The 230,686-nt window shown below is 52.1% G+C and carries 207 protein-coding genes, 2 tRNA genes, 1 other RNA gene, 5 pseudogenes and 2 CRISPR repeat arrays (2 of these 217 only partly in view); of the genes and pseudogenes, 109 read left to right on the forward strand and 106 right to left on the reverse strand.

Features of this window, described 5'->3' with window-relative positions; genetic code table 11:
• On the forward strand, positions 1-53 hold the 3' portion of the coding sequence (locus BUB06_RS04790; RefSeq protein WP_039470374.1) for a GntR family transcriptional regulator. The gene continues 685 nt to the left of window position 1, outside the view; the window shows 53 of its 738 coding nt (coding positions 686-738); its start codon lies beyond the left edge, outside the window; it ends in the stop codon at positions 51-53.
• Between the two features lie 49 nt (positions 54-102).
• On the opposite strand, the gene dkgA is transcribed toward BUB06_RS04790, so the two are convergent.
• From dkgA to BUB06_RS04805, 3 genes are all read right to left on the reverse strand, one after another.
• Positions 103-930: a 2,5-didehydrogluconate reductase DkgA gene (gene dkgA / locus BUB06_RS04795; protein WP_039470376.1), complete on the reverse strand. Its 828-nt coding sequence runs from the start codon at positions 928-930 to the stop codon at positions 103-105.
• Between the two features lie 282 nt (positions 931-1,212).
• Complete coding sequence (gene yqhD / locus BUB06_RS04800) at positions 1,213-2,376, reverse strand: alcohol dehydrogenase (RefSeq protein WP_039470377.1); 1,164 nt, start codon at positions 2,374-2,376, stop codon at positions 1,213-1,215.
• Between the two features lie 3 nt (positions 2,377-2,379).
• Complete coding sequence (locus BUB06_RS04805) at positions 2,380-3,120, reverse strand: NADPH-dependent oxidoreductase (RefSeq protein WP_010297504.1); 741 nt, start codon at positions 3,118-3,120, stop codon at positions 2,380-2,382.
• A 232-nt stretch (positions 3,121-3,352) separates the two neighbouring features.
• Here BUB06_RS04805 and BUB06_RS04810 point away from each other — a divergent pair, with 232 nt between their 5' ends.
• Positions 3,353-4,363, forward strand: a complete 1,011-nt coding sequence (locus BUB06_RS04810; RefSeq protein WP_039470378.1) for an AraC family transcriptional regulator — start codon at positions 3,353-3,355, stop codon at positions 4,361-4,363.
• A gap of 30 nt (positions 4,364-4,393) precedes the next feature.
• Here the strand turns inward: BUB06_RS04810 and BUB06_RS04815 are convergent, their stop codons facing one another.
• The 5 genes from BUB06_RS04815 to BUB06_RS04840 form a co-directional block, all read right to left on the reverse strand.
• Positions 4,394-5,053 (reverse strand): DedA family protein, encoded by a 660-nt coding sequence (locus tag BUB06_RS04815; protein WP_039470380.1) that lies wholly within the window; start codon positions 5,051-5,053, stop codon positions 4,394-4,396.
• Positions 5,054-5,517: 464 nt separating this feature from the next.
• Positions 5,518-6,708, reverse strand: a complete 1,191-nt coding sequence (metC, locus tag BUB06_RS04825) for a cystathionine beta-lyase (RefSeq protein ID WP_010297513.1) — start codon at positions 6,706-6,708, stop codon at positions 5,518-5,520.
• A gap of 262 nt (positions 6,709-6,970) precedes the next feature.
• Positions 6,971-8,263 (reverse strand): TRAP transporter large permease, encoded by a 1,293-nt coding sequence (locus BUB06_RS04830; RefSeq protein WP_010297517.1) that lies wholly within the window; start codon positions 8,261-8,263, stop codon positions 6,971-6,973.
• A gap of 15 nt (positions 8,264-8,278) precedes the next feature.
• A complete protein-coding gene (locus BUB06_RS04835; RefSeq protein WP_010297521.1) occupies positions 8,279-8,785 on the reverse strand; it encodes a TRAP transporter small permease in 507 nt (168 codons plus the stop codon).
• 114 nt (positions 8,786-8,899) lie between these two features.
• Entirely contained in the window at positions 8,900-9,877 is a 978-nt protein-coding gene (locus BUB06_RS04840) for a TRAP transporter substrate-binding protein (RefSeq protein WP_039470381.1), read from the reverse strand.
• A 705-nt stretch (positions 9,878-10,582) separates the two neighbouring features.
• Between BUB06_RS04840 and exbB the strand changes: the two genes are divergently transcribed.
• Together exbB and exbD are read left to right on the forward strand one after the other, a co-directional pair.
• On the forward strand, positions 10,583-11,593 hold the full coding sequence (gene exbB / locus BUB06_RS04845) for a tol-pal system-associated acyl-CoA thioesterase (protein WP_072886118.1): 1,011 nt from the start codon (positions 10,583-10,585) through the stop codon (positions 11,591-11,593).
• 3 nt (positions 11,594-11,596) lie between these two features.
• Positions 11,597-12,022: a TonB system transport protein ExbD gene (gene exbD, locus BUB06_RS04850; protein WP_010280259.1), complete on the forward strand. Its 426-nt coding sequence runs from the start codon at positions 11,597-11,599 to the stop codon at positions 12,020-12,022.
• A 108-nt stretch (positions 12,023-12,130) separates the two neighbouring features.
• Here the strand turns inward: exbD and BUB06_RS04855 are convergent, their stop codons facing one another.
• The 5 genes from BUB06_RS04855 to BUB06_RS04875 all read right to left on the reverse strand — a co-directional run bounded on the left by BUB06_RS04855 (position 12,131) and on the right by BUB06_RS04875 (position 18,689).
• Positions 12,131-13,150 carry a LacI family DNA-binding transcriptional regulator gene (locus tag BUB06_RS04855; RefSeq protein WP_039470382.1) on the reverse strand — a complete coding sequence of 340 codons (1,020 nt, stop codon included), beginning with the start codon at positions 13,148-13,150 and terminating at the stop codon, positions 12,131-12,133.
• A 30-nt stretch (positions 13,151-13,180) separates the two neighbouring features.
• Complete coding sequence (locus BUB06_RS04860; RefSeq protein WP_039470384.1) at positions 13,181-14,590, reverse strand: glycoside hydrolase family 32 protein; 1,410 nt, start codon at positions 14,588-14,590, stop codon at positions 13,181-13,183.
• Positions 14,590-15,960, reverse strand: coding sequence for a sucrose-specific PTS transporter subunit IIBC (locus BUB06_RS04865; protein ID WP_039470385.1), 1,371 nt, complete (start codon positions 15,958-15,960; stop codon positions 14,590-14,592). The genes BUB06_RS04860 and BUB06_RS04865 overlap by 1 nt, the downstream gene beginning before the upstream one ends.
• A gap of 70 nt (positions 15,961-16,030) precedes the next feature.
• Complete coding sequence (locus tag BUB06_RS04870; protein WP_039470386.1) at positions 16,031-17,566, reverse strand: carbohydrate porin; 1,536 nt, start codon at positions 17,564-17,566, stop codon at positions 16,031-16,033.
• Between the two features lie 199 nt (positions 17,567-17,765).
• Entirely contained in the window at positions 17,766-18,689 is a 924-nt protein-coding gene (locus BUB06_RS04875; protein ID WP_039470387.1) for an aminoimidazole riboside kinase, read from the reverse strand.
• Positions 18,690-19,012: 323 nt separating this feature from the next.
• On the opposite strand from BUB06_RS04875, the gene BUB06_RS04880 reads away from it, so the two are divergent.
• From BUB06_RS04880 to BUB06_RS04890, 3 genes are all read left to right on the forward strand, one after another.
• On the forward strand, positions 19,013-19,201 hold the full coding sequence (locus tag BUB06_RS04880) for a hypothetical protein (RefSeq protein ID WP_039470389.1): 189 nt from the start codon (positions 19,013-19,015) through the stop codon (positions 19,199-19,201).
• A gap of 169 nt (positions 19,202-19,370) precedes the next feature.
• Positions 19,371-19,922, forward strand: a complete 552-nt coding sequence (locus tag BUB06_RS04885) for a bactofilin family protein (RefSeq protein ID WP_039470391.1) — start codon at positions 19,371-19,373, stop codon at positions 19,920-19,922.
• A gap of 31 nt (positions 19,923-19,953) precedes the next feature.
• Positions 19,954-22,671 (forward strand): CRISPR-associated helicase/endonuclease Cas3, encoded by a 2,718-nt coding sequence (locus tag BUB06_RS04890; protein ID WP_039470392.1) that lies wholly within the window; start codon positions 19,954-19,956, stop codon positions 22,669-22,671.
• Here BUB06_RS04890 and BUB06_RS04895 read toward each other — a convergent pair.
• Complete coding sequence (locus tag BUB06_RS04895) at positions 22,661-23,134, reverse strand: helix-turn-helix domain-containing protein (RefSeq protein ID WP_039470394.1); 474 nt, start codon at positions 23,132-23,134, stop codon at positions 22,661-22,663. The genes BUB06_RS04890 and BUB06_RS04895 overlap by 11 nt on opposite strands.
• A 3-nt stretch (positions 23,135-23,137) precedes the next feature.
• A complete protein-coding gene (locus tag BUB06_RS04900) occupies positions 23,138-23,500 on the reverse strand; it encodes a type II toxin-antitoxin system HigB family toxin (RefSeq protein WP_039470396.1) in 363 nt (120 codons plus the stop codon).
• Between the two features lie 613 nt (positions 23,501-24,113).
• Between BUB06_RS04900 and casA the strand changes: the two genes are divergently transcribed.
• The 7 genes from casA to cas2e (BUB06_RS04935) are packed head-to-tail and all read left to right on the forward strand — an operon-like array spanning position 24,114 to position 30,014.
• On the forward strand, positions 24,114-25,682 hold the full coding sequence (casA, locus tag BUB06_RS04905; RefSeq protein WP_039470397.1) for a type I-E CRISPR-associated protein Cse1/CasA: 1,569 nt from the start codon (positions 24,114-24,116) through the stop codon (positions 25,680-25,682).
• A complete protein-coding gene (casB, locus tag BUB06_RS04910; protein WP_039470398.1) occupies positions 25,666-26,313 on the forward strand; it encodes a type I-E CRISPR-associated protein Cse2/CasB in 648 nt (215 codons plus the stop codon). The genes casA and casB overlap by 17 nt, the downstream gene beginning before the upstream one ends.
• Before the next feature lie 3 nt (positions 26,314-26,316).
• The gene (gene cas7e / locus BUB06_RS04915) at positions 26,317-27,384 is read left to right on the forward strand and encodes a type I-E CRISPR-associated protein Cas7/Cse4/CasC (RefSeq protein ID WP_039470399.1); all 1,068 of its coding nucleotides are present in this window, start codon (positions 26,317-26,319) and stop codon (positions 27,382-27,384) included.
• Positions 27,385-27,393: 9 nt separating this feature from the next.
• A complete protein-coding gene (gene cas5e / locus BUB06_RS04920) occupies positions 27,394-28,128 on the forward strand; it encodes a type I-E CRISPR-associated protein Cas5/CasD (RefSeq protein ID WP_039470400.1) in 735 nt (244 codons plus the stop codon).
• Entirely contained in the window at positions 28,128-28,775 is a 648-nt protein-coding gene (gene cas6e / locus BUB06_RS04925; RefSeq protein WP_039470401.1) for a type I-E CRISPR-associated protein Cas6/Cse3/CasE, read from the forward strand. Before cas5e ends, cas6e begins: the two co-directional genes overlap by 1 nt.
• Before the next feature lie 27 nt (positions 28,776-28,802).
• The gene (gene cas1e, locus BUB06_RS04930; protein WP_010308688.1) at positions 28,803-29,720 is read left to right on the forward strand and encodes a type I-E CRISPR-associated endonuclease Cas1e; all 918 of its coding nucleotides are present in this window, start codon (positions 28,803-28,805) and stop codon (positions 29,718-29,720) included.
• A complete protein-coding gene (gene cas2e / locus BUB06_RS04935; RefSeq protein ID WP_039470402.1) occupies positions 29,721-30,014 on the forward strand; it encodes a type I-E CRISPR-associated endoribonuclease Cas2e in 294 nt (97 codons plus the stop codon).
• An 84-nt stretch (positions 30,015-30,098) separates the two neighbouring features.
• Positions 30,099-30,859: direct repeats of the CRISPR family, unit length 29 nt; unit sequence GTGTTCCCCGCGCCAGCGGGGATAAACCG.
• 16 nt (positions 30,860-30,875) lie between these two features.
• On the opposite strand, the gene BUB06_RS04940 is transcribed toward cas2e (BUB06_RS04935), so the two are convergent.
• Together BUB06_RS04940 and BUB06_RS04945 are read right to left on the reverse strand one after the other, a co-directional pair.
• Positions 30,876-31,247, reverse strand: coding sequence for a helix-turn-helix domain-containing protein (locus BUB06_RS04940; protein ID WP_039470403.1), 372 nt, complete (start codon positions 31,245-31,247; stop codon positions 30,876-30,878).
• Between the two features lie 73 nt (positions 31,248-31,320).
• A complete protein-coding gene (locus tag BUB06_RS04945; RefSeq protein ID WP_010310024.1) occupies positions 31,321-31,581 on the reverse strand; it encodes a type II toxin-antitoxin system RelE family toxin in 261 nt (86 codons plus the stop codon).
• Positions 31,582-31,817: 236 nt separating this feature from the next.
• On the opposite strand from BUB06_RS04945, the gene BUB06_RS04950 reads away from it, so the two are divergent.
• Complete coding sequence (locus BUB06_RS04950) at positions 31,818-32,234, forward strand: helix-turn-helix domain-containing protein (protein ID WP_039470404.1); 417 nt, start codon at positions 31,818-31,820, stop codon at positions 32,232-32,234.
• Between the two features lie 211 nt (positions 32,235-32,445).
• Here BUB06_RS04950 and BUB06_RS04955 read toward each other — a convergent pair whose 3' ends face one another.
• On the reverse strand, positions 32,446-32,955 hold the full coding sequence (locus BUB06_RS04955) for a hypothetical protein (protein WP_039470405.1): 510 nt from the start codon (positions 32,953-32,955) through the stop codon (positions 32,446-32,448).
• Positions 32,956-33,301: 346 nt separating this feature from the next.
• Here BUB06_RS04955 and cas2e (BUB06_RS04960) point away from each other — a divergent pair, with 346 nt between their 5' ends.
• Positions 33,302-33,538, forward strand: coding sequence for a type I-E CRISPR-associated endoribonuclease Cas2e (cas2e, locus tag BUB06_RS04960; protein WP_048329119.1), 237 nt, complete (start codon positions 33,302-33,304; stop codon positions 33,536-33,538).
• Positions 33,539-33,622: 84 nt separating this feature from the next.
• A CRISPR array of direct repeats spans positions 33,623-34,201; the repeat unit is 29 nt; unit sequence GTGTTCCCCGCGCCAGCGGGGATAAACCG.
• A 181-nt stretch (positions 34,202-34,382) separates the two neighbouring features.
• Positions 34,383-34,841 carry a hypothetical protein gene (locus BUB06_RS04965; protein WP_039470406.1) on the forward strand — a complete coding sequence of 153 codons (459 nt, stop codon included), beginning with the start codon at positions 34,383-34,385 and terminating at the stop codon, positions 34,839-34,841.
• A 94-nt stretch (positions 34,842-34,935) separates the two neighbouring features.
• Here BUB06_RS04965 and BUB06_RS04970 read toward each other — a convergent pair whose 3' ends face one another.
• Together BUB06_RS04970 and BUB06_RS04975 are read right to left on the reverse strand one after the other, a co-directional pair.
• A complete protein-coding gene (locus BUB06_RS04970) occupies positions 34,936-36,288 on the reverse strand; it encodes a pyridoxal phosphate-dependent decarboxylase family protein (protein ID WP_039470407.1) in 1,353 nt (450 codons plus the stop codon).
• A gap of 50 nt (positions 36,289-36,338) precedes the next feature.
• Positions 36,339-37,595 carry an MFS transporter gene (locus BUB06_RS04975; RefSeq protein WP_039470408.1) on the reverse strand — a complete coding sequence of 419 codons (1,257 nt, stop codon included), beginning with the start codon at positions 37,593-37,595 and terminating at the stop codon, positions 36,339-36,341.
• A 153-nt stretch (positions 37,596-37,748) separates the two neighbouring features.
• On the opposite strand from BUB06_RS04975, the gene BUB06_RS04980 reads away from it, so the two are divergent.
• From BUB06_RS04980 to BUB06_RS04990, 3 genes are all read left to right on the forward strand, one after another.
• The gene (locus tag BUB06_RS04980) at positions 37,749-38,195 is read left to right on the forward strand and encodes a winged helix-turn-helix transcriptional regulator (protein ID WP_039470409.1); all 447 of its coding nucleotides are present in this window, start codon (positions 37,749-37,751) and stop codon (positions 38,193-38,195) included.
• Between the two features lie 9 nt (positions 38,196-38,204).
• Positions 38,205-38,672, forward strand: a complete 468-nt coding sequence (locus BUB06_RS04985) for a YhbP family protein (RefSeq protein WP_039470410.1) — start codon at positions 38,205-38,207, stop codon at positions 38,670-38,672.
• 88 nt (positions 38,673-38,760) lie between these two features.
• Positions 38,761-39,414, forward strand: coding sequence for a Rossmann-fold NAD(P)-binding domain-containing protein (locus tag BUB06_RS04990; protein WP_039470411.1), 654 nt, complete (start codon positions 38,761-38,763; stop codon positions 39,412-39,414).
• 11 nt (positions 39,415-39,425) lie between these two features.
• On the opposite strand, the gene nrdG is transcribed toward BUB06_RS04990, so the two are convergent.
• The 5 genes from nrdG to pyrB form a co-directional block, all read right to left on the reverse strand.
• The gene (gene nrdG, locus BUB06_RS04995) at positions 39,426-39,890 is read right to left on the reverse strand and encodes an anaerobic ribonucleoside-triphosphate reductase-activating protein (RefSeq protein WP_039470412.1); all 465 of its coding nucleotides are present in this window, start codon (positions 39,888-39,890) and stop codon (positions 39,426-39,428) included.
• Positions 39,891-39,970: 80 nt separating this feature from the next.
• Positions 39,971-42,109, reverse strand: a complete 2,139-nt coding sequence (nrdD, locus tag BUB06_RS05000) for an anaerobic ribonucleoside-triphosphate reductase (RefSeq protein WP_039470413.1) — start codon at positions 42,107-42,109, stop codon at positions 39,971-39,973.
• A gap of 400 nt (positions 42,110-42,509) precedes the next feature.
• The gene (ridA, locus tag BUB06_RS05005; protein ID WP_039354809.1) at positions 42,510-42,896 is read right to left on the reverse strand and encodes a 2-iminobutanoate/2-iminopropanoate deaminase; all 387 of its coding nucleotides are present in this window, start codon (positions 42,894-42,896) and stop codon (positions 42,510-42,512) included.
• Between the two features lie 98 nt (positions 42,897-42,994).
• A complete protein-coding gene (pyrI, locus tag BUB06_RS05010) occupies positions 42,995-43,459 on the reverse strand; it encodes an aspartate carbamoyltransferase regulatory subunit (RefSeq protein WP_010298253.1) in 465 nt (154 codons plus the stop codon).
• A 15-nt stretch (positions 43,460-43,474) separates the two neighbouring features.
• Positions 43,475-44,410: an aspartate carbamoyltransferase gene (pyrB, locus tag BUB06_RS05015; RefSeq protein WP_010298257.1), complete on the reverse strand. Its 936-nt coding sequence runs from the start codon at positions 44,408-44,410 to the stop codon at positions 43,475-43,477.
• A gap of 449 nt (positions 44,411-44,859) precedes the next feature.
• On the opposite strand from pyrB, the gene BUB06_RS05020 reads away from it, so the two are divergent.
• Positions 44,860-45,327, forward strand: a complete 468-nt coding sequence (locus tag BUB06_RS05020) for a NanQ anomerase/TabA/YiaL family protein (RefSeq protein WP_010298260.1) — start codon at positions 44,860-44,862, stop codon at positions 45,325-45,327.
• A gap of 47 nt (positions 45,328-45,374) precedes the next feature.
• Here the strand turns inward: BUB06_RS05020 and argF are convergent, their stop codons facing one another.
• On the reverse strand, positions 45,375-46,382 hold the full coding sequence (argF, locus tag BUB06_RS05025; protein ID WP_010298266.1) for an ornithine carbamoyltransferase: 1,008 nt from the start codon (positions 46,380-46,382) through the stop codon (positions 45,375-45,377).
• Positions 46,366-46,458 (reverse strand): putative translational regulatory protein ArgL, encoded by a 93-nt coding sequence (gene argL, locus BUB06_RS22425; RefSeq protein WP_397266407.1) that lies wholly within the window; start codon positions 46,456-46,458, stop codon positions 46,366-46,368. The genes argF and argL overlap by 17 nt, the downstream gene beginning before the upstream one ends.
• Positions 46,459-46,543: 85 nt before the next feature.
• Between argL and rraB the strand changes: the two genes are divergently transcribed.
• Positions 46,544-46,969, forward strand: a complete 426-nt coding sequence (gene rraB, locus BUB06_RS05030; protein ID WP_010298271.1) for a ribonuclease E inhibitor RraB — start codon at positions 46,544-46,546, stop codon at positions 46,967-46,969.
• 109 nt (positions 46,970-47,078) lie between these two features.
• On the opposite strand, the gene BUB06_RS05035 is transcribed toward rraB, so the two are convergent.
• Complete coding sequence (locus BUB06_RS05035) at positions 47,079-47,582, reverse strand: GNAT family N-acetyltransferase (protein WP_010298272.1); 504 nt, start codon at positions 47,580-47,582, stop codon at positions 47,079-47,081.
• Between the two features lie 419 nt (positions 47,583-48,001).
• Here BUB06_RS05035 and BUB06_RS05040 point away from each other — a divergent pair, with 419 nt between their 5' ends.
• From BUB06_RS05040 to BUB06_RS05055, 4 genes are all read left to right on the forward strand, one after another.
• Positions 48,002-49,183: a YjgN family protein gene (locus BUB06_RS05040; RefSeq protein WP_039470416.1), complete on the forward strand. Its 1,182-nt coding sequence runs from the start codon at positions 48,002-48,004 to the stop codon at positions 49,181-49,183.
• A 9-nt stretch (positions 49,184-49,192) separates the two neighbouring features.
• Entirely contained in the window at positions 49,193-50,230 is a 1,038-nt protein-coding gene (locus tag BUB06_RS05045) for a M48 family metallopeptidase (RefSeq protein WP_039470418.1), read from the forward strand.
• A 621-nt stretch (positions 50,231-50,851) separates the two neighbouring features.
• Positions 50,852-51,931, forward strand: a complete 1,080-nt coding sequence (locus tag BUB06_RS05050; RefSeq protein ID WP_039471003.1) for an alpha/beta fold hydrolase — start codon at positions 50,852-50,854, stop codon at positions 51,929-51,931.
• Positions 51,932-52,143: 212 nt separating this feature from the next.
• Positions 52,144-53,763 carry a methyl-accepting chemotaxis protein gene (locus BUB06_RS05055; protein ID WP_039470421.1) on the forward strand — a complete coding sequence of 540 codons (1,620 nt, stop codon included), beginning with the start codon at positions 52,144-52,146 and terminating at the stop codon, positions 53,761-53,763.
• A 79-nt stretch (positions 53,764-53,842) separates the two neighbouring features.
• Here the strand turns inward: BUB06_RS05055 and BUB06_RS05060 are convergent, their stop codons facing one another.
• The 4 genes from BUB06_RS05060 to pepA all read right to left on the reverse strand — a co-directional run bounded on the left by BUB06_RS05060 (position 53,843) and on the right by pepA (position 59,493).
• On the reverse strand, positions 53,843-54,406 hold the full coding sequence (locus tag BUB06_RS05060; RefSeq protein WP_039470424.1) for an RNA 2'-phosphotransferase: 564 nt from the start codon (positions 54,404-54,406) through the stop codon (positions 53,843-53,845).
• Between the two features lie 138 nt (positions 54,407-54,544).
• Positions 54,545-57,415, reverse strand: a complete 2,871-nt coding sequence (locus BUB06_RS05065) for a valine--tRNA ligase (RefSeq protein WP_039470426.1) — start codon at positions 57,413-57,415, stop codon at positions 54,545-54,547.
• Between the two features lie 12 nt (positions 57,416-57,427).
• On the reverse strand, positions 57,428-57,877 hold the full coding sequence (locus BUB06_RS05070; RefSeq protein ID WP_005973664.1) for a DNA polymerase III subunit chi: 450 nt from the start codon (positions 57,875-57,877) through the stop codon (positions 57,428-57,430).
• Positions 57,878-57,981: 104 nt separating this feature from the next.
• Entirely contained in the window at positions 57,982-59,493 is a 1,512-nt protein-coding gene (pepA, locus tag BUB06_RS05075; protein WP_010284628.1) for a leucyl aminopeptidase, read from the reverse strand.
• Between the two features lie 282 nt (positions 59,494-59,775).
• On the opposite strand from pepA, the gene lptF reads away from it, so the two are divergent.
• The 9 genes from lptF to BUB06_RS05120 all read left to right on the forward strand — a co-directional run bounded on the left by lptF (position 59,776) and on the right by BUB06_RS05120 (position 72,529).
• Positions 59,776-60,891 carry an LPS export ABC transporter permease LptF gene (gene lptF, locus BUB06_RS05080; RefSeq protein ID WP_039470429.1) on the forward strand — a complete coding sequence of 372 codons (1,116 nt, stop codon included), beginning with the start codon at positions 59,776-59,778 and terminating at the stop codon, positions 60,889-60,891.
• Complete coding sequence (lptG, locus tag BUB06_RS05085; protein ID WP_039470431.1) at positions 60,891-61,967, forward strand: LPS export ABC transporter permease LptG; 1,077 nt, start codon at positions 60,891-60,893, stop codon at positions 61,965-61,967. The genes lptF and lptG overlap by 1 nt, the downstream gene beginning before the upstream one ends.
• A 230-nt stretch (positions 61,968-62,197) precedes the next feature.
• Positions 62,198-62,282 (forward strand) — tRNA-Leu (locus tag BUB06_RS05090).
• Between the two features lie 200 nt (positions 62,283-62,482).
• Entirely contained in the window at positions 62,483-63,742 is a 1,260-nt protein-coding gene (locus BUB06_RS05095; protein WP_039470433.1) for a tyrosine-type recombinase/integrase, read from the forward strand.
• A 136-nt stretch (positions 63,743-63,878) separates the two neighbouring features.
• A complete protein-coding gene (locus BUB06_RS05100) occupies positions 63,879-66,659 on the forward strand; it encodes a type I restriction endonuclease subunit R (protein WP_039470436.1) in 2,781 nt (926 codons plus the stop codon).
• Positions 66,659-68,473, forward strand: coding sequence for a restriction endonuclease subunit S (locus tag BUB06_RS05105; RefSeq protein ID WP_051982072.1), 1,815 nt, complete (start codon positions 66,659-66,661; stop codon positions 68,471-68,473). Before BUB06_RS05100 ends, BUB06_RS05105 begins: the two co-directional genes overlap by 1 nt.
• 3 nt (positions 68,474-68,476) lie before the next feature.
• A complete protein-coding gene (locus tag BUB06_RS05110; protein ID WP_039470439.1) occupies positions 68,477-70,207 on the forward strand; it encodes an AAA family ATPase in 1,731 nt (576 codons plus the stop codon).
• On the forward strand, positions 70,204-71,007 hold the full coding sequence (locus BUB06_RS05115) for a hypothetical protein (protein ID WP_039470440.1): 804 nt from the start codon (positions 70,204-70,206) through the stop codon (positions 71,005-71,007). The genes BUB06_RS05110 and BUB06_RS05115 overlap by 4 nt, the downstream gene beginning before the upstream one ends.
• Position 71,008: 1 nt before the next feature.
• Positions 71,009-72,529, forward strand: coding sequence for a class I SAM-dependent DNA methyltransferase (locus BUB06_RS05120; protein WP_039470444.1), 1,521 nt, complete (start codon positions 71,009-71,011; stop codon positions 72,527-72,529).
• 412 nt (positions 72,530-72,941) lie between these two features.
• On the opposite strand, the gene BUB06_RS22430 is transcribed toward BUB06_RS05120, so the two are convergent.
• The 4 genes from BUB06_RS22430 to BUB06_RS05140 form a co-directional block, all read right to left on the reverse strand.
• Positions 72,942-73,712, reverse strand: coding sequence for a YagK/YfjJ domain-containing protein (locus BUB06_RS22430; protein WP_080726760.1), 771 nt, complete (start codon positions 73,710-73,712; stop codon positions 72,942-72,944).
• Positions 73,713-73,920: 208 nt separating this feature from the next.
• Complete coding sequence (locus tag BUB06_RS05130) at positions 73,921-74,187, reverse strand: helix-turn-helix transcriptional regulator (protein ID WP_330218129.1); 267 nt, start codon at positions 74,185-74,187, stop codon at positions 73,921-73,923.
• Positions 74,188-74,513: 326 nt separating this feature from the next.
• Positions 74,514-75,470, reverse strand: a complete 957-nt coding sequence (locus BUB06_RS05135; protein ID WP_039470445.1) for a DUF6387 family protein — start codon at positions 75,468-75,470, stop codon at positions 74,514-74,516.
• A 749-nt stretch (positions 75,471-76,219) separates the two neighbouring features.
• Complete coding sequence (locus tag BUB06_RS05140) at positions 76,220-77,677, reverse strand: YfjI family protein (RefSeq protein ID WP_039470447.1); 1,458 nt, start codon at positions 77,675-77,677, stop codon at positions 76,220-76,222.
• 390 nt (positions 77,678-78,067) lie between these two features.
• Here BUB06_RS05140 and BUB06_RS05145 point away from each other — a divergent pair, with 390 nt between their 5' ends.
• From BUB06_RS05145 to BUB06_RS21745, 14 genes and pseudogenes are all read left to right on the forward strand, one after another.
• Positions 78,068-78,799 carry a YaaW family protein gene (locus BUB06_RS05145; RefSeq protein WP_039470449.1) on the forward strand — a complete coding sequence of 244 codons (732 nt, stop codon included), beginning with the start codon at positions 78,068-78,070 and terminating at the stop codon, positions 78,797-78,799.
• A gap of 54 nt (positions 78,800-78,853) precedes the next feature.
• Positions 78,854-79,531 (forward strand): WYL domain-containing protein, encoded by a 678-nt coding sequence (locus tag BUB06_RS05150; protein ID WP_039470451.1) that lies wholly within the window; start codon positions 78,854-78,856, stop codon positions 79,529-79,531.
• 97 nt (positions 79,532-79,628) lie between these two features.
• Positions 79,629-79,994: a hypothetical protein gene (locus BUB06_RS05155; RefSeq protein WP_039470452.1), complete on the forward strand. Its 366-nt coding sequence runs from the start codon at positions 79,629-79,631 to the stop codon at positions 79,992-79,994.
• Positions 79,995-80,036: 42 nt separating this feature from the next.
• Positions 80,037-80,444 (forward strand): hypothetical protein, encoded by a 408-nt coding sequence (locus BUB06_RS05160; RefSeq protein ID WP_039470454.1) that lies wholly within the window; start codon positions 80,037-80,039, stop codon positions 80,442-80,444.
• A gap of 32 nt (positions 80,445-80,476) precedes the next feature.
• Positions 80,477-80,689: a hypothetical protein gene (locus tag BUB06_RS05165; protein WP_039470455.1), complete on the forward strand. Its 213-nt coding sequence runs from the start codon at positions 80,477-80,479 to the stop codon at positions 80,687-80,689.
• 81 nt (positions 80,690-80,770) lie between these two features.
• Positions 80,771-81,592 (forward strand): DUF932 domain-containing protein, encoded by an 822-nt coding sequence (locus BUB06_RS05170; RefSeq protein WP_039470457.1) that lies wholly within the window; start codon positions 80,771-80,773, stop codon positions 81,590-81,592.
• A 52-nt stretch (positions 81,593-81,644) separates the two neighbouring features.
• Positions 81,645-82,118, forward strand: a complete 474-nt coding sequence (gene radC, locus BUB06_RS05175; protein WP_039470460.1) for a RadC family protein — start codon at positions 81,645-81,647, stop codon at positions 82,116-82,118.
• Positions 82,119-82,157: 39 nt separating this feature from the next.
• The gene (locus BUB06_RS05180; RefSeq protein ID WP_039470462.1) at positions 82,158-82,493 is read left to right on the forward strand and encodes a type IV toxin-antitoxin system YeeU family antitoxin; all 336 of its coding nucleotides are present in this window, start codon (positions 82,158-82,160) and stop codon (positions 82,491-82,493) included.
• A 69-nt stretch (positions 82,494-82,562) separates the two neighbouring features.
• Positions 82,563-82,883 (forward strand): annotated as a pseudogene (locus BUB06_RS05185) (TA system toxin CbtA family protein).
• 117 nt (positions 82,884-83,000) lie between these two features.
• Positions 83,001-83,834 (forward strand): DUF4942 domain-containing protein, encoded by an 834-nt coding sequence (locus BUB06_RS05190; protein ID WP_039470464.1) that lies wholly within the window; start codon positions 83,001-83,003, stop codon positions 83,832-83,834.
• Positions 83,835-83,943: 109 nt separating this feature from the next.
• Positions 83,944-84,195 carry a CopG family ribbon-helix-helix protein gene (locus BUB06_RS05195; protein WP_039470468.1) on the forward strand — a complete coding sequence of 84 codons (252 nt, stop codon included), beginning with the start codon at positions 83,944-83,946 and terminating at the stop codon, positions 84,193-84,195.
• 53 nt (positions 84,196-84,248) lie between these two features.
• On the forward strand, positions 84,249-84,644 hold the full coding sequence (locus BUB06_RS05200; protein WP_039470469.1) for a DUF6088 family protein: 396 nt from the start codon (positions 84,249-84,251) through the stop codon (positions 84,642-84,644).
• A gap of 401 nt (positions 84,645-85,045) precedes the next feature.
• Positions 85,046-86,233 (forward strand): annotated as a pseudogene (locus tag BUB06_RS05205) (tyrosine-type recombinase/integrase); the annotation flags it as partial.
• 39 nt (positions 86,234-86,272) lie between these two features.
• A complete protein-coding gene (locus BUB06_RS21745) occupies positions 86,273-86,482 on the forward strand; it encodes a hypothetical protein (RefSeq protein WP_048329122.1) in 210 nt (69 codons plus the stop codon).
• A gap of 246 nt (positions 86,483-86,728) precedes the next feature.
• Here BUB06_RS21745 and BUB06_RS05215 read toward each other — a convergent pair whose 3' ends face one another.
• From BUB06_RS05215 to BUB06_RS22370, 3 genes are all read right to left on the reverse strand, one after another.
• On the reverse strand, positions 86,729-87,013 hold the full coding sequence (locus BUB06_RS05215; protein WP_039470472.1) for a helix-turn-helix domain-containing protein: 285 nt from the start codon (positions 87,011-87,013) through the stop codon (positions 86,729-86,731).
• Complete coding sequence (locus BUB06_RS05220; protein WP_039470474.1) at positions 87,003-87,323, reverse strand: type II toxin-antitoxin system RelE/ParE family toxin; 321 nt, start codon at positions 87,321-87,323, stop codon at positions 87,003-87,005. The genes BUB06_RS05215 and BUB06_RS05220 overlap by 11 nt, the downstream gene beginning before the upstream one ends.
• Before the next feature lie 114 nt (positions 87,324-87,437).
• Positions 87,438-87,563, reverse strand: coding sequence for a hypothetical protein (locus BUB06_RS22370; RefSeq protein ID WP_269083054.1), 126 nt, complete (start codon positions 87,561-87,563; stop codon positions 87,438-87,440).
• A 42-nt stretch (positions 87,564-87,605) separates the two neighbouring features.
• Between BUB06_RS22370 and BUB06_RS05225 the strand changes: the two are divergent.
• Positions 87,606-87,905: pseudogene (locus BUB06_RS05225) on the forward strand (site-specific integrase); the annotation flags it as partial.
• A gap of 131 nt (positions 87,906-88,036) precedes the next feature.
• Here BUB06_RS05225 and BUB06_RS05230 read toward each other — a convergent pair.
• Positions 88,037-88,369, reverse strand: coding sequence for an NIPSNAP family protein (locus BUB06_RS05230; protein ID WP_039471012.1), 333 nt, complete (start codon positions 88,367-88,369; stop codon positions 88,037-88,039).
• A gap of 251 nt (positions 88,370-88,620) precedes the next feature.
• Between BUB06_RS05230 and BUB06_RS05235 the strand changes: the two genes are divergently transcribed.
• From BUB06_RS05235 to BUB06_RS22235, 4 genes and pseudogenes are all read left to right on the forward strand, one after another.
• The gene (locus tag BUB06_RS05235; RefSeq protein WP_010298321.1) at positions 88,621-89,496 is read left to right on the forward strand and encodes an AraC family transcriptional regulator; all 876 of its coding nucleotides are present in this window, start codon (positions 88,621-88,623) and stop codon (positions 89,494-89,496) included.
• 565 nt (positions 89,497-90,061) lie between these two features.
• Positions 90,062-90,481 (forward strand): GNAT family N-acetyltransferase, encoded by a 420-nt coding sequence (locus BUB06_RS05240; protein WP_039470478.1) that lies wholly within the window; start codon positions 90,062-90,064, stop codon positions 90,479-90,481.
• A 99-nt stretch (positions 90,482-90,580) separates the two neighbouring features.
• Positions 90,581-91,702, forward strand: coding sequence for a ribosomal protein uL16 3-hydroxylase (locus tag BUB06_RS05245; RefSeq protein ID WP_039470480.1), 1,122 nt, complete (start codon positions 90,581-90,583; stop codon positions 91,700-91,702).
• Positions 91,703-91,785: 83 nt separating this feature from the next.
• Positions 91,786-91,929: pseudogene (locus BUB06_RS22235) on the forward strand (alpha/beta hydrolase); the annotation flags it as partial.
• Between the two features lie 270 nt (positions 91,930-92,199).
• Here the strand turns inward: BUB06_RS22235 and aspA (BUB06_RS05255) are convergent.
• The 3 genes from aspA (BUB06_RS05255) to BUB06_RS05265 all read right to left on the reverse strand — a co-directional run bounded on the left by aspA (BUB06_RS05255) (position 92,200) and on the right by BUB06_RS05265 (position 95,815).
• Positions 92,200-93,639 (reverse strand): aspartate ammonia-lyase, encoded by a 1,440-nt coding sequence (gene aspA / locus BUB06_RS05255; protein WP_010298348.1) that lies wholly within the window; start codon positions 93,637-93,639, stop codon positions 92,200-92,202.
• 251 nt (positions 93,640-93,890) lie between these two features.
• A complete protein-coding gene (locus BUB06_RS05260) occupies positions 93,891-94,886 on the reverse strand; it encodes a LysR family transcriptional regulator (RefSeq protein WP_039470483.1) in 996 nt (331 codons plus the stop codon).
• Positions 94,887-95,479: 593 nt separating this feature from the next.
• Complete coding sequence (locus BUB06_RS05265; protein ID WP_039470485.1) at positions 95,480-95,815, reverse strand: hypothetical protein; 336 nt, start codon at positions 95,813-95,815, stop codon at positions 95,480-95,482.
• Between the two features lie 602 nt (positions 95,816-96,417).
• Between BUB06_RS05265 and BUB06_RS05270 the strand changes: the two genes are divergently transcribed.
• Genes BUB06_RS05270 through BUB06_RS05280 form a run of 3 tightly spaced genes read left to right on the forward strand, consistent with a single transcriptional unit; the run spans position 96,418 to position 100,012 of the window.
• Positions 96,418-98,496: an McrB family protein gene (locus BUB06_RS05270; protein ID WP_039470488.1), complete on the forward strand. Its 2,079-nt coding sequence runs from the start codon at positions 96,418-96,420 to the stop codon at positions 98,494-98,496.
• Entirely contained in the window at positions 98,489-99,802 is a 1,314-nt protein-coding gene (locus BUB06_RS05275; RefSeq protein WP_039470490.1) for an McrC family protein, read from the forward strand. The genes BUB06_RS05270 and BUB06_RS05275 overlap by 8 nt, the downstream gene beginning before the upstream one ends.
• A gap of 15 nt (positions 99,803-99,817) precedes the next feature.
• Positions 99,818-100,012, forward strand: coding sequence for a CPCC family cysteine-rich protein (locus tag BUB06_RS05280; RefSeq protein ID WP_072012966.1), 195 nt, complete (start codon positions 99,818-99,820; stop codon positions 100,010-100,012).
• Between the two features lie 79 nt (positions 100,013-100,091).
• On the opposite strand, the gene rtcR is transcribed toward BUB06_RS05280, so the two are convergent.
• Positions 100,092-101,687, reverse strand: a complete 1,596-nt coding sequence (gene rtcR, locus BUB06_RS05285; protein WP_039470493.1) for an RNA repair transcriptional activator RtcR — start codon at positions 101,685-101,687, stop codon at positions 100,092-100,094.
• A gap of 191 nt (positions 101,688-101,878) precedes the next feature.
• Between rtcR and BUB06_RS05290 the strand changes: the two genes are divergently transcribed.
• From BUB06_RS05290 to BUB06_RS05305, 4 genes are all read left to right on the forward strand, one after another.
• Positions 101,879-103,114: an RtcB family protein gene (locus BUB06_RS05290; RefSeq protein WP_161502920.1), complete on the forward strand. Its 1,236-nt coding sequence runs from the start codon at positions 101,879-101,881 to the stop codon at positions 103,112-103,114.
• 16 nt (positions 103,115-103,130) lie between these two features.
• Positions 103,131-104,474: a HEAT repeat domain-containing protein gene (locus tag BUB06_RS05295; RefSeq protein ID WP_039470495.1), complete on the forward strand. Its 1,344-nt coding sequence runs from the start codon at positions 103,131-103,133 to the stop codon at positions 104,472-104,474.
• A 79-nt stretch (positions 104,475-104,553) separates the two neighbouring features.
• A complete protein-coding gene (locus BUB06_RS05300) occupies positions 104,554-104,838 on the forward strand; it encodes a DNA-damage-inducible protein J (protein ID WP_010296161.1) in 285 nt (94 codons plus the stop codon).
• A complete protein-coding gene (locus BUB06_RS05305; protein ID WP_039470496.1) occupies positions 104,835-105,140 on the forward strand; it encodes a type II toxin-antitoxin system RelE/ParE family toxin in 306 nt (101 codons plus the stop codon). Before BUB06_RS05300 ends, BUB06_RS05305 begins: the two co-directional genes overlap by 4 nt.
• A gap of 5 nt (positions 105,141-105,145) precedes the next feature.
• On the opposite strand, the gene BUB06_RS05310 is transcribed toward BUB06_RS05305, so the two are convergent.
• The gene (locus BUB06_RS05310; protein WP_039470500.1) at positions 105,146-105,937 is read right to left on the reverse strand and encodes an HNH endonuclease; all 792 of its coding nucleotides are present in this window, start codon (positions 105,935-105,937) and stop codon (positions 105,146-105,148) included.
• 153 nt (positions 105,938-106,090) lie between these two features.
• Here BUB06_RS05310 and BUB06_RS05315 point away from each other — a divergent pair, with 153 nt between their 5' ends.
• On the forward strand, positions 106,091-107,188 hold the full coding sequence (locus BUB06_RS05315) for a DUF1615 domain-containing protein (RefSeq protein WP_039470501.1): 1,098 nt from the start codon (positions 106,091-106,093) through the stop codon (positions 107,186-107,188).
• A 49-nt stretch (positions 107,189-107,237) separates the two neighbouring features.
• Here BUB06_RS05315 and BUB06_RS05320 read toward each other — a convergent pair whose 3' ends face one another.
• From BUB06_RS05320 to rhaB, 9 genes are all read right to left on the reverse strand, one after another.
• The gene (locus tag BUB06_RS05320) at positions 107,238-108,707 is read right to left on the reverse strand and encodes a SulP family inorganic anion transporter (RefSeq protein ID WP_010296178.1); all 1,470 of its coding nucleotides are present in this window, start codon (positions 108,705-108,707) and stop codon (positions 107,238-107,240) included.
• Positions 108,704-109,372, reverse strand: coding sequence for a carbonic anhydrase (locus tag BUB06_RS05325; protein ID WP_072012979.1), 669 nt, complete (start codon positions 109,370-109,372; stop codon positions 108,704-108,706). Before BUB06_RS05325 ends, BUB06_RS05320 begins: the two co-directional genes overlap by 4 nt.
• Before the next feature lie 583 nt (positions 109,373-109,955).
• Positions 109,956-111,905: a methyl-accepting chemotaxis protein gene (locus BUB06_RS05330; RefSeq protein ID WP_039470504.1), complete on the reverse strand. Its 1,950-nt coding sequence runs from the start codon at positions 111,903-111,905 to the stop codon at positions 109,956-109,958.
• A gap of 439 nt (positions 111,906-112,344) precedes the next feature.
• The gene (gene mgtA, locus BUB06_RS05335) at positions 112,345-115,056 is read right to left on the reverse strand and encodes a magnesium-translocating P-type ATPase (protein WP_039470505.1); all 2,712 of its coding nucleotides are present in this window, start codon (positions 115,054-115,056) and stop codon (positions 112,345-112,347) included.
• Between the two features lie 441 nt (positions 115,057-115,497).
• Complete coding sequence (locus tag BUB06_RS05340; RefSeq protein WP_039470507.1) at positions 115,498-117,075, reverse strand: methyl-accepting chemotaxis protein; 1,578 nt, start codon at positions 117,073-117,075, stop codon at positions 115,498-115,500.
• Between the two features lie 461 nt (positions 117,076-117,536).
• A complete protein-coding gene (gene rhaM / locus BUB06_RS05345; RefSeq protein ID WP_010296192.1) occupies positions 117,537-117,851 on the reverse strand; it encodes an L-rhamnose mutarotase in 315 nt (104 codons plus the stop codon).
• A 109-nt stretch (positions 117,852-117,960) separates the two neighbouring features.
• Positions 117,961-118,785 (reverse strand): rhamnulose-1-phosphate aldolase, encoded by an 825-nt coding sequence (gene rhaD, locus BUB06_RS05350; protein ID WP_010285281.1) that lies wholly within the window; start codon positions 118,783-118,785, stop codon positions 117,961-117,963.
• Between the two features lie 4 nt (positions 118,786-118,789).
• Positions 118,790-120,052 carry an L-rhamnose isomerase gene (locus tag BUB06_RS05355; protein WP_010296200.1) on the reverse strand — a complete coding sequence of 421 codons (1,263 nt, stop codon included), beginning with the start codon at positions 120,050-120,052 and terminating at the stop codon, positions 118,790-118,792.
• Positions 120,049-121,539, reverse strand: coding sequence for a rhamnulokinase (gene rhaB / locus BUB06_RS05360; protein WP_039470509.1), 1,491 nt, complete (start codon positions 121,537-121,539; stop codon positions 120,049-120,051). The genes BUB06_RS05355 and rhaB overlap by 4 nt, the downstream gene beginning before the upstream one ends.
• A 336-nt stretch (positions 121,540-121,875) precedes the next feature.
• On the opposite strand from rhaB, the gene rhaS reads away from it, so the two are divergent.
• The 4 genes from rhaS to BUB06_RS05380 all read left to right on the forward strand — a co-directional run bounded on the left by rhaS (position 121,876) and on the right by BUB06_RS05380 (position 124,239).
• Entirely contained in the window at positions 121,876-122,715 is an 840-nt protein-coding gene (gene rhaS / locus BUB06_RS05365; RefSeq protein WP_039470510.1) for an HTH-type transcriptional activator RhaS, read from the forward strand.
• 24 nt (positions 122,716-122,739) lie between these two features.
• The gene (locus BUB06_RS05370; protein ID WP_072886120.1) at positions 122,740-123,594 is read left to right on the forward strand and encodes a helix-turn-helix domain-containing protein; all 855 of its coding nucleotides are present in this window, start codon (positions 122,740-122,742) and stop codon (positions 123,592-123,594) included.
• 61 nt (positions 123,595-123,655) lie between these two features.
• The gene (locus tag BUB06_RS05375; RefSeq protein WP_010296210.1) at positions 123,656-123,946 is read left to right on the forward strand and encodes a CopG family ribbon-helix-helix protein; all 291 of its coding nucleotides are present in this window, start codon (positions 123,656-123,658) and stop codon (positions 123,944-123,946) included.
• Positions 123,934-124,239, forward strand: a complete 306-nt coding sequence (locus BUB06_RS05380) for a type II toxin-antitoxin system RelE/ParE family toxin (protein ID WP_010296214.1) — start codon at positions 123,934-123,936, stop codon at positions 124,237-124,239. Before BUB06_RS05375 ends, BUB06_RS05380 begins: the two co-directional genes overlap by 13 nt.
• Before the next feature lie 119 nt (positions 124,240-124,358).
• On the opposite strand, the gene BUB06_RS05385 is transcribed toward BUB06_RS05380, so the two are convergent.
• Genes BUB06_RS05385 through BUB06_RS05400 form a run of 4 tightly spaced genes read right to left on the reverse strand, consistent with a single transcriptional unit; the run spans position 124,359 to position 129,471 of the window.
• Positions 124,359-126,065 (reverse strand): dipeptide ABC transporter ATP-binding protein, encoded by a 1,707-nt coding sequence (locus BUB06_RS05385; protein ID WP_039470515.1) that lies wholly within the window; start codon positions 126,063-126,065, stop codon positions 124,359-124,361.
• Positions 126,062-126,928, reverse strand: a complete 867-nt coding sequence (locus BUB06_RS05390; RefSeq protein ID WP_010296221.1) for an ABC transporter permease — start codon at positions 126,926-126,928, stop codon at positions 126,062-126,064. The genes BUB06_RS05385 and BUB06_RS05390 overlap by 4 nt, the downstream gene beginning before the upstream one ends.
• Positions 126,921-127,880, reverse strand: coding sequence for an ABC transporter permease (locus BUB06_RS05395; protein ID WP_039470517.1), 960 nt, complete (start codon positions 127,878-127,880; stop codon positions 126,921-126,923). The genes BUB06_RS05390 and BUB06_RS05395 overlap by 8 nt, the downstream gene beginning before the upstream one ends.
• A complete protein-coding gene (locus BUB06_RS05400) occupies positions 127,858-129,471 on the reverse strand; it encodes an ABC transporter substrate-binding protein (RefSeq protein ID WP_039470519.1) in 1,614 nt (537 codons plus the stop codon). Before BUB06_RS05400 ends, BUB06_RS05395 begins: the two co-directional genes overlap by 23 nt.
• A 140-nt stretch (positions 129,472-129,611) precedes the next feature.
• Here BUB06_RS05400 and BUB06_RS05405 point away from each other — a divergent pair, with 140 nt between their 5' ends.
• The 3 genes from BUB06_RS05405 (at position 129,612) to BUB06_RS05415 (ending at position 131,764) form a co-directional block, all read left to right on the forward strand.
• Entirely contained in the window at positions 129,612-130,202 is a 591-nt protein-coding gene (locus BUB06_RS05405; protein ID WP_051982075.1) for a thiamine pyrophosphate-dependent enzyme, read from the forward strand.
• 212 nt (positions 130,203-130,414) lie between these two features.
• Positions 130,415-130,741 carry an MEKHLA domain-containing protein gene (locus tag BUB06_RS05410; protein ID WP_236689848.1) on the forward strand — a complete coding sequence of 109 codons (327 nt, stop codon included), beginning with the start codon at positions 130,415-130,417 and terminating at the stop codon, positions 130,739-130,741.
• A 408-nt stretch (positions 130,742-131,149) separates the two neighbouring features.
• Positions 131,150-131,764: a YagU family protein gene (locus BUB06_RS05415; protein ID WP_039470522.1), complete on the forward strand. Its 615-nt coding sequence runs from the start codon at positions 131,150-131,152 to the stop codon at positions 131,762-131,764.
• A 208-nt stretch (positions 131,765-131,972) separates the two neighbouring features.
• On the opposite strand, the gene BUB06_RS05420 is transcribed toward BUB06_RS05415, so the two are convergent.
• The 6 genes from BUB06_RS05420 to rhaT all read right to left on the reverse strand — a co-directional run bounded on the left by BUB06_RS05420 (position 131,973) and on the right by rhaT (position 135,525).
• Positions 131,973-132,434, reverse strand: a complete 462-nt coding sequence (locus BUB06_RS05420) for a DUF4265 domain-containing protein (protein WP_010296237.1) — start codon at positions 132,432-132,434, stop codon at positions 131,973-131,975.
• Positions 132,435-132,549: 115 nt separating this feature from the next.
• Entirely contained in the window at positions 132,550-132,936 is a 387-nt protein-coding gene (locus tag BUB06_RS05425; RefSeq protein ID WP_039470523.1) for an Imm10 family immunity protein, read from the reverse strand.
• A gap of 151 nt (positions 132,937-133,087) precedes the next feature.
• Positions 133,088-133,465, reverse strand: coding sequence for a hypothetical protein (locus BUB06_RS05430; RefSeq protein WP_080726761.1), 378 nt, complete (start codon positions 133,463-133,465; stop codon positions 133,088-133,090).
• A gap of 52 nt (positions 133,466-133,517) precedes the next feature.
• Positions 133,518-133,919 (reverse strand): hypothetical protein, encoded by a 402-nt coding sequence (locus BUB06_RS05435; RefSeq protein WP_039470525.1) that lies wholly within the window; start codon positions 133,917-133,919, stop codon positions 133,518-133,520.
• A 71-nt stretch (positions 133,920-133,990) separates the two neighbouring features.
• Entirely contained in the window at positions 133,991-134,374 is a 384-nt protein-coding gene (locus tag BUB06_RS05440) for a DUF2750 domain-containing protein (protein ID WP_039470527.1), read from the reverse strand.
• Positions 134,375-134,490: 116 nt separating this feature from the next.
• Positions 134,491-135,525: an L-rhamnose/proton symporter RhaT gene (rhaT, locus tag BUB06_RS05445; protein WP_010296251.1), complete on the reverse strand. Its 1,035-nt coding sequence runs from the start codon at positions 135,523-135,525 to the stop codon at positions 134,491-134,493.
• Between the two features lie 325 nt (positions 135,526-135,850).
• Here rhaT and BUB06_RS05450 point away from each other — a divergent pair, with 325 nt between their 5' ends.
• Positions 135,851-136,357: a TIGR00645 family protein gene (locus tag BUB06_RS05450; RefSeq protein ID WP_039470530.1), complete on the forward strand. Its 507-nt coding sequence runs from the start codon at positions 135,851-135,853 to the stop codon at positions 136,355-136,357.
• Positions 136,358-136,451: 94 nt separating this feature from the next.
• A complete protein-coding gene (locus BUB06_RS05455; protein WP_039470531.1) occupies positions 136,452-137,489 on the forward strand; it encodes an NADP-dependent oxidoreductase in 1,038 nt (345 codons plus the stop codon).
• Positions 137,490-137,539: 50 nt separating this feature from the next.
• Here BUB06_RS05455 and BUB06_RS05460 read toward each other — a convergent pair whose 3' ends face one another.
• The 7 genes from BUB06_RS05460 to BUB06_RS05490 all read right to left on the reverse strand — a co-directional run bounded on the left by BUB06_RS05460 (position 137,540) and on the right by BUB06_RS05490 (position 143,695).
• A complete protein-coding gene (locus BUB06_RS05460; RefSeq protein ID WP_072012967.1) occupies positions 137,540-137,842 on the reverse strand; it encodes a DUF2645 family protein in 303 nt (100 codons plus the stop codon).
• Positions 137,843-137,915: 73 nt separating this feature from the next.
• A complete protein-coding gene (locus BUB06_RS05465; protein ID WP_330218130.1) occupies positions 137,916-138,194 on the reverse strand; it encodes a DUF2645 family protein in 279 nt (92 codons plus the stop codon).
• A 146-nt stretch (positions 138,195-138,340) separates the two neighbouring features.
• Positions 138,341-138,769 carry a hypothetical protein gene (locus tag BUB06_RS05470; RefSeq protein ID WP_039470535.1) on the reverse strand — a complete coding sequence of 143 codons (429 nt, stop codon included), beginning with the start codon at positions 138,767-138,769 and terminating at the stop codon, positions 138,341-138,343.
• 475 nt (positions 138,770-139,244) lie between these two features.
• Positions 139,245-140,456: an FAD-dependent 2-octaprenylphenol hydroxylase gene (ubiI, locus tag BUB06_RS05475; protein ID WP_039470537.1), complete on the reverse strand. Its 1,212-nt coding sequence runs from the start codon at positions 140,454-140,456 to the stop codon at positions 139,245-139,247.
• Between the two features lie 27 nt (positions 140,457-140,483).
• Positions 140,484-141,662: a 2-octaprenyl-6-methoxyphenyl hydroxylase gene (gene ubiH, locus BUB06_RS05480; protein ID WP_039470538.1), complete on the reverse strand. Its 1,179-nt coding sequence runs from the start codon at positions 141,660-141,662 to the stop codon at positions 140,484-140,486.
• Positions 141,663-141,707: 45 nt separating this feature from the next.
• Positions 141,708-143,033 carry a Xaa-Pro aminopeptidase gene (gene pepP / locus BUB06_RS05485; protein WP_039470540.1) on the reverse strand — a complete coding sequence of 442 codons (1,326 nt, stop codon included), beginning with the start codon at positions 143,031-143,033 and terminating at the stop codon, positions 141,708-141,710.
• Positions 143,034-143,107: 74 nt separating this feature from the next.
• Positions 143,108-143,695, reverse strand: a complete 588-nt coding sequence (locus BUB06_RS05490; RefSeq protein ID WP_010296270.1) for a YecA/YgfB family protein — start codon at positions 143,693-143,695, stop codon at positions 143,108-143,110.
• A gap of 192 nt (positions 143,696-143,887) precedes the next feature.
• Here BUB06_RS05490 and zapA point away from each other — a divergent pair, with 192 nt between their 5' ends.
• The 3 genes from zapA (at position 143,888) to BUB06_RS05505 (ending at position 145,162) form a co-directional block, all read left to right on the forward strand.
• The gene (zapA, locus tag BUB06_RS05495) at positions 143,888-144,217 is read left to right on the forward strand and encodes a cell division protein ZapA (RefSeq protein WP_010284667.1); all 330 of its coding nucleotides are present in this window, start codon (positions 143,888-143,890) and stop codon (positions 144,215-144,217) included.
• 74 nt (positions 144,218-144,291) lie between these two features.
• Positions 144,292-144,475, forward strand: a non-coding RNA gene (gene ssrS, locus BUB06_RS05500) — 6S RNA.
• Between the two features lie 39 nt (positions 144,476-144,514).
• Positions 144,515-145,162 carry a 5-formyltetrahydrofolate cyclo-ligase gene (locus BUB06_RS05505; protein WP_039471016.1) on the forward strand — a complete coding sequence of 216 codons (648 nt, stop codon included), beginning with the start codon at positions 144,515-144,517 and terminating at the stop codon, positions 145,160-145,162.
• Here the strand turns inward: BUB06_RS05505 and nadR are convergent.
• The 3 genes from nadR to serB all read right to left on the reverse strand — a co-directional run bounded on the left by nadR (position 145,159) and on the right by serB (position 148,907).
• Positions 145,159-146,412 (reverse strand): multifunctional transcriptional regulator/nicotinamide-nucleotide adenylyltransferase/ribosylnicotinamide kinase NadR, encoded by a 1,254-nt coding sequence (gene nadR, locus BUB06_RS05510; protein WP_039470542.1) that lies wholly within the window; start codon positions 146,410-146,412, stop codon positions 145,159-145,161. The two genes, BUB06_RS05505 and nadR, sit on opposite strands and share 4 nt — an antisense overlap.
• 117 nt (positions 146,413-146,529) lie before the next feature.
• Positions 146,530-147,912, reverse strand: a complete 1,383-nt coding sequence (gene radA / locus BUB06_RS05515) for a DNA repair protein RadA (RefSeq protein ID WP_039470544.1) — start codon at positions 147,910-147,912, stop codon at positions 146,530-146,532.
• A gap of 17 nt (positions 147,913-147,929) precedes the next feature.
• Complete coding sequence (gene serB / locus BUB06_RS05520) at positions 147,930-148,907, reverse strand: phosphoserine phosphatase (protein WP_039470545.1); 978 nt, start codon at positions 148,905-148,907, stop codon at positions 147,930-147,932.
• A gap of 156 nt (positions 148,908-149,063) precedes the next feature.
• On the opposite strand from serB, the gene BUB06_RS05525 reads away from it, so the two are divergent.
• Positions 149,064-149,762, forward strand: a complete 699-nt coding sequence (locus BUB06_RS05525) for a YtjB family periplasmic protein (RefSeq protein ID WP_010296287.1) — start codon at positions 149,064-149,066, stop codon at positions 149,760-149,762.
• A 54-nt stretch (positions 149,763-149,816) separates the two neighbouring features.
• Here BUB06_RS05525 and BUB06_RS05530 read toward each other — a convergent pair whose 3' ends face one another.
• Entirely contained in the window at positions 149,817-150,731 is a 915-nt protein-coding gene (locus tag BUB06_RS05530) for a hypothetical protein (RefSeq protein ID WP_039470548.1), read from the reverse strand.
• A gap of 293 nt (positions 150,732-151,024) precedes the next feature.
• Between BUB06_RS05530 and prfC the strand changes: the two genes are divergently transcribed.
• The 7 genes from prfC to BUB06_RS05565 all read left to right on the forward strand — a co-directional run bounded on the left by prfC (position 151,025) and on the right by BUB06_RS05565 (position 157,728).
• Entirely contained in the window at positions 151,025-152,614 is a 1,590-nt protein-coding gene (gene prfC / locus BUB06_RS05535) for a peptide chain release factor 3 (RefSeq protein WP_039546948.1), read from the forward strand.
• A gap of 500 nt (positions 152,615-153,114) precedes the next feature.
• Positions 153,115-153,723 carry a molecular chaperone OsmY gene (gene osmY, locus BUB06_RS05540; RefSeq protein WP_039470552.1) on the forward strand — a complete coding sequence of 203 codons (609 nt, stop codon included), beginning with the start codon at positions 153,115-153,117 and terminating at the stop codon, positions 153,721-153,723.
• Positions 153,724-153,868: 145 nt separating this feature from the next.
• Positions 153,869-154,030, forward strand: coding sequence for a DUF1328 domain-containing protein (locus BUB06_RS05545; RefSeq protein WP_003019081.1), 162 nt, complete (start codon positions 153,869-153,871; stop codon positions 154,028-154,030).
• 138 nt (positions 154,031-154,168) lie between these two features.
• Positions 154,169-154,357, forward strand: coding sequence for a CsbD family protein (locus BUB06_RS05550; protein WP_039470554.1), 189 nt, complete (start codon positions 154,169-154,171; stop codon positions 154,355-154,357).
• Positions 154,358-154,471: 114 nt separating this feature from the next.
• On the forward strand, positions 154,472-155,269 hold the full coding sequence (locus BUB06_RS05555) for a TatD family hydrolase (RefSeq protein WP_039470556.1): 798 nt from the start codon (positions 154,472-154,474) through the stop codon (positions 155,267-155,269).
• A 315-nt stretch (positions 155,270-155,584) separates the two neighbouring features.
• Positions 155,585-156,862: a NupC/NupG family nucleoside CNT transporter gene (locus tag BUB06_RS05560; protein ID WP_010303065.1), complete on the forward strand. Its 1,278-nt coding sequence runs from the start codon at positions 155,585-155,587 to the stop codon at positions 156,860-156,862.
• Positions 156,863-157,011: 149 nt separating this feature from the next.
• Complete coding sequence (locus BUB06_RS05565) at positions 157,012-157,728, forward strand: 4'-phosphopantetheinyl transferase family protein (RefSeq protein WP_010303066.1); 717 nt, start codon at positions 157,012-157,014, stop codon at positions 157,726-157,728.
• Between the two features lie 49 nt (positions 157,729-157,777).
• On the opposite strand, the gene BUB06_RS05570 is transcribed toward BUB06_RS05565, so the two are convergent.
• Together BUB06_RS05570 and BUB06_RS05575 are read right to left on the reverse strand one after the other, a co-directional pair.
• A complete protein-coding gene (locus tag BUB06_RS05570; protein WP_010303068.1) occupies positions 157,778-159,751 on the reverse strand; it encodes a TonB-dependent receptor domain-containing protein in 1,974 nt (657 codons plus the stop codon).
• Between the two features lie 87 nt (positions 159,752-159,838).
• Complete coding sequence (locus BUB06_RS05575; RefSeq protein WP_080726762.1) at positions 159,839-161,089, reverse strand: MFS transporter; 1,251 nt, start codon at positions 161,087-161,089, stop codon at positions 159,839-159,841.
• A gap of 343 nt (positions 161,090-161,432) precedes the next feature.
• Here BUB06_RS05575 and BUB06_RS05580 point away from each other — a divergent pair, with 343 nt between their 5' ends.
• The 7 genes from BUB06_RS05580 to BUB06_RS05610 are packed head-to-tail and all read left to right on the forward strand — an operon-like array spanning position 161,433 to position 177,504.
• A complete protein-coding gene (locus BUB06_RS05580; protein WP_039470561.1) occupies positions 161,433-162,629 on the forward strand; it encodes an isochorismate synthase in 1,197 nt (398 codons plus the stop codon).
• Positions 162,626-164,251 (forward strand): (2,3-dihydroxybenzoyl)adenylate synthase, encoded by a 1,626-nt coding sequence (locus BUB06_RS05585; RefSeq protein ID WP_039470563.1) that lies wholly within the window; start codon positions 162,626-162,628, stop codon positions 164,249-164,251. The genes BUB06_RS05580 and BUB06_RS05585 overlap by 4 nt, the downstream gene beginning before the upstream one ends.
• 10 nt (positions 164,252-164,261) lie before the next feature.
• On the forward strand, positions 164,262-165,137 hold the full coding sequence (locus BUB06_RS05590; RefSeq protein ID WP_010303087.1) for an isochorismatase: 876 nt from the start codon (positions 164,262-164,264) through the stop codon (positions 165,135-165,137).
• On the forward strand, positions 165,134-168,277 hold the full coding sequence (locus BUB06_RS05595; protein WP_039470566.1) for a non-ribosomal peptide synthetase: 3,144 nt from the start codon (positions 165,134-165,136) through the stop codon (positions 168,275-168,277). The genes BUB06_RS05590 and BUB06_RS05595 overlap by 4 nt, the downstream gene beginning before the upstream one ends.
• A gap of 5 nt (positions 168,278-168,282) precedes the next feature.
• On the forward strand, positions 168,283-169,053 hold the full coding sequence (gene dhbA / locus BUB06_RS05600; RefSeq protein ID WP_039470567.1) for a 2,3-dihydro-2,3-dihydroxybenzoate dehydrogenase: 771 nt from the start codon (positions 168,283-168,285) through the stop codon (positions 169,051-169,053).
• Between the two features lie 22 nt (positions 169,054-169,075).
• Positions 169,076-175,393, forward strand: coding sequence for a non-ribosomal peptide synthetase (locus BUB06_RS05605; RefSeq protein ID WP_039470570.1), 6,318 nt, complete (start codon positions 169,076-169,078; stop codon positions 175,391-175,393).
• Positions 175,390-177,504, forward strand: a complete 2,115-nt coding sequence (locus tag BUB06_RS05610; protein WP_039470572.1) for an amino acid adenylation domain-containing protein — start codon at positions 175,390-175,392, stop codon at positions 177,502-177,504. The genes BUB06_RS05605 and BUB06_RS05610 overlap by 4 nt, the downstream gene beginning before the upstream one ends.
• A 73-nt stretch (positions 177,505-177,577) precedes the next feature.
• On the opposite strand, the gene BUB06_RS05615 is transcribed toward BUB06_RS05610, so the two are convergent.
• From BUB06_RS05615 to BUB06_RS05645, 7 genes are all read right to left on the reverse strand, one after another.
• Entirely contained in the window at positions 177,578-179,086 is a 1,509-nt protein-coding gene (locus BUB06_RS05615) for a TolC family protein (RefSeq protein ID WP_010303103.1), read from the reverse strand.
• 106 nt (positions 179,087-179,192) lie between these two features.
• Positions 179,193-187,763, reverse strand: coding sequence for a putative Ig domain-containing protein (locus BUB06_RS05620; protein WP_039470575.1), 8,571 nt, complete (start codon positions 187,761-187,763; stop codon positions 179,193-179,195).
• 208 nt (positions 187,764-187,971) lie between these two features.
• A complete protein-coding gene (locus tag BUB06_RS05625) occupies positions 187,972-188,712 on the reverse strand; it encodes a phage tail protein (protein ID WP_072012968.1) in 741 nt (246 codons plus the stop codon).
• Between the two features lie 493 nt (positions 188,713-189,205).
• A complete protein-coding gene (locus BUB06_RS05630) occupies positions 189,206-191,314 on the reverse strand; it encodes a site-2 protease family protein (RefSeq protein ID WP_039470577.1) in 2,109 nt (702 codons plus the stop codon).
• Positions 191,311-192,636, reverse strand: a complete 1,326-nt coding sequence (locus tag BUB06_RS05635) for an efflux RND transporter periplasmic adaptor subunit (protein ID WP_039470579.1) — start codon at positions 192,634-192,636, stop codon at positions 191,311-191,313. The genes BUB06_RS05630 and BUB06_RS05635 overlap by 4 nt, the downstream gene beginning before the upstream one ends.
• The gene (locus BUB06_RS05640; protein ID WP_039470580.1) at positions 192,633-193,436 is read right to left on the reverse strand and encodes an efflux RND transporter periplasmic adaptor subunit; all 804 of its coding nucleotides are present in this window, start codon (positions 193,434-193,436) and stop codon (positions 192,633-192,635) included. Before BUB06_RS05640 ends, BUB06_RS05635 begins: the two co-directional genes overlap by 4 nt.
• A gap of 290 nt (positions 193,437-193,726) precedes the next feature.
• Complete coding sequence (locus BUB06_RS05645; RefSeq protein WP_039470583.1) at positions 193,727-195,808, reverse strand: DUF4034 domain-containing protein; 2,082 nt, start codon at positions 195,806-195,808, stop codon at positions 193,727-193,729.
• 109 nt (positions 195,809-195,917) lie between these two features.
• Here BUB06_RS05645 and BUB06_RS05650 point away from each other — a divergent pair, with 109 nt between their 5' ends.
• The 4 genes and pseudogenes from BUB06_RS05650 (at position 195,918) to phnP (ending at position 198,229) form a co-directional block, all read left to right on the forward strand.
• Entirely contained in the window at positions 195,918-196,520 is a 603-nt protein-coding gene (locus tag BUB06_RS05650) for an ATP-binding cassette domain-containing protein (RefSeq protein ID WP_072012969.1), read from the forward strand.
• Positions 196,517-196,744 (forward strand): annotated as a pseudogene (locus tag BUB06_RS05655) (alpha-D-ribose 1-methylphosphonate 5-triphosphate diphosphatase); the annotation flags it as partial. The gene BUB06_RS05650 and the pseudogene BUB06_RS05655, both read left to right, overlap by 4 nt.
• 103 nt (positions 196,745-196,847) lie before the next feature.
• The gene (phnN, locus tag BUB06_RS05660; RefSeq protein ID WP_039471022.1) at positions 196,848-197,417 is read left to right on the forward strand and encodes a ribose 1,5-bisphosphokinase; all 570 of its coding nucleotides are present in this window, start codon (positions 196,848-196,850) and stop codon (positions 197,415-197,417) included.
• A 38-nt stretch (positions 197,418-197,455) separates the two neighbouring features.
• Positions 197,456-198,229 carry a phosphonate metabolism protein PhnP gene (gene phnP / locus BUB06_RS05665; RefSeq protein ID WP_039470585.1) on the forward strand — a complete coding sequence of 258 codons (774 nt, stop codon included), beginning with the start codon at positions 197,456-197,458 and terminating at the stop codon, positions 198,227-198,229.
• 92 nt (positions 198,230-198,321) lie between these two features.
• Here phnP and BUB06_RS05670 read toward each other — a convergent pair whose 3' ends face one another.
• Positions 198,322-198,585, reverse strand: a complete 264-nt coding sequence (locus tag BUB06_RS05670; protein WP_010286385.1) for a DUF2798 domain-containing protein — start codon at positions 198,583-198,585, stop codon at positions 198,322-198,324.
• A 128-nt stretch (positions 198,586-198,713) separates the two neighbouring features.
• On the opposite strand from BUB06_RS05670, the gene BUB06_RS05675 reads away from it, so the two are divergent.
• A complete protein-coding gene (locus BUB06_RS05675; RefSeq protein WP_039470587.1) occupies positions 198,714-199,616 on the forward strand; it encodes a LysR family transcriptional regulator in 903 nt (300 codons plus the stop codon).
• A gap of 287 nt (positions 199,617-199,903) precedes the next feature.
• On the opposite strand, the gene BUB06_RS05680 is transcribed toward BUB06_RS05675, so the two are convergent.
• Positions 199,904-200,833, reverse strand: coding sequence for a nucleotidyl transferase AbiEii/AbiGii toxin family protein (locus BUB06_RS05680; protein ID WP_039470590.1), 930 nt, complete (start codon positions 200,831-200,833; stop codon positions 199,904-199,906).
• Complete coding sequence (locus BUB06_RS05685; protein WP_039470593.1) at positions 200,820-201,602, reverse strand: type IV toxin-antitoxin system AbiEi family antitoxin domain-containing protein; 783 nt, start codon at positions 201,600-201,602, stop codon at positions 200,820-200,822. The genes BUB06_RS05680 and BUB06_RS05685 overlap by 14 nt, the downstream gene beginning before the upstream one ends.
• A 328-nt stretch (positions 201,603-201,930) precedes the next feature.
• On the opposite strand from BUB06_RS05685, the gene BUB06_RS22435 reads away from it, so the two are divergent.
• The 3 genes from BUB06_RS22435 to BUB06_RS05700 are packed head-to-tail and all read left to right on the forward strand — an operon-like array spanning position 201,931 to position 202,735.
• A complete protein-coding gene (locus tag BUB06_RS22435; protein WP_072012970.1) occupies positions 201,931-202,104 on the forward strand; it encodes an ash family protein in 174 nt (57 codons plus the stop codon).
• Positions 202,068-202,529 carry a hypothetical protein gene (locus BUB06_RS05695; RefSeq protein ID WP_039470594.1) on the forward strand — a complete coding sequence of 154 codons (462 nt, stop codon included), beginning with the start codon at positions 202,068-202,070 and terminating at the stop codon, positions 202,527-202,529. Before BUB06_RS22435 ends, BUB06_RS05695 begins: the two co-directional genes overlap by 37 nt.
• Complete coding sequence (locus BUB06_RS05700; RefSeq protein ID WP_039470597.1) at positions 202,526-202,735, forward strand: helix-turn-helix domain-containing protein; 210 nt, start codon at positions 202,526-202,528, stop codon at positions 202,733-202,735. Before BUB06_RS05695 ends, BUB06_RS05700 begins: the two co-directional genes overlap by 4 nt.
• A gap of 67 nt (positions 202,736-202,802) precedes the next feature.
• Here BUB06_RS05700 and BUB06_RS05705 read toward each other — a convergent pair.
• Positions 202,803-202,878 (reverse strand) — tRNA-Phe (locus BUB06_RS05705).
• A gap of 171 nt (positions 202,879-203,049) precedes the next feature.
• On the opposite strand from BUB06_RS05705, the gene BUB06_RS05710 reads away from it, so the two are divergent.
• The gene (locus BUB06_RS05710; RefSeq protein ID WP_039470599.1) at positions 203,050-203,895 is read left to right on the forward strand and encodes an AraC family transcriptional regulator; all 846 of its coding nucleotides are present in this window, start codon (positions 203,050-203,052) and stop codon (positions 203,893-203,895) included.
• A 35-nt stretch (positions 203,896-203,930) separates the two neighbouring features.
• Complete coding sequence (locus tag BUB06_RS05715; protein WP_039470600.1) at positions 203,931-204,521, forward strand: LysE family translocator; 591 nt, start codon at positions 203,931-203,933, stop codon at positions 204,519-204,521.
• Here the strand turns inward: BUB06_RS05715 and BUB06_RS05720 are convergent.
• From BUB06_RS05720 to aspA (BUB06_RS05740), 5 genes are all read right to left on the reverse strand, one after another.
• Positions 204,518-205,093 carry a transcriptional regulator gene (locus tag BUB06_RS05720; RefSeq protein WP_039470602.1) on the reverse strand — a complete coding sequence of 192 codons (576 nt, stop codon included), beginning with the start codon at positions 205,091-205,093 and terminating at the stop codon, positions 204,518-204,520. The genes BUB06_RS05715 and BUB06_RS05720 overlap by 4 nt on opposite strands.
• 34 nt (positions 205,094-205,127) lie before the next feature.
• Positions 205,128-206,858: a protein-disulfide reductase DsbD gene (locus tag BUB06_RS05725; protein ID WP_039470604.1), complete on the reverse strand. Its 1,731-nt coding sequence runs from the start codon at positions 206,856-206,858 to the stop codon at positions 205,128-205,130.
• Positions 206,834-207,166, reverse strand: coding sequence for a divalent cation tolerance protein CutA (gene cutA, locus BUB06_RS05730; RefSeq protein ID WP_010286405.1), 333 nt, complete (start codon positions 207,164-207,166; stop codon positions 206,834-206,836). The genes BUB06_RS05725 and cutA overlap by 25 nt, the downstream gene beginning before the upstream one ends.
• Before the next feature lie 131 nt (positions 207,167-207,297).
• Positions 207,298-208,599 carry an anaerobic C4-dicarboxylate transporter gene (locus BUB06_RS05735; RefSeq protein WP_039470607.1) on the reverse strand — a complete coding sequence of 434 codons (1,302 nt, stop codon included), beginning with the start codon at positions 208,597-208,599 and terminating at the stop codon, positions 207,298-207,300.
• A gap of 384 nt (positions 208,600-208,983) precedes the next feature.
• The gene (aspA, locus tag BUB06_RS05740) at positions 208,984-210,423 is read right to left on the reverse strand and encodes an aspartate ammonia-lyase (protein ID WP_010308186.1); all 1,440 of its coding nucleotides are present in this window, start codon (positions 210,421-210,423) and stop codon (positions 208,984-208,986) included.
• A 481-nt stretch (positions 210,424-210,904) separates the two neighbouring features.
• Here aspA (BUB06_RS05740) and BUB06_RS05745 point away from each other — a divergent pair, with 481 nt between their 5' ends.
• The 5 genes from BUB06_RS05745 (at position 210,905) to ubiA (ending at position 215,277) form a co-directional block, all read left to right on the forward strand.
• Positions 210,905-211,381, forward strand: a complete 477-nt coding sequence (locus BUB06_RS05745; RefSeq protein ID WP_010308189.1) for an FxsA family protein — start codon at positions 210,905-210,907, stop codon at positions 211,379-211,381.
• Positions 211,382-211,618: 237 nt separating this feature from the next.
• Entirely contained in the window at positions 211,619-211,912 is a 294-nt protein-coding gene (locus BUB06_RS05750) for a co-chaperone GroES (protein ID WP_005971295.1), read from the forward strand.
• A gap of 45 nt (positions 211,913-211,957) precedes the next feature.
• Positions 211,958-213,604: a chaperonin GroEL gene (groL, locus tag BUB06_RS05755; protein ID WP_039470609.1), complete on the forward strand. Its 1,647-nt coding sequence runs from the start codon at positions 211,958-211,960 to the stop codon at positions 213,602-213,604.
• 265 nt (positions 213,605-213,869) lie between these two features.
• On the forward strand, positions 213,870-214,379 hold the full coding sequence (ubiC, locus tag BUB06_RS05760; RefSeq protein ID WP_039471024.1) for a chorismate lyase: 510 nt from the start codon (positions 213,870-213,872) through the stop codon (positions 214,377-214,379).
• Between the two features lie 34 nt (positions 214,380-214,413).
• Positions 214,414-215,277, forward strand: coding sequence for a 4-hydroxybenzoate octaprenyltransferase (gene ubiA / locus BUB06_RS05765; RefSeq protein ID WP_039470611.1), 864 nt, complete (start codon positions 214,414-214,416; stop codon positions 215,275-215,277).
• Positions 215,278-215,420: 143 nt separating this feature from the next.
• Here ubiA and plsB read toward each other — a convergent pair whose 3' ends face one another.
• The gene (plsB, locus tag BUB06_RS05770; RefSeq protein WP_039470614.1) at positions 215,421-217,934 is read right to left on the reverse strand and encodes a glycerol-3-phosphate 1-O-acyltransferase PlsB; all 2,514 of its coding nucleotides are present in this window, start codon (positions 217,932-217,934) and stop codon (positions 215,421-215,423) included.
• A gap of 252 nt (positions 217,935-218,186) precedes the next feature.
• Between plsB and BUB06_RS05775 the strand changes: the two genes are divergently transcribed.
• The 3 genes from BUB06_RS05775 (at position 218,187) to BUB06_RS05785 (ending at position 219,926) form a co-directional block, all read left to right on the forward strand.
• Positions 218,187-218,552, forward strand: coding sequence for a diacylglycerol kinase (locus tag BUB06_RS05775; RefSeq protein WP_039470616.1), 366 nt, complete (start codon positions 218,187-218,189; stop codon positions 218,550-218,552).
• 110 nt (positions 218,553-218,662) lie between these two features.
• Entirely contained in the window at positions 218,663-219,271 is a 609-nt protein-coding gene (lexA, locus tag BUB06_RS05780; RefSeq protein ID WP_005971310.1) for a transcriptional repressor LexA, read from the forward strand.
• Between the two features lie 445 nt (positions 219,272-219,716).
• The gene (locus BUB06_RS05785) at positions 219,717-219,926 is read left to right on the forward strand and encodes a CsbD family protein (RefSeq protein WP_039470618.1); all 210 of its coding nucleotides are present in this window, start codon (positions 219,717-219,719) and stop codon (positions 219,924-219,926) included.
• A gap of 44 nt (positions 219,927-219,970) precedes the next feature.
• Here the strand turns inward: BUB06_RS05785 and zur are convergent, their stop codons facing one another.
• On the reverse strand, positions 219,971-220,480 hold the full coding sequence (zur, locus tag BUB06_RS05790) for a zinc uptake transcriptional repressor Zur (protein WP_010298842.1): 510 nt from the start codon (positions 220,478-220,480) through the stop codon (positions 219,971-219,973).
• A gap of 122 nt (positions 220,481-220,602) precedes the next feature.
• A complete protein-coding gene (locus BUB06_RS05795; protein WP_010298844.1) occupies positions 220,603-221,301 on the reverse strand; it encodes a pirin family protein in 699 nt (232 codons plus the stop codon).
• 113 nt (positions 221,302-221,414) lie between these two features.
• Here BUB06_RS05795 and BUB06_RS05800 point away from each other — a divergent pair, with 113 nt between their 5' ends.
• Positions 221,415-222,311, forward strand: a complete 897-nt coding sequence (locus BUB06_RS05800) for a LysR family transcriptional regulator (RefSeq protein WP_010298847.1) — start codon at positions 221,415-221,417, stop codon at positions 222,309-222,311.
• 58 nt (positions 222,312-222,369) lie between these two features.
• On the opposite strand, the gene BUB06_RS05805 is transcribed toward BUB06_RS05800, so the two are convergent.
• From BUB06_RS05805 to BUB06_RS05850, 10 genes are all read right to left on the reverse strand, one after another.
• Positions 222,370-223,365 (reverse strand): glutathione S-transferase family protein, encoded by a 996-nt coding sequence (locus tag BUB06_RS05805; protein WP_039470621.1) that lies wholly within the window; start codon positions 223,363-223,365, stop codon positions 222,370-222,372.
• Positions 223,366-223,472: 107 nt separating this feature from the next.
• The gene (locus BUB06_RS05810; protein ID WP_010298854.1) at positions 223,473-223,868 is read right to left on the reverse strand and encodes a DoxX family protein; all 396 of its coding nucleotides are present in this window, start codon (positions 223,866-223,868) and stop codon (positions 223,473-223,475) included.
• Positions 223,869-224,141: 273 nt separating this feature from the next.
• Positions 224,142-224,432 carry a YqjK-like family protein gene (locus tag BUB06_RS05815; protein WP_039470623.1) on the reverse strand — a complete coding sequence of 97 codons (291 nt, stop codon included), beginning with the start codon at positions 224,430-224,432 and terminating at the stop codon, positions 224,142-224,144.
• Positions 224,429-224,824 carry a phage holin family protein gene (locus BUB06_RS05820; RefSeq protein WP_010298856.1) on the reverse strand — a complete coding sequence of 132 codons (396 nt, stop codon included), beginning with the start codon at positions 224,822-224,824 and terminating at the stop codon, positions 224,429-224,431. Before BUB06_RS05820 ends, BUB06_RS05815 begins: the two co-directional genes overlap by 4 nt.
• Before the next feature lie 13 nt (positions 224,825-224,837).
• On the reverse strand, positions 224,838-225,143 hold the full coding sequence (locus BUB06_RS05825) for an ElaB/YgaM/YqjD family protein (RefSeq protein WP_005971326.1): 306 nt from the start codon (positions 225,141-225,143) through the stop codon (positions 224,838-224,840).
• A gap of 174 nt (positions 225,144-225,317) precedes the next feature.
• Entirely contained in the window at positions 225,318-225,722 is a 405-nt protein-coding gene (locus BUB06_RS05830; RefSeq protein ID WP_048329130.1) for a DUF1090 domain-containing protein, read from the reverse strand.
• A 5-nt stretch (positions 225,723-225,727) separates the two neighbouring features.
• On the reverse strand, positions 225,728-226,123 hold the full coding sequence (gene mzrA / locus BUB06_RS05835) for an EnvZ/OmpR regulon moderator MzrA (RefSeq protein ID WP_029368053.1): 396 nt from the start codon (positions 226,121-226,123) through the stop codon (positions 225,728-225,730).
• A gap of 2 nt (positions 226,124-226,125) precedes the next feature.
• The gene (locus BUB06_RS05840) at positions 226,126-226,809 is read right to left on the reverse strand and encodes a DedA family protein (protein ID WP_039470625.1); all 684 of its coding nucleotides are present in this window, start codon (positions 226,807-226,809) and stop codon (positions 226,126-226,128) included.
• Between the two features lie 501 nt (positions 226,810-227,310).
• Positions 227,311-228,087 (reverse strand): transcriptional regulator ExuR, encoded by a 777-nt coding sequence (gene exuR / locus BUB06_RS05845; RefSeq protein ID WP_039470627.1) that lies wholly within the window; start codon positions 228,085-228,087, stop codon positions 227,311-227,313.
• 209 nt (positions 228,088-228,296) lie between these two features.
• A complete protein-coding gene (locus BUB06_RS05850) occupies positions 228,297-229,598 on the reverse strand; it encodes an MFS transporter (RefSeq protein WP_010298866.1) in 1,302 nt (433 codons plus the stop codon).
• A 414-nt stretch (positions 229,599-230,012) separates the two neighbouring features.
• Here BUB06_RS05850 and uxaC point away from each other — a divergent pair, with 414 nt between their 5' ends.
• Positions 230,013-230,686, forward strand: partial view of a glucuronate isomerase gene (gene uxaC / locus BUB06_RS05855; RefSeq protein ID WP_039470630.1) — the start only. The gene runs 736 nt beyond the window's last position; only the first 674 of its 1,410 coding nucleotides appear in the window; the start codon lies at positions 230,013-230,015; its stop codon lies off the right edge, out of view.

Consider the following 230,686-nt stretch of genomic DNA (forward strand, 5'->3'; position numbering starts at 1 on the left):
ACAGCGAAGCACATTGCCGTAGCGATGTGTATGAGATTCAGTTTGCCGATTAGAAGAACAATGCCAGCCCGGTGAAGGCTGGCATTGACGGTGGCTTAGCTCTTAGTCGTTTCTCGGTTCATCAGGGTCCGAGCCCAGACGCTTCCCGCTGTCCAGCTTGGCAATTTCCCCCAGTTCGTCTTTATCCAGACGGAAATCAAACACCTCGAAGTTTTCCTTGATGCGTGCAGGCGTCACCGATTTAGGAATCACCACCAGCCCGCTGTCCAGATGCCAGCGGATCACGATCTGTGCCGGCGTTTTCCCGTATTTGCTCGCCAGTTTACGGATAATGGGATGGTCGAAGACGCCTTCGCCACCCTGCGCCAGTGGGCTCCAGGATTCCGTCTGGATATGATGCGTGGCGTTCCAGGAATGAAGCTGCTTTTGCTGGAGAAGAGGGTGCAGCTCGACCTGATCGATGACCGGCAAGACGCCCGTTTCTTCTTTTAGCCGCTGTAAGTGGTGAGTATGGAAATTACTGACGCCGATACTTTTCGCCAGACCTTGTTCCTGGAGTTTGATGAGTCCACGCCAGGCATCCACGAAGGTATTCTGTTGCGGGAGCGGCCAGTGAATCAGGTAGAGATCGATATAATCTAACCGAAGTTTTCTCAGGCTCTCTTCCAGTGCTTTTTGGGGATCGGTATGATCGCCATTCCAGAGTTTGGTGGTGATGAACACCTCTTCACGCGGCAGGTTCGCGGAACTCAGTGCCTGACCAACGGCCTCCTCGTTCTTATAAATCGCGGCGGTATCGATCGCCCGATAACCGATGGACAAAGCCTCAGTCACAGCGATCACCGTGTCCTCACTGCTTGCTCGCCAGACACCAAGGCCCAACTGGGGCATGATATTGCCGTCCGCCAGCTTAACTTTCGGTTGCGTCATCTCATTCTCCTTTTATATCCGTTAATCCATAAACGTATCATAGGGTTAACTGGATGGGCGACCTGTTCATATCACGGACATAGCGGAACGTGATCCCTAGCAGGAACAGGCATATGATTTCATTCTAGTAGAAAAATTCGTCAGTTATACATTGCCTGATGATAAAGGGAGCCGGTTGGCTCCCTTTAACAGACACAGCATTGAGGGTATATCATCTGATATAGGCGTTGTTTAACCGGTGGCATTTTCTCCTGTCACTCGAAGGATGGGGATTAGAGGGGCTTAACGCGCCGCCTCATAAATCTTCTGGCTTTCTTCCAGCGTAATGTCGCGATGCTCGCCCAGAGCAGTCAAGCCGTGCTCGCTGAGTTTGGCGACCAGCGTTGGAATGGAGCTGCCATCCAACTGATAGTCAGACATACGGGTCGGCACGCCCATTTTCTCGAAGAAGTCACGCGTGGCGGCAATCGCGCCGTCGATGCGCTGATCTTCGCTACCGTCACGCAGGTTCCAGACGCGCTCGGCGTATTGCAGCAGCTTGTCACGCTTCTGGTCTTTTCTTGCCGCCAGCATGGCAGGCAGAACGATAGCCAGCGTCTGGGCATGGTCAAGACCGTGCAGCGCCGTTAATTCGTGTCCCAGCATGTGGGTTGACCAGTCCTGCGGCACGCCTGCGCCAATCAGGCCGTTCAACGCCATGGTCGCGCTCCACATTACGTTAGCTCTGACCTTGTAGTTCTCCGGTTCAGCCAGCGCGCGCGGGCCTTCTTCAACCAGCGTCAGCAGTAAACCTTCCGCAAAACGATCCTGTACTTTGGCATCGACGGAATACGTCAGGTACTGCTCAACGGTGTGAACGAAGGCATCAACCACGCCGTTCGCGATCTGGCGAGCGGGCAGGGTGTACGTCACGACCGGGTCGAGCACCGCGAAAAGCGGCTGCGTGTGGCGTGAGCGGAAAGCGAGTTTATCGTTGGTCGATTTGCGAGTGATGACCGCGCCGTTGTTGGATTCCGAACCGGTCGCAGGCAGGGTGAGCACGGCCGCCAGCGCGACACCGCGATCGATTTCCGCCCCACCGGTTTGCAGAATATGCCACGGGTCCTGTGCGGCCTGATAGTCTGCGGCGGCAGCGATAAATTTCGTGCCATCAACCACAGAGCCACCGCCAACCGCCAGCAGGAAGTCAATCTTCTCCGCCCGGACGACCTCAACGGCTTTCATTAGCGTTTCGTAAGTCGGGTTCGGTTCAATGCCGGCAAATTCGCGTACGTTGCGGCCTTCTAAGGCGCGATAGACCTGATCCAGCACGCCATTGTGCTTCACGCTGCCGCCGCCGTAGGTAATGAGGATGCGGGCATCGGCAGGAATTTCTTTGCCTAATTCAGCAATCTGGCCTTCGCCAAACAAAATCTTGGTAGGGGTATGGAGTGTGAAATTCAGCATAGGTTATTTGTCCAGTTTAAAGCCCTGTTGGAGGATCGCGGGCAAGACTTTTGGGAAGTAGATGTGCTGATAGTAACTGGCGGTGTTGTCACCCCAGTTGTCGCCATCTGCGCGACCGGCTTGCTGCCAGTGTGCCACCAGCGTTTGGTTATATTGCTCAATCGCCGCAGGCAGAACGTCCTGATGATAGGTTTCATCATGGCGGAATGAGTTCAGCGGCAGGCGCGGTTTCTGATGCGCTGGGGTATCGACATAGCCGATAGCGACGCCTGCAACGGGGAACGTCAGTTCAGGAAGTTCCAGAAAGTCGATCATCGCCTGCGGGTCGCGACGAATGCCGCCAATCGGGACAATGCCCAGCCCAAATGAGCGTGCGGCGGCCATCAGCGTGCCGAGCGCGATGCCAACATCCGTTGTGCCGGAAATCAGGCTTTCAAGGCTTTCATGCGCGTGCTGCTGCTTGTCGCTCATGGCAATCCCGACCTGCGTTTTATGCATATCCAGCACCACGGTAATGAAGACGGGTGCTTGGGCAATCCACGGCTGGCCGCCAGCCAATTCGGCAATGCGTGCTTTGCGTTCCGGGTCGCGGGTGACGATGAGCGAGACCTGCTGAGAGTTTACGGATGTTGGTGCCAGATGGGCGGACTGAATAATGGCATCCAGCACGTCATCGGGAATCGCTTTATCAAGATAGCTACGTTCACTGCGGTGTGAGGTGAACAGCTCAATCGTTTTATTCATGTCTTTTCCCGTGGGGTGAGGGGATAGCGGTATGCTCAATATTGTCATCAACCTACGTAAGGCGTTCAATGCACATTTCTGTTTGGTTGTTGCCTATTTCTCCAAAATATAGGAGAAAAGGGTGATAATAATTCGCAGGTATGTCATTTTGTTTCTTCTGTCAGGAGAGAGGCTTCGGGCAGGAAAAGTGAACCCGTAGCGAGAGAACACGATTTTGACGCAGACCCCATATATGTTGACGGAACGCCAAGGTATGTCGACAGAAAGCCAATGTGAGCGGCTTGTTCAGAAACAGGCAGAGCTGCAACAGATTGAGTTACAACAGATTGAGCCGCAACAGACGGTGCGGCAGCGCATCGTGCAGCAGGCAATACGCTGTTCAGCTAAAAGCTGGGCCACGCCGTCGCTCGTCCCGCAGGTCAGGATTCTGTATACGGAACAGCATCATCCGCGTGTGCCGGTGATGTATGAACCGACGATTGTCATCATTTTTCAGGGTCAAAAGATTGGCTATCTGGGCGGAAAAACCTTCCAGTATGACCCAGAAAACTACCTGTTGATGACCGTGCCGCTGCCGTTCGAATGTGAAACGATAGCCAGCGCTGAACACCCGCTGGTGGGGATGGCGATCCGTATCGATATCCAGATGCTTCAGGATTTGCTGATCGACATCGGTGACGACGACAGCGCGATCCGCCCCTGTTCCTGCACGTGTGGGGTGAACAGCGCGCCGCTGACCGATGAGATTCTGTGTGCCGTTGAGCGGCTGCTGGATGCGATGAATAACCCGCGTGATGCCCGCGTGCTGGGCCCGGCGATTGTGCGCGAGATTATCTATCATATGCTCTGCGGCGAACGCGGTGCGGCGTTACAGGCGTTGGTGAATCGACACACGCACTTCAGCCAGATAGCCAAGTCTCTGCGACGTATTGAAAACCACTATGCCGATAGCCTGAATGTGGAACAGCTGGCGTCTGAAGTGAACATGAGCGTCTCGGCGTTTCATCATAACTTTAAGGCCGTCACCAACACATCGCCGTTGCAGTACCTGAAATCCTACCGCTTGCATAAAGCGCGCGTGATGATGATCAACGAAGGGCTGAGGGCGGGCGTTGCGGCGGCTCGCGTCGGGTATGAGAGCGTGTCGCAGTTTAGCCGGGAATTTAAGCGCTATTTCGGTGCGACGCCGAGCGATGAAGTCACAAGAGTAAAGGCCAGTAACATGGTGGTTGAAGAAAGCTGAAGACGTGAAGAAAGCGTGCCGTTGCCCGATTTAGGCGACCGCACGTTTTTTGCGCCACACCACGATAGCCATGCCGATCAGGCCGCTCACCAGCAAAATAATCGGGAGCAGGATCAGCGCGGTCATCACCTGATCTTCATAGCGTTTGACCAACGGAATGTGGCTGAGCGCATAGCCGAGCGTGACAATCCCACCGACCCACAGCAGCCCACTGAGCCAGTTGAAAATCTGAAAGCGCGTATTGTTTAACCCCGAAATCCCCGCCATCGTTGGCAGCAGTGTGCGGATAAACGCTAAAAAGCGACCAACCAGCAGCGCTGCCAGACCGTGCTGGTGGAACAGGTGATAGGCGCGCTGGTGGTAATGGGCGGGAAGCTGTAACAGCCAGCCTTTTACCAACCGGGTATCGCTTAGCCAGCGCCCCTGAAGGTAGCTGAGCCAGCAGCCGAGGCTGGCGGCGATGGTGAGCAGAATCATCGTAGGGAAAAAGCTCATCACGCCTTTGGCAATCATGGCACCCGTGAGCAGCAATAGGCTATCGCCAGGCAGAAAAGAGGCAGGGAGCAGGCCATTCTCCAGAAATAGCGTTGTGAACAGAATGCCGTAAACCACCCAAACGACGTGGGGATCGGCCAGTGCACTAAAATCCTGCTGCCAGAGCGCCTGAATAATGTCGTGAACCACACTCATATTACTTCCCGCCAGTGACGATATTCACTATCTCTCAGGCTGCGGCGTGGAACGCTGGGCTACCTGAAATCTACTGCCTATCAAGCCCTAAAATCAGTCTACCCGTCATACTTCAAGCTGCATACGCGTTGGCTTCCTTCGTTCACCCCAGTCACTTACTTGAGTAAGCTCCTGGGAATTCACTGCGTCGCCGCCTTCATGCAACTCGAATTATTTAGGGTATATGGGGCAAAACGCCTTGCCGCGTGATGAGAATGCGGCAGGGCTTAATGCTTAATTTTGGTTAAGGTAACGCAGTTTTTGGTAAGCGTTGACTCATGATCATCATAACGCATTACCCACCGTGCCGCAGGGGAAATCAAGATGCGGCGGTTTTATGGCCGTCACACTTTCTATATTTTATTTCCTGCCTAATTTCTTTTCCTGTCGTTTGGCAGCAGTGAGCTTGCTGACGCCTTGCCAGACTAAGCGCTCAGCCTGCTGAAACCGGCGGCCAGATCGTCAATTAGATCGTCACTGTCTTCAAGCCCAATATGTAACCGAATAAGTGTGCCGGTAAAATCCACACCGCCAACAGGGCGGATGGCGGCCAGATCTTCCGGTTGATTCGCCAGAATCAACGACTCAAAGCCGCCCCAGGAGTACGCCATGCTGAAGTGCTCAAAATTGTCCAGATAGTTCGCCAACGCTTCTTTGCTCAATTTCTCTTTCAGCACAAAAGAGAACAAGCCGTTGCAGCCCTTAAAGTCGCGTACGTAGAATTCATGCCCTTTGCACTCTGGTAAGGCCGGGTGGTTAACCACCGCGACTTCGGGTTGCTCCGCTAGCCATTTTGCAATGCGGATGCTGCTTTCCTGATGCTGCTTGAGTCTAACGCCCAATGTGCGCAGGCCACGGCTGGCGACATAGGCGGTATCGGCATCGACCATTTGTCCCATCAGGTAAGAGTGTTCACGCAGCTGTGCCCAGCAGCGTTCGTTAGCGACCGCCGTGCCTATCATGGCATCGGAATGGCCGACGATATATTTGGTGGCGGACTGAATAGAGATATCAATATCAAAGTCGAATGCCCTGAATAAAATACCTGCCGCCCAGGTGTTATCAATCATGACAATAATGTCGGGGTTGATGCGGCGCACGGCTTGTACGATGGCGGGTACATCGTGTACTTCCATCGTGATGGAGCCGGGCGATTCGAGAAACACGACTTTGGTATTAGGCTGGATCAGCTCGGCAATACCGGCACCGATCAGCGGGTTAAAGTAGGTGGTGCTGACGTTCAGCTTGCTGAGGACTTTATTACAGAAATCCTGCGTGGGTTCATAGGCTGAACCGGTCACCAGCACATGATCGCCTGCTGAGACGAAAGAGAGAATCGCGTTAGAGATAGCCGCTGCACCGCACGGGTACAACACACAGCCTACGCCGCCTTCCAGTTCCACCATCGCTTCCTGAAGCGAGAAATGGGTCAGCGTGCCACGACGACCATAGAACAGCGCGCCTTTAGCTCTGTTAATGGTGGCGTGTTTTTTGTCCTGTACGGTATCGAATACCAAAGAGGATGCGCGCTGAATAACGGGGTTGACGGAGCCGTGGGTGAATTTCTTGCTGCGTCCTGCGGCGACTAATGCTGTTGCCGTTTTTTTGCTTGTCATAACCACTATCACCTTTTCTGTTCAGTCCTGCCGGATGACTCACTACGCCGACGATTCCCGACAGTGAACGGTGGGGAATCGCGGGGGCATGATTGGATTTATAAGCGTTCGATTGATGGGGGCTACGTTATCACGGCTTGGGCGGCGTGTGGGCTTGAGTGGGATAAGATCGGGTGTAAATGAAAACATTTCAGGAAGAAAATGCAGGGAAAGCGCCATGTTGTTCTACATTGTTGAACGACATGGCGCAATTGGGTGTGCGTTAACCCGTATGGACGCCAAAGAATTTTGGCAGCCAGAGCGAGATGGCCGGAATATAGGTGACTAGCATCAGCACAAAGAAAAGTCCACAGTAGAAGGGCAGCATCGCTTTAACCACCTGTTCTATCTTCTGTTTACTCACCGCACTGGCGACGAAAAGCACCGACCCCACCGGCGGTGTAATCAGGCCGATCCCAAGGTTCACCAGCATGATCATGCCGAAATGTACCGGATCGATGCCGAGCGAGAGGGCGACGGGCAGCAAAACGGGCGTCAGGATCAGGATCAGCGGTGCCATGTCCATCAGCGTGCCCAGTAGCAGCAACATGATGTTAATCCACATCAGGATGACGTACTTGTTATCCGAAATAGAGGTGAAAAACTCGGTAATGCGGCTCGGCAGCTGCATGTAGGTCATGATGGCACCGAACGCGGCGGCGAAGCCGATCAAGATCATCACGATCGTGACAGTTTTTACCGTGCGGTACATCAGCTTGGGCAGTTCTGACCATTTATAGTCTTTGTAGATAAACATGGTCACGAAGAAGGACCATAGGCAGGCGATGGCCGCAGACTCGGTTGCGGTGAAAATGCCGGACAGGATCCCGCCCATGATGATGACGACGGTCATCAATCCCCACAGGGTATCGACAAAGATTTTCAGTGCCTGACGGAACGGTACGCGTTCGCCTTTTGGATAACCGCGCCGATGTGCGAAACCGACGCACATCACCATCAGGGTCAGGCTGAGCAGCAGGCCAGGCAGGATCCCTGCAATAAACAGCGAAGCAATGGAAACCGTACCGCCGGTTGCCAGCGAGTAGATCACGGAGTTGTGGCTCGGCGGTGTCAAAATCGCCTGCACGGAGCCACTGGCGGTGACGGCAGCGGAGAAGTCGCGTGGATAACCTTTCTTCTCCATTTCCGGGATCATCACCGAACCGATAGAGGCGGTGTCTGCCACGGAAGAACCGGATATTGCACCAAAAAATGTTGATGCGACGATGTTAACCAGCGATAAGCCGCCGCGAATAAAGCCGACAAAAATATACGCGAAGCTGACCAGCCGACGGGCGATGCCGCCTTCGGCCATAATGGCACCGGCCAGAATGAAGAAGGGGATTGCCAGCAGCGAAAATTTGTTTACGCCGTTGGTAATCTGGATCATCACCGCCTCAAGTGGCAGATCGATCCAGAAAGCCCCAACAATCGCGCTCAACCCTACCGCGTAGGCGACGGGAACGCCGACCGCCAGCAGCACGGCCAGCGTGGCAATCAGAATAAATGCATCCATGGTATTGGCTCCGAATTAAGAACTGCCAAGCATTACCACAGGGCGTTTATCCTGCGGGCCGAAAAACATTTTTTCGATGATGAACAGCACGGTGATGAATGAGCCAATAGGCAGCGGCAAATAACTTTCACCTGCGGTTAATAAGGGAAACTCCGCGACGGGCTGTTCCCATAATTCCATGCAGAGCACGGTGCTGTAATAGAGAATAAACAGGCTGATTAACAGCATCAGGAGGTTCGCCAGATGAACGCAAACCTTCTTACCAGTTTCTGGCAATCTGTCGGTCAACATGCTGACGGCAATATGTGAGTTGGAACGGTAACTGACGGCGGCGCCGACAAAAGTAAACGTCACCATACAAATAATTGAAATGGGTTCTGGCCAGGATAACGCGGCATTTAAAACATAGCGTGCGAATATACCGACAGGAATAACAAGCGTCATAATTAATAACGCCAGACCAGAAACCCACATGGCAATACGATAGAGTACATCCATGCTGGAAAGATAAGACTGTGCCATTTTTCCACCTATACTCACTTCGCTGGGTGATAAGCAAAGGATCATTGTTGATATCAGGCTATTAATGGTGGCGGATAAATAGCAGGCTATTTATCCGCTGAGATGAGGTACTGATTATTGGACGTCGGCGACGGCTTTAATCAGATCCTGATATTTGGCACCAAACTGATCGCGGACGGGTTGCGTGGCTTTAAAATAGTACTCGGTATCAATGTCATGGAACTGAACGCCGCCGGCTTTCATTTTATCCAGAGATTGCTGCGTATATTCTTTCCACAGTACGCGCTGTTCCTGCTGCGCTTCTTTCGCCAGCTTCAGGATAAGATCCTGATCCTCTTTAGAAAGTTTGTCCCATTTGGCTTTGGAATACAGGAACAGCTCAGGAATAATGAAGTGGCGGCTCCAGGTATAGTTTTTCACGACAGGCAGGTAGTTGTGTGCGACAAACGTTGGTGGGTTATTTTCGGTGCCGTCAATCACGCCGGTTTGCATGCCGCTGAAGACTTCACTGACGCCCATGGCAATCGAGTTGGCCCCCATCGCTTTTAGCGTGGCCAGCGCGACTGGACTACCCTGTACGCGAATTTTCATGCCCTTGAGGTCTTCTGGTTTCACCACCGGTTCCTTGGTGATTAAGTTACGCGTTCCCGCATCCATCCAGCCCAGAAAAACCAATTTTGATTTACTGCTATGGGTAATCTTGTCACCAATTTCCTGACCGATTTTTCCATCCAGCACTTTATGCAGATGATCTTCATCACGGAAAATATAGGGCAGCGTGAAGACTTCTATTTCCGGTAAAATTGCCGCAACAGGCGTCATTGATACACGGATAATATCAATCGCGCCGAGCTGCGCCTGCTCAATCATTTGTTTCTCATCACCCAATACCCCGCCGGGGAAGGTTTTAATTTCCAGCCTGCCATTTGTAGCGGCTTTTAATTTCTCTCCCATTTTCTGAACGGCGACGACATTAGGATAACCTTCAGGGTGAACATCAGAGGCTTTAATTTGTTGTGCCTGAATCGCTTGGCTCATCAGGAGTGCAGTAGAACCCAGACAAACGCCGATCAATGTTTTCGACAGCTTCATTGAATTATCTCCAGAGGTGGGGTGACATTATCGATAATCAAATGGTGATTTAAAAATATAAACCCATGAAAAATAGCGTAATGAAGAGTGGGTTTAATGATGAGAAGACGACCGCCTATTACATATTATTGTGGCGTGAGTCAGTATTCTCTGCGAGTTAAGCTAACCTATTATACAACTTCGTAGAATGACTCGTGTCACAAAAGAAAAAGCTAATATGAAATGCTGTTTTATATGGACTTTATTCCTATTTGACTTATAGGAATATACGTAACTTGGTGTTTTTATTTATCTTATTATGTACATATGTATCTATTTATTTCATTAAACTTATCGCCAGCTACCATTAAATGGTGTGATAACTTAATGTTGATCACAAAAAGCCGATCGTAAAAATCTTGGTTATCGCACCGTGTTTTAGGGGGATCTCCTGCCTGATATATTCCTGAATGCTATTTTTCTTGTCGTTCTTATGCTTTTCCTGCCGATGTGCGAGCAATACCCTCTGAAATCCTGTCAAAGCGCAAGGAAAGTGCGTTATCTGATGTAAATAATAATGAGAACGACTATCAATTCGTTCAGGGTTTGGTATCATTTCAGGCTGCGTTATTGCGGCATTATACCTGCGAATATGTGCGGATATTGTACAGAACAGATGATTGTACAGAACAGATGATTGTACAGAACGAATGGTGGAGGCACAGCGTGAAGACGGCTGTCAGTAATACAACTCAACAGGTGTTATCAACCTGGCAAAAAAAACGTGGCGCGCTCAGCGCATTTTCCCGTAGCGTGCTGGTTATCCTGCTGTGTACGGCAGGACTAAGTGGAAATGCGTTTGCGGCTCCGGCAACTGCACCGTTATCGACAGAGAATGCAGCACCAGCCGTTCAACCTGCTGCTGCGTCGCCTTCCGCTCCTGTGACGACCGATGCGCAGGCACCAGCGTCAGCACTCGCGCTGCCTGCCAGTGCGGCACCGGGCACCAATAACCTGATGAAAACCGATTTGTCCGTCTGGGGTATGTACCAGCACGCCGATGCCGTCGTGAAAACGGTGATGATCGGTTTGCTGCTGGCCTCCGTGATTACCTGGGCGATCTTCTTCAGTAAAAGCGTTGAGATGTCTGGTGCGAAACGCCGTCTGCGCCGTGAGTATCTGGCGTTGGAACAGGCGAAAACGCTGGACGACGCGCTGGAAACCGCGGACGCGTTCAAAGCAGGCAGCGTTGCACAGCAACTGCTGGTCGATGCGCAGAACGAACTGGAGCTTTCCGCACGTTCCGATGACAACAACGGAATTAAAGAGCGCACCGCGTTTCGTCTGGAACGTCGCGTAGCGGCTACCGGGCGTCACATGGGGCGTGGTAACGGTTATCTGGCGACGGTCGGCGCGGTTGCCCCGTTCGTGGGGCTGTTCGGTACGGTATGGGGCATCATGAACAGCTTCATCGGTATCGCACAGACGCAAACCACCAATCTGGCGGTAGTGGCACCAGGGATCGCAGAAGCCCTGCTGGCGACGGCGATTGGCCTGGTTGCGGCGATTCCTGCGGTTGTCATCTATAACGTCTTTGCTCGCTCGATTGCCAGCTACAAAGCGATGGTCGGCGATGTGGCTGCACAAGTGCTGCTGCTGCAAAGTCGCGATCTCGACGTGGCTGCCAGCAACGATAACCGGGCGTCTTCAGCAGCGCATAAACTGCGGGTGGGTTAAGTCATGGCGATGCATTTGAAGGAGGACGTGAGTGATGACGGTGAAATGCATGACATTAACGTCACGCCGTTCATTGACGTCATGCTGGTTCTGCTGATTATCTTCATGGTGGCGGCCCCGCTGGCAACGGTAGACATTCGTGTCGATCTGCCAGCCTCATCGGCAGCACCACAGCCGCGGCCGGAAAAACCGCTTTATCTGACGGTAAAAGCAGATAAGCAAATGTTCCTGGGGGAAGAGGTGGTTAGCGAGCAGTCGCTGGCGCAGGTGCTGGATGCGAAAACCAGTGCCAATAAAGAAACGACCATCTTCTTCCAGGCGGATAAAAGCGTCGATTATGAAACCATCATGAGCGTGATGGATTCACTGCGTAAGGCGGGCTACCTCAAGGTTGGCCTGGTCGGTGCGGAAACCGCTGCCGCTAAATAACGGCTGAGGGTTGTGTTGTAAGAAGGAATGCGGGCGTTCAAACCGCGTTCCTTTTTTTACGTCTGTAGATTTACGTCCAGATGATGGCAGGGCGCTTTGGGCGTTGGTCTACGCCCGCGAGTCAGGATGACGCCAGTGAATACGCGTCGGGATATAGCGTCGGTCTTCTTCAAGCGGCTGTTGTGCAATCAAACTCGTAATCATTTCAAAGCTGCTGCGCGCCAGATTCTCACAATCCTGCGCCACGGTATCGATCTTCAGCGGTAAGCAATCAAACAGATAGTGATCGTCAAAGCAGCACAGTCGAATGCCGCTTTCCATCAGGTTATGCTGGTTCATATAACGCAGCACGCCTTCCATCAGGCCACAGGCGGCAACAAACAGCGCTTTTGGCGGACGACCCAGCGTTGCACACAGCTGAGCAAACATTTCATAACCCGCGCTGGGGTGATAGCTGCCGTGAATGATCCACTCTGGCTTGCAGTCGATACCTGCGCGCGTTAGTCCAAGCTGGAAGCCTTCCAGACGGTGGCGAGTCGGGGAAATTCGCGGCTGGCCGCCAAGGAAATAGAACTCATCACGATGCTGGCGGGCGATACGCTCGACCATTTCTGCCGTGGATTCTACCGCTTCGGAAATGACCATCGGCAGTGTGGAGTCACCAATGACCCGGTCAAACTGTACGACGGGCAACTGCTGATTAATTTTCTGATATTCGACATCGCTTAACAGGCTGGAAGCGACAATCAGGCCATCGACCTGACGCTGTACCAGACTGTTGACCGCCATCATCTCCTGACTGGCGTTTTCGTCGGTGCAGGCAATCAGCAGTTGTAGCCCCGCTTCACGGCACAGCATTTCCAACTCGCGGGAAATCACGGCAAAGCCGTAGTTGGTCATTTCTGGCACCACCAGCCCCAACGTGTTGCTGCGTGAGGAACGCAGCGAACGGGCGTGAATACTGGGCTGATAACGTTGTTCATGCGCGACGGCTAAAATGCGGTCGCGGGTTTCATCAGAAACGCGAAACTCTTTGCTGCGTCCGTTAAGCACCAGACTAGCGGTGGATTTTGATACACCGGCCAGCGCGGCGATGTCACTGATTGTTATGCGTTTAGTCGGTTTCACCGCGAGGTCTGCTATCAGAAAAAAGGAAAGTTATTCTATCACGCATGGCGCTAACAGCCAGTGCTGTAGCGTTAATCGCCCAGAGCCGCTGAATGTCATGGTTGCCTCGCTTTCCGGGAAATAGCGTGCAGACATCACGGCTTCGCCGTCGTTGATAAAAATTTCAACGCTGGAGCGATCGCACAGGATCTGCAATTGGCTCAGGTCACCACGCCAGTAGCGATGCTCGGGCTCGCCGGTGCGACGGTTACGTCGGCTCAGCGTCACGCGCTCACCATCCCAACAGAGAACCAACTGGGAGGCGAGGTTGAACTGGAATTCCCCCTGCACGGTGATGAGAATTTCTGCGCTGCTAGCATGAAGTGGAGACGCATAGTCTGCGGCACCATGCCAAGTGTAATGCTGCCTGCGCAGTTGTTGCAGTTCGCGCGCAGGACGCTGATAAACGCGATCGCCATGCAGCGTGAGTTCACGCGGACAGGTCATGGTATGGATCCAGCCCTGTTCGATCGTGGGTTCAAAAAATTCATTGTCGTCAGGAATCGACATCCAACCGAACAGCAGGCGTCGTCCGTCTTCACTCAGCGTGGTTTGCGGCGCGTAAAACTCGAAGCCGAGATCCAGTTCGTGGAAATCCTGATGTGGGTACGTGCCGTTTTCGTAATTGAGTGAGCCAATGAAATAGCCCGCCTGAAAGGTATTCAGGTAGCGTTCCTCTTCGGCGGGAACCCCCTGCGGGCAACAAATCAGGACGTCTTTGCCATCCAATGGGAACAGGTCCGGGCACTCCCACATGTAGCCAAAATCACCGAGTCCACCCAGACGGGAACCGGCGATCTCGCCGATCTTCTCCCACGCCAGCAGATCGGCAGAACGGTAGAGCAGCACTTTACCTTGTAGATCGAGGTCCTGTGCGCCGAGCACCATGTACCAGTGGTCGTCCTGACGCCACACTTTGGGATCGCGAACGTGTCCGGTATAGCCGTCTGGGAGCGTCAGAACTGCTCCCAGCTTGTCATATTCACCGTTAGGATTCTCACGGGCGAGACACTGAAATGCGGTACGCGAACCGTCATCGTATTTCACGTTACCGGTGTAGATCAGCATGATCGCCCCCTGATCCACTACCGCAGAGCCTGAATAACAGCCGTGGCTTTCATAGCTTTCGCTCGGCACCAGCGCGACGGGTTCATGCATCCAGTTCACCAGATCGACGGAACTCCAGTGCCCCCAGAATTTCGCTCCGTGGGCACAAGACAAAGGATTCCACTGATAAAACAGATGGTAACGCCCGTTGTGATGAATGAATCCATTCGGATCGTTAAGCAGACCAACGCTCGGGGACAGATGCCATTCCGGACGATACGGGTCTTCCTGTTTCCGTGAATGGCCTGACATCAGGGCGTGCGCCATGCGCTTTAGTAAGTGGACTTCCTTCATTATTCGCTATCCGTTTTATATTTCAGCAGTAAGGAAAGGATAAAGGCGGCGCCGAACGCAATTAACATCCCGATCAGGTAGTTAAGCATCGATCCCCCTTGCACAATAGCCAACCCCGGAAAACCGGTTAGCCCGACGGCCGTCATATTGACGTGATTGAAGACCACCCACGCGCCACCGAGCGCACCGCCTGCCAGTGCTGCCAGGAACGGTTTAATGAAGCGCAGGTTGATACCAAATATCGCGGCTTCCGTGATGCCCAGCAGACAAGAAAGCCCGGCAGGAACGGCAATCGCTCGGGTTTTGGCATCACGCGTTTTGAAGTATACCGCCAGACATGCGCCGCCCTGCGCCACGTTCGCCATTGCCCAAATTGGCAGCAGGAAGTTGACGCCGATATTCGGGTTGCCAAGCAGTCCGGCTTCAATGGCATGGAAGCTGTGATGGACGCCAGTGATCACGATGACGGAGTAGAGGCCGCCGAACAGCAAACCAGCCAACCAGCCAGCGTGAGCAATCAACGTACTGAGAACCAAGGAAATGCCATCGCCCAGCGCACGCCCAGCAGGCCCGATGAGCAGCATGGCGACAAAGCCGGAAATGATGACCGTCAGGAACGGCGTGACGATGATATCCAGCGCGTCCGGTACGATTTTACGCAGGCGCTTTTCCACGATGCTCATAAACCAGACGGCGAGCAGGACTGGAAACACGGTGCCTTGATAGCCGATCATGGCGATGTCCATGCCGAAGAAATGCATGGTCTGGAAGCCCCCGGCGACGCCCCAGGCGTTGGTCAACGCTGGGTGAGTCAGGATGCCGCCCAGCGTCGCGCCCAGATAAGGGTTACCGCCGAATTCCCGTGCGGCGGTAAAACCGATCAGGACAGGTAGTATAATAAATGCAGCGGAGCTGAACATATCCAGCATGACGAAGATCGCGCTGCTGGAATCGACCCAGCCGTAGGTCTTGATCATGCCGAGCAGCCCCATCAACAGACCGGATGCGATAATTGCCGGCATGATAGGGACGAAGATGTTCGAGAGCAGGCGTGCCAGACGTTGAAGCGGGTTCAGCTTTTTCGCGGCAATCGAGGCGGCTTCGGATTTGCTTGATTCACTGATGCCTGCCGCTTTGATGAACTCGGCATACACCTTGTTAACCAGCCCGGTGCCGAAAATGATCTGCATTTGCCCGGCATTCTGGAAGCAGCCTTTCACGCCGTCGACGTTCTCGATCGCTTTCTTGTCAGCCAGACTGTCGTCATTCAGCACCAGACGCAGGCGAGTCGCACAGTGGGCAGCGCTGGCGATATTTTCTTTCCCGCCGAGAAGGGGGATTAGCGCGGCGGCAGTAGCGTTGATATCCATGTTATTCCTCTATATATGCGGTTTCTTCAGCGTCGGTCACAGTGTAACCGACGCTAAGGCTGGCCAATTATCAGAACCAGGTTTCCATCTGGATACCGAAGTTCCATTCGCCGCCTGCTTTAAAGCCGGTGGAGCCAAAGGTATCTTCACTGGAGTAGTTATCCAGTCGCTTATCCCAGTCCATGTAGCTGGCAAACACGCGCAGTTCAGGGCGGCTAAAGAAGTTACCGATATCGCCGACCTTGAACGTTGGTGCAAAGGTCAGCTTATAGAAGCCGCCGCTAACCTGATTCAGGCTCCGATAGCCGCGCGGATCGAGGTCCATGTATTGATAGCTGCCTTCATAGGCCAGTGCAAAGTTTTCGGTGATTTCCTGAATCAGACGCGCATTAAAGGTGACCCATTCGTAGCTATCGCCGCTGACGTAACGGTCTTTGCTGGTTTGCGCCAGAATGGACGGTGCGAAGCTCCAGGTTTTGTTCAGCGCTGTCGTACCGTAGGTCGCAAAGCGCCAGGTGTTGGCATCGTTGGTCAGATTGCCATCGGAGCCGATGTTCTTCACTTCGCCGCCCAGACCGTGGCCGTAAAGGATCGCGGTTTTCGATGTCCCGTCGCGTAAGCCGTAGAAGCTGTCGCCGTGGTAAGCCACCATCGCGTGATAGCCTTTGTCGCCTGCATTGGTATTGGTGACGGCGAGGTTATCGCGGCTGGTACCGGTGTTTTCTTTGACATCGTTGTTCTTCGCGGTTAACCCGCTCAGCATGAACTGGAATGGCCCGGCGTAGTTGTTGGCAGTGAAGACGTAGTTTTTGATGTCGTTATCCAGCGAGGTAATTTCGCCGAGGCTGCGGCCATACAGCGAGAAGTTACTCTTGGCGCTATCCGCCCATTTCACGTCGTAGATCCCGCCGCCGGTGCCTGCGAGGAAGACTACGTCGCTGTCCAGCCAGTGAATATCGAAGTTATCGCGATCGAAACGTTTACCCGCCCACAGCGTGGTGTCCTTAAAGGCACCGGTGAAGGTTGGCAGTGAACCCAGCTCGACGAAGGCTTCACGGATGTTCAGGTCGCTGGTGGCCGCTGTCCAGTCGTTATAGCTGCGCTGGCCGTCTGCCATCATCACCTTGAAGCGGGTGGTTGCGCCGTTATCCAGCTTCTGTTTGTGCTCCAGTTTGATCTCGACGTAGGTGTCGTCTTCATTGCCTAAACGACCAATATGTCCGCCAGTCTGACCGGCTGGGGACATGCCCGGCCCGATATCGGTTTTGGAACTGGTGGCGGAATCATTGATCGACAGGCCAGAACGCGCATAGCCATGGAATTCAAATCCATCGGCGAACGATTTCTGCTTGGCCAACGCCGTCGTGCGCTGTTCCACCTGCTGAGTTTTCTGTTCAGTTTGCGTAGTGCGGGTGGCGAGCTGCTGGGTTTGTTTTTCAGCGGCGTCGGCTCTGGCCTCGGCGGCCTGGGCACGGGCTTCAGCCTGTTGCAAACGCTGTTCCATGGCGTTCAGGCGCGCTTCGATACTGTCGGTGTTGGCAGCGGAAACATAAAACGGGGAGAAGAGTAATAATCCTATCGTCACAGCAAGGTGGCTTGGTTTCATTTTTTCGTTCTCGTCGTGAAGGAGATTTATTGTTTTTTGATTTCTCATGTTTAGCTAAATTGCTAAACCGGTTTTTCATGAGGAAAATAAAAGCCAGCAGAAGGGTTAGCAAGAAATTTCACTCACCCGATTCTGTAACTGTGATCCTGACTACAAAACCGGGCGGTAACCGTATTAAGCGAAGGGCTTTAGTGCTTGTTTACGGGAGGGCGTGCAGCTGCTGCGCATAGGGGAGTGCGGTCATCGCGCCTTTTGCCGTGGTGGCCAGCGCACCGCACCGCTGCGCCTGCGCGATAATCGGGTCCCAGCTAGGCGGCTGTGACAGGTCGTCATACTGCGCCAGACCGTGCAGCAAACCGGCGACGAAAGCATCGCCCGCACCGGTAGTATCGACGGGCGTCACCAACGGCGCGGCAAAGTGTCGTAGCTGGTGGCGATCGTGCAGCCAGACGCCTTCGCTACCCAGCGTCACCAGCAAGAGTTGGGTAGGGTAGCGCTGCATAAACTGCTGAATCCCTGCTTCAACATCCGGTGTGGAACAGAGAAAGGCCAGTTCTTCACGCGATAGTTTCACCACGTCGGCCAGCATCAGCGCTTGTGTCAGACAGTCGCGCAGTTCCTCCTCGCTTTGCCAGAGATCGTCACGGATATTCGGGTCGAAGCTGACCCTTCCCTGTGCGGCTTTCACCTGCCTCATTGCTTCAAATGCGGTACTGCGTGAGGGCTCCTGCGAGAGTGCAATTGAGCAGAGGTGCAGCCATTCTCTCTGGTTGAACACCGGCAGGTCTTCCGACTGTAAAAACAGATCGGCACTCGGGCGCACCATAAACGTGAAGGTGCGCTCCCCTGTTTCATCGAGGCTCACGACCACGGTTGAGGTTCGGTGGAGCCTGTCGTGTGCCATGTAGCGGGTATCGACGCTTTCCTGTTCCAGAACCGCTTTTAGAAAATGGCCAAAAACATCGTCGCCGACGCGACCAACAAAGGCACTGTTTCCCCCCAGTCTGGCAATGCCGACCGCAACATTGGCTGGCGCGCCGCCAGGGCATTTCAGATAGCGTTCCGTATCTTCCGAGATGAGATCGACAACCGCGTCGCCCATGACCCAAATTCTGTTTGCCATAACGTTACTCTTATCAATGATAATTAGACTGTTTGCTAAAATAGAAGAATCGGTTTAGCTACGCAACGTCATTATGAAAATGTCTGCGTAATTACCTACAACGAGGAAATAAGCAGAGGGAGAGGCAGTTAGTTACAGGAATATATTAAGTGTTTGGATAATCATGTTTTTTTGACATAGTCGTGTAAAGAAAGGAAAGTGAACGAGAGCGGGTTTTTGAAATCGCGGGCTAAATAAAATACATTCTTGCCCGATACTCTCTATGTCGTTTGGCAGTACAGCGTGACTGTCACCAAGGAAGATACCAAGAAGGAGAGAAGGGCATGGCTCATAAAATCTTGGATAACATGTTGGATGAATTAAAGACCGTGGTTAAACAGCACGTCGGCGATAGTGCTGATGTTCAGATCGACATACGCTATCTGGAAGGAGGACGTAAAACACTTCGTATTACTATTCCTGATATTTCCACCCTGGAAATTGAATTTAATCGGCGTTCCGATCGTGCGTAATTACAACCTGCTTTGGGGAATATGGGCGATATGGGCTTTATTGGTTATCGCCTGGCTTATTGATATTTATAGCGAATTTCCCCTTCGATATTACGGTCAGGGAGTGGCTGCCGTACTCGCCGCAAGTGCCACGATCGCATTTTTCTATACTGTTAAAAGGAATAACACGATGTTTTCATTCGATAAAAACAAAAAAGACGCAAAAGAACCGCAAGAGCGCAGTGAAATAAACAGCTCTCCCTCTATCAGTCCATCGAACGAGTTGATTAATTCAGTGAACCCTGTGCGCGTGAAAAAAGATACCTTCATTTCTCAGGGCGCACGTATTACGGGCTCTCTGGCTGTGGATGGCAACATTACCGTGGAAGGCCGGGTAGAAGGTGATGTGCAGTGTGATAACACGATTAAGGTGGAGCACACCGGTCAGGTAAACGGCGAAATGAAATCGCAGCAGATCGTCATCAACGGTCGCGTTGAAGGACGCATTGCCGCCAGCGTCGTAGCCATTCTGGCGCAGGGAAAAGTATTCGGCGACATTTTCACCGATGAGCTCTCCATCGAAAAAGGCGGCGTCTTCACTGGCCAATCCCACCCGCTGACCCCGCCAACGCAGAGCCAGGAAAAACTGACCTACGTGGAAAAGAAAAAAGAGAAAACCAGCAAAACCCCCGCAGAGCAAGAGAACGTCGTCGCGCTAACGAGCAATGCGCCAACGGCGTGAGGTCGTAAGGTCATTCTGACAGGTAACGCCCATGCACAAGGAAGACATCATCGACCGGCGCTATTTCCAGTATTGGGGAAAAGCAAAAAGAGCCGCGGATGCGCTGGAGGGGGATGATTATCATCTGCTGCCTTATCACGGTTTGGATGTGGCGGCCTGCGGTTATTTTTTATTAAAGGAAAACTATTTTCAGGCTAATCATGTGCTGCGTGAACTGGTATTTGGCGATGATGATGTCGCCGCATGGTTTGCGTATTTTCTGGCCTGGCACGATATTGGAAAGTTTGCTCGTGGTTTTCAGAGCAAATATGCCAACCCTGATTCCCCGTTAGTCCAGCATTCGGGGCAGTCTGGGAGGGACAGGCATGACGATCTGGGCTTCTGGCTATGGACGATGCGTGGTGACATTCCCAATTTATTTCCTTTAGGGACGAAAAAGCCCACTTCGGTGGTGAAAAATACGCTGGAGATCTGGCTGAACATTGTTACCGGGCACCACGGCAAACCGGCGGCGGAATGCAAAGGCAGTCTGGCTTTTCATCGTGATGACTATCTGGCGGTAGAACATTACCTGCATGATCTGGAAACGTGTTTTCCCAACGCGTCTGCGTTCCCTGCCTGTTTCGCTGATAAAGGCTGGCGAAACAGGCTGAAGCAGCAAAGCTGGGCGCTGGCTGGCTTGACCGTGCTGGCGGATTGGCTGGGCTCGCGCCAGCAGGATTTTCGCTATTGCAGCACGCCGATGCCGCTTGAAACCTACTGGCGTGAACACGCGCTGCCGACGGCAGAAAAGGTCATCTCGCGTTTGCCACGAACCCCGTCTCCTGCTCCTTTCCATTCTATCCAACAGCTCTTTCCGTTTATCCAACGCCCAACGCCGCTGCAACAGCAGGCGCTGGAGGCTGATATTTCTGCTGACGGGCCGCAGCTTTTCATTTTAGAAGACGTGACCGGCGCGGGGAAAACAGAAGCGGCGATGGTACTGGCGCATCGGCTGATGGCGCAGCAAAAAGCGAGCGGTATTTATGTCGGCCTGCCGACGATGGCGACGGCGAATGCGATGTATCTGCGGCTTGCCAAGGCCTACCACGCATTATATTCACCAGAGCACAGCCCTTCGCTGATGCTGGCGCACGGAGCGCGGCATATGTCGTCAGCCTTTATGCAATCGCTGTGGGAAGGCGACAGTCAGGGGCAGGCGCAGTACGACAAGAAGGAAAACGCCGCCAGCAAAGACTGCGACATCTGGTTTGCGGACTCGCGCAAGAAAGCGCTGCTGGCGGATATCGGCGTGGGGACGCTCGATCAGGCGCTGATGGCGGTGATGCCATTTCGCCACCAGTCGTTACGGGTGTTGGGGCTACAGAACAAGCTGCTGATTCTGGATGAAGTGCACGCGTATGACGCCTATATGAGCAAGCTGATCGAACTGTTGATTGGCTTCCATGCACAGCAGGGTGGTAGCGTGATTATCCTCACCGCGACGCTGCCGCTTAATCTGCGAGAAAAGCTGACGTGGGCGTTCGCGCAGGGGATTGCGTGTGAAGCTGTACAGCTCAATCCCGACGCGGATTATCCGTGGATGACGCAGTTAACGCGTGAGTGTCTGCTGGAAGCGCGGTTGGATACACGGGCGGAAGTGCGACGCGAGGTCAAGATTGGCTGGTTGATGGAACGGTTGCAGGGCATTGAACGTGTGAAAGCTGCCGTGGCGGCGGGGCAATCGATCTGTTGGATCAGGAATACGGTGGATGACGCCATTGCCGTGTATCGCCAGCTCATTGAGGCGGGTATTGCAGAGGAAAATATGTTGCTGTTCCATAGTCGTTTCGCCTTTTGCGATCGCATGGCGATTGAGGAACAGGCGCTGACGTGGTTTGGCAAAGACAGTACGCCGGAGCAGCGTGCTGGCAAGGTGCTGATTGCCACGCAGGTTGTCGAGCAATCGCTGGATATTGATGTTGATAACATGATTAGCGACCTTGCGCCGATCGATCTGCTGATTCAGCGTGCAGGGCGGCTACAGCGGCATATCCGGTTTCTCGACGGGCGTCGTAAAACTGAAATGGACACTGCACCGCTAACGGATGAGCGCCCGGCGGCGGTGCTGCACATTATGGCACCGGTCTGGCAGCCGGAAGCAGGAGCCGACTGGCTGGGCGATGAACTACGCAACAGCGGCTACGTTTACCCCGATCATGCCGCGTTGTGGCGCACGCAGGCGATATTACGCGAACACGGCGCGATAAAAATGCCGGAAGCGGCGCGACAGCTGATCAACAGCGTGTATGAAGAACAGATCGCGGTGCCTCCGGCCTTGGAAGCGATAGCCAACAAGGTTCTGGGAGAACGATATGGCCAGCGTTCAGTGGCGGGTCAGTCATCGTTGGCGTTTGTACACGGTTACTGTGCTCAATCCAGCGACTCTGGCTGGAGCGATGCGGTGGATATCTCCACCCGCATAGGAGAGGAAACGCTGGATCTGTATCTGTCATGGAAACCGGAAAATGATGGCGAACTCCCGCAGCCGTACGCTGCGTCCGAAACCTTCGGCTGGGAGCAAAGCCGCGTGCAGGTTCGGTTAAGCTGGTGGCAGAAGCGTAAAACTGGATTACCGATACTGGAAGGTGACGCGCTGGAACAGTTTCGGCAGCAATTACACCGCCCACAGGCCGAAGTGCTGCTGCTGAATCGGGGTGAAACCCACGCGTTTTATAGTAAGCAGGTAGGGTTGATGCTCAGTCAATAAATGTCTCAACAGGCACATTAAAGTAGCGAGAAAAATCCTTAACTTGCTGTAATGTCATGGTTCGCTTACCGTTAATAATGTCAGAGATGACGCTTTGCGTTGCAATTTGCTTTAAATCTGACTGTTTCAGCCCTCTTTCTTCAATAAAAAAAGCTAAGGCTTCAGCCTGACTGACGTGGGGCACATCTCGGTGTTTCTTTTCATATTCATAGACTCTGTCCGCGATGAGCTCTGCAAAAGTGGCTGGAATATCATTGACATCAGAGGAATAGAGGTAAAGTTGATTGATGCACTCCATTCTTTCCTGAAGATCATTATCGTCTTCAATAGGTTCCATACAGGCAGAGAGTAAAACAGACAGGCTGTTAAGCTGCTCAGAGGCTTCCTGAAGTAGAAGAGGTAAATTTTCGATGAGCCCACTGATTCCTACAGAACTGTTAGAACCCAGAGATGTATTTCGCATAATTCACCTTTTTGTCTTCGTTTGAGCTTTCCACCACTTATCGTACTCTGCGTGAGAGCACACGTCTTTCACATACAAAGAACCCGTATTAGGGTTTAACCATGCTATGATTCTGCAATTTTTACCATTAATATCAAATGCATATATATCAAGTGGTCCTTTGCGGCTTTCGTTTTCTAGCAATGCGAAAGGTATGCGATCGACATTCCAGCAAGATGTATTTCGCCATACATGACATAACTGTTCGTAGGACTCAAACCGCAGCGATGGCTTGTCAAAAACATCCAGCCATAACTTCAAACCAACTTTCCATTTCGCATGCTTTTTCATCGCATCGGTGATGGCCTTGGCTGAGATGACTCTCATTCTTGCTCCCTAATAATATCGCAAATTGCGATAATTGCAAAAATACGGCGTATTCGGTACCTCACAGAGCGCGCTGTTAACATACAAAATATCCCTTGTTGCGGAAGATCTTTTTCTGCTATTCCCTGTGTTTTGTGCCAATTAAATAGTGCTTGCTGAGTGAGTCTGACAATCGCTTAACGATTGGCTGACGCCATGCGTAGCGTTCCCGTTATCGCTTTGAAGTCATTCGGATTCTCACCCTCGGAAGCCGATCTTGCGGCAGCGAAGCAACTATATCGCCAGACGTCGGAAGCAGGCAAATGGGAGTTTCTACTCTTATCGCACGAATAGGGGCTTTTGCGAGCAGTGCCGTAATTGGGGTGTTTATCGGTTAGTTATTTGCAAGGAATATGCTGGTTTCGTGCGATGAAGTGGCTTAAGAATAGTGAAATAGCTGCGCACGAAACATTCACTACTTTGACATACAGCAAACGAGTGCGAGTACAGCAGTATCCTCAGCCACAAACGTGAGCCATCTCTCTGGCGTCGCGGGCTGAATGCGTTAAAAAAGAGACTGTAGAACCAGCCGTAATCGGCTTGCCGCAGGGATGCGGCGTACACAGGAGGTACGATGTTTTCATTGATTGAAGAACCTTGGTTACCCGCCGTTTTTTCGGATGGTCGGATGGGTAACATTTCCCCGCAGCAGCTCTCCGACGACAATATTATCGATCTTGCCTGGCCGCGTGCCGATTTGCAGGGGGCGGGCTATCAGCTTCTTATCGGCCTGCTGCAAACCGCCTATGCGCCCGCTGATGACGATGACTGGAGTGAAATTTGGGAGGAAGGGCTGGGTGAAGATTTTCCGCAGGCGTTAGCCACGCTGGCATCGGCGATGCAGTTTGGCGTACAGAAACCCGCATTTATGCAGGATTTTGCCACGCTCGACAGCGATCCGACGCCCATTTCCGGCCTGCTGATTGATGCCCCTGGCGGCAATACACTCAAGCTGAACAAAGATCACTTCATCAAGCGCGGTACGGTCAACGCGGTGTGCCTGCACTGTGCGGCAATGGCGCTGTTCACACTGCAAACCAATTCTCCAGCAGGCGGTGTGGGGCATCGCACGGGGATGCGCGGCGGTGGGCCGATCACCACGCTGCTGATGCCGGAAGATACCAGTCTGCCGCTGTGGAAAAAACTCTGGATGAACGTGGTGACGCAAGAGGTGATGCCCAAGGGTAAACCCGATGCCACGGTGTTCCCGTGGTTAGCGGATACGCAGACCAGCGATGGCGCTCACCCACCCGTGACGCCGGAAAATGCGCATCGGCTGCAAGCCTATTGGGGCATGCCGCGCCGCATTGAGCTGGATTTCACCACGCTACAGACGGGTGAATGCGATCTGTGCGGTACGGAATCGACCACGCTGCTCACGCAGTATCGCACCAAAAACTATGGCATCCAGTACGACAGTTGGCGGCACCCGCTCACTCCCTATCGTCATGCGCTGAAAGGCGATGCCCCTTTTCTGTCGGTGAAAGGGCAGCCGGGCGGGCTGGCGTACCGTGACTGGCTGGGGCTGCTGGTTCAGGGGGAAGATAAGCTTAATAGCACCTTTCCCGCCACGGTCGTACACCACAATGCCCGACGAGATGAACTGCGTAGAGAGTCTGGGCTGTGGTGCTTTGGCTACGATATGGACAACATGAAGGCGCGCTGCTGGTATGAGCACCATGTTCCGCAGTTGTTTGCTTCTGCCCGTTTTCGTGATGATCCCCTAGCGTTGCGTGAATATAAAGATCATTTGCAACTGGCGGTAGAACTGGCGCGGGACAGTGCCACGCTGCTGCGTCAGATGACTAAGGAAGCCTGGTTTTCGCGCCCTAAGGACGCAAAAGGAGATTTCAGCGCCATTGATATTGCGTTCTGGCAGGAAACGCAGCCCGGTTTTATGCGGCTCTGTCGGTCTCTGGCTCAGGGCGATGCCCCCGCTACGGCGCTGAAAACGTGGCAAAAGGCACTCTATCGCTACCTGTTGGAGAACTACGATGCCCGCGTGTTTAGCAACCCAGACGAACATCGCGATCTGGTTAAGGCAGCGGGGACGCGGAAAAAGCTGAGTGCGTTTTTCTATAAGCAAAAAGCAGCAGAAACCATTAAACAAATGCAGGAGGCAGTGGATGGCAAACACGGCTGATTTTTTGGTCATCAACAAGGATGACGCAAAAAAGATTAGTGACTGGTTCGAGGCGCTACAAAATCGCCACAGCGCTGCGGGCAATGGTCGTGCGCGCCGGGCAGAGTTGCGCCGCGCCACACCGCCTTTTGGCGTGTTGACCTGTCAGGGATATCACGATTTGGCGGGAAAGCTCACCGCGCGGCTGGAAAAGGAACACCACATCGTGGCGCTGGCGATTTTTGTTTCTGTCGCGGCACATGCGACGAAAAACATGTTGAAGACCAGCTTCGCTGCCCAGCTAGGTGAAAAGCAGGGTGGCGATCGTCCTTTTCTTTCCCCTTTGCGTTTTGAACGGCTACAGCGGGCGCAAACGCCGGAAGAACTGCATCGCCAACTTTTCCGCGCGGTGCAAATACGCGGTGAGGCAGGTGTAAACCTCCCTTCGCTGGCGGATGGTATTTTCCTGTGGGTGGATGAGTGGCAGGCACGGCAGGAAAACCGTGCGCCGACGCTTCATCCTTTACGACGCAACGCCGTGCGCTGGGCGTGCGAGTATGCGCAGGCGTCACAAAACATCACCGCCGATGAGCCAGACACGACAGCAATGTTAACGACAGAAACGTCAACGACAGCTTCAGACAAGGAATAACTGATGACCACTTTTATCCAGCTTCATTTTTTAACTGCTTATCCGTCTTCTAACCTGAACCGTGATGATGCAGGTCGTCCTAAAACCGCAATCGTCGGCGGCGTCGAGCGTTTGCGAGTGTCCTCGCAAAGCCTGAAACGTGCATGGCGTACCTCTGAGGTGTTTGAGTCCGCAATGGACGGCCATATCGGCACCCGCAGTCGTCGCATTGGGCGCGACATCTACAATACGTTGATTGCGGGCGGTATGAGTGAAAAGCTGGCCGATGAAGCGGCGAAGAGCATTGCTGAACAGTTCGGTAAACCGAAGAAAGAAGAAAAAGGCAGTAAAGATCCGCTGGAAAAATATGATATCGAACAGCTCGCTCATTTCAGCGTGCGGGAAAGGGCGTTGATCGATCAACTGGTTGCTCGCCTGATTGCAGAATCGCGTAAGCCGAATAGCGAAGAACTAAAACTGCTGCGTAAGGATGCCGCCAGCGTCGATATCGCGCTGTTTGGCCGGATGCTGGCCGCCGAACCGGAATTCAATGTCGAAGCAGCCTGTCAGGTGGCACACGCGCTGGGCGTGAGTGCTGTCACCATCGAAGATGACTTTTTCACGGCGGTGGATGATCTGAATACGTCAGCCGACAGCGGATCGGCGCATATGGGCGAACAGAGCTTTGCTTCGGCGCTGTTCTATCACTATGTCTGCATTAACCGCGATCTGCTGCTGGAAAATCTGAATAATGATGAAGCGCTGGTGGCGCGTACCCTGCGTGCGCTGACGGAAACGGTGCTGACCGTATCGCCGGGCGGCAAGCAGAACAGCTTTGCCAGTCGGGCGCTGGCAACCTATGCGTTGGCAGAAAAGAGCACCGATCAGCCGCGTACCTTGTCGGTCGCGTTTTTCAAACCTATTCGTAGTGACGATCAGGTCAATGACGCCATCGATCTGTTGCGTAAACAAAAAACCAAATTTGACCGGGTGTACGCCTCTGCGGGCGGCGTTCCTTCCTATGAGCTGAACGTGGAAGCTGACAGCGAGGGCGGTTCGCTGCAAGGGTTACTGGATTTCATCAGCCAGTAGGAGCGCGCTATGGATAACTATCTGGTCTTCCAGGTCTACGCCCCGCTAATGTCGTGGGGGGAAGTGGCGGTCGGTGAGGTGCGCCACACCTCGACGGTACCCAGCCGTTCGGCGCTGCTGGGGCTGTTGGCGGCGGCGCTAGGGATCCGGCGTGACGAGCGAGCCGCGCTGACGGTTTTTAACCAACATTACCATGTTGCGGTGCGGCCGCTTTCCGATCGTGAAACCTGGTTGAATGACTACCACACGGTGCAGATGCCGAAAGAAAACCGCAAGGTGCCGCGCTACACAAGGCGTGATGAATTACGGCCGGAGGCAGGGCAATCGCTCGAAACCATGCTGACCTCACGCGAATACCGCTGTGATGCCTATTACCACATCGCCATTAGCGCCACACCGGATGCACCTTACTCGTTAAGTGCGCTGCGGGATGCACTGTTATCACCGGTGTTTACGCTTTATTTCGGGCGTAAAAGCTGTCCGCCTGCGCTGCCGTTGGCGCCGCACCTGTTTGCTGGCACGTTGGCTGAGGTGTGGCAGTTAGCAAAGCAGACGCCTGCGCTGAACGATCTCGCGTTAGAGATGATCGGCCGTGCCGAGGGCGTGTGCTACTGGGAGCAGGAAACCGACACAGGGCTAACGGAGCAATATCGGGTCTCACGAAACGATCAGCCCGCCGATCGACGGCGCTGGCAGTTCACCTCCCGCGTGCAATATGTCGGCAGTGAAAAGGGAGATGAATAATGTATTTTTCCAGAATAACGCTGCAACTCAATGCGTTGCCGCGTGTGATGGCGGAAAAGCGGCTGCATGCAGGGGGCTATGCCAGCCACCAATGGCTCTGGCAGCTTTTCCCTGAACAGCTTCAGCGTTCGTTCCTGTTCCGCGAAGAGGCGCATGAAACCAAAAGCCTGTTTTACCTGCTTTCTGAAAAGGCACCGCAGGCGGGTCACAATCTGTTTCAGGTGGAAACCAAGCCCTATCAACCGCAGTGGCATAACGGCATGACGCTAGCATTTTCGCTACGTGCTAATCCGGTGGTCACGCGAGACGGCAAGCGGAGCGATGTGCTGATGGATGCGCGTCATCAGGCGAAAGTTGCCGGGCTATCTGGCGTAGAACTGTGGCGGCACCAACAGCAGCGTGCTCATGACTGGCTGGTGCGTCAGGGGGAAAACGCGGGCTTTGCGGTGTCGTCGTGTCGGGTCGATGGCTATCAGCGCCACCGCCTGAATAAGCCCGGCCAGTCGGCGGTGATTATGTTCAGCAGCGTGGATTATGACGGCGTGCTTCACATTACGGATGCTGAACGCTTTGCGACGGCTGCCCGACAAGGGTTAGGAAAAAGCAAAGCATTGGGGTGCGGCCTGCTGCTGCTGAAACGGGCGTAGCCTGCCCCGTTACAGGGAGAGTTGACGATGTATGTTCCGCTTAACCCGATCCCGCTGAAGGATCGGGTTTCACTCATCTTTCTGCAATACGGGCAGATTGATGTCATTGACGGTGCGTTTGTGCTGGTGGATAAAACCGGCGTGCGAACGCATATTCCCGTGGGGTCGGTTGCCTGCATCATGCTGGAGCCGGGTACGCGGGTTTCTCATGCGGCTGTGCGGCTAGCTGCAACGGTCGGGACGCTGCTGGTATGGGTCGGCGAAGCGGGTGTACGGCTGTATGCGTCTGGCCAGCCCGGTGGTGCGCGGTCGGATAAATTGCTCTATCAGGCCAAGCTGGCGTTGGATGAGGAATTGCGCCTGAAAGTGGTGCGCAAAATGTTTGAGCTACGCTTTGGTGAACCTGCGCCGAGCCGCCGTTCGGTCGATCAGCTCAGGGGAATTGAAGGTGCTCGCGTGCGCCAAACGTATACGCTGTTGGCGCAGCAGTATGGCGTGAAATGGAATGGCCGACGTTACGATCCAAAAGACTGGGAACGAGGCGACAAGGTCAACCAGTGCATTAGCGCGGCAACGTCCTGCCTGTACGGTATTACGGAAGCGGCCGTGCTGGCGGCGGGCTATGCGCCAGCAATCGGGTTTGTCCACAGCGGCAAACCGCTTTCTTTTGTCTACGACATTGCCGACATCATCAAATTCGAGGGGGTGGTGGCGAAAGCTTTTGAAATTGCAGCCCGCAACCCTGCCGAGCCGGATCGTGAAGTTCGGCTTGCCTGTCGTGATATTTTCCGCAGCCAGAAAACGCTGAGCAAACTGATTCCCTTGATTGAGGATGTCTTGTCTGCGGGTGGCATTACGCCGCCGCTACCGCCGGACGATGCACAGCCGCCTGCAATTCCAGAACCGAAACCGTTTGGTGATAGCGGCCACCGGGGGCAGGGTTAAATGAGCATGCTGGTGGTTGTGACGGAAAATGTCCCGCCGCGTTTGCGCGGCAGGCTGGCGGTGTGGCTACTGGAAGTCCGCGCGGGAGTGTATGTCGGTGATACCTCACAGCGGGTGAGAGAAATGGTCTGGCAGCAGATTATCGAACTGGCAGAACAGGGCAACGTGGTGATGGCGTGGGCGACGAATACGGAATCCGGCTTTGAGTTCCAAACCAGGGGCGAAAACCGCCGAATGCCGGTAGATCTGGATGGCCTGCGGTTAGTCTCTTTTTCACCTATTGAAAATCAATAAGTTAGCGATCTTTAACAACATGGAAAAATCGGTAGAATTTTTTATGCCGAAAAAAGTGTTATAAAACAACTCTCTACTTTTAGAGTGTTCCCCGCGCCAGCGGGGATAAACCGCACCACGACATGGCGTATCGCGCGGATGGTGCGTGTTCCCCGCGCCAGCGGGGATAAACCGGGAGCCACCGACAGACAGGTTGTCCGGCAGACGTGTTCCCCGCGCCAGCGGGGATAAACCGCCGCTCCAGTTCTGGCCAGCATTCAACATCGCGTGTTCCCCGCGCCAGCGGGGATAAACCGAACTAGCGGGAATCATCAAACTACAAGCAAAAGTGTTCCCCGCGCCAGCGGGGATAAACCGTAGCCGCTACCGGCGTATGAACAGGTAGATGAGTGTTCCCCGCGCCAGCGGGGATAAACCGGCGTATGAGGGACAGATTTCGACCACTGATGTGTGTTCCCCGCGCCAGCGGGGATAAACCGCGCTCTCTGTTCCGGCTGTGGTTATTTCTGATGTGTTCCCCGCGCCAGCGGGGATAAACCGTCCATCCACTTTTCGTTAATCAGCGGCTGTTCGTGTTCCCCGCGCCAGCGGGGATAAACCGCCACTGGTAACGATTCCGTTATCGCATCATCAGTGTTCCCCGCGCCAGCGGGGATAAACCGGAATGGGTTACGCCTTTGCAAGTTCGCCGTTCGTGTTCCCCGCGCCAGCGGGGATAAACCGGTGGTTCTAATAAATTACAGGGACTTGTAGGAGTGTTCCCCGCGCCAGCGGGGATAAACCGAGGAAATTGATGGAAACACTATTTGCGCTGGTGTATTCCCCGCGCTAGCGGGGATAAACCCTAATCCGTGGAAATCGCTAAAGAATTAGCTGTTCTGGCTCACAGTTGTACAGCTTAGCTAGCTTTTTTCGGGTGCGTTTCTGCGGTCTTGAATCTGGGGATTCAAGCTGAGAGACGGCGGCTTGGGTAATGCCAAGTGCGGTTGCAACCTCTTGCTGTGAGAGGCCCCTAAAAATTCGCCAGGCTGCCTGTAAGCTGATGTCTTGATCAATGTGAATACTCACTACTTCATGAGGAATGGAGACATCATCCTCTTCGCTATGAGCGTAGGGAATGCTCTCATAAAGGGCGGGTTCATCAGCGTTTGCGATAAGTTTCTGGTATAACTCATACGGAACAACAACATATTCAGGTTTACCGCTTTTATCCCGAATGACTTGTATGCTCATAGTGTATTGCTCCAACATTTTCTTGCGATGGGTAAAAATCAGTTGTGGTGTAAAGAGGGATACGCTTCCCTCCTCAATATGTCGTTGTGGTCCTTCGCTTGACTTCAAGTATCTCGCACACTTGTGGTTCGCCGTTGATGAGCTCAAAGATAATGCGGTAATCTCCAACTCGTAGACGATACCGTTTGCCAGACGATTCGAGTTTTTTCAGATCCAGATTCACATCTGGAAATGTACTAAGCTCGCCCACTTTGTCTTTGATTCGTCTTCGATATCTGGTGTCAATTGTGCCGAGTTGTTTTAATGCCCGTTTTGACCAACTAACCTTAGTCATGAATCCCTCAAACGAAAGCCTTCCCTGATATAAGTTAATTATAAGACAATTTAACGATTTTTCTTATGTTTTGTTTATGGTTTTGCTGTGCCTTCAGGGATAAACCGTGGCTGCGCAATTCTGTGATGCGTGGCAATGCGAATCTTCCCCGCGCCAGCGGGGATAAACCCTAATCCGTGGGAATCGCTAAAGAATTAGCTGTTCTGGCTGACAGAGTATTACCGGAGGAATAAAGAATGATGTACGCAGACGCCATCAAGGCCGCTAACAACCTGACGAGTATCGTACCATTCCTCGGAGGCAGCACCTCTCGTAAGGATTATGAGGATGCGCTGAAACTCACTGAATACCTGATCGAGAGTGAGCCTGATAGTCCGCTAATCGATATGCTGACTGCTAAAATTGACAAATACGAAGATGATGCACCGGAGTTTTCTGCCTTCAACGAACGTGTTAAAGCTCTGCCTGCTGGTATCGCTTTACTGCGCGTCCTCATGGATCAGTACCAGCTAACGCAGAGTGATTTTGAAGCTGAGATCGGTAAAAAGTCACTGGTATCCCGCATTCTAAATGGTGAGCGCACTCTAACGCTTGATCACATGAGAGCGCTTGCTAAACGATTCGATATTCCTGTGAGTGCTTTTGTTGATTGACGCGACGGTTCAGCAATTCTTGCTAAGAGCGGAATTATGCATCTCGTAAGGAATAAACAGCGGTATGACGCTATGGCTGGCTGTTGTCTAAGTACTCCCCGCGTTAGCGGGGAGTACCTTAATGATTAAAAGTAATCGTCTATATGCTTGTAAATATTGATAGAAAGATCACAGAATGGATGCTGTAATAAAACATAGGAAATGTATGTGCCTATCTTTCTATTATATTACCCATTAAATTATATCTCCTTAAAAGTAGTTGTTCTTCTGCTTTTGTTTTTTCCTTTTCTGCATTTTCTTTATCTGTTTCTGCTATATTTTCAACGACATTTAAAACTGCGTCGAATCGAGCCGCTACTTCAGATGCGTTTAGTACTCCATTCATAGAAAGGAAGCATAAACTATTTAAAGAATAAACTAAAACATTAGTGGTGGTGTTTCTTTTTGCCAGATCCACTATGGCTGTTTTTAAGCTGGCATCAATTTTTGCATCATTTCCTAATTTATCAGTCAGCTCGGCAGCTACAGTGCCATCAATGGTCTTTGCCGTATCCGCTGGTGCATCGGGACAATATTTAGCATTGACACTATTTGGTATTAAGATGCCAACTCTCTGGCTTGAACTGCTTCTGACAAGCGTTGGTGAATCATTCTCAATGGTTTTTGTAACCATACACCCAGATAACAACATAGCGATAGATATAACAAGAATAACTCTCATTTTATTCACCTATATTGACGAATAGTGGGAGGCGATTTTTAAATTAGGTTGTCTTTTTATTTGCTACTTAGTGCCGACGTTTAACGGCACCTATTAAACCTATAACACAAGTATGAAAATTTTCATTATGGTTTTTATATTTAATTGGGATTGTTTTATTATTTTCATTTCCTGCTAATTATTTACTGCGTTACTTCAAGACGATGGATATGCATTGATTACTTCCAATTTATGTCAATATACTTGTAATCATTAGATATAGTGGATGAAAAATATTGGCATTTACAGGTTATATCGATATTCGGTTGAGAAAGAATATTTTTAACAGGGAAATTTTTACCGAGAAATAGAAATAAAAGCGCAGTGGTATAGCTCTTGCAGCAGTGTGCAGCGTTTAATTCAGCAACTGAACGTTTTCCGGATGTATGAAATCAAACTGGCAGAACAGGGAAACGTGGTGATAGCGTGGGCGAAAAACACGGAATCTGGCTTTGAGTTCCAAACCTGGGGCGAAAACCGCCGAATGCCGGTAGATCTGGATGGCCTGCGGTTAGTCTCTTTTTCACCTATTGAAAATCAATAAGTTAGCGATCTTTAACAACATGGGAAAATCGGTAGAATTTTTTATGCCGAAAAAAGTGTTATAAAACAACTCTCTACTTTTAGAGTGTTCCCCGCGCCAGCGGGGATAAACCGCATATGAATCCCTACGAGATATAGCGTAATCCGTGTTCCCCGCGCCAGCGGGGATAAACCGGCACCGGCATCACCAGTCTGCCGGACAACCTGGTGTTCCCCGCGCCAGCGGGGATAAACCAGGGACATAAGCGTACCTGCGCTCAAACACTTAGGTGTTCCCCGCGCCAGCGGGGATAAACCGGCAGTAGCGATACATTCAGGTAAATCAAGCAAGTGTTCCCCGCGCCAGCGGGGATAAACCGGACAAAGTAGCCAAAACCGTGCCAGTGAATACGTGTTCCCCGCGCCAGCGGGGATAAACCGAAGAAGTAAAAGATAAAACCCCTATCTCTAGCGTGTTCCTTGCGCAAGTGGGGATAAACCGTTCGCTGCGTTCATTATGGACCAAGACACACCGTGTTCCCCGCGCCAGCGGGGATAAACCGAAGTTCAGAATGGACGTCTCTGGGTGGCTGATGTGTTCCCCGCGCTAGCGGGGATAAACCGGGGAGAACATTGCCACCGGGTATTCCGCCGGAGTGTTCCCCGCGCTAGCGGGGATAAACTGGGCTTATACCCCTTGTTTCATGTTGGTCTAAATATCCCCTGCACGGTTCAAATCCAGCCTCTGGCTGGCGCGATGGGGGATTGCGTGTCAGTATTAAAGCACGCCATTTTTGCACTCACCGTAATGGTGACGCGCTATGCCAATGATTTTTGTCTTCCATACGTTACCGTAAGGAGGTGATATGAAAGTTGAAGCCGCAGAGTCGTCCGTTTTTGCCAGCCAGCAGGTGATGGCGAAGCGTTCTACCGAGCATGCAGAGAAAGCGGCGCTGTCCGAACAGCTTCAGTCTTATCAGGCGGGCAGCGGTGCCGTTCCTGCTGGTCAGACGACACGGTATGATTTCACCCGCATTAGCCCTGCCGAACTGTATGAAACGGTTGAAGGCCTTGTTAGCAGTGGGCGGTTGGGACGTGAAGAAGGGTCTGCGCTGCTGGGTTTTGTCTCGTCACCGAGAGCCGAAGGGGGAAGTATTCCACCTTCCAATGTGTTCCAGCCAATTAATGTTTTCGACACCATTCAGCAAGGCGTTGCGGGCGCATCATCCCGTAGCGAAGTGCAAAATACTGAAAGCCTGCAACGTGCCGCAGAAGCGCTGAACCGCTTTCAGGGACAGGTCTCCAGCATTAGCGTTTACGTTTAGCGTATTCCGACGCGCCGTAGTCTGATGACGTCTATCTATCCCCGCATTTGCGGGGATAGTCGTTTTATACCGCGCTCATCGTTTTAGGCTTCGTTCAGCGTGGGGTCTGAGCTTTGATCTCCGTCAGCAGTGCGATCAACGCCTGCACGTTGTTGTCCTGCGTGCGCCAGGATGACACGCTGATGCGCAGCGCCGGACGCCCCTGCCAGACGGTGCCGCCAAACCATGCTTTACCAGACGCCTGTAGCGCTTCTCGTATCGCCGTCGTTTGGCGGTCGGTTTCCCCCCGCAGCAGAACCTGATTGAGCACAACCCGGTTCAGTACCTCAAAACCCGCGTGACGAAGGCCGCCAGCGATGAGTGTCGCCTGTCGGCAGTGCCGTTCGACCATCTCTGCTACGCCATCACGCCCCAGCGTACGCAGTACCGCCCATACCGGAATGCCGCGCGGACGACGGGAAAATTCGAGCGTCAGATTCTTCTGCGCATCGCGTGCCGCACTGGAGTAAACCGCATCTGCGTTCATGGCCTCGGCCAGCACGTCCGCATTGCGGCAAATCGCCATCGCGCAGTCGTAGGGGGTGTTTAGCCATTTATGCGCGTCCGTTGTCCAACTGTCGGCCAGTTCGATGCCGTCGGTGAGCGCCGCGTGGGATGAGGCTCTGGCCCACAGTCCGAATGCGCCGTCAACGTGAACCCAGGCACCCGCCGCTTTTGCGATGGGAATGATCTGCGCAAAGTCATCGAACTCACCCGTGTTTACTTCACCCGCCTGCAAACAAAGAATCGTACGATCGTCCAGCGGAGGAAGCTGCGATACATCAATCTGCCCAAACGCATTCACGGGCGCGATACGTAAATGGCGTAGCCCAAAACCGAGTACGCGCAGCGCTTTCTTGACGGTGATGTGCGTCAGTTCCGAAATCACGACCTTAATTTCAGGCGCGCCGTTCAGTCCATCGTTGTCAAAATCCCAGCCCTGTTTTGCCAGCAGGGCACGACGCGCGGCGGCCAGACAGGAAAGCGTACAGGCCGTGGCGCTGGTGCCGAACCCCACGGCGCTTTCCTTGGGTAAGTTCAGCGCATCGAGTACCCAGCGGCTGGCGAGGCGTTCCAGCGTGGCGGATACCGGCGAATTATCAAAGGTGGACGCGCACTGATCCCAGGCGATCATCAATCGTTCGGAGGCGGCGGCAACCGGTAATGAGGCACCGATAACAAAGCCGAAATAGTTCGGGCCATTGGAGGCGGTGGTGGCCGGTGAACCGACTTCATCCAGCAGCGCCAGCGTGCTTTCGGGCGAGAAGCCCTGTTGCGGCAGCGTTTCATCAAAACGTGCCAGCGCCGCGATGGCATCTGCATCGGGGAAAACCCGACGCTGTGCAGTCTCAGCCAGATAACGTCGGCCGCGCTCGTCGGCATCAGCCAGTAAAGTCAGTTCGCTCATGCTTTTTCCCTTATCAATATGGTTTTTTATCAAGAAACGTTGTTCCGCTATCACGATGGCGTGGAGGCGGTCGGTGACGGCGCTGAAATGGGCAGTGTCATTTTCCAGAAAAGCAGCGCCAGTAGACTGACGGCTGCACCAAGGAGGCACACGCCTGACCAGCCCGCAGCGTCATACGCCGCGGTGGTTGCCATCGCACCCAGCCCGCTGCCGATGCTATAAAACAGCATATAACAGCCAACCAGACGGCTGTGCGCATCAGGATGCGTCTTGAAAATCATACTTTGGTTAGTGACATGAATGGCCTGTCCGCCCAGATCGAGCACGATGATGCCGACCACCAGCGCGAAGAGAGAATAGGGCGCTAGCCACAGCGGCAGCCACGATGTCAGCAACAATAACAGGGCGATGCCGCTGACCCACTGTTCTCGCCCTTTATCGGCTAGCGAACCCGCTTTCACGGCCGCCAGTGCGCCGAGAATACCGACCAGACCAAACGCACCGATAACCGTATGAGAAAAGAAATAAGGTTCGCGACTCAGCGGCAGAACTAACGCGCTCCAGAAAATGCTCAGGGCAGCAAACATCAGTAAAGCGATGACGCCACGTATTTGCAACACCCGTTCTTTGCGCAACAGGGTCAGCATAGAAATCAGCAACGCGGAATAGCGCGGGCATTGCCGGGCAGATGGCTGATGCGGCAGCGCCCGCCATAAAAGTAAGGCAAGCAGGAGCATCAGCAGCGCGGAGAAAAAGTACACGCTGCGCCAGCCTGCTAGATCGGCGATGAAGCCGGATAGCACGCGCGCGAGCAACAGCCCAATCACTACGCCACCCTGTGCCGCACCCACCACGCGCCCGCGCTCCTGCGGGGCGGCAGCCGTCGCGGCATAAGCAATCAGCCCCTGCGTCATTGCCGTACCGAGCATGCCCACGGCCAACATGCCGATCAATAAAGACAGGGGCGTGGTGGATAGCCCAACGGCGATCAGCGCCACGATGAGCGCACCCAACTGGGCGAGCATCAAATAGCGCCGATTGAAGATATCACCCAGAGGTACTAGCAAAACTAACGCCAGCGCACAGCCAAGCTGCGTTGCGGTCATCACGCCGCCAACGGCAGCGATACTGATGTGAAAATCTACCGATAATGCATCCAGCAGCGGCTGTGCGTAATAGACATTGGCGACGCTGAGGGCGCTGGCACAGGCAAACAGCAAAACTAAAGCGCGTGGTAATGCCGTCTGCGTGCTGTAAAGATCGCCTTCGGTGACGGATGACGTGGTATGAATAGGGCTTGTTTTCATTGTATTGGCTTTCATCATTCAGTTTGGTTTCAAAATAAAACCACTTGAAGCGTAAATACTCTGGTTTTATTCTGCAACCAAAAAACGTGCGGTCAGTTTTCAGCCTGTGGGTAAGGCAGGTAGGATGAACAGGAAAAAGGAGAGGAAGTATTCATGGTGAAGCGCAAAAGTCTGAAAGAGGATGCGTGTCCCGTCGCCCGCGCGCTGGATGTGGTTGGCGATCGCTGGGCGTTGCTGATTATCCGCGATGCCTTCGACAATCGCCGCCGTTTCGGCGATTTTCAACGCAGTTTGGGCGTTGCCAAAAATATTCTTACCGATCGTCTGCGTACCCTGGTTGAGGAAGGCATCTTGTCCGTTCAGCCCGTTTCCGAAAGCTCGGCCTATCAGGAATATATCCTGACGCCAAAAGGCGAACAGCTATTCCCACTCGTCGTGGCGCTACGCCAGTGGGGGGAGCAACAGCTGTTTGCGGAGGGAGAATCTCACTCCCTGCTATTGGATAAACACACCGGGCAGCCTCTGCAAACCATGTTGCCGCATTCTGCGGAAGGGCAGTTAGTGGTCGGGCAGGATACGTTCGTTCAGAAAGTGGATTGAGGCAGCGCAATGCAGAAAGAACCGAGAGAAATAAGCAGCGATCTTGAAGCAATCTCCCGCTATTTGAAGAAGTTGCACGTACTGACGTTATGCGTGGGTGAAAATTCGGAATTATGGTGTGCGAGTTGCTTCTATACTTATGACGATCAACAAATAGCCTTCTATCTAATGACAGAGTTGCAGACGCGTCACGGTGAAATCATGGCAAGGTTGCCGCAGGTGGCCGGCACGGTCAGCGGCCAGCCGAAGAGTGTGATGCTGATTAAAGGCGTGCAGTTTCGGGCGCAGGCGGTGCAGTTGGAGGGAGATGACGCGCAGCAGGCCAGAGCACGGTACAACGCGCGTTTCCCTATTGCCCGAGCATCGCAAGCGCCGATCTGGCGGCTCGATCTGACAGAAATCAAAATGACGGACAATACGCTGGGCTTTGGTAAGAAACGCCACTGGCAGCGCGACGAGCAGGCTCTTCAGCGCTAATCGTGCTTCAGGGATAGCGGTGTCATAGATAAGAACATAAACGTAAAAAGATGGGATAGTGAAAGACGTAGAGCAAGGGGGAAAACCGATGAGCCGAGTACTATTATTAGGTGCAACGGGGTTAGTGGGGCACGAGTTGTTACAGCTGTTGAAAGCCAATAATCGGGTTGAGACGATCTATGCGCCGACCCGTAAGCCGCTGGCACCGTCGGAGAAAGTGATCAATCCGCACGATCCCGATCTGTCTGCCGCGCTGGCGCAATTGACCGATCCTGTCGACATCGCCTTTTGCTGTCTGGGATCGACGCTTAAGACGGCAGGCAGTAAGCAGGCGTTCCGCTATGTGGATTACACGCTGGTGGTGGAAGGATCAAAAGTGGCGCTGGCGCTGGGTGCGACGCACCTGTTGGTCGTCAGTTCTCTGAGTGCGAATGCGACGTCGCCTTTCTTCTATTCGCGAGTGAAGGGAGAAGCGGAAAAATCGCTGCGTCAGCAAGGCTGGCAACATCTGACATTGGCACAGCCGTCGATGCTGCTGGGGGAAAGAGAGGACAGCCGTCCGCTAGAAAGTCTGGCTGCCCCGCTGTTCCGCCTGTTCCCGGCAAAGTGGCGAGCCATTGAGGGGAAAACGGTCGCGCAGGCGTTGCTGAATCAGGCGTTCTCACCTGAGCCCAAAGCGCGGGTTACCGTGCTGGAATCCGATCAATTACGTTCACTGGGTAAGCAGCAGGCGCTTCAGTAGCCTCCTGTCGATCAACGCAGGCGGTGGACAACCTGATTGCTGCTGCCGCGCCAGATCAGTGCGGGATCTTTCAGATCTTGCACAAATTTTCCATCGACTAACACGTTGATGAGATCGACCACCCGCTGCTGCTCCGGCGTAAGTTCCGCCAGCACGTAGCCCGTCCAGACCCAGATATCTTTGCCTGGGCATTCCGCGCGTATCCGTTCGACTAACCGCAGGATATCAGGCACATTCTGAGGGTGAAGCGGATCGCCGCCAGACAGCGAAATTCCCTGCCGGGGGATCGCGGTATCCTGGAGATCGGCGATGATCCGATCTTCCTGTTCCTGCGTAAACGGCTGACCGGAGTTGAGTCGCCAGGTGCTTTTGTTGTAGCACCCCACGCACTCATGCACGCAGCCAGCGACAAACAGCGTGCAGCGGGTGCCGGGGCCGTTGACGACATCAACGGGATAATACTGGTGGTAATTCATACGGTAGAGCCCATGTTATGAAGCGGGCGCGTGTTGACGGTGCCGCGAAAGGGGGCCGCATTGCTGCGGCCCGGAAGGGATCACCCCAGTTGACCGTTGCCTAAATGCTTGATGCGACGCTTCACTTCTTCCTGCTTACCCGCGTTGAACGGGCGTGCATCCGGGCTACCGAGGTAGCCGCACACGCGGCGCGTGACGGAAACGCGGGCCGAATCGTGGTTGCCGCATTTCGGGCAGGTGAAGCCTTTGCTGGTGCACTCGAATTCACCGGTAAAGCCACACTCATAGCATTCGTCGATCGGCGTGTTGGTGCCGTAGTATGGCACGCGGCTGTAGCTGTAATCCCACACGTCTTCCAGCGCTTTGAGGTTGTGTTGCAGGTTCGGGTATTCGCCGTAGCAAATGAACCCACCGTTAGCCAGCGGCGGATAGGGCAGCTCGAAGTCGATTTTCTGGTAAGGGTTCACCTTCTTCTCCACATCAAGGTGGAAGCTGTTGGTGTAATACCCTTTGTCCGTCACGCCCTGCACGACGCCAAACTCGGCGGTATCCAGACGGCAGAAGCGGTCGCACAGGTTTTCACTCGGTGTGCTGTACAGGCTGAAGCCATAGCCCGTTTCGTCTTTCCACTGCTCGGTGGTGGCTTTCAGGCGAGTGATAACGGCCACGGCTTTGGCACGCAGCGCCTCGTCATCAAACACGTGCGTTTGGCTACCGAAGAGCGCGTTAATCGTTTCATGCAGGCCGATATAGCCCAGCGAAATCGAGGCGCGCCCATTCTTGAAGATGTCCGCAATGCTGTCGTCCGCTTTTAAACGCACGCCGCAAGCCCCTTCCATATACAGGATTGGCGCAACGCGGGCTTTCACGCTTTCCAACCGCGCAATGCGCGTCATCAGCGCTTTCTTCGCCAGCGCCAGACGCTGGTCGAGCAGCGTCCAGAAGCGATCTTCATTGCCTTCGGCCTCCAGCGCGATGCGCGGCAGGTTCAGGCTGATCACACCTAAGTTATTGCGGCCGTCGTGAATCTGCTGGCCGTTTTCTTCATAAACGCCGAGGAAGCTGCGGCAGCCCATTGGCGTTTTGAACGAACCGGTGACGTTCACGACCTGATCGTAGTTCAGAATATCTGGGTACATGCGCTTGCTGGCGCACTCCAGCGCGAGCTGTTTGATATCGTAATTTGGATCGCCCGCTTTGTGGTTCAGACCGTCGCGGATAGCAAAAACCAGTTTCGGGAATACCGCCGTTTTGTGGTTTTTACCCAGTCCGGCAATGCGGTTGCGCAGGATCGATTCCTGAATCAGACGCGATTCCCAACTGACGCCGAGCCCGAAACCAAAGGTCACGAACGGCGTCTGGCCGTTAGCGGTGTGCAGCGTGTTAACTTCGTATTCCAGTGACTGGAAAGCGTCGTAGCACTCTTTTTCCGTGCGGGTTAGAGCATAATTTTCCGCATCTGGAATCTGCCACTCTTCTGCCACCGCTTTATGTTTCGCATGGCTGGCGGTGACGAACGGCGCCAGAATTTCATCAATACGGTTAATCGTGGTGCCGCCATAAATGTGGCTGGCAACCTGCGCGATAATCTGCGCGGTGACGGCGGTAGCGGTTGAGATCGACTTCGGTGGCTCAATCTCCGCGTTGCCCATTTTGAAGCCGTTGGTCAGCATGCCGTTCAGGTCGATCAGCATGCAGTTAAACATTGGGAAAAAGGGCGAGTAGTCGAGGTCGTGATAGTGAATCTCACCGCGCTCGTGCGCCAGTACTACATCACGTGGCAGGATGTACTGTTTGGCGTAATGCTTGGCGACAATACCAGCCAGCAGATCGCGCTGGGTGGGAATCACTTTACTGTCTTTGTTGGCGTTCTCGTTCAGCAGCGCCATGTTGCTCTGCTCGACCAGACCGCGAATTTCCTGATTCAGGCGACCGTGGCGTTCACGCGCAATATCGCGGTCATGGCGGTATTCGATATAGGTTCGCGCCAGTTTTTTGTAATTGCCTGACATCAGCAGGTTTTCGACCGCGTCCTGAATATCGCGGATATCCACGCGCGATTTATCCTGCATTTGTTGAGCGACCGCACAGGCCACAGTTGCACAGTAGTCTGCATCATTGACACCGGCTGCATGTGCCGCGCGTTCGACCGCCTCTTTGATACGCACTTCATCAAAAGGCACCTGGCAACCGTCCCGTTTAATCACTACTGGTTTCACGTTTTCTTCCTCTGGAAAGGTTATCCACAGGCGAAAACCGTAACTGACAAGGGTTACAGGGGGCTGTGGATGACACTGTGGATAAACACTATATGTAGTTCATGTTTACAGGATAGGCACTATATATTGAAATTGCGTAGGGGTGTTTGCGCTTTTATCGCTGTAAAATTGATGTAGAGCAAAGAAATCCTCATGTCGCGGGGAATTTGAGCCTGAACAAAAAGTAGTCAAAAAAGGCGATGAGAGTGGGAAGGCTTGCTACACGCGGCTTGGCGAAAATTCGTTTATTTTTTGACCGTGATGTGTGCTGGAAATGTCAATAATGTTGTTGTGGTGAAAGAAAGAACAGAAAAAAAGCGCACCGGTTACCGTGCGCTTTTTGGGGATATTGCTGCGATATTTAGCGACGAACGGCGATCGCTTCGATCTCGATCTTCACGTCTTTTGGCAGGCGTGCAACTTCAACGCAAGAGCGAGCCGGGAACGGTGCGCTATGCTCGTTGAAGAAGGCCTCATACGCGGTGTTTACGAGAGCGAAATCGTGCAGGTCTTTCACGAACACGGTCATTTTCACGATATCGGAAACTTTCAGGCCAGCGGCTTCCACAATCGCCTGAACGTTTTCCAGTGACTGGCGCGTCTGAGCGGTGATGTTATCTGCCACCAGGCCGCTTTTCGGATTCACAGGGATCTGGCCGGACGTGAAGATCATGCTGCCAAGGTCGACGCCCTGAACATAAGGGCCGATGGCGGCTGGGGCGTGCTCAGTGCTGATAATGCGTGACATGGTATCTCCTTGATGGGGGCGTAAAAGGAACGCGGACGCCGCCATTATTCAAAAAAGCCCCGCTACAGGCAATGTCCATTGCGGGGCAACGCGGAAAACTAGCGATCTTGCAGCACCGCCTGACGCTCAAACTCTTTCTCGCAGTACTTACACTTCAGGTGAACGTCGCCGTCGCGCTGCTTCACGCTGAATGACGACGACACCGGCTCGCTGCGGCTGATGCAGTTGCTGTTCGGGCAGGTGAGTACGCCGGTAATATGGTCTGGTAGCGTCGGCACCAGCTTGCGTACCACGTCATACTCATCAATCTGATTGACGGTAGCCTGCGGTGCGTAGATCGCCAACTGGTTCGCCTGCTGTTCAGTCAGGAAGATGTTCTCGATCTTGATCAGATCTTTGCGCCCAAGGTGGTTGGACGGCAAGTTCAGGCCGATAGTGATGCGCTGGTCTGTCGCGGTCAGTTTAAACAGCGTCAGCAGCTTAAAACCCACCTGTGCGGGAATGTGGTCGATCACCGTGCCACGTTTGATCGCTTCAACCTGTAATTTATTATCGTGTGTCATGATGGTTTCTTCCTCTTACAGAACCAGTTCGCGATTCAGGACCAGCGCCAGCAGCGCCTGACGAGCGTAGATTCCGTTGCCTGCCTGTTGGAAATAATAGGCGTAAGGCGTGGCATCCACATCAATGGTGATCTCATCAACGCGCGGCAGCGGGTGCAGCACTTTCAAATTCGGGCGGGCGCTGTGCAGGTCGGCGGCGCGCAGGACAAACTGGGATTTGATGTTGATGTATTCAGACGGGTCCAGACGCTCTTTCTGAACGCGCGTCATGTACAGAATATCCAGCTCGCCGACGACATCGTCGATGCTGTTGTGCAGGCTGTAAGCAATATTCTTCTCTTTCAGCATGCTCAGAATGTAGTCCGGCATCGCCAGTGCGTCTGGGGCGATGAAGTAGAAGCGGTTGCCTTCGAACTTCGCCAGCGCCTGCGTGAGTGAATGCACGGTGCGGCCGTACTTCAAATCACCGACCATCGCGATATTGATGTTATTCAGCCGGCCCTGCGTTTCCTGAATGGTGAACAAATCGAGCAGCGTCTGCGTCGGGTGCTGGTTCGCGCCGTCGCCAGCGTTCAGAATCGGAATACCGCCGGAGAATTCGGTGGCAAGGCGGGAAGCGCCTTCCTGCGGGTGACGCATCACGATGGCATCAACGTACTGGCTGATAACGGAAATGGTGTCGGCCAGCGTTTCGCCCTTTTTCCCCAGCGACGTGTTGTTGCTGTCAGCGAAACCGACGACGGAGGCGCCGAGGCGATGCATTGCGGTTTCAAAGGATAAACGCGTCCGGGTGGAGGCCTCGAAGAAGCAGCTGGCAATCACTTTATGTTTCAACAACTCAGGCTGAGGATTGGCTTTCAGGCTGGCGGCGACACGCAGCGTCAGTTCTAAATCTTCCCGACTGAGGTCGTTAATCGAAATAATATGTTTTTGATAGAGCGGATTGACCATGTTGTCTTTCTCCTAACGAGTAAACAGGAAATGTCGTATCTGGCTGCCCGGATTGGGGGCCAAAAAAAAGCCCCTCATTGAGGGGCTTTCTTCATTGAATAATTGAGCAACGGAAAGGAAAACGCTAGCTGGCTGCCGGATGGCAGTTGTCGTTGAGAACCAATATAAGCAGCGAATCTTTTGGTGTAACGGTGCATGACCCCTCCCGGCAAACTGTCGGGAATTATACGCGCCGACTAGGCTATTTCAAGCAGAAAACGTGGTTTTTTACGCATAGCAATCGGTTGCGGGTCGCGTGTCGTATGCATAATGTTCGTCAGTGAAAGAAGGCCGATTGAGAAGAGTGGTGGGCAGTTCACTTTTTCGTATTAACACGCTGGCGGGCGTCACATTTGGAGAGTATAAGGATTATAAAACAGGGTTTCATTTTTATATTAGCGAGGTTTTTTATGATTACTGGCAACGTCCACCACCTTGAACTGGTTCCTTATCTGCCTGCCAAACTGCGCGAAGCGATTGAATACGTGAAGCAAAATATTACGGCAGATACGCCGCTGGGCAAGCATGATATCGAAGGCAACAGCGTGTTCGTCCTGATCTCCAACGACAGCACCGACCTGCTGGAAAAACGCCGCGCCGAGTATCACGCCAAATATCTGGACATTCAAATTGTACTGTCCGGTGTAGAAGGGATGACGTTCAGTAACCTGCCAGCAGGCAAGCCGGATACCGATTGGCTGGCGGATAAAGACATCGCTTTCCTGCCTGCGGGCGAGCAGGAAAAACAGTTTGTGATGCAGGAAGGGGATTTTGTCGTCTTCTTCCCAGGCGAAGTGCACAAACCGCTGTGTGCCGTCGGCGAACCGGCGCACGTGCGCAAAGCCGTGGTGAAAATCGACGCGTCGCTGGTGGTGTAGACCGCCGGAAAATCTCTCCCTCCCCGTTCTGGGGAGGGAAGTCAATCTTACTCCTGAACCAGCGTAGCGACCATCACCGCTTTAATGGTGTGCATACGGTTTTCCGCCTGATCGAACACGATGCTGTGCGCGGATTCAAAGACTTCATCCGTCACTTCCATTCCACCGTGCAGACCATACTGCTCCGCCATTTGTTGGCCCATCGTCGTCTGATCGTCATGGAATGCGGGCAGGCAGTGCAGGAACTTCACCTGCGGATTACCCGTTGCGGCGATCATCGCCATGTTCACCTGGTATGGTTTCAGCAGCGCGATACGCTCTTTCCAGGTCTCTTTCGGTTCCCCCATGGAAACCCAGACGTCGGTATAAATGAAATCTGCGCCCGCGACGCCCGCAGCGATATCTTCCGTCAGCGTGATGCTGCCACCGGTTTGTTCTGCCGCCGCCTGACACTCAGCCACCAGACCGGCATCCGGCCAACAGGCTTTTGGCGCAACAAGACGTAAATCCAGCCCGGTCAGTGCTGCCGCTTCCAGCATGGTGTTACCCATGTTGTTGCGTGCATCGCCAGCGTAGACGAGCGTCATCTCTGACAGCGGTTTACTCGGCAAATGTTCCTGCATCGTCAGCAGATCCGCCAGCAACTGCGTAGGGTGGAATTCGTTCGTCAGCCCGTTCCAGACCGGGACGCCCGCGTATTGCGCCAGCGTTTCGACAATTTGCTGGCCATAGCCGCGATATTGAATCCCGTCGTACATTCTTCCCAATACGCGAGCGGTATCTTTGATGGATTCTTTATGGCCGATTTGGCTGCCGCTCGGGCCGAGATAGGTCACTTGCGCGCCCTGATCGTATGCAGCAACTTCGAAAGAGCAGCGAGTACGAGTCGAATCTTTTTCGAAGATGAGTGCGATGTTTTTACCTTGCAGGCGGCGGGCTTCTGTCCCGTTTTTTTTATCGGCTTTCAGTTTCGTTGACAGGGCTAAAAGATGGGCAATTTCTGCGGGTGTAAAATCCATTAACCTTAAAAAATGACGCTTATAGAACGGTTGCATGATGTACCTCTCCATGTGGCTCAACACCATCGGTTGAATTAAAATTCACTTTATATGTGTAATTATTCAAATTCAAGTGGTGATATCAAACTTTGTGGTGGAGCAAGCCGCAGGGCTGTGGGACAATAAGCAATATTACGTCGTTTAATGAGGACTGAGGCATGGCAAACCGCGAATTACTGGAAGAGCAACGGGAAGAGACACGCCTGATCATTGAAGAACTGCTTGATGATGGCAGCGATCCTGACGCGCTCTATACCATTGAACACCATTTCTCCGCTGAGAAGTTTGAAGTGTTGGAAAAAGTCGCTGTAGAAGCCTTCAAGTTGGGTTATGAAGTGACGGATGCGGAAGAACTCGAAGTGGAAGATGGCGTGTTGCTGATGTGCTGCGATGCCATCAGTGAAGTTGCGCTGAAGGCGGAGCTGATCGACGCACAGGTAGAACAGCTGCTGGCGCTGGCAGAACGCCACGGCGTGAATTACGACGGATGGGGCACCTACTTCGAAGATCCAGATGGTGAAGGCGAAGAAGACGGGGATGATGAAGATTTTTATGATGAAGATGATGACGGCAAGCGCCACTAATTATTGAGTCATTAACTCGAAAGCACACGCCTCACTGAAAACGCCGCCGGAACCCCTGCGGCGTTTTTTATTCGGTATGACAACGTGTTATTACCGTACTTTCAGCCTATTACAGTACCTTCAACATCGTCACTTCACAGTCGGTGTGGCCCGTGTTGCCCATTGAGTGGGGAATCAGCTCGAAGCCCAGTGACTCATACAGTCGGATCGCGCTGGTCAGGTGGCCAGTTGTTTCCAGATAGCAGCGTCGAAAGCCGTGCTGACGTGCAAAATCAAGCGCCTGTATTGCCAACTGACGTGCCAGCCCTTTTCCCCGCACGACGGGTAGGAAATACATTTTCTGTAATTCACACACATCTTCTTCGCCTGCGAGCAGCGGTGCAATGCCGCCACCGCCAACCACGCTGCCTTCATATTCAACCACCCAGTAGGCGCTTTTCGGCTGGCTATAGAGGGCAAACAGCGCGTCCAGATTAGGGTCGGAAACGGTGTAGCCTTTATCGGCCGTCAAACCAAATTCAGCAGAAACCTGACGGATGACCTGAGCGATAGCGGCATCGTCCTGCGCAGTAATTGGGCGTACCTGAAGATTGGCGGAGGTCGCGGTTGTCATAATACGTACTCTTGCTCTTACGGTTTACGAGGGGAATGATTCTGGTCGATTGTAATACCATTTCAGGCCACATCGATGCAACGCCTATCCCCGTTCTTCCTGCTGTTCTTCGGGTGGTATCTGCGGTGATTTTTATTCCATATCCACACTAACGCGCCAGCATTTTCTACTGTTAACGCCATAACATGACACTCTGAAGCTCGAATTATCTAAGATATAAGTAAAATTTCCTGCAATATCTCAAGATATAAATATTGAGGTGCTCTATTCCTTACGATTTATAAGACTATGAGGTTGTTTAATTACTGTTAACTTTTATTGTTGTCGTTAACAAGACGTGCTTAAATAAGCCGCTTTTTGTATGCCAGTAACGCTTTTAAGCGCTTTATTAGGCTTATTTCTTTTAGGATGAAAGGTTTATGACAATCAATACTTCAGAAAATAGCACGCAGCATCGCGTGCAGTTTCATGGTAAGGCTGGGGAATATTTTGCAATTTGGCTGGTGAATGCGTTATTAACGGCCATCACTCTGGGTATTTATTCTGCCTGGGCTACCGTACGCCGCCGCCGTTATTTCTACGGCAACACGGAAATTAACGGTGACCGTTTTGATTACCACGCACAGCCCATTCAGATCCTCAAAGGGCGTTTGCTGGTTATCGCCGGTATTATTCTGTTTTATATCATAATGGGGATGTCACCCGTTCTCGGTACTATTATCGCACTGGCATTTGCGGCACTGATTCCAATTATTGTAATCCGCAACTGGCGTTATGACGCCATTATGTCCAGCTACCGTGGCGTCCGTTTTAACTATCACTGCCAGACGGGCCGCGCGTATTGGGTGTTGCTGCTTTGTCCTATTCTGCTGTTACTGGCTTTTTATGCCGTGTTGGCTGTAGCTCTGTTGATTGGCTCGCAGAGCGATAGCCCGATTCTGATCGGATTCATTGTGCTGGCAGTTGCTATTCCGGGATTTGCCGCGGTGAATGGCATCATGAAAATGATGCAACTCGATTTCTATGTTAATAACCTATTCTTCGGCAAAACAGCGTTTAAAGCGGAATTGGCAAAAGCGGCGTTTATTAAGTTCGCCCTGATTAGCCTGCTGATTTTTGTTCCTTTCCTGATCGCATCGCTGTCATTCATGAGCTCATTCTTTTTCACGCTGTTCCAAACTATTATGATGGGCGGCGGAAATGAAGATCTTGTACTGATGATGCTGCTGAGCAACGTCTTCAATATGATTATGATGTTCGTTGTGGCGCTGCTGGGTGTGCTGGTTTCCAGCAGTTATCTGGTAGTCGCACAGCGTAATTATCTGTTTAACCAGACGTCGCTGAATGGTGGTGTGAAATTGCACTCTTCCATGCAAACGCTGTCTTACATGGGGCTGCTGATAACCAATAGCCTGATCACTATTTTCTCTTTGGGTTGGGCAGCACCGGTGGCAGAGATTCGTCATGCACGCTATATCGCAAATGCGACAGCGGTTGAAGGCGATCTGGCACTGCTGCACGTTCAGGCACATCAGGACACTGCAAACAGCGCACTGGCCGAAGAAGCCGTGCAAGCGCTCGACTTGGGTGTCGGTCTCTAAGGCAGGAATATGAATATTGAGGGGCATTATCAATACCCCGGATTGGCGGCCCGCGTGGCCGCTTCTCTTCATTTAACGGACAACGGTTCGATGATGGTGTTGAACACTGGGTCATCGAATACGACATTTGCGTTAGAGCAGGTCACGGTTTCTGATGCATTGGGCTCGATTCCTCTAACGCTCACATTTCCTGACGGCGGTCGCTTTGTTCCTGCCGACGATCCCACTTTTCGCACGTGGTATTCCGCACGACGTCGCCCAGGACTTGTCCATCGTCTGGAACGCCATAAGCGTGGCGTCATTCTCACGCTACTCGCCACAATCTTGCTCGTCATAAACTACGTTTACGTGGTTCTGCCGTGGGCAAGTTCCGCGCTGGCGCTACAGATGCCTAGCGCTATCGAACAGCAGCTGGGGCAAAATACGCTAAAGCTGTTACGGCACAGTGATTTTAAGCCTTCTAAACTGCCTGTTGAGCGCCAGCAGGCGATGCAAACGCTGTTTCAACAGGTTATGCCCGCTGACATGCGGGAAGACAAAACGCCACTGCGCCTGGAGATTATGTCTGCGCCTATCGGGCCGAATGCTTTTATGCTGGCAGATGGCACGCTGATTATCAGTGACGATCTGGTGAAGCTGGCGAAAAATGACAACGAGCTGGCCGCGGTGATGCTGCATGAAATGGGACACCACGCCTATCGCCACCCCATGCGCATGGTGGTGCGTTCATCACTGGTATCGCTGACCTTCATGTGGATGACGGGAGATGTCAGCGGTGTGGGGGATACCTTGTTGCAGTCTGCTGCCTTTATCAACGAGATGCAGTTTTCCCGCGATATGGAACGGGAAGCCGACGCATGGGCAATAGCAGAAATGCAGCAGCAAGGGCGTTCGCTTCAGTCGATGCAGGCAATGTATCGGGCCTTGATCGCTAACGACCGCAGTCAGGATGAAATTGATTCGCTGGATTTACCGGACTGGCTGAGTACGCACCCGGATATGGATGAGCGGCTGAAAGCCATTGAAAGCGAGATGAATAAGCGCTAATCCTCAGCTCTCTATTTTCACCTCCAATCTAACCCTGCCTTGTGTCGATCGTGTGTGGTGTCACCGCACACGATCTCCTTCTATACTCGTCATACTTCAAGTTGCATTTGCGTTGGCTACGCTACTCGGCACACTTGCGTGTGCCTCGCCCCGTTGGGGCCGCTGCAAGCAGCGTTCAAACCTGCCTATGGCAGGTTTGTCAGTCACCCGAATCACTTACTTGAGTAAGCTCATCGGGATTCCTTCGCTTGCCGCGTTATTCGGCCTTATGGCCTCACCCCTTCGGGGTCAGCGCAAGCACTGTTCAAAAACGCCTTGCCGTTTTTGTCCTGAAACTCGAATTATTTAGAGTATGATTATATTTTTGATCAAAAAAAGCTCACTTTTCTGTTTTTATAAGTGCGAATGTCGAGCGAAAAATATGAGCCGAGTAGCCAGACGATTAACAGGAATACGTTAAATATCATCCTATTAAAAACTATCTGTAGAATCTCTCGCGATAAATAAAAAAAACAGACAATAATCTCTTTTTATTATTAGTTCGCTTATGTTTATTGGGATTTTTCCTAATAGACATTAAAATCGCGGCTTCACGACTTCATGATTACCGAAGAGTTATTTATGATTAATCGAATACTATCAGGGGTGGTGGGCGCATTTCTGTTAATGCTGTCACCATTAACGCATGCACAGGCCAATTTCCCAGAGCCCAAAGAAGGCGACTGGATTGCGCCAGAATTTACCTTCAACAGCGGCGAAAAATTAAAAGATCTGCGTATTCACTACTACACGATCGGTGATAAAACCAAGCCCGCTGTCTTATTGCTACATGGAACGAACCAGCCGATTAAATCACTGTTAGCAAATGGCTTTGGCGGCGAGCTGTTTGGGCCGGGTCAGGCGCTGGATAGTAGCAAATACTTTATTATCATGCCGGAGAGCATCGGTTCTGGAAAATCGTCCAAACCGTCAGACGGCTTACGAATGAAATTCCCGCAGTACGATTATAACGATATGGTGCAGGCACAATATCGCTTAATCAAAGAAGGACTGGGTATTAACCACCTGCGCCTGGTGATGGGATATTCCATGGGCGGCATGCAAACCTGGCTCTGGGGTGAAAAATACCCAGACATGATGGATGCGCTGGTGCCAATGGCATCGCTGCCGAATGAGCTGTCTGGCCGTAACTGGATGATGCGCCGCATTTTGATTGAATCCATCAAGAACGATCCGGTGTGGAATAACGGTGATTACACACAGCAGCCGCCAACGCTGAAAACGGCCAACATTATGTTCAGTATCGCCACCACTGGCGGCACGCTGGCGTATCAGAGCAAAGCACCGACGCGTGCACAGGCGGACAAACTGGTAGAAGATCGCCTTGCGGCACCGTCGACCAGCGATGCCAACGACTTTATTTATATCTGGGGCTCGTCTGCAAATTATAACGCGGCACCGGAGCTGAATAAAATTAAGGCACCTGTTCTGGTGATTAACTCTGCGGATGATGAGCGTAATCCTATTGAAACAGGCATCCTGGATAATGAGCTTAAGAAAATTAAGCAGGCGACGTTGTTCCTTATTCCCGCCAGTAAAGATACCAGTGGGCATGGCACGATGATGTCGGCGAAGTTTTATAAAGATGAATTGCAACGTTTCTTAGAAAAGAATCCGTCTCAGAAAAATAATAAAAAATAAAAATACATGACCGGCAGAAAGTTTCTTTCTGTCGGTCATCATTTTCTATATACGTCTCTTTATTTTATTACGGTTTTATAACGAATTTATTTCAGTTCGTGGGGATTAACACGTCTGGAAAAATGAATAACGACTATTACGTAAATAACGGAACGGCTCTGCTCTGGAGCTGGCGCTCATCCTTTCTTATTTTCAGGCCACAGGGATAATTTATGTTTCGTAAGATAAAGATCCGTACTGCACTTAGCATGATGGTGTTTTCGTTAGCGGCGTTACTGCTTTTCGTCGGCGTGTTAGGGTTAGTTGCCGTTCAGTCAGGGAATAAATCATTTGCTCGCGTCGATATGGAAGTGCTGCCAGGGCTGGTTGCACTGAATGACAGCTCTGAACTGCTGTTGCGTGGTCGGTTGGATTTGCGTCTGTACGAATCATTAATGGGAAAAGGGGACGTCGAGGCGGCTAAAGTCGCGCTAGGGCGCGCCAGAGGCAAGGTCGACGGTGCCAGTGAAAAGTGGCAGGAATACCTGAAATACCCGCAGTCCGAAGCGGAGAAAGTCATTTCTGCGGACATGGCTGAAAAGCGTAATACGCTGATGCAGGAGTTTATCGATCCGGCATTTGCAGCGCTTAACGCAGGGAATCTGGATGAATATCGTCAGCGTGCTGGGAAATCGACGGTGCTGTATGCCGCGTTTGATAAATCCTCTAAAGCGTTGGTTGCCTTCAAGCTGAAGAGTATTGATGAAGCCTATGCCGATTCGAATGGACGCGTCGAGCTGATGGAAACCATCCTGTACGGTGCGATTGCCTGTGCGTTGCTGCTGGCGGTGCTGGCCTGGTCTGTGGTGACCAACATGATCGTGAAACCGCTGAATCAGGCTATTTCCGTCTTTGATCGCATCGCCGAAGGCGACCTGCGGGCACAGATTGATAGCAGCGGAAAAAATGAAATTGCACAGCTGTTTGCCGCGGTTCAACGTATGCGCGACGGGCTGGAAAATATGGTGCGCGTGGTGCGTAACGGTACCGATGCGATAAGCGTAGGTGTCGAGGAAATAGCCTCCGGCAACATCGATCTCTCCAGCCGTACCGAGCAGCAGGCGGCCTCGTTGGATGAAACCGCTTCAAGCATGGAACAGATCATGTCGACGGTGAAAAACAACGAAGACAACACGCGTAAGGCCAACGATCTGGCGCTGAAAGCCTCTAATTCCGCGTCTCGCGGCGGGAATGTTGTCTCTGAAGTGGTTGATACCATGCGTTCCATCAAGCAGAGTTCTGCCAAGATCTCCGACATTGTTGGCGTAATCGACGGCATCGCTTTCCAGACCAACCTGTTGGCGCTGAACGCGGCTGTGGAATCTGCGCGTGCGGGTCAATACGGTAAAGGTTTTGCGGTGGTGGCTTCCGAAGTACGGATGCTGGCTGCGCGCAGTGCAACGGCCGCAAAAGAGATCGGCACTATGATCGATGATTCTCTCAGCCGTATTGAAAAGGGCGCGGGGCTGGTTGAAGTCGCGGGTAACACCATGGACGAAGTGCTGATGGATGTGAAAAAAGTGGTCGATATTATGGATGAGATCACGCTGGCTTCCAGCGAGCAGAGTCGCGGCATTTCGCAGATCAATATCGCCATCAACCAGATGGATGGTGTGACTCAGCAGAATGCGTCCTTGGTATCCGAAGTCGCGACGTCAGCGAATTCACTTCAGGAGCAGGTTATTAATCTGCAACAGTCCGTTTCCCGTTTCCAGATCGCAAGAGAAAACATGGAACTCGGTAATGTGCTGCCCGGCTTGCGCCAGAACATTGCGCTGGCCGATGCCCGCTAATCGTTAAATGAGCTTATCGCCTGTTTTCGTTAATGCTATATGAGCATGAGCAGCGAAGACAGGCGATTCATACACGTATTCATTCATCAATAAATGGTGTGGTATCGATAAACGGCACGGGAACCGTCAACGTTAACCAGACGCCGTTATCCGCCTGATAAAAAACAAACCCTTGTTGGTGCATTTCCCGTGCCTTTATTTCTAATACCACGGGTTTGCCATGCCGTTGGCCGACGTTTATCGCTGTGGCTTCATCGGCAGACAAATGCACATACTGACGCGAGCCAGGAAGCAAACCCTGCTGATTTATCGAGTCGACGAATCGGGTTGCGGTGCCGTGGTAAAGAAACTCGGGCGGCACTTTGGGCTCGTAACGCATATCGACCTGTGATGACGAGTGCCCCTGCGCTGCGCGGATCGATAACCCATCCGCCGAAATAGAAAAACGCTTTTTATCACTGCTATCGACGACATCTTGAATCACTTCTCTGGTAAGAAGGCGTCCGTCTTTGGCCGCACCGCTAATCAGTTCCGCTATGTTTGCCCATCCTTCGCTATTCAGCGTGAGCCCAATGGCTTCGGGCTTGTGCCGTAAAACGTAGCTCAGAAATTTGCTGACCTCAGCATGATTCGTGTTGCTCATTGTGTTACTCCATTTATGCATTTTGCGAAGCGAATAGATTGTAATTGAAATACTTTTTACGCGAATAAAAAGTAAAAAGCCTCGTTTTTCAACGAGGCTTTCGTACTTACCGTACTACCGCTAGAAAATCGATGAGCGTTACAGCGCAGCGATGACCGCGTGCTGATCCAGCAGTTTGGCTTTCGCTACGGCGTAACCGTCCAACTTCTCGCGCTCTTTGGCTACGACCGCTTCCGGTGCGCGAGCCACAAAGCCTTCGTTGGACAGCTTGCTTTCGATGCGCTCAATCTCTGCTTCGATTTTCGCCACTTCTTTCGCCAGACGATCCAGCTCTGCCGCTTTATCGATCAGGCCAGCCATCGGGATTAACAGCTCGGCACCCTCGATGAGTTTAGTGACGGAAACCGGACCTTTGTCGCCCGCAGGCAGCAGCGTAATGCTTTCCAGACGCGCCAGCGTTTGGATAAAGCTGCGGTTCTCTTCCACGCGACGCTGTGCTTCAGCAGTGACATCACGCAGTAACACTTCCAGCGGTTTGCCCGGCGCGATGTTCATTTCTGCACGAATGTTACGCACAGCGATAATCGCCTGCTTGATCCACTCCAGATCGTTCAGCGCCAGCGTATCTTCCTGCGCGGCATCGAACTCAGGGAACGGCTGTAACATGATGCTTTCATTTGTACGAACAGCGGCGCTAATGCCTTTCAGCGTTTTAACGCGTAGCCAGATGGTTTCGGTAATGAACGGAATAATTGGATGCGCCAGACGCAGCAACGCTTCCAGTACGGTAACCAGCGTATGGCGCGTACCGCGCAGTTCTGCTTCCGATCCGCCATTCATCACAGGCTTCGTCAGCTCCAGATACCAGTCGCAGAACTGGTTCCAGGTGAATTCGTACAGAATACCGGCCGCAATATCAAAGCGATAGCTGTCCAGCGCTTCGCGGTAGGCTTTCACCGTACGGTTGAATTCCGCCAGAATCCAGCGGTCAGCCAGCGACAGCACTTTCTCGCCTGCGCTAAAGCCGCAATCCTGATCTTCGGTGTTCATCAGCACAAAACGGCTAGCGTTCCACAGCTTGTTACAGAAGTTGCGGTAACCTTCCAGACGCTTCATGTCCCAGTTGATGTCGCGACCGGTAGAGGCCAGCGCCGCCAGCGTGAAGCGCAGAGCATCTGTACCGTGAGGTTCGATGCCGTTCGGGAACTGTTTCTCGGTGCGCTTGCGGATTTTTTCCGCCAGCTGCGGCTGCATCATATTGCCAGTACGTTTTTCCAGCAGGGCTTCCAGCGAAATACCGTCCACCATATCCAGCGGGTCGATGACGTTCCCTTTGGATTTAGACATCTTCTGGCCTTCCTCATCACGGATCAGGCCGGTCATGTAAACGGTGTGGAATGGCACCTGCGATTTGCCGTCTTCATCTTTGATGAAATGCATGGTCAGCATGATCATGCGGGCAATCCAGAAGAAGATGATGTCGAAGCCGCTGACCATCACGCTGCTTGGGTGGAAGGCTTTCAGATCGGGGGTTTGTTCTGGCCAACCCAGCGTAGAGAACGTCCACAGCCCGGATGAGAACCAGGTATCCAGTACGTCTTCATCCTGATTCAGGACGACATCATCAGAGAGGTTGTTTTCACTGCGTACTTCCGCTTCGGTACGGCCCACATAGACGTTGCCATTGGCATCGTACCAGGCCGGAATGCGGTGACCCCACCACAGTTGACGGGAGATACACCAGTCCTGAATGTCGCGCATCCAGCTGAAGTACATGTTTTCGTACTGTTTTGGTACGAACTGGATGCGGCCATCTTCTACCGCTTCCACTGCCGGTTTAGCCAGTACGGCAGCACGCACGTACCACTGGTCGGTCAGCATCGGCTCAATGACAACGCCGCCACGGTCACCGTAAGGCACGGTCAGATCGTGCGCTTTGATCTCTTCCAGCAGGCCGAGTTCATCGAATGCGGCTACCAGCGCTTTACGTGCGGCAAAACGCTCCAGACCCTGGAAGGCTTCTGGAATGTCGCTGCTGTAAGCGGTGCTGGCTTCGCCATTGGTATCAAAGATTTCAGCGCTCTGGCGGATATCACCGTCGAACGTCAGGATGTTCACCATTGGCAACTGGTGGCGTTTACCGACTTCGTAGTCGTTGAAGTCGTGCGCTGGTGTGATCTTCACGCAGCCGGTGCCTTTTTCCATATCGGCGTGTTCGTCGCCAACGATCGGAATACGGCGGCCAATCAGCGGCAGGATCACCTCTTTGCCGATCAGATCTTTATAACGCGGATCTTCCGGGTTAACGGCGACACCGGTATCACCCAGCACGGTTTCCGGGCGGGTGGTCGCGACGACCAGATAGTCTTTCCCGTCGGCGGTTTTCACGCCATCGGCCAGCGGATAACGCAGGTGCCACATCGACCCTTTCACTTCGCGGTTTTCTACTTCCAGATCGGAAATCGCGGTGCGCAGTTTCGGATCCCAGTTCACCAGACGCTTGCCACGGTAAATCAGGTCTTCTTTATACAGACGAACGAACACTTCTTTCACCGCGTTGGACAGGCCTTCATCCATGGTGAAACGCTCGCGTTCCCAGTCAACGGAGTTGCCCAGACGGCGCATCTGATTGGTAATGTTGCCACCGGATTCGCCTTTCCACTGCCAGATTTTGTCGATGAACGCCTCGCGGCCGTAATCGTGGCGAGTTTTGCCTTCTTCTGCGGCGATCTTGCGCTCAACGACCATTTGCGTGGCGATACCCGCGTGGTCAGTACCCGCCTGCCACAGGGTATTTTTGCCCTGCATGCGCTGATAGCGGATCAACGTATCCATAATGGTTTGCTGGAAAGCATGACCCATATGCAAGCTGCCGGTGACGTTGGGCGGCGGGATCATGATGCTGAAGCTTTCTTTACTCGTGTCGCCGTGCGGCTTGAAGTAGCCTTGCTTTTCCCAGTGTTCGTAGAGCGGCTGCTCGATATCTTGCGGGTTATATTTCGTTTCCATTATGCTCAAAATTCAGTGAGTTGGCGGCGTAGCCGTGGTCAATTGGAAGCCGACGCTGCGATAGGTTTTATAGCGGTCGCGCGCCAACTGTTTCAAGGATTCTTCGTAAGGGACAAAGTCTATCACTTCATGGAAAGCGGTGGCAAAATCTGCGAACTGCGGCAATAGGCTGATCAGCAGATCTCGTGGCGCGTTGCCACGCCGCTGCGGCCAGGCCAGTTCAACCGGTGCGCCGTGACGCGGCCCTTCGCCTGCCAGATTATGCGGCACAAATGCGTTGGGATCGCGTTGCCACAGCGCCTCGTCCAGTCTGATGGCCTGTTGCTCGTCTTCACAGGCAATCAGCACGCGCTTTCCTGCTCGCCAACGTTCTGCCGCCAGATCGCATGCCAGTGCTTCATGGGCGCTGAGCTCACCGCTTTTGCTGTCGTGTTCGAGAAGATAGAACGTTGCGTTTTTCATTGTTTACACTATTGATAAGGGCCGGAATATCCGGCCCGATAGACAATTACCTTATAAGGATAAGGCAATCGCTGGCTTTGGTCATCGCCGTTGACGTGAAAGTCTTATTCTACGTCGTTCTGTCCGGCGCGGTTAAGCAGGAACTGTGATAACAGCGCGACCGGACGACCCGTTGCGCCTTTGGCTTTACCAGAACGCCAAGCGGTGCCCGCGATATCCAGATGCGCCCAGCTGTACTTACGCGTAAAGCGCGACAGGAAGCAGCCTGCGGTAATCGCTCCGCCCGGACGACCACCAATATTCGCCATATCGGCAAAATTGGATTCCAGCTGTTCCTGGAATTCGTCGGTCAGCGGCAGACGCCATGCGCGGTCGCCAGACTGCTCGGACGCGCTCAACAGTTCGTGCGCCAGCGGATTGTGGTTCGCCATCAGCCCGGTGATGTGGTGCCCCAGCGCAATCACGCACGCGCCGGTCAGCGTCGCGACGTCAATCACCACGTCTGGCTCATAACGCTCAACGTAGGTCAGCGTATCACACAAGACCAGACGACCTTCCGCATCGGTGTTCAGCACTTCTACCGTTTGGCCGGACATTGTGGTCAGCACGTCTCCCGGACGGTATGCACGGCCATCGACCATGTTTTCACAGCCCGCCAGCACGCCGATGATATTCAATGGCAGCGCCAGTTCGGCCGCCATGCGCATCACGCCGTAGACCGTGGCCGCGCCGCACATGTCGTACTTCATTTCGTCCATGCTGTCGGCAGGTTTGATGGAGATGCCGCCGGAATCGAACGTCAGCCCTTTACCTACCAGCACAATCGGGCGGGTTTCCGGGTTCGGATCGCCTTTATATTCGATCACGGACATCAGCGATTCATTCTGCGAGCCCTGACCCACGGCCAGATAGGCATTCATGCCCAGCTCTTTCATCTGCTGTTCACCAATCACGCGCGTGATGATGTTCTGGCTGTAGGTATCGGCCAGTTGACGCGCTTGCGAAGCCAGATACGCGGCATTACAGATATTCGGTGGCATGTTGCCGAGATCTTTCGCGGCTTTGATGCCCGCTGCAATCGCCAGACCGTGCTGAATAGCGCGCTCGCCGCTGGTCAGCTCACGGCGCGTCGGTACGTTGAAGACCATTTTGCGCAGTGGACGGCGCAGTTCGACCTTATTGCTCTTAAGCTGATCGAAGGTATACAGCGTCTCTTTTGCAGTTTCGACCGCCTGACGCACTTTCCAGTACGTGTTACGGCCTTTCACGTGCAGCTCGGTCAGGAAGCAGACTGCTTCCATCGAGCCGGTTTCGTTCAGGGCGTTGATCGTCTTCTGAATCACCTGTTTGTACTGGCGCTCATCAAGTTCGCGCTCTTTACCGCAACCAATCAGCAGAATGCGCTCGGAAAGAATGTTAGGTACATGGTGCAAGAGCAGTGATTGCCCCACTTTGCCTTCTAATTCACCACGGCGAAGCAACGCGCTGATGTAGCCGTCGCTGATTTTATCGAGTTGTTCGGCAATAGGGGACAGACGACGCGGTTCAAACACGCCGACGACAATGCAGGCACTGCGTTGTTTTTCCGGGCTACCGCTTTTTACGCTGAACTCCATGTACTCTCCTGAATCTTAAAGACAACGGCGGGGGCAACGGCTAGAATGTGACACTCCGTAATACTTCCCGCCGTTGCGTTAACATAACCTGTGTTAATCTTAACGACGTAACGAACCTGTTTTAGTGACTAATAAGCAGGTTCTGATACAACAGCTCAAACGCAGTGTGTTGTAATACAGTTTTAGCTAAGAGGGCAGCCAAAAATGAGTATAAATGGCGCGTTAGCGAAGAAACTATCGATTTTCCTGCAAAAAGACAAGTTTTCACAGGCGTAATTAAGCGTGATCATCATTCGATATCTGGTACGGGAAACCTTTAAGAGCCAACTGGCCATCCTTTTCATTCTGTTACTGATTTTCTTTTGTCAGAAATTGGTACGGATACTGGGTGCCGCTGTTGATGGTGAAATCCCGACAAATTTGGTTATCTCCCTGTTGGGATTGGGCGTGCCAGAAATGGTGCAGCTCATCCTGCCATTAAGTCTGTTTCTTGGCGTATTGATGACGTTTGGCCGCCTCTATGCGGAAAGCGAGATCACCGTCATGCACGCCTGCGGGCTAGGCAAACGCGTGTTGCTGAAAGCCGCGCTGGTTCTGGCGGTGTTCACTGCCATTATTGCAACCATTAACGTCATGTGGCTCAGCCCATGGTCGTCCCGGCATCAGGAAGAAGTACTGGCGGAAGCGAAAGCGAACCCCGGCATGGCGGCATTGGTAGAAGGGCAGTTCCAGTCCGCACAGGGTGGTAACGCGGTGTTGTTTGTCGGCAATGTCAAAGGCTCGGAGTTTGAGCACGTCTTTCTGGCACAGCTGCGCCCCAGCGGTAACGCACGGCCTTCTGTCGTCGTGGCCGATCGCGGTCATATCAAGCAAAACGAAGACGGTGCGCAGGTCGTAACGCTGGATAACGGTTCGCGTTACGAAGGTACGGCGCTGCTGCGTGATTTTCGTATCACGGACTTCACCAACTATCAGGCCGTGATTGGTCACCAGAGCGTGACGCTAAATAATAGCGATGTGCAGCAAATGGATATGCAGACCTTGTGGCATTCGGATGCGCACGATGCGCGTGCAGAGTTCCACTGGCGGCTGACGTTGATTATTTCGGTACTGATCATGGCGCTGATGGTGGTGCCGCTGAGTGTGGTGAACCCACGTCAGGGTAGGGTGCTGAGTATGCTGCCTGCGATGCTGCTGTACCTGATTTTCTTCCTGCTGCAAAGCTCGCTGCGTTCTAACGCCAGTAAAGGCAAAATCGATCCGATGGTATGGGTCTGGCTGACCAACCTGACGTACTTCGGTATCGCGGTCATGCTTAACCTCTGGGATACCGTGCCGATGCGCAAAGTGCGCGCCCGCTTTAAGCCCCGCACTCTTAGAACACAAGGAGCGGCCTGATGTTTGGTGTATTAGACCGCTATATCGGCAAAACGATTTTCACCACCATCATGACGACGCTGTTCATGCTGGTGTCGCTCTCCGGCATCATCAAGTTTGTCGACCAGTTGCGTAAAGTTGGGCAGGGCGAGTATTCGGCGCTGGGCGCTGGGCTATACACGCTGCTCAGCGTACCCAAAGATATTGAGATCTTCTTCCCAATGGCGGCGCTGCTTGGCGCGTTGCTCGGGCTGGGTCAGCTTGCGACCCGCAGCGAACTGGTGGTGATGCAGGCTTCCGGCTTTACCCGCTTGCAGATTGCGACGGCCGTGATGAAAACCGCGATCCCGCTGGTGCTGCTGACGATGGCGATTGGCGAATGGGTGTCTCCGCAAGGGGAACAGATGGCGCGCAACTACCGCTCTCAGATGATCTCCGGTGGGTCGATGATCTCTACGCAGGGCGGACTGTGGGCAAAAGACGGCAATGACTTTATCTATATCGAACGAGTGACGGGCGATAAAGAGCTGTCTGGCGTCAACATCTACCACTTCGACGATAAGAACAAGCTGCTATCTGTGCGCTATGCGGCCTCCGCCGAGTTTGAAGATGACAGGAATGTCTGGAAGCTCTCGCAGGTTGATGAATCTGATTTGAGCGACGGCAAACAAATTGGTGGCAGCCAGACGTTCAGCGGGGAATGGAAAACCAACCTGACGCCGGATAAGCTCGGCGTGGTGGCGCTGGAACCGGATGCGCTGTCTATCCGTGGGCTACACAATTACGCCAAATACCTGAAACAAAGCGGACAGGAAGCGAACCGCTACCAGCTGAACATGTGGAGCAAAATCTTTGCACCGGTCTCTGTGGCGGTGATGATGCTCATGGCAGTCTCTTTCATCTTCGGCCCGCTGCGCAGCGTGTCGGCGGGTTCACGCATCGTGATAGGTATTAGCTTCGGCTTCCTCTTCTACCTGCTGAATGAGATTTTCCGCCCACTCAGCCTGGTCTATGGCATCCCGCCGATCCTGGGCGCGATCTTGCCGAGCTCGGTGTTTCTGTTCATCAGCGTGGCACTGCTACTGAAACGCCGATAGCAGCCAATAAATCAGAGAAAGCGCCGAGTGGATAACCCCTCGGCGCTTTTTTATTGGTCGTGACAAATCGCCTTGGCAACACCCATTACCACACAATCTTGAAGGCAAAAAAGTCATAACACGTTGCTAGAGATGATTTTTTCAGCACTTAACCGAACACGGAGTGGATTAACGTTGCGCGAGAGCCGTCAAACGGTATAATGCACCCGTTTTCCGCATACTACTTCTGTGCCGAAGTGGCGAAATCGGTAGACGCAGTTGATTCAAAATCAACCATCGAAAGATGTGCCGGTTCGAGTCCGGCCTTCGGCACCAACAGTATGTAAATAGACGTCTACGGACGTCTTTTTTTATGCCTGAAATCCGCGCCACACAAGGCCTTACCCGAATTTTCTGTCAACGGAAGTCAATCTGAGTCCACCCACATCAATCTGCTTGTGAGTATAGAACCGAGTATATATGCTGGTTCGATATTGCTTATATACTCACAGCAGGATTATGGAAGGATAACCATTATGGCCCTGACAGATACTAAGGTACGTTCTGCTAAACCCGAGGAAAAAGAGTATTCGCTGGTCGATGGCGACGGCATGTTTTTGCTAGTTCATCCCAATGGCTCAAAATACTGGCGCTTTCGTTTTCGCTTCGGTGGCAAACAGCACCTGATGGCGTTTGGCGTCTATCCCGAAGTTTCACTGGCGGATGCCAGACAGAAGCGGGAAGACGCCAGAAAGTTGGTTGCTGCGGGCATTGATCCGCGTGAGCAAAAACGTGCGGTACAAGAAGAACAGGCGAAAGCGGTATTCACTTTTGAGTTTGTAGCCCGAGAGTGGCACGCTACCAATCAAAAGTGGTCGGAAGAGCATAGCCGCCGCGTGCTGAAAAGCCTGGAAGATAACCTCTTCTCTGCTATCGGTAAACGCAACATTGCCGAACTCAAAACGCGAGACCTGTTAGCCCCTATTAAGGTGGTTGAACAATCAGGCCGTCTTGAAGTGGCATCACGACTTCAACAACGCACAACCGCAATAATGCGCTACGCGGTACAAAGCGGGTTAATCGACTACAACCCGGCGCAGGAAATGGCGGGCGCTGTGGCATCAAGTAATCGGCAGCATCGTCCTGCACTGGAATTAAAGCATACTCCCGAGCTGCTTCAGCGCATCGATAGCTATACCGGCAGGCCATTAACGCGTTTGGCGGTAGAGTTGACGTTATTGATCTTTATCCGCTCCAGCGAACTGCGCTTTGCCCGTTGGTCGGAGATCGATTTTGAAACCTCAATGTGGACTATCCCTCCTGAGAGAAAACCGATAGAGGGTGTGAAGCACTCTCATCGTGGCTCAAAAATGCGTACTCCGCATTTGGTGCCCCTTTCCCGACAGGCGTTGGTTATTTTGAAGCAAATACAGCAATTCAGCGGCAACCATGAACTGATCTTTATTGGCGATCACGATCCGCGTAAGCCCATGAGTGAAAATACGGTGAACAATGCCTTGCGGGTAATGGGGTACGACACCAAGGTTGAAGTCTGCGGTCACGGCTTCAGGACAATGGCCTGTAGCTCGCTAATTGAATCGGGGTTATGGTCGAGGGATGCAGTGGAGCGCCAGATGAGCCATATGGAACGTAACTCGGTACGGGCGGCGTATATCCACAAGGCGGAACACTTGGACGAGCGTAAGCTGATGCTGCAATGGTGGGCAGATTTTCTCGATGCGAATCGGGAGAAGGCGGTGAGTGCGTTTGATTTTGGGAAGTTATTGGCTGGCTAATTCATAATAAATAACAGGTTGTAACTCTGGAAAGCGTTACAACCTAATAAAGTAGAATTATTAAAAGAGCTATTTTTTTGAACATGATTTTGACCTATAAGACTGTATACACACGCGGGTAAAGGAGGAGGCACGTATGACGCCAGAAGCGAAGGCGCGCCAGATAATCGATTCGAGGCTAGAACAAGCCGGTTGGATTATTCAGGATATGAAGCAAGTTAACCTGTCGGCAGGCCTTGGCGTAGTGATACGTGAATTCCCCACAGACAGCGGACCTGCGGATTATGTGTTGTTCATAAACCGGGATATGGTCGGCGTCATTGAAGCTAAAAGGGATAGCGTTGGTGAAAATATTACAGCGACCGAGATCCAGTCCGACCGTTATGCTTCGGCCAAACTGAAATGGCGGAAAGACTCGACTCCTCTGCGTTTCCTATTCCAAGCTACGGGGCAAATCATCCGCTTTACTGATAATGCGGATCCCTCCCCGCGCTCGCGCGAGATCTTCCACTTCTTCAAACCGGAAACCTTGGCAACCTGGCTGGATCAACCAGAGACCCTGCGACGCCGTTTGGCCGAGCAGATGCCTGCCTTGCCAGAGCGTAATTTACGCGACTGCCAAATTAGTGCAGTAACTGGTCTAGAAGCATCGTTGGCCCAGAATAAGCCGAGAGCTTTAGTACATATGGCTACTGGTGCGGGCAAAACCTTTACGGCGATCACTTCTGTGTACCGATTGCTTAAATTTGGCGGTGCTAAGCGTATTCTCTTTTTGGTGGATACTCGTAACCTCGGCAAACAAGCACATCAAGAGTTCATGGCTTACACTCCGCCGGATGATGGGCGTAAGTTTACCGAACTCTATAACGTACAACGTTTGAATTCTCCGAATGTCGATCCTCATGCTCAGGTGTGTATCAGCACCATCCAACGGATGTATTCCATCCTAAGTGGAGAGCCTATAGACGAGTCGGCTGAAGATGTTTCTCTCAATGAGGTGCAACAAACCAGTCGGCAAGAAAAGCTGGTCCGCTACAATCCGCTTGTTCCGGTAGAGACTTTCGACTTCATCATTATCGATGAATGCCATCGAAGCATTTACAACCTTTGGAAGCAGGTTCTCGATTACTTTGACGCCAGTTTGGTAGGCCTGACCGCTACCCCTGATAAGCGTACCTTTGGCTTTTTTAACGAAAACATTGTGGCTGAATACACTTATGAACAATCAGTCGCTGATGGAGTCAACGTCGGTTACGACGTCTACGAAATCGAAACGGAAATAACCAAGAAAGGTTCTGAACTTAAAGCTAAAGAATGGGTGGATCATCGTGACCGGCAAACGCGCAAAAAGCGTTGGAGTGAAACTGAGGAAGATACCATTTATTCAGGGAAAGAGTTGGATCGTTCAGTAGTTAATCCCAGCCAGATTCGCAAAGTGATCCTTGCGATGAAGAATGCAGTTGAAAAACAGATCTTTCCATCCCGGCAAGAGACACCCAAAACGCTTATTTTTGCTAAAACAGACAGCCACGCTGATGACATCATCAATATAGTGCGTGAAATCTATGACCAAGGGAATGCATTTTGCAAGAAAGTCACTTATCGATCGGACGAAGATGCGGATAGTGTCCTCAGTAGTTTTCGTAATGACTACAACCCGCGTATCGCTGTGACAGTGGATATGATTGCCACTGGTACTGATATCAAGCCGTTGGAAGTTCTGCTGTTTATGCGTGATGTTCGCAGCAAGGGTTATTACGAGCAGATGAAAGGCCGGGGTGTGCGATCGCTCGATAGCGATAGCTTGAAGCGTGTGAGTAACAGTGCTGATAGCGATAAAAGTCGTTTCGTGCTGATTGATGCTGTTGGGGTGGAGAAATCGCTTAAAACTGAGAGCCGCCCACTAGAGAAAAAGCCGAATATTGCGTTGAAGGATCTCCTTCAGGGCGTCGCTATTGGGTGTCGGGATGATGACACCGTTTTGTCATTGGCTAATCGTCTCGTCCGACTTGCCAAACAGTTGGATTGCAAGGCCAAGGCTCGGATTGAAGAAGCTTCTGGGGGACTGAGTATTGGTGATCTCGGTAAAGGTTTGATCACTGCACTGGATCCCGATGCTATTGTTGCGACAGCGTTGGATATTGCTCTCGCACAGGGGCTTATCCGTAACGAAGAGACTTTATTGCCTGAGGAGATCGCTGCTGCTCGTGCTGGCCGTGTCGCTGAAGCTTGTGCTCCTTTTGATAAACCATCATTGCGTGATGCTATTGAGAATGCTCGCCGTGAGCGAGAGCAACTGATTGACCATATCAACCTGGATCAGGTCATCTTCTCCGGCTTCTCTGAACAGGCTGAGAGCCAAGCTAAAGCTAATATTGCTGAATTTGTGAGTTATATTCAGCGGCATAAGGATGAAATTGCTGCACTTAGCTTCTTCTATCAACAACCTTACCAGCGACGGGCATTGACCTTTAACATGATCGAGGAATTGCACGAACATCTCGCCAAGCCGCCGTTGATGCTTACTACTGAGCGACTATGGAGTGCCTATGCGCGGGTTCAGACCAACCAGGTCAAGGGGGTTGAGCGCAAACGCCAACTCACCGATCTGGTCTCGCTGGTCCGTTTTGCACTGGGGCTGGAGAGTGAGCTCAAACCTTTTGCCGATGAGGTAGATAAGCGCTTCCAGACCTGGATTTTCCGCCATAATGCTCAGCGAGCTAGCGCCTTTACCCCAGAACAAACGGAATGGTTGCGCTTGATTAAAGAGCATATCGCCAGCAGTTGCAGCATTCAGTGCGATGATTTTGACTACGCCGAACTGGCCGATAAGGGCGGGTTGCAGAAGGCATGGCAACTATTTGGCAAAGACCTATATATGCTGATAAATGAGATGAATAAAGAGTTGGTAGCGTAATGAGAGAATTTAGCGATGAGGTACTACAGTATTATCCTTTTGTCGAGATATCTTCCCCACCAAATTGGGAAAGGGTGACTCTGCTTGATATTTCATCCGATATTAGTTCTGGCTTTGCAAGCGGAAAGCATAACTCCAATGGTACGGGTATCCCCCATCTTCGCCCTATGAATGTGAGCCGCGATGGACAAATTGATCTTAGCGTTATCAAATCTGTAGTCGACAGCAGCGGGGTAAGGCTTAGCGTAGGCGATGTTCTTTTTAACAACACAAACTCTTCTGAGCTTGTTGGCAAAACGGCTGTCATATCTCGTCAAGAAGAAGGTTTTGCTTTCTCCAATCACATGACTCGTGTGCGTCCTTGTGCTGGTATCACGCCCAGTTTTTTGGCCTTGCAGCTCCACTTTTTATGGATGACAGGGTACATGAGACATCGGTGTACCAACCATGTTAATCAAGCAAGCGTTTCGTCAAAAGTCTTGGCTAACACGATACCTATACTTTTGCCGCCATCCAACGAACAAACCCGCATTGTCACCAAACTTGAAGAACTGCTGACAGATCTTGATGTGGGCGTGGCTGAGCTTAAAACTGCACAGAAAAAGCTTTCTCAGTATCGCCAGTCATTGCTCAAAACCGCCGTTGAAGGAACTCTGACAGCAGAGTGGAGAGAGAACAATCCACCGACCGAAAGCGGGACACAACTGTTGGAACGCATTCTGCTTGAGCGCCGCGCGCGCTGGGAAGCGAAGCAGTTGGCCAAGTTCACCGAGCAGGGCAAAAAACCACCGAAGGACTGGCAGAAAAAATACCCTGAACCGGTTCAGCCCGATACCACTGATTTACCGCAACTGCCACAAGATTGGATATGGGTGAGTATTGACCAGATCGTGTCTGAGTCGTCTTACGGAACTTCTGTTAAATGTAATTACGAAAGTAAAGGCACCCCGGTTTTACGGATTCCAAACGTCAGTTATGGAAGCATTGATCTTCAAGATATCAAATTCGCTACAACTGATTTACATCTTGATCAAAAAGATTTTTTAGCCGTGGGTGATGTTTTGATAATAAGAACAAACGGCAGCATTGGTTTGGTAGGACGAGCGGCAGCGGTAATTGATGCTCTGCCCTCTCAGTATTATTTTGCTTCATACTTATTGAGACTACGCTGTACCGAGACGTCTATTGGTCACCGTTGGTTATTAGCTGCTTTATCAGCACATTGTGGACGAGAGTGGTTAGAAGCCCGAGCTGCATCATCTGCTGGCCAACACAATATCAGTCTTTCTACTCTATTGATGATGCCCATTCCGCTTCCTCCGCGAGAAGAGCAACATCGAGCACTGACTTTGTTTGATGAAGCCAATGATTTGATAATTCAGCAAGAAGAAGCAACTATGCTGCTGTTGAAACAATGTGCTGCCCAACGGCAAAATATCTTGTGTGCGGCTTTTACTGGTCGGTTAGTCCCACAAAATCCGAGCGATGAAGCGGCCAATGTGCTGCTGGAACGTATCCGTGCTCAAAGGGCTGAGCAGGCTAAGCAACCTAAACCGCGCAGAACCAAGAACAAAAAAAAGGAGCTCTCGACTGTGACCCGCAAATTAGTAGATGTACTTACTGAAGCGAGCGACTGGTTACCAGCACAAGATGCTTTTCAGCTCTGTGGTATAGCTGATAGTGCTCAAACCGAAGAGATTGAAATGCTGTATGCTGAGTTGCGTGTGTTGGATAAAGATAAACGGTTGTTAGTCGATGTGGTCATGGACGAAGAAGGCCGCAAAATTGGTGATCGCTTAAAGTTGGTAGGTTAAGCTATGCGTTTGGATAAGCTCACTATAGGCAGCCCTAAAGACAGCCCAACTCACCAGTTCAAAAACCTGAAGAATGTCACTATCGATTTCGATCAGGAGCATTGGGTTACTGTGGTAATTGGTTGGAACGGTACGGGGAAGTCAAATGTGCTAGAGGCACTGGCTATAATTTTTCGTGATTTGATCGCCAAAAAACGCTCGCCTGTTTTTGCCTTTCAGTTGTCTTATCGTATGGGAGCTGGCGATAGTCTCCGATACATTCATATTGATGCTGACCCTGATCGAGAAAAAGAATCTTTTATTATCCATGTTGCAACGGATGCAGAGGCCCATGGTAAGGGAACTCTCGCTCCCTTCCTAGATGGAGAGGGAGATGTCTCAGCTCTACGTGGCAGAGTGATAAAATTTAGTACCTTTTTGAATGCTGGTGTTGAGTATCTTCCTCGTTATGTATTCAGCTACTATTCGGGCGAAAGTTCGCGTATGCACGAGATTTTCCGGCCTTATTTGGAAAGTTATGATAGTAAGCTACGCAATGGTGAAGATCCTGGCTTAAAACGATTGTTCTATGCTATGCCGGTACACAGTCAATTCGTCCTGCTCGCTTTTCTGATTCAACAGTCTGATATTGTTAGGAACTTTCTGAATGAGCATTTAGGTCTCGATCCTGATGAGGGGATTGAATCTGTACTGTTTGTGTTGAGACAACCCCCATGGAAATCCAAAGCTCCAGATGGGGATAGTCGCTTCTGGAATGCACGAGGAGTTGTGCGTGATTTCTTATCGCGCCTCTATGACATCGCCTTGGCACCGATTGAGGTATCACGGCGTGTGTCAACTTCTATTTGGAACAAAGAAACACTGCAATTTAAATATCTCTATATAAAGGATATTGATGCGTTACGACGTTTGGTCGGCAGTCAAGCGCCAGCCGAATTCTTTCGAGATTTGGAAAGCACCTATGTATCTGAACTGATTGAAGAGGTTCGCATTCGCGTTCGTCTAAAGAAAAACGAAGGGTATGTGACCTTTCGAGAGCTCAGCGAAGGTGAGCAACAGTTACTGACTGTACTGGGACTCCTGTGCTTTACTGCCGAAGACGAAAGTCTGTTTTTATTGGATGAGCCGGACACTCATTTGAACCCTAGGTGGAGCGTAGATTATATCTCATACCTAAAGCAGTTTATTGCCAGTGGTACTAAGCAAGAAGAGACAAGTCACATCTTACTGACAACTCATAACCCACTTGCTATTGCTGAATTGGATCGTGAACAAGTACAGATCCTGCGGATGGTCAAAGAGAATGAGCAACGGAGGGTTGTGGCCTGTTACCCTGAGATGGCTCCGCGAGGGATGGGGTATGCGGCAATCGTAACCAGTGATATGTTTGGTATTGCTTCAACACTGGATCAACCTACACAATTGCTTTTGGAAACGCAGCGGGCATTTGCCGCCAAAACACGCCTCTCAGCAGATGAACAGCAAGAACTGGATAACATCAATGCTCAACTAGACCGTCTGGGTTTTCGTTTCTTCCATCCTGATGATGAGTACTCTCGTTATTTGAGGCTACGTAATGATTTGCTTAAATCCCGTTTGGCTGTGACAAAGCCTAGTGACATAGCCAGTAAGGTTCTTGCCATGAGCCGTTTAGAACGGGAAGAACTAGCGACCAAACTTATTGAAAAACTCATAGCTGACGATGATGAACAGATAGATAAGGTCGATCGATGAGATATATCGACATTGATGAATTAGTGTTACCTGATGGGTGGTTAGATAAAGCAGCTACTGCTTCTAATGCTGTTGCCGCTGGAGCCGATCCCGATGAATATTCAAAAGTCTGGCGTGAACTCAAAGATGCTTTGGCGGAGCTATTTCCTGATAAAAAGTGTTGGTACTGTGAGTCTCCGGTGGATCGTGCTGACAATGCTGTTGACCACTTCCGCCCAAAAGGCCGAGTGAGTGATGCATCTAGTCCTCATTCTGGTTATCGATGGCTGAGTTTCGAACATCGAAATTATCGTTATGCGTGTACTTTTTGTAATAGTCTGAGAAAAGATATCGCAACCGGAGATACTGGAGGAAAGGCTGATAGATTTCCTCTCATTGTTGAGGCAGACCGTCTTTATGCTCCAGGGCCACTGGCTCAGGAAAAACCAATCTTGCTCGATCCGTGTGAGCTCAATGACTGGGAGCTTATTGGTTGCAAACAGGAAAACGGAAAGCCCTGCCCGACAAGTAATGAACAGTTAGCAAAACACAGGGCTGAGGAATCTATTTCTATCTATCATCTTGATTATGAGCCAACTTGCAAGCAAAGGCATGCAGTAGCGGTGAGACTTATGGCTGATATTGATCAAGCTAAGCAGTTATTCGGGCTGCCTGGTATGGATGTACATTTTACTGCTGTCGCGAAAAAAATACGGCGAGCTATAAATCGTAAGGCACCTTTCAGTGGGGATATGATTTTCCTTCTGAAGGGGCAGCGACACGCAGACCACCCTTGGATTCAAAAATTGTTGGAAATTTGAAATGAACGCAAGCACCCTAATCCAGAAACTCTGGAACTTCTGCAACACTCTTCGCGATGACGGTGTCGGCTATGGTGATTATTTAGAACAGTTGACTTATTTACTGTTTCTGAAGTTAGCCCATGAATACGCACAAGAGCCATATAATCACGAAACAAAGATTCCTAAAGGCTATGACTGGGACAGTTTGAGCCGTAAAACAGGGGAACCGTTAGAAGCCCATTATTTGGCAACTTTGCACAAGCTAGGGCAGCAATCCGGGATGCTTGGAGCTATCTTTTTTAAAGCTCAGAATAAGATTCAAGACCCAGCTAAACTCTCTCGGCTGGTTCAGTTAATCGATGCTGAACGTTGGATTAGTCTTGATTCCGATACTAAAGGTGATCTATATGAAGGCTTGCTGCAAAAGAATGCCGAAGATACTAAGAGTGGAGCTGGGCAGTACTTTACACCTCGGGCGATCATACAAGCGATAGTCACTTGTATGCAGCCAGTCCCTATGAAAACCATAGCTGATCCTGCTTGTGGAACAGGTGGTTTCTTCTTGGTTGCTAATGAGTGGCTATCTGGTACTGGACACTGGATCAAAGAAAATAAAGCTTGGTTGCCTCGTGAAATCCCAAAGTTAAATAGTAAGCAGGCACGTTTTTTACGTGAAGGAACGTTTTATGGCAATGAGATTGTTTCTAATACTCGTCGCATGTGCCTAATGAATCTGTTCTTGCATAATATCGGTGAGCTGAATGGTGAACCCGTTATTGAACGTGCTGATGCCTTAATTTCTGAGCCTAAAATTAAAGTTGATTACGTGCTAGCCAACCCGCCATTTGGCAAAAAAAGCAGCATGATTATTACTAACGAGGAAGGTGAAGAAGACCACGATGCGTTAACTTATGAGCGTCAGGACTTTTGGGAAACGACCTCTAACAAACAGCTAAATTTTTTGCAGCATATAGTAAGTATGCTGAAATTAGACGGTAAAGCGGCTGTTGTACTGCCTGATAATGTATTATTTGAAGGTGGTGTAGGGGAAAAAATTCGACGGAAATTGCTGGAAAATTGTGATGTTCACACCATATTGCGTTTACCCTCAGGTATTTTTTATGCACAAGGGGTGAAAGCTAATGTTGTGTTCTTTGACGCAAAGCCTAAAGATGGGAAAATTCATACAAAAGGAATTTGGTTCTATGATCTGCGTACTGGCAAGCATTTTACGTTAAAGACTCGCACGCTAAAACTAAATGACTTGCAGGATTTTATCGCTTGCTACAATCCGAAAAATCGTCACAAAAGGCAAGAAACTGAACGTTTCAAGTTTTTCAGCTATGAGGAGCTTGTAGCTAGAGATAAGGCTAGCCTCGATGTTTTTTGGTTGAAAGACGACAGCCTGGATAATCTTGAGGATTTGCCTCCACCAGATGTTCTACAGCACGAAATTATTGAACATTTAGAAGCTGCATTAACCGCTTTCCGGGAAGTGGCTAATGGGTTACAAGTTGTATCTAAGCACACAGATGGCTAAGTGAAAAAATCAAGGTTAGCTATCTAGAATAACGTAGTAGCTAACTTTGAGATTCAACTTTAGTGGCTCTAGACTAGAGCACGGAAAGTCTTATGAGTTATGAACTTGCTGTTTATCAATTGGTTAATAATGGTTGGCCAATTATTAACCGTTGTGGGGTATTATCCAAAGTTGGATTGACGAGGACGACCTCGTTTTTTCGATTGATTCTTTATCATTTCTCCTCGGCCAAATATTCTGGAGTTATTTGGCAGCGTTAATCGTATTATACTATCGGTTTTTGTTAAGTATTTTATGGCTATTTTTAAATTATCTCTTTTTTTGTTATCTGAGTAATGTACATTGCCGATTCCTGACCTATCGTCCTGATGATAGGCTGCATTGCAGTTGAAATAGAGCCCCATACCATCAGTTATTTTTTGTGACCAATATACTCCAACAAGTCTAGCCAATAAAATATCATTGCGAACTTTATTGCCATCAAAAAAAAGCAAGTATGGTAATGAAATCCTTTAATGGAGCCAAATTCCATTTTCCACAAGTAACCTATACAATACTGAAATAATGAGTGTGATTGTACGCTTTTCAGTAATTTTTTACGATGGATTTGAGTAGTCGCTGCTGTTATTGAATTGTATTTCGACTTTAGATACGAAAGATCAACTCTGAGTACTAAGATTTTGCTATAGTTTTCAAAAAGTTCGTCGATGTAAGACAATGAACTTAAATAGTTTTTTTGAGATGTTCGATGAAAATTCCGTAGTTTTCTTTTATATTTTACTGAGTTTGATTCAACCTGAAATTGGTGTAGTAAATTATTTAGCATAATTATGTCCGCCGGGATGGGATTTGATTCCCCTAGCGTTCTATATAGGTTGTTGTTTTTTTTAATATGAAAAAACAACTCTATTAGCGGATGGGGTTTATGATATTCACACATGGAGTTTTTAACCTGTTCAATACAACTTATTGCTTCTAATAAAATACGGGTTGTATATTTATTATTTACTGTCGCGTTAGTCTTTAAAGATGTGTTTTCCTTTCGTACGAGTTGGTTTAATATTGACAGTATTCGTACCTGTGATTTAATGTAATCATAATCTTTTGTTATCAATAATGTTGTGTCATTGATTGCGTCGTGTAAGCATGATGATTCTAATAATGACCATTCTTTATCATTCATTGTAGTAACTCTTCTACTCTCTCAAAAAGTAATGTTTATATGGATGGGTCGTGATTAAGTTATTATTTATAAGAAATTAGTATTTAGTATATAATAAAATCCTAAATGCTTAAGTTGAGTATTTAAGTGGGTAATAACCATTGGAGGGGTTTCATTACAGATCTCTTACGTATAGACGGTATTCCCGGGATAATACCGTGATAGCAAGTTAGTGATCTGTTGGTGATCTGTTATCATCAGGATAATGGCTATTTAGCCATCTTAGATAAATTCTTAGTTCCCAACGACTGCGGTTGCCTATTTTTATTGGCTTAGGGAAGAGACCACTAGCCATAAGCTTGTAGAAGAAGGCCCGAGAGAGTCCGGAGTGCTGACATAGATATTTCATGTCAACTAAGCGATCTGCCGGGTTTTCGTCAAGAGAGATTGCGTTCATTTTATTCACCTCGCTGTTTTTAAATTCGAGATGAAGCATAAACACTGGTAGTAAAAATTACTTGGTAAGAAATTTATCCAAAAAACTTACTAACTACATCAGCGTTGATTGCACAGTGATGTTGCGTGACTATGATTCAGGTCGCAGAGGCTTTAGCAATAGTTATAACCATGAAAAAATTATGAAAACCGATATGATAGAAAGTGTATGTATTGCCTGAGTAACTTATTATTATGGTTTTGTTAATTTTGTAGTTTTTTTGATAAAGCCGTAAAGTAGCCTAATGGGATGGACTCTTACTCTAACCGCGAAGAGAACTGCGTAAATCATGTATCTATGGAAACATGAATATAAATTACTTTTACTTACTTGGTGTTTTTTATTAACTCCTCAATAGTCATCGTTTTAAGATTTTCATTTTTCTGAATTGCTATTGATAGTTGTTCTAGCCTGCCATCGTTAAAAGTAAGATCAAAAGTTTTAAGTTTTGTTGCCTTGAAATTAGAACCATCAAATTCGACATATTTATTTGGCGTGTCTATATCTTCAAGATTTAATAGTTTGTTGACTTGAGATAAGGGTATCTGAATGCCATTAATTCTTTGCCAAATTAATAGGTCAGCAATAGGTATTGCTTGGTTTCTAAATATATCAATTATTTTATTTTTAGGGAGCGGTTTTTCAGTGTAATTGAATTTTTTTTCTATTTTATATCTTTCTCGTAAAGTTGAAATTGTGTTTTTGAATGAATTGATTAATTGCGCATCTGTGTATCCTTCTAAATCGACATATAAATAAACATGGTCGACATAAGGCTTTTGAAGGCTTGTTAATGTATCTGTTTTATTTGGCTCATCATCGTCTGTAATGTGTTTAATATAAGGAGAATGAAAGTCACGTAATTTTAGATTTTGATAAATATTCTCAATGTGCGATACCGTTAATTCATATACTGGCGATTTAATTTCTATGGTTCTATTTTCTATATCTACACTCAATGGGTTTTTATCTGCTGTGATTACTTTTTTCGATAAATCCTCTAGTTGGGAGGTTTCTTGATAAGTGTTTTTTCTTATTTCTGGTTTTCCGGAGGTAATGTCAATATATGATTTTTTTATGCTAGGGAAGTCAATAAGTTCCTCAGGTGAAGAGAATCCGATGAGCTCAAGACGGGCATATAGTTCCTCTAACATATCTATAATGGTTAATTTTCGAACAAAGCTGTAATTTTTTATATTAAACCAACTCACATCCTCTCGTGTGGCCTTATGTTTCTTTGTAGTGGGGGATGTTAACATTTTCGTATATATGTTTTCTTTCATTATTCTTTCCCTTTTTTATCATTTAAATATATTATTGAATTAATGTCTTGTTTTTTAAATTCCTATCTTTTGTCTAGCATTGGAGTGAACCTATTTTTTCTGAATTTAATTTTGACTGTTGTTTTATCGCTTGATTGAGGCAGCAAATCCATAAATCATACCGTAAATACAATTTAGTAGCTGCTATTTCTGCTATTAATAGCAGAAATAGCAGCTACTGAACAGCATACACCACGTATGATTTAAGAGTCTATACCAGTACAGGCTATGATGCTGTCAGTTTGGACACGAACAGCGTGCAGAAACTGGAGCATACTGGTAGCACATGAGAATGTTGAGTAAAATGAAATAGGCTAAATGGGATAGCTTCTATGTCTATCACTATGTTCTTTATGTAATGAAAAAGAGATTATAATCATTGAGTGTACGGTTGAAAGTATTCGATGATAATTGGTAAGTGATATTTTCCTCTTGGTGAAATATAACAAATTTGCGAATCTTGATATATGTGCCCCCCCGTTTTTTTGATGATTGGCTCATCAATGTAAAATATAATTTTGTTTTTTTTGTAAAAAATAAATACACCATTTAGACGTAATTATCAACACGGGTTTTTATTATTTTATGGCCTTTGAGTTGAATAAAAAAATATAAGAGTGGTGTTGTAAGTTGTATGGTTATCTTCTCTTTTGTGAAATAAAACGCGCCTTCATTGAAGGCGCGTTTTTACTATTACGACGGATGGTAAGTCAGAAAAATGATTTATTTTGTAATTTATAGGAAACAAAAATTGTTTTTCCACATGATGCTACGTGAATTTTTCCAGTGTCATATAAGTATCTAAGCGCGGATTCAAAGCGTGCGTGTTGGCGTAATGAGTTTGGGCCGTACTGACGTATGTGGTTTTTTTTAATGGGTTGGAAATTATTCATATGAAAACGTCCTGACAACCATGCCCATAGTATATTAGCATCTGTTATGTGCTGTGGTTCTGGTGTCAATATTCGTAGAGCTTCATTTAGATACCACTGGCACACGGCAACAGCACTTTCCACGTTTCCTAATGTTATATCTCCATCTTCGTTGCTAAAATAATGAAAAAGTGCGGCCATACGAGCTATTTTATTTCCTTCTTTACTTGCAAAGTCACGAATAGAGAAATAGTCACCATTAACACCAACGCTACGCTCAATCTTTTCACATAAATATATCCATCGATTCTTAGCGTCAGGAGAGAAATGTAATAATGTACGGTTTTTATTTTTGGATATATGCGTTTCTAAATAACAGCTTAACATCTGGTTAAGACGTGAATAATAAGGGGAAATAAGGTCGTGGTAGCTATCATTCATGTTTCCTATACGGGTGCCAATTGTTGATGTCGGAAAGGAAAAGAAAAAGCGAGCCAAAAAACCACTGCCCCTAACTTGTTCGTGTGCATGTTTAAGGTACCTATGCAATGGCGCATTTTGCACCATTATATTTGCACTCAGCCGAGCTCCGAATATTTTATAGCTCTCAGAATGACGACGCGTGACAGAAATCGGCATTCCATCCCATAACTCATTGAGCAATGCCAGATTTTTAAACGCTTGACTGTTTATTATTTCTCCACCTTCGGATGAGTGTAGTGCTAATGATCCTCCACCTGTGTGCAATAAATGTTGCAAGGCCGCTGGTGTTATATCGTTAGCCAATAGTTGCACTTTTTTCGGTAGTTGTGGTTCATTCTGAAAATGTTCCATTAGCCGTGCTTTTACATCATCTGTTGGCAAAATTTTTCTTGTGTTTTTTTCGAGATTATTTTTTATTGCACTTAATTCTATTTTCCAAATATCTACTTCAAACTTGTATTTTTTTAAATTTTCTTGATGTTTTAAATAAGAGATTCTTTCATGTTCATGAATCGGCTGCATAAATATTTTATCAACCGTTGATTTCCTTTCCCCCGATTCTGCAACTGTTAAAAAATTGCATGAGACTGGGAATGTAAGCCCATCCTTAGGGCTTACATCAATCATCCCTTGAGCTAATAGTGCTATGGGGGCCATTGCCGAAGCAAATATAAGAGGTATTGGTGCTTGGGTTTTACTACTTACTGCACTAATAGCATCTCGGAGCACATCTGGAATTTTTTCTGTAGGAAAAGTTGGATTTTCTAAATGAGAGTTAGGGGCTACCATATTGGTATTCGCTAAATAATTCATTTTATCACCTTTGTTTTGTCAAAATGATTTATTTCGGAGTTTATTAATAAATGAGATTTCATTTTTAATCAAAGTGTTATTAATCGAGTTTTCAGGGGAGGACATAAGTTGACTTCAGTAGACAATGGTGAACATATATGGAATGGGGAGCAGTAAGTGGCGAGTCAGGTATTGATGTTAATTCTGTGTTTTTATCTATGAATCAAAAATAAAATAACAATATATTATTTTATGGATATCGCGCATAGGCTTTGGCCATCAGGTAATTTATATGACATATCCTGTCGTCTTGGTGGATTTTATGTATAAAAATCAATCATATTAGTCGACACATCCTGTCCGTTCTACCCATTACAGTAATCGCTCCTAAACGATTATTGAGGATGGATGATGGCAGTTTATCGGTTAGATCCTGATTTGGCCTTGCTAAGCCAATGCAGTAATGAAGACCTTCAACTACTGGTTGAGTTGTTAACCATTGATAGTAAGGATGGTGAAAAACGCTGGTCAGAGACGTTAACCAGTACAAGCGAATATCAGCGTTTTTACCCGGACCACAGCAAATACTGGACGTCGATTGGCGCAGAGTTACAAACTTTTGGCGCAAATACTTTAGTCAGCTTGGTGCGCGGTGGACAGGGCGTTCTTTACCGTGAAATTTTGTGCGATGTCTGTGACAAGCTGGATGTTAATTACAATAAAAACAGCACGACGGAGTCGATTGAACTTAATTTGCTCATGAAAGTGCTGGAAAAAAGTCTGGACAACATGACACCAGACGAACTGGCGATGTTGTCTAAAAATATGCAGCTCGATTTAACCAGCCCAACACCACAACTCATTCTTATCGCTATACAGGCAGCCATTCGAACCTCTTCTGTTGCCGCTTTGGAACTCGCAACAACATTGGCAGCCAGCGTTATCACCGCACTCGGCGGGATCGCCACCTGGGGAACCGTGTTCGTTGCGTCTCGCGCCCTTTCAGTTCTCGCTGGCCCCGTCGGTTTAGCGCTCAGTTCAGCCTGGATGCTGTCGGATATTGCGGGCCCGGCATACCGAGTCACGATCCCTGCCTGCATCGTTATCGCCTGGCTACGTCAGAAAAACCTTACCAAATATTAATTTATTCCGTGTATGCCAAAAGGGATGCACGGAATTTATACAGGAATTATCACCATGCCTGAACAGGGAAAACGTTACGACCGGCTCGCCAGTCGCCTGGCTATTTTAGTCAGCAGGCTCTTCATGGGGGAGTCTCTGTCAGTCAAACAACTGGCTTTAGAATTCAATGTCTCGGAAAGAACGATTCAGAGAGATTTACGACAGCGGTTACAGTATCTGGATACCGAATTAAAAGATGGATACTTGCGTCTTTCTGATGCGAGGGGGCCATTTCGTACCGATCACGATATCATTACGTTTGCACGTATCACCCATGTGGCACAATTTTTCCCTGCACTGGATAAAAAGTTACTTTCCGTTTTGCTGGATGCAGGACAGGACTCTCCCTATATCGTCTATAACGCACCGCCACGGAATGTCCCTTCTTTGTTCGGTGGTTTTTATGCCATTACCCAGGCTATTGTTAAAAACCGATTAATCAACTTTTTACATAATGGTCGCAGACACATCGCCATTGCCCCCTATCGCCTTATTTACTTTGATGGGGAATGGTATCTGGCGACAGAAAAGCAAAACCACATAAAAGTATTTAATCTGGTGGCAATTACGGATGTAGCGATGACCATTAGTTCATTTAGTAAAAAGGAGGAAATGAGACGAATTTTTCAGGATAAACGATTCATTACAGCGTTACCACACTTTCAATATATCTGTGAACTCATACGTGAATAAATGAGATGAACAATGAGTATAGTCAAACTCATTCACATTTATTAAATCACTACTTTACGCAATGAGATATTATAAGCATTTTATAAGGAGTTATTGCATGAATCATTCAAAATATTTGTTACCTGCATTATCATTACTCTTCTCTGGAATGGTGATCGGTGCGCAAACACCAGTACCAATAAAGGTAATGGCATATAACAATGTCCATGTGGCGGGAAATCGCTACGTTGATGTCGTTGTCACCGCTCAAACCGATACTGTTCGCATCAATAATATCAGTGTCAATCGTGGTAATTGCCGTATCGGAAATCTGAAATACTTCGGCACCAGCAATAAGGAAACCATTATTCCGGCCACACTGCGCTTTGGTGAATCCGTAAAAGTCCCTTTTTACAATAATTGTGTTGCCTCAGAAGTCCAGGTGGATACTGACAAAGGTGGTTGGACATTCACTTTTGATTGAAATAACACCTCGGTATATCACTAAAATATAAGGATACGCCACATGAAATACTTAAAAGGTGCCGCATTGGCGGCGCTGTTGCTACCTTTAGGAAGTGCTGTTGCGGCTGAATGGACATACTGGTCATTGCAGGGATATGCCGGTGTTCATTTGAGTAATGACGATAAACATTATCTTGAAATCAGCTGTGAATTATACTCCTCAAAACCGCCTGTTTTACGTGTACAGGCAGGATTTAGCGGTGATTATTCTCAGCTACAGATTGATGGACATGAAGTATCACAACCATTTCACTCATTAGAACGGATAAAAACAGAATGGGAGGCATTACGTCAGGCGAAAACCATTCGTGTCAGTGATGCGACTGGAAAGTCATACACATTTAATGTTACAGGCAATAAAGACTTCCCCCCCTTTGATTCTGAGTACTATCCCTGTGATAAAGAATGACTTTCAAGTATTATCGATAAAGGTCAGGCATTATGTCATTACTTAAAATGTTAATTGCTGCATTAGGTAAAGTAATTACCTGGTATTCAGGTGCTCAAGCTCAGGATTTTGTGGCTGAGCACTTACAGCAGGCAGGTTATAATGACGAAGAAGTTGAAGCAGCCCGGGAGGCTGCTTTTTTATTGGTTGGTGCAATAATCACTACAATAATAAATTTTATTCTTCGCACTGCTTTTACTGCCTGAAAGATGAAATCCACTCTTTCATTAATTATCATTTCAACAATATGTGCCAGAGTCATTCACTCTGGTACATAAGGAGCTTTTATGCCCAAGTTAGCCTCGCGCTTTGGCGCGGTAAATATTATTCGCCGTGACCGTCCATTAACCCGTGACGAACTGGCACACACGGTTCCCAGTATATTTAGTGAAGACAAGCATGGCTCGCGTAGCGAACGGTATACCTATATTCCTACCATTACCCTGTTGGATAACTTACAGCGTGAAGGCTTTCAGCCATTTTTTGCCTGTCAAACCCGTGTACGTGATCCGGAGAAACGGGAGCACACTAAGCACATGCTGCGCTTGCGCCGGGAGGGGCAAATTACGGGCAAACAGGTGCCAGAGATTATTTTGCTGAATAGCCATGACGGATCCAGCAGCTATCAAATGTTGCCCGGTCTTTTTAGACAGGTTTGCCACAATGGTTTAATTTGTGGTGAATCCTTGGGTGAAGTCTGTGTTCCCCATAAGGGTGATGTGGTTGGCCGTGTTATTGAGGGGGCTTATGAGATATTAGATACCTTTGAGCGTATTGATGAAAAACGTGATGCCATGCAGTCATTACTATTACCACCACCGGCACAGACTGCCTTGGCTCAGGCAGCGTTAACCTACCGATTTGGTGAAGAGTATCAACCAGTGACAGAGGCTCAAATCCTGTCTCCTCGCCGCTGGCAGGACGAAAGCAACGATCTATGGACCACTTACCAGCGTATTCAGGAAAATTTAATAAAAGGTGGACTATCAGGCCGTACAGTTCAAGGTAAACGAGCCAGAACCCGTGCTATCAAAGGGATTGATGGTGACGTAAAACTTAACCGCGCCCTGTGGATACTGGCCGAAAATATGCTGGAACTGGCATCCTAATTTCCCTCATTTTGTTTCATTGTCCCTTATTATCTCACTTCAAGGACTTACCATGTCATGTAATTCATTGGAAGGCAGCATTGCGTCCAAAGAGCAGCGCATTATCCAAATGGCGCTGTGCCTGCTGGAAAAGCGAGTGCGTAAAAATACACGCCAGTTCAAAACCTCGGAGGACACCAAAAGCTGGTTACTGCTGGAACTCAGTAGCCTGGAACGCGAAGTCTTTATGGTGCTGTACCTGGATAATCAGCATCGCCTGATAGAAAAGGAAATTATCGCGCTGGGTGGCATCAACAGCACCGAAGTGCATCCGCGTGAAATCCTCAAAGCCTCACTGCGTCATAACGCCGCTGCCGTGATATTGGCACACAATCACCCCTCCGGCTGGGCCGAGCCCAGTCAGGCCGATCGCCATATCACCGATACACTGAAAAATTCCCTCTTGCCGCTTGATATCAGAGTACTTGATCACCTGGTTATTGGCGGCGATGAGGTGGTGTCGTTTGCTGAACGTGGCTGGCTGTGATGATCTCACTTACTACTGCTCTCTTATAAGGAAAGCACTATGTCATTATCGGATACCCCGGAATGGGGACTAAAACGTGCCGTTACTCCACGATTCGGAGCCAGGCTGGTTCAGGAAGGTCACTCTCTTCATTATCTGGCAGACCGTGCCAGCGTTATCGGTACGTTCAGCGAAACGGAAGCCCGTAATCTGGAACAGATCTTTCCTGAGTTGATTAAGCAGTTGGAACAAAAACTGAGAGCGGGTGAGCTAAATCCTCGCCAGCAAGGTTGCATCACACTACATTGCAACGACTGGACCTGTGAAGCCGATATGCTGGGTAGTTTTGGTTATGTGTATATTGTTATTTATCCAACTTCTGCTGCAACACACTAATCCGCTGTTTCTCTACTCACCTTGCGCATTTTCCTGATTTTATCGACCTAACCTGAAGCGAGTATTCTCATGCAAACATCACCTGCAATCCCGTCACGGGAGGATCAGTCTTGCCCGTCACCTGTAGCCGTCTGGCAACGACTTCTGGTCTATCTATTGGAAAAGCACTACGGACTCACGCTGAATGACACACCGTTTTGTGAGGAAAACGTGATTCAGGAGCACATCGATGCTGGCGTCACGTTGATCAATGCTGTCAATTTTCTGGTGGAAAAATACTAACTGGTGCGTATCGATCGCAACGGCTTTAACTGGCAGGAGCAATCGCCGTTTCTCACTACTGTCGATATCCTTCGCGCCAGACGTGCAACGGGTTTACTTAAGGCATAAAGATCCCGAGCTGTTTTCCAGTAACACCACACCAAACTTATTTATCTTTCTCCCCAATGCATAATGCGCCAGCCCTTACCGGTTGGCGCATTTGCTTTTATGTATGGACCACAAACTATGCAAATTGAACCCGAGGTGTTAACCGAACACACCGGACTTATCTGCTCGACCAATATCGAACGCATCGTCACTGGACGTGATACCGCGCTGCAACAGATAGAACAACTCCTCAAACAGTTACAGGCGATTTCAACACTCACGGCCACTATCGGTGGCGGCACCGCCGAAGACTGGGGGCTGAAGCAGGGGCACCGCTACGATTGCTGGCTGACAGAAACGCCCAATAAGGCGATGCCAGCCATCACCCGCACGCTGGATCGCAATATCTGGCGTGACCTGATGCTGAAATCCGGCATGCTGTCGCTGATGGATGCCGAAGCGCGTAGCCAGTGGCATAAAAATCTGGATGAGGATGAGCTACCGGCGATCAGCGAAGCCAATATTCTCAGCACGTTTGAGCAACTTCACCAGAGTAAACAAGAGGTATTCGAGCGTGGGGTCATCAACGTATTCAAAGGACTATCGTGGGATTACAAAACCAATCACCCTTGCTACTTTGGTAAGAAAATAATCATTAATAATCTGGTGACATATAACCGCTGGGGCTTTGGCCTGAACTGGGGCTGGCGACGCGATCAACTGGCCGATCTGGAACGTATGCTGTATCTGTTGGATGGCAAACCGATCCCCGATAATCGGGGCGATGTCACTATCCGGCTGATGGACCATATCCGCGATAATCCGCACCAGCAGGAATACGAAGATAAGTTCTTTAGTGTGCGTTACTTTCAGAAAGGTACCGGTCATCTCATCTTTAAACGCCCCGACTTGATCGAGCAGATGAACGACATTATTGCCAAACATTATCCAGGGATGTTGGCGGCGAGGTGATCAAATGACGTAGCAAGGATGCTGATGTTGTGCTTACTTGATGAATGATGTATCAAACACAGGTTATCTTAATAAAAGGTAATTGGCCTTTCTTGTCGAGGTGATACTGATGGGAACACCGTCTAAAAAGACGCTCAGTGCTCAGATACCCGCCGGGCTTGCTGCTGCGGTTGAAAGCCTGGCTATTGAACTGGATAGATCCAAAAGCTGGGTGATTAAAGAAGCACTGACCGAGATGATCGAAAAGAGAGAACGACGGCATCAGATGGTTCAAAAAGGACTTGCTGATGTTGATGCTGGGAAGGTGGTAAACCATGCAGATGTGCTCGACTTTGCTAACGAGCTGAAAATGCATGATTGATAAAAACGCATAGGGTGAGTGTATCAATTTTCTTGCCAATAACGGAGGAGAACATGACGACAAGAGATCGTATCCAGTCCAGACTGAAGCGTTCCAAGCATTATGTCTTCACTCGCAACGACTTCAAAGATATTGGCAGCTATGCTCAAGTTGGAAAAGTATTGCGTAGTCTGGTCAGTGAAGGCTTATTGTTGAAAGTGGGCTATGGGGTGTACACCAAAGCTCGTCAAAATAACATTACCGGCAACATTATGCCCGCCGCGCCAGGGGGATCTTCAGCAGTGATTATTGAAACGCTAGAGCGTTTCAATGTCCCTTATCGTTTCGTTGGTGCAACGGCAGCGTATAACAGTGGAAAATCTACGCAGATCCCAACCTCTCCGGAAATAGAAACTCCGCCGAGTTTTAAAAGAGTGCTTAGCGTGGGGAACAGTAAATTGAATGCATGATATCTGCTGCAATGATATCGTCAGATGCCAATCTTCCCCTTCTAAAATATCTGCGCGGCTTCGAGTCCCAAATTTAACAATTTCAAGCGTTGGTATCTGCGTTGGTATAATGTCTTTAGTCTTTATTTAAATTAATATTAAATCATGAGGTTATATGCAATGTGCGAGTCCGGCCTTGCACCATCGTATGAAAATCAAGTCACCTCAGGGTGGCTTTTTTTATGTCCGCAATCGTCCAGTAACGTCCATATCACATTGTAAAATAACAATTTTAATTTACTTCTCATCTCTGCGGTTTTGTCTTTTTTATCCACAGTGGTCTTTTTTCGTCCATTGACATCCAGATGATTTGGGGGTCAAGATGAGGGTCAATTCACTTCGATTATGAGTTGACCCCAATTATGGCGCTGACCGACGTTGTTGCCCGTACTGCTAGGCCTCGCGAGAAAGCCTATAAACTCGCGGACGCGCACGGCCTGTATCTTTTAGTGAGTCCTAACGGCTCTAAGCGCTGGTATCTCAAATACCGCTTTTAAGGTAAGGAAAGCCGGATTGCATTCGGTGCCTATCCGCTGATCTCGCTGGCGAAGGCCAGAGAGAAGCGTGATGAGATACGATTGCTGCTGTTGGAGGGCATTCACCCTACGGAAAAGCGTGAAGAAGAAAAAGAGCAGGCGCAAGAAGCGTTGAATACTTTTGCGAAGGTCGCGCAGGACTGGCACCGAAACATTAGCCAAAACAGATGGTCAGAAACGCACGCCGGACGGGTATGGCGCGATATGGAACGAAATCTCCTGCCTGCTATTGGGCATCGCCATATTGCCGACCTGAAAACTAAAGACCTGCTTGAACCGCTTAAAGCCGTGGAACAAAACGGTCATCTTGATTTGGCGTCATGGCTGCGCCAGCGTGTCACCGATATCATGCGCTACGCGGTGCAGAACGATCTGATAGAACGCAACCCCGCGCAAGACCTCTCCGGGGCGATAGCCGCGCCCAAGGCCACCCATCGGCCAGCCCTGAAGCTGAATAAACTGCCGGATTTTCTGGCACGGATAGAACGCCACAAAGGGCGGGAGTTAACCAAACTAGCCTTAAAACTCACGCTGTGCGTTTTTATTCGTTCCAGCGAGCTACGTTTTGCCCGCTGGCCGGAAATCGATTTTAAACGCGCCATGTGGACGATACCGGCTGAACGTGAAGCCATTCCTGGCGTGAAGCATTCGCAGCGCGGCGCAAAGATGCGCGCTGAACATCTGGTGCCGTTATCCCGACAGGCTTTAGCACTACTGGAAGAGATTAAGGCTATCAGCGGCGCTCATGAACTAATCTTCCCCGGCGATCGTCGGCCAACCAAACCGATGAGTGAAAACACCGTCAACAACGCATTACGAACAATGGGCTATGATACCACCACAGAGGTTTGCGGACACGGCTTTCGCACCATGGCCTGTAGTGCACTGGTGGAATCCGGCCAGTGGTCACGGGATGCGGTAGATCGGCAAATGAGCCATCAGGAACGTAATGGAGTTCGTGCTGCTTATATCCACAAGGCGGAACATTTGGATGAGCGCAGGCTAATGCTGCAATGATGGGCGGATTATCTGGATGCGACTCGGGAAGAGTATGTGGTGCCGTATGAATTTAAAAATATTTTATTCATTAGGGCGTTAGCGATGAAAAAAACGAAAAAATCAACGGTAGCGCTTACTTCTCTGATTGAAGAGGCAGAACAGCGTCATCAGAGAGTCTTACAGGGACTTGCTGATGTTGATGCTGGGCGTGTTGTGAATCACTCTGATATGCAGGCATTCATCACCAGACTGAAGCAAGCATAATCAATAGAAATACAGAGGCGTATCCTGTATCAAAAGCCTATGTATTAAGCGCAGCGCCAGCCCCTTTTTTGGGAGGGGCTGGCGCTCATTTTTCTTATGTGAGTGGTTTTCCTGCTGCTCATCATACCTAGGTATCATTTCCACCAGATCGTTTTCCACCGTATAGAAGTAGCAAGCCGGAACCTGTAGCACCGATGCTAACTGGCAAGACAGTAAAAAATCCGGCTTATAAATACAGCGCTAATCTTAACCCAGTGACAGCTTAATCTGCATCCCGCAAGCAGCGGCATACCGTTGTAAGGTTGAGATACTCGCACTGGAAACATTTCTCTCCAGGCGGCTCACCGCAGGTTGGCTTACACCCATGCGAGCAGCGATCTCTGTACTTGTCAGACCTGACTTGGACTTCATTTCGAGCAGAACAGCGCGAAGCGCTTCTTCTTGAGTTTCGTCCTCATACGCTTTTTTAACTTCAGGATTAGAAAGCGCTTTCGCTTTAACTTCAGAGAAGTTGATACCTTTAACTGCCATCTTTCAATTCCTCCCATCTTGACTTTGCCAGCGCTATTTCAGCTTTCGGGGTCTTAGGGGTTTTCTTTACGAATGTCCTTAAAATATAGATCTTACGTCCTTTTGCGTAAGCAAAAAACGTTCTGCTGATGTCTTTTCTACCAACCCGTAGCTCAAACAACCCACCTTCGATGATGTCCGTGTCTGGATATCTTAGCTCGGGCCCTTTAGCTTCAAGTTTTTCAAGCCCTTTAAGCGCTTTTACCTGCATAACAGGTTCGAGGTCATAAATTTCGCTTGCAGCTTCGGGGTGAAAAATCAATTCATACATGTCAGTCCCCTTATTAACGGGGAGTATAACTCATAAGTTATAATAACTCATAAGTTATATTTGACGTGTGTCGGCAGAGTAAGCGATTAGCAAACCATCCCCACGTTCCCCCACTTACTCAGGGATCACGGCTTCCCCCACCTTATTCCGTTGCGAGAGCGGCGAAATCTGTTCCCCTTCAAAGGCGATCAAGCCATCCTTTTCCAGTTTGTCCAGCCAGCGGGTGAATTTCTTGTTCACATCAAAGCCCATTGCCCGCATATCATCCCGCACTAATGAACGGGGGGCAGGTCACTTGAAAGAGACAGAACGAAGGCATTCCATTCTTTTCGTCACGCAGTCTCGACCTTGCTCAAAGAGAAAGGCGTCAACTCGGAACTACGTGCTCAACTAGCAGGGCATGTGAGCGGAAAAACGAAAACAGAAGTGCGGTATAGCAAAGATCTCAAACCGATTCATATGATTGAAGTCGTGGAGAAAATTGATTTTTTGTTGCCTGACATAGCGAAGTTCAACATTCCCGATGGACTAGATGCGGTCAAAGATGCTCGGCGAAGAAAAAGAGGCAAACAAGCAGACTAATCCGGGGTTACTATTCAGTTGAGTGATGCTTGAATGTGCTGGGAGGCTCCCAAGCGCGTTTTTTCTTAAGAGTAGCGAATTTGTGCAATATGTGTGGAGGCGCTAAAACGCGTCTGGTGAAACCAGATGACCTACGATTGCACCCGCAGCCCTTCCACGCTTTCTGATGGTAGGTTCATCACTGTTTTAATGCTGGTTTCGATGCTGCGAATAATGTCTTCGCGTGGGCCGCTGCGCCAGTCATCGCTTGCATAAAAAGCATTGAGAACCGCAGCCATTTTTTCAGCGCTGTCAAAGGTGCGAATGAGGTAGTAGCAATCCGGGTCATGAAGCGAGTTACCAAACGAAACAACATCAATCCCGTGGCGTTGGTGTAGGGGAACACTGATTTCCTGCATGATGGCGTGAAAAGCGGCACTGCTGCCTTTATGTAAGGTGTATTGCAGTATCTCGACAGTTCTCAAAGTGTTATCTCCGTAGGTAGCCACTGGGCGGTTCCTTGTTGATAGGGATTAAAATAAACGGGATTGATCCGTGGGGCCACAACTAACCAAACGACCATCTGTCAGCAAAGCTGCAATAAGCGACTCAAACGCGCTGAGAAGCGCTCTGGCACGTTTTTTATTCGTTAATATTTCCTTTAAACGTTCTTTGGGCAAGATCGGTCAGGCAAACTGAACCGCCTTCGAGCATATTAAGCAGCACGGAGGAAGTCATGTGTGATAATAAAACTGATAGTTACGCCAGACGTTTTAAACAGGTCTTTGATTATATTGACTGTCATCTTGATGACACATTATTACTGGAAAAACTGAGTGAAGTGGCTCACTTCTCGCCATTTCATTTCCATCGTCAGTTTTGTAGTTATTGTGGGATGCCACCTGGTCGCTACATCCAGATGATGCGCTTAAAGCGCGCATCTTATCGATTGGCTTTTAATCCGTTAGAGAAAATCACTGATATCGCGTTCGACGCCGGTTTCCAGCATTCTGAATCATTTAGCCGTGCTTTCAGACAAATGTTCGATCTATCACCGACGCAATTCCGCCAGCAGCCCCCTTGGGTAGATTGGTATAAGCGCATATCCGAACCTTACAAAGCCAGGAGACAAATAATGCAAGGCCAAGTCAAGATCATCAATTTCCCTGCGACATCAGTCGCAATGCTGACTCATTATGGACAAGCAGAGCTAATAAACGAAACTGCGGCTCGATTTATTGAATGGCGAAAAACCACGGGTTATTCGCCTGTTGCCAGCAGCCAGACATACGGTATTGCACCACACGATCCTACCTTAACACCGCCGGATGAATTTGAGTTCCATATTTGTGGAACAGTAAAGTCACCGATTTCGGAAGACAATCGCTTCGGGGTGATAAATAGCGTCATCCCTGCTGGTCGATGTGCGGTGTTGCGTCATCAGGGATCGCATGATGTGTTACCCGAGTTGGCTAAGACTCTATATCGTGACTGGTTGCCTGAGAGCGGGGAGGAACTTCGCGACTTCCCGCTTTTCTTTCATTACCACAACTTTGTACATGAGGTTGCGGAACATGAATTACTCACGGATATCTATTTGCCGTTGAAATGATTCAGGGTCATGTTCATCGTCGCCGCACTCAAGTGTGAGACGCGCCGGGAAGCCTCCAGGCGCGTTTTTTCTCAGGGGTAGTGAATCAGTGCAGAATTCGCGAGACTCTCTTAGAGTGGCTGACGAAGCCAAATGAAACAAGCGTAACCTTGCCATTGACGGAATATGCGGAATCCTGCGGAAAAAATAACAACCTGAGGAGTATGGACGCTTATGGCGACCTACCGACAAATTGCTGATGATGTTGATCTCTTCCCAACAGTATGAAAAGTAAGCCACCTTAAGGTGGCTTTTTTATGTCTGAAATTCAGATGGCTATACCTTCTCCCTAGCCTCTTTTCCTTCAACCTCCCCCAAGTCACCCAACCTTCCCTTAACCACACGAATCAGCACAATCACCATGAAAAAGAATTATATACCGAAAGGCGGATTGTGCTTATGCTGAAACGCAGTGTCTGCGTTGGGCAATGTGTAGAGACTCGGGAATCCCTGAAACCACATTTTCAGCGGCGCGTTGTTCATGCAACCTTATGATTTTTAATAAACAGGAACTGGGGGAAGACGAGTGGAATTAATCGTGACGCATGACATTATCGATAGCGATCGGGAAGAACTTTTTGCGGGTCTTCGGAGCTACAACTGCCAGTTTATTAATCCGGCTTCTTTTGGGCAAATCGGTATTTTTCACCGCAATAGTGCTGGAACCATGACCGGAGGACTGATTGCTACGCGTAAGGGACTATGGCTGTGCATTGATTACTTATGGGTGGGTGAGGAATCCAGAGGCCTGAAGCTCGGTAGCGCGTTGGTGAAAGAAGCGGAACAGGAGGCTATACGTCTTGGATGCCGTCATTCGCTTGTAGATACCTTTAGTTTTCAGGCACTTCCTTTCTATGAAAAACAAGGTTATCAGTTGCAAATGTCTTTACCTGATTTTCCTGAGGAAGGCATGTTAAGGCACTATCTAATAAAGAAAAATATGTAGGCTGCATGATAGTTATCCACCCATTGACCAATGACAAGGTAGACCGCGCGTGACCCTCTTTATAATCAGGCCCGTTTCTCTTCTCACTGGTGTGGACGTATGGCTTACCAACTTAATCTTAACTGGCCTGAATTCTTAGAAAAATACTGGCAAAAACAACCTGTTGTATTGAAGAACGCCTTGCCTAATTTCGTCGATCCGATTACGCCGGATGAGCTGGCGGGTCTGGCGATGGAGGCTGAGGTCGATAGTCGTTTGGTCAGCCATAAAAATGGTCAGTGGCAGGCCAGCAACGGGCCGTTTGAGCATTTTGATAATCTGGGCGAAACCGGTTGGTCGCTGTTGGCTCAGGCGGTGAACCACTGGCATGCGCCGTCTGCTGAACTCGTGAGCCCGTTCCGCGTGTTGCCGGACTGGCGTTTAGATGACCTGATGATCTCTTTTTCCGTACCGGGCGGCGGCGTTGGTCCGCATATCGATCAGTACGATGTCTTCATCATTCAGGGAATGGGCAGCCGTCGTTGGCGCGTGGGTGACAAGCTGCCGATGCGTCAGTTTTGCTCGCATCCTGCGTTGCTGCATGTCGATCCTTTCCCGCCGATTATTGATGAAGATCTTGAGCCGGGCGACATTCTCTATATTCCGCCAGGCTTCCCGCACGATGGCTTCACTCATGAAACTGCACTCAACTACTCCGTGGGATTCCGTGGGCCGAACGGTAGAGATTTAATCAGCAGTTTTGCTGACTACGTACTGGAGAACGATCTCGGCGGTGAGCATTATAGCGACCCTGATTTGACCTGTCGGGAGCATTCGGGCCGGGTTGAGGCGTATGAGTTTGACCGTCTGCGCGAGATGATGATTGATGTGATTAATCAGCCGGAAGCACTGAAAGCGTGGTTCGGTCGCTTTGTGACGACGCCGCGCCACGAGCTGGATATCGCTCCGGCGGAGCCACCTTACGAGCAGGACGAGATTGTGGGCGCGCTGATGGACGGCGGTGTGTTGACACGTCTGAGCGGGTTGCGCGTGCTGGAAGTAGGCGGTAGCTACTTCATCAACAGCGAACCGCTAGACACGGTCGATCCGAAAGCGGCGGATGCGCTGTGTCGTTACACCATTCTCGGTAAAAAAGAGCTGGGAGAGGCGCTGGAGAATCCAGCCTTTGTGGCTGAATTAACCGCGCTGGTTAATCAGGGTTACTGGTTCTTCGACGAATAACATGCTTCTCACTGGCGGCTTCTGAGAACACACGGCATGGTGTGGCTCAAGGCCGCGTCTTAGCCTACGAATGGTCTGCTATTGCTAGCAATGTCGCTAAAGCCGGAACGTCGGTTGACGTGCATGAATATAAGGGGATGAACCACAGTGAAACCGTTAATGTTTCACTGCGTGACTCGGTTCCTTTCGTACTGAGAAATTTGCACGCTGAAGCGAAAAAACACTAAGCGACGCTTTTATACCAACGTTCCGGTGTAACTGCCGGGACGTTATTTTTCCTGTTATCGGTGATTCTTCCAATTATCAATAATGCTCCAGCCATCGACGCACGGCCTGATTATCTCGGCGGTATTGCCGTTCTGGTACCCTGGCATGAATCACGCCAGCAGGTCGTACAGCGCGACCAACATCCATAAATGCATCTTGGCAAAGAAAAGGCCCGACGTTTCCTTCGGGCCTGTGTGACAACTAGCGAAAAGCGTGACGGAAAACGAAAATTAAACGGCTTCGTTTTCGTCGGTATAGCGTTTGGCTTTGTAGGCCGGGTGCATCAGGTTCTGGATGGAGAAAATGTCGTCCAGCTGTTCTTCGGTCAGCAGGCCACGCTCCAGCACTACTTCACGCACGCTCTTACCGGTTTCGGCACAGATTTTCCCAACGATATCGCCGTTGTGGTGGCCGATGAACGGGTTCAGGTAGGTCACGATACCGATAGAGTTGAAGACGTAAGCTTCACACACTTCTTTGTTGGCGGTGATGCCGTCGACGCATTTTTCCAGCAGGTTGTAGCAGGCGTTAGACAGAATCTGGATGGATTCGAACATCGCTTGTCCGATAACCGGTTCCATCACGTTCAACTGCAATTGACCCGCTTCTGCGGCCATGGTGACGCAGGTATCGTTGCCGATGACTTTGAAGCACACCTGATTGACCACTTCCGGTACGACTGGGTTAACTTTGGCTGGCATGATGGACGAGCCCGCCTGCAGTTCCGGCAGGTTGATTTCGTTCAGGCCAGTGCGCGGGCCGGAAGACAGCAGACGCAGGTCGTTACAGATCTTCGACATTTTAACCGCAACGCGTTTCAGGGCGCTGTGCATCATCACGTAAGCGCCGCAGTCGGAGGTCGCTTCGATCAGGTCTTCTGCCGGTACGCAAGGCAGGCCGCTGACTTTTGCCAGATGTTGAACGGCCAGTTTCTGGTATTCATCTGGCGTGTTCAGGCGCGTACCGATGGCGGTTGCGCCAAGGTTCACTTCCAGCAGCAGCTCGGCGGTGCGCAGCAGGTTACGGTTTTCTTCTTTCAGCAGCACGTTGAACGCGTGGAATTCCTGACCGAGGGTCATCGGTACGGCGTCCTGCAGCTGGGTACGGCCCATTTTCAGGATGTTTTCGAACTCTTTCGCTTTGCGCTCAAAGCCATCGCTCAACTGGGTGATCGCTTCAACCAGTTTCAGGATGGAGGTGTACACCGCGATACGGAAGCCAGTCGGGTAGGCATCGTTGGTGGACTGGCATTTGTTCAGGTGGTCGTTCGGGTTCAGGTATTGGTATTCACCTTTCTGATGACCCATCAATTCCAGACCGATATTCGCCAGCACTTCGTTGGTGTTCATGTTGACTGACGTACCCGCGCCGCCCTGATAGACATCGACAGGGAATTGGTCCAGGCATTTACCGTTATTCAGCACTTCATCACAGGCTTGCAGAATAGTGTCGGCAATTTTACGTGGGATGGTTTGCAGTTCTTTATTTGCCAGTGCGGCCGCTTTCTTTACCATTACCATGGCGCGGACAAATTCTGGAATATCGCTGATGGTGCTATTGCTAATATAAAAGTTCTCAATCGCACGCAGCGTATGGATACCATAATAGGCATCAGCAGGGACTTCACGGGTACCTAACAGGTCTTCTTCAATACGGATATTCGTTGACATGGATCTTCTTCCTTTTTTCTTGTTCGATGTACATAGCATCGTTTTCAATATTAAGACTATGATTTTTTAGGGTTTGTATTTCCTGTTTTTGATTTTCAGGTAACACGAACCCATCACGATTTTTATAAAATCATGACTAAAAAGCGTTCTCGGGGAGACGAACATTGAATTAGCATCGTTAAATGGCTAGTGGTGGATATATTCCTCCATTTATGTTTTGTCTCCCAATCGTGAATAGTTATACCTAACCGTTATTCCGTATTATCCGGGTTAATCTCAACCAGTTTTTCTATTCCGCGGTTCAGCGTTTTCAATTTCGGAATAAATACGGTTTTAATAATGTCATGTGTGACATCGCACGCTTCTTCAAAGAACGCGCTGTATTCATCACGGTGCCCGACAATATAAAGCGAGCGCTTAATATTCAGCTGTTCCGGCATATGCGTTAGCACCTCGCGGGAGTGTGCAACGGATTGCAGGAAACTGAGCGGAGTGGTTACCGCCCAACCGATACCTGCCGCCACCATCGACGTTAAGGTATCCGCATTATCAAATTCGAGCATATTCGGTACGCGGACATCGATGCGTCGCAGGTAACGCTCAATCTGCATCCCAATCTGCGAGTTCCGGTTAAAGCGCACCAGCGGCAGCGCTGAGGAAAGCTCGCGGATGTCCTCAACCGTTTTGATGCGTTTGCGGTAATCCGGCGGCGTGATAATGAAATAGCCTTCGGAAAACAGCTGATGACGCACCACGCTATCGCTGTCGATCAACGGGTCGCTGGTGACGATCAAATCCAGCTCGCGGCGCATTAACGCTTCACCCTGCTGCGGGCTGAGCCCGGTACGAATCAGCAACTGCGATGAACTCTTCATCAAACTCTTGGTAAACACCGAACCGCAGGTGATGGCAAACGAATCTACCAGGCCGATACGCAAGTCGGGTTTGATTCCTTTTCCCGCTTCCAGCACCTGTGCCTTGAGGTTTGCGATCTCCTCCGTCAGGATTTCTCCGCGGTTTTTCAACGCAATGCCGTAGGGCGTCAGGACAAAGGGGCGACGAGCCCGGTTAACCAATTTGACGCCGAAATCTTCTTCCAATAACCGGATAGTTTGCGAAATGGCAGAAGGCGTCAGACCTAGCCGCGTGGCGGCTGCTGTCATGCTTCCTGCTTCCGCCATCGTCACAAAGACATAGACGGCGTACATATCGATCGATTTATTGGCGGACACTGTGCGTTTAACCATGTGAGTTTGCCTACGCTGCAAGGTGAATGTCGTCGAAATATGAAGCGTTAGTCTATCTCATCTCGCTGACTACGACCTCGCTAACTGATGTCAGAATAGTCGGCTAACTTCAGAAAAAATACAGGTTGTATCACTGATTAATTTTTTCTTATTTCTAGCTTTAGCGGATCTGAAGGTGAAATGAATGACATGATGTGATGGCTAGTGCGTCGGTTGTATTCCTCCCCCTTGTTCGTGATGTTTTTATACATAAATACAGGATGATTGCAGGTTTTGCTGTTATCCGGCGTAAAAAATTATGCTGAGGAGATAGCTGGCTTCGGATGAGCCGCAGGACGCGGCGAAAGCTTGCGCCACGTAGGGAACGTGTCGCAAGCGGTCCGCTAAGTCAGATACCGACGAAGGTACCGCGTCAGCGGCATAATTTCCGCCAAAAGCCTGGGGTCACGGGGCGAGCGGCGTGTGAGCCGTCCCGTGTCGGGCGCGTGCTACGAAGTCGCATGAAAATGACGTCATTATCGCGCACGAAACTGCCTCAGTAGCAGCATAAAAGTTTGGCTAAGGCCAATCTTGCCAGTTATAACGTATTGCTTTTACTGCGTAGTGAGAAGCGAATCTCCCACTGGTGTTGCTGTGCGCACGTGACGTTCTGCCTGTTCACACATTTCCAGCAGTGCCGGAATCAGGTGTGCGGCGGCGTTGAGGCACGCGCCGAGCTGGCTGAGGCTTTCTTGCGGCAGTTCAACGTCATTTTGCAGCGTGTCGCCGAGGTAATGCAGGCCGTGGCACAGGCCTTCAACCGATTCGGCGGCAATCGCGCCGAGGTCGCAGATCTGAACGTCATCTAACTGCGCGAAAGGCAGGCTGGCTATCAGATCGCGGAAAATAGTAATGGTGCTGTCAGCGGGTGTGGCGTGAGTGTCCGTCATGATTAACTCTTCCATAGCTAGATAATTATTTCATCACGCCCTCAGGTTCCAAACTAAAGGTGTGACCCAGACAGGGTTGGAACACCGGATCTAGCGACCGGCCAACCTTGCGGTTGCCCTGCCTGAGCCACGGATTAGAGTGTGCACGTAGCCCCTGAAAAAACAAAGCGTTTTCAGTTCTAGATAGTCGGGGTTCCAAGCCCGGCTGTGGATGTTGCCGCAGCACAGAGACTGTATTCCAACGACGGAAAACGTGAAATAGGGTGGATGGATTTACAGTGGAATTACAGCGGGTTTTGGAATGGTGCTCGCAGAAATGGGCCGTATCCTGCATGAGGACTAGCATAGATAATCTGATACCACTCTGCGCAAGGCGAAAGTTGTAACAGGAGCTTGGATAAGTTTTCGTTACAATGCTACTTTTTATTCCTTGAGTTAGATGTATTTTTATAGCGATTACAAGTAGTAGTGCTTACCACTGCTGCAAGTTGTACAAGTGATGAGCACTACTTAATAACACATTCAAAATTTACTCGCTCAACCTTGTCAGCCATGTTGACGTATCAAGGGTACTGAGTAGCACAGCAAAGGAATGATTACCGATGGATATTATTGCTCAAGTTGAAAAAGGCCAATGGTCATTAGACGCATTTATTAAACACCTGGTGAAATATAGCCAAGAAAAATATCCCAAGTGGGAAAATAACTACCATGATTTAGTCGTTGATGTGAAAGAAGCATCTTCTTTCTCCACCCCTGCAACGGATGATTTGCTCAAACGCCTTTGGTATGTACGTGATAACGGTATTGCCAATATAAGGCAGGGTGGTTTTTCGCTAGCAGAGTTTGAGCGCAATTTGCCATTTTTCCGAGCGGTAACGGAGCAAATCCGCCAGCAGAAAAATGAAGGCACCTATTGGAAAATCACGCAGGAGATGGAGGCCGCCAAGGAAGATGGCAGGTTAAGCCGGATGTATTTTGCATTGCGTAATCGCGTGTTCGCCGCCTTTGCTCCCGATATCTGTACCACTACGGTCGATTATAAAGCGTTTACTAAAACGATGGTTTTTTTAAATACGCACTTCAAGTTGAAGTTATCGGTAAATGATAACCGTAGCTGGCTGCAACTCAATCATGATCTGAAAAAAGCGCTGAGTTCACTTCTTCAGATTAATGATTTCAAAGTGAATATGGCTGTGTGGGGACTATGTGAATTATTAAACCAGCGGCAAAAAACACAAGAGCAGGTGGACAGCACAAGTATTCGGGATGCGGTTTCCCATAAAAGCAACGAAGTAGTGATGCCTTCTCCCTTCAATCAGATATTCTTCGGCCCACCGGGCACCGGGAAAACGTATACCCTGCAACAGAAAATGGCCGAATACACCACACAGGCAACGCCGGAAGATTATGACGTTTGGTTGGATTCTCGTCTTGCGCCACTGAACTGGATGCAGATTGTTGCCCTAGTACTATTGGATGTTAAGAAGGCAACTAGAGTACCTCAAATCATTATTCATCGGTGGTTCCGGCGTAAGGCTCTGCTAAATGGAAGAGACAGCCATCTATCTCAAACAGCATGGACGGCATTACAGGAGTTTGCTGTAGCGAGTTCTGAAACCGTCAAGTATAGCAATCGCCGTGAGCCTGCTGTATTTGATAAAACAACGGGGAGCGAATGGTTTTTGGTCGAGTCCCAGTTGGAGCAGATTGAGGATTTGGTGACGTTTTATGATGGATTAAAACGCGGGCCTGAACAGGGAGAGAAGATCCAACGCTTTTCCACCGTCACGTTCCACCAATCTTATGGTTATGAGGAGTTTATTCAGGGGATACGTGCTCGGTCGGATGGCAATGGTAATGTTTCCTACTCGACCGAACAGGGAATATTTTTGCAGCTCTGTGACAGAGCCAAAGCTGATCCTGAGCATCGCTATGCGATATTTATTGATGAGATCAATCGCGGAAATATCTCCAAAATCTTCGGTGAACTGATCGCGCTTATCGAAACGGATAAGCGAGCAGGAATGAAGAATGCACTGAGTTTGCAGCTTGCCTACAGTGAAAGTGGAGACCTATTCAGCGTACCCGCGAATGTCGATATTATTGGTGCCATGAATACCGCAGACCGCTCTCTGGCGCTCATGGATACCGCATTGCGGCGGCGTTTCGAGTTTATCGAGATGATGCCGGACTTGTCACTTCTCAGCGGTGTTAAGGTAAAAGGGATAGAGCTTGAATCGCTGTTAGAGAAGCTCAATAGCCGTATTGAGGCTCTTTACGATCGTGAGCACACGTTGGGCCATGCGTTTTTTATCCCCGTGAAAACAGCGCAGGAAGAGAAAGGAGAAGAAAGCGCATTCAAGGTGCTTCAGGCGGTATTTAAGAAGAAAGTTATTCCTCTATTGCAGGAGTACTTTTTCGATGACTGGAACAAAATTCGGCTGGTGCTGGCGGACAATCAGAAAAAAAACGACAGCTTGCAGTTCATTATCGAAAAAGTTGATGAGCTGGATGAACTGTTTGGCGACGATCATGGTTTACGTCGGCACAATCAGAAATCAACTGCGTATGAGTTGAAAGATTTTGAATTGGGCGTCTGGAGCGAACCGTCGGCTTACCGTGCGATTTATGAGCCAAAAGTCGACTATATTTCCGACTCGGATGAACGTAATGGATGAGGTCGTATCAGTTTTTGAATATGGCTTGCTGGGGGTAGGTAAATCGCTCCCCCCAGCGATAACTGCCATTTCGCCTGAGGTATTCGGCTATCTGGAATCCTTGGCGTTGGATGAACAGGGTTGCTCATTCCTCCGTCTGACGTCGCGTTCCGGCCATCGGATTCTCCAGGTACAGAACTATGCGGGTGTGCTGTACACCCCTTATGGCGTGCAGTTGGAGATTCTGCCTAAGGTGGGGAGAAGGTTAACGCCGGAGCGTGCGCGTGAAACCTTGCTGGTCATGCTGAGCTATTTATCGGGTTTCCGACACATCCAGACTCAGCAAGCATCCGTGCAGGCAAAGAATATGCCGCTGCTGGAAATCTTCGTCACCCAGTTTCTACATAGCATCAGCCGGTTATTAAAGCAGGGGCTGCGGGCGGAGTATGTTCGTGAGCAAGATAACCTCTCGTTTATGAAGGGAAAACTGATGTTTCCCCAACAGCTGCGCCATAATTTGGTCAATCGGCACAAATTCTGGGTGGATTACGAAGAGTATTTACCTGATTGTCCGGCAAATCGCTTGTTACATGCGGCGTTAGTGCAGCTCAGCGGCATGCGTTTATCTGCAGAGAATCAGCGCTGGTGTCAGGAACTGCGTTTTGCATTTGAAGGCATTACGCCGAGTCAGGATATTGAAGGTGATATTGCCTGTTTACGGCCTGAACGCGGATTATCTCATTATGATGAGCCGCTTGCCTGGGCGCAGTTGATTCTGCAAGGAGTAAGCCCACTTGCGCTGCAAGGTGATACCAAAGCGCTGTCTCTCCTATTCCCGATGGAGGCAGTGTTTGAATCTTTTGTGGCACAGACGATTTCTGAAGAGTTACCCCAGCATTTGCTGGCCAAAATACAGTTCTCCGGCCAAACATTGGTTCGCCACGCGGGTAAAGACTGTTTTAAGCTTCGTCCTGACCTTCTGATTCAATCTCGGCATCCCGCCAAAAACCAAATGGTATTAGATACTAAATGGAAGTTAGTGAATAATGTCACCAAAGGTCAGTCGTTGTATGGACTATCCCAAGACGATTTTTATCAAATGTTTGCTTACGGGCAGAAGTATTTGGAAGGCAAAGGGGATTTATACCTGATCTATCCAGAACATGATGGCTTCACCCACCCTGTCGCACAACATTTTGAATTTTCTGGGGAGTTGCGATTATGGGTTGTGCCTTATCGTGTCATGGCGTTGCCGGGTGAAAGAATGGCATGGTGTAAGTCGGACTGTTTGGATCAACACGTTGTGGTGGAGCCACTTTCAGAATAATGAAGAGGGAAATCTATGTCTGATGATCCGGGGTGCCCGTGCTGTGGTTCTGATTCGGTAGAAGGTGTGGGGGAGTATGAAATTTGTTCCCGTTGCCGATGGGAGGACGATCCTTTTCAGGCGAGTAACCCTGACAGAGGGGGCGGAGCGAACCGAATGAGTTTGAATCAGGCAAGATTGGCTTTCGCGCATGGGGAACTTGTCTGGTAAAACACCACGCCATTTGATTTTCTACACTCTTGGTCTCTAGGCCTCCTCATGTATTGTGCATGAGGAGGTTTCTTCTTTGTTATTCGCTTTCCCGCTTCAACCCCTCCCAGCTCAGCCCAAAACGTGCCAAATATTTACGCAGCCGATCGGCGTCGTTGGGCTTTTGTTTTTGCTGGCGTGAGACGGCGAACAGGCGGCGGCCAGCTTCGGAGAGTGAGTTGGATGTGCGGCAGACGTCGAGCACGGTTTCGAGCTGGCGCTGTTCAAAGAGATCGATGTTGGCGAGTTCGGGCGGTAGTGCGGGTGATAGCGCAGTTGCTGGGGAATCGCTCTGCCAGTTGGCTCGCAGGCGAGTGATTTCCTCTTCTACCAGTTCGGTGGTGATGCGACCTTGTTCCGCTAGTGTCGCCATGCGGGCGATGGATGAACCAAGCTCGCGGAAGTTGCCGCGCCACGCGGCCTGCGGCGAGCTGGCAAAGGTGAGGTAGCGCTGTCGAGCGTCTTTATCGAAGCGGATCTGCGTTTGGTGATCGCGAGTGAAGCGCTGGAGCTCGTACTCAATGTTCGGTTCGATATCTTCCCGACGTTCCGCCAGCCCCGGCAAGGGGAAGGTCCACATGTTGATACGGGCGTAGAGATCTTCACGGAACTTGCCCTGTGTGATCCACTCGCGCAGATTGCGGTGTGTGCCAGCGATCAGTTGGAAATCGCTGCTGACTTCTTTATCCGAACCAAACGGTAAAAAGCGTTTTTCTTCAATCGCTTTGAGCAGCATGGCCTGTTCATCTAGCCCGAGTTCGGCGATTTCATCCAGGAACAGCATTCCGCCGTCAGCTTCACGTAGCAGTCCGGTTCTCGCCTGCAACGCACCAGTAAACGCGCCTTTTACGTGGCCGAACAGTGTCGACATCGCGTTGTCACCGCGCAGCGTGGCACAGTTAACCGCGACAAAGCGGCCGCTGACCAGATGGCGGGACTGGCGTAGCTGGTAGATACGCTGTGCCAGAAAGGATTTCCCCGCACCGGTCGGGCCAGTTAAGAGCATCGGCGCGGTGGAGCGCAGTGCGACGCGCTCAATCTGATCGATCAGCGCATTAAACGTGGTATTGCGCGTCTCGATGCCCGATTTCAGGAACGAGACGGAGCGCTCCTGTTCATGCTGGAAGCGACTGGTGAGCGTGGCGTAGCGGCTGAGATCCAGATCGATGACGGCGTAGATGCCCTTCGGTGCCGGACGATCCGCTTTTTCCCCCGGCGCGGTTTGCAGTAGCTTGGCGGGCAGATAGCGCGCTTCGGTCAACAGGAACCAGCAAATCTGCACGACGTGAGTGCCGGTGGTGATGTGAACGAAATACTCTTCGTTCTCGGTATCGAACGGGTAGCGGCTCGCAAAGTCCAGAAAGGCGCTGTAGACCTCTTCAAGATTCCACGGGTCGCGCAGTTCAACGGCCTGAAGCGTGACCTGCGTAGTCGGTGACACCACGGCGATATCCTCCGCCACCTGCTGTGCCATTCCTTCATTGCGTGATTGGTGCAACAGTTCCAGACGATCGACGGGGAAATCCTGCTGCTGACATAGGCCGACGGTAGGCCGCCATTTCGTCCAGCGATTCTCCCGTTTACCTCGTTTGTCCAATGTAGTGCCCAGCACACCAATGACGACGCGACGCTTCATGCTATACCTTGTTATAAATTATTATCCTGTGGGATAAACTTACCCGTTATCTTGTTTTGTTGCTAGTTTGCATATTTTATTTTTTAACCATTAATTATCAGTGGTTTATATTTTTATTTTGTCTTTTTAATAAATCTGGCACGTCTTTGGCAATATCTATAGCGAACAACGACAAACAAAGAGAAGAAAAAATGGAAGAAATGAAAACGCAGGATTACGACATGATGTCACCAGTGAATAGCGCCCCGGTAAAAATGTGGACGCAGGGCGTGCCTGTGGAGCCGGAAGCCCGAGACCAACTGCTGAATACGGCCAAAATGCCGTTCATTTTTAAACATCTGGCGGTGATGCCGGATGTGCATCTGGGAAAAGGATCGACGATTGGTAGCGTGATCCCCACGCGTGGCGCGATTATTCCCGCCGCGGTCGGCGTGGATATCGGTTGCGGGATGATTGCGGTGCGTACGTCACTGGTTGCCAGCGACCTGCCGGATAACCTGATGGGGTTGCGTAGCGCGATTGAGCAGGCGGTGCCGCACGGACGTAGCGTAACGCGTTCCAAACGTGATGTCGGTTCCTGGCAGAATCCGCCACAGACGGTGGATGCGCACTGGTCACTGCTAGAGCCGCGTTTTAAGCGTTTGACGGATAAATATCCGCAGTTGCTGAAAACTAACAACTATCAGCATTTGGGAACCTTAGGAACGGGTAACCACTTTATTGAAATCTGTCTGGATGAAGTCGATCGCGTGTGGGTGATGTTGCATAGCGGATCACGTGGTGTGGGGAACGCGATTGGATCGCTGTTCATCAAACTGGCGCAGGAAGATATGCAACAGCACATTGCGAATCTGCCGGACCGTAATCTGGCGTATTTCGAGGAAGGAAGCCTGCACTTTGACGATTACATAGAAGCGGTGGAATGGGCGCAGGATTTTGCCCGTCATAACCGCGAAGTGATGATGTCGCATACGCTGGCGGCGCTGTCCCGAATTGTGACGAAACCGTTTACGACGCAGCAGGAAGGCGTGAACTGCCACCATAATTATGTACAGCGTGAAACGCACTTTGGTGAATCGGTGCTGATTACCCGTAAAGGCGCGGTGTCGGCGCAGAAAGGCCAGATGGGAATTATTCCGGGGTCGATGGGCGCGAAGAGCTTTATCGTGCGCGGATTGGGGAACGAAGAGAGCTTCTGTTCCTGTAGCCACGGCGCGGGGAGAACGATGAGCCGTACCGCCGCGAAAAAACGCTTCACCGTGGAAGATCAGATCCGCGCAACCGCGCACGTTGAGTGCAGAAAAGACAGCGACGTTATCGATGAAATCCCGATGGCGTACAAAGATATCGATAAGGTGATGGCGGCACAGTCATCGCTGGTGGAAATTGTGCATACGCTGCGTCAGGTGGTGTGTGTGAAAGGATAAGAAGAGGGCAGGGAATATGGCATCGTACAATTTACTCCTGCAACAGTTGGAAAAACTGGTGGCTTTACCAGATAACTATTATCGGCCCGCGCAGGCTGATGCACTGGGTTCAGCGTCACACCTGATAACACTCACGCGTCACTATAACGGGCATATTCGGCAGCGTGCGGTGCTGTGTTTGGGTTTCATGGACGAGGTCTCGGCATTACCCGCGCTGATTGAACGAGTAAACGATTGGGCTGAACCGGTGCGCCGTGCTGCCAAGCAGAGTGTGCGGCTGCTGTTAACGCCGAATAACACCGCGTCTTTTGTCGCCAATTTGCCTGCCATTTTCTGGCTGTTGCAGTGCCAGCGAGAAGATCATCAGCCGCTGGTGGATGAGATCGTCAGCTTTCTATCCGAGGAGGCGCACGCGCCGTCGTTACTGACGGGATTGTGTTCGGAAGACAAAACTGTTGCCCGGTTATCGCTGGATATTCTCGCTGAGCGTGAGCGGTTCCCGTTGAAGCAGATCTTTGGTCAGGCGATGTTGCATCACGATCCGTTAGTCAGGGCGAACGCGGCGCGATATCTGCTACGTGCGGACAAGGACGTCGATCACGACGCGTTGACTATTCTGCTGAAAGACACATTCGCACCCATCAAGCAGGTGGCGTTGCAGTATGTGATAGACAATGCGTTCCCCGTGTCTGAGCCTCAACTGATTGCCTTACTGTTTGATAAGAATGCATTGGTGCGTCAACGAGCCTCAGCGCTACTGCGCGAACGAAACGACGATCCGGTTGCGCATTATCTTGCGGCACTGGATCGGGCGAGTACCGTCACAGTGCGAAAAATCACGCTCTGGGGGCTAGATGAGCATCGCTATGACGGCATTGTGGCGCTGGCGGAGCGCAACCTGGACGAGTGCTATCCCAGCCTTTACTACAGCGCTCTGCGCATTCTTATTCTGCGCACCGGTGACGACGCGCGTGAGCAACTGCTGCTCTCTCTGCGTCACCCCTCGCTGGCTATTGTGAAGGTCGCGCGGAAGCTGTTTTTCCAGCAGAAAATTTCTCTGTCGCTGCCTGAACTTCAGGGCTGTATGGAAAGTGCATCTTCCAGAGAACACGTTGAGGTGTACTACTTTCTAGCGCACAAGCTGAATAAATGGGATTGGCTGGTGTTCCTGCTGGATAACGCTAAGTCAGAGAATACTGCACTAACGCAGGCTGGTGTGGCGTACTGGGTACAGCGGTTCAACCGTTCGGGCATGCTGCCAAATACGCGACAGCAGGCGCGTTTGCGGACGCTGCTTGATGAACATCCACACGTCATCTCGCGCGACAGCCCCTATATCGCCCTGTTTTTGTATAGTTGATTTTCGTATAAAAAAAGAACAGGAAAAAGTGGATAGGATCGCGTAAAGTGACAACACAATTGACACCACGGAGGCGGAAATGAGTACCATCCATTTCAGAATCGATGAAGAAACCAAGCAACTGGCTATGCAGGCTGCGGATCGTCATCAGGTGAGTCTGACGGAATTGATGCGGCAACGTGCAGAGGAATTGGCAGAAGAAGAGCGTCAGTATCAGCGCAACGCGGGTGATGAATGGCTTGAAACGCAGATTCAGGAAGCGTTTTCTCGTTATGATGCGGGTGAAGGTGAGCTCGTCAGTAATGAGGACGTCAGCCAGAGAATGGATGCATTGAAAGCGCGGGCGGCGCGAGGTGAGTTGTGATATTTAAGGTCCGATGGGAGAAGCAGGCACTGGCAGATCGTGAAGGAATATACCGCTATCTGTATAAAGAGGCGGGGCTGGATGTTGCGAATGCGGCGGATGAAAAGTTTATTTCATCAGTCTCGGTGCTCGAAGCCACGCCAGAAGCGGGTACTGATATCGGAAAATCGGGGGAAAGGCGAAAACTGGTACTGACGCGATTCCCCTTCATTATCATTTATGCACTCAAGCGAAAGATAAACGAAGTGCATATCCTGCGTATATTACATACCTCCCGCAAACTGTCGGCGACCTACCGATAGCGTATTTACCCTCGCCCCAAAAAAATATGCTCACGATGGTATGCCATCTGGGACAGGCTGGGCGGGTAGGTGTCTGGCAGGTGGATTTGTTTGCCTTCGTATTGGACGAAATTGACGTCGCTGATGGCGCTTTTCAGTTTTTTGATGCGTGGAGAAAGCAGCATTTCGAGCGAATCATTGAAGCTAATCAGCCCCATATCAAAGGCTTTGTCGTGCAGGTTGGACAGGCAGAGACCGTTGCTGGGATCGAGGCGATATTCTGGCGTCGTTTTCCACGGTTGAATATGGCTGGCCACCAGTAGCGCGGGCTCTTCCAACCCGGTCACGCAGCAGCGTTCGCCGTAGTTGCTGAGTACGCGTTTGCGGAACAGCTGCTGACCAATACGCGTTTTTACCTGTGTAAGGCGCTCGCCGCCGTGATAATCAGGAATTTTGCTTTCGTTAGCCTGATACGGTGATGGCGCTGTTGTCGCTTCCGCCGCTCCTGCTTCGAGCGATATTATGGCCTGTTGGCACTGCTGTTCAAATAACTCAGGGTTATCGTCCATTTCCTGCCACAGCGCGCGGTCAGCGTTGGACGCGCCGCGCAAGCCAGTGCGACCCGAATCGATAATAAATGGATCGAGGCTGGCGAGATTCACTAGCTTCATCGCCAGTGCGGAAGGCGTGCGGTTAATCAGCTTGGCGTAGCGAATGATATCGGGGTTACGCGAATGCAGCCTGCCAAACGGTAGTTGGCTGTACAGGGTGAAGGCGATCAGTAGCTGATCTCGCGTCCAATGGTTGGTGGCAGCCATGCGTGTGTCGTCCGTTCGTTAGCGCATTCGGTTAGTGATAGCGCTAACTATGCCAGGTCAGTGCGTAAAATGCATGTGCTTGCCTGCGGCTGGATAATTGGTGCAGGCTGCGCTAACGTTCTGACAGCCTTCCTATTATGATGCCGAGAAACTATGCCCTGTTCTTCTATTCCCTTGTTTCGTCCCCTGTGTGCGTTGGCTCTGCTAGTGCTGGCGGGCTGTGCCAGCAAGACCGCGACGACACCGGAATCGCGGCCTGCGGATGTTCGTGCTCAACTACTCAAGCTGTTGCCAGACAGCGTGAAAGATCGTCAGGGCTGGGCGACCGATATCGCCACCGCATTTACCACGCAGGGGCTCGATCCCAGCAATGAAAATCTGTGCTCGGTGCTCGCGGTGACCGAGCAGGAATCGACGTTTAATGCCGATCCGCAGGTGCCGAATCTGTCGAAAATCGCCTGGCAGGAGATCGACCGTCGTGCGGAGAAAGTTCATGTTCCGGCATTTCTGGTGCGCACCGCGCTACTCATCAAATCCTCTAACGGAAAAAGCTACAGCGAGCGGCTCGATAAGGTGCGCACGGAAAAAGAGCTCAGCGCGATCTTTGATGATTTCATCGACATGGTGCCGATGGGGCAGACGCTGTTCGGTCGGCTGAACCCGGTGCATACCGGTGGGCCGATGCAGGTGAGCATCGCGTTTGCAGAAGCTAACGCGAAGGGCTATCCGTATACCGTGGGCGGCACGATTCGTCAGGAGGTGTTTAGCCGTCGTGGCGGGATGTATTTTGGCATCAAGCACCTGCTGGGTTATCCGGCGAATTATCCGCAGTCGATATACCGATTCGCGGATTTCAACGCGGGTTGGTATGCCAGCCGAAATGCGGCGTTCCAGCGTGCTGTTAGCCGTCTGACCGGGGTCAAGCTGGCGCTGGACGGTGATCTAATCAACTACGGTTCGGATAAAGCCAGCGCTACGGAACTGGCGGTGCGCGCATTGGGGAAACGTCTGGACATGAGTGATAGCGCAATCCGTCGTGCGCTGGAGAAGGGCAATAGCCTCGATTTTGAAGACACCAGCTTGTATGAGCGCGTCTTTGCGCTGGCGGATAAGTCAGGCAACAAGGCTCCACGTGTCATCCTGCCAGGAATTACGCTGGAAAGCCCGAAAATCACCCGTAAGCTCACCACGGCGTGGTTTGCCAATCGCGTTGATGAACGTCGCCAGCGGTGTTTGGCAAGGGCCAAATAGGCAACGCCCTCCACCAAGGGCGTTGCTGTCATGTATGGCGATTAGTGCATCAAACCGGCCATTGGCTGAGTTTGATGCCGCGTTCTTGCGCATTTTCGCGGAAATCTTCCAGCATCGTGCGGACATCAGGATCGATATAGTCGGCATTGTCGTGTTCTACAATCACGACGCTGTTGGCGGGGATCTTGTTGAGCAAGCCTTGCAGACGCGGGTTGTGCACAAACGTCAGGTTCTGCTGAAAGCTCAGGACAAAGTGATCGCCGTAGCGTGTGAGCTGCATCGCGTTGCGGTGGCTTTTATAAATGCTAAAAGCTAACTGGGTCACGATGCCAATCCCGATGCCTGCCAGCATCCCAAACACGATGATTCCGATAACGGTCGCCGCGAAAGGCACGAACTGTTGTAAACCCTGACGCCACAGCAGCAGGAACTGTTGCGGTGAAGCCAGCTTATAGCCGGTATACAGCAATACGGCTGCCAGACTGGCAAGCGGAATGACGTTGAGCAAGTCGGTCATGAACAGGCCGCAAAGCAGCAGCAGCACGCCGTGCAGCAGGATGGAGAACTTGGTACGCGCGCCGGCGTTGACGTTGACGGAGCTGCGTACGATCACGGCAGTAATCGGCAATCCGCCCAGAAAACCGCTGAGCATGTTCCCGATACCTTGCGCACGCATCTCTTTATCCGGCGAGGGCGCAGGGTGCTGCGGGCGAATTTTCTTCAACGCTTCCTGACTTAACAAGGTTTCCAGGCTAGCCACCAGCGCCAATGTCACCGCAACCACATAAACCGCCGGGTTCTTCCACGCCTGCCAGTCAGGGCGGGTCATCTCTCCCATCAACTGTTCCAGACTGCCAAACTCCGGCAGGACAATACGCGGCAGGTTATCGACCATCTCGGTAGACAGGCGCTCGCCGTAGACGGTAAAGAGTCCGCCAAAGAGCACGGCGACCAGCGGGCCGGGAAGCCAACTCAATGCGCTGATTTTCTGCACGGGCTTAGTGGTCCAAAGCCAGAGAATCGCCAGCCCGACCAGACAGACAGTCAGCGCGCTGGCGGAAAATCCAGGTTCGGAAGCGTCGAAGAGCGATTTTAAATCGTCCTCACCGTCCGAGCCGAAGGCAAGTGGGATTTGCTGAATAATCAGCAGGATGCCGATAGCAGACAGCATGCCTTTAATCACGGTGCCGGGGATGAGCGTAATGAAACGCCCGGCGCGCAGCAGGCCCATAATGCATTGCAGCACCCCTGCGAGCATGATCGCCAATAGCAATGCTGAAAACGATCCCAGGCTGGCGATAGAGCCGGAGACGATAGTAACCAGACCGGCGGCAGGGCCGCTGACGGCGTAGCGAGACGGACTGAACAGGGTGACGACGATACCGCCGACGACGCCGGTCAACAGACCGACAAAAGGAGGAAGACCGCTGGCCTGCGCGATACCGAGGCTCAGCGGCAGGGCAACAAGGAAGACGACGAGCCCCGCGGGGATATCATGTCGGAGTGTGCTCAGGTTCATGGGGATGCCTCCTGTTTCTGGGCGTGACGGTGGATGAGTTCTTTCAGGTGGCCGCTATGCAGGTCGTAGACACAGCCGAAAACATCAAGCTCAACGCCATTGCGCCAGGCTTTCTGCACCGGTTCACAGGCGATCAGGTGGGCGAACTGTGCCAGCACGTTGGCTTCCACCAGCTGATTCTGGCGCGTGCTTTCATCGGCATCGCTATCTTGCGAGGCGGCAATATGCGGCGAAAGCGCCTGACGCAAATCCGTAATGCGGCGGGAAAGGGCGGAATCCTCCTGAGCGAGCCCCATTTCGGGCAGGTTCACCGCCGCCTGAACACCGCCACAGCCATAGTGGCCGCAGAGCACGATGCGGGAAACATGCAGGTATTCGAGGGCATATTGCAGCACGCTCATGAAGTTATCGTCGTCTGCCACCACCATATTCGCGATGTTGCGGTGAACAAAAAGCTCGCCGGGCGCAGAACCCGTCAGCACTTCGGCAGGCACTCGGCTGTCTGAACAGCCGATCCAGAGTGAATGGGGCGTCTGGCCCTGCGTGTGCTTTCTGAAATAGTGTGGATGGCGTTGGCGACGCAACGTAGCCCAACTGCGATTCTTGGCTAATAGGGGTTTTAATGTCGTCAAATTAAACTCTCTCTTTAGAAAACACAGGGATATTTTCCGCCCAGTTGGGAAGGAAAACGGAATCATTAATTATTAGCCTTCACTTAATTAAGTTAGGCATAATTAAATTTAGTTCTGGTGTTTTCTAAATTGTGACGTTTATTGAGACTTTTCTTATATTGTTATTTGTTTTTTATATAACTTTAAATTCCATTTAAATCCTTTAAAAGCAATGAGTTGTGATTTATATCCTTATAATAAGAAAAAGCTATTTTACTTAACCGCATTTGAGGTTAGGTATTTAATGTTGCATTGATATTGCAATTTACATCCTTATTGCCAAGCCTTTTTATATAAAGTAATGCGTTATCGACATCCACTTTAATTAGTTAATTAAAGCGACGAGGGTACCAATTACAATTATGTTTGGAAATATAAAATAGATTTTATCTACATTAACCCAATATAAAGTGTGGAAATAAATAGAAGAGATATAGAGGAAATATAGAGAGGGAAGTGAAGAGGGATATACGGGATATATCGTCTAAATAATGGAGAGGGAGCCGGGCTATATCGCCCGGCTAAGAGAACAGCAGATATCTGCTGTCGGCCACTTAAGCCCGCATGTCTTTATGCTCTATCTTGATAACAGCGCTTGCCGCAAAGGCTGCTGCGGTGCGCTGTCGTCAACCTTGAAACGGCTGACCAGTGATTCCATTTCAATCGCCTGTTCATCCAGTAACTGGCTGGCAACGGAAGCCTGAGAAACCAGCGTCGCATTCTGCTGCGTGACCATCTCTAGCTGGCTGAGCGCTTCGTTTATTTGCGCGATGCCTAGCGACTGTTCATCGGCGGCGACCGCGATTTCATTTACCAGATCGCGCACTTTACGGGTGCCGGCGACGATGTCGTTAATTCCCCGGTTTGATTGATTCACCAGCTTCGTCCCTTCGCTGACGCTGGCAATACTGTCGGCGATGAGCGCGCGGATTTTGCCCGCTTCGTCAGCACTGCGCTGCGATAGCTGACGAACCTCTGCCGCGACGACAGAGAACCCGCGGCCATGCTGCCCCGCTCGTGCGGCCTCAACCGCCGCGTTCAGTGCCAGCAGGTTGGTCTGAAAGGCAATGGCATCAATGGCGGAAACTACCGCGTTCACGCGCTGGCTGGCGTCCTGAATTTTTTCCATCGCACCGCTAGCCGACTCGGTAATGGTGCCGACGCGGTGCGCCTGATCGTCCACCTCCGTCGTCAACTGACGTGCCTGTCCGGCAAAGTCGGCGGTTTGTTTTACCGTAACGGTAATTTCTTCCATGCTGCTGGCGGTTTGCACCAGCGAAGCGGATTGCTCTTCGGTACGCTGCGCCAGATCCTGATTGCCGTTGGCGATCTCGCTGCTGGCTTGTCCGATCGTCTGCGAGCTGCGCTTAATGCTCACCACCATGTCGGCGATGTTTTCCAGTGAGGCGTTATACGCCTGATTTAGTTGCGACAGTTCGTCGGTTCCCGGCACGCGCAGGCGGCGTGTAAGATCCCCGCCCATCTCGCGAATAGTCGTCAGCGTTTGCTGAAGTTGCTCGTTGATGCTGCGCATGACCATGGAAGCAAGGCCGAGCGCCATGAGCAGAGAAATCAACGCTCCGGCCAGGTAGCTGATCCATGACTGGCGGGCATTGGCGGCTAAGGTATTCACCTGTGCCGTCAGGTCGTTGGTGGCGAGCTGTTCAACCTTTTTCAACTCATCGATTTTTGCCGTTTGTTGGTTAAACCACTGGCTGGCATCGATATCAAAATTGCCGCCAGGCGAAGTGATAGCTTTGTTGCGCATCTGAAGTGCGCTTTGTGCAGAAGGATTGTTGAGGGCCTGTTCAAAAGCCCGGCGCAGCTCGGGATTGGCGAACATGTTGTAGGCCGTGGTGTAGGCATCTCCCCGGCCAACCATCTGGTTCAGACGTTCGAACATACCGGTAGCAAAGCTATTAGCAGAGAACGCGTTGGAGAGCACGGCGCGTTCAAGCCCAGCCTGTTCTTTGACGTTCAGCAGATTGTAATAGGCCGCCAGCCGCTGGGCGATACCACCGTCGCTGACCAGATGGGCCATATCCCCGACGATATTCAGCAGATTGCTGACTGAATCGGAATAGTAGCCAATCGCTTGGGCGACGGGTATCGATATGCTATCGACACTGCGGCGATGTTCCGCAAGTTGCTGTGTTTTCTGTGTAACGCGACCGAGTGCTTCGCTGACGGCATCGCCAAGCTCGGCGCGGCTCAGGTTTGCGGCGGTTTGCTCAAGCACCTGCTGTGCCCGATCGGTGGCTTGCCGCTGCGTGGTGAGCTCCGGGCCAAAATTTTTCCCCTGACTACCAAAATAGCCCGCGCTCAAGCCGCGCTCACGCTGTAGCTGGTGGGCGTACTCGCCTGCGTCGCGCGCCAGTGTGATGAGCTTCTCCATACGGATCATTTCATTTTCTGTGCTGCGGCGTTCCATTACGCCGGAAAAACTGAACCAGAGGAGGGCAAGGATGGGCGGGAGAAGGGCAAGAATGAACTTACTACGGATCGAGATGTGATGAAGGGATTTCATAGGTGTGCTCCATAGCCTGCAAGTAGTCCGTTCCTGACATGTGCAGTTTGCAAAAGTAGACAGGGGGTTTATTTTAGTTTCGGCCTAATAGGGGAATGGTTTAGCGCTGACCCCATGATTCCCTTAAAAAAACCATGCCTATTTTGCTTACCACCCCATTGATAAGAATATATTGCTTATTATTTAATTGCTTATATATTTTTTCTCTCTTTTTTTGCAACAAGATCGTTAACTTATGATACATCCAAGGTGGTATGTATTTTTGCCACTGTATTGGTATTTTTACAGTCTAGATGACGGTGAGCAGCATCGTGACGTTAATCAGTGAAATCAGGGTAAGAAAGAAGACAACGATCCTGAATGCGTGGCGAGAAGGTTTCATAGCGGCTCCTGATTCGGCGGGCGACAGCGCACCCGCCGTGAAGAGGTAAATAAGGGATCAGAACCACTGGCCGAAGCGGCGGATATAGGCGCGTTTGACCAGTTGAGCGACAGTGCAGTAGCCAATCAGCGTGGCGGCCAGCCACGGGAAATATTCCCACGGCAGCGGCTGTAAACCGACCAGCGGCCCCAGCGGTGAGAACGGTAGATAGATGCCCAGCGCCATCACCAGCCCGGTCATCAACATCACTGGCAGCGCCGCTGTACTCTGAATGAACGGGATCTTCTGGGTACGCAGCATGTGCACCACCAGCGTTTGTGACAGCAACCCCTCAACGAACCAGCCTGACTGAAACAGAGCCTGATGCTCTACGCTGTTGGCGGCAAACACGAACCACATCAGCGCGTAGGTGGTGATGTCAAAAATCGATGACGTTGGCCCGATACACAGCATGAAGCGCCCGATATTTTTGGCATCCCATTTACGCGGTTTACGCAGGAACTCCTTATCCATTTTGTCCCACGGCAGCGACAGCTGAGAGATGTCGTACATCAGGTTCTGAATCAGCAGATGGATCGCCAGCATCGGCAGGAACGGAATAAAGGCGCTGGCGACCAGCACGGAAAACACGTTGCCGAAATTGGAACTGGCGGTCATGTTCAGGTATTTGATGATATTCCCGAACGTCTCGCGCCCTTTGATCACGCCTTCTTCCAGCACCATCAGGTTCTTTTCCAGCAGAATGATATCGGCCGATTCTTTGGCGATATCCGTGCCCGTATCGACGGAAATCCCGATATCCGCATCGCGCAGGGCGGGGGCATCGTTGATACCGTCGCCCAAAAAGCCGACCGTATGGTTATTCCCCTGCAACGCTTTCAGCACGCGGGATTTTTGTAGCGGCGTCAGTCGGGCAAAAATGGTGCGTTGTTCTACCAGTACGCCGAGCTGTTCATCGCTGAGCGCATCGATAGCGTTACCTTCCAGCACCTCGCACGGCTCCAGTCCGACATCGCGGCAGATCTTGCTGGTAATAATCGCGTTATCGCCCGTCAGAACTTTAACCGTCACACCGTTTTCATGCAGGGCGCGAATGGCGGCAGAGGCGCTTTCTTTCGGCGGATCGAGGAACGTCAGCAGGCCGCAAATTGTCAGGTCGCGTTCATCTTCGGCACTGAGTGGCAGCGTGCTGCCCACCGGACTCAGTTCCCGGGTGCCAATCATCAGCACACGGAACCCTTGCTGGTTGTAGCTTTCCGCCAGCGTTTTCAGCGCATTGCGGCGCGCGTCGTCCAGTTCATACTGCTGTCCGTTCTCACTGACATGCGTGGCAACCGCCAGCATTTCTTCTACTGCTCCTTTGCAAATCAGGCGTTGCTGGTTGTGTTCATCGGCAACGATGATGGACAGACGGCGGCGAATAAAATCAAACGGCAGCTCATCGATTTTGCGATAGCGGCCTAGTGCGGCGATGGCAGGATTATGACGACCAAAATGCATGATGGCCTGATCCATCAGGTTTTTCATGCCGCTCTGGTGTGCGCTGTTGAGCCAGGCGAGCTGGAGTACACTTGTATCGATCTGACCCTGCGTATTCAGGTGATGTTCAAGGATGATGCGATCCTGCGTTAGCGTGCCGGTTTTATCGGTGCACAGGACGTCCATCGCGCCAAAGTTCTGAATCGCGTTCAGGCGTTTGACCACCACTTTGCGCCGCGCCATGGCAATCGCGCCTTTTGCCAGATTGGATGAGACAATCATCGGCAGCATTTCTGGTGTCAGGCCGACCGCCACCGCCAGCGCAAACAGGCTGGCCTCCATCCAGTCGCCTTTGGTGAAGCCGTTAATCAGCAGCACGACCGGCACCATCACAATCATAAAGCGGATCAGCAGCCAGCTTACGCTGTTCACGCCGCGATCGAAGGCGGTTTGGGATCGGGTGCCGACGATGGATTTTGCCAGCGAACCGAAGTAGGTGTGGCTGCCGGTCGCTACGACAATCGCCGTTGCTGTGCCGCTGGAAATGTTGGTGCCCATCAGACAAATGTTGGAGAGTGCCAGCAGATCGCTTTCGCCGCCGCTACCTGCGGGCTGACAGCCTTTGGCGCTGATATCGCTGAATACGTCGTATTTTTCGATCGGCAGCGATTCACCAGTCAGTACCGCCTGGCTAACGAACAGATCGCGTGATTCCACCAGCCGAACATCCGCTGGCACCATATCGCCGGCGGAAAGCGTCAGAATATCGCCGGGAACCAGCTGTTGAAGCGGAATTTCCTGCAAGACGGCGGTGGCGTTGGCGTGAGGACGACGCAGCACGGTGGCCGTTGTCCGCACCATCGATTTCAGTGCTTCTGCGGCTTTATTGGTCCGAAACTCCTGCCAGAAGCGTAGCAGGCCGCTCAGGCTCACCATCACCAGAATGATGATCACACCAGTGAGCGATGTCTCTTCGTTATGGCGCAGCGGTAGCCAGTAATCGGTGAAAAAGCTGATAGCGGCCAGCGCCATCAGTACGTAAATAAATGGGTTATTAAACGCGGCGGCCAGTTGCACCAGCGCATGGGGTGCTTTTTCGTGGGCGACGCGGTTTTCGCCATAGGTTTGCTGACGCTCAATGACGTCATCATGGCTTAAGCCGTGCAGATGAGTATTCAGGTTAGCCAGCGTTTGGTCGAGGCTATTTTGCGCCTCGCGGGCAATCGCAAAGGTGGCCGTGGGTGTCTTACGGGCGCGGCGATATCCCGTTTGCGTGATCATATGGGTCATGATGCTGCTCTCTTAATGTTGCCTGTCCGCCGCGCACGGGCGCGCATCCCGGATAAAGGGACGTAAAGCGGAAAAAAATGAAGGTATTAAGGGGGGTAAACAGCGCAGGCGGAGAGAACAGAGAGGTCGAGGAAGAAGACAGTCCTTATTCTAACGGATGCGGTTTACCGGGCCATCGAGGGTGCTCGTCCATGTTGTCTCCTTATCGCCGTGCGGCGAGGTATAAAAATAGTCGTCAGTTGACGAAACCGACTACGTAAAAACACAGTACGTAGTTTAGTGGTGCAACCATAACCCTGTTTGCCTAAACCGGACGTCAACGTTTGTTCGTGAGTGAGATCGGGTGTGCTTGCCGCTAATCAGCGGGCGTCGGCGGCGTATTGCTATGCAGTGGGTGAGAGGCTTGTTGCCCCGCCGAGTGGTCGACGGGGCAGAGGAGAATTAATGAATTCTCAGCATGTGGTCTTGGTTAACTTTGAAGAAACGAACGGCATCGCGTAGCTGTTCGCCCTGTTCTGTCATGGCGTGCGCCGCCGTGGCGGATTCTTCAACCAGTGCGGCATTCTGCTGGGTGACCCGATCCATCTGTTCTACCGCCACGCTGATCTCTTTGATGCCGATATGCTGCTCGTTGGAGGCCTGAGAAATCTCTGCCACGATATCCGTCACCTTTTTCACCGACAGCACAATTTCCGACATCGCCTGGCTGGCTTTGTCTGCCCGCGCGGAGCCGTCAGTAATCTTCTCAACGGTGCCTTCGATCAGCGTCTTGATCTCTTTAGCCGCGTTGGCGCTCTTCTGTGCCAGCGTGCGGACTTCGCCGGCTACGACGGCAAAGCCTTTCCCTTCGCTGCCTGCTCTGGCCGCTTCTACTGCGGCGTTCAGGGCAAGGATATTGGTCTGGAAGGCAATGCCTTCGATCACGGCGATAATATCAACGATCTTCTGCGAACTGTCGGAGATCTCATGCATACGCTTGAGCATGTCGTCCACGATAAGCCCGCCTTGAGAAGCGGTTTCCGAGGTTTGCTGCGCCAACTGGCTCGCTTCTTTGGCGTTATCCGCGTTCTGGCGCACGGTGTGCGTCAACTGCTGCATATTGGCCGATGCCTGAATCAGTGAAGCCGCCTGCTCTTCGGTACGCTGTGACAGGTCGCTGTTGCCCTGAGCAATCTCACTGGACGCCAGCGTGATGGATTCACTGCCGTTCATGATGGTGTGTACGGTATTCACCAACTGCCGATTCATGTGGTTGATGGAGGCCAGCAGGCTGCTGTTATCCCCCTGACGCAGCTTGATTTCCGTTGTGAGATTACCAGAAGCAATCTCGGTCATGATTTCCTGCGCGTAATTCGGGTCGCCGCCGAGCTGGCGCGAAATATTACGTGAGATCACGGTGGCGATAACGACGGTCGTCAGCAGAGCGAGCAGCAGCAATCCCCAGACATAGTATTGTGACGTCCGATACGTCGAATTGGCACCGTCGACGATATCTTTTGCCGTCGCCACTTCCATCTCCACCAGCTTGGCCAAATCTTTCATTAGCTGACTACGGTACTTGGAAGAGCTTGCACCGCTGATTTTGCTGGCTTCTGCAAGATCGCCCCGATTGACCGTATCAACCAGCGTGGAATTGACCGAGTTAAAGCCGGAGAAATTTTCGCCAATTACCTTAATCAGCGCTTTTTTATCCTCGCTGTTAGCAACGGTTTGGTAGTTCTTAAACGCGGCAAGGAAGGCATCGGCGTTTTGCAGTAATTCTTTGCGGTGGCCTTCGCGCTCCTCGGGGGTTTTAGAATCGATATACTGAATTTGCTGCAAACGCGTTTCAGACAATGCACCGCGCATTTCCAGACTATATCGCACGCCAGGCAGGCTGCTGCTGCTTAATTCATCAATACGGCTATTATTAACGCTAAGTTGGAGTAGTGAAACCACACCTAATAACAACATCATGGCTATCAGGACGGAAAAACCGAGTAATAACTTGGAAAGTACTGTGAGTTGAGAGAATTTCATCGCTATTCTTATTGATTATAGAGAGAAGGTAGTAGTGATAACGGCAAATAAAATAAGATCTTTATAATGTGTAATTCGATAAAGTGGTGCCGGTGAATAAACAGAGTTTAATAATAACCAAATTGATTATATCGAGACTAAATTCTGTTTTATTTCAATGTGACAACGGATTATGGTGATGGGTTGTTTTTGAAGGGAGGGTTGTTAATCATTGTTTTAATAAATGTTTTTATTTTTAATGTGAAAAACAAAGCATTCACAAACAGAGAGAATAAAATGTGATTGCCATCAATAATTAATAAATATTTATGTGTTTAATAAAAATAATGCTTATATGTAACGGAATCCATTAATTAAATGACAAATTATTTCTTTCTTCTGTCCTCCGTCATCTTTCTTATGCCTTCAAAATAATGTTACAGCGGTAATACTTTAATTATATTACCGCTGCACGATTCTCCTCAGTCCAGATAGAACACGGGTTCCAGCGCATCGCTGACCGGGCTGTTATCAGGGTTGGAGGGCATGATATCGCTCATGTGCTTCCACCAGCGCTGACAGACATCCGTTTGTGCAATCGCTTCCCAGCGTGCTTCGGACTCGACCTCGACATAGCCGAACAGCAGATTGCGCTGTTTATCCAGAAAAATGCTGTAATGGTGCGCACCGTGGTTCTTTAGCACCTCGGCCAGTTCCGGCCAGATAGGATTGTGGCGACGCTGATATTCATCGTGGCTGTCAGGAAAAACCGACATCACAAAAGCCTTACGCAACATGGATGAGTCCCCCGTAGTCGTTGGCAGAACGCCACGGCGGTAATGCCGTGGCGAGTTGAGGCTGAAGCTAGTGCTATACGCATTACACGCACTGCATGCGTTACACAACCTACACGCGCAGCGCGGCTTCCATTGGTGTGACGCCGAAACGTTTACCCAGCGCGATCAGCTCTTCGGTCGAGATCGTCTGCTTCTTACCGCCCATCGATATCACTTTTACCATCACTTCGGCAGATTTCTCTGCGGTATCGATCAGGCCGAAGGCCTCGTCCAGCGTCGGTCCTGTGCCGAAGATGCCGTGGAAAGGCCACAGCACCAGCGAATGACGCTTCATTTGTTCGGAGGTGGCATCGCCAATGGCATCTGTGCCCGGCACCATCCACGGCACAATCCCCACGCCGTCTGGGAAAACGACCAGACACTCCGTGCTGCCTTCCCACAGTTCACGCGTGAACTTCGCGGTATCCAGTTCCAGCACATAGCTCAGGGCGATCAGATTGGTCGCGTGGCAGTGCATGATGACGCGATCGCGCCCGTGGGTCACGCCCATACGGACAATGTGCGACTGGAAATGCGAGGCCAGTTCAGACGTTGGCAGGCCGCCGTTGGTCAGCCCCCAGAAAATGCGATAGCCTTTGCCGTCGCTATCGACCTGTAACACCACCAGTGAATCAGCCGGATCCAACTGCACGTTGCGGAAGAATTTGCCGGAGCCGGTGACGATAAACCAGCAGTCTGCCAGCGCAGGCATCGGCTGTGATAACGCCTCGTGGCGCGGCTGCGGGTAGAAATCGCTTTCATAAGGCGTCACATCCTCAGCCGTCAGGCGCAGGCTGACGTTACCGCCGTTACGTTCGTCCCAGCCTTTGAGCCACATGTCGCTGGTGGCTTTAATCATTCCCTGTACAAACCAGGAAGAGAGAATTGCTTGCATAGTCTTACCCTTGACGTTGAGTGAGGATGGTTTCTTCATACTGACGCACCTGTTGCAGCCATTCGCTGCCCGGGATGACGTCATGACGCTGGCAGTAGTGTTCCCACACGGCCTGCCACGGCAGCGATTTTTGCTCTTCCAGCAGGGCCAGACGCGCGGTGTAATCGCCGTTTTGCTCCAGTGTGCGCAGCGTTTCTGTCGGTTCCAGCAGCGCGCGCAGCAGGGCTTTCTTCATGTTGCGGGTGCCGATAACCCAGGCCGCGATGCGGTTGATTGAGGCATCAAAGAAATCGAGCCCGATATGCACGCGGTTAAGCAGCTTATGGCGCACGATTTCGTGGGCGATGGCCTGCGTTTCGTCGTCCAGCAGCACCACATGGTCGCTGTCCCAGCGTACCGGACGGCTAACGTGCAGCAGCAGGCGTGGAACGTACAGAATCGCGCTGGAGATCTTGTCGGAAATCACTTCGGTTGGGTGGAAGTGTCCGGCATCCAGACAGAGCGCGGTGCCGCGGCTGGTCGCGTAGCCGAGGCAGAATTCGCTGGAGCCGACGGTAAAGCTTTCTGCGCCGATCCCGAACAGCTTACTTTCCACCGCATCGATATGGTGTGCCTGATCGAGCGGTTCGGCGATGACCTCATCCAGTGCGCTGAGCAGTCGCTGGCGGAATGCCAGACGATCGATGGTCAAATCTTTCATGCCGTCCGGCACCCAGATGTTCATGACGGACGGCGTGCCGAGTTCACGCCCAAAGTAGGCGGAAATCCGGCGGCTAGCCTGACAGTGTTCAATCCAGAAGCGGCGGACTTTTTCGTCCGGGTGCGACAGGGTAAAACCGTCCGCGCTCAGCGGGTGAGAAAAGCAGGTCGGGTTAAAATCCAGCCCGAGCTTGTGGTGCTTGGCCCATTCAACCCAGGTGCTGAAATGCTCAGGGGCAATCTCGTTACGGGCGACGGGCTGGGCGGATTCCAGATAGATGGCGTGCAGGTTCAGCCGTTTTGGACCGGGGATCAGCGCAAACGCCTGTTCCAGATCGGCACGCAGCTCATCTGGCGTGCTCGCTTTGCCGGGGTAGTTGCCAGTAGCCTGAATGCCGCCGGTCAACGGTCCGCCGGTGTTCTCGAATCCAGCCACATCGTCACCTTGCCAGCAGTGCATTGACACCGGAATCTGATCGAGCTGTTCCAGCACGGCCTCTACATCAATATTCAGGCTGGCGTAACGCGTTTTTGCCAGCTGCCAGGCAGCTTCAATTGGTGTGCTCATTGCGTTGTCTCCTTTTTGCCCTGTGGGGCGGTTTCTGGCTGGCTGAGCGCCTGAAAACGACGCCAGTGCCCGGCAAAATCACTCTCCGCACGCGGGGTATAGCGATGCAGAGGGAAGTTATGAGTCAGCATGTGCCGGAAGGCGGCAAGGTCGGCAACGGCGCCCAGCGCCATCAGTTGGCAGCCGATGTTGCCAAGCGTTGAGGCCTCGACCGGCCCGGCCAGAACCGGAATCTGGCACACATCGGCGCACAGCTGGTTCAGGAAGGCGTTCTGGCTGCCGCCGCCGACAATATGCAACTGGCGGATTGGCGCATGGCGCAGTTCGCCGAGTTCCAGCACCACCTGCCGGTAGAGCAGCGCGAGGCTGTCGAAGATGCAGCGTGCCAGTTCGGCATCGCTGTGGGGCACAGGCTGGCCGTGCTCACGGCAATAGTCGCGGATCGCCTGATGCATGGATGGCGGATTGATAAAGCGATCGTCATTGGGGTTAATCAGGCTGGCGAAGGCGGGCACGGCGGCGGCGGACTGAATCAGCGCGCCTAAATCCTTGATATTACGCTCCTGACAAACGCGCTGTAGCAGCCACAGACCCATGATATTTTTTAGCACCCGATAGGTGCCGTCTACGCCGCCTTCGTTGGTGATATTGGCGGCCAGCGCCTGCGGGCTATTAAACGGCGTGTCGCTCTCGATGCCCATTAGCGACCAGGTGCCGGAACTGAGGTAGGCGCTGTCGCGGCTCAGCAACGGTGCGCCGACTACCGCGCTGGCGGTATCGTGCGTGGCGACAGCGGTAACGGGAATGTGTCGTCCGCTTGGCGCTGTCCAGTTCCCGACGGCGTGCCCCGGTTGTACCGGATCGCTCAACCAGCGGCGCGGGATGCTCAGATAGTCCAGCAGTTCACTGTCCCAGGTTTTCTTTTCCAGATTAAGCAGTTGGGTCGTGCTGGCGTTGGTGTATTCGCAGACGACATTCCCCGTGAGGCGATAGTGAAAATAGTCGGGGATCATCAGCAGGTGTGCCACCTGAGCCAGATCGTCAGGCGGCGCATCGCCCAGCGCTTTAAGCTGGTACAGCGTATTAAACGGCAGGAACTGAATGCCGGTACGCTGATAGATCGCCTCACGTCCCAGTTCTGCGGTAACCGCGGCCATTACGCCGTCGGTGCGGTGGTCGCGATAGGAATACGGCAGGCCAACACGCTTCCCGTCCTTATCGAGTAGCACATAGTCCACGCCCCAACTGTCGATCCCGATGCTATCGGGGGCGATACCCATGGCATCGATTTGGTGTAATCCGGTGAGGATATCGCCTTCTAGCGCGGCCAGATCCCACTGATGATGGTTGTCCTGAAACACCAGCGTATTGCTGAAACGGTGAATTTCTTTCAGCGTCAAATGCTGCGTTGCGGTGTGCAAGGTTGCCAGCATGACCCGACCACTGGATGCACCTAAATCCACCGCCACGATATTCTTCACCGCCATAGCCGCACTCCTTACTTGTTGGATGTGTTGCAGTGTAAGGAGCGGTAACAGAAGCCACCTTCCTATGAGTGCCATCAACAACAGGCGGCTGGCAAAATGACAAAGCTGACCGTGAAAGGGCTCACAATCTGGGAAATTATTTAGGGAATAACCACGAAAAAATCAGGGAAAAGGCGGTGTGATCCTTACCACACTTCAATCAATTAGGCGGTGCGATCTTAAAAAAAGAGCAGCCAGACGGCGTGCGGGTGACGGTATTTCAAGGCTGGTTTTGTAGCTTATGGCTACCCTTTTTCAAAGGCTGCACTTTTGCCAGAGGCTGAATGGAGAACTGAAATGACGTTACTTCGTGGTGATGATTTTTTTACTTCGCGTGCCGTAACGGTTGCGGTGGAGCCGCGTACCCCACAAGCGGCGTTTCCTGAGCACTATCATGATTTCTGGGAAATTGTGCTGGTGGAGCAGGGCGCAGGCGTCCATGTGTTTAACGATCAGCCCTATGCACTGTGCAGCGGTTCGGTATTCTTCGTTCGTGATAACGATCGGCATCTTTTTGAAGACGTCGAAGGGCTGTGCCTGACGAACATGCTGTACCGCTCGCCGCGCGGATTCCGCTTCCTTTCCGATATCGCCGCCTTTTTGCCGTATGGCCCGAACGGCGAGTGGCAGGGGCAATGGCAGGTCAATGCGGTGGGAATGCAGCAGCTGAAACAGTCGATGAACAGTCTGGCTGAACTGGCGCAGAGCGATGCACCGGAAGCGATTGCCGCCAGCGAGAGCCTGTTTCTGCACATTCTGGTGCAACTGCGCCAGCACTGTTTTCAGACGCAGGCCAACGGCTCCGAGCGTCAGGGGGTACAGGCGCTGCTGGGCTGGTTGCAAAACAACTACAGCGAAGAGGTCAACTGGGGCAGTCTGGCCGATCGGTTCTCGCTGCCGCTGCGTACGCTGCACCGTCAGCTCAAACAACACACCGGTATGACGCCACAACGCTATCTGAATCGGTTAAGATTACTGGAGGCTCGTCGGCGGTTGCAGCAGAGTGATGATTCCATCACCACGATTGCGCACGCCTGTGGATTTAGCGACAGCAATCACTTCTCGACGCAATTCCGCAAGGCATTCTCGCAGGCGCCTAAATCACTGCGCCATCAGGCGTTTTCTCGTGAAGAGTAGGTAACGGCAACTGCGGGTGAGGGAATGGCGACAGCAATACGGGGTTTGAAATTACAGACTGAAGACTATTTCCTCACCGACAAGAATGCCGTGATGGTTGCCGAACGGCACCCACAGCCCGTGTTTCCGCTGCATCATCATGATTTTGATGAACTCGTCATCGTCTGGCGTGGCAATGGCCTGCACCTCTGGAACGATGTGCCTTACCGTATTACTCGTGGCGATATGTTCTATGTCTCCGCGAACGATCGCCACAGCTATGAATCCGTCCACGAGCTTGAGCTGGACAACATTCTCTATATTCGCAATCGCCTAACGTTATCTGCCGATTGGCAAGCGTTACTGCCGGGCGGGGAGCTTCCACAAAGCCAGCGCTACTGGTGTTTAGGCTCGGAAGGCATGGATACCCTTCGCGAGAAGGTGGACGCGCTGAGTCAGGAGTGCATGAAATCGGATGCGCTGTCGCTGCAATTGAGTGAAGCGCTGCTGTTGCAGATTGCGCTGCTGGCGGCGCGCTATCGCCACACGCCGAATAGTCCGCAACTGGCCGATGCGCACCCGTTGGATATGTTGATGAATGCGCTGCGTGCCAGCATCGCGGCACCGTTCCGCTTTGAAGCCTTTTGCGAACAGCACCACTTCAGCGCCCGCAGTTTGCGTGCGCGCTTTAAAGAGCAAACCGGCATGAGCGTGCCGCACTACCTGCGCCAACTGCGGCTATGTAAGGCGATGGAGCTGCTGCGTTATGATCTGCAAACCATCGGCGACGTCGCCGCGCTGTGTGGTTTTGAGGACAGTAACTACTTCTCTGTGGTGTTCCATCAGGCGTTCGGCGTTTCGCCCAGCGCTTATCGCCAGCGCTTCCTGAATGTGGAGTGACACCCGCATCGTTCGGGGTTAATATCACTGGTGACACCAATGATATTAACCGGAGCACATGATGGCTGACACCACACGTCAAACCACGACGCTGCGCATCGATCAGGACATCAAAGAACGACTGAAAACGCTGGCCGATGACCGCAACAGCTCAGCCCATGCGCTGATGCTGGAAGCGATTGCCGAATACGTTGAACGGGAAGAAAAACGCAGCCAGTATCGTAAAGAGGCGTTGGCCGCGTGGGAAGACTATCAGGACACTGGCAAACATATCACCGCAGATGAGACCGTTACCTGGTTAGAATCCTGGGGTTCTGGACATGAACAGGATGCGCCTGCATGCCACAAGTGATCGTTTCAGAACGCGCGAGGCGTGATTTGCAGCGTCTACAGGATTTTCTAAAAAACAAAAATGCGCTGGCCGCGAAAAAGGCCGCTGAAGTTTTGATTCGGGGCATTCGTCAGTTAGAAGCGCTGCCGAATATCGGGCGACCAGTGGAACATCTTCCCCTTGAATATCAAGAGTTGGTGATCGAATTCGGCAGCAGCGGGTATGTGATGCTTTACCGTCACGATGAGCTGACCGGCAGAGTGGTGATACTGACCGTTAAACATCAAAAAGAAGCTGGTTATCAAAACCCGTAATGCTGTCTCTCTGAGATTTATCGGTCAGCGGAGCCATATGCTCGGGTAGTCACATTCAGCGTGCCACGACAATTCGACATGGCTCTCCTGCTTCAACATGAATTCCCGCTTCAACATCCCTATTCCGCCACCGTCGAGAGTAACAGGCGCGTGTAAGGATGCTGAGGCTGATTGAAGATTTGTTCGACCGGCCCGGTTTCTACGATATCCCCGTCCTTCATGACCGCGATGCGGTGGCTCATGTGCTGTACCACGCCCAGATCGTGGGAGATGAACAGCATTGTCAGCCCCAACTGGCGCTGCAACGCCACCAGTAAATCCAACACCTGCGCCTGTGTAGTGACATCCAGTGCCGATACCGGCTCGTCGCAGATCAGGATTTCAGGATCTGAGGCCAGCGCTTGTGCGATGGAGACGCGCTGACGTTGACCGCCGGACAGCGCCGTAGGGCGTCGGGTCAGCAGATCGGGCGTCAAGCCGACATACTCCAGCAGCGTCAGAATACGTCGCTGTTTCTCATCGTCACTCAGATCGCGGCGCAAGCGCAGCGGTTGGTTCAGAATCTGGGCGACGGTAAATTGTGGAGCGAACGAACTGAGCGGATCCTGTGTGATCGTCTGAATTCGGGCGCGTAGCGGACGGCGCTCGCGTTCCGTTAACCTGCTCCAGGCATTGTCTGCGAGTCGGATTTCCCCGCTGTCTGGCTTTTGCAGAGCCAGAATGACTTTGCCCAGCGTGGTTTTACCTGAGCCGGATTCCCCGACGATACCCAGCGTTTCGCCGCGCTTGATCTGGAGAGAAACCTGATTGACGGCCTGCATCCGGCTACCGTCCGGACGCTTGAACGACACCGCAATGCGATCCGCCGTCAGGGCTATCGCGTCGGTGTTGGCGTGATTCGCTGCCAGAGACGCCGCTGATGGTGCAATACCGCTCTGTAACGGATCGACACCGGCTAGCCACTTTCCTCGCGTAGATGCGGTCGGGATCGCCGCCAGCAGCTTGCGGGTGTAGGGATGTGTCGGCGCTGACAGAATCTGCCGCGCCTCACCGCCTTCTACCAGCGCGCCGTGCTGCATGACAATGACGCGATCTGCGACGTCCGCGACGACGGCAAGATCGTGAGTGATCAGCAGAACACCGTGCCCCGCCTGTGCTAATGCGGTGAAGACTTTCAGCACCTGCTTTTGCACTGTGGCATCCAGCGCGGTGGTGGGTTCATCGGCAATCAGCAACTGTGGGCCGGCTGCCAGCGCGGAGGCAATAAGCGCGCGTTGACGCAGGCCGCCGGACAGCTCATGCGGATACTGCGCCGCACGATTCTCAGGATCGGGAATGCCTGCCTTCGTCAGGAGTTCGGCGACGCGGGCGGGAATTTGCTCGCGGGGCAACAGGCGATGGGTCAGAATCGGCTCGGCAACTTCCTGACCGATTTTGCGCAGCGGGTCGAGAGACACCAGCGCATCCTGCAAAACAAAGCCAATTTCACGGCCGCGAATCACCCGCCAGTCGCGATCGGTCAGATAGCGTAAATCGCACAGGCTGCCATCATGGCGCGTGAGTTCAATCGCGTTTGCCTGTACGTCAACGCCTTCACCGGATAAACCTACCAGCGTGCGGGCGGTGACGGATTTTCCTGAACCCGATTCGCCGACCAGCGCCAGAATTTCTCCGGCATTCACCTGAAAAGAGAGGTTTTTAACCGAACGAATGGGGCCGGATGGGCTGGGAAACGTGACGCTCAAGTTCTCCACACGTAGCAGCGGCGTCTTCGCCGGTGCATCTGAAGACGAATGAGAGGAGTGAGGGAGTGTGTTCAGGCTCATCGTGCCTCTCCTTTTGCCAAAATAGCCTGTAAACGACGCCCCAGCAGCGTGATGGAAATTACCGACAGCGCGACGACGCTAGCGGGCAGCAGGCTGACCCACGGCGCAATATCAAGGAAGTTACGTCCATCGGCCAGTAGCGCGCCCCATTCGGCGGTCGGCGGAACGACGCCCAATCCCAAAAAGCTCAGCGCTGAGGCAGACAGCACCGCGTGGCCGACGCCAATGGTGGCGACAATCAACAGCGGACGCAGCGTATTGGGAATGATATGGCGAAAAACGATATACAGCGGGTGCTCGCCCAGCGCAATCGCATGCTCAACATAGCCGGATAATCTGACTTGCAGCACCTGAGAACGGATCAAACGCGCATAACCCGCAATCCCCGCCAGACCGACGGCCAGCATGGTGTTTTCCGGGCCGCGTCCTAGTACGGCGATCACCAGCAGCGCCAGCAACAGATCGGGAAACGCCAGCATGATGTCCAGCAGGCGTACCAGAACCTGACGGATACGCAGCGGTGCGAGCACCGAGAGCGTACCAAACAGCACGCCGCCGAAGCAGGCGATCAGCATCGCGCCGACGCCAATACCCAGCGACAGCGAGGTGCCGTGAACGATGCGGGAAAAAATGTCGCGCCCCAGTTGATCGGTGCCGAACCAATAAGTGCTATTCGGCGACTGGAATACCGCCCCCATATCCATTTCATCGGCGGTGCGGCTGGTAAACAGCGAAGGGAAAAAGACCGCTAGCGCCAGCAGGAAAACGATAGCGGCAGGCAGCAGCGTCGCCGTGCTCAGCCACGGGTTGCGATAGGTTTTTCTTGATGGTGTCTGCGTGAAGGGCATTGGTTCACTACTCATGGGCGCTCGCCTTCTTGCGTAAACGGGGATCGATGAGGAGATACAGCGCATCCACCAGCAGATTGATGACGACGAACAGGAACGCGGACAGCATGACGACGCCGAGCACCAGCGGCATGTCGCGGTTTTCAATCGCACTCAGCGTGACCTGCCCGATACCCGCGCGGCCAAAGACGGTTTCGGTCAGCACGGAGCCGCCGAGTACGCTTGCCAGCAAGGTGCCGGTCAGCGTTGAGGCGGCCAGCGCCGCGTGGCGCAAACCGTGACGGAAACGCAGCCGGATTTCGCTGACGCCGCGCGTGCGTACAGTGAGCGAGAACGGCTGGGAGAGCGCATCTTCCAAACCGTCGCGCAGTACCTGGCTTAGAATGGCGGCAATCGGCAAGCCTAGGGTGATAACCGGTAACACCAGCGACATAAAACCGTCGTTGCCAGTGACAGGAAACCATTGCAGGCGAAAACTGAACAGGCTTAATAGCACGATACCAATCCAGTAGACCGGTGTGCTAAGCAGCGTCAGTTCCAACCACGATACGCTAGTGCGCAGCGCACCATAGCGGCCTGCGGTGAGCAGCGCGCTGGTAATTGCGAGGAGCAGAGCCAGAATTAGGCCACCGAGCGCCAGCGGCAGGGTTTCATGCATTGCATCACTAATCACGCTGCCGACTGGCAGACGATAGAGATAGCTGACGCCAAAATCGCCCTGTAGCGCCTGTCCACAGTAGCGCAGATATTGCACCCACAGCGGCTGATCGAGCCCAAATTGTTTGATGAGTACGGCGCGATAGGCTTCATCCACCACGTTATCGCCGCCGCTGAGAATAGCGACGGGATCGCCGGGGATCAGTTTGACGGCAATAAACGTCAATGTGGCTGCGCCCCAGAGCACAGCCAGAATGGTGAGTAGACGTTTACCTAGCGCGTACAGATTAACGTTTAATCCAGACATCATAGAAGTTCGGTTTTGCGTTGGTGGCCCAGCTTATGCCCTGTACCTGTTTGGACAGGCCGAGTTGGTAGGCTGGAACATACAGCGGAACAACATACGCCTGATCGATGACCTCACGCTGTATTTCGCTGTAGAGCTGTTTACGTTCCGCGTCACCCGCGCCAATGGCTTTTCTCAGTTTACCGTCCAGCACGCTGATGCGAGTAAAGCCGTTACCGTTCGGTGGCGCATAGGCAGAATCGAACACGGTACGCAGAATATCTGGCTCTGCACGCACGAAGAAGTTAGAGGCGATATCGTACTCGTTGGCATTGGTGCGTGTGGTGAATTCACCCGCATCAACTGGCGTCAGTTTGACTTCGAAGCCTGCCTGCTTCACCTGATATTGCACCGCCTGGAACAGCGCGACATCTGCGGCTTCAACGTTGGTTGAAGCATAAACGAAGCTGACGCTCAGGCGCTTGCCATCTTTAGTACGGAACCCTTCGCCGTCTTTCTGTTTCCAGCCTGCGTTATCCAGCAGTTCGTTGGCTTTTTTTACATCAAAGCCCCAGCGGGACGCGACGCTCGGATCGTAGTACAGCGTGGCCGGGCCGAGAACGTTATCGGCGGATTTCAGCGTACCGAAGAAGGCAACCTTCACTGCCGCGTTGGTATCTACCGCGCTCTGGAATGCCTTACGTACCGCGACATCCTGGAAAGGGCCTTTGGTGGTGTTGAGATAGAGTACGCGGTTAACGCCCGGGTTCTCATAGGTAATTACTTCCAGCTTTGGATTGCGCTTCACCGTCGGGAAATTGGCAGGCGGCACGGCGTCAATGGCCTGAATCTGGCCGCTGCTCAGTGCGCCAAGGCGAACCGACGCTTCTGGCAGATATTTGAACACCAGACCATCCAGATAGGCTGGGCCAGTGTGCTTGGCATAACCCGGTCCCCAGTTGTAATCAGGGCGCTTCGTCAGCTTGCTGCCGCTGCCTTTCACAAAGGAATCAAGAATAAACGGACCAGAACCCACCACGGTGGTGCTGGTGTTTGGTGTTTTCTTCAGGTACGTCGGCGATTGGATGCCCAGATATGGCAGGCTCAGCCCCTGCAACAGCGCCGCAAACGGTGAGCTGTAGTGGAGCACAATCGTATAGTCATCCGGCGTTGAGATCTTGTCGATAGGACCTAACAGCGATTTCGCGTAGCTGGAGGTGGTTTTCGGATCGAGAATACGCTCAATGTTGTATTTCACCGCTTCCGCATCCAGCTTGGTGCCGTCGCTGAACGTCACGTCCTTGCGCAGGTGGAAAGTGTACTCGGTATTGTTGTCGTTAATTTTCCAGCTTTCCGCCAACCAGGGCGTAAAGCGGTTATCTTCCGCCTGTCCTACCAGTGAATCCACCACGTTGCGGGAAATCAGCGCCGTTACACCATAGGCCGTAATGTGCGGGTCGATGATCGGCGTATCGCTACCCAGACCTACGTTCAGAATACCACCGGATACCGGTTTTTCACCGCTTTGTGCAGCGTAAGCACCGGGATTGAGTGCGAAAAGCAGCGTGAGTAATCCTGCTGCGAGAGTCGTAACTTGCGGGTGATTTTTTTCCATTCCCTGTGTCCTTTACGATGACATGAGGCCATACACGGCGGTCTTTTCGCTACTCTAGAGAGCGGTCTTATGCATGTAAAAGAATAAAAATTGATTTTCAATTCCATAAAAATATATATATACGAAAGGTGGCTGCCACGATGGAAGCGTGCTCCTTTGCCAACACGGAGGCCGTACCTGCACCGGACAACCTAAATCAGCATGCCTTCTCTTCCCCGCGTCAGGGGTATGTCAATATGGCGACGCTATATCAGCGTCTGGATAGCTGGTGGCCTGCGGACTCGGTTGGGTTTGATGATATATGCCTTGCGTATAAAGATCGCCAGTACGTGACGCAGCGTCCTCATCCCCACATTCGTTTCTACTCCTTTTACCGTGGCTCGGCGATGGGCGGTGCATTTGGCGCTGCTGTGGGTGCGAAGCTGGCTCTGTCTGAGCACGCGGTCTTTTTATTTACTGACGATGGCTGCTTTCGCCTGTTTTCTGGAGCATTAGGAGAAGTGCGGGAATTGGGAATTGTCATCTTCCTGCTAAACAATGAGAGCCTGGGTATCGTGGCGCAAGAGTTACCCAAAATCCTGCCTGAGGCCGTGCCAGAGTATTATCACGCTGGCGTGTGTTCTCTCGACTACTGCGCGATTGCTAAGGCCTGTGGCTGGGATGCGGAGACGCTGCAACCCGATCTCGCTAATTTAGAAGACGTGCTGGTCAGAGCTGGCGAAATTGGGTGACCTTCGCTATTGGTTAAGGTGCCTGTTGATGCGCATCAGCTTCTGGGGAGTAATCCACGCTTACGAAACCTTTAAGGAGCGATTATGCCACTTACATTGCTTGAGAAGATTGATTCGTGTTACCTGACTCAGAGTGGTTCCCTATTACCTTCGCCTGCTGATCTTGCCGATCGCTGCATGAACAGGCACCTTATAGTGTATTAGCGCAAGGAATGGGGGACGATCCCCATTTTATTTATGCCAATCGCTTTGCGCTCGACTGTTTTGGGTATAGCGAAGCAGAAATGCTGGTACTGCCTTCACGACTGAGTGCTGAGACATCTTTGCAGCCCGCCCGGCAGCAGTTTCTTGAAAATGTGTCTCTGCAAGGGATCGTCTATGGCTACAGCGGAATTCGAGTCAGAAAAAATGGCCAGACGTTTCCGATTTATGGCGGCGTAGTCTGGCAGCTACGTCATCAGGATGGGACGTCATGGGGAATGGCGGCATTATTCTGGTGTGAAGAGCATCAGCGTCCGGATTGGTTCCGGCAGAATTAAGGAAGGGTAAGACGGGGGTTTGGGATGAGGTTTGCTGGGTTCCTGCATCCCATCAATCCATGTTGCAGGCTGAATATCAGTGTGGTGCAGCGTGAAATTATGAGTTACTGAACTGTTAGTATTTTACACAAAAATAACCGAAATGTTTTTATTGGAGAATTATTATTCGTTTTTATCGGAGGAAATATACATTTCGGATACGTTAGAGAATCTGGTTTTTCAATTATTGAATAAAAGGTTCACAAAAAATAAACGCATGATTTCTTCTTTTCATTTTTATAAAATTTAAAATCGCGTTCCTAATAACAAAATATACTAGAGAGATTGTTCGATATATCAATTAACCTCTTTATAAGTACGTGATGTCTATGTAAGACTATAACCTTTAATGGTTAGATTGGTAAAAAAATGAACTTTTTTGAACAAACATCTCCATCCCGGAGACGCTATGGATTAGCTGCTTTTATTGGTTTGATTGCAGGTATTGTTTCATCTTTCGTAAAATGGGGCGCAGAAAATCCGCTTCCTCCACGTAGCCCTACTGATATGTTTAGCGGTGCTTGTGCACCTGAGTCACTGATTAGAGCGGCCGAACACATTGATTGCTCTCGTAATTTTCTTAACCCTCCCTACATCTTTTTACGCGATTGGCTTGGGGTTGTTGACCCTAATGCGGCGGTTTATACCTTTGCCGGCCACGTATTTAATTGGGTTGGTGTAACGCACATTATTTTCTCTATTGTTTTCGCTGTAGGTTACTGCGTTGTTGCAGAAGTATTTCCTAAAATAAAATTATGGCAAGGTCTGTTGGCTGGTGCGCTGGCTCAATTATTTGTCCATATGATTTCATTCCCATTAATGGGCCTCACGCCGTCTCTGTTTGTTCTCCCTTGGTATGAACATGTATCAGAAATCGTAGGTCACCTCATTTGGTTCTGGTCTATTGAAATTATTCGTCGTGATTTACGTAATCGTATGACCCACGAACCTGATCCAGAAGTCCCTTTGAATGCCTCACGATAGGCTGTGATTTTATTTTAGATAATGTTAAATAGTGCGATGCTTATTATTTAAATGTCGCACTATTAATGAATTGTGAAAAAATTAGCCGTAAACATTGAAGTCCATTCCAGAACGCCTTGAGGATCTCTCAGGGCGTTTGTGTTTTCCTAGAAAAATGCCGCTGATCTTAACCATGAACGCTTTCACTTGAGGGCTGGCTGATGGGCGCTTAACTATCCAGCCACCAATTTAAAAGCGTTTCGTCTTCATCGTCATCGATGTTCTTATAAATGTTCGCGAAGTACCATTGAACTCCTGTTTTTTCGCGAAAGGCGTCGAAAACGTCGGCAATCTTATCCATCCCATTTCTGGCAGGAACGGCCAACGTCAAGTTTCCTTGATATACACCGTCTAAGGTTCCATTTAATTGGCTAACCACATCATGCTCTAAACGGGTAATGTCTTCGGGGGGAAGGTAATCGGCATAGATGTGAATGCAAAAATTACCCCCTCTTTGCAACACTTCAGGATGGGCATGTTTATCGTTAATTCGGAAGATATCCCCACGCGCTAAATTTAACGCAAGGCCGGGAGAAGACAGCAATTCGTAAGTGTCCTTCTCGATTTCTCGGACAGGCAGCACTTCAAAGGTTGGCCCATCGTTATCTGCTACGTATACATGAACTAACATAGGTGAGTGATTACCACTATCTGAGTCAGTGAAGTAAAATGATGCTCGATGTTAGCCAAAACGTACGCTCTCTATCTTGTTTTCCGCGCGCCGTTTTATGCATTGAGGACTGTCGCTATGACCGAGAGACGTGTGTTGGCGTATCGATAAATATTTTCCGAAGCGAGGATTCAATGCTGTCAATGGCTCCCAATTGAGGCGAAATCTCTATCTCAATCGTTTCTATTTCTTTGCGCCAGCTCGTCGTGCCTGAGCACGTAAAAATGATTTTGTTTGTCGTAACCAAAACAGCATCAATACCGCCATATCCAGCTACGCTTGGATTGCCAATTTCAACATAATAAGTATCTTGGCCCAGTTCTTCATCTTGCTCGTCAGGTTCTTCCGCCCGTTGCAAAATGAGGAAATGTTGTGGGTCATCTTCATTATCTGCGAATCCAACCGTCAAAATGCCCTCTTCAGAGGACGCATCATAATAGGCTGCCGGAAATCTGACGCTCATGGTTTTCTCCTGCTGTCTTCTCTATGAGAACTTAACCTTTATCTCTCATCAACATTGCGTTTGGCGATTCTGATGACACCTTCATCCGTATCCGACCTATCATATTCATTTTGTTGGAGCTTATCACGCAGGGGGCACGTTCCTGACGATGTCAGAGCGGATTGAGTAACGTGTTGAGACGAAAAGCCTCGTTGAGTTCGACTTCACTCTCCGCATCCCCATCTTCAAAGCATTTGAAAGGTTTCCCGCTTAGGGTTTCTCGCACAAGCGCGTAAAGATCGACAGATTTAACGTTAACCTGAAGCCACAGCGAGCCATCGTCTTCATCGATCAGACGGATGTCATATTCAGCGCAATTGTTTAGGGATTTGTCTTTCAAATAGACATCACCGTTTTCGGCGCGAATGCAGGTTTCACTGCGTTTAATCGTCCTCATGACATCTTGGGCAGCCGAGGCATTATCAAAGACTAATTTGTACTCATAGCTCATGTTCTGATTGACCTGTTCACTGGTTTTCAACCTCTTCATCCGAACGACATCTCAATGTTTTTCTAATATTGAGCACTGCATTTCTTTTCACCTAACACTCAGGTAGGTCGATGTTATTTTTAAACAGAATCAAGGCTATCTTCGTAACAAACTCAGCTGGAAGCGTGGTGGGTGCCCCGTACATATCCACGATTCCGACCTCCACTACGACATCAACAAGATAAGAGAATGTTTCAATATCCTGTGGTGAGATCGATAGGATCAGATCCTGTGGTATATCATCTCCCCGGCCATTTAGCGGCAGCAACGCGCCTTTCCTTTCCCATTCAACCAGACTGCCACTCTCTGGATAACGATTAAGATGAGCTATCAACGCATCGATCGATGGGTGTTGAATTAATTTTGCGTTGCAATAGGCCTGCAAACAGGCAGACGCATAGCGTTGCAACTCTCTCGGGGAAAATCTGGCTATTTTGTTAAAAACGTCTGACATCCTCATTTCCCTTTGCTCATTTCCACAAGATTCAAATAAATGTCTCTCGGGATAAATTGTAAACTGAACGGTCATTCGTACTGTTCACGTTCTTCTTTAATGGCATGCAGTAAGGCTGTTGGGGGAATGAAAAAGCCGTGTTCACTTGGCGTGGGGAAAATTTGACATATTCTACTGTCGCTCTGCATTCCAGGGAGCCAGTGTGATAGAAATGCGTTTAACTCAATGGCTTTTGCGGTGAATCCAGCCCATTCATCATTAGCACACAGTGTGGCAAAACTTTCCTCCGGCCAGAAGGGAATCGCCATTTTCTGATCGGATATCGTTGTTGCCCATCCCTCATTAAATAATCCCCAGACAATTTCAAAATCCGTAATCTTACGGATAAAGTAATCACACCTTTCTTGTGAGTCTAAACGATAAATATTTTCAATTTTTTTAGGGTGCGCTCTCACCAGAGATCTCCAGTTTTCTGTTTTTCATGCTAATCAATCTTTATCTTAATATCCTCATCGGAATGCCATCGCGTTCGGTACTCGCTTTGGTGGCACCGAACGCGATGATAAGGCGCTTACACGGCCATTCCTAGTCCGACGATATTCGCCGCCAGAATAATGACCATGCAGCCGAGAACCAGCACGCGTACTGGCTTCTGACCAACGGCTTTCCACTCTTTAAACAGCAGACCGACGATGCCGCCGCACAGTACGTAGAAACTCATGTGCAGCATCCAACTGATGTAGGTGTAATCAGCCGGAATGTTGGCGTGTCCCCAGGCGTAGAAGAAGAACTGCAAATACCACATGACGCCGCCCAGAATGGCGAAGAGCGCGTTGGCAATCAGTAATGGTTTGGCCTGTGCCAGATCGGCTTTTAATGAAATCCCTTTGCAGGTTGCCAGACGAATGAAGCAGAAGCCTAGATTGACGATGGCACCACCGCCCATAATCACTACGTAGCTGGGGAGTGCGACATACAGCGCATTGATCCCCAGCGTTTGTGCTGCGGTGTGCATGGGTTTCGCGGCATCCATCGCAAAGGACATGCCTGCGGAGAAGATGCCGCACATCACGGCCAGAAGCAGCCCTTTTTTCAGGTTGAATTCCTCGGCACGAATACCGAGTGCACGCTCTTTCAGTAAACCGGCGTAGCTAACAATGGCGACGCCGATGACTGCGACCAGCACGCCCAGTAGCGTCATGCGTCCGCCCGCCGAACCAAACAGAATGGAGAACTTGCCTTGCAGGACGGGTGTCATCAGCGTACCGATAATCAGCGTTACGCCGATGGCGATACCGATGCCCATCGACATGCCAAGGTAGCGCATTGTCAGGCCGTAGTTGATATTGCCGATGCCCCACATCGCGCCGAAGAGAAAAACGGGGAGTAGGGTCGCCATATCGAACGAACCGTAATAACGCCAAAAATCAGGCAGTAACCACCAGCTGATGCTCCAGGGCAGGATAATCCACGAGAAAAATCCGCCCAGTGACCACATGGTTTCCCACGACCAGTTTTTGACTTGCTTAAACGGTGCATAGAAACAGGCCGCGCTGGCCGCACCGATGAAATGCCAGAAAATTCCAAGGAAAATAGGATCGCTCATGCGTAACCCCTTGTTTTACTTTGTGGTAAGCCTGTATTCGGCTCTGAATGTAGAGTGCAGTGTATGATTGCTGCCAGACCTGCTGGCGCTAGACAGTGTAGGAAGGTGAAAAAGGGTGAACCTTCAGATGCGTGCCACGAGCAGCAGGAGGACGGCATCGGTTTGAAGGTGAGTGCAGGCCGGATCACAAAACGCGGAAATCATCGCTGAGGGCACGACAGGGCAGAGCATTCTGTAAATGGTGCATTCTGCTCAAGAATTGATTAACACCACAGCAGGACTTTTCGCTATTATTTCCCTCTTTTCCACCTGCATATAGTGAGTTATGGAACGTTTTATTGAGAATCTGATGTACTCATCGCGCTGGCTGCTTGCCCCTGTTTATCTCGGGCTATCGCTGGGTTTGCTGGTGCTGGCGATCAAATTTTTCCAGGAGGTGTTCCACGTCCTGCCCAATATCCTGGATATCGCTGAAGCAGATTTGGTGCTGGTGCTGCTGTCACTGATCGATATGACGCTGGTCGGCGGATTGCTGGTGATGGTGATGCTGTCCGGTTACGAGAACTTTGTCTCGGCGCTGGATATTTCCAAAGGCAGAGAAAAGCTGAACTGGCTCGGTAAGATGGACTCCGGCTCGCTGAAAAATAAAGTTGCCGCCTCGATTGTCGCTATCTCGTCGATCCATCTGCTGCGCGTGTTCATGGATGCCCGTAATATCCCGGATAACAAGCTGATGTGGTACGTGATTATCCATTTGACGTTTGTGCTGTCTGCACTTGTCATGGGGTATCTGGATCGCATGTCGCGTTACGAAAAAAGTAAAACGGCATAATCAACGCCGCACGGTTTGCGTAGCCAGATGAAAGAACAGATCCTATTGTTAACGAAGTGATTTTATCAACACGCTTTGTTTAACGGAGGATATTATGCCGCAAACCGATCAAATTAACCGCCGTGTGGTTCTGGCTCAGCGCCCGCACGGTGCGCCAACACAAGAGACTTTCCGTCTGGAACCGCAGCCTGTCCCACAGGTCGATTCAGGGCATATCCTGCTGCGTACGGTGTTCCTTTCCCTTGATCCTTATATGCGTGGCCGCATGAGCGACGCCCCTTCTTATGCCAAACCTGTCGAACTGAATGACGTGATGGTCGGCGGGACAATCAGCCGCGTGGTGGCGTCAAAACATCCAGATTATCAGACTGGCGATTGGGTGCTGTCTTTCAGCGGCTGGCAGGATTATGCGATTTCTGACGGCAAAGGATTAACGAATCTGGGTCAGTCGCCGACGAATCCTTCCTACGCGTTGGGTGTGCTGGGTATGCCCGGCTTCACCGCGTATATGGGGCTGACGGATATCGGCCAGCCTAAAGCGGGTGAAACGCTGGTCGTGGCCGCCGCGACTGGCCCGGTCGGCGCGACGGTTGGACAGCTTGGGAAATTGAAAGGCTGTCGGGTGGTTGGCGTGGCGGGTGGCGCAGAGAAATGTCGCTACGCGGTTGAGGTGTTGGGGTTTGATGCTTGCCTCGACCACCGGGCGGATGATTTTGCAGAACAGCTGAAACAAGCCTGCCCGCAGGGAATCGATATCTACTTTGAAAACGTCGGCGGAAAAGTCTTTGACGCTGTGCTGCCGCTGCTGAATACCTCAGCGCGTATTCCGGTGTGCGGATTAGTCTCTGGCTACAACGCCACAGGGCTACCGGATGGACCGGATCGCTTACCGCTGCTGATGGGGACGATCCTGAAGAAACGTATTCGGATGCAGGGATTCATTATCTTTGATGATTATGGTCATCGCTTCGATGAGTTCTGGAAGGATGTGTCGCCGTGGGTGGAGGAAGGTAAGATCAAATATCGCGAAGAGATCGTCGACGGGTTGGAAAACGCTCCTGAAGCCTTTATCGGCCTGCTGCATGGCCGAAACTTCGGTAAGTTAGTGGTCAGAGTCGGGCCCGACGCCTGATACACTGGACTCGCCGCTGCGGCGGCGAGTTTTGCACTCGACAGAGTATGTTACCAGTACGGGCAGATAGTCACGCGCGTATAGAAACTGACTGAGTAATACATGAGAATAACAAGGTAAGTTATTATTCTTGGTGGCGTCTGTTTGACTAAAAGAAAAGGGATAGACAAAGGGATGATAATGAAATTTGAAAAACTATCAGCATAGCTTCTCGGGTTTTCACAAAAGTTTTTAAGTGAGCTGTCACCAAATAGCCATTCATATTCGACTGATGAAAAAGCATGAATTAAAAAAAGACATAGGACAGAATAAGCATAAAAATAGATATTATATATGTGCTTTTTACTAATCATGCTTTCAAATTCCTTTTTTAATTTTTCTTTCGTATTTTTTATTTATTTAATCCGTCTGTTTCATAGAGGTAGTCTAATTTGGACAAAGACTTATTCGCGTATAAAAACGGTATGAATGATACCCGAGGATGATAAGATAAGTAATGACTCTGGGTAGGCTTCTTTTAAAAATAAAAAAAGGGATAGATAAAGGAACGATAATGAAACTGAAAAAGCCATCAGCATCGGCTTCTGGCACTTCACAGAAATCTGCAACTGAGTCGCCATCTATCATCCATTCATATTCGATGGTAGAAAAAGCATTGATTAAAAAAAGGCATAAAGCGGCATAGGCATAAAGCGGCATAGGCATAAAAGTAGATGTTGTAGATATAGCTGATTTTTCTTAACATTTTTTAATTGCCCGATTTATAATTCCTTTTGGGATGGGTTCTAAGCCAAAGGCAGATCAAACGCGAATGTAATTATTTTTAAGCCACAACGCTATTCACTCATTCATTAGCGTTGTTCCTTGGATAAATCCAACATTAGACATTCGACTTCTTTCATTGTTACCCTATCTTTCTCTTTTATTCTAATGATTTGAAAGTATTCATCGAATGATGGATAATTACCTAAGGAAAAATCATCAACTAATGGGACTCCAGTACTGTTAACATAATCGAGCAACTTATTGTAAGCTTCATTAATGTTATCTAGATCACATAAATATATCGTACTTATCTGAGGTTTTGCTTCATCACTTGGTTCATAAGAAAAATAATAATTCTTTGACAGCCTCGGCACATCTCTGATTTCTTTATAGGTTAATGCATAGTACTTAAAAATGTCTTTTTCCGTATAAACGGTATAAGGAACGATGATAAGCCATCCCCCAAAAAACAGCAGGGAAGATAATGAAATGAAGATGGTTAAGATCGTTTTCATACGATGAAAACGGCTTTCTTGTGACCAGATATATGTTTATTTCCTACAGAATCGATACTTAAACACCCTTCAGATATCAGTCCCTGAATTTTTCCGGTGATCTTCATGAAAATAGAATTAGCCATTCGTGTAACTCCCTGTTAAAAAAATCCTTGTTGGGAACGTTATAACGTAAATCTTTATTGAACAAAAGAAGAACTCGACTATTTAATAATAAATATGATTTCTGTCAGAAAGATATTCTTTCCAAAATTCTATAATTGATTGTTTTTAATGGTAAATGCTTATGCGGGATAAGATTTTTTATTATCCTGCTAATTGTTTTTTGAGTGATGGGTTTATTGTGTAAATAAAAAAGAGCAGTAGCTAAAATAATAATGGATATGGTTGAAGAAGTTAGTGCTTTAATTAAGAAGAAAGCGTTATTGATAACTCGCCGCTTAAGCGGCGAGCTTTATTATCTATTCTGGTTTTATTATTTTCCGACGCTAAGCCAGTCTGGTAGATCGTGTAATCCCATTGCCTGACGAACCAGCGTGGGTTTAATGCCGGGCAATTTATCCGCCAGCACCAGACCGACATCGCGCAGCAGCTTTTTCGCCGGATTGTCACCGTCAAACAGTTCACGGAACCCCTGCATGCTGGCGAGCATCACCGCGGCACTATGTTTGCGGCGACGTTCATAGCGTCGCAGATAAAGGTGTTGGCCGATGTCTTTTCCCTGCGCCTGTAAGCGCTTCACTTCCGCAATCAGTTCGGCGACATCCATGAAGCCCAGATTGACACCTTGCCCTGCCAGCGGATGAATGGTGTGCGCTGCGTCGCCGACCAGTACCAGCCGGTGTGCCGCAAAACTGCGGGCGTAGCGCCCAGTCAGTGGGAAAGTCTGGCGCTCGCTTTCCAGCTCACACAGCCCCAGGCGCATATCAAACGCCATCGCGACCTGACGATTGAACTCGTCGGCAGGCAAGCTCCGCATCGCCTGAGTCTGCTCCGGAGAAAGCGACCAGACAATCGAGCAAAGGTGCGGATCGTCCAGCGGCAAGAACGCCAGAATACCGTCGCCGTGAAACGTCTGACGCGCAACGGACTGATGGGGATGTTCAGTACGAATGTTGGCGACCAGCGCGTGATGGCCGTAGTCCCAAAAGGTCAGCGGAATATCCGCATGCTGACGCAGCCACGAATGGGCGCCGTCCGCAGCGACGACCAGCCGGGCGGTCAGCATGCTGTCGTCCTGCAACGTAATGAAGGCTTCGTTCTCGCCCCAGGCAACCTGTTTTAACGATGCTGGGGAGAGCAGGGTGATATCGCTTAACTGAGAGGCGCGTTGCCACAGTACCTGCTGAATCACCGGATTTTCAATGATATGCCCAAGATGGGAAAAGCCGAATTCTTCGCCGCTAAAGCTGATTTTACCGAAGCTGTCTTTGTCCCACACCTGCATATCGTTGTAAGGACTAACGCGTTGCGCCACGAGATTTTCCCAGACGCCGATATGGCGCAGGAGGCATTCGCTGGCGGCATTAATGGCGGAGACGCGCAGGGCATGGTCTTTCCCAAGCGGCTGAGGTTCGGCCGCCTGTTTCTCCAGCACGGCGATACGCAGGCCGCTGCCCTGTAAGCCGCAGGCTAGCGCCAGACCGACCATACCGCCACCGGCAATAACCACGTCGAATGATTGCATTTCCGTATTTCCTGTTGGCGAGCTTAATTAACGTTCTACCCAGCCCAGCGTGCGACGAGCAAAGGCGTCGCGCATTAGCGGTAGGTTATTCATGGCGATCAGTCCCAGATTGCGGCTGACGGTCAGTGCGGCATAGCGGTTGGCGAATAGCCTGACCAGTCCATCGGTGATCGCCACCGTGGCGTGTTGGTCGGGCTCGCGCCGCTGTTGGTAGCGGCTGAGTGCGCTGTACTGGCCGATATCCTGCTGTTTTTTCGCTGCATCGACGACCGTTTCTGCCAGCGACATGACATCGCGAATCCCCAGATTAAAGCCCTGTCCGGCAATCGGGTGTAGCGTTTGCGCGGCGTTACCCACCAGCGCCAGCCGATGGCTAATATGCTGGCTGGCCGTGAGTAAGCGCAGCGGGTAGCTGTGGCGTTCGCCGATGTGGGTGAATTGTCCCAGACGCCAGCCAAAAGCCTGTTGTAGCTGCTGACGAAAGTCGGCTTCGCTCCAGCCATCGACCTCATGTTGACGGTGTTTATTATGGCACCAGACGAGTGAACTGCGACCGTTACTCATCGGCAAGAGCGCCAGCGGGCCGTGCGGAGTAAACCGCTCGAACGCGCGGCCGCGATGGGGTTCGGCGGTTGTTACATTGGCGATCGTCGCAATCTGATCATAATCATGCTGCTGCCACTGAATGCCGCAGGACTGCGACAGCATGGAACGTGAGCCATCGGCGGCGACCAGCAGTTGGCCTGTTAGCTCGGTGCCGTCGTCCAGCGTTAGCGTCGCATTATCCTGCGTCCGCGTGACGGCAACGACTTTGGCCGGGCAATGCAGACGCACGCCCGGAGCCTGTTGCAGCAGGGAAAACAGGCGTTGTCCGACGTCGTGCAGCTCAACCACATGGCCTAATGCCTGAACGTGATAGTCCGAGGCCTTCAGATTCACCACGCTGGCATGTCCGCGTTCGCTGACGTGAATATCGGTTATCGCCGTTGCGTTACCCGATAGCGCTTGCCAGATGCCTAACGCCGCTAGCTGCTGGCGTGTGCCATCAGACAGCGCGAGGGCGCGTGCGTCAAAACCCGGATGTTCCTTGTCGAGTGGCGAGTGCGCCTCGATAAGATCGACCGGGATTGCGCCCTGCGAAAGCCGCGATATCGCTAGCGCCAGCGTTGCGCCTGCCATCCCGCCACCGACAATCATGACCGCCATGCTGTTGTCCTTTGCAATTATGCCGTTGCCCTTTGAAAGCGTTGCTTAGCGTTGCTTATCATGCTGCTGCGCCATGAGCGCTTCGATGGCATCAGCGTCTTTGATTACGCCAGCCGTCAGGTTTTCATTGCCGTTTTCGGTGATCACGATGTTATCTTCGATACGTACGCCGATTCCCCGATACTGCTGCGGCACTTTGGCATCAGGTGCGATGTAAAGACCCGGCTCAATGGTCAGTACCATACCCGGTTCAAGCGGACGGCCCCGATCGGTGGTGCCGTAATTTCCAACGTCGTGCACGTCCAGACCCAGCCAGTGGCTGAGGCCGTGCATGAAGAACTGGCGATGTGCCTGCTCGGCAATCAGCTCTTCCACTTCACCTTTCAGCACGCCGAGCTTGATAAGCCCGCTGACCATGATGCGCACCACTTCTTCGTTCACTTCACGGATGCTGCGACCTGGGCCAAACAGTTCCAGCGCACGCAGCTGTGAGCGCAGCACGATGTCGTAAATGGCACGCTGCGGCGCAGTAAATTTGCCGTTGACGGGGAAGGTGCGGGTAATGTCGCCAGCATAGCTTTTGTATTCACAGCCGGCGTCAATCAGCACCAGATCGCCGTCACGCATTTGCGTTTCATTTTCGGTGTAATGCAGGATGCAGGCGTTGTCACCGCTGCCGACGATGGTGTTGTAAGAAGGATAACGCGCACCGTGACGGGTAAATTCGTGGTGAATTTCGCCTTCAAGCTGATATTCATACATGCCGGGACGGCATTTTTGCATGGCGCGGGTGTGGGCCAGCGCGGTAATTTCACAGGCGCGGCGCATCACGCTAATTTCTTCCGGTGATTTAAACAGGCGCATCTCATGCACCCACGGGCGCCAGTCTGTCAGCGTAGCAGGGGCAGCAAAGCCCTGACGGGAGCCGTTGCGCAAGGTGTCTAGCGCGGCGAAGACCAGCTTGTCGGCATAATCGTACTGCCCTTGCGCGTGGTACACCACGTCCAGCCCATTCAATAAAAGATGCAGCTGTGCGCCGATTTCGCCAAACGGCAGCGCGCGGTCAACGCCGAGTTTAGCTGGCGCCGCTTCCTGACCGAGGCGACGACCAAACCAGATTTCGGCTGTCAGATCGCGTACGCGGTTGAAGATCACGCTGTGATGATGTTTGGCATCGCTTTTTACCAGCAGCAGAACGGCTTCTGGTTCGTTGAATCCCGTGAAATACCAGAAATCGCTATTTTGACGATAAGGATAGTCACTGTCGGCATTGCGCTGCGCTTCCGGCGCGGCAAAAATAATCGCCGCGCTGCCCGGTGCCATTTTTTCCAACAGACCCTGACGACGACGAAGAAATTCTTGTGGATTCATCACCTGCTCCTGAAAATAGTCCGTGCGGTTGCCTTTCCCTTCCGCTCTGAATGAGGCATGCCTTTCTACGTTATTTAGTGCAGCGTTGGCTTTTGCTGCTCGGGCGCAGTCACAACGCGTTGGCTGGTAAATTCGGTATGACACAAAATGGCAGAAACGCGAACATACTCAATCACTTCTTCCAGTGATTGCTCCAGCTCTTCCTGGTCTTCATCTTCGTCGTAGCCCAGCTGTGCGATGTTGCGTAAATCTTCGATAGCTTCTTTCAGCTCGCCTTTGGCTTTGTTCAACTGTGGCTGAGCCACGCCCAGCCCGAGCAGGAAGTGGTTGACCCAGCCTGCCAGCGCGTCGGCGCGATCGAAAACGCTCACGTCATCCTGCGAGTCGTCCGGCAGGAAAAGCTGGAACAGAAAGCCGTCATCTTCCAGCGCTTCACGCGTGGCCTGATACAGCTCCTGAAGCGGCTGCGACAGCGTTTGGGTAAACGCCATGCCTTCGTTAGTCAGTTCAAAAACCAGCGTTCTCCAACTGTCGTCATGGTTTCCACCACACAGCATCCCACTGATCAAACCGTGCATTTCTGCTGCGGTCAGCGCGACCTGCTGTTGGTGAAGCAGTTGGTCAAGGCCTTCATAGGCAGGAAACGTATTCTCTATAGACATGCGGATTCGTCATCGTTGGCTGGATTGGTTCGTGCTATGCTACCACCAAGCTCCCTTTCGATTCCAGAAAGGGCTTGTATCTTAGATCTCGGCTATATATAGTTGCGCCCGCTTTAACGAGCCCGATGTAACGGGTAATGCTCATGCTATGTGGCACGCGGGCGTAAGAACGACAAAAGGCAGGAAGGTGGTATGTCTGCACAACCAGTAGATATTCAAATTTTTGGCCGTTCGTTAAGAGTGAATTGCCCGCCAGAACAACAGGATGCGTTGAATCAGGCGGCGGAAGATCTTAACCAGCGGTTGCAAGATCTTAAAGTTCGCACTAGAGTCACAAACACTGAGCAACTGGTGTTTATTGCCGCTCTGAATGTGTGTCATGAATTGGCGCAGGAGCGGGGTAAGACGCGTGATTATGCATCGAATATGGAACAGCGTATTCGTATGTTGCAGCAGACGATCGAACAGGCGTTGCTGGAGCAAGGCAAGATCACTGAACGTCAGGGTGCACAATTTGAATAACGTCGTATTTTGACAAAAGTACGGTGTTTTTACGCGAGAAGACGTGCTAAGGTTTATCGCGAGTAACGAATAAAATTTCTCTGAGATGTTTGTCAGCGGGCCAGTCCCCTGAGCCGATATTTCATACCAACAGAATGTAATGCTCTGCGGTTGGTGAGCACGCTCGGTTCGTCCGAGAAGCCTTAAGACTGCGACGTTATGTTCACCTTGAACCAAGGGTTCAAGGGTTACAGCCTGCGGCGGCATCTCGGAGATTCCCTTTCTTTTATCATTTTTGACCCGTGGCGAACGCAGCCCATGTCATCTTCTGATTCATTTTCATCGGCACTTCCCGATACTTCACTCTCTTCTACGGCAACATCGCGTCAGCAGATTCGTCAGGCTGTGCGTCAGCAGCGTCGTTTACTGACGTCAGCGCAGCAGTCGCGCTTTGCGCAGCAGGCGAGTGAGCGCGTCATGGCGCACCCGAAAATCATACGGGCAGATAGCGTCGCGGTATTTCTGTCATTTGATGGCGAGCTGGATACTTCTCCGTTGATTCAACAGCTGTGGCAGCAGGAGAAACGCGTTTATTTGCCGGTTCTGCATCCGTTTCGTACCGGGCATCTGCTGTTCCTGCGCTATGCACCGGACACCGAACTGGTGCGTAATCGTCTGAAAATTATGGAGCCGCGTCTGGATGTGCGTCAGGTGCTGCCGTTACCGCAGTTGGACGTCCTGCTGACGCCGCTGGTGGCGTTTGATCATCAGGGGCAGCGGCTGGGTATGGGGGGCGGGTTTTACGACCGTACGTTGCAGTATCGCAACTATACATCTCGCGGGCCTTATCCGATCGGCCTGGCCCACGATTGTCAGCAGGTTGACGCACTGCCAGTGGAAAGTTGGGATATTCCGCTGCCGGAAATTATTACCCCCTCCTGCCATTGGCAGTGGAACTCACGCTAGCTTTTGAGCGCTTCAGGCGAGCGATCGTGGCCTAACATCTGCTGTACCAATTCCACACAGTGTAGGAAGCGCGAATCGTAGTCCGACTCTTTGATGTAAACGTACGGAATATTATTGTTAGCCAGCATCGTTTTCAGCAGATCCTGAAACTCCGAGCGGGCGGTGGCGCTGCCTAAGCTACGCAACCCATCGGCGACCCACGGCGTGTTGTTTTCCAGCAAGATCACCAGATCGAAACGGTATTCATCGATCAGCGCCTGAACGAACGGGTGCTCACGGCCCTCGTATTTCTTGCAGAACGCCTGCGTGGTGACAAAGTCGGTATCGATGAAAGCCACTTTATTGGCATATTTCACTGCAAAATCAATGTACTGTGCCTGACCCAGCGCGATCTTATCGTAGTCGGAATATTGCAGCGCCATCTCGTCGCCGCCCAAATGGGAGAACACGTAATCGCGACCATATTCCCAGGCGCTGGTGGTGTTGAAGATATTCGCCAGCTTGTTCACCAGCGTGGACTTACCGCTGGATTCGCCGCCAAGAATGGCAACGGTACGCACAAAGAACGGCTTCACCTCGGTCGGGATATAGTCCCAGTAGCGGAAAGGATCGTGGCGAATCTGCGAACCGCTGATGTTCATAAAGGAGCGCTGCGGGTCGATCAGGACGGCCTCAATGCCCAGTTGCTCACGGTATTGCGCGGCATCCTGTTCTTCGCTGGTGTAGACGAAATTCGGCGTGATGCTTTTTTCCTGCATAAACGCCTGAATCCCTTTGCTCCACACATCCCAGCCGTGCGGGTAAGGCTCCATTCCTTGCTCATTGAAGGCGTGAATATGAATATTTTTCTGATATTTAAAGGTCTGTAAGAGCCAGCGCAAGCGGTCGCTGACGGTTGGCTGCTGTGACATCGAGCTGTTCTCAAACAGCAGGCGGTCGCGCGGTTCGTCGTAACCTAAAATCACATGCAGTTCATCGACCTGGCTACAGGCTCTCTGAATCAGATAAATGTGGCCGGTGTGTAGCGGATAGAACTTGCCGAAGACAACACCAATGCTCTTTTCGTAGCGCGGGAATTCCAGTTCAAGAAAGCGATGCAGCGCTTCCAGTTTCTGGGCGCTAGGGCTTTTGATTTTGGCATTAAGTAATTGACTGAGATAGCCTTTGGTCATATCGGTTGCGTCGGCAACCTGCTGTAGGGTGCAACCCTTCTGCCGGATGGCGGATTTCAGATAATCAAATGATGACATGGTGCAGCACTCTTGTTTAGCTTACTAAACAAAATACCACAGAACAGGGCAACATCCGCTACTCTTTCCCCTTGTTTAGCTCAGGATGGAAGGGGCGGATGGCTTTCTGTGGTCCGTTTAGAGATCGTCGAGGATCGCCAGCGCGTCGGCTAGCTTTTTCACGCCGAACACCTGCATGCTGGCAGGGGCTTTCTTCGGCATATTGGCATGAGGAACGATGGCGCGTTTGAAACCGTGTTTGGCGGCTTCGGTAATCCGCTCTTGTCCGCTGGGAACCGGGCGGATTTCGCCAGCCAGACCGACTTCACCGAAGATGACCAGATCTTGTGGCAGCGGGCGGTCGCGGAAGCTGGAGACCAGCGATAGCAGCAGCGCCAGGTCGGCACTGGTTTCGGTGACTTTCACGCCGCCGACGACATTCACAAATACATCCTGATCCGACATCTGCAAGCCGCCGTGGCGATGCAGCACCGCCAGCAGGATGGCTAAGCGGTTTTGCTCCAGCCCGACCGCAACGCGGCGCGGGTTGGCCATCATCGATTGATCCACCAGCGCCTGAATTTCGACCAGCAGCGGACGTGTGCCTTCCCACACCACCATGACCGAACTGCCGGACGTGATTTCGTCCCCGCGGCTGAGGAAAATCGCCGACGGATTGCTGATCTCGCGTAGACCTTGTTCCGTCATCGCGAACACGCCCAGCTCGTTAACGGCGCCGAAACGGTTTTTATGGCTGCGCAGCGTGCGGAAGCGGGAATCGGCATCGCCATCCAGCAGCACGGAGCAGTCGATGCAGTGTTCCAAGACTTTTGGCCCGGCGAGCGAACCGTCTTTGGTGACATGGCCGACCATGACGATAGCAACGCCGCGCGTTTTGGCGAAGCGCGTTAGGTAGGCGGCGGTTTCACGTACCTGCGCCACGCTGCCGGGAGACGATTGAATATCGGCGAGATGCATGACCTGAATGGAGTCGATCACCATCAGCTTTGGCTGTTCCTGCTCGGCAATCAGGCAAATCTGTTCGATGCTGGTTTCCGACAGCATGTTGAGATTTTGGGTCGGCAGATTGAGGCGATGTGCCCGCATTGCCACCTGCTGTAGTGATTCTTCACCGGTGACGTACAGGGTTTTCATGTTCTCTGACAGCTTGCAGAGCGTTTGCAGCAGCAGGGTACTTTTACCTGCGCCGGGGTTACCGCCGATCAGAATGGCGCTGCCCGGAACGACGCCGCCGCCCAGAACGCGGTCAAACTCCTGAAAGCCGGTAGAAAAGCGAGGCAGCGCTTCAAGACTGATTTCCGAGAGCTTTTGTACCCGGCTGACGCCAGCGCTTTCGCCCGCATAGCCGGTGAGACGGTCGGAACGTGATACTGACGCCGAGGCCAGACGGACTTCGGTAATGGTGTTCCAGGCATGGCAGGCGCTGCACTGTCCTTGCCAGCGCGGGTAATCAGCCCCGCATTCATTACATACAAACGCCCGTTTGACGGCTTTTGCCACGTCTCACCTCCCACTGATTAACGCTTTTCGTGTCTCATGCTGCCGCTGAGGATGCATAGTACACCAGTCAGGTCGGCATGACGGATGGTCACCGCAGATTGCTCATTGACCTTCGGTTTGGCGTGATAGGCAATGCCTAAGCTGGCTGCCTTGATCATCGGCAGATCGTTTGCGCCGTCGCCAATCGCAACGGTCTGATGCATTGGGATTTCCAGCTTTTCCGCCAGCTGTTGCAGCGTGGTCGCTTTATATTTTGAATCGACAATGGTGCCGATGACGTCGCCGGTCAGCTTGCCGTCTTGCATGCCTAACTCGTTGGCAACGGCGGCGACCAGACCTAACTCATCACGTAAATAATCAGCAAAGTAGGTAAACCCGCCCGATGCAATCGCGACGTGCCAGCCTGCTTCCTGAAGCTGACTAACCATATTACGCAGGCCCGGCATCAGCGGCAGGTTTTTACGCACCGTCTGTAAGATATTGGCGTCGGCACCTTTTAATGTCCCTACGCGCTGGCGCAGGCTGTCAGCGAAATCCAGCTCGCCGCGCATCGCACGTTCGGTGACTTCAGCCACCAGCTCGCCTGTGCCCGCCAGTTTGGCGATTTCATCAATACATTCGATCTGAATCGCGGTGGAATCCATGTCCATCACCAGTAAACCCGGCGAACGTAGCGTCGGCGCGTTACGCATGGCCGCGACATCGATACCCAGTTCGTGAGCCAGCTTGGTTGCGCGTGGCGTCAGCGTGCCTGCCAAACGCACGACCTGATAATCGCCCACGTTCCAGGCACTCACGATCACCATCGCGCTCCCCAGCTTACGCTGGTAGCGGGAAATCAGGTTCTTATCGAGGACGTCGCTGTAAATCAGCCAGCCGGTGTCGCCAGCGCGGTAGTCAAGCGGCATCACTTCGTCACCGCTCAGTGATAATGGCAGTCCCGGCCAACAGTTGATCTCATCAGGGAGGTCACGATAGGTCAGACTATTCGACATGGGATAAATCCTCTGCTTGCAGTAGTGCGATAAAGTCGTGCGATAAAGAAGGATGCGGCGTCGACCAAACATATCCCTCCAAAAACTGGGCAACAAGCTATCCTATCGTCGGCGCTTCTGGCAACATGAAAGTATCCAAATCGTGTAAGGATTATCATGGTTCGCGCCCGGGTGAAATTTCGTCTACACCGCACGGCAATTGTGCTGATTTGCCTCGCTCTGCTAGTGGTATTAATGCAAGGTGCGTCTTATTTCAGTTTGAGCCACCAGATGGCACGATCTGAACAGGTTGAAGATCTGGCGCGAACGCTCTCCAGACAGGTGGCTTACAGCCTTTCTCCGCTGATGGGTAGCGTGGATGATAATAGTCAAAAAATTAATACCATCCTCAAACAGCTTACCGATCACAGTCGTATTCTGGATGCTGGCGTGTATCAGCAGGACGGCTCGCTGGTGGCGCATATCGGTGAGCAGGTGCAACTGAGAGACCGGCTGGCGCTGGACGGCAATCGGGTCGGTAGCTACTTTAACCATCAACTGGTGCAGCCAATTGAGGGAAAAGAAGGGCCTATCGGTTTCCTGCGTATTACTTTAGATACCCATGTGCTGGCGACCGAAGCCAGACAGGTAGATAACACCACCAATATTCTGCGTCTGATGATTTTGCTTTCACTGGCTATCGGCATCATTCTGACTCGTACGCTCTTGCAGAATCGTCGAACTCGCTGGCAGCAGTCGCCTTACCTTCTCACGGCCAGTACGCCAGTGAAAGAAGAAGGGGATGAGGTAGAAAGCGACACGCAGCCGGACAGCGGCGCGGTAGTGAAAAAAGACGGGGAAGAGAAAAGTCTCTGACATGCGGGCGGGCACCCCGTACAAACGGTCTGTTTGTACGGAGGGCGTAGCGAGTTACTTCAATGCTAGTTGAAATTCCAACCAGTGGCTCTGGAATTGATTGAGTATCGAGGTGTATTCGCTTTTGGTGTAGCGATCGGATGCAGTAACGGCAATATAGTTACGAAAATGGCTGAATATGGCGCCGTTGTCGCTTGATGCAGCCAGAGAAAAGATTTGCTGGCGTTGAATCTGCGTTGCTGATGTGCCTTCCGCGTTTTTTTGTAGTTCCAAAAAGGTGGAATTCGCCTTATCGGTGTCTCCCGCGTCTACACTGCGCTGATACTCATCTTGCAGAATATTTTTTTCCAGATTACTCAGCGCATCAGACTGGTACGTGATGAAGTCCTGAATATCTTTATCGGCTTTCTGGTGAGCGCTGCTATCCACATAGCGGTTTTTCAGTTCTTCCAGTTTTGCGGCTTTTAGCGTGATTTCGATACTATCGGTGGTATAGCTCCACGTTGTCACATTAGACGGTTTTGACAGGGCCTGATTAACCAGACCGACAAACTCTTCTTTACTGATGCCGCTGTCTTCTTTGAGGTGATTTGACCAGAGTTCAATGGCCATTTCGTTCGTGCCGATGTTATCAACGGATAGCTTGACGTCGGCAGGGTTGACGGCCGGCGCATTCTTTATTTTCTCATGTTCACGTTCGGTAAGGGTGCGAAAATCGTTCGACGCCTTTTCTTCTATTTTCTTCATTTCCTCGGCAGACATATTTTTCCAGACGGCAAGGGTAGCTTGGCCTTCTTCAGAGATTGTTGTATTGCCTGGGGAGATAACGGCCTTTCCGGTTGTCGGATCGATAATGGGGGTGGGAACGTTATAAGCGTCATCCGTTGTAGCCGTTTTTGTTGATGGTGATGTCGCGGTGCTTTGGGCCTGAGAATTGCTATAACCCGTATTATTTACAGACAAGCTCATACTCTCTCCTTAAGTGCGATCGAATGGTTAAATGTTGACCTGAAGGTTATCGGCAAGGATAGATGGTAACTTTATAAATGGTTTATTCCGTTATTATTACTTGTGATGTGGCGCTGAGGTTTGGCAAGTAAAGACGCTGCTTTGCTGTTTATGCCATCACCGATTGTGTCTGCACGTTAAATCAGGGAAAATGCTCGGCTACAGTTTATTTCCGCTTTGCCTGACGATCTGACATCGGTGTGTTGTTGACTTGATGCTGACGCCGGGTGGCTAACAAAAGAAACCTGAAAATCATGTCTCCAAGTGAATACGCCCGCGAAGTCTCCAAAAGAAGAACGTTCGCTATCATTTCTCACCCCGATGCCGGTAAAACCACGATTACCGAAAAGGTCCTGCTGTTCGGACAGGCGATCCAGACTGCCGGTACGGTAAAAGGGCGTGGTTCGAACCAGCATGCGAAATCCGACTGGATGGAGATGGAAAAGCAGCGTGGTATCTCCATCACCACGTCCGTGATGCAGTTTCCCTACCGCGAATGTCTGGTTAACCTGCTGGATACCCCAGGGCACGAAGACTTCTCCGAAGATACCTATCGTACGCTGACGGCGGTGGACTGCTGCCTGATGGTGATCGATGCCGCAAAAGGGGTCGAAGATCGTACGCGTAAGCTGATGGAAGTCACTCGGCTGCGCGACACCCCGATTCTGACGTTCATGAACAAACTTGACCGTGACATCCGCGATCCGATGGAAGTGCTGGATGAAGTCGAGAGCGAACTTAAGATCGCCTGTGCGCCAATTACCTGGCCGATTGGCTGTGGCAAATTGTTCAAAGGCGTTTACCACCTTTATAAAGACGAAACCTATCTGTATCAGACTGGTAAAGGCCATACGATTCAGGAAGTGCGCATCGTTAAAGGGCTGGATAACCCGGAACTGGATACCGCCGTTGGCGAAGAGCTGGCCGCGCAGCTGCGTGAAGAGCTGGAGCTGGTGCAAGGCGCATCGCACGAATTTGAGCTGGATGCATTTCTGGCAGGTGAACTGACGCCAGTCTTCTTTGGTACGGCGCTGGGTAACTTCGGCGTTGACCACATGCTGGATGGCTTAGTCGCCTGGGCACCTGCGCCGATGCCGCGTAAAACGGATACCCGTGAAGTGACGGCGGCGGAAGAGAAATTCACCGGCTTTGTGTTCAAGATTCAGGCCAACATGGACCCGAAACACCGTGACCGCGTGGCGTTTATGCGCGTGGTGTCCGGAAGATATGAAAAGAGCATGAAGCTGCGTCAGGTTCGTACGGGCAAAGACGTGGTGATTTCAGACGCGCTGACCTTTATGGCGGGCGACCGTTCCCATATTGAAGAAGCCTACCCCGGCGATATCATCGGGTTACACAACCACGGCACTATCCAGATTGGCGATACGTTTACGCAGGGTGAAGACATGAAATTCACCGGTATCCCCAACTTTGCGCCGGAACTGTTCCGTCGTATCCGCCTGCGTGACCCGCTCAAGCAGAAACAGCTGCTTAAAGGGCTGGTACAGCTGTCCGAGGAAGGCGCGGTGCAGGTCTTCCGTCCATTGACCAACAACGATCTTATCGTGGGTGCCGTCGGTGTGCTGCAGTTTGATGTGGTCGTTGCCCGTCTGAAAACGGAATACAACGTTGAGGCGATTTACGAGTCGGTGAACGTTTCTACCGCGCGCTGGGTTGAGTGCAGCGATGTGAAGAAATTCGAAGAGTTTAAGCGTAAGAACGAACTGCATCTGGCATTGGATGGCGGTGATAATCTGGCCTATGTGGCACCGACGATGGTGAACCTGAACCTGACTCGGGAACGCTATCCAGAAGTGACGTTCCACCAAACGCGCGAGCATTAATTTTGATCGATGGCGCCACGGTTTCATGAAAATCATCGTGACTGTGGCGTTTAAATCGTGACCACATTGTTAAAATAATCATCACCCGGTTATGCTTGGCTTTAGGCCAAAAGTGCCGGGTGTTTTTATTTTTAAATGTATTTAAAAACAATGTATTACCCGAGCTTTTTCCCTGCTGTTATTTCTCGCTTCAGTGCAACAGACAAATCTGAATTGCTGCACATATTCCCTTGCTCCCCTGTGATTTTCCATTCTGTAGGCTATAGTTAACAGCGTGTTAACTGATTTAGCTTGTTCAACTGTTAGTGCAATTTAAGTTGGTTCATTATTTTGATTTGTTTCGTCTTTGCAATTCAATACTCTGATTTTTTATGCAAGTAGAGGGAATCATCGGAGTATTGATAACGTCATTATCACCTTGATTTGCTGATGACGGTGCAGGCGTTAACGTGACCCAAATCGGTTCGGGTTTATAGAAGAGCATAAGAAGGAAGACATCGATGAAAAAGACCAAATTGACACAATCGCTGATCGTAGTTGCTCTGGGTTCGATTCTGGCTGGCGGTGCCATGGCTGAAGAAACGTTAGGGCAGAAAGTAGAGCGTATCGCGGACACAACTGGTGCAAAAATCGATAGCTCCGCTAATAAAGCCTCTGGCTACGTCAGTGACAGCGCTATCACAGCAAAAGTGAAGAGTGCGTTGTTGGAAGACAAATCGATCACCAGCAGCGATATTTCCGTTGAAACATCAAATGGCGTCGTCACGCTGAGTGGCTTTGTCGGTAGTCAGGAATTGAGCACCCGCGCGGTAGAAATCACTACGCAGGTTGAGGGCGTCCAGTCTGTCAGCGATAAACTGCAGGTGAAAGATAATCAATCACAATCGGTTGGCGCGTATGCAGATGATGCCGTGATTACCAGCACCATTAAGGCCAAACTGCTGGCGGATGACATTGTTCCGTCCCGTAAAGTGAAAGTCGAAACGCAGGCTGGCGTCGTGCAACTGAGCGGCGGGGTGGATAATAAAGCGCAGTCCGACCGTGCTGAGAGTATTGCGAAGGCCGTCGACGGTGTGAAAAGCGTCAAGAACGACCTGACAGTTAAATAACCCTTTGATACAGGGTTATCCACAATGGTGGATAACCCTACCTAATCCGCATAATAAAACACCACCTGTGGATACGCAGTCAGGACGCAAGAATCGCGTCAGGATGACCACCATGATTTTTCATTTTGTCTGGTAAGGAGAGCGTATGTTTCGTTGGGGCATTATATTTTTAGTCATCGCACTCATTGCTGCAGCACTGGGTTTCGGCGGGTTGGCCGGCACAGCAGCTGGCGCGGCAAAAATCGTCTTTGTAGTCGGTATTATTCTGTTTCTGGTTAGCTTGTTCACGGGTCGGAAACGGCCGTAGCACAGCGAATTCTTTCATTCTTTCTCTATAGAAAGAAATGTCATACAGAGCACACAGCCGCGCCACGCGGCTGTCATATTTTACCGGCACACTGTTCACGTATTTGCTGCATTTCGACAGTTTATCAGGAGGTTTATGATGAATAGCGATATCGTTGTTGGCAAATGGAAACAGTGGAAAGGGAATTTCCTCGCGCTGTGGGCCGATTGGTTTGACAGCGACTGCGCCTGGGTGGAAGGGAGTAACGATTACCTGTCCGGTGTCTTGCAAGAGGGTTACGGAAAAGCGCACGAAGAGGTATCCTCAGAGAAAACTACGTTACACTGAGGCCTCACCGCAACGACAAGTCCGATTCTGCCATGAGGCTTTGGCAGGATAGTTCTTGGGCGTAGATTAGGTCGCCTCATCTTGACGGACCTAATTTTGACGGAGAGAAGCGACGTGCCCGCTGAACGATACCGTTTTATCGATACCCACTGCCATTTTGATTTTCCCTTATTCTATGATGACGCACCGGAAAGCTTGCGTCTGGCGCAAGACGCTGGGGTTGATCGCATCATCATTCCTGCCGTGGCTTCTCAGCATTTTGAGCGCGTATTGACGCTCTCTCGCACCTACTCACCGCTCTACGCCGCACTGGGTCTTCACCCGCTTTATATCGCCGAGCATCAGGAGAGCGACCTGCTCCGTCTGGAAGACGAACTGCGCCAGTTGCCCGCTAAACTGGTGGCAGTGGGGGAGATTGGGTTGGATCTCTATATGCCGGAACCGCAGTTTGAGCGGCAGCTTACTTTCCTTGAGGCTCAGCTTCGGCTGGCGAAAAAATACGATCTCCCGACGATCCTGCACTCGCGACGCAGCCACGACAGGCTGGCGCAATTACTGCGCCGTATCGATGTGCCGCGTACCGGCGTGGTTCACGGGTTTGCGGGCAGTCTGGCACAGGCGCAGGCCTTTATCCGGCTGGGCTATTACATCGGTGTAGGGGGAACCATAACCTATGACCGAGCGAATAAAACGCGTCAGGCAATCGCGCAGCTGCCGTTAGATCGGCTGCTGCTGGAAACTGACGCACCCGACATGCCGATGAGTGGCTATCAGGGGCAGCCAAACCGACCTGAACGTATTTCGTGCGCGTTTCAAACGCTGTGTGAGCTACGTGCAGAATCGCCTGAAGAGATTGCCGAGGCGTTGTGGCAGAATTCATTCAGGCTGTTTGGACGGCTGACCCCGATGTAACGCTGAGAGTGTTACGACGCTACCCGTTACACCACTACCATTCCCCCAAGTGGAAGAATCTTTGCTTCCACTTTTCTGTTATTTCTGTGCAACAACAAGCAGAACAGTCATTTTGATTTCATATACCAACCATAAAATTGTGATGAAGATCACTTTTCAGTGTTTTTGACTGTTCGATGTTGTATGTATTTGTGACATAAATTAGCGACCTTCACGGGCCTGTCTTTATAATCGGCCCGCCAGCGCGTGTTTACCGTTCTGGTGACCCGATTTTTATTATGCTCTCACTTTTTCACGCGTTATAGGGAACTACACATGCAACTCGTTATGAGTCTCATCGGCATGATTGTTCTGATACTGTGCGCGGTTATGCTGTCCAATAACCGTAAAGCTATCAGATTGCGCACCGTAGCCGGTGCTTTCATTCTTCAGATCGGTATCGGTGCGCTGGTGCTGTATGTACCAGTAGGCCGCAAGATTCTGGAAGGTTTGACGGGCGGTGTAGCAAACGTTATCGCCTACGGAAATCAAGGCGTTTCGTTCATGTTTGGCGGTCTGGTCTCCGACAAAATGTTCGAAGTATTTGGCGGGGGTGGCTTTGTTTTCGCACTCCGCGTCTTGCCGATTATCGTCTTTTTCTCTTCTCTGATCGCCGTGTTGTACTACATGGGCATTATGCAGATCGTCATCAAGGTACTCGGTGGCGGATTGCAGAAACTGTTGGGCACCTCCCGTACTGAATCGCTCTCTGCGACGGCCAATATCTTTGTCGGCCAAACGGAAGCGCCGCTGGTGGTCCGTCCGTATATTGCCAACATGACGCAGTCAGAACTGTTTGCCGTGATGTGTGGTGGGTTGGCCTCAATTGCCGGAGCGGTGATGGCAGGCTATGCCCAGATGGGCGTGCCGTTGGAATACCTGATTGCAGCGTCCTTCATGGCTGCTCCGGGCGGGTTACTGTTCGCGAAACTGATGGTGCCGGAAACGGAAAAAACGCACGACCATGATGAGATGGTTGGCTTTGTCGATGAAGACGATCGCCCAGCTAACGTCATCGATGCGGCGGCAAGCGGTGCGGCGTCCGGTATGCAGCTGGCGCTGAATGTCGGTGCGATGCTGCTGGCGTTTATCGCCTTGATCGCCGTGTTGAACGGTATTCTGGGCGGCATTGGCGGCTGGTTTGACTACCCGCAGCTGTCACTGGAGCTGATTCTGGGCTGGTGCTTTGCACCTGTTGCGTTCCTGATTGGTATTCCGTGGAGTGAGGCAACCGTGGCGGGTTCGTTCATTGGGCAGAAACTGATCGTCAACGAGTTCGTTGCTTACCTGAATTTCAGTGAATATCTGAAAGCGGATGAGGTGGTGCAGGCCGCTGGTTTGCAGGTTCTGTCGGATCATACCAAAGCTGTGATTTCGTTCGCGCTGTGCGGCTTTGCTAACCTTTCGTCTATTGCTATCCTTATTGGAGGTTTGGGCAGTATGGCACCGACTCGGCGCCAGGATATTGCCCGCTTTGGTTTGAAAGCGGTTGCGGCAGGTACGCTTTCTAACCTGATGAGCGCCTGCATCGCAGGGTTCTTCCTGGCCCTGTAAATGTAACCAGGCATTCTTGCAGTAGCGAGATGATGGGCGGCGAAAGTCGCCCATTGTTCGTTTAAGTCCCTACGTTTTTCAGGGTTTAAACGTGGCTTGCGCAGCATTTACCGAATGCGGGTGCGATATGCTTGCCTGAGTGGAGCAACATGCTTTCTGCTTTTATTGATGATGTTGAATGGATTTCTTTTCCACGGGCAACGGACGGTGCCGCCTACCCAGGTATTACTGCACGCTGCCATTTCCATTTGTCTGCCTACGACGACGCGCTTTTTGCCGAGGCGAACATTCCTTTTTCCGACGCGCTAGAGCGCGCCGTACCGAAACGACGCGCCGAATTTCTGGCTGGGCGCTGTGTTGCCAAACATGTGTTGAACAAGCTGGATCACCCTGATTTTGTTCTGCATAGCGGAGAAGACCGCTCGCCGCAGTGGCCAGGAAATATTGCCGGTTCGCTGAGCCATAACAAAGACAGCGTACTCTGCGCCGCCCATTTACGTAGCGATGCGCTATCGTGCGTGGGTGTGGATATCGAAGGATTTATGTCCGACGAGCGTGCGCAGTCGCTGTGGCCCGGCATCATTGGCGATGAAGAGTTCCAGTGGTTTCAGGAGCGGGATGAGGCATTTAGCTGCTTGCTGACGATCAGCTTCTCGGCGAAAGAGAGCCTGTTCAAGGCGCTTTACCCGCAGGTTCGGCACTATTTCGATTTTCTGGATGCCCGGCTGGTGGCGCTGGATATCACCAAACGCGAGTTCGAGCTGGAACTGCTGACCGATCTGACGCCAACGTTTTACGCCGGACGCCGTTTTAAAGGCGCGTATCTGCTGAGAGAGTACGACGTCACCACGTTTCTCTGCTGCTAAAAAAGCCCGCGAATAGCGGGCTGAGGTTGCTGATCAGAACTTATCGGTATCAGAACTTATAGCTCACGCCACCGTACACCGTACGTCCAGACAGGAAGTAGTCATTGTCAGTGGCAATATAGTCGCGTTTTTCGTTGGTCAGGTTAGTGACGCCCAATTTCAGATCCACGTTTTTAATCGGAGTATAGGTCGCGCCAATATCCACGGTGTTGAAGCCTCTGGTTTTAAGGACTTCCTTATCACGCAAATATTGGTTGCCCGTGTACTGATAGGACACATAAGTTGAGAGATTATCCAGTGCCTGCCAGTTCAACTGCGTGTTAACCGTATTTTTCGGGGTTTGCTTCAGGCGCTTTCTGGTGGTGCGATCTTCAGCATCGACAACCGTCCAGTTGGTGGTCCAGTTCAGATCATCAGTCAGATCGACCCAGAATGAGGTTTCAATCCCCTGAATACGTGCTTTACTCACGTTGTAATAAGTAAGATTGACTGGAGGCGTAGACCTGACACCATTCCAAGCCTCAGCTTGGATCATATCCTTGATATCATTATTAAATAAGGTAACGCCTCCACCGAAGCGTTCAGCTTCATAGGCAGTACCGATTTCATAGCTGATAGAGGTTTCTGCTTTGAGGTCTGGATTGCCTATGCGTCGGCAGAATATGCGGCAGTCCGCTTTGGAATAGCCTTTGGTGAACTGAGCTAGCGTAGGCGCTTTAAAGGCCTTATTCACGCCGCCTTTGATCACCCAGTTGTCGGTTAAACTATAAGTGGCGTAGGCGCGTGGGCTGAATTCTGTTCCATAGACTTCATGGTGGTCGACACGGCCACCAAACGTGAGGGCTAAATCCGCGAGTTTGAACTCATCTTGTAGGAAAAGAGCACTCTGGTTGACGTCTACTTTACCGCCTTTCATGTTCATGCTGTGTTCCAGCGACGTGATGCGGTATTCGCCGCCGCCAGTTAGCAGATGGTCGCCCAAGTAACCGGAGATTTGTCCATCAACTGTCTGATTATTCTGGGTAATATCGGCTATACTCTCATTAAGCTGAGAGTTGTCCATTAAGTCGATGTTTTCGTAGTAATAACGTAGCCGCGTATCAACATTGTCCCAGCTACCGTTATGCGTGAGTCCCAGAGCGAGGCGATCGATTTTTTGTGTATTATGAGCAGTGGTACCAAAGTTATTCCAGTCGACGAAACGGTCATCTTTGGTATAAGTCGCATCAAAATCCAGACTCTGCTGGGAATCGATCAACCACGTCAGGTTACCCAGCACGCTGTAGTTATCGCGTTTTTCCAAGGCATCTGAGTTACGATTCTTAGATTGTTCGGTACGCCAGGCATCGCGCTTGCCACCATCAACAATCAAACTACCCAGCAACGTATTTTCTATTAATGGCCCGCTGACGTAGCCATTCAGGCGATTATTGTCCCCGCCGGAGCCTTCGGTTGGTGCCTGAAAGTTATAGCCGATCTCACCGGCCACTTTCTCCCCCGGCTGGCGCAGAATCACGTTTACCACACCGCCCAGCGCGTCGGCACCGTACAAGGAAGACATTGGGCCGCGAATGACTTCGATACGTTCAATCGCCGACATAGGAATGGAGCTAAGATCGAAATCATTCCCCATGTCGGTCGCAAGTGATTCTTGGGAGTTGATACGGCGACCATTCACCAGTAGCAGCGTGTAGTCTGCACGCATACCACGGATTTTGATCTCGTTACGGCCGTAGGTCGATGACGGGTTGATATTAATGCCCGGCAGCTTTTTCACCGCGTCGGTAACGTTATTCACCGACATCTTTTCCAGTTCGGAGCGAGTGATGACAGAAACGCTGGCGGGGGCGCTCAACGTGGTGTGTTTCGTCTGTGTCGCTGTCACGACGATTTTTTCATCTGCCGCGTTTTCTGCCTGTGCAAGCGCAGGTAACGTTAGTAACCCGGTCACCAGCAGGGCGTGATACACCTTGCTGTGTGGGAAATGATGATGTGAAAAACGACTTTCCGGTTTTAGCTGCATGTCAAAGACCCCATCAAAGAGTGGAAAAAATATCCCCGTAAACGTGCTGTGTTGCATGTATTGCCGACCCATTCGTGCGTGATCGGTTTATTGCCCTGTAGCCTGTGCAGGTTGGCGTGCGGCCATCTTTCGGCTGCGTTCAGCCAACTGCGGAATTAAGCGCATGGTCAGCAGCATGGCGGCCAGCGCAAATACGGTGCTGGCGATGGCGAGCTGCGAGAATCCGTCAATTTTTCCCTCGGCAGAGGTGCTCAGATAAGCGGCAGAAGCGACGCTGGCAAGCCCGGATGCCACGTTGGCTGCGGTTCCCTGATAGGACATGAACGCGGCGCGCTGATGCGGTAGCGGAATACCGGCGGTAATTGCCAGCGTGCTGCTGGAGCGGGCGGCGCTGAGCGCCATGAACAGGGTGAACACCAGATACAGGGAAAGTGAAAAAGGCAGAACGAAACCGCAGAGAATCACAGCCGCCAGCAGCAGCGTCGTGACGATAATCGTCCGGCTGGCATATCCCCGATCCAACAGATTGCCGCACAGCTGCATGGTCACCATGCTGGCCAGCCCGCCGCAGAGATAGAGCAGGGAAATATCATCCCGCGGGAAGGCCAGATTGAACTGAAAGTAGTTGGAAAAGTGGGGAATCAGCAGGAAATGACCGAACATTTGCAGCGAAATTACCGTCAGCCCCAGCAGGAAAAGGGGAAATGCCAACAGGTCATGTAATACCGACGTGGGTGCCGCCGTGGGGGAATTACCTTGCTGAACCCGATGCGTTGGCGGCATGGAAGGAAATAGCCACAGCACCAACAACACCAGCAACAGGCCGCCGAGGCCGAAAGTATAAAATGGCGCTTGCCAGTTAATACGGTGAGCCAATTCCAGTGACAGCGGCATGATGACAATCGCCGCGAGCGAAAAGCTCATGCCGACATAGGCAAGCTGCTTTCCGCGCTCGTTGGCCGGCACAATATCGACAACCGCAGCCATCAAGACACCGGATGCCGGCCCGGCAACGCAGCCCGCCAGAATAAACAGCAGCAAAAGATCGGTTTGGCTGGTGGAAAACATGCAGGCTGCCGTCAGGCCAAAGCGTAGCGTCAGCAGCACAATCAGAGCATGTTTACGGTTAAATCTATCCAGATAAGGGGCGGCGAGGAAGCCGACGATGGCGGAAGCGAACGTTGCGCCGCCGCTAATGTAGCCGATGTTTTTGGCATCCATAGACAGGGCGCTGACGAAATCGGGGCCTAGCGGCATCACCATCATCAAGCTACCGAGGGAAAGCATGTTAATGAGCAGCGCCAGATGCACAACGGATCGGGTGTGCGGGCGGTACATGCTTTCATCCATGACAGGCTCACATTTAGACATAATTAGTAAAATATTTGCGCAGTCTAGCGCAGCTTAATTTTTCTGACAATGAATGATAAGTATTTTCATTATCATCTGTGATGTGGGTTTTATAATCAATACATTCCTGTTGCTAACCATTATCCATTATGAAACATGCACAAAAAAATTGATTAACATCAATATAACCCCTAATTAATGGGCGTGAATAACCATTCTGTGGAAGGATTGACCGAACACGTTACTTCAGTGTAATTTAACTGCGCTTAATATAAATGATAATGATTTTAATAATCATTGGTATTTAATTTGCGGGCGCAGGAGCTGTCTTGTGGATACACTGATTACAAAAACTGAAGCATTTAGCGGGCTAACCTATTCGGAACAGACCGCTTTTTTATATGCATCGGAGCACCGAAGCCTGTCTACTTCAGGCTTATTTGAACGTATTTCGTCCCCTGTTTGTGTTCCTGGCTCGCACGATGACAGGCTTAGCCCTGCAATCGCGCAGGCATTCCAGCGAGCGCGTCAGGCAGGGCAGTCGCTGCCTATTGTTGTGGGGGCGATTCCCTTTGATACCACGCAACCATCTTGTCTCTATATCCCTGATAGTTATACCGTTACGACAAAATCTGAACTCGTCAGCCGCGCCCGTAAGCACACGGCTGTGAGCCCTACCGCACTAACGTTAAACAGCGTCCCAGACGAATGTCAGTTCAAGTCCATCGTGGCAGAGGCCGTTGAGCGGTTCCGCCGTGGTGAACTGAGCAAAGCGGTGCTGTCACGCGTTTTGGACATTGAGCTGACGAGCCCCGTTAAGGCGCAAACGATCCTCAATAACCTGATGGTGCAGAACGCGGGTGGCTATCACTTCTCACTGCCGCTGCCGGATGGTTCGGTATTGCTGGGCGCGAGCCCGGAACTGCTGGTGCGCAAGCAGGGGAACGTCATTGTCTCTAATCCGCTGGCGGGATCGGCGCGACGGATGAACGATGAGCATCTGGATTACCTGAACAGCCAGCGCCTGCTGAAATCGGGTAAAGACAAGCACGAGCATAAGCTGGTGGTGGATGACATCCGCCAACGCCTGATGCCGCTGTGCTCGGCGTTAACCATTCCATCGGCCCCTTCGTTGATGCACACCGCCTCCATGTGGCACCTGTCTACCGCTATCCGCGGTGAACTGGCGAACCCGGAGATGACGGCGCTTCAGGTCGCCTGCCAGCTCCATCCTACCCCCGCACTGTGCGGCTTCCCCACGCAGGAAGCGCGTCAGCTGATCGCCGAGCTGGAACCGCACGATCGCGGCGTATTCAGCGGCATCGTCGGCTGGTGTGATGCCAACGGCGATGGTGAATGGGCGATAGCGATTCGCTGCGGCACCATTAAACACAACAAAGTCCGCCTGTTTGCCGGTGCGGGCATTGTTGAGGCGTCCGTCCCCGAGGATGAATGGGCTGAAACCGCCGCCAAATTAAACACGATGCTGAATGCGTTTGGGCTTAACTCAGGTGTGGATGGACTATGAGCATTGAATTTACGCCCTGGCCAGAGGAACTGGCACAGCGTTATCGCGACAAGGGGTACTGGGTTGGCCTGCCGCTAACGGATGCCTGGGAACGTCATCTGGCGACGCAGCCTGACGCTGTTGCGGTAGTGTGCGGCGAGCGCCAGTGGAGCTATCGGGAGCTGGATCGACAGTCTTCCGCACTGGCATCGCGCCTGACGGAAAGCGGCTTGCGCTGTGGCGACACGGCGCTGGTGCAGTTGCCGAATGTGGCCGAGTTCTACCTGACCTTTTTTGCGTTGCTGAAAATGGGCGTCGCACCGGTTAACGCACTGTTCAGCCATAACAAGCTGGAGCTGCTGTCGTACGCCACGCAGATCGAACCGCGTTTGCTGATCGCCTCGGCTGAACATTCGCTGTTTGGCAACGGTGAATTTCTGGATCGGCTACAGACGCAGGTTCCCCGCCTACAAACGGTGGTGATGCTCGGCGACAGCCCGCTGGGGCACAGTCTGACGGACTGGCTGCAACCGTACGCGTCGACCAGCCAGTATCAGCCTTCTGCGTCGGGGCAGGTGGCTTTCTTCCAGCTTTCTGGCGGCAGTACCGGCACGCCGAAGCTGATTCCCCGCACCCATGATGATTATTACTACAGCGTGCGCCGCAGCGTGGAAATCTGCGAGCTGACGCCACAAACTCGCTATCTGTGCGCGTTGCCTGCGCCACACAACTTCCCGTTAAGTTCGCCCGGTTCGCTTGGCGTGTTCTACGCCGGTGGACGCGTCGTGCTGGCACCGGATCCGGGGGCGATGACCTGTTTCCCGCTGATCGAACGCCATCAGATCGATATTACCTCGCTGGTGCCGCCCGCCGCCGCGCTGTGGATTCAGGCAGCCGAACAGTTCGGTGGCGCGCTGCGTAGCTTGAAGATCTTGCAGGTAGGCGGCGCGAAGCTGAGTGAAACCGTCGCCCGCCGTATTCCGGCGGTGCTGGGCTGTCAGCTACAGCAGGTGCTCGGCATGGCGGAAGGGCTGGTGAACTACACCCGACTGGACGATAGCGACGAGCACACTTTCACCACGCAGGGCTATCCGATGAGCCCAGACGATGAAGTGAAAGTGTTGGATATCGACGGCAATCCGGTGCCGAGAGGCGAAGCGGGTCTGCTGGCGACGCGTGGTCCGTATACCTTCCGCGGTTATTACCGCAGCCCGGAACACAACGCCCGCGCCTTCGACAGCGAAGGCTTCTACCACTCGGGCGATGTGGTGCAGATGACCGAAGATGGCTATTTGCGCGTGGTCGGGCGGGAAAAAGATCAGATTAACCGCGGTGGTGAAAAGATTGCCGCGGAAGAGATCGAAAACCTTCTGCTCAAGCATGATGGCATTCTCCATGCTGCGCTGGTGTCCATGCCCGATCCGATTATGGGCGAAAAGAGCTGCGCTTTTCTGGTGGTCAGCGATCCCTCGCTGAAAGCCATCACGTTAAGAAAATATCTTCGTAATCAGGGTATTGCTGAATTCAAACTGCCGGACCGCTTCGAGATGATCGACACCTTGCCCGTTACACCTGTCGGCAAGATTGATAAGAAATCACTCCGTCAGCGCATCCAGACCCAACTTAGCACTCAAAATAAATAAGGATTTTGTGATGGCAATCCCTTCTATTGCTTCTTATCCCCTGCCGCGCGCAGAGGATTTCCCTGAGAACAAGGTTTCCTGGGCGTTTGAGCCTGAACGCGCGGTGCTGCTGATTCATGACATGCAGGACTATTTCGTGAATTTCTATGGTGCGGACAGCCCGCTGGCGCAGCAACTGATTGAGAACATTGTGGCGTTGCGAACCTACTGCAAAGCACAGGGGATTCCGGTGGTGTATACCGCGCAGCCGAATGCACAAAGTGCGGCCGACCGGGCGCTGCTGAACGACATGTGGGGCGCAGGGCTGAATAACCATCCTGAAAAGCAGCGTGTCGTGAGTGCGCTGGCACCGGATGAGCACGACACGGTGCTGGTGAAGTGGCGCTACAGCGCCTTCCACCGTTCGCCGCTGGAACCGATGATGAAAGAGATGGGCAAAGATCAGCTGATCATCTGCGGCGTTTACGGACATATCGGCTGCATGATTACCGCAACGGATGCCTTCATGCGTGACATCAAGCCGTTCATGGTCGGCGATGCGGTGGCGGATTTCTCACTTCAGGAACACCAGATGGCGCTGAAATATGTGGCGACGCGCGCCGGACGGGTGGTTAGCACGGCAGAACTCACAGGAGCAAAAATGGCACAGGCACTGACGAAACAAGGACTGAGAGCGCACCTGCTGACCTTGATCGACGAAGAAGAAGATCAGTTCGATGAAGATGAAAACCTGATCGACTACGGTTTGGATTCGGTGCGCATGATGGCGCTGCTGACCGAATGGCGCAATCAGGGCGTCACGCTGAGCTTTGTCGATCTGGCGCGTAACCCTAGCCTGAATGCCTGGTGGGCGCTGATCGAAAAACAGCAGGGAGCCGCATCATGAAGCCGTTGAGCGTTGCGCAGCGCGGGCTGTGGCTGGGTCATGCCTTGAACGATGATAAAGCGACGTTCAACACGGCGGAGTGCATCGCGTTTGATGGCAAAGTCGATATTGAAGCCATGCTAAGCGCGATCCGTCAGGCAGTCATGGAGTGCGAGTGCCTGTACTGCCAGTTTGTTGAAATTGCAGGTGAACAGGCCGAGCAGCCGGAAATCGGCTTTGTGGCTTCACAGCGGCCAGTGCCGATCGGCGTGCTGCCGATTATTGAACTGTTGCCTGCGCCGATGACGGATGAAGAGCAGACAATACGCCAGTGGGCGCGTGAGGAAATCGCCCAGCCGCTGGATCTGCTGAACGGATTACCCTGCCGCTTTGCGCTGCTGTGCGGTGAAAAGCGTGATTTTCTCTATAGCTGCGTTCACCACATTGCGCTGGACGGCTTTGGCACCACGATGCTGTTTCAACGCATCGCCCAGATCTATACCGCGCTGACGGCGGGGCAACCCGTGGCGGTGGCGGAGTTCGGCCCGTTCAGCGAGATACTGGAAGAAGAGCAGCAGCGTGATGCCAGCGGGCAGACGGTGCAGGCGCGTGATTTCTGGCTAGAAACGCTGAACGCAATGCCGGAACCGGCCAGCTTCAGCGAGAAGAAAGCCCCGATCGCGGCGCGTTTTTTACGCCAAAGCAGCGTGTTGCCGACGGATATCTGGCAGCCGCTGACGGCGCTGTGTGAAGGCAACAAAATCAGCTGGCCGGATTTGTTTTTGGCGATGCTGGCGACGCACCTCAAGCTGGTGTCCGGCAGCGACAGGCTGACGTTCGGCATGATGGTGATGAATCGTATCGGTTCCGCCTCGCTGACGGTGCCGAGCATGCAGATGAATATCGTGCCGCTGTGCATTCAGGTGGATGAGCAGGCGGACTTTGTCACACTGGCGCAGCAGGTTGCTCGCACCAAACGCACGCTGCGTCGTCACCAGCATTATCGCTATGAACATTTACGGCGCGATCTGAATCGCGTCGGCGGCGAACAGCGCCTCTTCGGTCCGCTGATCAATATCATGCCGTTTGATCATCCACTCAATTACGGATCTTTGTCATCCAGTACCCTGAATCTCAGTGCCGGGCCAGTCGAAGATCTGACGATCGAGATCCATTTCAAACCGGATGGCACACCGGTGCTGGATTTTGATGCTAACCCAGCCTGTTACAGCGCGGAAGCGCTTGCCAGCCTGCAAGAAACGCTGTTCACGCTGCTTCAACGCTGGCTGGTACAACCGCAGCAAACCAGTGGCGAGTTGCTGGGACGCTGGCTGCGCGAAGAACGCGAATTGGCGCTGATCACCAGCCGCGAGCCTGAGCCGTTTGCCGAACCGGTTCTGACGGCGATCGCCAAACAGGCGCGTAAAAACCCGAACCATCCGGCGCTGACGCAGCGCGATCGGCAGTACAGCTACCAGCAATTGCTGGATCTGAGCGGTCAGGCTGCCGCGGCACTGCATGAGCGCGGCGTTCAGCCCGGCGAACGCATCGGCATCATGCTGAACCGTAGCCCTGAAACCATCATTTGCCTGCTGGCCGTGATGCAGTGCGGTGCGGTGTATGTGCCGCTCGATCCTGAACAGCCGCGTGAACGTCAGCAGCACATCATCCAGATTGCCGATCTGCATACGATCGTCACGCAGGCGGATTATCAACATCGGCTGGCGTCGGTCTTTTCCGGCGAGATCGTTCTGGCGGGGCATCTTCTGTCATCCAACGCACAGGCCGCCGCGCTGCCGCCTGTGGAAGCGAGAGACGGGCAGATTGCCTATGTCATGTTCACATCGGGATCGACCGGATTGCCGAAAGGCGTGGAGATCGGCGTCAGCGCATTGGATCACTTCACGGCGGCTGCACGTCAGCGCTACGGCCTGCGTGCGGCGGATCGCATGCTGCAATTTGCCCCGTTCAATTTTGATGCCAGCATCGAAGAAATTTTTGCCACGCTGACCAGCGGTGCGACGCTGGTGCTGCGCACTGACGAGATGCTGGAATCGATTCCGACCTTTGTCGAACAGGTAGAAGAACAGGCGATTACGCTACTCGATCTGCCAACTGCATTCTGGAATGAATGGGTGGTGGGGCTGAAAACCGGCACGCTGACCATGCCTTCCGCACTGCGCGCCATCATCATCGGCGGTGAAGCGGTGTACCCCGAACAGCTGGCACAGTGGCAGCGTCATGCACCGAACACGCTGCGCTTAATCAACACCTATGGCCCAACCGAAACCACGGTAGTCGCGACCAGTTGCGATCTGCAAACGCAGTCTGCCGATGTGGCGCAGCTTCCTATCGGTCTGCCGCTGGCGGGCGTCAACGCGCTGATTTTGGCGGCGGGCGATCGCCCCGCGGCGGAAGGAGAACTGGTGCTGCTGGGGCCAACGCTGGCGGCGGGTTATATCGGTACAGAACACACGGCGTTTACGCAAATAGCCGTGGGCGATCAGGATCTTCCGGCTTACCGCACCGGCGACAGAGTTCGGCTGGAAAAAGGACAGCTGTTGTACCTCGGGCGTATGGATAACGAATTTAAAATCAGCGGCTACCGGATCCAGCCAGGGGAGGTCGAAGCTCATCTGCTGGCACAGCCGGACGTTGATGAAGCCTGCGTGCAGGGCATTGTTTACCCTAACGGCGTGCGGCGTCTGGTGGCGTTTGTCGCCACGAAAGCGGGCGAGATCGATGCACGTGCGCTGAAGCAGCGTCTGGGCAGCGTGTTGCCGCCGGCGATGATCCCGACCGATTACCGTGCCTTCCGCCAGTTGCCGAAAACCGGTTCCAACAAGGTTGATCGCAAGCGCTTGCTGGCGGAATACCGCGACGAGGCACCTGTTCAAGCGTTAGCCAGCGAAACCGAGAACCGGGTCAGCGCAATCTGGCAGCAGATCCTCGGCGTGTCGGGGATCCAATCGCGGGACAACTTCTTCGAACTGGGCGGACAGTCGTTGCAGACCATCCAGATCGTCAACCGTCTGGCCGCCGAATTTTCCGTCAGCATCAAGGTGTCTGATGTGTTCGATCATCCCCAGCTCAGCGACTTCTGCCGCTATCTGGACGACAGGCTGTCACAGGATGAAAACAGCGTGGAAATGGTGTGGTAGGGAAAATGATGAACAAGGCACAACCTCTTCAGTTTGATTTCAGCGGCAAGACCGTCTGGGTAACCGGGGCGGCGAGTGGCATTGGCGAAAGCATTGCCCGCCAGTTTGTCGCGCTGGGCGCGAACGTGATCGGCTTCGATCGCGCATTCCGACATGACGATCATCCGTTTAGCTGCGTGACGCTGGATATCAGCGAACCGGACAGCGTGGCGGCGGTCTGTCGCCAGCAGTTGGCGGAAACCGGGCTCGACGTTCTGGTTAATGCTGCAGGGATTCTGCGTCTGGGTGACATTGATGCGCTGAGCGTGGACGACTGGCACCAGTGCATTAACGTCAACGCTTCTGGCGCGTTTTACCTGCTGAACGCACTGGTACCGCATTTCAAGCAGCAGCGTCGCGGCGCGATTGTCTGCGTCGGCTCCAATGCCGCGCATGTTCCCCGCATGCAAATGGCGGCGTACTGCGCGTCAAAAGCGGCACTTACCAGCCTGTCTCACTGTGCGGGTCTGGAGTTAGCGCCTTACGGCGTGCGCTGCAATCTGGTGTCACCGGGCTCGACGGATACGCCGATGCAGCGCGGCATGTGGCACAGTGCGGGTGCCGAGCAGCGCACTATCGCGGGCTTTCCTGACCAGTACAAACTGGGAATTCCTCTGGGCAAGATCGCTCAGCCGGAAGAGATCGCCAATACCGTGGTTTTTCTGGCTTCCGATCTGGCCAGCCACATCACCATGCAGGACGTGGTGGTGGATGGCGGGGCAACGCTGACGGCCTGATTTGCTGAGAGAGTGATAAGTCATGAAAGATATCGTAACGCTGTTAAAACAGTTGGAACGGCAGGGCGTTCGTCTGGCGTTGAATGCACAGGGGCAGCTGATTTCGCAGTCCAACAAAGACGCGATCACGGCAGAGATTGGGCGCACGATTAAGGAAAACAAAGACGCCATTGTGCGTTGCCTGACGGCGCAGCAGGCGTTTGAGCGCCCCATCACGCCGCAAAATGCGACGTCTGGCCCGCTATCGTCATCGCAAAGCGGACTGTGGTTTATCGAGCAGTACGAAGAGCAATCACACCTTTACAATATGCCGGTTTATTTTCGTCTGACCGGCACGCTGGATGTGGCTGCGCTGGAGTTTGCTTTTGACGCACTGGCGCAGCGTCATGCCAGCTTACGCACCCGTTTTGTGGTCAATGAACAAGGCAAGGGTGAACAGCGTATCGATGCCTATCAACCGTTTGTGATACAGCATGATGACTTCTCACTGTTGCCGGAAGCCGAGCGGGAAGGGCGCTTGCAGCAGCAGGTGAAAGCGGAAATTAGCCGTCCGTTCGATCTTACGGCGGGCGATCTCACCCGCGTGCGGCTAGTGAAGATGAGCGAACGGATGCATGTTCTGATGATCACCCAGCACCATATTATTTCCGATGGCTGGTCGGTGAAGAATATGTTCGCGGACTTCAAACCGGCTTTTCTTGCTTGTCAAAATCGCCAGCCTCATCCCGTCGAACCGACCCAGCTTAACTACATCGATTACGCACACTGGTTTAATTCCGCCTCGTTTCTGGATTACCACAATGAATTCAAACCGTTCTGGGTTGAGCGTCTGACGGGAATCCCCGAAGTGCATAGCCTGCCGCTGGATAAACCGCGTCCGGCGCATCAGAACAGTGGTGGGGAGGTGATCTTCTCCGCGATCAACAACGATCTGTGGGATAAATTTAAACGCCTGTGCCAGCGCTATAACACGTCTAATTTCATTGGCCTGCATGCGGTGTTCTCCCTGATGCTGGCGCGCATCAGCGGCGAGAAAGATATCGTGATTGGTTCGCCGCTGGCCTACCGTGAGCGGCCGGATATCGAAGATGTCGTCGGCTTCTTCGTGAACACCATCGTGCTGCGCACCCAGTTGCAGGACAACCAGAGTTTCGTCGATTACCTGCAATACTGCCGCGAGCAGGATCTGTCGGCTTTCGATCATCAACTCTACCGTTTTGAAGCATTAAGCGAGGCGATCGGCTCCGATCGCACCACTGCGATCAACCCGATCTTCCAGGTGATGCTGGTTTATCAGGCCAAAGTAGATTTCAACGATCTGATCCCCGGCTGTGATGCGGCGGAAGAAACCTCACCCGTGCTGCCTGCCAAGACCGATATTTCGGTCAAGGTGACGGAGCTGATGGGCGAGGTGCGGCTGGACTGGCTGTTTGCCACTGCGCTGTTTGAGCGCCAGACGATCCAGTATTACGCCGACCGCTTTATCAGGCTGATTGAGGCCGTGGTTGAGGCGCCGGAAACCGATGTCTGGCACCTGCCGCTGATGGAAGCGGAGCGGTTTGCTGCCGTGCTGGCGGAAAGTCAGCAACTGCCGCGTAGCTATCCGCAGCCGCAGTTGACGGTAACCGATGTGATTGAAGCGATGGCACTGCGCGCTCCACAGCAGCTGGCGATTGCTTTTGATGGTGAACAGCGCACTGACACGCTGACGTACGCTGAACTGAACAGGCAGGCGAATCAGCTGGCGCATTGGCTGCACCGTCAGGGGCTGGGCGAACAGTCGCTGGTTGGCGTGCTTGCGAAACGCGATCGCTATTTTGTCATTGCGCTGCTGGCCGTCTGGAAAGCGGGTGCTGCCTATGTGCCGCTGGATCCTGACTATCCGCCGGAGCGGCTGCGCCACATCATTACCGATGCCAATCTTGCTGTCATTCTCGGCGGCGATGGGCAGCAGCTGGCGCAGTGGTCCGCCGAACGGTGCATCGATCTGACCGATCCTACGGTTGTCGCGCAGTGGCACGATCTACCGGGCGATGAAGCGCCAGCCATTCCGCGCCATGCACAGCAACTGGCACAGGTGATCTACACCTCGGGATCGACCGGTTTGCCGAAGGGCGTCATGATCGAACACGGTTCGCTGATCAATCTGCTGGACGATCATCGCGATCGCATCGCGTTCACGCCGCAAAGCACCATGTTCAACTGCATGTCGCTCTCGTTTGACGCCGGTAACATGACGACGCTGCTGCCGCTGAGCAGCGGTGGCACGCTGGCGTTTGGCGAACCCAACGATCGGGCGATTGTGCAGGCCGAACAGGCGGGCGCGACGCATCTGATCCTGCCGACGGCGCTGATGTCGATTCTCGATCCACAGCAGGTTAATGGCATTCAGGCGATTGGCATGGGTGGAGAAGCCTGCCCGAACGCGGTGGTGGAAAACTGGGCCGATAAGGTGGCGCTGTACAACATGTACGGGCCGACGGAGTGTACCGTCACGGCGTTGAGCACCCGTCTGCGCAAAGGCCAGCCTGTCACTATCGGTAAACCGCTTACTCATATTCAGGCGCTGATTCTGGATGCGGCCGGGCAACTGTGTCCAGCGGGCGTACCCGGAGAGCTGTGTCTTGCGGGGCTTGGGCTGGCGCGTGGCTACCTCAACCAGCCACAAATGACGGCCAGCTGCTTTGAACACATCACGCTGAATGACGTGAATAATGCTGAACACGGCACGGCGACGCTACGCATTTATCGCACGGGCGACAAGGCCAGACTGCTGAACAACGGCGACTATGAATACTGTGGCCGTATTGATGAGCAGATCAAGCTGCGCGGTTACCGCATTGAACCGGGTGAAATCGAGGCACAGCTGGCGACAGTATGCCCGTCGCTGAAGCAGGTTAAAGTTATTGTGGCGCAGGTGGGGAACCGTCCGGCGCTGGTCGCCTATGGCACGGTGAAAGCCGGTAGCAGCACGCCGGAACCCGCCGCCGTGCTGATTGATGTCGCGAAGCATCTGCCAGAATACATGGTGCCGTTCCGACTGATTCTGCTAGAAGACATGCCGCTGACGCCGAACGGCAAGCTCGATACGAAACAGCTGCCGCCGGTGCTGGAAGCCAGCGAGGGCGACGGGGAAGCCGATAATCCGCTGGAAGCCGATGTACTGGCGATTTGGCGCAGCGTGCTGAATACGCCGTTGGGCGTTGAAGATGATTTCTTCCGCTTAGGCGGCGATTCCATTCTCAGTATCCAACTGACCACTCGTCTGCGCAGCGCGGGCTATGTCTGCACGGTGAAGGACGTTTTCGAAGCGAAGAGCGTGCGGCGTTTGTGCCGCGTGCTGGCGCAGAATAACCGTGGCACAGGCATTGTCGCGGAGCAAGGCTCGCTGGAAGGCGAATTCGCGCTGCTGCCGATTCAGCGCTGGTTTATGGAACAGCCGCTGGCACGTCCAGAACACTGGAATCAGGCGGCGATGATCCAACTGCCGGACGTGGATACCGAACGACTTACCACGCTGTTGCAGGCGTTGATGGCGCAGCATGACGCGCTGCGTCTGGCTTGTGATGCCGACGGGCAACGCTATCTGACGGAGGTGCCTTGCCCGGTTGTGTCGACGCTGGATTATCACCAGCTTGGTGACGACGGCCTGCAACAGGCGTTTACCGCGTTGCAGAGTGAATTCGATCCCGCGCAGGGAAGAACGATGGGGTGTGCGCTGGTGCGGCACCATCCGCAGGCGGACACGGCGGTGTTCCTCGCTTTCCACCATCTGGTGATTGACGCTGTATCCTGGCGCATTCTGGTCGACGATCTGGAACGGCTGTACCTCGGTGAAGCGCTGGCGCCGAAAACGTCGAGCTATCGCCAGTGGGGCACGGCGTTGCATCACTATGCTACGCAGCATGCGGAACAACTGGCGTACTGGCAGGCGCAGGAAAATGGCGTGGATCAGGCAGCGTTGCTGGCGGCGAAAGATCCGCAGGGCCAGGCCAGCGCCGCTATTCTGACGTTGGACGCCGAAACCACGGGCCAACTGGTAAGCGAGGCGAATCGTGCCTTTAATACCGAAGTCAGCGATTTGCTGCTGGCGGCGCTAACCCGCACGTTAAACGATCTCGGCTGGGGCGACAAAGCGCGCATCATGCTGGAAGGGCACGGCCGCGAAGCGATTGATCCGACGCTGGATGTCAGCCGCACGGTGGGGTGGTTTACCAGCACCTATCCGGTGTGCCTGCAAGATAAGCCTGACTGGGCTTCCCTGATTAAATCCAGCAAGGAACAGCTGCGTCAGGTGCCGGATAAAGGCGTTGGGTTTAACCCGTTGCGCTACCATCATCCGCAGGGCAGTGCGCTAACGCTGTCTCCGATTGTGTTCAACTATCTCGGGCTGTCGGTTCAGGCCGCTGGCACATGGCGTCCGGTGGACATCGCGCCGGGCTGCTGTGTGTCTCCAGAGAATAAACCGGCGGAGGTGATCAGTCTCCACGGTGGTATTGCAGACGGGCAGTTAACGCTGCGTCAGGTGGGGTGCCTCAACCAGCGCGATAGTGAACGTCTGATGGTGCGACTGACGGAGAATCTGCGGGCGCTGACGGCAGCCTGTCTGGCACAGTTGCACCACGGCACGGCCTTTACCCCCAGCGATTTCCCGGCGGTTGCGCTGAGCCAGACGCAACTTGATAGCCTGTCGCAGCGTTATGACATCGACACCTTGTTGCCGCTGTCATCGCTCCAGCAGTCGATGTTGTATCACCGTCTACGCTGTCCACAGGATGATGCCTATCATTTGCAAACGCCGATTCGCTATGCGCAGGTGCTGGATGTGGAAGGCTATCGTCAGGCCTGGCAGCGTCAGATTCAGCGTTTCCCTGCGCTGCGTGCCGCGTTGGAAAGCGAATGTGCCAGCGTGCAGGTGATTGTGAAGCAGGCCGATCTGCCTTTCTACTATCAGGATGTGGCGCAGGAGGCCGATCCACTGGCGGTCATCGAGCGCTATCGCCAGCAGGATTTACGTTCAGGATTTGACTTGTCGCAGCCGCCGCTGTTGCGCATTGCCTGTTTCCGTTTGGGCGAACAGGACTATCGGGTACTGCTGAGCTGTCACCATAGCGTGATTGATGGCTGGAGCGGCCCGCAGCTACTGGGCGCGGTACACCGCGATTATCAGACATTAATGCACGGCGAAACATCCGCGATTCAGTCGGATCGTGCTTATGTGGATCATGCGTGGCACGCCGTGGCGCAGCAGCCTGCCGTCGATGCCTTCTGGCAGCAGCGTCAGCCGCTGCTGGCGCAGACGAACGATGTGGCGATGCTGTTTGCGGCGACGGGGAAACGTGCCGATCTCAGCCAGCATCTGACGCAGGTTGAACCGCAGGTCACTGGCGTGAGCCTGAACGAGCAGGATCAGGCGGCACTCATTGCCTTTGCCCGTGAGGTGGGCGTCACGCATAGCATTATTGCGCAATATGCCTGGCACCGGCTGCTGGCTCGCTCGACTGGCGATGCGGTCAGTATTGTCGGAAACGTACTGTCGGGCAGGGAAAGCCCGGTGGAGGACGTGGCGAGTAGCGTGGGTCTGTACATCAACAGCCTGCCGCTGGCGTTGAGCTGGCAGCAGCCGGTATCGCTGCAACAGCATCTGGTGCAGTTGCAGAATGAGCTGATGGCGATGAATCAGCATGCTACGCAGTCGCTGATTGCCCTGACGGCTGGACGCCCGCGTCTGTTCAACAGCCTGTTTATTTATGAAAACTATCCTGGCGCGAAAGCGGATCAGGGCCAACGTGCTGACGATCCGCATAGGTTATCCCCCGAATTCTCCGCCGCCTATGAAAAAGTCGAGATGCCGCTGAATCTGGTGGTGCGTGAGCAGGCGGGCTGCATGCTGCTGCGCTTCGAGTTTGACGCCGATGTGCTGGACAGTGCGCAGGCGCGCCGGGTGCTGATGCGCTGGCATGACGAAGTGGTGGCGTTGGTGAATAGCTCACCGCAGCAGCCAGCCGAGATCGTTGGACATAATAAGGTGGTAGATGCGGCGATGCGGCAGGCTGTCACGCCGGATAGCCGTGCAGGCTCGCCTGATACGCCGTCAGCCCTGTCGCTGCTGCGCGTGTGGGCGCAGACGCTGCATCTCAATGAATCCGGCCTCTGGTCGCAGACGCTGTGTGAAAGTGGTGTCGATTCGCTCCAGCGTATCGCGCTGGCACAGGCATTAAGCCGTGCGTTAGCACAGCCAGTGAGCGTGGCGTTATTACAACGCTATCCTTCACCGCAGGCGCTGAGCGGGTATCTGGCACAGTCGAGGGTTACCGCCAATGAGGAAACGCTGTCATGACAGGGAACGATGAAGCAGTGGAGAACCCGCTGGCGGATATCCAACAGCCCACGGCTTTCGGGCAGCGGGTGGGTGCCGCGCACGGTGAACAGCGGTACAGCAGTGAACTTATTAAGCACTATCCCGCGTCGCTGGTGAGCGCGGCGTGGAGCTGGCTACTGTACAAATACAGCGGTGAAGAGCAGGTGTGTGCCGCGCTCGTCATGGCCGATCGTCCTGATAACGTAAGGCCGCTGATCGCGCATTTTCAACAGCGTGATCGTCTCGTCAGCGAGTGGATCGCAGCGGTGGGATCGTCGTGCGATCCGCAGTCTGCGTCAGAGCTTCTGGCAGCAGACATCCAGCATGCGCTGTTTAGCAGTCTGCTGATTGTGGGGGAGATGGCATCGTTACCCGTGGTAGTACAAAAAGCGGCGCAAAACGTAGCGCTGATCGTACAGGTTCAAAACGATCGGGTCATTCTGACCGCACCTGACGGACAGTTCGATAATCGCCAGCTACAGCGCATTGCTCGCCATCTCACGCAGCTACTTGATGGCCTGCTGGCATCGCGCTGGGAACGGCTGACGCAGATCCGCCTCAGCCCGCGGGTAGCACCGTTACCGCACCGAGCCACGACGCATGCTCTGCACGATGAACTGCTGGCGCGCCTGACTCAGGAAGCGCGTCAGGATTGCGTGGCGATCGCCTTTCAGGAGCGCGACATTCGCTATCGGGAACTGCTGCAACGCGTGGCGCTGATTCAACAGGCACTGGCTGCACAGGGTGTGACTGCGGGTCAGCGTGTGGGGCTGCACCTTAGTCGCCAGCCTGACACCGTCGCGGCGCTGCTGGCCTGCCTGTTTTCTCAGGTGACGTTTGTGCCGCTGGAGCCGGATTTTCCGGGGGAGCGTCTACAGGCGATTCAGCAGGAGGCGGCGTTGGCAGCGGTCTTGCAGGACGGCTATACCGGCGGTTCGCTGGCGTTTGACTGCCCGATACTGAACCTCTGCGATTTACCGTATGCCGCCAGTGATTCCACGGCGAGCGTACAGCTGGCGCGGGCCGGTGGACCGGAAACGGCGGCTTACATGATGTTTACCTCCGGTTCGACAGGGAAACCAAAAGGCGTTGTGATTGGTCAGCGGGCTCTGCAAACCTTTATTCATGCCAGTGTAGAGCGGTTGGCGTTAACGGATAAAGCCAACTGGCTGCTGATTACCACGCTGGCGTTTGATATCTCCATGCTGGAAGTGTTTGCGCCGCTGTGGGTTGGCGGCGTGCAGCACCTGACCACGCATGAGGAATACAAAGATCCGCAGGCGGTCGCGGCGTATTTGCAGGCTCGGCCGGAAATCAACGTATTGCAGGCGACGCCCGCGTTTTGGCGCATGATGTTCAAAGCGGGCTGGCAGGGTAAACCCGATCTGGTCGCGCTGTGCGGCGGTGAAGCGCTGGATCTGCGACTGGCACAGCGTCTGGTTAGCCGTTGCAGGACGCTGTGGAATTGCTATGGGCCAACCGAAGCGACAATTTGGTCGCAGATGGCGCAGATCGACGGGGCCGCGTTGGAGAACCAGCACACGGTCGCGCTGGGCAATACGCTGGCGGGCTATCAGCATTTGGTGATCGATGACGATCGCCATCCGTTAGAGGAAGGGATGGTCGGCGAACTGTGCATTCTCGGCGAAGCGCTGAGTAGCGGATACTGGCAACGTGACGATCTGACGCAGGATCGTTTTATTCAGCAGGTGGAATCTGGGCAGAGAATGTATCGCACTGGCGATAAAGTCCGGCTACTGGCGGACGATCGTTATCAGTATCTGGGTCGCTTCGACGATCAGGTAAAATTACGGGGATTTCGCATCGAATTAGGAGAGATCGAGGCGCAATTGAAACGGATCGAACAGGTACAGGATGCGGCCGTTAAGCTTCAGGGGGAAGGGGATGACGCAGTGCTGGTCGGCTACGTTGAGTATAAACCCGGCTCGGAGATGACCAAACTGGCGCTGCGCAAACAGCTGCATCAGTTCTTACCGGCTTACATGGTGCCAGGGCGCATTGTGGTGCTTGATAAGCTGCCGAAAACCGGCAGCGGCAAGGTCGATCGCAAGCGCCTGACGGGCGTCTGACAGTAGGAGGGGCAGCGCTGCTGCCCCTCCTAATCGCGTAAACATGATATTTCAGGCACGACAATAGTGCGTATCAGAACGATTGCAATGTACTGATTTTGCCCTGTTGCCAGTTGGTGTCAGATTGACGCAGTGCCTGACTGATATCTGCAAGGCTGTTGGACGGGAGGGTTTTCGGTAGCAAATCCAGTCCGATCGTTGAGAATATCTGGCCGTAGGTATTGCGTAGTTCTGCATAGGCCAGATCTTGACGCAAACTGGCGTTGAGTGCGTTCAGCTCACCTTGAATCAACTGTAGTTCACCGATGCTGTTAGCCTTATAGCGGTTTCTCAGCTGTTCGACGATTTTAGTGTCAAGATTGCGTAATTCCGAACTGGTTTTATATTGTCGCTGCGCCTCATTGAAGTTGGCTCGGGCGATGTATAACTGTGCCATGATTGCCAGTGACATCGCTTGGCGCTGCATTTCCGACACGGACTCGTTAGCCTGAGCGGCTTTACGCGCGGCTGGGCCGGACAGCAGATTGAACAGGTTCCAGGTGGCTTTCACGCCGACGTCAGCCCAGCTGTTGTTGACCAGAAAAGAGTTGCTGTCATAGTGGCCACCTGCGCTGATTTCCACGCCGGGCAGCATACGCAGCAGCGCTTTACGGGTTTCAGCGGCATGAATTCGTACCTGATAATCCTGCTCGCGCAGTTCTGGGCGACTGACCAGCGCCGCTTCTTCCAGCACCTTCACATCGACATTCAGCTGCGGTACGGTTTCGTCACCGCTTTGTGGCAACGCAAGTTTGTAGGCCGTATCCAATGGCAGGTTCATCAAGGTTGCCAGCTCAGTCTTGGCTAGCGACAGTGCGCGACGCTGTTCCTCCAATTGGCGTGTGGCGTCGATCAGCGCGCGTTGGTAACTAAGGACTTCAATCGGGTCACCAATCTGCTGTGACGACATGTGTTCGCTCGCGTCGCGCGCAGCGTTGACACGGACGATCAGGCCATCAATCTGCCCCAACAACCGTTCAGCTGCCACGGCGCGCCAGTAGGCGGAGCGTACGTCTTGCTGGATGGTGTGCACGACTTTGCGTTTACGCTCTTCGGCAATCCAGCGCTGATCTGATTTTTGCTGGGCGGTCACGTAGCTGACGCCAAAGTCGAGCACGTTCCACACCATAGTCAGATCGGCTACATCTCGGTCGCGCTCCTGTGAGGTGGAAGGGGCTAATGATTGTGCACCAGTAGCAATATTCGTACTACTGGAGGCGCTGGTATTGCTGCGACCAACGTAGCCCGCTGATGCCGCCAGTTTCGGCAACATATCGTAGCGTGCTAGCTCCACCTGCTGCTGGCTCAGCGCATATTCCATCACTTTTAAGCGTGATTCGAGGTTATATTTCAGCGCACGTGCCATGGCATCATACAGCGTGATCGGTGCCGTGACGGGCTCCTGCTGGCTGAACATGGCGACTCGGTCTTGCTGGCTGCGTTGTCCGCTTTCGACCTTGCTGATCGGCTGGGTGGTCACGGCACAGCCGCTGGCGGCTAGCACGATGGCGCTAAGGCTAAATAGTTTCCGACCCTTTAACACGATTCCGCTCCTCGTCATTATCATCATTACCAATGTTATTCTTATGATGGTTCTAGTTGTTCTTGCGATCGTCTTGCGTATCGCAGTTGCTGCGCTGCCACGCAGGTTATCCCTGCTGCTGACCACTTTCCTGCAATGCTTGCTCAATAGCCGCAAGACGTTGCTGTTTCGAATCACCTATCTGTTGTAATTGCTGATGCAGCGAGGGCGTAAATGCCACCGAGCGCCCAGTGCCGTCATCAGTGCTATTCATTGCGTTACTCGCCCCATCGAGCGGAATATCCCTCCAACTGCCACCGGAGAAGACCTCCATTGGCTTCAGTGAAGGCAGATAGATCCCTGAGAACGTGCTAGCCAGCGATGAGGTGCCGCCTAAAGCGGGATCTTTGCTGAAGCTGGGGAAGGAACCTAGTGTGCTGTCGAAGTTAATGCCAATGCCGCTGGCGGCTCCACGTCCGAAAGTGCCCGCCACCTGACTCGTTGGGAGGGTGCCTCCTTCGGTGTTCTGGCGTCCGGTAGCAAAAATGGCAGACATCACTGACTGCGGTGCACCGTCATTACCCACGGTGAAACTGCCGAGCGACGGATTGGCGATCAGACCATCCAATGCCGGCAGTGCTATCGTGGCATCCTGCGTAAACAGCTGGCGTGTATCGCTGGCTGACGGCGTCCGGCCAAGACCGTCGTTGGCTTTGAACTCAGGATCGCTGCTTACAAAACTGCTCGTCACCGTCAGGCCAAAGCTGGTGCTGATGGACGTATTACTGCCGTCGGTGGCTGTCACCCTGATCACCAAGGTACCGACATCCGCATTGCCTGGTGTACCGGAGAAGGTGCCGATGGTCGGATCGAAGCGCAGCCAGCTTGGCAGCGGCGACCCGTTGGCGAGGGTGGCGCTTAGCGTCAGCGTGTCACCATCGGGATCGCTAAAGGTGCTGTCAGGCACGGTAAAGTTGAAGCCACCCCCCTGAGTCACGTTTTGCGGCGGGATTGGCGTGGCGACCACGGGTGCGTCGTTGGCGTTAGTTACCGTCAGGCCAAAGCTGGTGCTGATGGACGTATTACTGCCGTCGGTGGCTGTCACCCTGATCACCAAGGTACCGACATCTGCATTGCCCGGTGTACCGGAGAAGGTGCCGATGGTCGGATCGAAGCGCAGCCAGTTCGGCAGCGGTGACCCGTTGGCGAGGGTGGCGCTCAGCGTCAGCGTGTCACCATCGGGATCGCTAAAGGTGCCGTCAGGCACGGTAAAGTTGAAGCCACCCCCCTGAGTCACGTTTTGCGGCGGGATTGGCGTGGCGACCACGGGGGCGTCGTTGGCGTTAGTTACCGTCAGGCCAAAGCTCGTACTGATGGACGTGTTACTGCCGTCGGTGGCTGTCACCCTGATCACCAAGGTACCGACATCTGCATTGCCCGGCGTACCGGAGAAGGTGCCAATGGTCGGATCGAAGCGCAGCCAGCTCGGCAGCGGTGACCCGTTGGCGAGGGTGGCGCTCAGCGTCAGCGTGTCACCATCGGGATCGCTAAAGGTGCCGTCAGGCACGGTAAAGTTGAAGCCACCCCCCTGAGCCACGTTTTGCGGCGGGATTGGCGTGGCGACCACGGGTGCATCGTTGACGTTAGTTACCGTCAGGCCAAAGCTGGTACTGATGGACGTATTACTGCCATCGGTGGCCGTTACCCTGATCACCAAGGTACCGACATCCGCGTTGCCCGGTGTACCGGAGAAGGTGCCGATGGTCGGATCGAAGCGCAGCCAGCTCGGCAGCGGTGACCCGTTGGCGAGGGTGGCGCTTAGCGTCAGCGTGTCACCATCGGGATCGCTAAAGGTGCCGTCAGGCACGGTAAAGTTGAAGCCACCCCCCTGAGCCACGTTTTGCGGCGGGATTGGCGTGGAGACCACGGGTGTATCGTTAACGTTGGTAACGGTCAGGCCAAAGGTGGTGCTGACTGAAGTGTTGCTGCCGTCGGTGGCGGTGACCTTGATGGTCAGGCTGCCCACATCCCCATTGGCCGGTGTGCCGGAGAAGGTACCAGTCGCCGGGTTAAACGACAGCCAGGCTGGCAGCGCGGTGCCGTCCGCCAGCGTGGCACTGAGCGTCAGGGTATCGCCATCCGGATCGGTAAAGGTGCCTGCCGGGATGGTGACATTCAGGCTGCCACCTTGTGCAATGCTCTGCGCGGCAATCGTGCCGGAGACCACCGGGGCATCGTTCACATTGGTGACGCTCAGGCCAAAGGTGGTGCTGACCGAGGCGCTGCTGCCGTCGGTGGCGGTGACCTTGATGGTCAGGTTACCCACATCACCGTTACCCGGTGTACCGGAGAAGGTGCCGGTAGCGGGGTTAAACGACAGCCAGGATGGCAGTGCGGTGCCGTCCGCCAGCGTGGCACTGAGCGTCAGCGTATCGCCATCCGGATCGGTAAAGGTGCCCGCTGGGATGGTGATATTCAGACTGCCACCTTGTGCAATATTCTGCGGCGGGATCGTGCCGGAAACCACTGGGGCATCGTTCACATTGGTGACGGTCAGGCCAAAGGTGGTGCTGACCGAGGCGTTGCTGCCGTCGGTGGCGGTGACCTTGATGGTCAGGCTACCCACATCCCCATTGGCCGGTGTGCCGGAGAAGGTGCCGGTAGCTGGATTAAACGACAGCCAGGATGGCAGTGTGGTGCCGTCCGCCAGCGTGGCACTGAGCGTCAGAGTATCGCCATCCGGATCGGTAAAGGTGCCTGCCGGGATGGTGACATTCAGGTTGCCACCTTGTGCAATGCTCTGCGCGGCAATCGTGCCGGAGACCACCGGGGCTTCATTAACGGTGGTGACCGTCAAACTAAAGGTGGTGCTGACTGAGGCGCTGCTGCCGTCGGTGGCGGTGACTTTGATGGTCAGGTTGCCAATATCACCACTGGCGGGGGTGCCAGAGAAGGTGCCAGTGGCCGGGTTAAACGACAGCCAGGCTGGTAGCGCGGTGCCGTCCGCCAGCGTGGCACTGAGCGTCAGGGTATCGCCATCCGGATCGGTAAAGGTGCCGGCGGGTACGGTGAAACTCAGGCTGCCATCCTGCGCGACACTTTGCGCGGGGATCGGCGTGGCGACGACAGGCGCATCGTTAACGTTGGTGACGGTCAGGCCAAAGGTAGTGCTGACCGAAGCGTTGCTGCCGTCGGTGGCGGTGACCTTGATGGTCAGGCTGCCCACATCCCCATTGGCCGGTGTGCCGGAGAAGGTGCCGGTAGCTGGGTTAAACGACAGCCATGCTGGCAGCGCCGTGCCGTCCGCCAGCGTGGCGCTGAGCGTCAGGGTATCGCCATCCGGATCGGTAAAGGTGCCGGCTGGCACCGTGACACTCAGACTGCCGCCTTGCGCAATGCTCTGCGCGGCAATCGTGCCGGAGACCACCGGGGCATCGTTCACATTGGTGACGGTCAGACCAAAGGTGGTGCTGACCGAGGCACTGCTGCCGTCGGTGGCGGTGACTTTGATGGTCAGGCTGCCCACATCCCCATTGGCCGGTGTGCCAGAGAAGGTGCCGGTAGCTGGGTTAAACGACAGCCAGGCTGGTAGCGCGGTGCCGTCCGCCAGCGTGGCGCTGAGCGTCAGGGTATCGCCATCGGGATCGGTAAAGGTGCCGGCGGGCACGGTGAAACTCAGGCTGCCATCCTGCGCGACACTTTGCGCGGGGATAGGCGTGGCGACGACAGGTACATCGTTGACGTTGGTGACGGTCAGGCCAAAGGTGGTGCTGACCGAAGCGCTGCTGCCGTCGGTGGCGGTAACCTTGATAGTCAGGCTGCCCACATCCCCATTGGCCGGTGTGCCAGAGAAGGTGCCGGTAGCTGGGTTAAACGACAGCCAGGCTGGCAACGCGGTGCCGTCCGCCAGCGTAGCGCTGAGGGTCAGGGTATCGCCATCGGGATCGGTAAAGGTGCCTGCGGGCACGGTGAAACTCAGGCTGCCATCCTGCGCGACACTTTGCGCGGGGATCGGCGTGGCGACGACAGGCGCATCGTTGACGTTGGTGACGGTCAGGCCAAAGGTGGTGCTGACGGAAGCGTTGCTGCCGTCGGTGGCGGTGACCTTGATGGTCAGGCTGCCCACATCCCCATTGGCCGGTGTGCCGGAGAAAGTGCCGGTGGTTGGGTTAAACGACAGCCAGGCGGGCAGCGCCGTGCCGTCCGCCAGCGTGGCACTGAGCGTCAGCGTATCACCATCCGGATCGGTAAAGGTACCCGCAGGTACGGTGACATTCAGACTGCCGCCTTGCGCGATGCTCTGCGCGGCAATCGTGCCGGACACTACCGGAGACGCATTGTTACTCGCAGTCAATGTCAAGGTAGAGGTTGCGGTGCTACTGGCATCATCATTGGCCGTTACCGATACGGTCCGATTTCCTGCCGTTGGCGTAGCGGCTACGTTGGCATACACAATGGCACGTAGCGCGATCTGGAAGGCTTCCTGCGTCGCACCGCCTGTCAGCGTCAGCGTCTGGCTACCATTACCAGTTACGTTGATGCCGGCGGCATGGGCTGCGAGCAATGCCTGCTGTGAAAGGGATAAGGACTCACTGCTACCGTCTGTCGTTCCTGCCAAATTGAGCGTCAGCGTCCAGAGGCGGGAGTCCCCGTCGGTTTGACTCAGGGTTGCTAAGGCATCCGTCACAGAAATACCCGCAGCGGCGGAGGCTACGGGTACCGTCGTGGAGTAATTATTGCCTGTGGTGGTGCCATTCAAATCGACCTGCGGGGCGGTACCCGCAGCAAACTGCGATTCATAAGCGCCAATATCAACAGCACCTTGCCGTACCCGATCCAAGCCGCGTACATCTGTCTCACCCGTAATATAGAAACGGTTGCCTTGATTAATCGCATTGCTGGCCGTGGCAGCCAGTCGCGGATCGGATGACGATACCTGATTCACGCTGCCACTCAGGATGTTGTTACCGCCGTACAAGGTGTAGCTGCCACCGGCGGGTTGTCCCGTTGGGGTGTAGGCTACAATATCCTGGCTGGTGCCGGTAATGATGGAATTGCGCACGCTGGCGGCCCAACTGAGGGCATTATTGATAAATTCGAAGACGATGCCGTTGTCCTGCCCGGTAATGGTGGTGTTGATCAGGCTGATGTGGGTGCTGGTGGGGTTACCCTGATTCCCGGTTAACCACAACCCACTGATACCGAAGGTGCTGCCTGCCGGGTTAATACCAGTATTGTTGGTGATGGCGGAATTGGTGATCGACAGGGACACTGTTTGCTGGGTACGGGACACAAACAGTCTGATCACCCCTTCATTCAAATTGCCAATCATCAGGTTGTCGTGAATATTCACCCGGTCAAAATCGAAGTTGTAGCTGCCGGGGGCAATGTTAAACAGGTCGAAGACGCCATTGCCGAACATGGTGTCACGGTTGCCTGAAATATCCACGTTGTACAGCCGGAAGTTGACATCGCTGGCACTGTAGCTGATCCCAAACACGCCGCCGGTGTCGGTACTGTAATCGGTGGTGAAATTGGTCAGTGTCAGGTTTTGGATGGCCAGGGTGATCGACCCGGTAACGATTTGAAAACCGGAATAGCCGCCACCGTTCAGGGTGAAACTCTGACCGTCAATCAGCATGCTGTCGGTCGGCGACAGAAGGGAACTGGCCAGCGTCACGTCGGTTTGGAACACAATACGGTCAATACCCGCCGTGTTATTTGCCCAATACAGGGCTTCACGCAGACTGAGCCCGCCGCCGTCATTGGCATCCTCTTGCACCGAACTGCCGAAAGTTGCATTGTCGCCGATATCATCCCCGGCGGTGACAAACAAGGCGCTGTTGCTGGTAAGCACGTTGACGTTTGAGGTCAGACTGAGTGCTGTGCTGTTGTTACTGCTGCCGTTGTCGCTGACGGCGCTTAGGGTGACTGCACGCGTAGCCGCGGTGGCGGTGGCGCTGGTATTGCCATAGCGCAAGCCATCCACCAGCCCGGCTATCTCACTGTTACTGGCGCTCATGCCGCTCAATTGCAGCGTGACGGTGTTACCGGAGCGTGTCACGCTGTAGCTGCCGATACCGGCCAGGGTGCCGGAATTGTTGGCGCTCAGGCTGATGTTATTGCCGCCAACGTTGATAAATTCGCCGCTGTCGGTGGCATTGGAAACCGTCAACGTTAGCGAACTAAAGGTCTGGCCGCTGTCGTTGGTATTGGCGCTGACACCGCTGAACAGATCAATCGAACCCGCCATACCGCCGATAAATACCGGGTTGCTGCCAGTGGCGCTGAGTGTCGGCGCTGTGCCCGCGCTGGCCGTGGTGGCATCAACCTTAACTACACTGACCGTATTATTACCTGCACTGTCCCTCGCCACCACATACACATCATACGCAGTGCTGGCGGCAAGGCCGGCCAAGGTAAAGCTAAAGTTGAATGGCGAAGAACCCAGCACCTGGCTGCCGGAGGCGGTGGCGTTGCTGCCTGTAGCGGTTTGCCCAGCGATCACTTGCGTCGCGGTTGGAGCACTGGCACCGTCAGCCACCACCACATAATACACATTGCCAGTTTCAGTGAGGCTGCCGCTCAGGTTAAAACCGCCCGCGGTGGCGTTGGAGACGCTGGGTGACTGGTCAAACGTGGGGGCGATATCATCCACCACCACCAATGACACCACTTTGTCATAGGTAGCGGCACCGTCAGATACCTGTAGGCGTACCGAGTAGGTACCCGCTGCCATGCCAGTGGCGTTGACTGCTTTTAGGGTGTTGCCGCTAATGGTGAACAGCGCGTTATCGGTACTGCCGCTGCCACTCACCAGACTGTAGGTAAACACCGAGGAATCCACATCGGTCGCCGTCAGGGTGGCAACAGTGCCGTTGCTACCGAGCGATTGCGCAAAGGTGGTGGCAGAGAGCGTAATATCGGTCGGTGCATCGTTCACCGGTACCACGGTGATGGCGCTGCTGATATTCGGCGCAATGGTATTGTTGCTGGCGCCGGAATCGGTCAGTTGCGTCAGCGTCACCGTGCGTATGGCATTGCCGGGGTTGTCGCTGCTGTTGCCATACGTCATGCCGGACAACAGGCTGCCCATGTCGCTGTTACTCAGCGTTGCACCCGTGATGCTGACCGTAGCAATCCCGCCGCTCAGGCTAACGCTTGCAGAGCCATAGCCACTGCCGAGCGAGACACTGTTACCGTTGCTCAGTGCCACATTGATGCCGTGAAGGGTCAGGTATTCGGTGCTGCCTGCCACATTGCTGACGGTGAATGCCGCACTGGTGAAGGTTTGCCCGGCGTCATGGGTGTCGACGCTGACACCAGTAAACACGCCGACAGCCGTGCCGTTTTCGGTGTAGGTGGGGTTGGCCCCGGTGGCGGTGACGCTGGGAACGTTATCGGTGGAAGCGACGAGAGCTGCGGTGACGATATTATCCCATGTAACGGTACCGCTACCCATTGTTGCTGTTGTTAATCTCACCTCATCAATATTTTGAAACGCATTGGAGAGTGTCGCCGTCTGGAATGCGGTAGTGAGGGTGATAGTTTGCGTTGCACCTGCCACCGCGCTACCGTCTTTATACCCAGTGATGGTGAACGTTGATGCGTAACTGCCCAGCCCTCTAAGATCAATGCTCGATAGTTTGAATTCGCTGCCATCCGTCGATTTAACCGCAAAATAGTTAAGATCTCCCCCAGGAGCAACAATCGTATTCAGGACCTGATTACCGCTTATCGCAACAGTTTGAAGTGTTACTCTGTCAGTACTGGAAGCAATGTAGGTAAAGCCGTTGTTGATATCATCATAAGATTGGAGACCAGGCTGGCTGCTGACAAATGTAGACGAGCCTGAAAATTGCGAGAATGTGTTGGTGCCGAGAGTCGGAGAAGCGAGTAAGTTATTGTACTCTCGCGTTATTTCACCCAGTGCAGCATTGTTCGTTTCTATGCTACCAACCGTTGTTTCCAGTTGCCAGTTTCCCCCTTTGGCTATAGCGCCAGTCAAATCATCCGAGGCTGCAATATCTGCCTGAGTGAGCTGTGAGAGTAAAGAGACAAAACTTTTTCCTGTGTCTTGTGCAATATCACAGCCATAGAGCAGCAGATCGCCATCCTGTGTTAACGCTGTGCCGAGTTTAGCCAGGTCGGCCGAACGAGCCTCCGCCGTAGCGCTATCAAGCGTCAGATTACCAAGGCGAACCTGTCCTTCATTGCCATGGCTCAATATATGGATCGCGTCGTAACCCTCGTGGGTTTCAGCCCATGCTGCCAACTGGCTCAGGCCGTCTTTGCTGCTGTCCAATAAAAATACATCAACCCCAGTGGGGACACTATTGACCAGTGTTTGGTAATCCGTTAGCGCCGTATCAATAAATACCGCTTCTTTACGTATTGTTTCGCCTGCAACCGCCTGTACAACGACGTCAGTCGTGATGTCATGAGTGGCACTATTCTGATCGGATGATGTGCTGTTCTCCGATGCGGTCTCAGCAGAATGGTTTGCAGTCTGTGCAGGATGAGAAGAGGCTGTGGCGTCACTCGAATTACCGGTTTCAGCCTGAGTAGCCGTTGCGGCTATTGCACCGTCAAATAAGACGCGGGATTCAAGGACACAACCAAGAGGAGTGGAATAATCCTGCTCAATGTGGTCAGTTGGATGGTCACTTTTTTTACTGAATAATTGGCGCCACAGCATAAGACATACTCCAGAGTGGTGTTAGTACGTATAATTTTTCTACAGCTAATATCGGGAAGTCATCACTAAATACGGACTATCAGTACGCTTGCCATTGTGCGTACAAACAGACCACTCCTATGCCCATCATTAGATTACATATTACGCTTTTAATTTCACAATCTTACAAATGTTGCGCTTCCCTGAAAATGAGGGAAGCGCGTGGTTATTAGTTTGGATTTACAGGAAAAATGCCTATAGCCGCTATGCACGCCGTTAGCCCCACACTGGGGTTACGAACGCTGAAAGGTGTGCCGCCAATATTAGGGGAAATGGCTATGCCTGTTAGGTTAGTTACACTAAACGGGGCGGAAAATGGCTTCAACGTCGTGGTGGGTGAGGCATTACTATAAATTTTAGCTGGTGAGTCAGCCCCGCCAACAGCACTTAAATCAAACGAAGGAGACGTTGTCGCCAATGATGTCGTGTTGTCTGGTACGTTAGTCGTTGCCGCACCGTTTACCACAGGAATAGCGATAGAAGCCGTGCCGCTAGCGCTTCCAGAAGAGGCAACGGTAGCCGGATGTATGTGTGGGGCAACATTACTTGTCGTCAATGAGACATTCTCTGCCCCAAATACTTGTGCACGAGTGACATTGGCTAATCCTGGCCCTTGTCCAGTCCCTACCGGTACTCGCCCACGCATGTCGGGGAGCGCAAAGTTACCTTGCTGTAGAGAACCTCCCCAAATATTTCCGATCAAGGCATAAAGCGCCTGATATTGATTGATCGTCACCGTTTGTCCATTTGCAGGAAGATATCCCTCTGGGCAATAACTGGTGACCATATAACAAATAGAGCCAATGTAAGGCTCGGTACTGCATGCAGATGCGGTAGCTGATTGCGATAGGCCTACAGCTAAAACAGTCGCGATCGCAGATTTGGCAAACAGACGCTGAACGCATTTCATAAACATCTCTCCTTGGAATGGGGACAGTTCCACGCTGGGTGAAATATATTTGATGATTTTGATGCTTGGTCTTGTGATGCCTAACTTCACTTGCTAAGTAACATGTAATTTTATGTAAACAATAAAAACAAAATTACATATAAAAAGTGAAACTAGCAATAGGCTTTTACGTAGGCCGATAAGAAAAAGATTTGTTTTTTTAAATTATTGATTTTTAATAAAATTAATTTGGTTTGATTTGGGCTTGTCAAAGGAGGGATGTGCTGAAATTGCTGCGATATGTGTATGTTGTCAATGTAATACAAAACCAGAGAGAAATTTATTTGTTAATAAAATGTAGTGTATGTTCGGCACGATAGGGACGTGAAAACGTTAGGTAATCTTATTAACTGATGAAATCAGAAAAGGTGTAACGCTTTTCTACAGAATCTGGAGCATGCTCTGCTCCAGATTCCCACAGAGGTAGGTGTATATGTTGAGGATAACCAACCCGCTAAAAACCACTTTCCCTGATACCCAATGCTGCTACCCGACGCCACACCGTACCAAGAATAGATTCCTTTTCTCCTTCCAGAATGACGCTTCCCCGTAGAGGCTGTTGCAGCGGTAGGAATTGCTCTTCCTGTACTATGAAACGAACGCGGTACTGTGCCTGCACTGGTTGAGGATTGTGGTCGCGGTCGCGTCGTACGGCAATCGGGCCGTGGCGATCGGAAGCGAGCATTTCTTGTTGCAGGTAAGCGCTGCCCGTGGGAGCAATGTCATGAAGCGTGACGTCAAGACGTGGGAAAGCGGGATCGTCGGCAAGGAAGATGCCCTGTATGCCCTCTTGAGTACGCATGAGGGATTCTTCGGGTATATAGCCAATCACCCGTCCCTGCGTGGGTTCCACCACGCGTAATAATGGCGTATCCGCCGTTAGCCAGCGTCCTGCTGTCATATCACGAGCCAGATCGCGTACTACACCTGCTTGCGGTGCTCGAATCGTTAAGCGTTGACGCTGTGCTGCCAACCCACGATAGCGTGCCAGCGCCTCAGCTAACTGCCAATCCATGACCTGAATTTCACTCGCCGTTTCCTGTCGTGCCGCTCCACGCTGTCGTTGCTGTTGTAACTGGGCGATACGCTGACGCTCAATATCGAGACGATAATCCAGATCGACTGACGTCAGCTCCAGCAGAATGTCTCCGGCATCTACCCGCTGACCATCTGTAACGTGTAGCCGGTTAACCTGCGCCGGAACCGGACTGTAGAGGGTACTGACCTTCTCGGATTCCAATACGGCAGGAATGTGGATGCTGCCACCCCATGGATAGAGCAAGATAAACAAGAGGGTCGAGCACAGCAGGGCGCTGCGCAAAAAAGCGATGGGGTGTATTGATTTGCGCATTGACCACCAGGCATAGGCTTCTTTGGCTATCGGTAGCGCGATAAACCAGACGATTTCAACCAGCATTAAACCAATGCCGATCACCTTGATAAAAAAGTGGTAAACCACCAGCGCGATGCCAAAGAACAGGAAAAAGCGCCATATCCAAGAGGCATAGCCCCATACCAGCAGTTTGCGTTGCAGGGAGGGAGAGAGGTTTTCCGGCGCAGGGTGACCATGACCGAACAGACTTTCCCGCAACCGCCAGCGGCAGAGGGCATAAGCACGTTCTTGCAGATTCTCTACGCGCCAGAAATCGCTAAGTAAAAAGTAGCCATCGAAGCGCATCAAAGGGTTAAGGTTTACGACCAACGTGGTCAGCCACGTCGCGCTGGAAAGCATAAAGGCTGCCGTTCGTGCCGGGCCATCTGGCAGTAATGCCCAGGCCAATAGCGCAATGACCGCCAACATCAGTTCGGCCAGAATACCGCCCGCGCCGATCAGCAAACGTGCCTGACGATCCTTCAGTTTCCAGGCGTCGGTAGTGTCAGTATAAAACAAGGGAAATAACACGATAAAGGCAACGCCCATGCTTTGCACACGGCAGCCCGCCCGTTTGGCCATGAAGGCATGGCCTAGCTCATGGATAAATTTGGCGAACACCAGAGAGACACCGAACACGGCCATACCGGAAAGGCTGAAGAGGTGTGGAAACGAATGGGTGTAACGTACCCAGTCTCGACTGACTAAAAATAAGCCCAGCAGCAGGATTAATGGAAAGACCCAAATCAGAAAGGGCGCGCCATAGCGCTGTAGCCACGGCCAACAGCGGTTGAGTACCGGATCGGGTCGCCACAGAGGAATGCGGAAAAAAAGATACTGGTGCAACACACTTTTCCACAAACTGGTGCGCATCGCCTGAGCTTTGCCCAGATAGCGCTGACGTTGTTCCGCATCACTAGCCGCGACTAAATCATGCTGGCGCAGGAACTGCAGTAGTTTCTCCAATTCTTTCACTCTCAGCGGCAGGCCGGGCTCACTGTTGGCGGCGGCCAATATTTGCTGCGGCTGGCGCAATGGCCAATGCCGCAGCAGGCGGATAGCCGAGGGAGTCAGGGTAAAATAACGCCCTGTTATAGGATCGGACAGCACCCACTGCGGGGCTCCGTTGATGCCAGGAGCCGATTCTACCAATTGAAGATCGGCGCGCAGGGGAGGCAGATGCGGATTCATAGTCCAATCGCCTGACGGATCACTGCTAGCGGGCGACGGAACAAATAAACGGCAAGGGGAACATAGTCGCCGGAAATTTTTGCCGTGCCGCGCAGGCCGATACGTGGCGGTGTGTCAGTGAAACGTGCATCCAGACGGTAGGCTAGATTGCCGGCTGGTGTCTGTTCCGACTCATAGGCGATACGTTCTAACAATGCGGCGTGTGGCGTCAGTGGATCGCTGTCCAGAAACAGTGTAATGGGTGCCTCTTGCTGCAACTGGATGGCGTCGCCCACGTCCAACTCGATGCGTAACGCGGTGAGAGCGGGGTCTGCCAGCTCCATCAAACGTTCGCCGGTGCGTACCGGCTTCCCCATCCAGCGCGTTGCATCGGCAAATACCGCAATGCCATCCCGTTCGGCGCGGATTTCTGCGCGACTCAGCAAGGCATTGGCGTAATCGCGTTCCGCTCGTTTTTGTGCCACCTGAGCGGCGAGAAAGTCGAGCCTGGCTTTGGAGTCCGCATCCTGAAACGCACGTTGAGAACTCGCACGATGCTCCGCTTCGGCGACATTCAATGCACGTTCGGCCACATCTGCCTGAGCTTTCAAGGTTGTACTGTCAAAGCGAACCAACACGTCTCCTTGACGTACACTCTGGTTCGGTAACACGGTAAAGGATTGGATCACGCCGTCCAGTGGGGCGGCGACGACACGGCCTTGATGAGGAATAACCTCGGCGGGAGCCAACACGGATTGGCGCACCGGAATGAACAGGCAAGCGAGCAGTAGCAGCGCAGGTACGACGATTTTCCACCGAGCCCGGCGACGCCAACGGGTCGTTTGCGGTTCGAGAGCCAGCCAGGCGTGGCTAAAAGCCCCGCTGAGTTGCTCCGCCAGTACCTGATCGGTACTCTGCCATGGTTGCTCTCTTGCATACCAAATACCACCGAAGGGGTTCCCTTGACGATCGTTGAGGGGAGACCATAGTGCCTCGGGGGCAGACAGCGCCTGCCAATCTTTACGGCTTTGTTCATCAAGCTGTGAGGCTTGAATCACTCTGCATTGCGCCAATGCTTTCTCATCGACGGATGATAACTGCGTACAGGCTCGTTCAACAAAGGCGACAAAGGGAGCATGGGGTGCAGGTTGAGTGACGCCGGTTACGGCGCGCACCTTACCGTTAATCACAAGGGCGGCATGGCGAAAACTGAATAGCGGCTGGCTGTCGTTGACGATGCAGTAAGCTAGCTCTTCTATGCTGTTGGCTGCCCGTGCTTGCTGCTCGAGGTCAAGGAAGCGGGCAAACGTAGCGGTGCTGACAGACGTTGGCGTAGTACTCACCTCGCCTCCGAAAACTGTGCCGTTCCGCTCATACCGGCCATCAAGGTATTGTCCGCGTGGGCCAGCGTACCAATCAGGCCTAGGGTTTGACTGCTCTCATCAATACGTGCGCCAAGCCGTGTGACCTTGGCTTGCAACGGTTTTCCGGTTTCATCCGGCGTGAAGGTAAAGACTAATCCGGGTTTGAGCACCGACAGAAGTCGTGATGGTACTAGCAAGTTGATCTCTAGATGGCGGTTATTCACCACGTCCAGCAGTGGAGCACCTTGCGCCACACTCTCAAAGGCTTGCACACGGCGTTTTACCACCTGACCGTCGAAGGGGGCGGTGATGCGACAACGATTGACCTGAATTTGGTAAACCTGGCTTTCTGCCTGAGCTTGTGCAAAGTGCGCGGCTGATAACGATACCGCGTGTCTCCCCACTGATTTCATCTGTGCCAACTGCTGATTTTGGCTCAGCTCCGCTTCTGCGGCTCGTGTGGCAGCAGAAGCCGCAGCCAATTGAGCTTGGTAAATGGAACAGTCAAACCGCACCAACAGATCGCCTTTCTTGAAGGATTCCCCTTCCCTAAACGGTATTTCCACAATACGTCCGGCCAATTCGCTGGACAGTGTGGCTTGTTCCACCGCTATCAGAATACCGCGAGCCTGATTGTCAGTAGACGTGAGAGATGATGTGTCATGAGAGGGCATTGCCAAGAGTGGGTCGCTCGTTTGTGCATGGGCCGCAAACGCGAATAAGGAAAGTGCCAGCAATTGAAAAGCGTGGCGAAATATTACGTTACTGAAACCATCCACACTGACCTGCCTTATTTGTTGAGGTGTGTGCCACGTCAGAAAAGATAAAGGGACTTTCTGAATTTTCACTTATTAATGGTGCTTATTTTGGGGAATATAATGGTACAAAATGCGCTGAATTGACAACTGCAATAGAGGGCTGTTCTGGTCTCAGTTTGTCGTTTTAGCCCATGTCTGTGCGATTTGAAGCTCGATAGATATTAACACCTGAAATAACAGGGGCAGCGGTGCTGCCCCAATAATACTATGCCGCGATTTCCCCATGATGAAACGGGAAAACCGGTCGTGGCTTACTGGTGCTCCTGACGGGCGTCATCGCCAAACGTGATCGCTCGTCCACGCGCATCCATTTGCGCTTTATCGCGGCTGAAGCCCATTTTGGCGCGAACGCCGCCCAGCATGCCGCTCCGTTGATAGATTTCGTTCGCCCGATCGCGGTTGTACTGGCTATCGGGGCTGATTTCCAGCGCGCGGTCGATCCACACTTTGGCCAGATAGCTATTCTGGGTGACGCCCGCCCCGTTACGGAAAGCATACGCGTAATAACCTGCCGCATAGTCGCAGTTGGCATCATCTTCATCGTTCCATAATTCAGGCAGGACGACATCCACACAGATCGCCTGATCTTCCGCAATGTTGCTAAACAGCAGCAGCGTGCTCAGTTCCCTTGCTGCTCGTGTCCATACCGTTCTCCCCACGTTGGGGCGATGCAGGACGCCGAACATCAGTTCGCGTGCGCGCTGGTACTGCTCTGGCGATAGCGTTTCATTATCTCTGATCAGGCAATAGGCAATGTTGTACTGGCAAATCTCGCTGCCGGCATCTGCCGCGCGTTCCTGCCAGTAGTCTGATTTTTCCTGATCTTCGTAAGGCGAAGGATCGCGGCCGTTACGGCGGGAAAGATGGCCGGAGTATAAATCCGACAGCGCAGCCATTGAGGAGGCTTCCCCCCAGTCAGCGGCTTCATGCAGCAGGAATACGCCCGCTTCTTCAGAAACATACTCGAACAGGTTTGTGGCTGCTTGACCAAAATTTGTATCTGATTTCATTACACGGCAACGGGCAAGCAACGCATCGCTATCAAATTGGCCTTTTGAGATACCGTAGAAGCCAAATTTACTGGCGAGCGCCGCGATGGTGGTTTCATAGTGCGCATCGCCCCAGTATTGGCAGCGTTCCAGCCATTTCGGCATTAAACCGAAACTATCTTGAATGTGGGCGAAATCCAGACAGCTGATTAACGTGGCGAATGCATCGCCTTCGGGATCGGATTCTGGAGAATCAACCTGCCACGCTTCAACCATCAGGTCGTAGGCCAGTTGCATATCCGCTGTATTCCAGCGAATGCCGTTTTCATCCTCGATACGTGCATAGTGGCTGAGGAACCAGGCGTACTGGCGTAAAACACGTGCGCGGGTTTCTGGAAAAAGCTCCAGACTAAGCAGCCAGTCGAACGTTTCCCGACAGTATGTGATGCTTTCGGTATCGCCCACGTCTGGAATGAGTGCGGCATAGCCAAGGTAGTCCCAACACTGCGTCACACGCAGGCTGTTACGTTCCAGCTCTGTCAGCACTTCACACTGTGGCCCATCAATAAATTGTGTCATGAGCTCATGGCTGCCGCCCCAGCGTGGGTACAGGAAGTAAACGCACTCTTTGCGTACTTCTACATCCTGTGGACGAACGGCTAAGGTGACACGCAGCCAGTAGTGCATGGGCTCTTCCCATTCGTGTTCCTCTCTGGCCGGCAGTGATGCGGGCAGAGCAACAGGAAGCTCAACAAGCGCTTGTGCGCCTTCATTACGCAAGTGCTGTAGACCCGCTTCCCACAACTCGGGTTCCACCTGCGCCTGACGCTGTGCGTAGGTCAGTGGTTCACCACCTTGTAGTAATACGCCCAGCCATTGCGGTTCCCCTAAATAGCAGGTCAAACGAAACAGGCGGGAAAAGGCCAGCGCAGGCCGTTGATGTAAAGCACTGGCGCGTAGGTAGGCCGAGACGCCCAGATCGCGAGCCAGTTCCGCGCCCATCCAGCGATCGTCTTCTACATATTGCCCGCCGTTTGAGGTACGAATCCGCGCAGCGGCGTTCTCCCAATATTGCCCTGTCAGATAAGTGGCGTGATAGCTCTCTGGGCATGCGGCAACCCATGCCTGCAAGTGTGACAGGGTATCAGCATCAGATACCGCTGGGTCAAAGAGCGAATTAACGTGCCAAAGATAGGTATAAGGCAGGTTGGGGCCATCCAGCCAAATCTGGTGTTCTTGCTCCAGCAGGGTATCGAGTGCATCGAATTGATGCGTCGCGAACATCTCGCGCAGCTGCGTGCGGCGCTTAACCAATGCGGTGAGTGATTTAGAAATTAATGTCATAGCGTAAATTCTTGGCCTGTTGTTGAGTCATCACGCCGACAACATCGCGCTTTATCAGCAGCATGTGCAGGCAGGATTTCGGGGGTCACCGTGTTGTATCTACTTGATAATGATTACAGTTATACCAACAAATCGGTGCGCAGACATAGATATTTACATAAATGTAAATAACCGTTTAAAACGGTGTAAATGGGGACGGGAACGGCACCTCACACACCTGTATGCGCCGGAAAAAGGCTTCCGCGACGCCGAGCAGCAGGCGCTCTCGATCTATGACATCAGCGAACGGCAGCGACGTGCGCTGGTGCGCACCGAGTGGGGGATAGTCTGGCAACATCCGCAGGCGGGATTACGCCCCACGGTGTTTGCGGGCGGCAACATCGGTGAGCGGCTCATGGCAATCGGCAATCGACACTATGGCGATATTCGCCGCAAAGCGGCGCAGTGGATGGAAAACGTCGAGCTGCCAGAAAACTGTCTGGACGATTTGCCAACCACCTTTTCCGGCGGTGAACAGCAGCGCATCAATATTGCCCGCGGGCTTATCGGCGACTACCCGATTCTGCTGCTAGACGAACCGACGGCTTCGCTGGATGCCAAAAACCGACTGGCTGTCACACAGCTCATCAACAATGCGAAGGACAAAGGGTGTGCCATCGTCGGCATCTTTCACGATGCCGATAGCTTCCAATGCTCAGGAGACCGCAAATGATCATTAATAACGTCAACATGGTGCTCTCACGGGAAATTATTCATGGCTCACTGGAAGTGCGCAACGGCGTGATCCATCACATCAGCGATAGGCCCAGCCGTCATCCCGGTGCGCTGGATGGCGAACAGGTCTGGCTCCTGCCGGTGCTTGTCGAGCTACACACGGATAATCTCGATAAGTGTTTTACACCGCGCCCCGGCGTTAACTGGTGGGTTCACGCCGCTGCATTGAAGAAGGGCGGCGAGCCGACCTGCTGCTCGTCAAACGGCACGCGCCGCAAATGAAGCTGATGCGTGTGTGGCGTCAGGGCGTCCGGGTATTCTGATCATGACGAAACTCATCTACCTCATTGGCCCTTCCGGTGCAGGCAAAGACAGCCTGCTGCGGGCGATTCGTCAACTTGCACTGCCACGCCTGCTGGTGGCGCACCGATACATTACCCGTCCCGCTGAAATACAAGGCGAGAACCATATTGCACTGACGCCGGAGGAGTTTGCGATTCGTCAGCAGCTTGGCCTCTTTGCGCTCCATTGGCAGGCGCATCAGTGCCACTATGGCATAGGGATAGAGATTGATGACTGGCTACAGCGAGGGAATGACGTCATCGTGAATGGCTCACGGGCTTACCTGACTCAGGCGCGTGAACGCTATGGCAACACGCTGTTTCCGATATGCCTGACCGTCTCTGCATCGGCACTGCGAGAGCGGTTACGCGCCAGAGGACGGGAAAGTGAACAGCAGATCGCTACGCGTTTGCAGCGTGCTGAAGAAGAGCAAAGCCGCTTAGCAAACGACTGTGTTTTATTGAATAACGACGGCGATCTGCAAGGCACCTTATCCACCTTTCAGTCGCTGCTGTCGTTCGACAGCACTTGTGCGACGCGCAGCGAACAATAGGCCGAGTGGTAATCGCACCGAAGAGCAGGAGGAAACCGATGGCAGCAAATAGTGACGGGAGCGTTTTTCACTTTCTGGGAACCGGTGGCGCGCAGCAGGTTCCCGCCTTTGGCTGTGAATGTGAGGTCTGCCAGCAGGCGCAACGCGATGAAAAAAAACGGCGTCGTGCCTGCTGCGCGGCAATCACCACAAAAGACCACATCATTCTGATTGATGCCGGATTGTCTGAGCTAGCGCCGTATCTGCTTCCCTATCCGATCCGGCATATTCTGCTGACCCACTATCACATGGATCACGTTCAGGGATTATTTCCCCTGCGCTGGGGCTACGGCGAGCCCATTCCGGTCTTTGGCCCCCCAGACGAAGCGGGCTGCGACGAGCTCTTTAAGCACCCAGGGATCCTGCATTTTCAACCGCACCTGATGCCTTTCCAACCCTTCGAACTGGACGGCATCAGGATCACGCCGGTTCCCTTAATCCATTCTAAATTAACCTACGGTTACCTCATCCAGACGCCGATGCATACGCTGGCCTACCTGACCGACACCATCGGACTACCGCCCGAAACCGCCGCGTTTCTCTCATCCCACACGCTGGACTATGCGATTGTCGATTGCAGCCACCCTCCCCAGACGACGCCTCCGCGCAACCACAATGACATCACCTGTGCGCTGGAGATCTTCACTCAGCTAAACCCCAAACAACTGTACCTGACCCACATCGGCCATGAACTGGATCGCTGGCTCCAAACGCAAACGTTGCTGCCTGAAAACGTTCATGCAGCGTATGACGGGCTGGTGTTGGGGTTGTAGGGGAACGGGATTGTTGGCGAACGGTTTAAGGCGAACAGATACCATCGCGGTGCCATCAATAATGATGGCAGTGTTCTGTGTTAGAGCATGACTCAGTGACCGTGAACAGTCAGTCCTACCAATCGGGTAACAATAGGACGGACAATCAGTATGCAAACAAAAGCGGCTGGCATGGCAACCTGATAGGCATTCATCACATTTTCCATGTAATGTGGCCCCATGCCAAATTCGGCCAGAATGATGACCAGACACATCAGAAATGCCATGATGGTCGCCATATAAAGAGCAAATACGTAGGGTGAAGTGTGCTTAGGGAAGCGGAATCGCGGGGTATTTTTAGCAACAGCATTAGTCATCAAGTTATCCTGGTTAACAACGGTGAGTGAAACGGTTGCTAACCTATCAAGCTAACTAGGATGGTAGTAGAGCAGCTATGCTTTAATCATTATTAAATAAAAGTAACGAATCAAGCGTTGGGGATAATATGGATGTGTTAGGGCTGATTAGCAATTTTATCCGCGTGGTGGAGAACGGCAGTATCGCCGCGGCGGCACGAGCTAAAGGTATGAGTCCGGCGGCGGTAAGCCAGAGCCTTTCACGGCTTGAGACACATTTGGGCGTGCGCCTGATATCGCGTACCACCCGCAGCATGACATTAACCGAAAATGGTAAACGTTATTTCGAGAAAGTACGTCATATTCCACATGATATCGAGCTCGCTTCGCAGGCTGCTGCGAGTGAAACCAAGCTGCAAGGTCCGCTTTGCATCGCGACGACTGCCGCGTTTGGTCGGTACGTTATCGCTCCACTGATGCCTGCTTTCAAAGCGTCTTTCCCCGATATCGATATCGAACTGATTAGTACCGATCGCAACGTCAACCATCGGTTGGAAGGCGTTGACGTCAGTATTCGCATTGAGGCACAGCTGAACGATCAACTGATTGCCAGAAAAATCGCATCGATACCATTTATATTCTGCGCGGCCCAGGCTTATCTGGATCGCGCAGGCACCCCTCAGACTCCCGAAGAACTCAGTCAGCACGCCTGTCTGGTTTTCCGCTATCCCACAGATGGACGTTTTCTTCCCTGGACATTTATGGTCAACGGGCAAGCTGTTAACGTGAAGCTCAACCCTAAATTCATCAGTGATGATATTGATATCATTGCAAAAATCGCAGCAAACGGAGGCGGCGTTACCCGTCTGGCAAGCTTTGTTGCCCAGCCGTTGATAGACAGTGGTCAACTCACGCCTTTGTTCTGTTCAGACCACCGTAACGGTAACCACGTAGAGTCTTTACCTATGAATATTTATGCCTGTGTCAATGAACGTTCGGCACTGAATTCAAAGGTAAGGGCATTTATTACGTTTTTAGAAGCTGAGATTTAAGACGAGAGCGCAGCGATTTTCTGTGTAAATACAGTTAAATGTAGGCTCAAGTGCCAGGCTGGTTTTTTTGAGTAAGTGGCCTGTAGTGTCGTTATGTGTGGAGTAGTTCCACACATAACAGGGCTAAAAATCCACATTTTGGAATAGGTTTTTCGAGATAATGCATCGAAATGATTGTGATAAATTTATTGATTTAACTGACGTTTTTTATTGTTTTTAGAGATGTTTCCAGACGTCAGTTGAGATGATTAAACATGACGGCTAAATCTAGTTCCTCTGAGTCCGAACTAAAATCGCTGTTCCAGAACCTTCTCAAGCTTGCTTACCGCCGCACTAAATTTGGCCGGATTTTTAGCATATAAGGCCGATAAATTATGCTGTTTCCAGCGAATAGCGGGAAGATGTTGAATATCAGGATAGCGATATAGCGACCAGTCAGGGGTGTTTTGCTTATAGCTAAGTAAAAACTGTTTATCTTGAGTGGTAAAGTGAGATCTCAATGCTTGCGGCAGTAACGTCGTCACTGACAAAAGTGATTCCAGAGACGTTTCATGCTGCGTCATACCCGAAAATTCCTGTTGGTATAGTGTAGCGATCCGTGCAATATCCCAGTTTGGTGCCAGTAGTTCAGCGATGGGACGGGGATGACCAGCCAGATAGCAAAGAAATCCATCAAAGAGCTCGCGTGTGAGGCCCGGTTTCTCCAGCATATTTAGCACGTCAAACAGATCGCGTGGATGCTGGCGATCGAGCGCGGCGCAGATTTTACCGCCGTAAAGATCTGCCAGTGAAACGACATTCATGGTGGTAAAGCCGAATTCCATTTCTACCTGCTCGCATACCGGTATTTCTGCTGGAGGCAACAGCAATCCACGCCAAACCGGACTGACTTCAATCTTTATCTGTGCATTAGCGGTGTTAACGATGATGCGCTTTTCATCGGCTTTATTATCCTGTCGAATTGCAGTGATCCCAGGTTGGCTTTTCAGCGATTCGGTAATGCGCATCAAGGCGTCATCGATAGCGGCTAGATCGGTATCACGGTCCATGAAGGTTTGATAAACCAGATCGATATCTACTGATAGGCGAGGGAAATCCTGCATAAACAGATTGATAGCTGTGCCGCCTTTCAGCGCGAAACAGGACTCTTTCGCTACATGAGGCAGGGCGGTCATTAACAGCCTGACCTGTCGGGCATAAATATCACGCTGATCCATCTTCGATTCCTTTCGATTTAAATTCCCTGGGAACGGTGATTTGGTAATCCGGTTCCAGCCAGCCGCCGGGGATAATTTGCCGCTTTCCAGCGCCTGTTTCTATACCACTTTTATCGAGATACTGAAAATAAGGATGCCCATTGCGCTGGGCAAGGTAGAGCATCACCCGGTTGGTTTTTACCGAACGACTGGCGGAAAGCAGCGCCTGTAATTTACGCGGGCTAAGAAGGTGTAGACCCTGAAATAATGCATCGGCATGCTCAAATGATATTTGTGTGGGAACGCCGCTGGCGATTTCATACGCGGCCAGTTCTGGAACGCTGCCAGTCAATCGCCGATCGCCGATTCTCAGTTCTGTCGTGAATGGCATCACATCAACCGACAGGCCTGATGTGTAGAGAACGACAAAGGTGGCGGATTTTTCAAAGGCGGCGAACCACCCCGGTAGCGTAATGTACGCCGGGAGCGTGAGCCAAACTTGAGGTTTACCCGGTTCGGTATAGTGGGAATAACCTTGTAACGCGATGCTCGTCAGTCCTGCTACCCGTATTGGTTTTTCCCATTGTGTTTGCAGGCAATAAACCGCATCTACCCAATCCGGTTCTCGGCCCGTCCGGCAGTAAACGCCGTGAGCGATCCGCCTGAGCCAACCGTTTTGGACATAGACGTAAGAGAGCTTACGATCTATGCCGTTGCGGGTAAGCCATGATTGGAGCAACACCTGACCGGGCAGTGTGTTTTGCATTAGCCAGTTTAGATAATTAGTCAAATATCGCCTCTGAATAGACAATTATGAAAATTATTAAACTATCTTAGGTTTATCCGTTCTGCATAACAAGATTGAGTTTGATTATTTCAAAAGGTGTCGATTTAAAATCGACATATCCTGAAAAATATAAACATCAGATGAAAACGGGCAAGTAAGGGCCAAATGTATTCGGTCGATTTAAACCGCTTGCGACGCATCGCTGATGGCGCTATCGTTTACCCGCACCTGCAAAAATCAGGTGTCGGGATTGGTCTCCTGAAATATACCTTACTGGCGGCATAGGACGCGCTCGCGTCTTTTTTTATGTCGTACGCACGGCTACATCTCAATGGTGGGCCGGGCGGAGGCACCGCAAGGTGCGCCGGTGTCCAGTAAGGCCGGTAAGACCAACTCCGTCCGGTTCCACCACCAGAAGATTGGTCTCTTCGGTGGTGGTTCAAACAATCACTTACTGGAGGCTGCCTTATGGCTACGATCACTACCCACACTCACCCATTACTGACCGTTTCTTTTAGCGCCAAAACGGATTTCATCACGCTGGCCGACCACTGCGAACGCCTCGCCGAAACCTTGACGGAAACCCTCGACCCTGCGTTAAAGCTGGCGCTGTGCGACAGGCTGGCGGCTTGTCTTGCACTGCTGAGGCCGACGTTGAGTGAACCCATTCCACCACATCTGACCGAACGCCTCACCGTGAATACGCTGCCTGCTGATTCTCCTTGTGCTGAACACGATTCCGAACTGCTCTGTGACTACAGCTTTGCGCTGGCTCAACTGATGGTGGGTTACGTGCTGCCGCAGGGGATTTCACACCCGTTAACGGTGTTGCTGGGGGAAATGGTGCGTTCTTTTGCCGCAGGGCTGAAAGCACCGCGCTGGGTTCGCACCGCAGATGGCGTGACGTTTATTGATGAGGTGGCCGAATGAATGATCAAGACTGGCATCCCGCCGATATTATTGCGGCACTGAAAAAGCGGGGAACATCACTGGCGGCTGTGTCCCGCAACGCTGGTTTGGCTTCTTCCACGTTGGCAAATGCGCTGCAAAGGCACTGGCCTAAAGGCGAACGGCTGATTGCGGAAGCGCTAGGTTCATCACCTGAACAAGTATGGCCGTCACGCTATAACACATAACCGAACCCAGTTCAGGACCCAATCCCAAAAGCAAAAACCCGCCTTTTGGGCGGGTTCTCTGAATTAATGGTGCCCGGACTCGGAATCGAACCAAGGACACGAGGATTTTCAATCCTCTGCTCTACCGACTGAGCTATCCGGGCAACGGGGCGCATTAAACCTTAATCCCGTATGATCGTCAACCCTATTTAGGGAAAAGCTGTTCAACTGATTAACTTTACGGCAATCTGATCGGGTAGGCGTCGATTTTGCACAAATCTTCCAGATAGATGCGTATGAAGGAGTAATGCTGATAGCGAAAAGAGGGGGGCGAGATGGCGAACGACTGGCTTGAGCTACGTCAGCATGCAGATACGGGGATTGAGACGATCAAGGCGCATTTTGAAGGACACGCCTACGATCCACACTGGCACGACAGCTACCTCGTGGGGGTGACCCTTTCCGGTACGCAGCAGTTTCATTGCCGCCGTGAACGGCATCGTAGTCGTCCCGGTGATGCCTTCTTGCTGGAACCGGGCGAAATCCACGACGGTGACGCGCCGGTCGATGGCGGGTTTACCTATCTGACGTTTTACCTCGATGAGCAGTGGCTGACTCATGCGCTGCACGGCTTATATGCCTCCACGCCAGGAAGTTACTCGCTCCATTTTGCGCAAACACTCACGCGTGATCCGCTGCTGGTCCGTTCGATTGGCGACACGTTCGCTACGCTTCACAACGATGAAATGAAAATTGTGCAACAGAGCGCCATGGATAACCTGCTCTCGCAGATCACCGCGCACTGTCACTGGCGAAAAAGGTTGCCATCGCAGCTGCAAAGCACGGCGGTTGCCCATCGCGCACGCGATTATCTTTATGCGCATCTGGGCGAAAATATCGGTCTGTCTGACCTCGCGCGGGAGACGGGTACCGACCGCTTCACGCTGACACGTTGCTTTAAACGTGAATTTCATCTGGCTCCGCACGCCTGGCTTATCCAGCTTCGTTTGGCGAAAGCACGGCAGCGACTGGCGTGCGGCGATCAGCCTGCCGACGTGGCTGCGGCCTTGGGTTTCTCCGATCAAAGCCATCTTGGCCGGTGGTTTCAGCGGGCCTATCGGATCTCGCCAGCCCATTACCGTCGGTTGTGCACAAACCTTCCAGACGTTTCCAGAAAATAGCGGCACAGTCAGGGCTCTTAAAAAAGGAGTGACCTGTGAGTTTGATGCCGTTTCTATTGTTTGCGTTTGTCGCCTCGATAACGCCGGGCCCAACGAATATCCTGATTTTGACCAACAGCCAGCGCCATGGCGTGAGAAACACGCTACCCGCAGTGGTCGGTGCCTGCGTGGTGGCAAGCGCTATCGTCCTGATTTCCGGTGCCGGCGCGGGAGAAATGCTACGTCAGTATCCGGTGGTTCGTCAGGTGATGAGTTGGGCGGGTGTGCTGTGGCTAAGCTGGATGAGCTGGCAGTTATTCAGGGCACCCGCGGCTACTCTCTCTGGTGAATCGCACAATCGTTTTACGGCTCGCGCAGCGGCGCTGTTACAGGTGATCAACCCGAAAACGTGGATGATGGCATTGGCCGTCGTCAGCTTGTTCGCCCCAGCGGGGGAGCATGCATTGCGGGAGATATCGATCATGGCGCTGTGGTTTTTGATTATCTCGATGGCCTGTCTGGTGTGCTGGGCAGGGCTGGGGAAGGCCGTGAACAGGGTATTTCGCACCATCTTTGCAATGGTGCGTTTTCAGCGCCTGATGGCGCTGTGTCTGTTCGTTTCTGCCTGGGCAGGCATGCTCGCTTAGGTTAACGCACCGTTTTTGCGGCACAGCGCAAAGCGTAAGACATCTTCTGCCAGCCGCTGGGCGGTGGCGATGCTGGCGGCCTGATGCTTGACCAGCAGGTTGCTCAGGCAGCCTTCCAGAATCAATTCCATCTGCTGTGCCACCATCTCGGGATCGTCCGTTTCCAGCTCTTCCAGTAAATCGCGAGTGTACTGGTAAGACGCCAGCTTCTGCTGTTCCGCAATCTGGTGAATAGGGTGGTTGATATCAGGGAAGAAGCTGCACGCCGCAATAAACAAGCAGCCCGGATAACGCTGTTTGTTCACCGAATCATGTAGCACCTGATAGCGCGCCAGTAGCTTCTGCTCGATGCTTTTCTCGTCGTCCAAGATAAGCTGACGCCGCCAGGTATCGACCTGCTGGCTATGGTGACGCAGGCCGTCGTACAGCAGCGCTTCCCGATCCGGCCAGAATGGCGTCAGTTCCTCTACCGGAACCCCCAGTTTCTCCGCCAGCATATCCAGCGTTGTCATGGCAAATCCGTGCTGCTCCAGCAGAGTAAGCGCATGTTCAAGAACGTCTTCCCGTTGCATTAAGTCTCCTCCAGAAGCACATATATCGTGTTGTTTATGGACTGAACTTCTGCAAATGTGCCTGAAATTGTTCAGCGTTCATAAAACCGGTGACGCGCGAGCCGGGGATCTCTTTCCCCTGAGCGTCAAAAAAGACGATGGTCGGCAGCCCTAAAACCTGTAGCTTTTTCAGCAGCGCGTTTTGTTCTTCGCGGTTAGCGGTGACATCTGCCTGTAGTAGCGTGATGCGCGACAGATGGTTTTGCACCGCCGGGTCGCTGAACGTGTATTTCTCGAACTCTTTGCAGGCCACGCACCAGTCAGCGTAAAGATCGAGCATAACAGGCTGAGCGCTCTTTGCCAGCGCGCTGTTGAGATCGGCAATGTTGGCGACGGGGGCGAAGTTCAGTGCCGATGTGTGGGCTTGCGCCGCGCCAGTTGGGGGGAATACCCAGTCTTGCAGCGGTTTAGCGCTGATCACTACGCCTGCCAGCAGCAGTAACTGCACGCCGCGCATCCAGCCTTTGTTGCTGCGCAACGTCAGCATGAGCGCCCAGCCGAAGAAGGCGATGCCGAGCGCGCTCCACAGACGCATTCCCCACGTTTCACCCAGAATACGTTCCAGCAGGAAGACGGGCAGTGCCAGAATAATGAAGCCAAACGCTTCCTTAACGTACTGCATCCACGGGCCGCTGCGCGGCAGCAGTTTGTTGCCGAACAGCGTGACCAGAATGAGCGGTAAACCCATGCCGAGCGCGTAGAGATAGAGCGTGCCGCCACCTGCCAGCATGTTGCCGCTCTGAGCGATGTAAAGCAGGATGGCGCTAAGCGGGGCGGTGGTGCAGGGGGAACAAATGAGTCCCGCCAACGCGCCCATGCAGAATACGCCGGTGACGGAGCCGCCTTGTTGACGGTTGCTCCACTCTGTCAGCCGGGTTTGTACCGATGACGGGAGCTGGAGCGTATACAGGCCAAACATGGACAGCGCCAGCGCAGCAAACATCACCGACAGACCAATCAAAATATACGGATGCTGGAGCGCCGCCTGAAAGCGCAATCCGGCGGCAGCGACAACCAGCCCGAGCAGCGTGTAGGTGAGCGCCATGCCCTGCACATAGGTCATCGACAGCAGCAGCGTGCGGCGCGGCGTCAGCTGTTCTTTTCTACCCAGCACCAAACTGGCAATCAGCGGGTACATAGGCAGGACGCAGGGGGTGAAGGCGACGCCGATACCAATCAATAGTGCCCACCACGGCGAGAACGGCATCGGCGTGCTCTGCGGTGGTGCCGTCTGGGCTGATGCGGTATTCGATGTAGCCGTGCCTGCGTTAGCCAGCACCTGACTGAGAGGAACGACGCGCGTTTCCGGCGGATAGCAGAAACCGGCATCGGCGCAGCCTTGATAGGTGACTTTAACCGTCGCGCCGCTTTCAGCCCGTTCAATGGGAACCGCTAGCGCCAGCCGATCCCGCAGGATAAAGACCTGACCGAAGAACTCATCATTATGGCTTTCGCCCTGCGGCAACTCCACCTTGCCAAGCGTAGCACCGTTCCCTTCGATCTTGATTTGTGCGCGGTACAGGTAGTAATCGGGATGGATATCCCAGCGCAGGTTGAGCTGGTTATCCTGCTGTTGAAACTCAAAGGCGAAGGCCCCATCGACCGGCAGAAAGCGTGACGTCGTGCTGTTGCCAAACAGTTTCTGGCCGAAAGAAGAGGCGGCCACATTGGGTGTGCCGAAAGCTGTCCATAACAGGAAAATCAGCGTAAAGATGCGTTGAGCCATGTCAGATAATCGCTATCGCCCCCGGATACCGGCAGGACTAACAGCTCCGGCGTATCATAAGGGTGTTGTTGTTTCAGATGAGTCAGCAGCGCTTGCTGATGTGAGGTATCGCTTTTTATCAGCATTTGTACTTCTGATTGCTGTTCGAGCTTGCCTTCCCAGTAATAGAGCGAACGTGCGCCGGGAAGCAGGGTGACGCAGGCGGCAAGCCGCGTTTCCAGCAGCGAGTCGGCAAGCCGTTGTGCACAGGCGTCGTCAGGTGCGGTACATAATATGACGACAGCATCGCAAAGCGGGCGGTCAGACATCACATCCTCCGTGTCAGATGAACAAATTCCAGACAACCAGAGCCACACTATACCTTGCTTTATTGTTTGAAGGGAATGAGGCGGATCGACGAGTTAAGTCGATCCGCGAGGGACTGTCTGGAAAGCAATCTTTAGATCAGGATGCTGCCGAGGATAAAGCCAAATATCACCGACAGCGTAATCGCCATCACGCCCGGAATCAGGAAGGAGTGGTTAAACACAAACTTGCCGATGCGCGTTGAGCCGGTGTCGTCCATCTCTACGGCGGCCAGCAGAGTCGGGTAGGTCGGCAGAACGAACAGGGCGGAAACGGCAGCAAAAGACGCCACGGCCGTAACCGGAGACACGCCCAGCAGCAGTGCAGCAGGCATCAGTGCTTTTGCCGTTGCCGCCTGTGAGTAAAGCAGCGTGGCGGCGAAGAACAGCACGACGGCCAGCATCCACGGATAGCTTTGCAGCAGCGCGCCAGCGGTATCCTGAATATCGGAAATGTGCGCTTTAACAAAGGTATCGCCCAGCCAGGCCACGCCCATCACGCAGATACAGGCGCTCATGCCGGACTTAAACGTGCTGGCGGAGAGGATGCGCGCGGTGTCGATTTTGCAGGTGATGCAAATCAGCGTGGCGATGGTCAGCATAAAGACCACAATCGCTTCGTTACGTGGCAGAACCGGGTTTTGAATCAGCCCAACGGTGCCGCTGATTGCCGTGGCATACAGAACGACAGCGACGATGCCGATCAGAAACAGCATCACGGAAAGCTTGGCACCCGGTTTGACCTCATGCTGGCTATTACCGCGCAGCGTGGTTTCGCCTTTTTTCAGACGTTCCTGATAAATCGGATCGTCTTTCAGCTCTTTACCCAGGAAGTTGGTCACAATCGCCGTCAGCATGATCGCTGCCAGCGTGGTAGGAATACAAATCCCTAACAGCAGCAGGTAGCTGACCCCGTGCGGCTCAAGAATACCGGCGACAAACACCACCGCCGCCGAGATCGGCGAGGCGGTAATCGCGATTTGCGACGCGACAACGGCGATAGAGAGAGGGCGAGAAGGGCGAATACCCTGCTCTTTGGCAACTTCGGCGATAACCGGCAGGGTGGAAAACGCGGTGTGTCCGGTACCAGCCAGAATCGTCATGAAATAGGTGACCAGCGGTGCGAGAAAGGTGACGTATTTCGGGTGCTTACGCAGCAGTTTCTCCGCCAGACTGACCAGATAATCCATTCCGCCCGCCACCTGCATCGCGGCGATGGCGGCGATAACGGCCATGATAATTTCAATGACATCAAAAGGGATGACGCCGGGCTTTATCTGAAATCCCAGCGTAAGAACAAGCACTCCCAGGCCACCGGCGAAACCAATGCCGATGCCTCCCAGTCGTGCCCCCAAATAGATGGCGAGCAGAACGATCAGTAACTCAAGACCAAGCATGACTATGCTCCTTAATTAATAAAAAATTCAATCTACTCGTCATACTTCAAGCTGCTTGTGCGTTGGCAATACTCGGCTCATTTCTGAGCCTCGCCCTGAAGGGCCGCCGCAAGCGGCGTTCAAATCGGCGAAGCCAATTTGTCCTTACTCACCCCAGTCACTTACTTGTGTAAGCTCCTGGGGATTCATGCGGTTGCCGCGTTACAAGGCCATGCGGCCTTGTCCTAAAGGACCAACGCAGAGCGTTGTTCAAAACGCTCACGTTTTGTCACGCAACTCGAATTATTTAGAGTACATAACTTATTCTTATGGCCGTAGACGGCAAAAAATAAAGGCACGCTGTTCTTCGTGAACGGACGTGCCTGTTGGAATTAGATGTCGGTATTAGGGAAGCTCGTTTTCATCGGTGTAGCGTTTGGCTTTGTACGCCGGATGCATCAGGTTCTGGATGGAGAAAATGTCATCCAGCTCGGCTTCCGTCAGCAGGCCGCGCTCCAGTACGACTTCACGCACGCTTTTCCCTGTTTCGGCGCAGATTCTGCCGACGATATCGCCATTATGGTGGCCGATGAACGGGTTCAGGTACGTCACAATCCCGATGGAGTTGAAGACATAGGCTTCGCACACGCTCTTGTTGGCGGTGATGCCGTTGACGCATTTTTCCAGCAGGTTGTAGCAGGCATTGGTCAGAATGTGGGTCGATTCAAACATCGCCTGACCGATGACCGGCTCCATCACGTTTAACTGTAATTGCCCAGCCTCTGACGCCATCGTGACGCAGGTGTCGTTACCGATGACCTTGAAACACACCTGATTGACGACTTCCGGCACCACTGGGTTAACCTTGGCTGGCATGATTGAAGAACCCGCCTGCAACTCCGGCAGGTTGATTTCATTCAGGCCCGCGCGCGGGCCGGAAGAGAGCAGACGCAGGTCATTACAGATCTTCGACAGCTTCACGGCCAGCCGCTTCAGCGAACTGTGCACCATCACATAGGCGCCGCAGTCTGACGTGGCTTCGATCAAATCTTCTGCGGGCACGCACGGCAGGCCGCTGACTTCCGCCAGACGCTGCACCGCCAGTTGCTGATAGCCATCCGGCGTATTCAGACGCGTACCGATTGCGGTCGCACCCAGATTGACTTCAAGCAGCAGTTCCGCCGTGCGCAGCAGGTTTTTGATTTCTTCCTGCAACAGCACGTTGAACGCATGAAATTCCTGGCCGAGCGTCATCGGTACGGCGTCCTGCAACTGGGTGCGGCCCATTTTCAGTACGTCTTCAAATTCTTTGGCTTTACGCTCGAAACCCTCACTCAACTTCGCTATCGCTTCCGTCAGCTTCAGTACGGCCGCGTAGACCGCGATACGAAATCCGGTGGGGTAGGCATCATTGGTGGATTGGCATTTATTCAGGTGATCGTTGGGGTTCAGATACTGGTATTCGCCTTTCTGGTGACCCATTAACTCCAGACCAATATTGGCTAATACTTCGTTGGTATTCATATTCACCGACGTGCCAGCGCCCCCTTGATAGACATCTACCGGGAACTGATCCATGCATTTGCCGTTATTCAGCACTTCATCGCAGGCGCGGATGATGACGTCAGCGATTTTTTTCGGGATAGTTTGTAGCTCTCTGTTCGCCAGCGCCGCGGCTTTCTTCACCATCACCATGCCGCGCACGAACTCGGGTATGTCGCTGATTTTATTGGTGCTGATATAGAAGTTTTCGACGGCGCGCAGCGTGTGAACGCCATAATACGCGTCTGCGGGAACTTCTCGGGTGCCTAACAGGTCTTCTTCAATACGGATGTTTTCTGACATGAGAGTGCTTATCCTGTTGTGCGACTAGTGATGCAACTAGACGTTGTGGGCTGGTGTGTCGGGCGGCGTTATCTGTTATCTCGGATAAACCGTCTTATCTCGGCAATCGCCTCGGGATGTTTGACCAACCAAGTATCCATTGCCGTGAGGATATGTCGTTACGACAGCGAAAAATAGGTGTTTAGATCACTATACTGGCGTTCTCTGCCACGACGGTAAATGAACTGTGACTGTAGTCACGAGTCACTATTTTAGAACAATAATCGTAGGGCGGCGGCTTGAAAATGCGGAAAGTCGTACCCATTTCAGTAAATCATGATGTGCCGGATCGCAGAGCAGGCGCGCATTTTACCTAATCCATTGGTAGTAAATGCGATGGGTAGTAAGGCGTACTGGATTTTCAATAGCGATGGCTTAACACGTTTTTATTAACAGACGTTTTTATTAAAAACAGTACGCGTAAAACACACAGGAGTACCGGGTGCGCTGGTTACCGTTATTACTTATTTTTCTTTTGGCTTACATCGAGATATCGCTGTTTATTCAGGTGGCTGAGGTGCTTGGCGTTGCCATGACCTTGCTGCTGGTCGTCTTCACGTCCTGCGTGGGCGTCTCGCTGGTGCGTAATCAGGGGATGAAAACGCTGGTGCAGATGCAGCAGAAAATGGCGGCAGGTGAAAGCCCAGCGGCCGAGATGGTAAAAAGCGTGTCACTGGTGCTGGCGGGCTTCCTGCTCCTGATTCCGGGCTTCCTGACTGACTTTCTGGGGCTGCTGTTGCTGCTACCGCCGGTGCAGAAAAGGCTGACACTCAAACTGATGCCTCACCTGCATGTCTGGCGTTCTGGTTCTGGCCCAGGCGCGTCGTCTTCCGGCGGTAACACCTTTGAAGGTGAATACCAGCGCAAGGATGGCGGGCGCGGAAATATTGAACACCATGACGATCGTGACGACCGTTAACGTCAAGACGAATTGAAAAGCAGATAAGGATTATCATATTGATAATCCTTATTTTTTATCAGATTTCAGCGATAGGCAGGCGCCTAACGCAAAAAAAATGAATTTTTTCCCTTGAAGGGCGGTGAAACGCCCCCATTTAGAACACCACAAGGCCGATTATGAAAAGCATAATCGTTATGAAAACATAGTCGGCGTTTATCCTAAACCGATATGGACTTTCTCAAAGGAGAGCTATCAATGAATATTCGTCCATTGCATGACCGCGTGATCGTCAAGCGCAAAGAAGTTGAGTCAAAATCTGCTGGCGGTATCGTACTGACTGGTTCCGCTGCTGGTAAATCTACCCGCGGTGAAGTTCTGGCCGTAGGTCACGGACGTATCCTGGAAAATGGCGAAGTGAAGCCGCTGGATGTGAAAGTTGGCGACATCGTTATTTTCAATGATGGCTATGGCGTGAAAGCAGAGAAGATTGATAACGAAGAAGTGTTGATCATGTCTGAAAGCGACATTCTGGCAATTGTTGAAGCGTAATTGCGCGTAATCATCTGAACTGAAAGAATTTGAGGGAAATAGACCATGGCAGCTAAAGACGTAAAATTCGGTAATGACGCGCGCGTAAAAATGCTGCGCGGCGTAAATGTACTGGCTGATGCAGTGAAGGTTACCCTGGGCCCGAAAGGCCGTAATGTCGTGTTGGATAAATCCTTCGGTGCACCGACCATTACTAAAGACGGCGTATCTGTTGCGCGTGAAATCGAGCTGGAAGACAAGTTTGAGAACATGGGCGCACAGATGGTGAAAGAAGTTGCCTCTAAAGCGAATGACGCAGCAGGCGACGGCACCACGACCGCAACCGTATTGGCGCAGGCTATCATCACTGAAGGCCTGAAAGCTGTTGCAGCGGGCATGAACCCGATGGATCTGAAGCGCGGTATCGATAAAGCCGTTATCGCCGCTGTTGAAGAGCTGAAAGCACTGTCTGTACCGTGCTCTGACTCTAAAGCTATCGCTCAGGTTGGTACCATCTCTGCTAACTCCGACGAAACCGTAGGCAAAATGATTGCCGAAGCAATGGACAAAGTCGGTAAAGAAGGTGTTATCACCGTTGAAGAAGGTACCGGTCTGCAAGACGAGCTGGACGTGGTTGAAGGTATGCAGTTTGACCGCGGCTACCTGTCTCCGTACTTCATCAACAAGCCGGAAACTGGTGCTGTAGAACTGGAAAGCCCGTTCATCCTGCTGGCTGACAAAAAAATCTCCAACATCCGCGAAATGCTGCCAGTACTGGAAGCCGTAGCGAAAGCGGGCAAACCGCTGGTTATCGTTGCTGAAGATGTTGAAGGCGAAGCGCTGGCAACGCTGGTGGTTAACACCATGCGTGGCATCGTGAAAGTGGCTGCGGTGAAAGCACCGGGCTTCGGCGACCGTCGTAAAGCTATGCTGCAAGACATCGCGACGCTGACTGGCGGTACCGTTATCTCTGAAGAGATCGGTCTGGAGCTGGAAAAAGCGACGCTGGAAGATCTGGGTCAGGCAAAACGCGTTGTAATCAACAAAGACACCACCACTATCATCGATGGTACGGGTGAAGAAGCTGCGATCCAGGGCCGTGTTGCTCAGATCCGTCAGCAGGTTGAAGAAGCAACGTCTGATTACGATCGCGAAAAACTGCAAGAGCGTGTGGCTAAACTGGCTGGCGGCGTAGCCGTTATCAAAGTTGGCGCAGCAACTGAAGTTGAAATGAAAGAGAAGAAAGCACGCGTTGAAGATGCCCTGGCTGCGACTCGCGCCGCGGTAGAAGAAGGCGTGGTTGCTGGTGGTGGTGTGGCGCTGGTTCGCGTTGCGGCTAAACTGGCTTCTCTGACTGCTCAAAACGAAGACCAGAACGTGGGTATCAAAGTTGCGCTGCGCGCGATGGAAGCTCCACTGCGTCAGATCGTTTCCAACGCTGGCGAAGAGCCATCTGTGGTTGCGAACAGCGTTAAAGCAGGCGAAGGTAACTACGGTTACAACGCAGCAACTGAAGAATACGGCAACATGATCGACTTCGGTATCCTGGACCCAACCAAAGTCACCCGTTCTGCTCTGCAGTTCGCGGCTTCTGTTGCTGGTCTGATGATCACCACCGAATGTATGGTTACCGACCTGCCGAAAAGCGATGCACCTGACTTAGGTGGCGCTGGCGGTATGGGCGGCATGGGTGGTATGGGCGGCATGATGTAATGTGACACCCTTGTCGCTGGAAGCCATTTTCTGGTGACAGGCGTCAGGTTACAGAAGTTCGTCTTTCTGTCCTTCAAAGAGCACTATCTGGTCGCGAGACTGGGTGGTGCTTTTTTTTATGCGCCGCATTGCTGAAATGTTGCCGTATCGTTGATGAATGCGTTTATCGCGTGTTATCGGGGAAGGCATTCTGCGCTACAATGGCGGCGTTACTTTATTTACGAATACCCTTTTATTCAAAACAACCCTGTTCGGAGTAGGGACAATGTCTGACGATGCGTCTACGCTTCTGAGCTCTATTTCCTGGTTTACTGAGCCTCCTTCGGTATTACCTGAGCACATTGGTGACTGGCTGATGGAAACCGGCTCCATGACGCGGCGACTGGAAAAATATTGTGCCCAACTGAAGACCATACTGTGCAGTGAGAAATTCATTACGCCACAGGCGCTGGGCGAAGACCGCGAGCAACTGCCGTACAGTGAACGTTACTGGCTGCGTGAAGTGGTGCTGTATGGTGACGATCGTCCCTGGCTTTTTGGCCGTACCATTGTTCCACAACAAACGCTCGACGGTACGGATTCCGCCCTGATGAAAATAGGCAATCAGCCGCTAGGCCGCTACCTGTTTGGGCAAAAGGCGCTGACGCGTGACTATATTCATACCGGATGCAGTGAAGGCTTATGGGCGCGGCGTTCCCGCCTGTGTGTCTCGGGTTATCCGTTACTGTTGACCGAGCTTTTCTTACCGGAATCACCGATTTATTTCAGCCGGTGATGAAGGTTGGCAGGTAATTTGAGGAGATAAATCCTTGGAAAGAAGTGTTACAGCAGGGAAATGGCTGGCTTATTGTCGCTTGATGCGGATTGATAAACCGATAGGTTCTCTGTTGCTGCTGTGGCCAACGCTATGGGCGCTGTGGCTGGCGGGTGGGGGAGCGCCTGCACCGTGGACGCTGCTTGTTTTTGTCGCTGGCGTTTTCTTGATGCGTGCAGCGGGCTGCGTCATCAATGATTATGCCGATCGTCATTTTGACGGCCATGTAAAACGTACCGCTTCTCGCCCCTTGCCCAGCGGTGAGGTGAGTGAGCGAGCGGCCAAAGTGCTGTTTGTCGTGCTGGTCTTGCTGGCGTTTGGTCTGGTGCTGACGCTGAATAAGATGACGATCTGGCTGTCCGTTGCGGGGCTGGTTCTGGCATGGGTCTATCCGTTTATGAAACGGGTCAGCCATCTTCCTCAGTTTGTGCTGGGCGCGGCGTTTGGCTGGTCGATCCCGATGGCTTACGCGGCGGTGAGTGAAAGCCTACCGGCGAGCTGCTGGATGATGTTTTTAGCGTATATTTGCTGGACGGTCGCCTACGATACCCAATATGCGATGGTGGATCGTGATGACGACCTGAAGATCGGCGTGAAATCCACCGCGATCCTATTTGGCCGTTTTGACAATATCATCATCGGGTTACTGCAGTTTAGTATGCTGGCATTGCTACTGGCTTTGGGCATCACCACCGGATTAGGAATGCCATACTATATTTCGCTGCTGGTGGCTGCGGGAATGTTTGTTTATCAGCAAATCCTGACCGCTGGGCGCGAACGCGATGCCTGTTTTAAGGCATTCCATAATAATAAATATGCGGGTATGGCGATATTTATTGGCGTGCTGTTTGGCCTATAGGTCGAACCGGCAGAGACAAAAAAGCAGCGATTTCTCGCTGCTTTTTTTATGGTGGAATGCTCTGAGATGTTTATCATGCCAAACGCATTTACGGCTTGATGGCGGCGTGTTATCCGCCATTCTCCCGTGACGCCCGTCTGGGGCTACGCCTGCTTTGTCTCTTCCACTTTTTCTACTGCCGGATCATTGGTCTCTATCTGACTGTCGGTTCCCAACTGATTGCCGGCCTCCATTTCAGCAGATGAGCTGGCGCTTTCGATAGTCAACCGAACTTCCGGGGTGATCAGATCGCCGAGGATATTGTAGATTGCCACGATATCGCCTTGCGCCGTTTCCGCACTGTCGGTGATATACCCTTCTGTACGTAAGGTGGCGACCAGCGTTGAGAACACCGCTTTATCAAAGAATTCCGGCGCGTTGATGCCGTGCAGAACGGACAGACGCTGCGCCATGTTCCGGCTTTCTTTCTCCAGCGTTCCACGGTTGATTGCTGGGTTCGCGCACAGCAAGGACAGCGTGATCGCATAGCGTTGCAGCGTTTCACGCACGCCTGCTGACAGCAGTTGCAGCGTACGGATGCGTGGCGGATTGATAGCTAATTGACCGTCACGGCTACATAGCAACTCTTGTCGAATCAGTTCGTTAGCCAACGTTTCCAGCACGCCTGGCAACTGCTCTTTGGAATAGTGCAGGAACAGTTCAGCTTGCAGCAGCGGATAGACCAGTGTGATCTGTCGCACGACTTCGTCAAGCGTAATCCGGCGATGATGGATGACGATGCTGGCGATCAGTGACGGCAAGACCAACAGATGCTGGATGTTATTGCGATAGTAAGTCATCAGTACCGCCTGCTCGCGCGGCAGAATGATGATATCGCCAATGCTATCCTTTTCTACTTCAAACTTGTTCATCCCCAGCGCATGTTCCAGCAGTTCATCCGCTGTCTTCTTCGGCGCCGTAATATCTTTATGATAAGGAACCTGACGTAGCAACTGCAGATAGCAATCCAGCTGTTCGTGCATTTGTTCGCGCGTCAGTGAGCGCTGGCGCGAGGCTAACAAGGCCGTAGAGCACAGGTTCATCGCGTTTGCTGCTGCAGAATTATTGATGCGCACCATGATATCCATCGAGATATCCTGCACCGTCGGCGTTAGCCAGCTTGGACGCTGTGCTTCGATGGGATCGATCGCATCACGCCATTGCGGAACATGCTGATTCAGATAGGTTGTCAGCGGGAGGGGTTCGCCGAAGTTCACATAACCCTGACCCAAATTACGCAGTTTGCGCAAACCGCGCACCATCTGCATAAAACCTTCTTTTTCCTTCACCGCACCGCGCAGCTCTTTCGCATAGGTGCCGACTTCCATCACATGTTCGTAGCCGACATAAATCGGGACCAGCGTGATTGGTCGCGTACCGCCTCTGAGCATGGCTTGAATGGTCATCGCCAGCGTACCAGTTTTCGGCTCTAACAGACGGCCCGTGCGTGAACGTCCGCCTTCCATGAAGTATTCAACCGAATAACCGCGGGCAAATAGCTCACCCAGATATTCACGGAAAATCGTGGAATAGAGCTTGTTGCCTTTGAAGGTACGGCGAATAAAGAACGCGCCAAGACGACGGAAGATCGGTCCCGCTGGCCAGAAATTCAGGTTGATGCCTGCGGCGATGTGCGGCGGGACTAAGCCTTGATGGTACAGGACGTAGGACAGCAGCAGATAATCCATGTGGCTGCGGTGGCAGGGCACATAGACAATACCGTGACCATCCTGTGCCAGTTGGCGAACGCGTTCGGCGTTGTGGACGTTAATCCCCTGATAAAGGCGGTTCCACGTCCAGCTTAATACGCGATCCGACAGACGCACGGCCTCGTAGGAGAAATCGGCAGCGATTTCTTCCATCAGCGCAATCGCATTCTGCTGCGCTTTCTCATGAGAAATCTTCTTACTACGCGCCTCATCGTCGACGGCTTTCTTGATCGCTTTGGAATCCAGCAGCTTGTTAAACAGCTCCTGACGCACCGGCAAACGCGGTCCAACTGCTGCCAAACGTTGGCGAGAGAAGTGCATACGTGCGACACGCGCCAGTTTGTGGGCTATGGTTTTGTCAGTGCCGTGCTCGGTCGCCATATAGCGCAGCGACACCGGGCTGGAGAAGCGGACAAAGCTATCGCGGCCTAGCCACAGGACGGCGAAGAATTTCTCGATACCGTTGAGCAAGCGCAGGTGTGGTGCTGCCTGAGCGTGGCCTTCCCGACCCGGAGAGCGCCCAAACATCACGGAAACCGGCACCATCTGTACGTCTAAATCTGGATTGGCACGGTGCAAATCCAGATAGTCGTGGAACAGCTTGACGGATTTCTGCTTGGGAACGTAATAGCGGAAGACACGAGGCCCGTCATTAATAAAGACGTGGCTAGGAAGTTCGACGCCATTGAATTCGAACGATAGCGAAGGATCGGGTAGCCCCAATGCCAGGCATTTCGCACGTAGCGTCAAGAGATCCGCCTGGGAGTTATAAGGCAGAACATAGAGTATAGGACGTGAGGGATCTAACCCCAGCTCGACCACGGGATCTGCGGGAATAACTTTGCTCTTCACCAGCAGTTTCAGTGGGAGATTCAATAATTTATAGTAAATTTTACGCCAACCTGACATAACAACATGGAGCCTCTTGTTAGCAATGCGCCGCAAGGATACCAGAAACTGCGCCGGAGATCTGTGGTGATGAGACAACGTAGGTGCGTTAAAATGCGAACTATTTTGCATATACTCGTCATACTTCAAGTTGCATGTGCGTTGGCTGCGTTCACTCACCCGAATCACTTACTCCAGTAAGCTCATCGGGATTCGTTCTCTTGCCGCCTGCCTGAAACTCGAATTATTTAGCGTATAAATAATGGAGGATAAATGAATAAAGCAACGGGGATGACCCGGATTATTAAGGCGACCGGTTATTCCTTTAAGGGGCTGAAGCAGGCGTGGCAGCATGAGGCGGCATTTCGTCAGGAAACGATACTGACCTTTGTCGGCGTCATTATTGCGTGTTTACTGCCGGTTACGCTGGTCGAAAAACTGCTGCTGATCGGGTCTGTGGTACTGATTATGCTGTTTGAGCTGGCGAATAGCGCCATTGAAGCCGTGGTCGATCGCATTGGGCCTGAGCATCACGAATTATCCGGTCGGGCGAAAGATATTGGCTCGGCCGCTGTCTTTGTTGCCATCTTGTTAGCCGCTGTCGTCTGGGGTAGCATCCTCTGGCAACATTTTGCCTGACGGCGCGCATAAATGAGTAAAAGTCAGGGGCTTTGCCGATATCTTCATTCCCAATTGTGCCTTACCTGTATATACTCACAGCAAGACTGTATAAACAACCAGGGGGCGGAATGAAAGTATTAACAGCAAGGCAGCAGCAGGTTTATGACCTGATCCGCGATCATATTGCGCAAACCGGAATGCCGCCAACGCGGGCGGAAATTGCTCAACAACTAGGGTTTCGCTCTCCCAATGCGGCTGAAGAACATCTGAAAGCACTGGCGCGTAAAGGTGTGATTGAAATTGTATCGGGCGCGTCTCGTGGTATTCGTCTGCTGATGGAAGAAGAGACGGGTATTCCTCTGGTTGGTCGCGTGGCCGCAGGTGAACCGCTGCTGGCGCAGGAACACATCGAATGTCGCTATCAGGTTGACCCTGCGATGTTCAAACCCAGCGCTGATTTTTTGCTGCGGGTGAGCGGCATGTCGATGAAAAATATCGGTATTATGGATGGCGATTTACTGGCCGTGCATAAAACAGAAGATGTGCGAAATGGTCAGATTGTCGTCGCGCGTATTGACGATGAAGTGACGGTGAAGCGCCTGAAAAAGCAGGGCAATACGGTACACCTCCTCGCTGAAAATGAAGAGTTTGCCCCGATTGTTGTCGACCTGCGTCAGCAAAGCTTTTCGATAGAAGGCTTAGCGGTTGGCGTGATTCGTAACAGCGACTGGAGCTAACCATTCGCAGAGATGCACTGCTCGTCTGTCTGGGTCAGTGCATCATGTCCTGTATTCATCGTTTAGCGTGTTAATCTGCTAACCATATATATTTAGTTACATTTCGCGCGCATTTTCTACGATCCCTATTACCCTCTGTTTTTTCACTGCTTTTTGCGGTGATTTTCTCTTTTTCAACGTCCTTTCCAGTCACAGATTCCTGGTTTTTTATATTAAGTGAAATATTCGACTATAATTTTTATCAAGGTAAGCATTTTTATCTTGATTGATCATTAGCCATCGCATTTAGATAGCCCGGTAATCAAGGGAGACAGTGGCGAAGAGCACCGTCATGGTTCACAGAGTTATGATGCTGCTTACTGAATAAATCTATTTATCTGAAACTGACGCATAAGTCGGTAGTCACGATTTTTATGCACAATTCACCTAAGGTATGGAGATTCTTATGAATAAAGACCAAGCCAGCGGTAACTGGAAACAGTTTAAAGGTAAAGCGAAAGAGCAATGGGGCAAATTAACGGATGACGATCTGACGGTCGTTGAAGGTAAACGTGACCAACTGGTGGGGAGAATCCAGGAGCGTTACGGGTACGCAAAAGAAGCGGCAGAGAAAGAAGTGAAACACTGGGAAGAACACCACAAATATCACTGGTAGCGAACGTGATGCTTCTTCGCTGAAAGAGACGATAGCCCTCAGGGCTATCGTTTTTTAATTGGAACCGTATGGTCGTGATCGCAATGATCCGGCTGTTTGCATGAGGCAACTTCCTGACAGCCTCCACACAAGCCGTGTGCTTCCACCACGCTGTGACGCAGCGTAAATCCCGACTGCTGTGCCAGACTGCGTAATGTTTCTTCGACACCTTCGGTTTGACGTTCGGTGACTTGCCCGCAGCGATCGCAGATGAAAAGGGCGGACGTGTGGCTGTGGTCTTCGATATGGTGACACAGCACATAGCTGTTGTTGGATTCGACGCGATGAATGAAGCCTTGTTCCAGCAGAAAATCCAGTGCGCGATAGACGGTCGGCGGTTTCGCCTGAGGCTCGGAAACGCGCAGCAGATCCAGCAGGTCATAAGCGCTGATAGCACCGGACTGCTGTGCCATAAGGCGTAAAACCTCTAACCGCTGTGGCGTGAGACGCACAGCGCGCTGCTGACAAATCTGTTCAGCCTGGGCAAGAAGTTTGTCCTGTTTGGTTGAATCCATTGTCATATCACCCTGACGCATTGAGGAACAAGACGGATATCTTACCACGACTGAATAAAAACGCCGAACTGGTGGCGTTTTCCTGCAAAAACAAATCCCTGCAAAAACAATGTACGGAAGCGCTACACGACCAGATCGATGAGCAGCGCCCGCAAAGGCGACTCTGCCTGTAGCGTCAACGCCGTTTCTTCCTTAATGAAGGCGCCGTCGCCGCAGTGTAGTGTTTCACTGTTCTGATTGCCTTTGACCGCCATTGAACCGTGGATCAGTTGGAGGTATGCCTGATTTCCCTGTAGCGCGATTGTGCTTTGCTCATTCTGCTGGAGATCGACATGATGAACCCAAACCTGCTGGCGCAGTTGCAGGCTATTGTGTTCACCTTCCGGTGAGGCAAGCAGCGTATGGTTTACTGAATTCAATCCCATGCGTTGCAGAGGGCTGTTCTCGCGGGTCTGGCAGGCATTCAGCCATAATTGCAGACGCGTCAGCGGCTTGTTGGCGTTGGTATTATGTTCGCTATAGCTGACGTTTGGCTGCGTGGCGAGCAGCAGGACATCTCCGGCTTTGGCCTGAATGTGGCCGCCGTTGCTGTCGCGGTATTCCGCTTCGCCCTGAAGAATAATGTTCAGAATATCAACCCGTGGGTAGGTTCGCGGCTGGAATGATGCCCCCGGTGCCAATACTTCCTGATTGAGCACGCGCAGAGACGCGTAGCCCAGCAGCTGTGGGTCAAAATAGTGACCAAAAGAAAAGGTATAGCGCGCCTGCAACCAGCCATAGTCGGCCTGGCCGCATTGTCCCGCTGCTCTTCGTGTGATCATAATTGTTATCCCCCCAGAGAATTATTTATTGAACTGATAGTAATTGTGTGGACGTTGGATTGTTAGCTAGTTAATCTGGTCGGTATATTCAAAATTCCTGAATGAGTACGAAGATGGCGAAAGAACGAGCATTGACGCTGGAAGCGTTGAGGGTGATGGATGCGATCGATCGCCGTGGCAGCTTTGCCGCTGCGGCAGACGAGCTGGGTAGGGTGCCTTCGGCACTGAGCTATACCATGCAGAAACTGGAAGAAGAGTTAGATGTGGTGCTGTTCGATCGTTCCGGGCATCGTACTAAATTCACGAATGTCGGGCGGATGCTGCTGGAACGCGGACGTATCCTGCTGGAGGCCGCAGATAAGCTCACGACGGACGCAGAGGCGCTGGCGCGCGGTTGGGAAACGCATCTGACGATTGTGACGGAAGCACTCATTCCCACTCAGCGAATTTTTCCATTAATCGATAAACTGGCGCTTAAAGCCAATACTCAGGTATCGATTCTGACGGAAGTGCTGGCGGGGGCGTGGGAGCGCCTTGAGCAAGGGCGTGCCGATATTGTGATTGCGCCAGACATGCATTTTCGCGCGTCTTCTGAAATGAATACCCGCAAGCTGTACACGATGAATAACGTTTATGTCGCCAGCCCAGATCATCCGATTCATCAGGAGCCTGAACCGCTGTCGGATGCAACCCGGGTGAAATACCGTGGGATTGCGATGGCAGATACCGCGCGCGAACGCCCGGTACTGACCGTGCAACTGTTGGATAAACAGCAACGTCTGACGGTGAGTTCGCTGGATGATAAGCGGCGGGCATTGCTAGCGGGACTAGGTGTCGCGACCATGCCGTATCAGATGGTTGCGCAAGATATTGCTGAAGGGCGTTTGCTGGTGATTGGGCCGGAGCATCAGATGGAAAGCCAGATCATTATGGCGTGGCGACGAGACAGCATGGGCGAGGCGAAATCCTGGTTCCTGCGTGAAATTCCAAAACTGCTGAACCAGCCCTAAACCCTGCATTTTCTGCGGCAAGGTGTGGTTTCACACCTTGCCTCTGCACTTCATTATGTCAGTATAAATCGACAAACGTCTTATCACGGTGGTGAGGCTGGTTCAGATCTTGCTCTGGACCCAGCGAAATCACGCCATGCGGATTAATCGTGCCGTGGCTACGATAGTAGTGGTGACGAATATGCGCCATATCGACGGTATCGGCGATGCCGGGCATCTGATAAATATCACGCAGGAAACCGAACAGATTAGGGTAATCGCTCAGGCGATATTTATCGCATTTAAAATGCGTGTGATAGACCGGATCGAAACGGATCAATGTCGTCCACAGCCGCAGGTCGGCTTCGGTTAACTGCTCACCCGTCAGATAGCGCTGTTTTGCCAGAATGCTTTCCAGATCGGATAACGCGGCGAAAACGGTCGTGGCGGATTCATCATAGGCTGACTGGCTTGTCGCAAAACCAGCTTTGTACACACCGTTATTGACCTTGTCGTAAATCCAGCCGTTCAATTCGTCAATCTGAGCGCGTAGCGCTTCTGGGTAATAATCTCCCGCCGTTGCTCCCACGCCATCAAAAGCGCTATTCAGCATGCGGATGATATCGGCGGATTCGTTACTGACGATGGTGTGCTGCTCGGTATCCCACAGGACAGGCACGGTCACCCGACCGCTGTAGTCTGGCATGGCGTGCAGGTAGAGCTGGTAGAGGAATTCATGCTGATAGAGTGAGTCACCCGTCGCCGCTTCAAAATCGGTACCGAACGTCCAGCCATGATCGAGCATGAGCGGATGAACCACCGAAACGGCGATGTGATCTTCTAACTCTTTCAATTGCCGCATAAGCAGCGTGCGGTGTGCCCACGGGCAGGCGAGTGAAACGTAGAGATGATAACGGCCGGACTGGGCAGGGAAGCCACCTTTGCCGGTGAGGCCGGGTGCGCCATCGGGCGTTACCCAGTTGCGGAATGCAGATTCTGAACGCTTAAAATGGCCGCCGGTAGATTTGGTTTCATACCAGGTATCGTGCCATACGCCGTCAACCAGTTGTCCCATAAATCCTCCGTGAGTGAGTGATGATAAAACGACGGCAAGCCTTGTGTGCTTGCCGTCTCATTCGTTATTCGACTATTAAGTGTAGTACAGGCCGGAAAAGGCTTGTCTTACCACTTTTTGCCCAGCAGGCGGTCGATACTGAATGCGCCTGGGCCAGTTACAGCGAGCAGGAGGTAGCCGCCAGCGATGGTCAGATTTTTCATGAACATCAGTTGGTTCATGCCTTCCGCAAAGTTAGAGTGGAAAATCAATGCAGTCAGCAGCGTAAAGCCGGCAGTGAACAGCGCGACGGTACGCGTCAGCAGACCGAACAGAACCGCCAGACCACCACCCAGCTCCAGCAGAATGGTCAGCGGCAGCAGGAAGGTCGGCACGCCCATCGCCTGCATGTATTGTTGTGTGCCTGCATAGGCATCACCCAGCTTACCGTAACCTGCAACGATAAACAGAATTGGCATTAAGATACGTGCAACCAGCAGTGCAGTACTTTCTAAATTTTTCATCATCTCTCCAATTAATTTTGTTGTGGGCTATATTGCCCTGTTTTGTTTGTTGTAGCAGGTGTGGTCTGAAAACTTGGCCCGCCATCAGGTTATGGGCAGATAGTATAGAGAGATGATTTGCGCTGCCAGCGAGTATAATTGTTGCTTTATTTCAGAAAAATTGATGTTCAGTGAATTGTGCAAGAACGCGCTGTAATGACATGAGCGCGTTAGGTAAAAGTCAGATGAAGAATGTCTTATCGATAAGGCAGATAGCCGAGGCGGTAGGAAGGATTACGGACGTGGCTCAAACGTTTTGCGAACGAGTCTGACTGTGCCCCACAGCCCGACGAGGCGGCGTCCCCAGCGAATCATACGGCTGGGATGGCGTACGCCATAGAGCGCCACGAGGCTGGAACCCACGATCCAGTATTTACGCCACTGCATCAGGCTTTGCCAGCCGCGATCGTAACGGGAGGTGGTATCCAGCCAGTGTTTTTTACCTGCCGATAAATCCAGCCGCTGCTGCTGTATCTGGCGCAGTAGCTGGGCTTTTTCTCTGTCTCGCTGCTGACGCTGGTTCACTTGGGATCTTCCTCCAGCAGCGATCTGTCGGTCGCCAGCTCTTTACGCGTTGCTTTGAGCAAGGTGGAGCGACGTACCTTCACGAGTGTCCATATACCGCCTATCAGCGCCAGTCCGAGCAATGTGGCGGTAATACAGCCCAGCGCAAAGAGACGATATTGCGGATCGATGCCCCAGATGATCAGCGCGATCAGGCTCATAATGCCAAAAGCGGCAAAAAGCAGCGTCAGGCCGACCATAATCAGCAACTGAATCAGATTGGCTTTCTCTTCCTCTAATTCAATTACGGCCAGTCGAACGCGGCTTTCCACCATACTGACAATAATGGAGATGATGCGCTGAGCAGAAGCCATGACCCCGCTTGCGGGGCCTTGTTGTGATTTATCCGTCATAGCAATCCGCTAATTAGCGACGAGACAGCAGGACGCCAAGTACGACACCGACTGCTGCGCCAATGCCGACACCGGTCCACGGATTCTGGCGTACATAATCATCCGCAGATTCAACCGCTTCTTTGGTTTGGGAAGCGATGCGCTCACCAGTATCGCTCAGGCGACTGCGGGTTTCTTTCAGCGCGCTTTCTGCTTTATTACGCAGCTTGTCGAGTTCCGCTTTAGATTTATCGCTGGAGGTGCTTAATACTTCTTCCAGCGTGTCCGCCAGTGATTTCAATTCGGCGCGTAGGTACTCAGAATTTTGATCTTTAGCCATATTAATAACCCTTCATGTTATAAACCTGAACGTTAACTATAGCTGAAGCTGAGATTTATGCTGCCCCAAACGGTACGGACAATTCTGATAACTCGCTGTAAATTTTAGCGATTTGGTTTTTGAATACAAAATGAACAGTAGTCGTGTGTTTTTTAGGGGCAATGTGGTGATGGGCTATTGCGATGTGCCACGTTCTGCGGCGCGCAATTCCTGCTCGGCTTCAGCCAGCTTTCTTTCGCGCTTGAGAATCTTCTCGGCGTCATCCCCTTTCTGGCGGCTTTCATTCAGTTCCTGCTGCCGTTCAGCGACGTCTTTACGCTTTTCCGCAATGGTTTCCTGACGTTTCTCTGCTAACCCAGCATCCGTACAGTGGGTTTTCACGCCGTCCAGCGCCTTCTCTAAGCCACTGATGCGGTTCTGATTGCCGTGCTTACGCGCTTCATCGATTTGGCGCTGAATATCCTGCGCTTTCTGCTGACAGGTCTCTATCTGGTTGGCGGTATTCGCCAGGGCATGGCCAGAAAGCAGGACAGATAAGGCAATAATGGATGGAGATAGTTTCGATGGAGATAATTTCATAGTCGTCACCCCAGTTTGGATTGTTTCTGTGTCAGTTTCTGCTGCCAGAACGGTGTCGGGGTTGTCACTTGCTGCGCGGTAATTGTGACTTTAGGCAGAGACAAACGCAGGATATCTCTGGCAGCGATGCTTTGTTCTGGCGAGGCCAGACGGACGATAAGGCTATCTTGTTCTGGCGTAATGCTTTTGATCGCAATCCCTTTTTCGTTGAGACGCTGATACACGTAAAAGCCGTCTGGCAGCGCGGCACCGTCATAAGGCCTGATGTGTAGCATAGCATCGTCTTGGGAGCGGCGCAGTGACTGGGACTGCGTCAATGCAATCATCGGTAAAGCAAGCAAGAGCAGTATGCGAGCTGCTTTCCTGGAGAAGAGCCTAGAGAATAACCCGCTGATTGACACGGTTAGCTCCCTTTTTCAGCGTTATCTACTTTAGCGTCACGTTTTTTACGCCACAGGACAAAAAGCGATCCAAACAGGCCGATAAACAGCAGCACCAGCGGCAGCATCATCAGGCAGAACATCAGCTCGTCTTCATATTTCAGGAAGACCGTTGTTTTTCCTAAGGCGAAGCCCAGCGTAACCAGAATAAATACCCACAGGAACCCGCTCATCCAGTTAAAGAACTGAAAGCGTGCGTTATTCAGACCAGACAAGCCTGCGATGGTAGGGAGTAACGTTCTGACAAAAGCCAGAAAACGGCCAACTAAGAGTGCGGACAAGCCATGACGATGGAAGAGCTGGTGGGCGCGTTGGTGATAGTGCGCAGGCAAATGTGATAGCCAGCCCTGAACCACTCCCGTATTGCCAAGCCACTTTCCTTGAATATAGCTGGCCCAACAGCCGAGGCTAGCGGCTGTCGTCAGGAGAAATATCGTAAAAGGGTAATTCATTGTGCCCTTGGCAACGAGGACGCCGACCAAAATGAGCAGGCTATCGCCGGGCAGGAAAGCGGCGGGGAGCAGGCCATTTTCCAGAAAGATAATCAGAAACAGTAATATGTAGATGGTCCATACCAGCTTCGGGTCGGCTAAAATATCGAAATCCTGATGCCAGAGTGCGTTTAACAGTTCTTTGATTAATTCCATCCGGTATTCCTAATACTGCTGTTGCATTTTAGCCTTGGCGACAATCACGCTTCTGGACATGATAAGAGTGAATACAGTGTTAATCCCGTCATACTTCAAGTTGCCTGAAACTCGAATTATTTAGGGTATATCAAGGCACAGGATTATGATTTTTTGATGATCTCTGTTTTTCTGCCTGATAGTGGAACTGGCGTCTGACTTGATGCTCGCTTTTCGCTGCGAACCCGATAAACAGGCTGCTTGGGGATTGTTTGGTCTTGGCAGACTTTGCATCCAAAGCGACGGATTAAGCGTAAGAAAGACGCGTTAACTGTAACAAAATAGGTGTTACTGAGACAGAAAAATATTACGACAACTGGGGCAGTTTAGGGGGATTTTTCGAAGAAGAGTGGGGATTTCTGCGATATTTTACACTCGCTGACAGAAATCAACGTTTTCTGACTTTTTCTCTCTGGTCCAAAATTTTCCCCCTTCGCTCAAAACAAGGGGGAGGATGCATAGTTAGGACTTGCCCGTGTGTATCTGGTCGAGGTGGACGACCGGATTCTCGGCGAACATATAGCGGTCGACGTTAAACTCGAAATCATCCGTCGTGGCGCGAAATAGCATCTGTTTGGTATTTTCCAGATGTTGCCACATTGCCAGTTTGGCCGCGTAAGGATCTTTGCGAATCAGTGCCTTAAGGATGCGATCGTGTTCTTCGCACCAGCTTTCAATCGACTTGTCGTCAATGTGCTCATGCAGTTTGCGCCAGTAAGGATTATGAATCCGTTGGCTCCACATTTTCTCGACGATGGTTGCCATCGCAGAGTTCTGTGTTGCCAGCGCGACCTGAACGTGGAATTTGAGATCCCACTGAGAATCACGAAAGCGATCTTCTTGCCGTGCGTATTCCTGAATTTCCATCAGTTGGATGATGTCCTGACGGGTCACCTGCGTGGCCGCAAATTCGGCAATGTTGCTTTCAATAAGTTGGCGAGCCTGAAGCAGCTCAAAGGGGCCTGCCGCAACAAATTCAATATCGCCGCTATTAATGAACGGATTCTTCTGCTGGTTGGAAATAACGTGAATGCCTGAACCCTTGCGTACTTCAACGTACCCTTCGACTTCCAGCATGATGATGGCTTCGCGCACCACGGTGCGGCTGACGTTCATTTCTTCAGAAATATAGCGCTCTGCCGGTAATTTTTCGCCGACCTGATATATACCACTTTCAATGCGCTGTTTTAATTCTGCGGCTAGCTGCTGGTATAGCCGTCGGGGTTCAGTGAGTGCCATGATGATGTCTACTCTCGATAGATGACGGTCCATGTGCCACGTCAGGGCCTGAGTGTCTATCTCGTTAATCTTTCAGGGATGATTTGTTATACCACTTAATCATAGCAGCAACCAATGTTGTGGTCACAGTTATCGCGGTGTGTTATCGGAGGGAGGTGGCTCACCCAGTCGCAGATCATACCGGATGAGCCAGGATAATGCAGGGATTATCAGTGCTGGTTGGCTTCTTTCAGCGTTTCCGCCGCCGCAGCGACTTCTGATGCGGGTTGGTTTTTCAACACCGTCCAGATGACGACGGCACCTAACAGGTCAAAGACGGCCAGTGCAGCAAACAGCGGGCTGAAGCCCAGCGTATCGGCCAGCGCGCCGACAACCAGTGCAAACATGGTACTTGCCATCCAGGCTGCCATGCCGGTCAAACCGTTCGCGGTAGCCACTTCATTACGGCCAAATACGTCAGATGACAGGGTAATCAGCGCGCCGGACAGCGACTGATGTGCAAAACCACCGACGCACAGCAGGGCGATGGCGACATAAGGGCTGGAGAACAGCCCGATCATGCCCGGTGCAATCATCAGTACTGCGCCCATCGTGACCACCAGTTTGCGGGAAACGATCAGGTTCACTTTGAAGTGTTTTTGGAACAGCATCGGCAGGTAACCACCCAGAATGCAGCCGATATCGGCGAACAGCATTGGCATCCAGGCGAACATGGCGATTTCTTTCAGGTTAAAGCCGTAGGCTTTAAACATGAACAGCGGGATCCACGCATTGAAGGTTCCCCAGGCGGGTTCAGCCAGGAAACGCGGCAGTGCGATACCCCAAAACTGACGGTTACGCAGGATCTGCCAGGCAGACATTTTCTTCGCGTTATTAGTCTGGTGCTGTGCTTCTTGCCCGCTAAGAATGTAGTCGCGCTCTTCGTCGCTGAGTTTTTTCTGATCTTTCGGGTGCTTATAGAACACGAGCCAGCAGATGGCCCAGATCAGGCTTAGCGCACCGGTAATGATAAAGGCCATTTCCCAGCTGTGTGCCACAATCGCCCAGACCACCAGCGGTGGTGCGATCATGGCGCCGATGGATGACCCCACGTTGAAGTAACCCACCGCAACAGAACGCTCTTTTGCCGGGAACCATTCGCTGCTGGCTTTCAGGCCAGCAGGGATCATGGCCGCTTCTGCCATACCCACCGCGCCGCGGGCGATCGCTAAACCCCCCCAGCTATTTGCCAGCGCGGTGCCCATACAGAAGATGGCCCACAGAATGGCGAACATGGCATAGCCGATTTTTGTGCCAAGCAAATCCAGCACATAGCCAGCGATGGGCTGCATAATGGTATAACAAGCTGAGTAGGCAGCAACGATGTAAGAATACTGCTGTGTAGTAATGTGTAACTGATCCTGTAGCGTCGGGGCGGCGACAGATATTGCATTACGCGTCAGATATCCCAGCACGGTGCCAATGGTCACCAGGCCGATCATATACCAGCGTAATCCTTTGATTTTACGCATTTACTTTCTCTCCGAGTCAATAAAAACACCGTGATGGCTCTTGAGTGGCGTCACGGTGTGATGTGTCTTGTGATGTTGTACGACACGTTTTTTTGTTGTGCTGAACAGGAAAACCCTTCTCTTTGTGAGATAGCGATTGAATCCCTGCTTAAGGCAGCGCTACAATAATTTGTCATACAACTTTAAAAGTTGAGTGATATCACAAAACCATTATTTTTATATGGAATAGCGGATTCCTCGTTTAAACCGAGAGAGACACGCCGTTTGCGGCGATAAATGCTGAGTTATTGTACTGTTTGTTACATTTTTGCGATCATGACCTCACAAATACTGTGAGATATCGCGCATAATTGGTGTGATATCTTTTAACGGTCAACTAATTTGGTGCACAAGAAGCACGGTAAGGAAGAGAACATGCCCCAGTTTCTGAGTGAAGATTTTCTGTTAGACAGTGAATTTGCCCGTCGTCTTTATCATGAATATGCCGTCGACCAACCGATATTTGACTATCATTGCCATTTACCGCCTGAACAGATCGCGGAAAACTACCGCTTCAAAAATTTGTATGACATCTGGCTGAAAGGCGATCACTACAAGTGGCGTGCGATGCGCACCAACGGCGTGCCTGAGCGCTTGTGTACGGGCGATGCCAGCGATTGGGAAAAATTTGAAGCCTGGGCTGCTACCGTGCCGCACACCATCGGCAACCCGCTCTACCACTGGACGCACCTGGAACTGCGTCGTCCGTTCGGTGTAACCGGCACGCTGCTGTCGCCGAGCACGGCAAAAGACATTTGGGATCGTTGTAATGCCATGCTGGAGCGCGATGACTTTACCGCGCGCGGCATCATGCAGCAGATGAACGTGAAAATGGTTGGGACGACAGACGATCCGATTGACGATCTGCGCCACCATAAAACCGTTGCTCAGGATTCAAGCTTCTCTATCAAAGTGTTGCCGAGCTGGCGCCCGGATAAAGCGTTCAACATTGAACTGGCAACCTTCAACGACTATATGGCGAAACTGGGTGAAGTCTCCGACACCGACATTCGTCGTTTCAGCGATCTGCAAACGGCGCTGACCAAGCG

It is taken from the genome of Pectobacterium carotovorum (assembly GCF_900129615.1).
GTDB lineage: Bacteria > Pseudomonadota > Gammaproteobacteria > Enterobacterales > Enterobacteriaceae > Pectobacterium > Pectobacterium carotovorum.

Bases quoted from the DNA above. Each gene is read 5' to 3' on its own strand.
- dkgA (WP_039470376.1), bottom strand. From the start codon at position 930: ATGACGCAACCGAAAGTTAAGCTGGCGGACGGCAATATCATGCCCCAG.
- yqhD (WP_039470377.1), bottom strand. From the start codon at position 2,376: ATGCTGAATTTCACACTCCATACCCCTACCAAGATTTTGTTTGGCGAA.
- BUB06_RS04805 (WP_010297504.1), bottom strand. From the start codon at position 3,120: ATGAATAAAACGATTGAGCTGTTCACCTCACACCGCAGTGAACGTAGC.
- BUB06_RS04810 (WP_039470378.1), top strand. From the start codon at position 3,353: ATGTTGACGGAACGCCAAGGTATGTCGACAGAAAGCCAATGTGAGCGG.
- BUB06_RS04815 (WP_039470380.1), bottom strand. From the start codon at position 5,053: ATGAGTGTGGTTCACGACATTATTCAGGCGCTCTGGCAGCAGGATTTT.
- metC (WP_010297513.1), bottom strand. From the start codon at position 6,708: ATGACAAGCAAAAAAACGGCAACAGCATTAGTCGCCGCAGGACGCAGC.
- BUB06_RS04830 (WP_010297517.1), bottom strand. From the start codon at position 8,263: ATGGATGCATTTATTCTGATTGCCACGCTGGCCGTGCTGCTGGCGGTC.
- BUB06_RS04835 (WP_010297521.1), bottom strand. From the start codon at position 8,785: ATGGCACAGTCTTATCTTTCCAGCATGGATGTACTCTATCGTATTGCC.
- BUB06_RS04840 (WP_039470381.1), bottom strand. From the start codon at position 9,877: ATGAAGCTGTCGAAAACATTGATCGGCGTTTGTCTGGGTTCTACTGCA.
- exbD (WP_010280259.1), top strand. From the start codon at position 11,597: ATGGCGATGCATTTGAAGGAGGACGTGAGTGATGACGGTGAAATGCAT.
- BUB06_RS04860 (WP_039470384.1), bottom strand. From the start codon at position 14,590: ATGAAGGAAGTCCACTTACTAAAGCGCATGGCGCACGCCCTGATGTCA.
- BUB06_RS04865 (WP_039470385.1), bottom strand. From the start codon at position 15,960: ATGGATATCAACGCTACTGCCGCCGCGCTAATCCCCCTTCTCGGCGGG.
- BUB06_RS04870 (WP_039470386.1), bottom strand. From the start codon at position 17,566: ATGAAACCAAGCCACCTTGCTGTGACGATAGGATTATTACTCTTCTCC.
- BUB06_RS04875 (WP_039470387.1), bottom strand. From the start codon at position 18,689: ATGGCAAACAGAATTTGGGTCATGGGCGACGCGGTTGTCGATCTCATC.
- BUB06_RS04880 (WP_039470389.1), top strand. From the start codon at position 19,013: ATGGCTCATAAAATCTTGGATAACATGTTGGATGAATTAAAGACCGTG.
- BUB06_RS04885 (WP_039470391.1), top strand. From the start codon at position 19,371: ATGTTTTCATTCGATAAAAACAAAAAAGACGCAAAAGAACCGCAAGAG.
- BUB06_RS04890 (WP_039470392.1), top strand. From the start codon at position 19,954: ATGCACAAGGAAGACATCATCGACCGGCGCTATTTCCAGTATTGGGGA.
- BUB06_RS04895 (WP_039470394.1), bottom strand. From the start codon at position 23,134: ATGCGAAATACATCTCTGGGTTCTAACAGTTCTGTAGGAATCAGTGGG.
- BUB06_RS04900 (WP_039470396.1), bottom strand. From the start codon at position 23,500: ATGAGAGTCATCTCAGCCAAGGCCATCACCGATGCGATGAAAAAGCAT.
- casA (WP_039470397.1), top strand. From the start codon at position 24,114: ATGTTTTCATTGATTGAAGAACCTTGGTTACCCGCCGTTTTTTCGGAT.
- casB (WP_039470398.1), top strand. From the start codon at position 25,666: ATGGCAAACACGGCTGATTTTTTGGTCATCAACAAGGATGACGCAAAA.
- cas7e (WP_039470399.1), top strand. From the start codon at position 26,317: ATGACCACTTTTATCCAGCTTCATTTTTTAACTGCTTATCCGTCTTCT.
- cas5e (WP_039470400.1), top strand. From the start codon at position 27,394: ATGGATAACTATCTGGTCTTCCAGGTCTACGCCCCGCTAATGTCGTGG.
- cas6e (WP_039470401.1), top strand. From the start codon at position 28,128: ATGTATTTTTCCAGAATAACGCTGCAACTCAATGCGTTGCCGCGTGTG.
- cas1e (WP_010308688.1), top strand. From the start codon at position 28,803: ATGTATGTTCCGCTTAACCCGATCCCGCTGAAGGATCGGGTTTCACTC.
- cas2e (WP_039470402.1), top strand. From the start codon at position 29,721: ATGAGCATGCTGGTGGTTGTGACGGAAAATGTCCCGCCGCGTTTGCGC.
- BUB06_RS04940 (WP_039470403.1), bottom strand. From the start codon at position 31,247: ATGAGCATACAAGTCATTCGGGATAAAAGCGGTAAACCTGAATATGTT.
- BUB06_RS04945 (WP_010310024.1), bottom strand. From the start codon at position 31,581: ATGACTAAGGTTAGTTGGTCAAAACGGGCATTAAAACAACTCGGCACA.
- BUB06_RS04950 (WP_039470404.1), top strand. From the start codon at position 31,818: ATGATGTACGCAGACGCCATCAAGGCCGCTAACAACCTGACGAGTATC.
- BUB06_RS04955 (WP_039470405.1), bottom strand. From the start codon at position 32,955: ATGAGAGTTATTCTTGTTATATCTATCGCTATGTTGTTATCTGGGTGT.
- BUB06_RS04965 (WP_039470406.1), top strand. From the start codon at position 34,383: ATGAAAGTTGAAGCCGCAGAGTCGTCCGTTTTTGCCAGCCAGCAGGTG.
- BUB06_RS04970 (WP_039470407.1), bottom strand. From the start codon at position 36,288: ATGAGCGAACTGACTTTACTGGCTGATGCCGACGAGCGCGGCCGACGT.
- BUB06_RS04975 (WP_039470408.1), bottom strand. From the start codon at position 37,595: ATGAAAACAAGCCCTATTCATACCACGTCATCCGTCACCGAAGGCGAT.
- BUB06_RS04980 (WP_039470409.1), top strand. From the start codon at position 37,749: ATGGTGAAGCGCAAAAGTCTGAAAGAGGATGCGTGTCCCGTCGCCCGC.
- BUB06_RS04985 (WP_039470410.1), top strand. From the start codon at position 38,205: ATGCAGAAAGAACCGAGAGAAATAAGCAGCGATCTTGAAGCAATCTCC.
- BUB06_RS04990 (WP_039470411.1), top strand. From the start codon at position 38,761: ATGAGCCGAGTACTATTATTAGGTGCAACGGGGTTAGTGGGGCACGAG.
- nrdG (WP_039470412.1), bottom strand. From the start codon at position 39,890: ATGAATTACCACCAGTATTATCCCGTTGATGTCGTCAACGGCCCCGGC.
- ridA (WP_039354809.1), bottom strand. From the start codon at position 42,896: ATGTCACGCATTATCAGCACTGAGCACGCCCCAGCCGCCATCGGCCCT.
- pyrI (WP_010298253.1), bottom strand. From the start codon at position 43,459: ATGACACACGATAATAAATTACAGGTTGAAGCGATCAAACGTGGCACG.
- pyrB (WP_010298257.1), bottom strand. From the start codon at position 44,410: ATGGTCAATCCGCTCTATCAAAAACATATTATTTCGATTAACGACCTC.
- BUB06_RS05020 (WP_010298260.1), top strand. From the start codon at position 44,860: ATGATTACTGGCAACGTCCACCACCTTGAACTGGTTCCTTATCTGCCT.
- argF (WP_010298266.1), bottom strand. From the start codon at position 46,382: ATGCAACCGTTCTATAAGCGTCATTTTTTAAGGTTAATGGATTTTACA.
- rraB (WP_010298271.1), top strand. From the start codon at position 46,544: ATGGCAAACCGCGAATTACTGGAAGAGCAACGGGAAGAGACACGCCTG.
- BUB06_RS05035 (WP_010298272.1), bottom strand. From the start codon at position 47,582: ATGACAACCGCGACCTCCGCCAATCTTCAGGTACGCCCAATTACTGCG.
- BUB06_RS05040 (WP_039470416.1), top strand. From the start codon at position 48,002: ATGACAATCAATACTTCAGAAAATAGCACGCAGCATCGCGTGCAGTTT.
- BUB06_RS05045 (WP_039470418.1), top strand. From the start codon at position 49,193: ATGAATATTGAGGGGCATTATCAATACCCCGGATTGGCGGCCCGCGTG.
- BUB06_RS05050 (WP_039471003.1), top strand. From the start codon at position 50,852: ATGATTAATCGAATACTATCAGGGGTGGTGGGCGCATTTCTGTTAATG.
- BUB06_RS05055 (WP_039470421.1), top strand. From the start codon at position 52,144: ATGTTTCGTAAGATAAAGATCCGTACTGCACTTAGCATGATGGTGTTT.
- BUB06_RS05060 (WP_039470424.1), bottom strand. From the start codon at position 54,406: ATGAGCAACACGAATCATGCTGAGGTCAGCAAATTTCTGAGCTACGTT.
- BUB06_RS05065 (WP_039470426.1), bottom strand. From the start codon at position 57,415: ATGGAAACGAAATATAACCCGCAAGATATCGAGCAGCCGCTCTACGAA.
- BUB06_RS05070 (WP_005973664.1), bottom strand. From the start codon at position 57,877: ATGAAAAACGCAACGTTCTATCTTCTCGAACACGACAGCAAAAGCGGT.
- pepA (WP_010284628.1), bottom strand. From the start codon at position 59,493: ATGGAGTTCAGCGTAAAAAGCGGTAGCCCGGAAAAACAACGCAGTGCC.
- lptG (WP_039470431.1), top strand. From the start codon at position 60,891: ATGTTTGGTGTATTAGACCGCTATATCGGCAAAACGATTTTCACCACC.
- BUB06_RS05095 (WP_039470433.1), top strand. From the start codon at position 62,483: ATGGCCCTGACAGATACTAAGGTACGTTCTGCTAAACCCGAGGAAAAA.
- BUB06_RS05100 (WP_039470436.1), top strand. From the start codon at position 63,879: ATGACGCCAGAAGCGAAGGCGCGCCAGATAATCGATTCGAGGCTAGAA.
- BUB06_RS05105 (WP_051982072.1), top strand. From the start codon at position 66,659: ATGAGAGAATTTAGCGATGAGGTACTACAGTATTATCCTTTTGTCGAG.
- BUB06_RS05110 (WP_039470439.1), top strand. From the start codon at position 68,477: ATGCGTTTGGATAAGCTCACTATAGGCAGCCCTAAAGACAGCCCAACT.
- BUB06_RS05115 (WP_039470440.1), top strand. From the start codon at position 70,204: ATGAGATATATCGACATTGATGAATTAGTGTTACCTGATGGGTGGTTA.
- BUB06_RS05120 (WP_039470444.1), top strand. From the start codon at position 71,009: ATGAACGCAAGCACCCTAATCCAGAAACTCTGGAACTTCTGCAACACT.
- BUB06_RS22430 (WP_080726760.1), bottom strand. From the start codon at position 73,712: ATGAATGATAAAGAATGGTCATTATTAGAATCATCATGCTTACACGAC.
- BUB06_RS05130 (WP_330218129.1), bottom strand. From the start codon at position 74,187: ATGCTTCATCTCGAATTTAAAAACAGCGAGGTGAATAAAATGAACGCA.
- BUB06_RS05135 (WP_039470445.1), bottom strand. From the start codon at position 75,470: ATGAAAGAAAACATATATACGAAAATGTTAACATCCCCCACTACAAAG.
- BUB06_RS05140 (WP_039470447.1), bottom strand. From the start codon at position 77,677: ATGAATTATTTAGCGAATACCAATATGGTAGCCCCTAACTCTCATTTA.
- BUB06_RS05145 (WP_039470449.1), top strand. From the start codon at position 78,068: ATGGCAGTTTATCGGTTAGATCCTGATTTGGCCTTGCTAAGCCAATGC.
- BUB06_RS05150 (WP_039470451.1), top strand. From the start codon at position 78,854: ATGCCTGAACAGGGAAAACGTTACGACCGGCTCGCCAGTCGCCTGGCT.
- BUB06_RS05155 (WP_039470452.1), top strand. From the start codon at position 79,629: ATGAATCATTCAAAATATTTGTTACCTGCATTATCATTACTCTTCTCT.
- BUB06_RS05160 (WP_039470454.1), top strand. From the start codon at position 80,037: ATGAAATACTTAAAAGGTGCCGCATTGGCGGCGCTGTTGCTACCTTTA.
- BUB06_RS05165 (WP_039470455.1), top strand. From the start codon at position 80,477: ATGTCATTACTTAAAATGTTAATTGCTGCATTAGGTAAAGTAATTACC.
- BUB06_RS05170 (WP_039470457.1), top strand. From the start codon at position 80,771: ATGCCCAAGTTAGCCTCGCGCTTTGGCGCGGTAAATATTATTCGCCGT.
- radC (WP_039470460.1), top strand. From the start codon at position 81,645: ATGTCATGTAATTCATTGGAAGGCAGCATTGCGTCCAAAGAGCAGCGC.
- BUB06_RS05180 (WP_039470462.1), top strand. From the start codon at position 82,158: ATGTCATTATCGGATACCCCGGAATGGGGACTAAAACGTGCCGTTACT.
- BUB06_RS05190 (WP_039470464.1), top strand. From the start codon at position 83,001: ATGCAAATTGAACCCGAGGTGTTAACCGAACACACCGGACTTATCTGC.
- BUB06_RS05195 (WP_039470468.1), top strand. From the start codon at position 83,944: ATGGGAACACCGTCTAAAAAGACGCTCAGTGCTCAGATACCCGCCGGG.
- BUB06_RS05200 (WP_039470469.1), top strand. From the start codon at position 84,249: ATGACGACAAGAGATCGTATCCAGTCCAGACTGAAGCGTTCCAAGCAT.
- BUB06_RS05215 (WP_039470472.1), bottom strand. From the start codon at position 87,013: ATGGCAGTTAAAGGTATCAACTTCTCTGAAGTTAAAGCGAAAGCGCTT.
- BUB06_RS05220 (WP_039470474.1), bottom strand. From the start codon at position 87,323: ATGTATGAATTGATTTTTCACCCCGAAGCTGCAAGCGAAATTTATGAC.
- BUB06_RS05235 (WP_010298321.1), top strand. From the start codon at position 88,621: ATGTGTGATAATAAAACTGATAGTTACGCCAGACGTTTTAAACAGGTC.
- BUB06_RS05245 (WP_039470480.1), top strand. From the start codon at position 90,581: ATGGCTTACCAACTTAATCTTAACTGGCCTGAATTCTTAGAAAAATAC.
- aspA (WP_010298348.1), bottom strand. From the start codon at position 93,639: ATGTCAACGAATATCCGTATTGAAGAAGACCTGTTAGGTACCCGTGAA.
- BUB06_RS05260 (WP_039470483.1), bottom strand. From the start codon at position 94,886: ATGGTTAAACGCACAGTGTCCGCCAATAAATCGATCGATATGTACGCC.
- BUB06_RS05265 (WP_039470485.1), bottom strand. From the start codon at position 95,815: ATGACGGACACTCACGCCACACCCGCTGACAGCACCATTACTATTTTC.
- BUB06_RS05270 (WP_039470488.1), top strand. From the start codon at position 96,418: ATGGATATTATTGCTCAAGTTGAAAAAGGCCAATGGTCATTAGACGCA.
- BUB06_RS05275 (WP_039470490.1), top strand. From the start codon at position 98,489: ATGGATGAGGTCGTATCAGTTTTTGAATATGGCTTGCTGGGGGTAGGT.
- BUB06_RS05280 (WP_072012966.1), top strand. From the start codon at position 99,818: ATGTCTGATGATCCGGGGTGCCCGTGCTGTGGTTCTGATTCGGTAGAA.
- rtcR (WP_039470493.1), bottom strand. From the start codon at position 101,687: ATGAAGCGTCGCGTCGTCATTGGTGTGCTGGGCACTACATTGGACAAA.
- BUB06_RS05290 (WP_161502920.1), top strand. From the start codon at position 101,879: ATGGAAGAAATGAAAACGCAGGATTACGACATGATGTCACCAGTGAAT.
- BUB06_RS05295 (WP_039470495.1), top strand. From the start codon at position 103,131: ATGGCATCGTACAATTTACTCCTGCAACAGTTGGAAAAACTGGTGGCT.
- BUB06_RS05300 (WP_010296161.1), top strand. From the start codon at position 104,554: ATGAGTACCATCCATTTCAGAATCGATGAAGAAACCAAGCAACTGGCT.
- BUB06_RS05310 (WP_039470500.1), bottom strand. From the start codon at position 105,937: ATGGCTGCCACCAACCATTGGACGCGAGATCAGCTACTGATCGCCTTC.
- BUB06_RS05315 (WP_039470501.1), top strand. From the start codon at position 106,091: ATGCCCTGTTCTTCTATTCCCTTGTTTCGTCCCCTGTGTGCGTTGGCT.
- BUB06_RS05320 (WP_010296178.1), bottom strand. From the start codon at position 108,707: ATGAACCTGAGCACACTCCGACATGATATCCCCGCGGGGCTCGTCGTC.
- BUB06_RS05330 (WP_039470504.1), bottom strand. From the start codon at position 111,905: ATGAAATCCCTTCATCACATCTCGATCCGTAGTAAGTTCATTCTTGCC.
- mgtA (WP_039470505.1), bottom strand. From the start codon at position 115,056: ATGACCCATATGATCACGCAAACGGGATATCGCCGCGCCCGTAAGACA.
- BUB06_RS05340 (WP_039470507.1), bottom strand. From the start codon at position 117,075: ATGAAATTCTCTCAACTCACAGTACTTTCCAAGTTATTACTCGGTTTT.
- rhaM (WP_010296192.1), bottom strand. From the start codon at position 117,851: ATGTTGCGTAAGGCTTTTGTGATGTCGGTTTTTCCTGACAGCCACGAT.
- rhaD (WP_010285281.1), bottom strand. From the start codon at position 118,785: ATGCAAGCAATTCTCTCTTCCTGGTTTGTACAGGGAATGATTAAAGCC.
- BUB06_RS05355 (WP_010296200.1), bottom strand. From the start codon at position 120,052: ATGAGCACACCAATTGAAGCTGCCTGGCAGCTGGCAAAAACGCGTTAC.
- rhaB (WP_039470509.1), bottom strand. From the start codon at position 121,539: ATGGCGGTGAAGAATATCGTGGCGGTGGATTTAGGTGCATCCAGTGGT.
- rhaS (WP_039470510.1), top strand. From the start codon at position 121,876: ATGACGTTACTTCGTGGTGATGATTTTTTTACTTCGCGTGCCGTAACG.
- BUB06_RS05370 (WP_072886120.1), top strand. From the start codon at position 122,740: ATGGCGACAGCAATACGGGGTTTGAAATTACAGACTGAAGACTATTTC.
- BUB06_RS05375 (WP_010296210.1), top strand. From the start codon at position 123,656: ATGGCTGACACCACACGTCAAACCACGACGCTGCGCATCGATCAGGAC.
- BUB06_RS05380 (WP_010296214.1), top strand. From the start codon at position 123,934: ATGCCACAAGTGATCGTTTCAGAACGCGCGAGGCGTGATTTGCAGCGT.
- BUB06_RS05385 (WP_039470515.1), bottom strand. From the start codon at position 126,065: ATGAGCCTGAACACACTCCCTCACTCCTCTCATTCGTCTTCAGATGCA.
- BUB06_RS05390 (WP_010296221.1), bottom strand. From the start codon at position 126,928: ATGAGTAGTGAACCAATGCCCTTCACGCAGACACCATCAAGAAAAACC.
- BUB06_RS05395 (WP_039470517.1), bottom strand. From the start codon at position 127,880: ATGATGTCTGGATTAAACGTTAATCTGTACGCGCTAGGTAAACGTCTA.
- BUB06_RS05400 (WP_039470519.1), bottom strand. From the start codon at position 129,471: ATGGAAAAAAATCACCCGCAAGTTACGACTCTCGCAGCAGGATTACTC.
- BUB06_RS05405 (WP_051982075.1), top strand. From the start codon at position 129,612: ATGGAAGCGTGCTCCTTTGCCAACACGGAGGCCGTACCTGCACCGGAC.
- BUB06_RS05410 (WP_236689848.1), top strand. From the start codon at position 130,415: ATGGGGGACGATCCCCATTTTATTTATGCCAATCGCTTTGCGCTCGAC.
- BUB06_RS05415 (WP_039470522.1), top strand. From the start codon at position 131,150: ATGAACTTTTTTGAACAAACATCTCCATCCCGGAGACGCTATGGATTA.
- BUB06_RS05420 (WP_010296237.1), bottom strand. From the start codon at position 132,434: ATGTTAGTTCATGTATACGTAGCAGATAACGATGGGCCAACCTTTGAA.
- BUB06_RS05425 (WP_039470523.1), bottom strand. From the start codon at position 132,936: ATGAGCGTCAGATTTCCGGCAGCCTATTATGATGCGTCCTCTGAAGAG.
- BUB06_RS05430 (WP_080726761.1), bottom strand. From the start codon at position 133,465: ATGAAGAGGTTGAAAACCAGTGAACAGGTCAATCAGAACATGAGCTAT.
- BUB06_RS05435 (WP_039470525.1), bottom strand. From the start codon at position 133,919: ATGTCAGACGTTTTTAACAAAATAGCCAGATTTTCCCCGAGAGAGTTG.
- rhaT (WP_010296251.1), bottom strand. From the start codon at position 135,525: ATGAGCGATCCTATTTTCCTTGGAATTTTCTGGCATTTCATCGGTGCG.
- BUB06_RS05450 (WP_039470530.1), top strand. From the start codon at position 135,851: ATGGAACGTTTTATTGAGAATCTGATGTACTCATCGCGCTGGCTGCTT.
- BUB06_RS05455 (WP_039470531.1), top strand. From the start codon at position 136,452: ATGCCGCAAACCGATCAAATTAACCGCCGTGTGGTTCTGGCTCAGCGC.
- BUB06_RS05460 (WP_072012967.1), bottom strand. From the start codon at position 137,842: ATGATTAGTAAAAAGCACATATATAATATCTATTTTTATGCTTATTCT.
- BUB06_RS05465 (WP_330218130.1), bottom strand. From the start codon at position 138,194: ATGCCTATGCCGCTTTATGCCTATGCCGCTTTATGCCTTTTTTTAATC.
- BUB06_RS05470 (WP_039470535.1), bottom strand. From the start codon at position 138,769: ATGAAAACGATCTTAACCATCTTCATTTCATTATCTTCCCTGCTGTTT.
- ubiI (WP_039470537.1), bottom strand. From the start codon at position 140,456: ATGCAATCATTCGACGTGGTTATTGCCGGTGGCGGTATGGTCGGTCTG.
- ubiH (WP_039470538.1), bottom strand. From the start codon at position 141,662: ATGGCGGTCATGATTGTCGGTGGCGGGATGGCAGGCGCAACGCTGGCG.
- pepP (WP_039470540.1), bottom strand. From the start codon at position 143,033: ATGAATCCACAAGAATTTCTTCGTCGTCGTCAGGGTCTGTTGGAAAAA.
- BUB06_RS05490 (WP_010296270.1), bottom strand. From the start codon at position 143,695: ATGTCTATAGAGAATACGTTTCCTGCCTATGAAGGCCTTGACCAACTG.
- zapA (WP_010284667.1), top strand. From the start codon at position 143,888: ATGTCTGCACAACCAGTAGATATTCAAATTTTTGGCCGTTCGTTAAGA.
- BUB06_RS05505 (WP_039471016.1), top strand. From the start codon at position 144,515: ATGTCATCTTCTGATTCATTTTCATCGGCACTTCCCGATACTTCACTC.
- nadR (WP_039470542.1), bottom strand. From the start codon at position 146,412: ATGTCATCATTTGATTATCTGAAATCCGCCATCCGGCAGAAGGGTTGC.
- serB (WP_039470545.1), bottom strand. From the start codon at position 148,907: ATGTCGAATAGTCTGACCTATCGTGACCTCCCTGATGAGATCAACTGT.
- BUB06_RS05525 (WP_010296287.1), top strand. From the start codon at position 149,064: ATGGTTCGCGCCCGGGTGAAATTTCGTCTACACCGCACGGCAATTGTG.
- BUB06_RS05530 (WP_039470548.1), bottom strand. From the start codon at position 150,731: ATGAGCTTGTCTGTAAATAATACGGGTTATAGCAATTCTCAGGCCCAA.
- prfC (WP_039546948.1), top strand. From the start codon at position 151,025: ATGTCTCCAAGTGAATACGCCCGCGAAGTCTCCAAAAGAAGAACGTTC.
- osmY (WP_039470552.1), top strand. From the start codon at position 153,115: ATGAAAAAGACCAAATTGACACAATCGCTGATCGTAGTTGCTCTGGGT.
- BUB06_RS05545 (WP_003019081.1), top strand. From the start codon at position 153,869: ATGTTTCGTTGGGGCATTATATTTTTAGTCATCGCACTCATTGCTGCA.
- BUB06_RS05550 (WP_039470554.1), top strand. From the start codon at position 154,169: ATGAATAGCGATATCGTTGTTGGCAAATGGAAACAGTGGAAAGGGAAT.
- BUB06_RS05560 (WP_010303065.1), top strand. From the start codon at position 155,585: ATGCAACTCGTTATGAGTCTCATCGGCATGATTGTTCTGATACTGTGC.
- BUB06_RS05565 (WP_010303066.1), top strand. From the start codon at position 157,012: ATGCTTTCTGCTTTTATTGATGATGTTGAATGGATTTCTTTTCCACGG.
- BUB06_RS05570 (WP_010303068.1), bottom strand. From the start codon at position 159,751: ATGCAGCTAAAACCGGAAAGTCGTTTTTCACATCATCATTTCCCACAC.
- BUB06_RS05575 (WP_080726762.1), bottom strand. From the start codon at position 161,089: ATGTACCGCCCGCACACCCGATCCGTTGTGCATCTGGCGCTGCTCATT.
- BUB06_RS05585 (WP_039470563.1), top strand. From the start codon at position 162,626: ATGAGCATTGAATTTACGCCCTGGCCAGAGGAACTGGCACAGCGTTAT.
- BUB06_RS05590 (WP_010303087.1), top strand. From the start codon at position 164,262: ATGGCAATCCCTTCTATTGCTTCTTATCCCCTGCCGCGCGCAGAGGAT.
- BUB06_RS05595 (WP_039470566.1), top strand. From the start codon at position 165,134: ATGAAGCCGTTGAGCGTTGCGCAGCGCGGGCTGTGGCTGGGTCATGCC.
- dhbA (WP_039470567.1), top strand. From the start codon at position 168,283: ATGATGAACAAGGCACAACCTCTTCAGTTTGATTTCAGCGGCAAGACC.
- BUB06_RS05605 (WP_039470570.1), top strand. From the start codon at position 169,076: ATGAAAGATATCGTAACGCTGTTAAAACAGTTGGAACGGCAGGGCGTT.
- BUB06_RS05610 (WP_039470572.1), top strand. From the start codon at position 175,390: ATGACAGGGAACGATGAAGCAGTGGAGAACCCGCTGGCGGATATCCAA.
- BUB06_RS05620 (WP_039470575.1), bottom strand. From the start codon at position 187,763: ATGCTGTGGCGCCAATTATTCAGTAAAAAAAGTGACCATCCAACTGAC.
- BUB06_RS05625 (WP_072012968.1), bottom strand. From the start codon at position 188,712: ATGAAATGCGTTCAGCGTCTGTTTGCCAAATCTGCGATCGCGACTGTT.
- BUB06_RS05630 (WP_039470577.1), bottom strand. From the start codon at position 191,314: ATGAATCCGCATCTGCCTCCCCTGCGCGCCGATCTTCAATTGGTAGAA.
- BUB06_RS05645 (WP_039470583.1), bottom strand. From the start codon at position 195,808: ATGACATTAATTTCTAAATCACTCACCGCATTGGTTAAGCGCCGCACG.
- BUB06_RS05650 (WP_072012969.1), top strand. From the start codon at position 195,918: ATGATTACAGTTATACCAACAAATCGGTGCGCAGACATAGATATTTAC.
- phnN (WP_039471022.1), top strand. From the start codon at position 196,848: ATGACGAAACTCATCTACCTCATTGGCCCTTCCGGTGCAGGCAAAGAC.
- phnP (WP_039470585.1), top strand. From the start codon at position 197,456: ATGGCAGCAAATAGTGACGGGAGCGTTTTTCACTTTCTGGGAACCGGT.
- BUB06_RS05670 (WP_010286385.1), bottom strand. From the start codon at position 198,585: ATGACTAATGCTGTTGCTAAAAATACCCCGCGATTCCGCTTCCCTAAG.
- BUB06_RS05675 (WP_039470587.1), top strand. From the start codon at position 198,714: ATGGATGTGTTAGGGCTGATTAGCAATTTTATCCGCGTGGTGGAGAAC.
- BUB06_RS05680 (WP_039470590.1), bottom strand. From the start codon at position 200,833: ATGGATCAGCGTGATATTTATGCCCGACAGGTCAGGCTGTTAATGACC.
- BUB06_RS22435 (WP_072012970.1), top strand. From the start codon at position 201,931: ATGGTGGGCCGGGCGGAGGCACCGCAAGGTGCGCCGGTGTCCAGTAAG.
- BUB06_RS05695 (WP_039470594.1), top strand. From the start codon at position 202,068: ATGGCTACGATCACTACCCACACTCACCCATTACTGACCGTTTCTTTT.
- BUB06_RS05700 (WP_039470597.1), top strand. From the start codon at position 202,526: ATGAATGATCAAGACTGGCATCCCGCCGATATTATTGCGGCACTGAAA.
- BUB06_RS05710 (WP_039470599.1), top strand. From the start codon at position 203,050: ATGGCGAACGACTGGCTTGAGCTACGTCAGCATGCAGATACGGGGATT.
- BUB06_RS05720 (WP_039470602.1), bottom strand. From the start codon at position 205,093: ATGCAACGGGAAGACGTTCTTGAACATGCGCTTACTCTGCTGGAGCAG.
- BUB06_RS05725 (WP_039470604.1), bottom strand. From the start codon at position 206,858: ATGGCTCAACGCATCTTTACGCTGATTTTCCTGTTATGGACAGCTTTC.
- cutA (WP_010286405.1), bottom strand. From the start codon at position 207,166: ATGTCTGACCGCCCGCTTTGCGATGCTGTCGTCATATTATGTACCGCA.
- BUB06_RS05735 (WP_039470607.1), bottom strand. From the start codon at position 208,599: ATGCTTGGTCTTGAGTTACTGATCGTTCTGCTCGCCATCTATTTGGGG.
- aspA (WP_010308186.1), bottom strand. From the start codon at position 210,423: ATGTCAGAAAACATCCGTATTGAAGAAGACCTGTTAGGCACCCGAGAA.
- BUB06_RS05750 (WP_005971295.1), top strand. From the start codon at position 211,619: ATGAATATTCGTCCATTGCATGACCGCGTGATCGTCAAGCGCAAAGAA.
- groL (WP_039470609.1), top strand. From the start codon at position 211,958: ATGGCAGCTAAAGACGTAAAATTCGGTAATGACGCGCGCGTAAAAATG.
- ubiC (WP_039471024.1), top strand. From the start codon at position 213,870: ATGTCTGACGATGCGTCTACGCTTCTGAGCTCTATTTCCTGGTTTACT.
- plsB (WP_039470614.1), bottom strand. From the start codon at position 217,934: ATGTCAGGTTGGCGTAAAATTTACTATAAATTATTGAATCTCCCACTG.
- BUB06_RS05775 (WP_039470616.1), top strand. From the start codon at position 218,187: ATGAATAAAGCAACGGGGATGACCCGGATTATTAAGGCGACCGGTTAT.
- lexA (WP_005971310.1), top strand. From the start codon at position 218,663: ATGAAAGTATTAACAGCAAGGCAGCAGCAGGTTTATGACCTGATCCGC.
- BUB06_RS05785 (WP_039470618.1), top strand. From the start codon at position 219,717: ATGAATAAAGACCAAGCCAGCGGTAACTGGAAACAGTTTAAAGGTAAA.
- zur (WP_010298842.1), bottom strand. From the start codon at position 220,480: ATGGATTCAACCAAACAGGACAAACTTCTTGCCCAGGCTGAACAGATT.
- BUB06_RS05795 (WP_010298844.1), bottom strand. From the start codon at position 221,301: ATGATCACACGAAGAGCAGCGGGACAATGCGGCCAGGCCGACTATGGC.
- BUB06_RS05800 (WP_010298847.1), top strand. From the start codon at position 221,415: ATGGCGAAAGAACGAGCATTGACGCTGGAAGCGTTGAGGGTGATGGAT.
- BUB06_RS05805 (WP_039470621.1), bottom strand. From the start codon at position 223,365: ATGGGACAACTGGTTGACGGCGTATGGCACGATACCTGGTATGAAACC.
- BUB06_RS05810 (WP_010298854.1), bottom strand. From the start codon at position 223,868: ATGAAAAATTTAGAAAGTACTGCACTGCTGGTTGCACGTATCTTAATG.
- BUB06_RS05820 (WP_010298856.1), bottom strand. From the start codon at position 224,824: ATGACGGATAAATCACAACAAGGCCCCGCAAGCGGGGTCATGGCTTCT.
- BUB06_RS05825 (WP_005971326.1), bottom strand. From the start codon at position 225,143: ATGGCTAAAGATCAAAATTCTGAGTACCTACGCGCCGAATTGAAATCA.
- BUB06_RS05830 (WP_048329130.1), bottom strand. From the start codon at position 225,722: ATGAAATTATCTCCATCGAAACTATCTCCATCCATTATTGCCTTATCT.
- BUB06_RS05840 (WP_039470625.1), bottom strand. From the start codon at position 226,809: ATGGAATTAATCAAAGAACTGTTAAACGCACTCTGGCATCAGGATTTC.
- exuR (WP_039470627.1), bottom strand. From the start codon at position 228,087: ATGGCACTCACTGAACCCCGACGGCTATACCAGCAGCTAGCCGCAGAA.
- BUB06_RS05850 (WP_010298866.1), bottom strand. From the start codon at position 229,598: ATGCGTAAAATCAAAGGATTACGCTGGTATATGATCGGCCTGGTGACC.